Below are 207,360 nucleotides of genomic sequence, written 5' to 3' on the forward strand. Positions count from 1 at the left end.
CTCACCAGTCTGGTCGATCAGGAAGCTTATAAGCTCCTCACGGAATCGACGGCACAAGTCAAAAACGGCTCTTCGCTCGAATCAGGCGTGGTCAACGTCGGGGCCGTATCGGTTCCCGGCAGTGGCGCTGGCGGCAAGGTCGATGTCGGTTACGACCCCAACGCAAACGGTTTCACATTCGACGTAAGTTCGTCGTGGAATTCGGTGAAGAACGCTCTCGCCCAGTCCGATACCTCTGAAAACCTTACGTTCAAGGATTTCGTTCAGGTGGACGTTCTCCTCGGCGGCACAGGTTCGTCCAACGTTGAAGTTCACAATGCCAAGCGTGGTAACATCGCGACCGGCGCGGGCAACGACACGGTCAACCTATCTGTCGTTTCGAACGATAAGAGCTGGGTAAACGCTTTCAAGATCGATACCGGCGCAGGCAACGATACTGTCACCGTCAAGGCCGGCACCGTGAGTGGTATCGCGGGCGTCACCGATGGCAGCTACACGTCCGTCAAGATCGACGCCGGCGCAGGTAATGATGAAATCAACCTGAGCGGCGTAAAGCTCGCTTCGTCGCTGGTGACCGGCGGCACGGGCATCGATCGGATCACTGCAAGCGGTGGAGCCGATACCTTCGTCTTCAATCTGGGCGACATGGCGAAGAGCCTTGCCACAGATACCATCTCCGGCTTCAATGCCGCCATGGACAAGCTGAAGCTGGTCGGCACGACAGTCGATCAGTGGGCGGTGTCAACATTCGATGACGATACCATCCTGAACTACAACGTAACCGGTGAGCACAAGGGTGAGAAAATCGTCCTCTCGGGTGTTCACCTCACCGGTAACGATTGGTTCACCGCATAATTCTCTCATAGAGAAGTGCACTAGCGACACTCCGTAGAATCATGGCCCGGATTATGTCCGGGCCACGTTTTTTAGCGCAATGCTTTACGAGGGAATTGCGGTTCACGAAGATGGCCGTGCCGAGCGTATCGGACCAAAAATGTCGCGACAGCCGGCAGACCCGGCTGTCTGTCTTTCCGAAAATCAGGCGGCTTCTGCCTGATTGCCCATTTTGCGCGCCGCGATGATGACGAGCACACCTGCAAGCGCAAGGCAGAAGGCAAGGAAGAACATCGGCGCAATCGTACTGCCGGTCTGGTCCTTGATCCACGGCACCACATTCTGCGCCACGAAGCCACCCAGATTGCCGACGGAATTGATTGCGGCGATGCCGGCGGCAGCACCGGCCCCCTTAAGGAAACGTCCGGGAAGGCTCCAGAACACCGGCTGGCCGGCAAAAATGCCCGCAGCGGCAATGCAGAGGAAGGCGAACTGCAAGACCGGATTGGTGAGCAACGCCGACATCAGCAGGCAAAATGCACCGATGAAGGCGGGACCGACGATATAGGGCGTCTTGTTTTTGGCCTTGTCGGCCGCCAGGGGCACAACGAACAGCGCAACAGCCACGATCACCCAGGGGATGATGTTGATGAAGCCATTGGCGGTATCGGAAACGCCGAAGCCCTTCACGATCGTCGGAAGCCAGTAGCTGAGACCATAGGCCGCCAGCGGAAAACCGACATAGCATAGCGCCATGAACAGCACGCGCGGATTGATCAACGCCTTGAAGCCGTCCTCCGCGTGCTCTTCCATGCCCTTGTTTTCTTCGGCCAGCCGGTTCTTCAGCCAGTCCTTTTCAGCCTGCGTCAGGAACTTCGCCTTTTCCGGCGTATCATCAAGATAAAAGAAAGTGACGATGCCGGCGATCACAGCGGGAATACCCGTTGCCAGAAACACCCATTCCCACCCGGCATATCCGAGCAGGCCATCAAGGTCGAGCAGCATGCCGCCAAGCGGTGCGCCGATTGCATTGGCAAGCGCGCTGAAGATCATGAACAGGCCAATCATCCGTCCACGATAATCACGCGGGAACCAGAGCGTCATCAGGAACAGCACGCCCGGGAAGAAACCAGCCTCGCAAAGCCCGAGCAGGAAACGCAGGATGTAGAACATGGTGGCGTTCTGCGTATAGGCGAGCGCAATGGTGACGGCGCCCCAAGAGACCAGAATGCGGGCGAACCATTTGCTGGCGCCGAAACGGTTGAGGAACAGGTTGCTCGGAACCTCAAAGAGGAAATAGCCGATGAAAAACAGCGACGCGCCAAGACCATAGGCATATTCGCTGAGGCTGAGCGCATCGACCATCTGCAGCTTGGCAAAGCTGACATTCTGCCGGTCGATATAGGCGATGAGATAGAGAAGGCCAAGAAACGGCATCAGCCGCCAGGTGATCTTCGAGATAAGGGATTTTTCCGATACCATGTGCTTTTCCTCCCTTCGATTGCTCGTCGAAATGCAAATGATAAGGGGACCCATCTATATGTGCGATGCAAAATACGCAAGTTGCATCGCGTCATGACCAAAGACGGAACAGCTGCATAGGCGGCCTTTTACTATCAGAAACCGATGCTGCAACGCACATAAACACGACGTTACCGACGGCACGCATTCATATTGCCGCGAAACCGGCAATCTGCTATGAAGTCCCTCATGGGATCTAAATTCGGATGTCTCGCGCAGAATGTTTATGTGCTGCAGGACCACAAGCGTCTGCCGGCACGGTTTTTCGCGCGCATTTCCGGGGCGCTCAATAGCCGACTTAGGCTCGCCTGACAGCACCCGCTGTCCACCGCCTGCTGAACCCTGATTTTACCTTTTCCATGACAAGGCACAGAGCCATGAGCGCACCCCGCACCCTGTATGACAAGATCTGGGACGACCACGTCGTCAATCGTGACCCGGACGGAACCTGTCTTCTCTATATCGACCGTCACCTGGTTCACGAGGTGACGAGCCCGCAGGCCTTCGAAGGCCTGCGCATTGCTGGCCGTCCGGTGCACTCGCCCACCCGCACGCTTGCCGTGGTCGATCATAACGTGCCCACCACCGCCGATCGGCTGGAAGGCATCAAGAACGAGGAAAGCCGTATTCAGGTGGAAGCGCTTGCGCAAAACGCCAGGGATTTCGGTGTCGAATATTATTCCGAGCGCGACAAGCGCCAGGGCATCGTCCATATCGTCGGCCCCGAACAGGGCTTCACCCTGCCAGGCATGACCATCGTTTGCGGCGACAGCCACACCTCCACCCATGGCGCTTTCGGCGCGCTCGCGCACGGCATCGGCACGTCGGAAGTGGAGCACGTGCTGGCGACCCAGACGCTGATCCAGAAGAAAGCCAAGAACATGCTGGTGCGTGTCGATGGCAAGGTTCCGGACGGCGTCACCGCCAAGGACATCATCCTCGCCATTATTGGTGAGATCGGTACGGCGGGCGGCACCGGCCATGTGATCGAATTTGCAGGCGAGGCGATCCGTTCGCTCTCCATGGAAGGCCGTATGACGGTTTGCAACATGACCATCGAGGGCGGCGCCCGCGCCGGTCTGATCGCACCTGATGAGACCACTTTCGATTACATCAAGGACAAGCCGCGCGCGCCGAAGGGCGAGACGCTGGAAGAGGCCATTGCCTACTGGAAGACGCTGAAATCCGACGAAGGTGCGCATTATGACAAGGTCGTGGTGCTGAACGCAGCCAATCTGCCGCCGATCGTCTCGTGGGGCTCATCGCCAGAGGACGTGACCTCCGTTGAGGGCATCGTCCCCAATCCTGACGATATCGCGGAAGAGAACAAGCGTACCTCGAAATGGCGTGCGCTGGACTATATGGGCCTGAAACCCGGCACTCGCATCACCGATATCGCTATCGACCGCGTCTTCATCGGCTCCTGCACCAACGGCCGCATTGAAGATCTTCGCGCCGCAGCGAAGATCGTCGATGGCCGCAAGGTTGCGTCCACCGTCTCGGCCATGATCGTGCCCGGCTCCGGTCTCGTGAAGGAACAGGCGGAAAAGGAAGGTCTGGACAAGATTTTCCTCGAAGCCGGTTTCGAATGGCGCGAGCCGGGATGCTCCATGTGTCTCGCCATGAATGACGACCGCCTGAAGCCCGGCGAACGCTGTGCCTCCACCTCGAACCGCAATTTCGAGGGCCGGCAGGGCTACAAAAGCCGCACCCACCTCGTCTCCCCCGCCATGGCGGCGGCAGCCGCGATCGCTGGTCATTTCGTTGATGTTCGCGAGTGGCGGTAATTATCGATAGCGCCTGAAACAAAAACCCCCGGAGCGATCCGGGGTTTTTTGTTGGGATCTCATTCCGAAATGATCTTCACCCGCTGGCCGGGCTGAAGTGTCGCGGTGGCGCTCATCGCATTCATCATGCGGAACATGTCGAGCTTGCGGTCGGTTCCCATCATCCTTGCGGCAACCGTCGCCACCGTTTCACCGGGCTTCACCGTCACCACCCGCACCCGTAGCGGTTTCAGAGAAGCAATCTCCGGCGGAGTCATTTTGCGGAAACTCGTGCGCAGCACATTGGCGATGGAATCGAGCTGCGTGTTGCCCTTCGGCACCGCCGTCAGGAAACGGAATATCTGCTGCCCGACACGGATGACGGTCACGTCGAAATCCCATTTGTCCGCCGTCGCCCGGGCTGTCGCGGCCTGCAGACCGTTGATCTGGATTTCCTTCACGGTTTCCGGCATCAGGCCGGCAACCCAGCCACTGGTCAGGTAGTTGGCAAGTGTGGTCTGTTTCGGATCGGCCACGCCGTCAAAACGGATGGCCACATCGCCCGGTCCGGTCGCAAGAACAGCCTCCACCTTGTTGTCGATGACGAAACCTTCCGGCACGTCGAAGCGGATACCGAGCGTTCCGTGCAGGAACGTCTGGCCCCGGACGTAACCTTCCTGCGGGCTGTCGCCGTAAAGCAGGCCGTCTATGCCATCCAGAAACCAGTCGCGGCCACGATCCCCGACTTGGCCCTCCTGGCCGAAGGCGCGGGCATGCCGGCGCGCGAGCTCGATGCGCTGCGGCGTGTTGGGGTGGCTGGAAAGAAAGTCGAGGCTCTGGTCGTTTTCGGGATCGGCCGAGGAAAACCGTGCATAGGCCGCCATGGAATCCAGAAAACGTGGCGATGCAAAGGGGTCGTAACCGGCCTCGCCCAGCATGCGCACACCAATCACGTCCGCCTGCAATTCCTGCTGGCGCGAAAAGGCCGCGAGCCGCAGCTTGCCGCGCGCAAGCGCCTGCTTGCCGGCAAGATCGCTGGACAGCACCTCGGCGACCACGCGGCTTGCAATCACCTCCGCCTCTTCCCGGCGCTGGCGCTCGATACCGTGGTTCGCGGTGACATGGCCCATCTCATGCGAAAGCACGGCGGCCACTTCCGAGGCATCGTTGGCGAGAGCAAGAAGCCCGCGCGTCACGTAAAGATAGCCGCCCGGCAACGCAAAGGCGTTGATGGCCGGCGAGTTCAGAATGGTAATGCGATAGGATTGCTGCGGATTTTCCGACACGGCCGTCAGCGCACCGGCGATGCGGGCGACAAGCCGTTCCGTTTTGGCGTCCCGATATTCACCGCCATAACTCGCCACGATGCGGGGGTGCTCGCGCGCGCCCATCTGGGCACGGGGATCGTTCTTCTGCACCTCTTCCACGGTCTGTGGATTGTCCGATGGGCGCAACGTGGACTGGTAGGCAGGGCTGAAAAGAGACTGGCACGATGACAGAAGCACAGCGGATGCAGCCAGCACGGAACAGGCTGCAATCGCCCTGCCCGAACGGCGAAGACCTGAACGGGAGAAGAGCCTCCACTGTGCAGTCATGCTATTTCTCATTCTGTATGCCTGCCCCTAACGTTCCTGATCATCCGTTAATTGCAGACCAGAATAACAGATTCGCCCCAACGAGCCATGAATGTCGAAACGGTAAAAACGATCCATCAAGTCCGGAATATTCCTGAAGAACGCAATAATTCTCGTCTTTTCTCGGGCAACAACTTGAAACTAGCAAGTGCAAATTAGCGCCATTGAAGTCATCTAAAGCGATTGCCAGCGGCGCGCGTCGAAAATAAGGCGATCAGCCGTTCAGAAAACTGTCCACCGCCTTCACATTTTGTGTGGCGAAGAAATCTGCGGTCGCGCCACTGTAGACGACCCGACCGCGATCAAGAAAAACCACCCGTTGCGCCAGCTTTCTTATGTCGTCGGGATGGTGCGTGACAATAACCACCGTGTTTTTTGTTTCGGCATGCAAGTCGAGAAGCAGGGACGTCATGCCCGCCCGCAGCCCCGGATCGAGCGCGGCGAAAGGCTCATCAAGCAGCATGACCGGTTTTTTTCGGACCAACGCGCGTGCCAGCGCCGCCCTTTGTCTTTCCCCGCCGGAAAGCGTGCCGGGCAAACGTTTATCGAAACCCGACAGACCCACGCGTGTTAGCGCCATCTCGATCCTTTGACGGTCTTCCGCCCGCAATTTCAACCCGGCGCTGACGCCAAGCGCGATATTGGTAAAGATATCAAGATGGGCGAAAAGGTTATTATCCTGAAAGATCGATGATACCGGTCTTTCGGAAGGGTCGAGCGCCTTCATGTCTTGCCCACCGATCAGCACGCGACCGGAATCGGGTATTTCGAAACCCGCGATGAGATTGAGGAGCGTCGATTTTCCCGAACCGGATGCGCCGACGACGGCAGTTATTTTGCCCTGCGGGAATGCACAATCAAGATCGAAATCCTGCGTTCCGAGCCTCAGCCTGACCTTGTCCAGCTCCACTGCAAAATCGCCGCCTGTCATATGCTCGCCCTTGCTGATTGCGCCCCTGCCGGTTGCGACTGCCGTGAGACACCGCCTGCGGCAAGCAGCAGACAGACGACACCAAGGATGAACGCATATCCGGCGGCATCATTGGTGCGGTAGCTGCCCATATTGCTATAAACCAGCCATGGCAAGGTGACGAAACTTTCCGATCCGAACAGGGCAACCGCCCCTAGGTCACCGAGCGACAGCGCCATGGCGAAGGAAAACGCCATGAGCAAAGGCCGCCGCAGAACCGGCAGATCGGCAAACCGCAGCCGCGTCCAGCCCTGAAGCCCGAAACTGGCGGATAGCCGGCCAGTGCGCAAAAAATGGCTGGCGAGGGCCGGCTCCAGCACCCGCATCGCAAGCGGCAGCGCCATCAGCATATTGATCAGCGCCACGAGGACGGGGGCATAAAAACTGACATCACCGAATGGCCGCAACAACAGGAACCACCCGCTTCCCAGCACGACGGGTGGCACCAGCAGCACCAGCGACGACCCCGCCCCGAGCGTGGCGGAGAGAAAACGCAAGGGCTGAGCCGCGTGCCGCCTTGAACCCACGGCCTGTCGCGCAGCGATGATGGCCATGCAAGTGAGCACGACGAGGATTGCGGAGAGCGCGGCGATTGCAAGACTGGTGGCCGCTGCGCGCAAGAAGATCGGCGCGGACAAAAGGCGCGGCAGATCGGCACTCAAGCCCGAGACGGTTATGGCGACAAGCGGCAGGCCGATCAGCAGAACCGCCAGAACGATTGCCGTCCCATCCCAGAGACGGGCGCCAACACCTTTGCCGTCGAAACGGCGAAGAGGACGACCAAGCGTGGCGATTTCTGCTTCGGGCGACGGCAAAAAGGCGAGAAGGCCGAGCAGGATTGCGGTGAGGGCAATTTGCAAAACAGAAAGCGCGATAGCCCGCTGCGGATCGAAATCGAACCGCAAAGCCTGATAGATCGCCACCTCCAGCGTCGTCGCCGCCGGACCGCCGCCAAGCAGAAGTACGAGCGTGAAGCTGGTGGCGCACAGCATGAAGACAAGCCCGGCAATGCCCGGAACGAGCCGCGAGACGGCCGGCCATTCGATGAAACGGAAAACCGAAACCGGCCCCATGCCGAGACTTGCCGCCATCCGCCAATATTCACCCGGAATGCGCTCAAGGCCTGCCAGCATCAGCCGAACCGCAAGCGGCAGATTGAAAAACACATGCGCGATGAGAATGCCGGAAAGGCCATAAATATTGAAAGGCTCATCTGCACCGGCAGAAACGAGGGCCGTATTCAAAACACCCTGCCTGCCCCAGATGGCGATGATGCCGAAGGCGCCGACGATGACCGGCAGCCCCATCGGCACCGCCATCAACCTGATGATCCATATCCGTCCCGGAAAATCCTGTCGACGGGAAAGCGCCAGCGCCACCGGCAGGCCAAGAGCGACGGAAAGAACGGTGGAGAGCGTTGCCTGATAAAGCGTGAAGCGCAGGATGCGCAGCGTATAGGCATCCATGATTCCAGCAGTGGATGCACCGGCATCGAAAGACAGGAGGGCCGCGACGGCGAGCGCCATGAACAGGAAAACGGCGGCAAACGCCGCCGTTCCAGCAATGATCGACCACCTGTAATCGCGACGCAGCATCATGCGCGAGTGTGCCTCTTGCTCAATTCATGCTCATGGCCGCAAGCCATTCATCGATCCATGCCTTGCGGTTCATCGCCACCTCCTCCGGGTCCATCAGAAAGGTCTTCTGCGGCACGACGAGTTTGGAAAACGCCTCCGGCAAGGGCTTCGACGTCGCCGCAACCGGCATCATCCAGTTGTTTTCCGGAATGGCATCCTGAAAACCTGATGACAGGGTGAAAGCGAGGAACTGTTTCGCAAGCTCCTTATGCGGCGCGTTTTTGAGAAGGCCGGACACCTCGATCTGGATGTAGTGCCCTTCGGAAAAAGCTGCGGCCTGATAGCGATCCGTCTTTTCCGCGACCATGTGATAGGCGGGCGACGTGGTGTAGGAGAGCACCATCGGTACCTCACCCTTGGTAAAGAGACCATAGGATTCAGACCAGCCCGGCGTGACGGTGAGAATGCGCTTCCTGAGCTTCGCCCAGGCTTCCGGGGCCTTGTCGCCGTAAACGGATTTCACCCACAGCAGCAGGCCAAGGCCCGGCGTGGAAGTGCGCGGGTCCTGAATGGCGATTTTCTGCGAGGGGTCGCCTTCCACGAGGTCCTTCAGGCTGGTCGGCGGGTTCTTCACCGTCTGCGTATCATAGATGACGGCGAAATGACCGTAATCATAGGGTACGAAAACATCGTCCTTATAATTGCCGGGCACCTTGGCCGCCGATGCATCGATACCGCTGATATCGAAAAGACCGGTCTGCTTCGCTTCTGCTACCAGATTGGTATCGAGACCCACCACGACATCCGCCTTGGACCCCGTCCCTTCAAGCTTCAGACGGTTGAGCAGCGCCACACCGTCCGCCACACCAACGAAGTTGACCGTACAATCGCACACCTTCTCAAAGTCCTGCTTCACCTTGGGGCCGGGACCCCACTCGGAAACGAAGCTTTCATAGGTGTAGACGGTCAGTTCCTGTCTGTCCTGCGCAACGGCAAGACCGGGCAGAAACAGCGAAGCGGCAATGAGGGAATTCAGGAAAAGACGACGGCGCACGGGTATCTCCTCAAAAAACAAAAAGGGAAATAGCCGCTTGCCTTGAAGCCGTCTAATCCCTCCGCCGGTATGAACCGGATCAGGTTCTTCGGGTTGGCAAGCCTCTCAGCCTTTCGCATGAATATACAAAAGACACCCCGTTAGATCAAAACGAGATGTAATCGCGCCGCCTCAGATTGGCAAGATGGCTGTCGTCAGCTCTGCGCTGCCATATGCACCAGTTCCCAGACGTGACCGTCGGGATCCTGAAAACTGCCAGCATACATGAAGCCATGATCCTGCACGGGTTTCCAGCCGCTGCCACCGGAGGCCAGCGCCGTTTCGATCATCCGGTCGATTTCCTCGCGGCTTGCCGCAGTGAGACAGGTCAGGACCTCGGTGCTGTGCGTCGCGTCGGCGATATCGCCATTGATGAAATCGCGAAAACGCTCTTCCTGAAGAAGCATCACGAAGATGTTCTCCTCAACGATCATGCAGAGCGTGCGGTCGTCCGAATATTCCGGATTGAAGCTGAAACCGAGAGCCGTGAAGAAGCTTCTGGATGTCTCGATATTCTTGACGGGCAGATTGACGAAGATCATGCGCATTTTCTGAACTCCTCCGAACCGGCACAGAAAACGGCAATTCCATCTCCCTGTCAAAGGCGGATGAGGCCCCAGTCAAGAAATCGCAACCGCCGTCAGCCTTCAATTTCCTCGCGCAGCATCTCCAGCTCCAGCCATTCTTCTTCCATGGTCTCGAGCTTTTCGCGCAGCTTCGTCATTTCCTTCGCCAGCATGTTGAAGGTAGCCGGATCTCTGGTGAACAGATTGGGATCGGCCATGCGCTCCTCACGCTTGGCGATCTCGCCTTGCGTCTTTTCCATCTCCTTCGGAAGATTTTCGAGCGCGAATTTCTGCTTGAAGGAAAGCTTGCCCTTGGCCTTTGAAGGGTCCTGCGACGCGGAAGCCGAAGGTGCGGCCTTTGCCTTTTCCTGCTTCTCGGCTTTGCGTTTCTCTTCCGCAGCACCCTTGCGCTGCGCCATCATATCCGAATAACCGCCGGCATATTCGATCCAGCGTCCGTCTGGTTGGTCCGGATTGGTAGGCGCGATGGTGGAGGTGACGGTACGGTCGAGAAAATCGCGGTCGTGGCTGACGAGGATGACCGTGCCGGAAAAACCCGCGACGATTTCCTGCAAAAGATCGAGCGTTTCGATGTCGAGATCGTTGGTCGGCTCGTCGAGGATCAAAAGGTTGGTCGGCCTTGCCAGAATACGCGCCAGAATAAGACGGGCACGCTCTCCACCGGAGAGGTTGCGGATTGGCGTGCGGGCCTGTTCCGGCTGGAACAGGAAGTCCTTCATGTAACCCGTCACATGTTTCAGCTCGCCATTGACCAGCAGATTGTCGCCCCGCCCGTCGGTCAGATAATGAGCGAGCGTATCGTTTGGATTGAGATCCTCACGCTTCTGGTCAAGCGTCGCGATCTCCAGATTGGTGCCGAGCTTCACCGTGCCGCTATCGGGCTGAAGCTGGCCGGTCAGCATCTTCAAAAGCGTGGTCTTGCCGGCACCATTCGGCCCGACAAGACCGATGCAATCGCCGCGATGCACCCGCAGCGAAAACGGTGCGATGATCACGCGCTCGCCGTAAGACTTGGTGATGGCGTCTGCCTCGATGACCAGCTTGCCGGATTCCCGCACCTCCGCAGCCGTCGCCTGCACGCTGCCCTGCGGTCCTTTGTGGCCGCGATAATCCGCGCGCATCGCCTGAAGCTCGCCCACGCGGCGCATGTTGCGCTTGCGTCTCGCGGTCACGCCGTAACGCATCCAGTGTTCTTCGCGCTCGATGGCCTTGCCGAGCTTATGCTGCTCCAGCTCTTCCTCTTCCAGCACCTTGTCGCGCCATTCCTCGAAATGCGCAAAACCGCGGTTGAGACGGCGGGACTGGCCGCGATCCAGCCACACGGTCGAGGTCGAGACCTTCTCCAGAAAACGCCGGTCATGCGAAATCAGCACCAGCGCGCTGCGCGTCTGCTGCAACTCGCCTTCAAGCCATTCGATGGTGGGCAGGTCCAGATGGTTGGTCGGCTCGTCCAGCATCAGAATATCGGGTTCGGGCGCCATGACGCGGGCAAGGGCCGCACGCCGCGCTTCACCGCCGGAAAGACTGTCCGGATGCTCCTGCCCCGTCAAACCGAGATGCTCGAGAAGATAGGTAACACGATAGGCATCGTCGCCAGGCCCGAGCCCCGCTTCTGCATAGGCCTGCACCGTGTCGTAATCGGCGAAATCCGGCGCCTGTTCCAGGTAACGGATGGTGGCGGAAGGGTGACGGAAAACCTCACCCGACTGCGCCTCTACCAGACCGGCGGCGATCTTCATCAGGGTCGACTTGCCCGAGCCGTTGCGCCCGACGAGGCAGATACGGTCGCCCGGTTCCACCTGAAGATTGGCGCCGTCGAGCAGCGGGGTCACGCCGAAGGTCAGCTTGATGTCATCGAGTTTCAAAATTGGGGGTGCCAAGGCGTCAGGCTCCGGTCAGATCATAAGGGCGGGCGAGCACGATGGCTTTGCCGCTTTTCAGCGAGAAATGCACAAGGCCGCCATTCGCGACATTGGAAATAGTGCGGGACGAACCGAAAGCAAGCGCGAAATCACTGAGGGGATAGCGCACATTGCCGATATCGAGCCCCGCAAGGTCGGTAAACCCGGCAACCGAAAACAGCGAACCGGCCGGCAGATCGAGATCAAGCGAACCGGTGAGCAGCGGACGGGCCTCCTCTTCGCCGGAGGTCAGCGTAACCTCCAGACCGCGTTCGGCAAGCGCCACCGCATAAAGAAGGTGTTGCAGCGCATGGTCGCTTCTCGCTCCACCGAGCGCACCGGCAAGCACCAGCGAACGTGCGCCACGGGCAAGAGCCTCCGACACTGCGATCTCGCCATCGGTCACGGCCTTTGCGGCCGGGTAAGGCTGCCGCTCCACATCGGGCCAGGCATCCAGCAGGTCTTTACTGGTGGAATCGAAATCCCCCACCCAAAGCTCCGGCGTAAGGCCAAGCGGTGCCGCATGGCGCATGCCGCCATCGGCCGCGATCACGCGGCTACCCGCAACCGCCGCTTTCAGGCGATCGGTAACGGTGACATCGCCGCCAAGCAGAATGGTGAAGCGTTCTTTATCCATGCCCTGCCTTATCGCACCTCAGCCAAAAATGGAAAGGCAGAAACCCGATGAAATCAGCCGATATTGATTTTCCTCGGCTTCGGGATTATGAAACGCCTCAGTGGTGATTTGCCGACCGGCTTGCAGCCACTTTAAAGAAGTCGCTAAAGGGTCGAGGAAAAAAGGCAATTTCCTGGGACCGGCTGCGATTTCGCTGCCGGTTTTTTTGTTTTCGCAACGTTCTTTACGTCATCCGAAAAGAGAGTTCGACATGCCGATCAAGATTCCCGATACGCTTCCCGCTTACGAAACCCTCATTCATGAGGGCGTGCGGGTCATGACCGAAACGGCGGCCATCCGGCAGGATATCCGCCCGCTCCAGATCGGGCTTCTCAATCTCATGCCGAACAAGATCAAGACGGAAGTACAGATGGCGCGCCTCGTCGGTGCATCGCCGCTGCAGGTGGAATTTTCGCTGATCCGCATCGGCGGACACCGCGCCAAGAATACGCCGGAAGAACACCTTCTATCCTTTTACGAGACCTGGGAAGAAGTACGCCACCGCAAGTTCGACGGTTTCATCATCACCGGCGCGCCCATCGAAATGCTGGACTATGAAGACGTCACCTATTGGCCCGAGATGCAAAAGATTTTCGACTGGACGCAAACCAATGTCCATTCGACGCTGAACGTCTGCTGGGGCGCGATGGCCGCCATCTACCATTTTCACGGCGTGCCGAAATACGAGTTGAAGGAAAAGGCTTTCGGGGTCTATCGCCACCGCAATCTCTGCCCCTCCTCGATCTATCTCAGCGGTTTTTCGGACGATTTTCAGGTTCCGGTCTCGCGCTGGACGGAAGTGCGCCGCGCCGACATCGAAAAACACCCCGAGCTGGAAATCCTGATGGAATCCGAGGAAATGGGCGTGTGTCTGGCGCATGAGAAAAAGGGCAACCGGCTCTATATGTTCAACCATGTCGAATATGATTCGACCTCACTTTCGGATGAATATTTCCGCGACGTGAACGCCGGCGTTCCAATCAAGCTGCCGCATGATTATTTTCCACATAATGACCCGGAACTGGCGCCACTCAACCGCTGGCGCAGCCATGCCCATTTGTTTTTCGGTAACTGGATCAACGAGATATACCAGACGACACCCTATGATCCCCAAGCCATCGGCGAACTGGCCGCTTAAATTGCGGGATTGCGAATTGCCGGAAAATGACGCAACGTCCGCCCGGCAATTCACGAAAATCGGGAGAATGATGGAATGAGCGATGCGGCGGCACGGGAGAATTTCGGTTTCACGGCGACCGGAGAAAAGGTCGAGCGCGTCACCATCTCGAAAGGCGGGCTGACGGCCAAGGTCATCACCTGGGGCGCGGTCATTCAGGATCTGCGCCTTGAGGGCCACCAGCCGCCGCTCGTTCTCGGTTTCGATAAATTCGAGGACTACAAATACTCCTCCTATTTCGGCGCCACCCCCGGCCGCAATGCCAACCGCATCGGTGACGGCAGGTTCTCGATCGACGGACACGAATATCAGCTGGAACTGAACGAAAAAGGCGTCACCCACCTACACGGCGGCAGCGACGGCATGGGCAAACGCAACTGGATGCTGATGGAACATGGCGAAAGCCATGCGGTCCTGCAGATCATCGATCCCGACGGCCGCGCCGGTTACCCCGGCAATTGCACGGTTACCGCCACCTATACGATCCTCGACGGCGGCGTGCTTTCGGTGGTCTATGAAACGGTGACCGACCAACCGACCATCGCCAATGTCTGCCAGCACTCCTATTTCAATCTCGACGGCGCAGATACCGCCCTTGGACATGAGATCAGCATCGCCGCTGACTTTTACCTTCCGACCAACGACAGACAGATACCGACAGGCGAAATTCGTTCCGTCGAAGGCACCGTCTTCGATTTGCGCCAGCCGACGCCGATGCGGCGGGAAGAGGATGGCGAGCAGGTTCTATACGACCATAATTTCTGCCTTTCGCCCGAGCGCCGGGCAAAACGCAAGGTCGCCCGCGCCTATTCACCAGCCTCCGGTATCGCCCTTGAGGTTCACACGACAGAGCCCGGCGTGCAGCTCTACTCGGCCTTCAAGCTGGACGTTCCCGTTCCGGGCCTCGATGGCCGCCACTATGGCCCGTTCGCCGGTTTTTGTCTGGAAACGCAGATATGGCCGGACGCCGTCAATCACCCCGATTTCCCATATGCGATCCTGCGTCCCGGCGAGACCCTGCGTCAGGAAACCGACTATATTTTCAAAAAAGGCTGAGGCCGTAGGCAGATATCAGTCAAGCACGCAGCCGACATAGCCGCCGGAGGCGCGTGCACGCCGTTCGATAAGACCAGCGAGACGTTGGAGACCGCGTCCCGGCTTGCTGGCGACACGGTCAATGGGATTGGGCAGGGAAACGGCAAGCAGCGCCGCCTGACGGGAACTGAGTTTTGCAGCCGGCACCTTGAAGTGGTGCTGCGCGGCGGCTTCGATGCCGTAAATGCCCGGTCCCCATTCGGCAACGTTGAGATAAATCTCCATCATCCGCTTCTTGGACCAGATGAAATCCGCCGCGACCGCCAGCGGCAACTCCAGCCCCTTGCGCAAGAACGAGCGGCCATTCCATAAAAACAGATTCTTGGCCGTCTGCATCGGTATGGTGCTAGCGCCACGGGTGGAGGCCCCCTCCAGCGCATTGCTGACGACGGACTGCATCTGGTTCCAGTCGACGCCGCCATGGAAACAGAATTGCCCGTCTTCGGACATCATCACGGATTGCACAAGGCGCGGAGAAATATCCTCGAGCGGCACCCAGCGGCGGTCATAGCCCTGCAAGGTCACCAGATCGGCAAGCATCAGCGTCGAGACAGGCCGAAAAAATGGCAACGCATAAACCGGGATCAGCAGATAGGGCAGGATCAGCAATGCCAGCAAGGTCATGATGATACGCTTTGCCAACGTGCGAAAATCCACCTTCGGACTGCTCCGGTCTTCCGCCAGCACGGCGTAATCTGCGTCGCTTTCAGGCGTACTGCTCAATATTCGTCAAAGCCCCGCACCAATCGAAGCCTTTCATATTCCATTGCCGCCTTCAAGGCGAGTCCGGTCAAGCAGTTGCACCTGGGAATCACGAAAAGGTTGCCTGCATTCGTGCGGCATGCCAAAGAGCGCGGCATGGACGCTCAGATGACGAATTTCGAAACGAGGCTGCGCGACAACGCGGCAAAGACCGAATCCCTGCTTGCCCGCCTGCTGTCCGCAGAAGCGCGTGTGGACGAGATCACGCGTCCGCAAAACCTGCTCGACGCCATGCGCCATGGTGTGCTGAACGGCGGCAAACGCCTGCGTCCGTTCCTTGTCATCGAAAGTGCCGCCCTTCTGGGCGGAGACGCCGAAGCCGCCCATTATGTCGGCGCTGCGCTGGAATGCCTTCATTGTTATTCGCTGGTGCACGACGATCTGCCGGCGATGGACGACGACGACCTGCGCCGTGGCCAGCCGACGGTACACCGCAAATTTGATGAAGCAACCGCCATTCTCGCCGGTGATAGCCTGCTGACGCTCGCGTTCGATATCATCGCATCGGATGAAAATCCGCTCCCGGTAGATCGCAAGGCCGCACTCGTGCTGGCGCTTGCCCGCGCGGCGGGCATTGGCGGCATGGCGGGCGGGCAGGCGCTCGATCTCGCTGCGGAAAAGAAGACGCCGGATGAGACCGGCATTGTTACATTGCAGGCTATGAAAACCGGCGCTCTGCTGCGTTTCGCCTGCGAGGCGGGTGCGATCATCGCCGGCAGCGACGTTTCCGAACGGCAAAGACTTCGTCTCTTCGGTGAAAAGATCGGCCTCGCCTTCCAGCTTGCCGACGATCTTCTGGACCTGACGGCCGACGCCGCCACCATGGGCAAGGCGACCGGCAAGGATGCCGCACGCGGCAAGGGAACGCTGGTGGCGTTGCGCGGCGAAGGCTGGGCACGCGGCAAGCTTCAGGAGCAGGTGACGGAAGCCACCGAACTTCTGACCCCCTATGGCGAAAAGGCCGCGATACTGATCGCGGCCGCAAGATTTATCGCCGAACGGAAAAGCTGAGCCGGTTTCCCGGCTCATCGTTTTTCAGCCTGATCAGCCCTTGAGCGGCGAAATCAACACTTCAACACGGCGGTTCTGCGCACGGCCATCAGATGAGCCATTCGAGGCGATCGGCTGCGAGGCACCGAAGCCGAGCGTCGAAATACGGCGCTGATCGACGCCGCGTGCGCCGAGATAGTTTGCAACAGACGCCGCACGACGCTCGGAAAGCGCCTGGTTATGCTGCTGGCTGCCGGTGGAATCGGTATGGCCATTGATGTCGATCAGCGTGCGGTTGAACTTGTTCAGCACGATGCCGACGGAATCAAGCGTCTGATAGAACGGCGGAATAACCTGATCCTGATCCGTCGCGAAGGTGATGTTCGATGGCATGTTGAGAACGATGCTATCGCCACGGCGGCTGACGGAAACGCCGGTTCCCTGAAGCTGGGCGCGAAGCTCGGACTCCTGGCCATCCATATAGTTGCCGATGGCGCCACCGGCGAGCGCACCAACGCCGGCACCGATGAGCGCGGCGTTGCGGCGACCGACCGGCGAGCCGCCGACAGCCAGACCACCGAGGGCGCCGACGACAGCGCCGATACCAGCGCCACCGGCCGTGTTCGACATCTTCTGCTCACCCGTATAGGGATCGGTCGTGGTGCAGGCGGAAAGATAGGTCCCGCAAAGGGCAACGATCGCGATTTTTTTGATCATGTGTTTTGGTGCTCCGAAAGGTTCAGGCGGTATGACAGTGGAATTCCGGCATTTTCACGGTAGTTTTTACTCCGCCGCGTCTTTCCGGCCAAAACGCTTTTCGATGTAATCGATCACAAGCGCTTCAAAATCGGCGGCGATGTTGGGACCACGCAGGGTAAGCGCCTTCTCTCCATCGATGAAGATCGGTGCGGCTGGGCTTTCGCCGGTGCCAGGCAGCGAAATGCCGATATCGGCATGTTTGCTTTCGCCGGGGCCATTCACGATGCAGCCCATGACGGCAACATTGAGCGCCTCGACGCCGGGATATTTTTCACGCCAGAGCGGCATGTTCTTGCGAATGTCGTTCTGGATGTTCTGGGCAAGTTCCTGAAAAACGGTGGACGTGGTGCGTCCGCAGCCGGGACATGCCGCAACGACCGGAATGAACTGGCGAAAACCCATGACCTGCAGCAATTCCTGCGCCACCTGCACCTCGCGGGTGCGGTCTCCGTTCGGCTCCGGTGTCAGCGACACGCGGATCGTGTCGCCGATGCCGTGCTGCAACACGTAGCCCATGGCGGCAGATGATGCGACGATGCCCTTGGAACCCATGCCGGCCTCGGTAAGACCAAGATGCAATGCGTGGTTGGAGCGTTCCGACAGCATCGAATAAACCGCGATCAGGTCCTGCACCTGGCTGACCTTGGCAGACAGGATGATGCGGTTGCGCGGCAGGCCGATCTCTTCGGCAAGCTCGGCGGAAATCAGTGCCGACTGGACGATGGCCTCGCGGGTGACTTGGCGGGCGGAGAGCGGAAAACCCTGCTCCTTATTCTTGTCCATCAGCGTCGTCAGCAATTCCTGATCGAGCGACCCCCAGTTGACGCCGATGCGAACCGGCTTGTCATAACGGATCGCCATTTCAACGATCTCGCCGAACTGCTTGTCCTTCTTGTCCTTGAAGCCGACATTGCCCGGATTGATGCGGTATTTCGCCAGCGCCTCGGCACAGGCCGGATGATCGGCCAGAAGCTTGTGGCCGATATAGTGGAAATCGCCGATCAGCGGCACATCCATGCCAAGGCGCAGCAGCCGCTCGCGGATTTTCGGCACGGCGGCAGCGCTCTCGTCGCGGTCGACGGTAATGCGCACGATTTCCGAACCGGCCTGGAAGAGGGCCGCCACCTGCTGAACGGTGGCGTCAATATCCGCCGTGTCGGTATTGGTCATCGATTGCACGACGACAGGCGCGCCGCCACCCACGATGACGCCGCCCACGTCGACGGCGACGGATGCGCGGCGGGGCTTTGGATCATAATCGGCGTGTGACGTCATGGCGGTCTCTGGAGCTTGCGGCAAGGTCTGGTAATTGAGGTGAAACAAGGGGGCCTGCTTGTCAACACCCAACGCATAAGAGCTTCTACTTTACCGCAATCATGGCAAAATTCGAGACGCCTATTCCTTGCCCGCACCATCCGCATGCCGGGCGAGCCGCGAAAGCAGCAAAACCACCACATGCAGCAACGGCAAAGCGACAAAGACGCTGGCAAGGCCGGTATGTTCGGCAATGAAGCCGATGGCCGAGGGCGCCACCAAAATGCCGGAATAGCCCATGGTAGTGACGACCGACAGGCCGATGCCGGGCGCCAGTCCGGGCATATTGCCTGCCGCCGAAAAGGCAATCGGCACCATGTTGGAAATACCGATGCCGGCAATCGCGAAACCGATAATCACGACGGTGGAATTTCCCGCAAGCCCGGCAATCAGAAGACCCACAATCGACATGACCGAGCAGAATCGCAGCGTATTGACCGCGCCGAACCGATCACGCACCAGATCGCCGGCAAAACGCATGGCCGCCATGGTCATGGAAAAGGCCGCGAAGGCGAAACCGGACTGCGAGACCGAAGCGCCGAGTTCATTGCGTAGATAAAGAGCACCCCAATCGAGGATCGCACCTTCCGGAATCATCGAAAACAGCGCCATCAGGCCGATAATCCACGGCAGGGGCGTCAGCGGCAGGCCGCCCTTCGGGCGTTGCTCCTCGGCATGCGGCCGATCCGCAAGAACGCGCGGCCAGGCAATGACCAGCAACACCAGCGCTATGACCGTCAGCGCGATAGCATGCCCCTGCACGCCGATTGCCGTGATGAGATAACCGCCAAGACCGGCGCCGATCAGGCCGCCGAGGCTCCAGAAGGCATGGCACGACGACATGATGGCGCGGCGCATGTCACGCTCCACCGCCACCGCATTGGCGTTCATGGCGACATCCATTGCCCCCGTCAGTCCGCCGAACAGGAAAACCGCGATCACTCCCGCCCAGATCGTTCCGGCCCAGGAGATGAAAAGCAGTGTCGGCAAAAAGATCGCCGCAGTCACCAGGCTAACCGTGCGCGATCCGAAACGGGCGATCTGGGAACCGGCGATGGGCATGAAAACCAGAGAACCGATGCCGAAAACCAGAATGATCAGGCCGAGCGCACTTTCACTGAGGGATAAGCGCGCCGCAAATTCCGGGATTTTGGGAGCCCACGATCCCATCATGAAACCGTTCATCAAAAACAGCAGGGACACGCCAAGCCTGTGCCGCGTCAGATAGGACGAGCGCTTGACCGTCGGCGAAAATGTCGTGGGGCCGTTCATCGGTAATATCCTTCAGACTTGACCGTGGAAAATTGAGCAGCGTCATCTTCGCCGCACTGAACATGCACGCCTTTTGCCGACAGCGCTTCGACCAATGCGCGGTCGGCATCCTGTTCCAGCACCAGGAAAAGGGGTGGCGAAAAATCATGCACGTGAAAAGCCGCCTTATGACCCAGCTTTTCCGTGGTGATGGCGGCAACGATCCGCTGGCTGGCGCTGCAGGCAAGCCGCTTGAACACCGCATCCTCGAAAACGTCCGCCGACAGGCCTGTATCGGCGGCGACGCCGCAAACACCGAGAATACAGAGATCAGGCCGCATCAATTCGAGTTGCCGCAACGCCATGGCGTCGATTGCCGCGCCGACAGCCGGATCGACCTTGCCGCCGATCAGCACCAGATCGATATCGGCCCGCCCCGTCAGTTCTGCGGCGATGGCAGGCGTATTCGTCACCACCGTCAATCTGAGACCGGCAGGGATCGCCCTTGCAATGGCAAGATTGGTGGAGCCGGCATCGATGAAAACGACCATGCCCGGCTCCAGCAGCGGAACGGCCGCGCGCGCCAGCGAGGCCTTGCGGTCGGCATCCTCGGCAATCCGCGTCTTCAGTGGCACCGTTTTGCTGCCGGAAAGCAACGCCCCGCCATAAACCCGCAGGCATTCCCCACGCGCCGCCATTTCCCGCAGATCCCGGCGGACAGTGTCTTCAGAAACTCCGAAGTTCTGCGCGAGATCCTGCGCGAGCACCCGGCCGCTCTGCCGCAATTGCGCAAGGATGAGCGCTTGCCGCTCGCTGACAAAATGGTCGTTCATCGGGGTCCATGCATAAACAGGAATAAACGTGCACGAACATGCATACGTGAGTTTTAGGAGAGGCACAACAAAAAAAGCCCGCCAAGGGCGGGCATTGTCAAGGGTTATAGTCGTCCGCCATCAATGGCAACGCCCGCCAAAAAGGCGGGCGTCTGAACTCGTATCAAAAGATCCAGTACACCTTTTTATTCGGCGTAGGCGATCAGCAGATCCTTCGCGTCGATCTGGTCACCGGGCTTGACCAGCACTTCGGCAACCTTGCCATCGCGCTCCGCATGAAGCGCGGTTTCCATCTTCATGGCCTCGATGGACAAGAGCACGTCGCCGGCCTTGACCTCCTGGCCCTGATTGATGAAGACGCGGCTGATGACACCCGGCATCGGCGCACCAATATGTGTGCCGTTGCCGAGTTCCGCCTTGCGACGCACCGCAGAGCCGGAGGCACCATGGGCGCGATCCGGCACCTTGATGCGGCGCGGCTGGCCGTTGATCTCGAAGAACACCGTCACCATGCCCTTATCGTCAGTACCGGATGAGGCCTGATTGACGATGACCAGCGTCTTGCCGCGTTCGATATCGGCAAACAGCTCCTCGCCATCCTCCATGCCGTAGAAATAGGCATGGGTGGGCAGGACTGAGACCGGACCATAGGTCTCGGCGGTGAGCGCGAAATCGGTGAACACCTTCGGATACATCAGATAGGATGCGAATTCGAAGTCGTTCACGGAGCGCTCGAGCTTGGTTTCGATCGCCTTTCTTTCCGCACCGAGATCGGCATCCGGCAGCAGCGAACCGGGACGCACGGTGTAGGGCGCCTCCCCCTTCAGCGCTTTTTTCTGCAGGGCTTCGGGCCAGCCGCCGGGCGACTGTCCAAGATCGCCCTTCAACATCGAAACCACCGAGTCCGGGAAAGACACTTCACGATCAGGGTTTTCGACATCGGCAACAGTCAGATCCTGGCTGACCATCATCAGCGCCATGTCGCCGACGACCTTGGAGGACGGCGTAACCTTGACGATATCGCCGAACATCCGGTTGGCATCGGCATAAGCCTGCGCCACCTCGTGCCAGCGGCTCTCAAGACCGAGCGAACGGGCCTGTTCCTTGAGGTTGGTGAACTGACCGCCGGGCATTTCATGCAGATAGACTTCCGAAGCCGGTCCCTTGAGATCGCTTTCGAAGGCCGCATACTGGTTGCGTGCCGCCTCCCAGTAGAAGGAGATGCGACGGATCCATTCGGTATTGAGACCGGTATCGCGTTCCGATCCGGCCAGCGCCTCGACGATGGAGCCGAGGCAGGGCTGGGACGTATTGCCCGAAAGCGCGTCCATCGCAGCATCCACCGCATCCACGCCCGCATCGACGGCGGCAAGCACGGTCGCAGCCGCAATGCCGGATGTGTCATGGTTGTGGAAATGGATCGGCAGGCTGGTCGCCTCCCGCAGCGCCTTGAACAGCACCTTGGCGGCGGCAGGCTTCAGAAGCCCCGCCATGTCCTTGACGGCGATGATATTGGCGCCCGCACGTTCCAGCTCGGCGGCGAGGTTGGTGTAGTATTTCAGATCGTATTTCGGACGGGCCGAATTGAGGATATCGCCCGTGTAGCAGATGGCCGCTTCGCAGAGCTTGTTCTCCTCGGCGATCGCATCCATCGAGACCCGCATATTCTCCACCCAGTTGAGGCAGTCGAACACACGGAACAGATCGATGCCGCCCCTTGCGGCCTGACGGACGAAATATTTCACGACATTGTCGGGATAGTTCTTGTAACCGACGCCGTTCGCACCGCGCAGAAGCATTTGCAGAAGCAGGTTCGGCGCGCCTTCGCGGATCTGCGCTAAGCGCTCCCACGGGTCTTCCGTCAGGAAGCGCATGGACACGTCGAAGGTAGCGCCGCCCCAGCATTCCAACGAAAGAAGCTGCGGCAATGCCTTGGCGTAAACGCTCGCCACCCCGGCAATGTCGTGGGTGCGCATGCGCGTGGCCAGCAGCGACTGATGGCCATCGCGCATCGTCGTATCGGTCACCAGCACCCGCTTTTCGTTGCGCATCCAGTCGGAAAAGCCCTTCGGCCCCAGCCTGTCGAGCAATTGCTTGGTACCATCAGGTGTCGGCGCGTCGATATAAGGAACCACCGGCTTTGCGGCATTTGCCGGCGGCTTCACGCGGCCTTTGGTCTCCGGGTGGCCGTTCACCGTCACATCGGCGAGATAGGTGAGCAGCTTTGTGGCCCGGTCCTGCCGTTTGACCTGCGCGAACAATTCCGGCGTCGAATCGATGAAGCGGGTCGTGTAGGTGTTGTTGCGGAAACTCGAATGCCCGATGATGGCTTCGAGGAAGGTCAGGTTGGTGGCGACACCGCGAATACGGAATTCGCGCAGCGCACGGTCCATGCGGGCAATCGCTTCATCCGGCAGCGGCGCCCAGGCCGTTACCTTGACGAGCAGCGGATCGTAATACCGGGTGATGATCGCTCCCGAGTAGGACGTGCCGCCATCGAGACGAATACCGAAACCTGAAGCCGAGCGGTAAGCCGTTATCCGGCCGTAGTCGGGAATGAAGTTGTGTTCCGGGTCTTCCGTGGTGATGCGGCACTGCAGCGCATGGCCGTTGAGGCGGATATCCTCTTGGCGCGGCACACCGGATTCCGCCGTGCCGATAGCAGCCCCTTCCAGAATATGGATTTGCGCCTTGACGATATCGATGCCGGTCACGACCTCGGTGACGGTATGCTCCACCTGAATGCGCGGATTGACCTCGATGAAGTAGAATTTGCCGGTATCAGCATCCATCAGATATTCGACGGTACCAGCGCCGATGTAATTGGTCGCGGCAGCGATCCGTAGCGAATAGGCCGCCAGTTCCTGCCGCTGCGCTTCCGACAGATAAGGTGCCGGTGCACGCTCGACCACCTTTTGATTGCGGCGCTGGATCGAACAATCGCGCTCGAACAGATGCACGACATTGCCGTGTGTATCACCAAGAACCTGGCTCTCGACGTGGCGGGCGCGCTCGAGCAGCTTTTCGAGATAGACCTCGTCCTTGCCGAAAGCGGCCTTCGCCTCGCGCTTGGCCTCTGTCACCTCACGCGCCAGATCTTCCTTTTTGCGGATGGCGCGCATGCCGCGACCGCCGCCGCCCCAGGAGGCCTTCAGCATCACCGGATAACCGATCTCTTCCGCCATGCGCTCGACCTGCGCGATATCGTCCGGCAGCGGATCGGTCGCCGGCACCACCGGAACATTGACCGAGATCGCCAGATTGCGGGCGGCGACCTTGTTGCCGAGCTGGCGCATCGTATCGGCCGTCGGTCCGATGAAAGTGATGCCCGCCTTGTTGCAGGCCTCTACGAATTCAGGGCTTTCGGACAAGAGGCCATAGCCGGGATGGATCGCGTCCGCTCCCGAAAGCCTGGCCACCCGGATAACCTCCTCGATCGAAAGATAACTCTCGATCGGTCCCATATCCTTGGCGAGATGCGGACCCCTGCCGACCTGATAACTTTCGTCCGCCTTGAAGCGGTGCAAAGACAGCTTGTCCTCTTCCGCCCAAATCGCGACGGTTTTTATTCCCAGCTCATTGGCTGCCCGGAACACTCGGATCGCTATTTCGGAGCGGTTGGCAACAAGTATTTTCGATATTTTCAAGACGGTCTCCCCACACGCCAAACACAATTTCTGCTGCACTGCGGAATTAAGCAGTAAAACCCGGCCTTGGGAAGGGCAATTCCGGCGGGAACTGTCCTGTTTGCGCTAGCTCAGCAAGCCGTTGCGAAAGGCGAGCGCGACAGTATGCTGGCGGTTCTTGGCGCTGAACCGTCGCTGGATTCCATTGATGTACCAATCGACCGTGTGGTTGGAGATCGATAGTTGACGTCCAATTTCCGTCGAGGTCATGCCATCAGCCATCAACGTCAAAACCTCCATTTCCCGCCTTGTAAGCTCCAGGGCGGAAACATTCGGCACATTGCTGAGGTTGTGGGGTTGACCCGAGAGGTCGAGCAGGCGCCAGAACACCGCGCGCGTCGCCGCATCGAGCAGCTCAACCTGCAACGAGGGCAATTGCCGATCCTGACCGCCGATGAAAACCGCGCCGATAAATCCCGCACGTCCATGCACGGGAAAGGCATAACCGCCCTGAAGGCCGTAACGGCCGGCATCGTGAAAAAAGACGTTCGCCCTTTTCCGGTGCATCGCGCGAGGCAGGCCCTCGAGCGCCTCTTTCCACCGAAACGGCTTGTGCACCATGCCGATCACCTTGCGGACGGGATCGACAAGATTGTATTTTTTAGCCCTATAGACCTCTATCCAGCCTTCCGGGAGATGTTGTGCGAGAATCTGGCCGGTGGAGGCAAGCTCCCCGGTCATCCGCCGGCTGACGAGGAAATATTCAAAACCGTATTCGCGAATGAGCGCTGCAAATTCGGAGCGAACACGGTCGGCATTTCCCGCCTGGTAGCACGCAGAGATGAAGTGAAGAATATCATGCATAAAGACATATGCCCGGAGCTTGGCTTGAAAGGGATGACATGAAGGACGTGGTCCCGCGAGGACGTCATGTTACCCGGGCGCCGGTCGGTTCAGACTGAACATATCGTCGTTAGCAATCCCTGAAACGAACATGCAAAATCTTGTGACGGCAGGCCCGGAAAACATCGGGTTCGGTTTTTTCTCGGTTCGCACGCGCGCTCGATTTGTTAAGCCGCCATTCAGACAGAAAGAGCGATAATTACACAAATTTCGCCGTCTCATGCAACCTTGCTAAAAAACCATTGCATTGAGACCGAACAATCAACCGTTCGAAAAGACGCTGGACTGGATTGAAAATTTGACCTTGTTTCAGGTTTACACACGCGCTCTGCGCTATCTGACCGTACATAAGTGGCGGGTGGTGGTCGTTGTCATTGCCAACGTCATTCTTGCGGCGATCACCATTGCCGAACCCGTGCTGTTCGGACGGATCATCGACGCCATCTCTTCCGGCTCCGATGTCACCTCCATCCTCATCCTGTGGGCGGGCTTCGGCGTCTTCAACACCGTCGCTTATGTCGCGGTCGCCCGCGAGGCCGACCGGCTTGCGCATGGCCGCCGCGCTTCGCTGTTGACGGAAGCCTTCGGGCGGATCATCTCGATGCCGCTGTCCTGGCACCATCTGCGCGGCACCTCGAACGCGCTGCACACGCTGCTGCGCGCCAGCGAGACGCTGTTCGGCCTGTGGCTGGAATTCATGCGCACCCATCTGGCAACCTTCGTGGCACTCACGCTGCTTGTCCCGACGGCCATGTCCATGGACCTGCGCCTCAGCTTCGTTCTGATCGGCCTCGGCATCATCTACTGGTTTATCGGCAAGTGGGTCATGAGCCGCACCAAGGACGGCCAGGCCTCTGTCGAGGAGCACTATCACAGCGTTTTTGCGCATGTCAGCGATTCCATCAGCAACGTGTCGGTCCTGCACAGCTACAACCGCATCGAAGCTGAAACGAAAGCGTTGAAATCATTCACCGAAAAGCTGCTGAGCGCCCAATACCCGGTGCTCGACTGGTGGGCTTTCGCGAGCGCCTTGAACCGCACGGCCTCCACCGTTTCGATGATGATCATCCTCGTCATCGGCACCGTGCTGGTGAAGAGCGGCGAATTGCGCGTCGGCGACGTCATCGCCTTCATCGGTTTCGCCAATCTTCTCATCGGCAGGCTCGACCAGATGCGTCAGTTCGTGACCCAGATTTTCGAAGCCCGCGCCAAGCTCGAAGACTTCTTCGTGCTGGAGGATTCCGTCAAGGAACGGGAAGAGCCTGGCGACGCCCGTGAATTGTCCAATGTTTCCGGCACCGTGGAGTTCCGCAACATCAATTTCGGTTTCGCCAACACCAAGCAGGGCGTTCACGACGTCTCGTTCACGGCCAAAGCCGGCGAGACCATTGCGATCGTCGGGCCGACGGGTGCCGGCAAGACCACGCTCATCAACCTCCTGCAACGCGTCTACGACCCGGATTCCGGCCAGATTCTGATAGACGGCACCGATATTTCGACCGTGACGAAGAACTCGCTCCGCAACTCCATCGCCACGGTGTTCCAGGATGCCGGCCTGCTGAACCGCTCCATCCGCGAAAACATCCGCCTCGGTCGCGAATCTGCGACAGACGCTGAGGTCGTGGAAGCAGCGGCAGCGGCAGCGGCAACGGATTTCATCGACAGCCGTATCACCGGCTACCTGACACAGGTGGGCGAACGCGGCAATCGGCTCTCCGGCGGTGAACGCCAGCGCATCGCCATTGCGCGCGCTATCCTGAAGAACGCCCCTATTCTGGTCCTCGACGAGGCAACCAGCGCGCTGGACGTGGAAACAGAAGCACGCGTGAAGGCCGCCGTGGATGCGCTCAGAATGAACCGCACGACCTTCATCATCGCCCACCGTCTTTCCACGGTTCGCGATGCCGATCTCGTGCTGTTCCTCGATCAGGGCCGTATCATCGAAAAGGGGACGTTCGATGAGCTTAGCCAGCGCGGCGGACGCTTCACCTCACTGCTGCGCACCAGCGGTCTGCTGACGGATGATGAAGGCCAGCCCCGGCCAAAGGCCATTGCCTCCTGAGGCTCTTATCTTTCGGAATGCGAAAGGGGCGAACAGCATGCTGTTCGCCCTTTTTCTTTGTCCGCTTCCTGAGATTTTACGACGCGTCATGCGCAGGTCCCGTCAATAGAGCAGGCATCGCCTGTAACTCCGTGCTGGCCCACGATATTCGGCCATCCAGCGACCGAATATCGCCCTGTGAAATCCCTCTGCCAAAACATCGCTTCGAAAGAAGCCTGCTTGTCGTCATAGAGGCCGCACCTAGTGCGAGATCCTTGCTTGGGAAGCTAGGGCATTCCAGTAACAGGACGCGCTCTAAAGGCCAGCGAAGACAACAGGCGCCAAAAGCACCCACGCCAAAACAGCGCCGCATGCAAACACACCCACCATAAAAAATCAGGCCCCTGCGTCACCGCAGAGACCTGATGCAAAGCAGAATGGAAGCTTGCCCACTCAGTCGAAAGGGATCACCCGATTTTTGGGCGACAGGGGTTTGCCGTCGACGGACACGGAGACCTCCGCCGTGCCGGCCTTGCGGCTGACGACGATGTCCTTGGCTTTTCCGTCGAGCGTGATCTTGACCGAGAAACCGCTCCAGTCCTCCGGCAGCGAAGGCGCGATATGAAGCTTGCCATCGGTTCGGGTGATACCGAGAATGCCCTCGATTGCGGCGCGGTAGAGCCAGCCGGCGGAACCCGTATACCAGCTCCAGCCGCCACGGCCCGCATAGGCGCCCTCACCGTAAACATCCGCGGTTACCACATAGGGTTCGACCCTATAGGTTTCCGACGATGCCTCATCGAGCGCATGATTGACCGGGTTGAGCAGCTTGAAGCAGTTCCAGGCCTCTTGGGCGCGGCCCTGCCGTGCGAGGGCAAGAACCACCCAGGTCGCCGCATGGGTATATTGTCCGCCGTTTTCGCGCACACCCGGCGGATATCCCTTGATATAGCCCGGATCGTGCGGCGCGCTCGAGAAGGGCGGAGTGAACAGACGGATGATACCGGTCTTTTCATCGACCAGATGCTCCATCACGGCGTCCATCGCCTGCCGCGATCGGCCTTCTTCACCCTCGCCGGAAAGGACGCTCCAGCTCTGGCCAAGTGAATCGATCCGGCATTCCTCGCTGGTGGCAGAACCAAGCGGCGTGCCGTCATCAAAGTAACCACGACGATAATAACTACCGTCCCAGCCCGCCGTTTCGAGGGCATTGCGCAGCTTTTCGCGATGCGCCGCCCATTTGCCGACACGGTCGGTATCGCCACGCTTCTCGGCGATCTCAATGAAATCACGCAAGGCTCCGGCCAGGAACCAGCCGAGCCAGACGCTGGTACCCTTGCCGCCGACGCCGACGCGGTTCATTCCGTCGTTCCAGTCACCGCCGAGGATCAGCGGCAGACCGTTTTCGCCGGTACGATGGATGGCGAGATCGAGCGCCAGCGCCGCATGTTCGTAGAGACTTGCGGACCTCTCGCTTGTCTCCGGCTGGAAGAAGGCATCGTGCTGGCCCGGCATCAAAGCCGGACCCTTTATGAAGGGGATGCTTTCATCGAGGACGGCGGTATCGCCCGTGGCCGAGACATATTGGTTGATCGCATAGGCGAGCCAGACCACGTCGTCCGAGATCGTCGTGCGGACGCCAGCACCTGTCAACGGCAGCCACCAGTGTTGCACGTCGCCTTCCGCAAACTGGCGGCCTGCCGCACGCAGGATCTGGCTGCGGGCGAGATCCGGCTGGTAGAGCAGGAAGGCCAGCGTATCCTGAAGCTGGTCGCGGAAGCCGAAGGCGCCACTCGACTGATAAAAGGCCGTGCGGGCCAGGATGCGGCACGCCAGCGCCTGATAGGGCAGCCAGTTGTTGACCATGTGGTTGAAGCCGGCATCGGGCGTGGAAACCTGCAACTGGCCGGTAAAGCCGCTCCAGAATGCCTTGCTGCCCTCCAGCACCGACTGGAAGTCCGTCTTGCGAACCTCTCCAACCAGCGTAGCCGCCGCCTCCGCATTATCGGCATCGCCAAGAATGAAGGTCATATGCCGCTCTTCGCCGGGCTTCAGATGGATTTCCTGCATCAGCGCAGCACAGGGATCGCCGTCGACCTCGGTACTGCCGCTGAGCGCGGCGCCGGACACAATGCCCTGCGGGGCCTGCGCCGAGCCGAAACGGCCGATGAATTCCCGCCGGCTGGTCGTGAAGCCGCTTACCTCGCTGTCGAGCGTCAGGAAGGCGGTGCGGGGGCTATAGTCGATGCTATAGGGGTTCGAAGCGAAAATCGCATTGCTGTCGGCATCGTGCCTGCTCAGAATGAACGGCGCGGATTTCTGGCCGTTATTGCCAAGCACCCATTCAACATAGGCATAGACCTTCAGGCGGCGGCTTTTCGAACCCTTGTTGCGAACGATGAGCTGCGAGAACTTGACCGGCTTTTCACGATCGACCGTCTGCGTCACCTCGATTTCCAGCGTGTCCGCCACCCCGGTCAGAACGGAGTAACCGAGACCATGACGGGCTTCGAAGAGGGCTTCCGGATCGCGCGACAATGCGGCGAGTGGCGTATAGAGCTTTCCTGTTTCCACGTCAGCGACGTAGAAAGCCTCGCCCGGCCGGTTGATGACCGGATCGTTGCTCCACGGTGTCAGCTGATAATCGCGCGAATTGCGGCTCCAGGAGAAACCGGCGCCTTCCGCCGACACATGGAAACCGAAACTCTCGTTCGAGATGACGTTGATCCACGGATGTGGCGTGGATTGCCCGCCATGCAGGCGAACGACATATTCCTGTCCGCTTTTGGCGAAACCGCCAAAACCGTTCCAGAAATCGAGATCGCCCGCATCCTCGACAGGCTCCGCAACAGGGAAGGCCGGCACAGGCAGACGGGCCAGCGCAGCCTCGATCGTACCGTCGGGACCGCGATGCGCCGCAAAAAGCGATACTGCGCGGTTGATCTGGTCGACGATCTTGCCGTTGCGCACGTGCAGTACGACGCGGGACGCCGCCAGAAGCGCGCTCCAGGTCTCTTCGTCCATCAGGTCACGGCGCACCGAGAATACATGTGGTCGGCCGCCATCGGCTGGATTGATGCGGCGCTGCGCCTCCGAAATGTGATCCAGCGCATGCTGCATGTCCTGCGCGTAGGATGCTGCCCGTTCGTTGACGATGACGAGATCGAATATGACCCCGCGCGAGCGCAGATATTCATGCGCGCTGAGCGCTTCGCGGGCGATATCCATATCCATATCGTCGTTGATGCGCAGGCTGAAGATCGGGAAATCGCCCGAAATGGCAAGCGGCCACAGCGCCCGCTGCGAAGCGAGACCCGTTTTCAGGGTTTCCGAATCCGCACGCAGATGCATGTCCGGATAGGTCAGATAACGGCCGAGATGCTGGAAGGCCGCAGCCTGTTGCGACGTGACGCCGACATGGCGCATCTGCACCTGCGTGCGCGTCCAGGCATGCACGAGTTCATGGGCGAATGCATCCGGATGGCGATAACGGTCGATCGCCTTGTCGACCTCCTCGCGGCTCGGCGCGGCAATCGTCCAGAAGATCACGCTCACCTTCTTGCCCGCCGGCACGCGCACGGTGCGGCGCAACGACAGGATCGGGTCAAGCGTGAAGCCGTCGGTGCTCGAAAGCGTAGCACCGGCATCGAATGCCGCCGCTTCACCGATCGACCGGCCGCGACCGATAAACTTGGCGCGATCGGTCTCGAATTCCGTCGGACGCGACGGGCCGGCATTATCGGCGGCAAGATGCGCGATGATGGTGCCGGGCTCATTCGGGCTGCGGCGATTGCGCCAGGCGCGGATGACATCACCGCGGCGGCCGATCTCGGTTTGCACGAACATGCGCGAGAACAGCGGATGGGCGTTGTCGTCGTCTTCCGACGCAATGACCGGCTCCATATAGGAGGTCACTTCGATGTAGCGATCCTCGGAACCGACATTGAGCAGCGTGACGCGACGGCCTTCGGCATCGTGTTCGGTGGCGACGATGCATTCGACCACGCTCTGCAGATCGCCTGTGGTTTTATGGAATTCGGCCTTGTCGTCAGTGAAGATCGTCTTGGTCTTTTCGCCTTCGATGACACGTGGCTCGGCCGTGGCGCTCCACCATTGTCCGTTGGTGGTGTCGCGCAGGAAGATGAAGGTTCCCCAGCGATCCTCGGTCGGATCCGCCTTCCAGCGGGAAATCGCCTGGCCGTTCCACTTCGAGTAACCCGCACCCGTCGAGGTCAGCATCGTCGAATAATGGCCGTTCGAGAGGAACACCACTTCGCGGTCGCGCGCGGCCGGGTCGGCGATGGAGCGCACTTCCGCACGCAACAGGTCGGCCTGTTCCTTGCCGGGAGTTTCCGGCTCGTATTTGGCGCTCATGACAGGCACTTCGCGCGGCGCCTTTTCCTGAAGCAGCAGCTCGGCAGCCTCGATCACCGGATCGGAATGGAAAAGTTCGCGCAGCACGCCGTCGAAGGCGACATTGGCGACGGCCGCAATCGACATGCCGTGGTGGTGGGCATAATAATTGTAGACCACCGCACAGACCTTGCCGTCAGGCACACGCGTCGGCGTGAAATCCACCGCATCGTGGAAACCGTACTGACCGAGCGCGCCAAGCTTGCGCAGCTTGTCGAGGTTCTCCAGCGCGCCATCCGGATCGTACTGGCTGGCGAGGATCGACGCATAAGGCGCGATTACCGCATTCTGGCCAAGGCCGCGCTTGAGACCGAGCGTCGGCACGCCGAAGTTGGTGTACTGATAGTTCATATTGTGATCGCGGGCGTTGAACGCCGCTTCGGAAATGCCCCATGGCGTGCCGAGACGGCGGCCGTGGTTCATCTGTTCCTTGACGATCAGATTGTTGGTCTGGTTGAGAATGCCGCCCTGACGCTCCTGCATGACAAGCGGCGGCATCAGATATTCGAACATCGAACCCGACCAGGAGACCAGCGCGCCCTGTGCGCCGATCGGCACGACCTGACGGCCGAGACGGTACCAATGTTCGGTCGGCAGATCGCCCTTGGCGATGGCGAACAGGCTGGTCAGACGGCACTCGGAAGCCAGAAGGTCGTAGCAGGCCTCGTCCAGCTCCTTGCTTTCAACGCGGTAACCGATCGACAGAAGACGGCGGTCCTTGCGGTAAAGGAACGTGAAGTCCATCGAGAAGGCAAGGTTGCGGCTGCGGTCGCGCAGCGACGCCAGACGCTGGCGCAGCGGCTCCATATTGGTGAGGTCGATGGCGCTGTCGGAAATATGCGCCTCGCAGCATTCCACCAGCAATTGCGCCCAGCGGGTCACTTCCGCGCTCTGCTCGGACTGCACCTCGTGATCGACGTTGGTGGCGAGTTTCTGGATGTCGCGGGCAAGCACCGCGAGATTGATGACGCGAATCGACGCGAATTCATGCTCGCGCTTGACGGACGCCAGGGCATTCGAAAAACCGATGATACGCTCTTCGAGCCGGCGATGCAGCGGCCGCAGGTTCTTGCGGTCGTCGGGCAATTCTTTCAGCGTTTCCTGCAAAATGCCGGCGAGATCGCCGATACCGTCCAGATTGCCCTGAAGATGCGCCGACGGCGCCTCCGCCCACTGGCGGCAGGCAGACGAGACCGCAATCAGATGACCGGCGAGATTGCCGCTGTCCACCGCCGAAACGTAGCGGGGACCGAGCGTCTGCAAGGTGTCGGTATGATACCAGTTGTAGAGATGGCCGCGATGCTTCTCCATCTTCTCGACGGTCTCGATCGTGTTCTCGATCCGCTCCAGCGTATCGGCAAAGCTGATCCAGCCGAACTGGCGCGCCGAAATGACGGAGAGCAGGTAGACGCCGATATTGGTCGGCGACGTGCGCGAGGCGACGATCGGCTCCGGCGTTTCCTGGAAGTTGTCCGGCGGCAGGTGGTTTTCCTGCGGTGTCACGAAGGCTTCGTAATAACGCCACGTGCGGCGCGCGATCTTGCGAAGCTCGAAGGAGACGTGTTCCGAAACGAACAGACGGTCTTCGGTTTCCGCAGACTGGCTGACATACCAGGCGACGGCAGGAGACAGGACCCAGAGCAGTGTGAAGGGAATGCCGATCAGGAAGGCATTGTCGCCGGGCAACGCCGCAAACAGAAGGCCGAGCATCGCCACGACGGGCGCATGCCACATCTGACGGTAATAGTCGATGATGCTGCCCTGCGCGCTCGACTGGATGCTGGCGGCGGTGCGCCATTCCAGCATCAGCTTGCGGCTGACGAGCAGACGGTAAAGCGAACGGACAATCGCATCCGTCATCATGCAGGCGGCATCGGCAATGAAGACGATGCGCAGCGCCACCTGCGCATTGGTGGCGCGGATTTCCGACCAGATGGTATGGAAATGCGCCTGCGGCACGATGTCGGTGGAGCGCGGCACGAGGCCGGAGAGCAGGGAAAGCGTGGGCGCGACGAACAGCGAGAAGATCAGCAGGATCTGCCAGATCAGCGCGCCGAGCGGATCCATGAAATACCAGCCGAGGATCGAGGCGAAGAACCAGGCGATCGGCGTCAGCGAACGGCGCAGATTGTCGACCATCTTCCAGCGGCCGATGGCGGTAACGCCCCGGACACGATCGAGAATATAGGGCAGCAGCTGCCAGTCGCCACGCGCCCAGCGATGCTGGCGCGAGACTTCCACCTCGTAACGGGTCGGAAAATCCTCCACCAACTCCACGTCGGTCACCAGCGCGCAGCGCGCGAAGGAACCTTCGAGAAGGTCGTGGCTAAGAACGGAATTCTCCTCGATCCGGCCCTTTAGAGCCGCCTCGAAGGCATCCACGTCATAAAGGCCCTTGCCGGTGAATGTGCCTTCGGACGTCAGGTCCTGATAAACGTCGGAAACCGTGAAGACGTAAGGATCGATACCGCGATTGATCGAGAAGACACGCTGGAAGACGGATGCGTCCTTGCCTGTCGTGAGCGACGGCGTCACACGCGGCTGCAGCAGCCCGTAGCCTTCCACGACCCGGCCGGATTGCGGATCGATTACCGGACGGTTGATCGGGTGATGCATCTTGCCGACGAGCTTGGTCACCGCATCGCGCATCAGGCGCGTATCGGCATCCAGCGTCATGACGTATTTAACATCAGCCGGCACGATGTTTGCGCCGCCGAGGAATGTCGTGTCCTTGTCGCCGCGCAGCAGCATGTTCAGTTCATGCAGCTTGCCGCGCTTGCGCTCCCAGCCCATCCAGCAGGTTTCGGCGGAATTATATATGCGGCGGCGATGCAGCAGGTAAAAACGCGTCTTGCCGTCAAAGGCATAACGGCTGTTCAGTGCCGCAAGCTCACGCTTTGCGTATTCGAGAATCTCCAGGTCGTCGCCGGACTGCTCATGCTGCGCATCGCGCCAGTCGCTGACCAGCGCAAAGTAAATCTCGCCATGCGGATTGGCGAGATAATGCACCTCGATATTGCGCATCATCTCGTCGACGCTGTCGCGGCTCGTCAGCATGCACGGCACGGCGACCAGCGTGCGGGCATCCTGCGGAATGCCGTTCTTGAACTCGTACCCGACCAGCCGGAACGGCTTCACAAAGAAGGTGACGAGCGTGTTGAAGAGGCCCGTTGCGCCTTCCGAGGCGGGCAATGCGAACATCAGCAGGAATGCGGCCACCACGTACCAGGGCATGCCCGCTTCCGCCAGGAACCAGCCGACCGCAAGCATGACGAGCGCAGTGATGAGAAACACCGGCGCGGCAATTGCGAGCCAGTTGAACTTGCGCATCGACCGAACGATATGTTGCGATGCAAGCGGCCGATAACCCAGCGCCTTTTCAAGCTCGAACCGGCGCTGACCGACGAGCACGGAGCCGACATTGACCCGGTGGTTTTCAACCGCCTCGGCAGGCTCGACAGCGCGCGCCATTTCAACGGCGGCACGCGCGACCTCTACCTCGGTCTTGGGAGAACGGCGCGCCAGAAGCTCGATCGTGTTGCGGTAGGTGTTGCGGGAACCGAAATCGAGGATCTCGTAGTCGGTTTCAGCGCGCAGGACCTTGTCGATATGGCTGACTTCCTCGAACCAGACCGACCATTCGGTATCGTCGATCTCTCGCAGGCTCTTGACGATGTTGCCCATCGTCACATTGCCGGATGCCAGGCGATTGTGTTCCGACATCATGACATTTTCGGCGTCGGTTCCCGCAGCGTGCAGGCGCTCTTCGAGCCAGGCTACCGCAAAACCCGATGTCTGGGAGCCGTTTCTGAGGCGATAGAGGAACTGCGTCGCGAAGGTCGGATCGTCGACCAGCGTATCAACCTGCTTGAGAAGCGCTGCCGAGGCTTCCGCATCGTTGAGCCGGATGATCTCGTCGACGACTTCGTTCGCCTTCTGGCGCATGCGGCGCGAACGCTCCACACGAATGGAAATACGGCGAAGATTTTCGATGAGGACGAAACGGATGATGGAGGGCAGCGCCCACAATTCGCCGATCTGCAGCGTCTTCGACGTCTGGTAGCCATCCACCAGCGCCGTCATGTTCTCGCGCGAAACCGTGCTGTGCGTGTGTGCGACATAAAGCCAGCCAAGCGCCATCACCCGCGGGATCGTCACGCCGCCCACCGTCATCGTCGGAAGCTGGCGATAGAACTTGCGCGGAAAATCGCGGCGGACTTCCTGGATCGCCTCTTCGATGACGTAGTGGTTGTCGAGCAGCCATTCCGCAGCCGGCGTTATCGTCGCGCCATTTTCCGCGTCGACGGCCGTCGTGCGGTAGACCCGCAGGATTTCCTTCTCGTTCTCGCGATGGCGCTCGAAGAAATCGAACTCCATGAAGCCGGGAAGATTGTCGGCACCGTCGCGGGAAAGCGCGGCGCCGGCATCATGCAGTTCCTCGACCGTCATATAGGACGCGCGGATCGAATCGTTGTGATCGATCTGCTTCGTCTCGGAATCACGGGCGGCGGCGGTCGGGGTGATATGAAATGACATCGGGCTCGTATTCTGAACTTTAGGGAAACTTGTTCGACTTGACCGGCATCTCGTCCGTGGCGGGAACACGCACGAAATCAGGCCACGCTATATTTACGACTTATCCTGAACCTTGGGTGAACCGGACAGGACGCCTAGCAAAGCGGATCGTCAAACGATGAATATCCGCAAGCACGGCATTTTGTTGCGCAATCCGCCCGATATCCTTGCAAAGTCGGGGATCGGTGCAAACAAGGGGTTTTCGACGACAGGAAAATTGCAGCCTATGGCCCGGCAATGCCGTTCCAACCGGATTTCGCACCTTCCCCCACGGCGAAAATTGTTCGCGCAACGTCCGATAGTCCCCCTTTGACACCTGAAGGGCAACGCGAGACCGAGAAGGCCTGCGCCACATCCGAAAAAAGCTAATGCCCCAAGACGTCAATAGTTCCATGCCACCTGTCGCGATACGATGCAAGCGCTGAATTTCAGGGCCTTCCGGCCCCGGGAACACCCTTACATGCATCCGCATATGCTGCTATGCCCTTTGCAAAAAGCGCCGGAAAAAAGCGGCGTAACCAGGGACTTCGAAAATGACCAGACAGACCGCGAACATCGCATCCTTTGCCAATCATATGCCGGATGTGGTGGCGATCCGCCGCCATCTGCACCGCCATCCCGAGATTGGCCTTTCCGAGTTCCAGACGTCCGATTTCATTGCCGGACAGCTGGTGGAAATGGGCTATGAAGTGACGCGCGGGCTTGCCGGAACCGGCATCGTCGCGACCCTGCGCAATGGCGACAGCACACGTACGCTCGGCATTCGCGCCGACATCGATGCCCTGCCGATCCATGAGGAAACCGGGGCGGACTATGCGAGCGCCAATGAAGGCGTGATGCATGCCTGCGGCCATGACGGACACACGGCCATGCTTCTCGGGGCGGCGAAGATCATCGCCGAACGCAGGAATTTCGATGGAACCCTGCATCTGATCTTCCAGCCGGCGGAGGAGAATTTCGGCGGCGCCCGCATCATGATCGAGGATGGACTGTTCGAGCGCTTCCCCTGCGATGCGGTTTTTGCCCTCCATAACGATCCCGGCTTGCCCTTCGGACAATTCGTCCTGCGCGACGGGCCGATTCTTGCCGCTGTCGACGAATGCAAGATCACCGTCAACGGATATGGCGGCCATGGCGCCGAACCGCAAGATGCCGCCGACCCCATCGTTGCCGGCGCGAGCATCATCATGGCCTTGCAGACGGTGGTGTCCCGCAATATCCATCCGCAACTGTCGGCCGTCGTCACCGTGGGCGCATTTCATGCCGGTGTGGCCAGCAATGTCATTCCCGAAACGGCGGAAATGCTGCTCACCATCCGCTCTTTCGATGCGGGCGTGCGCGACGAGTTGGAAAAACGCATCCGGGCGGTAGCCGAAGGCCAGGCAGCCAGCTACGGCATGAGCGTCACGCTCGAATACGAGCGCGGCTACAATGCAACCGTCAACCACAGGGCGGAAACGGACTATGTCACCGATCTCGCCCGCCGTTTTGCCGGGCCTGAAAAGGTAGCCGAAATGCAACGCCCATCGATGGGCGCGGAAGACTTCGCCTATATGCTGGAGAAACGACCCGGTTGCTATTTCTTCCTGGGCACAGCGCGCACCGACAACGACCCGCCGCTGCATCATCCGAAATTCGACTTCAACGACGATATCCTGCCAATTGGAACCGCCTTCTGGGTCGATCTGGCAGAGGACTATCTCAAGGCGCGATAAACGTAAAAAAGGCCGGTCGGAGGAGCGACCGGCCTTTTATTCTCAAGTTACCTGAGGAAAAACTGGGAGGATCAGGGAACGAGACCGAGTATGACGGCGGCGACAAAAGCCACGCACACGCCGACAAGAGCCGCATGAACCGAATCTCTCCAGTTACGCGGTGACTGGGGCTGCGCGACAAAGTCTTTTACTTTTCCTGCCTTGGAATAAGACATTGTACAACTCCCTTCCTGCTCGGCCCGTCAAAGCGGGCATTGCTCATTTCCCCTAGAGAATAGCTTTATTCCCCACTGTTTCAGTAGAGATAAAATTCCATAAGATCGTCGCATCGGGAAAAATACGGATCGCGACTTGCCCCATGGAAAGCATCAATCTACCCATTGCGCAGGATCAACGCGGCGGACGGCATTTCCGTTCAAAACCATCGGCGGGCTTGGATAGGGACAATGACGGATATCGACGCCATCATCATCGGAGCCGGGGTGATCGGACTGGCGACGGCCCGCGAGCTGGCGATGCATGGCCTCTCCGTCATCATCCTCGAAAGCGAAAAGGAATTCGGCTCCGCAACCTCCTCCCGCAACAGCGAGGTCATTCACGCCGGGCTTTATTATCCTTCCGGAAGCCTCAAGGCCCGCCTTTGCGTCGAGGGCAAAAAGCAGCTCTATGCCTTCTGCCAAAGCCACGGCGTTGCGCACCGCCGCTGCGGCAAACTCATCGTGGCGGCAGATGAAGCTGAAACGGCTCTGCTGGCCGCACTTAAGGACAAGGGTCATGCCAATGGCTGCGACGACCTTGAGCTGATCGACAGGCGGCAGGCGCTCTTGCTCGAACCTGCGCTCACCTGCGTGGCGGCCCTGCTCTCGCCCTCGACCGGCATCATCGACAGCCACGGCTACATGCTGGCACTGCTCGGCGACGCGGAAGATCACGGCGCAGCCCTTGCCCTCAACGCACCCTTTGAAAGGGCGGAAGCGACCCGCGAGGGTTTCAGGGTTCATGTGGGCGGGAAAGAGCCTCTCAGCCTGACGTGCCGGTTGCTCGTCAATTCTGCCGGCCTTCTGGCGCCGATAGCGGCAACAAAGATCGAAGGATTGCCGAAACATGCGATACCGGAGGCGCGTTTCGCCAAGGGCAGCTATTTCTCGCTCACCGGCAAGTCGCCTTTTTCACGGCTCATCTACCCCGCGCCGCATACCCACGGCCTTGGTGTGCACCTGACGCTCGATCTTGCCGGTCAGGCCCGTTTCGGACCTGACGTGGAGTGGGTGGACACCATGGATTACGCTGTCGATCCCCGACGCATGGAAGGTTTCGGCGACGCGATCCGCCGCTATTGGCCGGGCCTGCCTGAGCACGCACTTATCCCGGCCTATTCCGGCATCCGCCCGAAGATTTCAGGACCCGACGAACCGGCCATGGACTTCCGCATCGATGGGCCTGAAACCCACGGTCTTGCCGGCCTCGTCAATCTTTTCGGCATAGAAAGCCCCGGCCTGACCGCATCGCTCGCGATCGCCAATGAGGTCGCGGCGCGGCTGGAGGCCTGATCTCAGCCGAAGCGGGAAAGCGCGCTCGCCATGATCCCCGGATCGACATTGCCGCCGGAGGCGACTGCAATTACCGTTTCGCTCTCCAGTTCGTCGCCGTGAAACAGGGCCGCCGCCAGAGCCACGGCACCACCCGGTTCGACGACGATCTTCAGCCGGTTAAAGGCGAGAACCATCGCCCGCAGCGCTTCCTCCTCGGTCACGGCAAGGCCTTTTCCACAAAGCTGCGACATGATCGGGAAGGTGATGTTACCGGGCTGCGGTGTGACGATTGCATCGCAGAGCGAACCGGAGGTCGTCGCATTGCGCTCTATCCTGCCCGCCGCAAGCGAGCGCGCGACGTCGTCGAAATGTTCTGGCTCTGCGGTCCTGACCCTGTAATCCGGAGCTTTCGCGGCAAGCGCAAGCGAGATGCCGGAGGTGAGGCCACCGCCACCGCAAGGCACCAGAACCTCGGCTGCATCGATACCCAGCTCCGCGCCCTGTTCGACAATCTCCAACCCCACCGTCCCCTGCCCGGCAACGACCAGCGGTTCGTCGTAGGGCTTGATCAGCGTCAGCCCACGCTCGCGCGAAATGCGATCTCCGATGGCGTCGCGATCTTCGTTCTCGCGGTCATAGAGAACCACTTCCGCACCATAGGCGCGGGTATTGTCGATTTTGATCTTCGGCGCATCCGACGGCATGATGATGACGGCAGGCACCCCATGCATACGAGCGGCAAGCGCCACGCCCTGCGCATGGTTGCCGGAGGAAAAGGCGATCACGCCCTTGGCACGCACGTCGTCCGGCAGGCCTGATACCGCCGACCAGCCGCCGCGAAACTTGAAGGAACCCGTCCTTTGCAGGCACTCGGCCTTCACGAAAAGCTTTCGCCCGGCAATCTCGTCCAGAAAATGCGACGATAGAAGCGGTGTCCGCACCGCATGGTTGCCGATACGCTCACGCGCCGCCTCGATCATCGAAATATCTGTCATGCCCTGCCCCTGTGATGCGAATTCGCGGGTACATTAGGAGGTCGCAATCAATTGCGAAACCATCCGGACAAGAAAAATCCCCGGTCGTGGCCGGGGATTTGTCGTCGTGGTCAGTCAGCACCTTGTCAGTGGTTGTGCCGTGGCATCTTCTCGGCAATCCGGCGGAAATCCGCAGCCCCTTCCAGCACCGCGCCGTCCGAAAGCTGGGTCACCGATTGACGGTAGATGCGCTGCCATGGTGTGGCATCGGCGGGCACCGCAGGAATGCCGTCAGCCTTGCGGATCTCTATTTCCGCATCCGGCACCAGCACATTGCACTGACCCTGATTGAAATCGATGCGGATCACATCGCCCGTACGAAGCCATGCGAGACCACCACCGGCAGCACTTTCCGGCGAGGCATTGAGGATCGACGGACTATCCGCCGTTCCCGATTGCCGGCCGTCGCCGATTGTCGGCAGGCTGGTAATACCTTTTTTCAACAGCGCGTCCGGCGGCTGCATGTTGACGACTTCCGCCGAGCCCGGCCAGCCAAGCGGACCCGCACCGCGAATGACGAGAATGGTGCGCTCGTCGATATCGAGGGACGGATCGTTGATGCGGGCGTGATAGTCTTCCGAACCATCGAACACCACACATTTGCCCTCGAAAACTCCCTCGCGGCCCGGCTCGCTCAGATAACGCTGCCGGAATTCCGCCGAGATCACGCTCGTCTTCATGATGGCGAAATCGAACAGATTGCCCTTGAGAACGAGGAAACCGGCCCGTTCCTTCAGCGGCTTGTCGTAGGGCAGGATCACGTCGCGGTCGGTCGATTCCCGGCCATCAAGATTTTCCGCCACGGTTTTTCCAGTCACGGTCGGACAGCTCCCGTCGAGTTTGCCCGCTTGCAGAAGTTCCCACATGATGGCCGGTGTGCCGCCGGCGCGGTGATATTTCTCGCCCAGCCATTTGCCGGCGGGCTGGACATTGGCGAGCAGCGGAATGTCGTAACCGTGAACCTGCCAGTCCTCCTCGCGAAGCTCCACGCCCGCATGTTTCGCCATAGCCGCCAGATGCGGCTGTGCATTGGTAGAGCCGCCGATTGCAGAATTGACGCGGATCGCGTTCAAAAACGCCTCGCGCGTCAAAATATCGGAGGGCTTGATGTTCTCGATGACCAGTTCTACGGCGCGGCGGCCGGTGCGATAGGCCATCTGGCCGCGCTCGCGGTAAGCGGCGGGGATAGCGCCGCAACCGGTCAGCGACATGCCGAGCGCTTCGGCAATGGCGTTCATGGTCGAGGCCGTGCCCATGGTGTTGCAATGACCGACCGACGGAGCGGATTCGAGCGCCGCCTGCAAAAACTCCTCGCGGGTGATTTCGCCGGCGCCATATTTACGGCGCATGCGCCAGATGACAGTGCCGGAACCGACCAGATCGCCGTCGTGGTATCCGTCGAGCATCGGCCCGCCGGACAAAACGATGGCCGGGATATCGACCGTGCTTGCCGCCATCAGCGCCGAAGGCGTGGTCTTGTCGCAGCCGGTGGTCAGAACGACGCCGTCGAGCGGATACCCGTAAAGCACTTCGACAAGGCTGAGATAGGCAAGATTACGGTCAAGCGCCGCCGTTGGGCGTTTGCAGTTTTCGAACATCGGATGGGTCGGAAACTCGATCGGGATACCGCCCGCATCGCGGATACCGTCGCGCACCCGCTTGACCAGCTCCACATGAACCCGGTTGCAGGGCGTCAGGTCGCTGCCGCTCTGGGCGATACCGATCACCGGCTTGCCGGACCGCAACTCTTCCGGTGTCACGCCGTAATTCATGAAGCGCTCCAGATAGAGCGCCGTCATGTCGAGATGGTCAGGATTATCGAACCAGTCCTGCGATCGCAGGCGTCTTGCCAATGTCTTGTCGTCGCTCATGAGACCGCCTCAGCCCTGTTCCCGGTTGTTGAGTTTTTCGAGGTAAAGCAGGATGCCGCTATGGTCGACATCGGCTCCGCCATCACCGACGAAGTCATCGAATTCCCGCGTCACCTGCTGGGTCAACGGCAATGTCAAAGACAGATCCTTCGCCGTCGCCAACACGCCGTTCAGATCCTTCAGCTGGAACTTGGAAGGGCCGCCCGGCACGAAATTGCGCTTCACCATGCGTTCGCCATGCAGTTCCAGGATCCGGCTTTCGGCAAAACCGCCGCGTATGGCGTTGCGGAACCCCTCACGGGATGCCCCGCCCGCTTCCACCAGCATCATCGCCTCGGCAACCGCACCGATGGTGATGGCGACGATCTGCTGGTTGGCGAGCTTGCAGAGCTGGCCAGCACCCGAGGGGCCGACATAGGTGAGCCTGCCCATCGGCGCGAAGACATCCGAGAGACCGGACACCAGCGCCTCGTCCCCACCGGCCATGATGGCGAGCGTACCCGCAGTTGCGCCCGGCACGCCGCCGGAAACCGGCGCATCGATGTGATGAATGCCCAATGCCTCCAGTCGGGAAGAGTGTTCGCGCGCAACCGGCGGCGCAATCGAGCTGCTGTCGATCACAACAGCGCCTTTTTCCAGCACTTCGGCCACACCCGCCTCGAACAGCACTTCGCCAACGGCCTTGCCGTCGCTCAGCATGGTGATGACGATATCGGCGCCCCTGGCAGCTTCTGCCGGCGATGCCGCCAGAACCGCACCATCGGCAACCAGCGCCTCAGCCTTTTCGACGCTGCGGTTCCAGACCGTGACCGCAAAGCCAGCACCCAGCAGGCGTCGGGCCATCGGTCCGCCCATCAGGCCGGTGCCGATAAAGGCAACGGACCGCTTCTTCTCCTCCCGATTGACGCTCATTTCAATGAACCTCCCAGTTCGTCTTCGATATGAACCTGAATGATCTCTTCGAAGGAGCTTTCAGCCGTAAAGCCCAGTTCGCGGGCACGCTTCGCTTCGAAACCGGGCGCCCAGCCTTCGCACATGCGCATGATCATCTCGTTCGGCTCGCGGCGGATGAGGGCAACAGCCTTTTCGCCAGCAACCTTGCGCAACGCTTCGATCTGCTCGCCAACGGTGGCGCTGAGACCCGGCATCGACAGGTTGCGGCGCGGGCCGACCTTTTCCACATCGATCGTCGCGCCGTGGAGAAGGAAACCGACGGCAGAGCGCGGCGAGGCGTGCCAGTGGCGAATGCTTTCCGGCACCGGCAGAACCGCTTCCTGGCCGACCAGCGGCTCGCGCAGGATATTGGAGAAGAAACCGGAGGCAGCTGCATTGGGCTTGCCGGGACGAATGCAGATGGTCGGCAGGCGAATGCCGATACCGTCGAAGAAGCCGCGACGGCTGTAGTCGGACAGTAGCAGCTCGCAGATCGCTTTTTGCGTTCCGTAGCTGGTCAGTGGCGTGGAGTGGAAGTCATCCGGGATCGGATAGGGAAGCGGCGCACCAAACACGGCGATCGATGAGGTGAAGACCACGCGCGGCTTGTAACCGTCCTTGCCGTTGGCAATGCGGATCGCATCGAAGAGATAACGCGTGCCGTCGAGATTGATACGGTAACCCTTGTCGAAATCGAGTTCGGCTTCGCCGGACACGATGGCGGCGAGGTGAAAGATGACATCTGGGCGGGCTTCGACCAGCTTTTCGGCTTCGCCGGGCGCGGACAGATCGGCCGCGCGCGCATCGACCGCACCGGAAAACCCGGCGGGCGCTTCGGGCTGGAACACGTCGATAAGCGTGAACCTGTCGATCGGCTTGCCGCCAAGCGATCCGTCCTTGACCAGACGCTGCGTCAGCTTGCGGCCAACCATGCCGGCGGCGCCGATGATTGCGATATGCATGTCTTCCTCCTCTTTGGCCCGGTCATTCTCCCGAGACCGAAAAAACACCATCGGCTTAGGGGCCGATAAATTAGCTTGTAAGGTTGTCTGATAACCTTATATGATTTGATTGAAAATAGTATTTTTTCACAAACCGGTAAAAGCAAGGCGAAAGACCCTTGTCCGGGTATCTAGGGCGGATTGGACGGAGAGGGTGGAATGACGATCGTGAGCGAACACGATATCGAGGAATTGCGGTTCTCGCTGAAAAACAGGCTGGGCGAAGCTCTGCTGCTGACATCGCAGGAAGACATGCTGCGCTATTGCCGTGATTGGCACGGCGACGTCACGAGTTCGGCCGTGGCCGTCATTCGTCCCCGTTCGACCAAGGAAGTCTCCGACACGGTTCACGCCTGCGCAGAACTCGGCCTCTCCATCATCCCCCAGGGCGGCAATACCGGACTGGTGCTCGGCGGCATTCCCGATGCGCCAAAGCGTCAGATCGTGCTGAGCCTGGAACGCATGAACGCCATCCGCACCATAGACAGCGACGATTTTTCGGCCGTCGTCGAAGCCGGCTGCATTCTCTCGGAATTCAAGGATGCGGTTCAGGACAAGGGAATGTTCTTCCCGCTGTCCCTTGGCGCACAGGGCAGCTGCCGTATCGGCGGCAACGTCTCCACCAATGCCGGCGGCATCAACGTCCTGCGCTACGGAATGACCCGCGAACTGGTGCTGGGTCTTGAAGTGGTATTGCCTGATGGCACCATCTGGAATGGCCTGTCGACGCTGCGCAAGGACAATCGCGGCATTGACCTGAAGCAGCTTTTCATCGGCGCGGAAGGAACGCTCGGCATCATCACGGCGGTGGCCGTCAAGCTTTATCCCAATCCCGAACATGTCGAGACGGCGCTGCTCGGCCTCAATTCGCTGGATGATGCCATCAAGCTTTACCGCCGCGCCCGCCGCGAATGTTGCGACCTGATGTCCGCCTTCGAATTCATGCCGCCCGTCGCCTTCACGCTTGCGATCGAAGCCATACCCGACCTCAAAATGCCGATCGCCGGCGATTATCCGGCCTATGTGCTGATGGAAATTTCCGGCTCGGGGCTGGTGGACACGGCCGACCTGATGGGCCGCTTCCTTGAGGGCGTCATGGAAGACGGTCTGGTGCTGGATGGCGTCATCGCCTCCTCGCGCGCACAGGCGCAGTCGCTTTGGCTGTTTCGTGAGGGCATGAATGAAGGCCAGGCGCTGCGCGGCAGTCATATGCGCACCGATATTTCGGTGCCGCTGTCGAAACTCGCGGCTTTCGTGGCGGAAGCGGAAGCAGAACTGGCGGAAAAGCTGCCGGAATGCCTCGCGGTTTCCTACGGCCATGTCGGAGACGGCAACGTCCACCTCAACGTGCTGCCGCCAAACGGTGCGACGCCGGAAGAGCGCGAGACGTTCATCTACAAGTCTAAAACGCTCGTCAACGACGTCCTCGACCGTTATGTCGGCAGCATCAGCGCCGAGCACGGCATCGGCCGCCTGAAGCGCTCCGATTTCGAAAGCCGGCTATCTGATGTGCAGCGCCGGATGATCACGGGTTTGAAAAACGCCTTCGACCCGGATTTGCGGATGAATCCCGGTTGCCAGATAAGCTTGCAACCGGATAGCTAATCAAAAAATAGCAAAGGCGACCGAACGCGCCGCCTTTGAAAACCCCGCTGGCGGCGAAGGAGGAAGTCGCCTGCCGCGGGAAAAACGAACCAATCGTTTCTGTGGAACGGGAGCAATCATGACGCTGGAGTTCAATCAGATACATCGCAACGACCATCTGCCCGGCCGGATCGCCGCGGAGATCGCCCGCGAGATCAATGATTCGAAACTCGGGCCGGGCGACAGGCTGCCGACGGAACATGTCTTGGCGAAAACCTTCGGTGTCAGCCGCTCGGTCATTCGCGAGGCAATCGCGCAATTACGCAACGAGGGTTTTGTCGAAACGCGCCAAGGCGTGGGTGCATTCGTCACGGATCCCCGACAGAGACTGTCCATCCGCATCGAGCGGTCCCGCCTGAACGATCCGGAAAATTTCCGCGATCTCTTCCAGCTTCGCATGCCGATGGAAATCGAGGCCGCAGGTCTCGCAGCACTTCACCGCAGTCCCCAGCAATTGGCGCGTCTGGCGGCGGCGCTGGAAAAGATGAAAACCGCTGACGACTGGTCGACGGAAGGCGTTGCGGCCGATCTCGACTTCCACCGCATTCTGGCGGAAGCGACGCAGAACGAATATTTCCTGATGTTCCTCGGTTTCATTGCGGAACGCATCAGTTCGGCCATCAACATCGCCTTCTCCCGTGCTGTTTTCGGCGAGATTCTCAAGGTGACGATCGCCGAACATGTGGCGATCTACGAAGCTGTCGAGAACGCCGATGCAACTGCGGCCAAGGACGCCATGCGCAAGCATCTGCTGGGTGCCGCAAGCCGGGTAAATCTGGAACTGGATATCTTCTGAGCAGCGAACAGAGGTACGAACGGCAAAGCTATAGGACAGGTTTCAAAGCTTTCCAGCGATCCAGTCACAGAAGACGATAATTTTGTCCGCGAGACCGCTAGACTCGTCGCAAAAGTCATACTAAGAAGAATGAGATTAGGTTGTCAGACATCCAGACAATAAGACCGCAGGAGGCGGCTGTCGGAGATCTGAAGGGGAGGATATACATGACCGGTTCAAGGTCCATCGACGTTACCGCAATTTTGCCTGAAGATTTTGAAAACGCCTTGCTCGTTGGCCGCGTCTGGTCGAAAAGCGAAGGCGGCCCCTGCCCCGTCCTCCTTAAAGGCGGCGTGCTCTACGACCTGACCTCTGTCTCCCCGACCATGTCCGAACTTCTGGAAAAGACCGATCTCATGGAGCGGCTTGCAGAGACCGGCACATTCGTAGCGCTTGGCGCGCTTGAGGCCTTTCTGGATGGCTCCGCCGGCGAACTTCTCGCCCCCAACGACATTCAGGCTGTCAAGGCCGCGGGCGTCACCTTTGCCGACAGCATGCTGGAACGCGTGATCGAGGAGCAGGCCAAGGGCGACCCGCTGCGCGCGCAGGAAATCCGCGGACGACTGGCGCCGGTTCTGGGCGACAGCCTCAAGGGACTTGAGGCCGGTTCCGAAAAAGCAGCCGAAGTGAAGAAACTGCTCCAGGAAATGGGCCTCTGGTCGCAATATCTGGAAGTGGGCATCGGCCCGGATGCGGAGATATTCTCCAAGGCGCAGGCCATGGCCTCTGTCGGCTGCGGCGCGCTGATCGGCGTTCACCCGAAATCGCAATGGAATAACCCGGAACCGGAAGTGGTGCTCGCCATCGCCTCCGATGGACGCATCGTCGGCGCGACGCTCGGCAACGATGTCAACCTGCGCGATTTCGAAGGCCGCTCCGCCCTGCTGCTCAGCAAGGCGAAAGACAATAACGCCTCCTGCGCGATCGGTCCTTTCATCCGCCTGTTTGATGGAAACTTCACCATCGAAGACGTGAAGAAGGCGCAGATATCGCTGCTGGTCGAGGGCGAAGACGGTTTCACCATGACGGGTGCCAGCGCGATGCAGGCGATCAGCCGCACGCCGGAAAACCTTGCGTCCCAGCTCTTGAACCGCAACCATCAATATCCTGACGGCGCCGTCTTTTTCCTTGGCACGATGTTCGCGCCGGTGAAGGATCGCCATGGCCCGGGTCTCGGTTTCACCCACTCCAAGGGCGACCGTGTCGAAATCTCGACGCCCAAGCTCGGCAAGCTGATCAACTGGGTCACGACAACAGACGAATGCCCGGAATGGACGTTCGGCACCGCGGCCCTGATGCGCAATCTGGCGAAACGGGGGCTGCTCTGAGCAATCCGGCAAAAGTGCATCGCGGTTTTGCGTCCGGAATTGTGAAAAACCAATAAATGGGGCATTGAAGGTGATCCTTCGCCGGAAATGTTCCGGATATTTCTTCGGGAGGGGAAAATGCAAAAGACCATCAATCTCTTTTACCGGATTCTCGAAATCATTCTCGTCGTGCTGCTCGCCGGCATGTCGATCATGGTCTTCGTCAACGTTGTCATGCGTTATTCGATGAATTCCGGCATCAACATCTCGGAAGAACTGTCGCGCTACTTCTTCGTCTGGCTGACCTTCATCGGTGCCGTGCTGACCTTCCGTGAAAACAGCCACATGGGCATCGAAACCCTGGTAATGTTCCTGTCGCGCCGCGCCCGCGTCGTCTGCATGATCGCATCGAACATCATCATTCTGGGCTGTTCCGCCATCTTCTTCTGGGGAACGTGGAAGCAGTCCGCCATCAATGCGAGCATGCATGCGCCTGTCACCAAGCTGTCGATGATCTGGGTCTACGGCATCGGCATGTTCACCGGCGGCCTGATGTTCATCATCGCTCTGGAGCGCCTTTACCGTTATGTGACGGGCCGCGTGACAGAGGACGAAATCGCCCAGTTCGCCGGCGAGAACCTCACGATCGAACAGCTTTCGGAGCGCTGATACCATGACACTTTTCGTTTTTGTCGGCTCTCTTCTCGGAGCCATGGCGATTGGCGTTCCCGTCGCTTTCTCGCTGATGTTCTGCGGCGTCGTGCTCATGTGGTACATGGGCATGTTCAACACCGCGATCATTGCCCAGAACATGATCTCGGGCGCCGACACCTTTACGCTGCTCGCCATCCCCTTCTTCATCCTGGCCGGCGAGTTGATGAATTCCGGCGGTCTTTCCCGCCGCATCATCGACTTTGCGATTGCGCTTGTCGGCCATATCAGGGGCGGCCTCGGCATCGTGGCGATCGTAGCTGCCATCATCATGGCCAGCATCTCCGGTTCGGCGGCAGCCGATACCGCAGCCCTTGCCGCAATCCTTATCCCGATGATGGCGAAGGCTGGTTACGATATTCCGCGCTCCGGCGGCCTCATCGCCGCGGGCGGCATCATCGCCCCGGTTATTCCGCCTTCCATGGCCTTCATCGTCTTCGGTGTCGCCGCCAATGTCTCGATCACCCAGCTCTTCCTTGCAGGTATCGTTCCCGGTATTATGATGGGCATTTCGCTGATCATCGCGTGGCTGATCGTGGTCCGCAAAGATAACATCAAGCCCCTGCCCAAAACTTCCGCCAAGGAACGTCTGGTTGCCACGGTCCGCGCCGGCTGGGCGCTTGGCATGCCCGTCATCATTCTCGGCGGCATCAAGGCAGGCATCATGACCCCGACGGAAGCCGCGGTCGTCGCTGCCGTCTACGCTCTCTTCGTCGGCATGGTGATCTATCGCGAATTGAAGCCTGCGGATCTGTTCCACGTGCTTCTGCGCGCGGCCAAGAGCACATCAATCATCATGTTCCTCGTCTGCGCAGCACTCGTCTCCGCCTGGCTCATCACGGCAGCGAACATTCCAAACGAGGTCGCGGGCTACATCGAGCCGCTGATCGATCGTCCGATGCTTCTGATGGTCGCCATGATGGTGCTGGTGTTCATCGTCGGAACCGCGCTCGACCTGACGCCGACCATCCTAATCCTGACGCCCGTTCTGATGCCCATCGTCAAGCAGGCGGGTATTGATCCGGTTTATTTCGGCGTATTGTTCATCATCAACAACGCCATCGGCCTGATCACCCCTCCGGTTGGGGTGGTGCTCAACGTGGTCAGCGGCGTCGGACGCATTCCGCTCGGCAAGGTCACGATGGGCGTGTGGCCTTTCCTCGTCGCGGAAACCATCGTTCTGGCGTTGCTGGTGATTTTCCCCGACATCGTCATGGTTCCATTGCAGTATCTTCGTTAATCGCCACTTCTCGCAAACAATCCAAGGGAGGATATTATGAGAAAGCTTCTTCTGACCACCACAGCCATCGCTTTCGCCGTCGGCGCGGCAGCACCGGCAATGGCCGAATTCAACAGCCGCAACATCCGCGTCTCGAACGGCATCAATCAGGACCATCCCGTCGGCAACGGCATCAAGGCCATGCAGGCCTGCCTGGACGAAAAGTCGGGCGGCAAGCTGAAGCTGACGGCATTCTGGGGCGGCGCGCTCGGCGGTGACCTCCAGGCAACGCAGGCCCTGCGCTCCGGCGTTCAGGAAGCGGTCGTGACATCCTCGTCGCCGCTCGTCGGTCTCATCCCGTCGCTCGGCGTCTTCGACCTGCCGTTCCTGTTTTCAAACGCCAAGGAAGCCGATGCCGTCATGGACGGCGCCTTCGGCGACATGATGAACAAGAAGCTGGAAGAACAGGGCCTCGTAAACCTGGCCTACTGGGAAAACGGCTTCCGCAACCTGTCGAACTCCAAGCGCGCCGTGAACAAGTGGGAAGACTTCTCCGGCCTCAAGGTTCGCGTGATGCAGAACAACATCTTCCTCGACACCTTCCAGAACCTCGGCGCCAATGCGACGCCGATGGCTTTCGGCGAAGTCTTCTCGGCGCTGGAAACCAATGCGATCGACGCCCAGGAAAACCCCTATGTGACGATCGACACCTCGAAGTTCTACGAGGTGCAGAAGTACATCACCGAGACGAACCACGCCTACACGCCGTTCCTCTTCCTCTTCTCCAAGCCGATCTTCGACAGCTACACGCCTGAAGAGCAGACGGCCCTGCGTGAATGCGCAGTCGTCGGCCGCGACGAGGAGCGTAAGGTCATCCGCGAACTGAACCAGAAGTCGCTGGAAAAGATCAAGGCGGCCGGTCTCGAAGTGAATACGCTGTCCGCCGACGAGCAGGCCCGTATCCGCGAGAAGTCGATGATCGTCTACGAAAAGCACAAGGCTGAAATCGGTGCTGACGTGGTTGACGCCGTTCTGGCTGACCTGAAGAAGATCCGCGGCCAGTAATCCTGACTGCATGCAATTGAAAACACCCGGAGGTTCCGCCTCCGGGTGTTTTTGTTTGCGGAAATTACAGATCAAAAAAGGCTGCCGAAGCAGCCTTTCTCACTATTATCGTCCGTCAGGATGCGGCCAGCCGGTTCTGCCGGTTGGCGATGAGATCTTCCACCACTGCGGGATCGGCAAGTGTCGATGTATCCCCAAGCGCGCCGAAATCGTCCTCGGCGATCTTGCGCAGGATACGCCGCATGATCTTGCCGGAGCGGGTCTTGGGCAATCCCGGCGCGAACTGGATCTTGTCGGGCGTCGCAACCGGCCCGATCTCGTTGCGGACGTGCTTTACCAGCTCTTCGCGCAGCGCATAATCGCCGCTCTGGCCCGCCATCAACGTGACATAACAATAGATGCCCTGCCCCTTGATGGGATGCGGATAACCGACCACGGCCGCTTCCGAAACAAGGTGATGCGACACCAGGGCCGATTCCACCTCGGCCGTGCCGAGACGGTGGCCGGAAACGTTGAGGACGTCATCGACACGGCCGGTGATCCAGTAATAACCGTCCTCGTCGCGTCGGCAGCCGTCACCGGTGAAGTACTTGCCCTTGTAGGTCGAGAAATAGGTATCGATGAAGCGCTGGTGATCGCCGTAGACGGATCGGGACTGGCCCGGCCAGCTGTCAATGATGCAGAGATTGCCGTCGGCCGGGCCCTCCAGCACATTGCCTTCGGCATCGACCAATTGCGGCTGCACGCCGAAGAACGGCCGTGTCGCCGAACCGGGTTTCAGATCGGTCGCTCCCGGCAGCGGCGAGATGAGAATGCCGCCGGTTTCCGTCTGCCACCATGTATCGACGATAGGGCTCTTGTCCTCGCCGACCACATGGTAATACCACTCCCATGCTTCCGGATTGATCGGCTCACCCACCGTGCCGAGAAGACGGATGCTTGAGCGCGAAGAGCGCGTAACAAACTGGTCGCCGGCCCCCATCAGCGATCTGAGCGCCGTCGGCGCGGTGTAGAAGATATTGACCTTGTGCTTGTCGATGACCTCCCAGAACCGGCCCTGGTCCGGAAAATTGGGAACCCCTTCGAACATCAGCGTCGTCGCGCAATTCGCCAGCGGTCCGTAGACGATATAGGAATGGCCGGTGACCCAGCCGACATCGGCGGTACACCAGAACACTTCCCCGTCCTTGTAGTCGAAGACGTATTCATGGGTCATCGACGTATAGACGAGATAGCCGCCGGTCGTGTGCAGCACGCCCTTGGGCTTGCCGGTGGAACCCGATGTGTAGAGGATGAACAGCGGATCTTCCGCCCTCATCTTCACCGGCGGGCAATCCGGTTTTACCGTGGCGATTTCCTGATGGTACCAGATGTCGCGGCCCGGCGCCCAGCTGGTCTTGCCGCCGGTGCGGCGCACGACCAGAACCTTGTTGACGATGACATATTGCTTGGCGGCGATATCGATCGCCTTGTCGGTGTTTTCCTTGAGCGGGATCGGCTTGCCGCCGCGCACGCCTTCGTCGCAGGTGATGACGAAGGTGGACTGGCAATCGACGATGCGGCCCGCCAGCGCCTCCGGCGAGAACCCGCCGAACACGACGGAATGGATAGCCCCGATACGGGCGCAGGCCAGCATGGCATAAGCCGCCTCCGGTATCATCGGCATATAGATGGTGACGCGGTCACCCTTCTTCACACCGTGCTTCTTCAGCACATTCGCAAGACGGCAGACATAATCGTAGAGCTGGTTGTAGGTGATCTTCTTGTCGATATAGGGATTATCGCCTTCCCAGATGATCGCCGTGCGCTCGCCATGCGTCTTCAGATGCCGGTCGATACAGTTATAGGAGACGTTGGTCAGGCCGTCCTCGAACCACTTGATCGGCACTCGTCCCTTGAAGGACGTGTTCTTGACCTTGGTATAAGGCTTGAACCAGTCGATCCGCCGGCCGTGCTTGTCCCAGAACTTTTCGGGATCCTCGACGCTCTCCTGATACCATTTCTGGTAACGCTCGTTATCGATGAGCGTGCGGGCTTTCGCCGATTTGAGCACCGGATAGATTTTGGCAGACATGAACTCCTCCTGAAACCAAGTATGTCTTGTTTTAGCGCGCGCCGAGAGACTCCCATCCTCAGGCATGTGGTGAATTCATAGCAGGTCAATGACTGACGGCAATTAGACAAAGGCATTTGTTTCGCAAAGAATTGCAATTATGATGCAATCCGGTTATAGAGCGCCAATATCCCGGAAATCAGTGGTTGATACCACGCCCGCGACACGGCGCGGACGGACAGAAGGACTGTATCTATGGCTCAACAATTGCTCATGCCAAAAGCTACGGCTGTATGGCTCGTTGACAACACCGCGCTGTCGTTCGATCAGATCGCTACGTTCTGCAAACTGCATCCGCTCGAAGTCAAGGCGATTGCCGACGGTGAAGCCGCGCAGGGCATCAAAGGCCTCGACCCGATTGCGACCGGACAGCTTTCCCGCGACGAGATCGCCCGTGCCGAAGGCAATCCCAACCACAAGCTCAAGCTTTCCGAGCCGAAGGTTCGCGTGCCGGAATCCAAGCGTCGTGGCCCGCGCTATACGCCGGTTTCCAAGCGTCAGGATCGTCCGAACGCCATTCTCTGGCTGGTGCGCAACCATCCGGAACTGAAGGATGCGCAGATTTCGCGCCTCGTCGGCACCACCAAATCCACCATCGAGCAGATTCGCGACCGCACCCACTGGAACTCGGCCAACCTGACACCGATGGATCCGGTAACGCTTGGTCTCTGCAGCCAGATCGATCTCGATCTCGAAGTCGAACGCGCCTCGCGCGGCCGCCCACTGCCGACCGCCGAAGAGCTCGGCAACACGCTGCAGCCGGCAACGGCGACGGAAGGTCTGGACTACAACTACCAGCGCGAGGAAGAACCGCAGATCGACGCCGACGCCGTCTTCAAAAAGCTCTCGTCGCTGAAATCCGCACCAAAGGATGAAGACGAGGACGATCAGTACTGATCGAGAGTCTTTCAGTTTATGAAAACCCGGCCGCAGCGCCGGGTTTTTTGTTTTGAGAAGTTTACCGGGCGCCGAAGATCGCCGAGCCGACACGCACGCTGGTAGCGCCGAACTCCACGGCGGTTTCGAAATCGCCGGACATGCCCATGGAAAGCTTCTCAAGGCCACATTGTTCTGCAAGCTTCGCCAGAAGCGCAAAATGCGGGCCGGGATTTTCCTCCGCCGGCGGAATGCACATCAGCCCCTCGACCGGCAATTTCAGCTCGTTCCGGCAAAATGCGACGAAGGCGACCGTCTCGCGCGGATCGATGCCGGCCTTCTGCGGCTCCAGCCCGGTATTGACCTGCACATAAAAGCGAAGGCTGCGACCCTGCTTGCCGCATTCCTCGGAAAGCACACGGGCAATCTTCTCGCGGTCGATGCTCTGAACGACGTCGAACAGGGCAACGGCATCCGCAGCCTTGTTGGACTGCAGCGGGCCGATCAGATGCAGCTCGATGTCAGGCGCCTTCTCTTTCAGCGCCGGCCACTTGCCCTGCGCTTCCTGCACACGGTTCTCGCCGAACACACGCTGGCCGCTGTCGATGACCGGCTGGATCTCGTCCGCATCGAATGTCTTCGAGACGGCGACGAGAGCAACATCCGTTGCCTTGCGACCGGACTTTTCTGCGGCGTCCGCTATGCGTAGCCTGACATCCTCAAGACGTGCTTCGATTTCCATCACAGGACCTTTATTTGAACCATTCGCAACGTTAACTAGACGCCGATTGCCTTGATGCCAAGCGGGTTTAGCACCATTTGAGGGACGCTGCCCAAGATTGAACGCCCGGATGCCCCGCCAAACTTGACGCCCCGGTCGTTTCATGGTGAAGGTCAGCGCAAATTTTTCCCCTCGATACCCGGAATTCAGAACAATGGCCATCGAACGTTACAATCCTCGCGACGCCGAGCCGCGCTGGCAGCAGAAATGGAACGAAGACAAGGTTTTCGTGACCGACAACAGCGATCCGCGCGAGAAGTATTACGTTCTAGAGATGTTTCCCTATCCGTCGGGACGCATTCACATGGGCCACGTCCGTAACTACGCCATGGGCGATGTCGTCGCCCGCTACAAGCGCGCGCGCGGCTTCAACGTCCTGCACCCGATGGGCTGGGACGCCTTCGGCATGCCCGCGGAAAACGCGGCGATGCAGAACAAGGTCCACCCGAAGGACTGGACCTACCAGAATATCGCCACCATGCGCGGCCAGCTGAAATCCATGGGCCTGTCGCTGGACTGGACCCGCGAATTCGCGACCTGCGATGTGGAATATTACCATCGCCAGCAGGCCCTGTTCGTTGATTTCATGGAAAAGGGTCTGGTCTACCGCAAGCAGTCCAAGGTCAACTGGGATCCGGTCGACCATACGGTTCTGGCCAACGAGCAGGTGATTGACGGCCGTGGCTGGCGCTCTGGCGCGCTGGTCGAGCAGCGTGACTTGACGCAATGGTTCTTCCGCATCACCGATTTCAGCCAGGATCTGCTGGACGAGCTGGACACGCTGGACCAGTGGCCGGAAAAAGTCCGCCTGATGCAGAAGAACTGGATTGGCCGCTCCGAAGGCCTGTCGCTGCGCTGGCAGACCGTTGCCGGCACAGTGCCGGAAGGTTTTTCCGACATCACCGTCTATACGACGCGTCCCGACACCCTGTTCGGCGCATCCTTCCTGGCGATTGCCGCCGACCACCCGTTGGCGAGAGAGCTGTCTGAGCACAATCCTGCGATTGCCGAATTCTGCGACGAATGCCGCCGGCACGGCACCTCGCTCGCCGCTCTGGAAACGGCTGAGAAAAAGGGCGTGGCTACCGGCGTGAAGGTCGTGCATCCGCTGGACCCCACATGGGAACTGCCGGTCTACATCGCCAACTTCGTGCTGATGGACTATGGCACGGGCGCGATTTTCGGCTGCCCCTCGGGCGACCAGCGCGATCTGGATTTCGCCCGCAAATACGATCTGCCAGTGGTGGCGGTCGTGGCCCCTGAAGGTCCCGACGCTGCCGACTTCACCATTGGCGACACCGCCTTCACCGATGACGGCGTGATGATCAACTCCGGCTTCCTGAACGGCTTGAATACGACTGACGCCTTTGAGGCAGTCGTGCAGAAACTTTCCGAACAGACGCTGGGCAATGCGCCGCAGGCCGAGCGCAAGGTCAATTTCCGCCTGCGCGACTGGGGCATTTCCCGTCAGCGCTACTGGGGTTGCCCCATCCCCGTCATCCATTGCGAAGTCTGCGGCGTGGTCCCGGTTCCGAAGAAGGACCTGCCGGTCAAGCTGCCCGACGATGTGACGTTCGATGTGCCCGGAAACCCGCTGGATCGGCACCCCACATGGCGTCATGTCGCCTGCCCGCAATGCGGCCATGACGCGCGTCGCGAAACCGACACGATGGATACCTTCGTCGATTCCAGCTGGTATTACGCCCGCTTCACCGCGCCCTGGGAAGATGAGCCGACGGATCCGAAGGTCGCCAATCACTGGCTGCCGGTGGATCAGTATATCGGCGGCATAGAGCATGCGATCCTTCACCTGCTCTATTCGCGCTTCTTCACCCGCGCCATGCGCGAGACCGGCCATGTCGGCGTCAAGGAACCCTTCAAGGGCCTGTTCACGCAGGGCATGGTGGTGCACGAGACCTACAGCCATGGTGAAGGCACCGGCCGCGAATGGGTAGCGCCCGCCGACCTCCGGATCGAAGAGACGGACGGTGCCCGCCGCGCATTCCTGCTGTCCTCCGGCACGGAAGTGAAGATCGGCTCGATCGAGAAGATGTCGAAGTCGAAAAAGAACGTGGTCGACCCGGATGACATCATCGCATCTTACGGGGCGGACACCGCACGCTTCTTCGTCCTGTCGGACTCCCCGCCTGATCGTGACGTCATCTGGTCCGAAGCCGGTGTTGAGGGCGCAAACCGTTTCGTCCAGCGCGTCTGGCGCATCATCGGCGAAGTCGCGAATGAGCTGAAGAGTGTCACGCCGAAGCCTGCGAGCGAGGGCGAAGGACTGGCGGTCTCCAAGGCGGCCCACAAGACGCTGAAGGCCGTTCAGGACGATCTGGACAAGCTCGCCTTCAACAAGGCGATCGCCCGTGCCTATGAACTGGTGAACGCGCTGGCGGGGCCGCTCGCCGATGTCGCGGCTGGCGGCAAACCGGAGGACGTGAAGGCGGCCGCCCGCGATGCCGTTGAAATCCTCATCCGCATCATTGCCCCGATGACGCCGCATCTGGCTGAAGAATGCTGGTCGGCGCTGGGTAATGAGGGTCTTGTTGCCCAGACGCCGTGGCCAACCTTCGTGGCCTCGCTTGTCGAGGAAAACGACGTCGTCATGCCGGTACAGGTCAACGGCAAGAAGCGCGGTGAATTGACAATCGCGCGCGATGCGGATCAAGATGCGGTCCGCACGGCCGCCCTTGCGCTGGATGCCGTCAAATCCATTCTTGCCGGTGGCGAGCCCAAGAAAGTCATCGTGGTTCCGCAGAGGATTGTGAACATTGTTGTCTGACGTTTTTTCGAGATGGAGCCGCGTCGCGGCAGCAATTTCCGTCGTGATGATGGCTGGTCTTCTGGCGGGCTGCCAGGTGCGCCCGCTTTATGGCGAGGCTTCAGGAACCAAGGAAAGGCTGGCGGCTGTCAGCGTTTCCAATGCCGGCGACCGCGTAACACAGGAAGTGCGCAACCAGCTGATTTTCTTGATGTCCGGCGGTGCCGGTGAGCCGGCTACGGCTCAATACAACGTCAAGATTTCGGTTGGATCGAGCGCCACTTCCACGGAAGTTGAGAATTACGACCTGACGACCCGCACCAACAACAACTATGACGGCCCTTATCCCGGCCGCGTGGTGATGAATGGCAATTACGTTCTGACACGCATCTCCGACGGCCAGATCCTGCGCTCGGCACGCCGCAGCGTAACGGCACAGGTGGATTTGCCGCAGCAGGAATTCGCCAAGATCAGGGCGACCCGCGATGCTGAAAACCGGGCGGCGCGTGAACTGGCTGAAATCATCCGTACTGATATCGCCGCCACTCTCGGCCGCTGAGAGCGGCGGCCGTGGCGGAGATAAAATCGCATGAGTTCGAGCGCTTCGCCGAAAATCCGGCGGAGCGTTTTCGCGTTTTCGTGCTCTACGGGCCGGATCGAGGCCTTGTATCGGAGCGAGCCAACCTCATCGCCAAAAAGACCGGCATCGACCCCGATGACGCCTTCGCATCGCTGAAACTGAACGCATCCGACCTGCAGGGCGATCCAGGCCGCCTTCTCGATGAAGTCAACGCCATCGGCCTTTTTGGCGGTGAAAAACTCGTCTGGGTCAAAAGCGCTTCGGCCGAAAAGGCGCTGGTGGATGCACTTCAGATTCTGGCGGAAACGCCGCCGGAAGCGAGCTTCCTGATCATCGAGGCGGGCGATATTAAAAAAGGCACCGGGCTGCGCAAGATCGCAGAACCCGCGCGCTCGATTGCTGCAATCCCTTGCTATGCGGACGACGCCCGCTCCTTGAATGCACTGATCGATCAGGAACTGTCCGCCGACAATCTGCGCATTGCGCCGGCCGCACGGCAGAGACTGATCGACCAGCTGGGCGGCGATCGCATTGCCTCGCGCAACGAAATCCGCAAGCTGGCGCTCTATTGCCGTGGCGCGGAGGTAATCGAGGAAGACGACGTACTGGCGATCATCGGCGATGCCAGCACGGTTTCTGCGGACGATGCCGTCGACGCCATCCTCAAAGGTGACAGAAACGCCTTTTTCCACGCGACCCAGAAGATCGTCTCGTCAAAAACGCCGATTTTCCTTGTGCTTCAAGGATGCCTCAAGCAATTCCAGCTGCTCGACCAGATGCGGGCCGAAATGGACGAGAAAAAGCAGCAGGCCGGTCAGGTCATGCAAACGCTCGGACGCCATATCCATTTCCGCAGAAAACCGATCATCGAAAGAGCGCTGCGAACCTGGCAGCCGGCGGCGATCGCCCGCGAGATGAACCGCCTGCAAGCCGCTATATTGCAAAGCCGTCAACGGCAAAGTCTGGAGGAAAGCGTGGCGCTTTTGACGTTGCTGTCGACCACCTTACAATCCGGCCGAAGCGGATGACCGGTTGAAGGTCAGCAAAAAGCCCTCGCGCTTGCGCTGCGAGGGCTTTTAAAATCATGACACATGACAGTCGTTGAAAACTCAGTCGCCCTGGCCGGGCTCAGCAGAGAAATAAAGCTCCAGCTTGCCTGAAACGCCGTCCATTTCCTTGGCTTCCGGCATGGGGTCACGCTTTATCGTGATGTTTGGCCAGATCGCCGCATATTCCGTATTGAGCTTCAGCCACTTGTCGAGACCCGGCTCCGTATCGGGCTTGATCGCTTCGGCTGGACATTCCGGTTCGCACACACCGCAATCGATGCATTCGTCAGGATTGATGGCGAGGAAATTCTCACCCTCATAAAAGCAGTCGACGGGGCAAACTTCAACGCAATCGGTATATTTGCAGCGGATGCAATTGTCGGTCACGACATATGTCATGATGAACTCCAGAATATGCAAGCCGGGTCTGTGGGCTTCGGAACACAAGCCGTCGCCCGGAATTCAGACAGGGCAATTTTGCATGTGAGGTAATGCCTTTGCCTTCAGATAGCAAGGATAAACAATTCTGAAAAACCGGCATGACTTGGAGGTTTATTCTAATCTGTATTTCCGTCGCTGTCCGACAGAAACTTGTCGAGCGCCCTGCGCTCCTTTTTGGTCGGGCGACCGCTGCCGGGCTGGCGCATCGCCTGTTCAAGCGGGCTTAACCTGTCGGAAGGCTCCCGTGGCGGCGTCTGGTCATCGTAGAGAAGTCTGGCTTCTTCGTAGGGTCCGCGCCGCTCGCCCCCGGATTTGACGACGAGCACCTTGTCCATGCGCTCGAAACCGATATCGAGCCTGTCACCGACCTTCACCATATGGCTGGGCTGGCGGATGGGGGCGCCGTTGACCTTGACCTTACCCGACTGAATGTAGCTCTGGGCAAGTGAACGGGATTTGGCCATGCGGGCAAAGAACAGCCACTTGTCCAGTCGCTGACGCGTACTTTCGAGTGGCTGTTCGTTGCTCCCCATAGCTTACTTCTTCAGCTGCTCCTTGAGAGCAGCGAGCTTGGCGAAGGGCGAATCCGGATCGATCGGCTTTTCCTTGCGGGGCGGCTTGGCTTCGAAACGCTGCTGACCCTGCGGTTTTCCACCGCGGTCGTTGCGATCCGGCCTGTCCTTGCGATCCTGACGATCATTGTTGCGGTTGTTGCCGCGGTCGGGACGTCCGCCATCGCGCTTGCGCTCGCCTTCACCGCCACGATTGGCAGCTTCGCGATTTGCTCCGTCACGATTATCGCGTCGGCCTTCACCGCGACGTTCACCCTGCTCGCGCGGCGCCTGATCGCGACCCTCACCACGGCCTTGACCGCGATTGCCGGGACGACGGTTTTCGCCACGCTGGTTTTCGTTGCGACCACCCGGACGCCACAAAAGAACAGGCTTCGGCTCGGTAGCCTCAGTGCTCTCTGCGGACACGGCCTCGCTTGCGACAACCTCTTCGCTGACGGCTTCCGCAACCGGAGCCTCCTCAGCAGCGGTTTCGCTTTCCTCAACGGCCGCCGTCTCGGACGCCTGCTCTTCCGAAGCCGGTTCATCCTGCTCGGTCTCGGCGCTCTCGTCTTCCGTCACCGCTTCCGTGGTAGCAGGAGCCGCAGCACCGGTCTGACTGGCGAGGAAGGCCTGAGCCTCTTCCGCCGTCACCTGATCGGCGCGGTAGCCGAGGCCCTTGAGGATCTCTTCCATGTCGTCGAGCGTTGCGCCGAGAATGGAAAGCATCGCAGTCGTCGTCGTGAAGCGGCGACCGTCATAGGCACCTTCCGGACGTGGCTGCTGGCCGGGCTTCCACTGCAGCAGCGGACGGATGAGATCGGCCAGACGCTCGAGAATGTCGATACGCACGGCGCGCTTTCCGAGGAAACGGAAACCGGCGAGCTTGTAGAACATGCGCTCGAAGGTGGGGTCCGTGACCACGGAGGTGCGCCCTGCGGCCAGCACCGGAATGAGATCGCCGTAACCCGGCTTGCCGAGACCGTCGTTCTTCAACGCCCAGAGCAGCGTGACAAGCTCCGCCGGAGCGGGCTTGAGAAGCGCGGGCAGGAAGACGTGATAGGCGCCGAAGCGCACGCCGTAGCGGCGCATGGAGGCACGCGCATCCTGATCCAGCGACTTCACGTCTTCGGTGACATCGCGGCGGAACAGAACGCCAAGATTTTCGACCAGCTGGAACGCCAGTCCCTTCGCCAGACCCTGAAGGTCTTCGGCGCGCGAAATATCGTCCAGCGGCTTCAGCACGGTCGCAATCTGATGATTGACGAAACGTTCGACGCGCGCCAGCGCGTGATCACGGGCATTGCCGCTCAACTGCTCGTCGGCGACGAGGATCACGCGCGGCTTCATGATGTTATCGCCTGCCGAAAGGCGGGCCACCGGCTCGCCCAACCAGCGAACCAGACCATCGGAGCTCAAAGCGAGATCGCCGTTTCCACTGGCGTGCAGACGCGCGGCACGCGCCTCGTATTCGAGCGCGAGCGCCTTTTGCGCCGCAGCCTGCACGGCCTTCTGATCCGGCCCTTCCATTCCCGGCACCGGTGTGAACCGGAACCCGGCCAACTGGCCGACGTGATGTCCTTCTACAAAGACATCACCATTTACACTGATTTCAGCTTCAAGCATCGCATTCTCTCTCAGGCGCCTCATGAGCACAGATGTCCTGCGATCAACAAAGCGTTTCGTCAACCTTTCATGTAGAGCATCGGACAATCGATCTTCGATTTCCCGCGTCTTTTCTTGCCAGTGTGTCGGATCGGCAAGCCATCCTGGGCGGTTCGATACATAAGTCCATGTTCTGATCTGCGCAATCCTTGCAGACAAGGTATCGATCTCTCCATCGGTACGATCGGCGCGGCGCACCTGTTCGCCCATGAAATCTTCGTTCACCGTGCCACGTTTTACCAGATCGAAATAGAGCGTTGAGATAAGGTCCGCATGTTGAGCGGGCGCAATACGGCGATAATCCGGAAGCGCGCACGCCTCCCAGAGTTTTTCCACCCGCGCATCCGTCGTCGTCACGTCGATGATCTCAGGGTAACGCGACAGATATTCGAGCGCCTGCTGGTCTATCGCCGGCAGGGCCCGCGAAAGTCCCTGGATCGCCGGGGCGGCATCGAGGCTCAGGCGCAGATTGGCGATGGAGGAAAAATCGAAATTTTTCGTCCGCCATTGCAGCACCTTCACCGAATCGAACTGATGGGTTTCGACGCGCTCCACCATTTCATCATCGAATGGATCGACGCGCCCCGTCACACCAAAGGTGCCGTCGCGAAGATGGCGACCGGCGCGGCCGGCGATCTGGCCGATCTCGCCCGGATTGAGATTGCGGAACTGGTAACCGTCGAACTTTCGGTCCTGCGCAAAGGCGACATGATCGACATCGAGGTTGAGGCCCATACCAATGGCGTCCGTCGCCACGAGATATTCGACGTCACCCGATTGATAGAGCTCGACCTGGGCATTGCGCGTGCGCGGCGAAAGCGCGCCCATCACCACGGCCGCACCGCCGCGCTGGCGACGCACCAGCTCGGCAATGGCATAGACCTCTTCCGCTGAAAAGGCGACAATCGCCGTGCGTTGCGGCAGACGGGTTATCTTCTTCTGACCCGCATAAAAAAGCTGTGACAGGCGCGGCCGCTCGACCACGGTAATTCCCGGCAGCAGCTTTTCGAGGATCGGGCGCATCGTACCGGCGCCCAGAAGCAACGTTTCCTCCCGCCCGCGCAGGTGCAGTACTCGGTCGGTGAAGATATGTCCGCGTTCCAGATCGCCAGCCAGCTGCACCTCATCGATCGCGACGAATGCGGCCGTCGTCTCGCGTGGCATGGCCTCCACCGTGCAGACGGAATATTTGGCTTTGGGAGGTGAGATTTTTTCTTCGCCGGTAATCAGCGCCACATTCGGCGCACCCACCTTTTCGACAAGACGGGTATAGACCTCCCGCGCCAGAAGACGCAATGGAAGGCCGATGACACCGTTGCCATGCGCCACCATCCGCTCGATCGCGTAATGGGTCTTACCGGTATTGGTGGGGCCGAGAACGGCCGTAACACCGCGGCCGCTCAGGATCATGGGGCGAAAATTCAACGTACTATCCGCGAATCGACTTCATCTGCTTGCCGTGCCGCCCACCATTGCTGATAGGGCCGCACGCACCACACATGGCAATGCCCGCCGACAAAGGCAATAGGCCACGCCGGCAAACTGGTGCAGGGCGTCTCCCTGGGCAAATTTTTCCTTAAAATTCAGCTGGTTGATAGAATAAAAAGAATCCGGCGAAACCTAGAATCGATTCGGTTGCGGAACAGTCTGCGAACGAATCGAATACGAATCGCTGACTCCGAGGGATTCAGCTTTTGTTCTCCGCAACATCTGGTTGGCGAATACACGCCCCATACCAGATTGTGAATCCGGGTAAGTCCTTGGCCGGATTCATCCCTGCGGCACCGCCTTCCGGCAAAAATGCCGGAATCGGCTGTCAAGCGGCAATCGCGGAAAAGCCGGGCCGGCGCATGAATGGCGGGATCAGAGCGCCTCGCCGGCAAGCAAGCGCGGCGCGCCCGCGTCTGTCGTACCGGCAGCCTGACCGATGAAATAGGATTTCAGCGCCGGCAAACGATCGACCACACCCAGACCGAAATCCCGCATGATGCGAATGGGACCCACATCGTTGGAGAAAAGCCGGTTCAGCACGTCAGTCGTCACGCCCATCCGCAACGTGTCGAAACGCCGCCAGGACTGGTAACGCTCCAGAACGTTGAGGGAGCCGATATCGAGGCCGAGGCGGTCGGCCTCGACCACGGTTTCAGCCAGAGCCGCAACGTCCTTGAAGCCGAGATTGAGGCCCTGCCCGGAGATCGGGTGAATTCCATGCGCGGCATCACCGGCAAGCGCAAAACGCGGCGCGACGAAGGAACGCGCCAACGTCAATCCCAGCGGAAAGGCGCGGCGGGGGCCGACAGGACGGACAGGGCCGAGCTTGTGGCCAAACCTGCGCTCAAGCTCCTCCTCGAACACCAGATCGTCGGCGGCAACCAGCCTGTCGGCATCGGCCGTGCGCTCGGTCCAGACGAGCGAGGACCGGTTTCCCTTCAGAGGCAGAACGGCGAAAGGCCCCGACGGCAGGAAATGCTCCTCCGCGCAGCCCTCATGCGGACGCTCATGTTCGACGGTGGTGACGATACCGGATTGATCGTAGTCCCAACGCACGGTCTTTATGCCCGCCATGTCCCTGAGCGCCGAGCGAACCCCGTCGCAGGCGATGAGCAATCGCGCTTCGAACGACGAGCCGTCAGAAAGGCTAATGGCGGTCGATTGCGGCCCTGCGGTAAAGCCGGAAACACTGAGACCGTGGCGGATTTCGACACCGAGACGCTCGCAGAGGCCCCGTAAGGCGCCCACCATGGCGACATTCGGAACCATGTGAGCGAAGGGTCTGCCCTCTTCCACCGCACCATCGAACGTCAGAAACACGGGGCGAACCGGATCGGCGGTCTTCGAATCGGTAACGACCATCCTGTTGATCGGCTGGGCCTCCGGCTCGATCTCGTTCCATATTCCGAAGACCTCAAGCATGCGCGTGGCCGCCGCGATAATGGCTGAAGCGCGGACGTCCTTCCTCCAGACATCCTCGGGAGCGGCCTCGATCACCTGCACATTAAGATGTCCGGCTGCCTGCTTAATTGCGACAGCAACGGAAAGACCGACATATCCGCCGCCTGCCACCACCACGTCCAGCATCACGCTTCTCCTCAAATCTTGTGCACGCATCATTGGCGCACTATAGACCATGTGACGTCTTCCTACAGCCGGAGCAGGCCGAAAAAATGTCGCATCCCTCGCAAACGTCAGATCCCATGGCCAATCTGATCTCCACGCTCGATCTCGAGAAGCTGGAGGAGAACCTGTTCCGGGGCGAAAGCCCGCAGATCGGCTGGCAGCGCGTTTTCGGCGGCCAGGTCATTGCGCAAGCGCTGATCGCGGCGCAAAGAACCGTGGATGACGACCGCTTCGTGCATTCACTGCATTCCTATTTCATGCGCCCTGGCGATCCGCTGGTACCCATTCTCTACCAGGTGGAGCGTATTCGTGACGGCGCCAGCTTCTGCACCCGACGCGTGGTCGCCGTCCAGCATGGCAAGGCGATTTTTTCCATGTCGGCATCGTTTCAGATCGCCGAGGACGGCTTCGACCATCAGATCAGAATGCCGGATGTGACGCCGCCCGAAAAACTGATGAGCGAAGAGCAGATGCAGGCGGCATTCCTTGCCAAAGCACCGGCTTCGATCCGCAAATACTGGAGCAACAAGCGCCCGATCGAGATAAGGCCGGTTTCGCTGACCCATTATATTTCGAAAGAAAAGCTGGAACCGCAACAGGATATCTGGGTTCGCGCCGTTGGCGATGTGCCGGACGATCCACATTTCCAGTCGGCCATTCTCGCCTATCTCTCGGACATGACCTTGCTCGATACCTCGCTCTACGCCCACGGAACGACGATCTTCGATCCGTCCATTCAGGTGGCGAGCCTTGATCACGCCATGTGGTTCCACCGCCCCTGCCGACTGGACGACTGGCTGCTCTACACGCAGGACAGCCCCAGCGCCTCGGGAGCACGCGGTCTGACCCGTGGCAATATTTTCACCAGACAGGGTGAACTGGTCGCCTCCGTCGCGCAGGAAGGTTTGATCCGCAAAAGGGCAAATGATTAAATAATGTGCTTTTTTCAAAAATCGCACATTTAATAGACGAAAATTTCGCCGCCCAATGCCCCTTTTTCAGACGCCTGTCATATAAATTTTATATTTCAATAACTTAGAAGCCGCATCAAAACTGGCACGCCCTTTGAATGTATGTCCGCAGTCGCTGTTACTGATCTGCCAGCGCGAGGAGAGTCGGCTCCGTGCCGAGGACAAACAAAGGATGGGAAACCAGATGAAAATTGTGATGGCCATTATCAAGCCGTTCAAGCTGGATGAAGTGCGCGAAGCGCTCACTGGCGTCGGCATCCAAGGCCTGACCGTGACCGAGGTAAAGGGTTACGGACGCCAGAAGGGACATACCGAGATTTATCGCGGCACGGAATATGCGGTGAGCTTTCTTCCCAAACTGAAGATCGAGATCGCAGTTGCGTCCGACGTCGTCGACAAGGCTGTCGAGGCGATCGCGTCTGCGGCAAAGACCGGGCAGATCGGTGACGGAAAGATCTTCGTCTACTCTATCGAACAGGCCGTGCGCATCCGTACCGGCGAAACCAACACAGAAGCGCTTTGAAGCACGGCTGACAGGGAGTTTTCTAGCTATGCAACTCAACAAGTTTTCAACGCTCGGCAAACTGGGCGCCGCTGCTGCGGCTCTGATGGCCCCGGCAATCGCCTTCGCGCAGGATGCCGCGCCGGCAGTAGCTGCCGCCGCCCCCGTTCCGGAAAAAGCCGACACCGCATTCATGTATGTCGCGACGATCCTCGTGCTTTTCATGATCATTCCGGGTCTGGCCCTGTTTTACGGCGGCCTCGTCCGTACCAAGAACATGCTCTCCGTTCTCATGCAGTGCACGGTCATCGGCGCAGTCATGATGCTCGTCTGGGTGATCTACGGTTACTCCTTCGCCTTTGGTGGCGGCACCGGCCCCTATTTCGGCGGCTTCGGCAAGCTGTTCCTGTCCGGTGTTTCGCTTGACAGCACCTCGGCAACCTTCTCCCAGGGCGTCGTGATCTACGAATACACCTTCATCGCCTTCCAGATGACCTTCGCGGCCATCACACCGGCGCTGATCATCGGTGCATTTGCGGAACGCGTGAAGTTCTCGGCCGTCATCCTGTTCACCATCCTGTGGGCCACTTTCGTTTATTTCCCGATCGCTCACATGGTCTGGGATGCAAACGGCCTGATCTTCGGCATGGGCGCACTCGACTTCGCCGGCGGCACGGTCGTTCACATCAATGCCGGCGTCGCAGGCTTGATTGGCGCGATCATGGTCGGCAAGCGTACCGGCTTCGGCAAGGACATGATGGCACCTCACTCGATGACGCTGACGCTGGTTGGCGCAGCCATGCTGTGGTTCGGCTGGTTCGGCTTCAACGCCGGCTCCAACCTCGAAGCATCCGGTGGTGCGGTTCTCGCAACCATGAACACCTTCCTCGCCACCGCAGCAGCCATCGTTTCCTGGTCGCTGGTTGAAAGCTTCACCCGCGGCAAGGCTTCCATGCTGGGCGCCGCTTCGGGCATGATCGCCGGCCTCGTTGCCGTAACACCTGCGGCCGGTTCTGTCGGACCCATGGGCGCGATCGTTCTCGGCCTCATCGTCTCGCCGATCTGCTACTTCTTCGTCTCCGTGGTGAAGAACAAGTTCGGTTACGATGACACGGCTGACGTCTTCGGTGTCCACGGCATCGGCGGCATCATCGGCGCCCTCGGCACCGGCATCTTCACCTCGCCGCTGCTTGGCGGCACGGGCAAGGCAGACTTCTCCATCTCTTCGCAGCTCTGGACGCAGTTCGTCGCCGTCGCCATCACCATCGTATGGTGCGCGGTCGTCTCGGCAATCCTCTATAAGATCGTCGACGTGATCGTTGGTCTCCGGGTTCCGGTCGAAGCGGAGCGCGAAGGTCTCGACCTTGCGACCCACGGCGAAGCCGCATACCACTCCTAAGACCTGGGAAAAGGGGTTCTCCATCCCCTCTCCAAAAGAAGGCCCGCCTCGGCGGGCCTTTTCTTTGCCGTAAATCCGGAAGCGGCATCAAAAAAACGCATGGTTAACGCGACATTAACCGACAAGCAGTTAGTTTTCCCTGTCAATCCGGGATTCGGTAGCCTGCCGTATCTTGCCGAAACCAAAGAAACTACGGGTTCAGGGACATGGGCAGAATGAATTCTCCGACATTCGACGGCCGTCACACGCGTTTCGTGCTGACGGCGTTTTTCGTGCGGCAGGTCATGGCTCTGGCCGGTTTCGCGTTGCTTGCCACGATTGCGCTGGGGGTTGCGGCTCTCGCCACCTGGAACGTGGCGGACCCGAGCCTTTCTTATGCCACGGGCAACCAGCCTACCAATCTTCTGGGTTACGGCGGCGCAATCTTCGCCGACATCGTGATGCAGTTTCTCGGACTTTCCGCAATCATCTCGCTTTTGCCGATGATCGCCTGGGCGATCGCCCTGATCGCCGGACGCAAATTCAACCGAATACCCGCCCGCCTCGTCGCCTGGGTCGCCGGTGCAATCGTCTGCGCCGCCTCGCTCGGCTGTTTTCCCGCACCCGTGACATGGCCGCTGCCAAACGGCATCGGCGGCGTCATCGGGGATATGATCCTGCGTTTTCCCGCCCTTTTCATCGGCGCTTACCCCACTGGGACGATCGCAACGGTGCTGGGTACGATATTCGCCGCGCCCGCCGCCTGGATGATGCTGTTTGCCGCCGGCCTCGTGGGAAGCCCGGATGATGCCCTGGAGCAGGAAGAACGCGCGCCGGTCGCAGCCAAGGCCCGTGCCGCACGTGAGGCCGAGGAAGAAGACGATGACGACGGCGAGGGTTTCTTCGCCAATATCCTCGCCTTCGGCGCGATCGCACATTACTGGTACATCTCCCAGGCACGCCTTCGCCGCCTGTTCGGCCTGAAGTCGAAATCGCTGCACGACGAGTTCGAACACCCCTACGATTTCAACGAATATGAGTTCGGCACACTGAACGAACCCTCCCGCCTCAAAACGGCGATAAACCGCCTCGACCAGCGCGCAGAACCGTCCTTCGAGGAACGCGCCGCGTCGGCTCGCCGGCAGATGTCGCCTCCGTCCATCGCGCTTGATCATGGCGCGGACGGGGACGACGAGCCGCCTTATGACGCCGACGGGCAGCGTTTGCCCAGTGGCATTCTTTCGGACGACGACAGCCTGGACCAGGCCGACCCGACATTCACGGCAAGACAGGCGTCAGGACGCGGGCAACCGAGAATAACCGCCCCTTCCGCACGCCCGAAGCCGAGCGAGCGCGTGGCGAGGGAGGCGCAGGCTTCCTTCATCGCCGCGGACGGTTTCCAGCTCCCCACCGTGCATCTTCTGGCGGAACCCAAGAACATCGTGCGCGACCATACGCTGAACGAGGAAGTGCTGGAGCAGAATGCCCGCCTTCTGGAAGGGGTTCTCGAGGATTTCGGCGTCAAGGGCGAAATCATTCATGTCCGCCCCGGCCCCGTCGTCACGCTCTATGAACTCGAACCGGCCCCCGGCATCAAATCCTCGCGCGTCATCGGCCTTGCGGATGACATCGCCCGCTCCATGAGTGCGATCGCCGCCCGCGTAGCCGTCGTTCCCGGCCGCAACGCCATCGGCATCGAGCTTCCAAACCAGACACGCGAAACCGTGTTCCTGCGCGAACTGGTCGGCAGCCGTGATTTTGAAAACAGCAAGGCCAAGCTCGCCATGGCGCTTGGCAAGACCATCGGCGGAGAACCGGTTATCGCCGATCTCGCCAAGATGCCGCATCTTCTCGTCGCCGGCACCACCGGTTCGGGCAAGTCCGTCGCCATCAATACCATGATCCTGTCGCTGCTTTACCGTATGTCGCCGGAACAGTGCCGCCTGATCATGATCGACCCGAAGATGCTCGAACTGTCGATCTATGACGGTATTCCGCATCTGCTCTCCCCGGTCGTCACCGATCCGAAAAAGGCCGTCGTGGCTCTGAAATGGACCGTGCGCGAGATGGAGGAGCGCTACAAGAAGATGTCGAAGATCGGCGTGCGCAACATCGACGGCTTCAACAGCCGTGTGCAGCAGGCCCTCGACAAGGGCGAAATCCTCACCCGTACGGTGCAGACCGGCTTCGACCGCCAGACCGGCGAGGCAATGTACGAGACGGAAGAATTCGACCTGAAGCCCCTGCCCTATATCGTCGTCATCATCGATGAAATGGCCGACCTGATGATGGTCGCCGGCAAGGATATCGAAGGCGCGGTTCAGCGTCTGGCGCAGATGGCGCGTGCCGCCGGCATCCATGTCATCATGGCCACCCAGCGCCCCTCCGTCGACGTCATCACCGGCACGATCAAGGCGAACTTCCCCACCCGCATCTCCTTCCAGGTGACCTCGAAGATCGACAGCCGCACCATTCTGGGCGAGCAGGGCGCCGAGCAGCTGCTCGGCATGGGCGACATGCTTTATATGGCAGGTGGCGGCCGCATCCAGCGTGTGCACGGCCCCTTCGTGTCCGACAACGAAGTGGAAGAGATCGTCGCTTATCTGAAGACACAGGGCACGCCGGAATATCTGGAAGCAATCACCGAGGAAGACGACGAGGACGGCAATGGCGGCGGCCCGGCCGGCGCCGGCAATTTCTCCGATTCCGAAGACCCCTACGATCAGGCCGTGGCTGTCGTGCTTCGGGACGGCAAGGCCTCCACCTCTTACGTCCAGCGCCGCCTCGGCATCGGCTACAACCGCGCCGCCTCGCTGATCGAGCGCATGGAGCAGGAGGGCATTATCGGCCCCGCCAATCATGCCGGAAAACGCGAAATACTCGTACCGACGGAAGCAGACATCATCGAGCGATAATGCATAAAGCAAAGACCCTGCGCATCGGCAACCAAGAGGGGCTGAGAAGCGTTAATACACGCTTTCAACGTCATGAAGCCGCCGCCTTTTATGCGGACAATCGCTGCGATGAAGGAGAATAGAATGAACGACCTCACCACCGGCGAGACTGCCACCGCAACGACCCTACGCAATGGCGTGACGCGTCGTAGCGTGCTGACGGCATTTTCCATGGCCGCAGCCATGGCCGGCCTGTCGCCGCTCAACGCATTTGCCCAGGCCGCCGGCAACAGCGCGACCGCGCAGAAAATCGCCAACCACTTCTCGTCGGTCAAAACCATGATGGGGGAATTCGTCCAGTTCGGCCCGCGCGGTGAACAGACCGGCGGCAAATTTTATATCGAACGGCCCGGCAAGCTCCGCTTCAACTACGAAGACCCCTCGCCCATGCGGGTCATCTCCGACGGCAAGAATGTCGTCATCGGCAACACGAAGCTGAAGACATGGGATTTGTATCCGCTGTCGAAGACCCCGCTCAGCCTGCTTTTGTCCGACAAGATCGATCTGGGCAACCAGAAGGTCCGGAACGTGAAGGAAGAGTCGGATCTCACCACCATCGTCCTGGGTGACAAGAGCATCTTCGGCGATTCGACCATCACCCTGATGTTCGACCCGAAAACCTTCGATCTCAGGCAATGGACGACGACCGACGCCCAGAACAAGGATACGACCGTCATGATCTTCAACGTCCAGACGGGCGTGAACCTCGACGAACGCGTCTTCAACATCAATTACGAGGAAGTCCGCAAACGCGGCTGAGGCTCTCTCGCCCGTGGACACCATTCGAAAGGCGGCCTTACGGTCGCCTTTTTTATTTTGCCGCTAAAATACATTCCCGTTTTCATTGCGATGTTATAAGCCTTCGCCCCGGAAACATGTCTCGAAACAAAGCGGTTCGGGGCGATAAAAGCGGAGCAAGTGCATGTCGTTTTCGATAACCACCTGGAACATCAACTCGGTCAGGCTCAGAATGCCGATCGTTGAACAGTTTCTGGTGCGTTACAAACCCGACATTCTCTGCCTGCAGGAAACAAAATGCCCGAATGGCGAGTTTCCGATGAAGCCGCTGAAGGCGCTCGGTTACGAGCACATCATCATCCATGGCCAGAAGGGCTATCACGGTGTGGCGATCGCCTCGAAAATTCCGCTGACCGAAGACCACCGGCAGGACTATTGCGGCATCGGCGATGCCCGGCATATTTCGGCGATTTTTGAGGTTGGATCGCGCCGCGTGCGGCTGCATAATTTTTATGTGCCGGCCGGCGGCGACGAACCTGACCGGACAATCAATCCTAAATTCGGCCACAAGCTCGATTTCATCGAGGAAATGAAGGCGCTTCGTGCAGATGGCGTGCCCGGCACCTCATCCATTCTCGTCGGCGATCTCAACATCGCGCCGTTTGAAAATGACGTCTGGTCGCACAAGCAGCTGTTGAAAATCGTCAGCCATACGCCGGTGGAAACCGACGGAATGCTTGATATCATCAAGAAGGGCAACTGGCTCGATCTGATGCGATTGAACGTACCCGAAAGCGAAAAGATTTATACCTGGTGGAGCTACCGCGCCAAGGATTGGGAAGCGGCTGATCGTGGCCGCCGTCTCGACCATATCTGGTCGTCTCAGGATCTCGGTCCCTCGCTTGAAAAAATCGACATATTGCGCGAAGCGCGAGGCTGGAACAGGCCATCGGACCATGTTCCTGTCACGGCTCATTTCCGCTTCTGAACCACTGGCTCGTTGAAATCAGGCGAAGCGGTTCTGCAAACGGGCCGCTCCCGCTGCCAGTGCAGCGATATTGTCGCGAATGCGTGCGGACACGATATCGGCAACCTCCGGAAACTCCTCCACCAGCCGGTGAAAGAGGATACGCGTTATCCGGATGACCTCCGAATCCTCGGCGGCGACAGCGGTGAATTTCCGTTCGCAGAGCGTGAAAAGCGCCAGCTCGGAAAGCAGCGCACCCTTGCCGGGCATCGCCTGCAACACGGGCTTGCCATCCCGCCCCGCCGTGAAAAGCTCGAAATGGCCTGATGTCACCGCAAAGGCGCATTCGGCCGGCGAATGTTCCCGGAACAATGTCTGGCCCGCCGAGATGCGCCGGCGTTCCGCGCCGAAGGCGATCAACCGCAGCTGATCGTCGCTGAAGCCAGCAAACAACGGCACTTGCCCCAGAAGCATGATGTCGTCCGTCAAGGCCATGTTGATCGCTACTCCAGAAAACCGCCTGCACCACTATAGCCGTTTTCGGATATCGGCCTTCAAAATACAAGACGTCAGAGCGCCTTGCGTCCTTCCAGACGCAAAAAGGACGCTCAAACGGCTATTCAATCCGCAAAATGCAATTTGCGAAAACGGCGTCGGCTCAAGGAACGATCTTGTAGCCGCCGTTCTCGGTCACCAGAATTTCGGCATTGGAGGGGTCTCGCTCGATCTTCTGGCGCAGACGATAGACATGCGTTTCGAGCGTGTGTGTCGTCACCCCGGAATTGTAACCCCAGACCTCTTCCAGCAAGACGTCACGGGTAACGACAGCGCTTCCGGCACGGTAGAGATAACGAATGATCGCCGCTTCTTTCTCCGTCAGCCGGATTTTTTTGCCGTCTTCGGTCGTCAGCAGCTTCTGGCTGGGTTTGAACTGATAGGGCCCAACGGTGAAAACCGCATCCTCACTCTGTTCGTATTGGCGCAACTGTGCCCGGATGCGCGCCAGAAGCACGGCAAAACGGAAAGGCTTCGTCACATAATCATTGGCGCCGGCTTCCAGCCCGAGGATCGTATCGGAATCGGTGTCGTGCCCCGTCAGCATGATGATCGGCGCCTTGAAGCCGCCCTTGCGCAACAGCTTCACCGCTTCGCGGCCATCCATGTCCGGAAGCCCCACATCCATGATGAGAAGATCCACCTGGGCGGTTTTGGCAGTCTGCATCGCCTGTGCGGCGTTTGCACCGCTCAGCAGCGAGAATTCCTCATAAGGAGACAGTTGCTCGGTCAGCGTCTCCCGAAGATCGTCGTCGTCGTCCACGAGAAGGATAGTGCGAGCCGTCATTCGGATTCTCAGCCTTTCTTATTCAATCGTCAGCCAATTCAGCGGTTTGCCGATAAAAGGTCAACCCATTGCCATGATATTACGAAGTGCTATGACTTCACGTTAGATAACCTGCAAAGCAAAATCTCGTGAAAAACATGAGCAAACAGCCTGCTAGACAACGTAAACGCGCATTGACGCTCATGGTTCGGCCGGCCCCCTCGAAAATGAGCCGAGCCATCGTGCAGCTCGGGCATCTCACCTTTTCCGCCGCTATCGGTCGCAACGGCCGCACCGCACTGAAACGCGAAGGAGACGGAAAATCACCCATTTCCGTCACCCGCCTGCTGCACGGATTTTATCGCGGTGACCGTCTTGTCGCCGGCATTGCCACGGTACTGCCGATGCAGCGGACGCAGAAATCGATGCTGTGGTGCGACGAACCCCGCAATGCCAATTATAACAGACTGGTCAAGACGCCTTTTGCGCCTAGCCATGAGGAGATGATGCGAAAGGATGGCCTCTACGACGTCTGTCTGGTGCTTGACTGGAACATCACTTCGCGCAGCCGCAACCGCGGTTCGGCAATCTTCATGCACATGATCCGCCCGGGATATGAGCCGACCGCCGGCTGCGTCGCTCTCCATCCCCGCGACATCAGGCGCATCCTGCCCCATATGCACAAGGGCACGAAAATTCGCATCCTGTGACGGGCATTCCCCAATCGCCCAACAAAAAACCCGCCATTCTTGGCGGGTTTTTTTAAAAAAGGAAAAGGCCGGTGATTACGCGGCTTCTTCCTGAGAATCGTCCTCTTCGACGGCCTTGCCGCGCTTCGGACCCTTGGCAAGGTTGACTTCCACCAGGCGAACAGCCTCGGTTTCGGACATCTTGTTGACAGCGGCAATTTCGCGCGCCATGCGATCGAGAGCAGCTTCGTAAAGCTGACGCTCGGAATAGGACTGCTCCGGCTGGTTTTCCGCGCGGTAAAGATCGCGCACGACTTCCGCAATCGCGATAAGATCGCCGGAATTGATTTTCGCATCATATTCCTGGGCGCGACGCGACCACATGGTACGCTTCACACGTGCCTTGCCCTGCACTACCTTCAGTGCACGCTCGACAAAATCGCCTTCGGAAAGCTTGCGCATGCCAATACTGACGGCTTTAGCGACGGGAACCTTAAGACGCATCTTGTCTTTTTCGAAATCGATGACAAAAAGCTCAAGCTTCATGCCGGCGACTTCTTGTTCCTCGATGGCAGAAATGGTACCGACACCATGAGCGGGATACACAATCGCTTCACCGGTCTTGAAACCGTGATGTGCTGGAGATTTCTTCTGCTGGGTCGTCATTCGTTCTAAAAACTCCCTGTTACATACCCGGCGACACCGGGGTTGGGTCGGTCAGGCCCTGATGAGACGGGGGAACCGTCAGGTGACTCCGCACTGGTCCAGCCGTGCACGCAAAAACACACCTTCCCGCATTGCGGGGTTCGATAACATAAACGCTCGATATTTCACGGAAACCGCGTGCAAAAGAGGTGTTGCTTTCGTGGTGTTTTTGGGCACACAAATGCCACGCTGTGGATCAGTGTCGTTGGTGTACCACAAAAATTGGCGCAAATCAATAATTTGCTTCGACCGTGGCCGCAACATCACATGGCGGTCAAAGAACCGTCTATAAATTGGCTACCGAAATACTGTCAAATGCTTCGCGACAGGCCCTCATGGCAAAATCAGCAAAAAAATTTCATGTCCCGACTGAAGAAACACGAAAGCCTCTTAAACTCTTCGTAATTACACGCCAATATCCGATTCGAATGAAAAGGCAAAATCCGTAAATTGGCGGCGCTTTTTATACTTAAAGTGTGATTTTTGGAGGAATCCACGTCAAATGGGCTACAGAAACAATCCAAAACGCGAAAAACAGATCGAAAAAGCACGCCAGCAGGCAATTGCCGAAAATGCGCCATTTCTTGATCCGGGTATTCTCTATGGCAGGGCAAGCGCCGATGACATAGAATATTATTCCGCAGAAATGCTGGCCGCAAGCGCGGCGCACAGTTTCAAGGCGCTTTCGCGCTGGACTGGCGATGCGCCGCATATCAGCATTGCCCAGGTGGAGGGCGTCGCCCCCCGGGACATTCCGGTGACGGTCCTTACCATTATCGGCCGCAATATGCCCTTCCTCTATGATTCCGTCATGGGAGAGGTTACCAGCAGCTATCGCGGCCTTTATCTGGCGGTCCACCCCATTCTGGTGCCCGACGCAACGGCGCAGGCGGGTTACCGCCTTGCGGAACCCGATGACGATCCCGCTGAGAATATCAGCCTCATCCAGCTGCATATCGCGCCATTGACGCAGCCAGCCGCAACGGCGCTGGAGGAAAGGCTGCGTTTCGTCCTGGCGCAGGTCCAGTCCGCTTACAGTGACTGGCGGCCGATGTTGACGAAACTCGACGAGGCGCTCGACGAATTGTCGAAGCGCGGTTCGTCGCGGCGCAAGGCCGAACGTACGGAAGCCGTGGAGTTTCTCAACTGGCTTCGCAACGACAATTTCACCTTCCTCGGCATGCGCGACTACACCTATTCCGGAACGGGAAAGAACGCGAAGATCGAACGTGGCGACGGCGTCGGCCTCGGCAGCCTGAGCGATCCGGATGTGCGCGTGCTGCGCCTCGGCAAGGATGCCGTGACGACGACGCCTGAAATCCTCGCCTTCCTCGACGGCCCGGATTTCCTCATCGTCACCAAGGCGAATGTGAAGTCCATCGTGCACCGCCGCGCCTATATGGATTACATCGGCATCAAGCGCTTCGACGAAGACGGCAATGTCATCGGCGAATTGCGCATCGTCGGCCTTTTCACCGCCACCGCCTATACGCGTTCGGTAAAGCACATACCGCTGCTGCGCGCCAAGATCGCCGATGTCGAGCGGCATTTCGGTTTTGATCCGAACAGCCACTCCGGCCGCATCCTGCAGAACACGCTGGAAGCCTATCCGCGCGACGATCTCTTCCAGATCGAGACGGATCTTCTGATCCGCTTCATCGAGCAGATCATGGAACTGAGCGACCGTCCGCGCGTGCGCGTGCTCGCACGCATCGACCGTTTCGACCGTTTCGTCTCGGCCATCATCTTCGTGCCGCGCGAGGAGTATAATTCCTATGTGCGTGAGAAGATCGGCGACTATCTGAGCAAGGTCTATGACGGGCATATTTCCGCCTATTATCCCGCCTTCCCCGAAGGCGCCGTTGCCCGCGTCCACTTCATTGTCGGCCGCACGGAAGGCAAGACACCGCGCATCGCCCAGGACAAGTTGGAGGATGCCGTCAGCGATATCGCAGCACGCTGGATAGACCACTTCGTTGCCCTTTCCGAACCGGGTGCGCCGGTGCTGGAGGTGGATCAGGCCTATCAGGAAGCATTCACGCCGGAAGAGGCGATCGGCGACATGGCGGATATTCTGGCCACTGTGAAAGGCGAGCCGGTCCGCATCGAATTTTACCAGCAGGAAGGACAGTCGGCCGATACGCTTTCGCTGAAGATCTTCCATCGCGACGGACATCTGCCGCTTTCGCGGCGCGTGCCGCTGCTCGAAAATCTTGGTTTCAACGTCATCAGCGAACGCACCTTCGACATCGGTGTCATCTCGGATGGCGGAAAGCGCGACATCGTGCTGCATGATATGGAACTCGCCGTTGCCGACGGTGCAGAGCTCGATCTACCGCATTATGGACCGAAGCTCGAAGAGGCGTTTCTCGCCGCCTTCTCTGGCAAGGTCGACAATGACAACTTCAACCGGCTGATCCTCGCCTGCGGCCTCACCGTGCGCGAAGTATCCGTCCTGCGCGCCTATGCCCGCTATCTGCGCCAGACCGGCATCGTTTATTCGCAGGAGCATATTTCCGAAACGCTCTTCAAATATCCGGCCATTTCCCGCAGCATTTTTGCCCTGTTCAAGGCCGGGTTCGACCCGTCTATCGACGAAAAGAAGCGACTGAAAAAGCTTGGCGATATTCACAAGACGATCGAAGCGGCATTGAGCGGCGTCCCTAATCTCGATGAAGACCGCACCTTGCGGCGTTACGTCAACGCAATCGACGCCACGCTTCGCACCAACTACTTCCAGAAAAACGCCGACGGCACGCCGCGTGACCTGTTGGCATTCAAGTTCGATCCGAAACATCTTGATGGTCTGCCCGATCCGCGTCCCTTCCGCGAAATCTTCGTATACGGAACCGAGGTCGAAGGCGTTCATCTGCGCTTCGGCAAGGTCGCTCGCGGCGGTCTGCGCTGGTCGGATCGCGGACAGGATTATCGCACCGAAGTGCTCGGCCTCGTCAAGGCGCAGCAGGTCAAGAACGCCGTGATCGTTCCGGTCGGCGCCAAAGGCGGCTTTTTCCCGAAGAACCTGCCTGCCGGCGGCTCCCGTGACGAAGTCTTCAACGCCGGCCGCGAAGCCTACAAGACCTATATCCGCACCCTGCTGTCCATTACCGACAACATCGTCGACGACGCGATCATCCCGCCCGCAGATACATTGCGGCTGGATGGCGACGACCCCTATTTCGTGGTCGCCGCCGACAAGGGAACGGCGACATTCTCCGATACGGCGAACGGTCTTGCCCGCGAAGCCGGCTTCTGGCTGGACGATGCCTTCGCATCGGGTGGATCGGCCGGTTACGATCACAAGAAGATGGGCATCACCGCGCGCGGCGCATGGGAAACGGTAAAACGCCATTTCCGTGAAATGGATATCGACATCCAGACGACCCCCTTCACGGTGTCGGGTGTGGGCGACATGTCCGGCGACGTTTTCGGCAACGGCATGTTGCTGTCGGAAAAGATCAGACTTATCGCCGCCTTCGATCACCGCGACATCTTCATCGACCCGGACCCCGATACCGAAAGATCCTTCACTGAGCGAAAACGGCTTTTCGAACTGCCGCGTTCCAGCTGGCAGGATTACGACCGTTCGACGCTCTCCGGCGGCGCGATGATCATCTCGCGTTCCGAAAAATCGGTGACGCTGACGCCGGAAGCCGTGGCCGCCATCGGCCTCGACAAATCCGTCGCCACGCCCTTCGAGATTATGACGGCCATCCTGAAGGCGCCGACCGATCTCCTGTGGTTCGGCGGCATCGGCACCTACATCAAGGCGGCAGTGGAAACCAATGCCGAGGTGGGTGACAGGGCGAATGACCCCATCCGCGTCAACGCAACGGAGCTGCGCGCCAGGGTCATCGGCGAAGGCGCCAATCTCGGCATCACCCAGAAGGGTCGCATCGCCTATGCGCTGGCGGGCGGACGTTGCAATTCCGACGCCATCGACAACTCGGCCGGCGTGAACTCCTCAGACGTCGAGGTCAACATCAAGATCGCGCTCGCCTCCGCCGTCAATAGCGGCCGTCTGACGATGCCGAAGCGCAACCAGCTTCTCGCCTCCATGACACCGGAAGTGGCGCAGCTGGTGCTGCGCAACAACTACCTGCAATCGCTGGCGATCTCGCTGACGGAACGGCTTGGGCTCGCAAACCGCGAAGAACTTAGCCGCCTGATGGGTGCGTTGGAGGCAACCGGGCAGCTGAACCGCAAGGTCGAAACACTGCCGAACAATGCCGAGCTCAGCGAACGTTACGCCGCCGGCAAACCGTTGACCCGGCCGGAAATCGGCGTGCTTCTGTCCTATGCCAAGCTGACGCTGTTCGACGGATTGGTGGCAAGCACCCTGCCCGACGAACCCTATCTCCAGCATCTGCTGGCCGACTATTTCCCGGCCAAGATGCAGAAGAACTATGCGGACGACATCAAGGCGCATCGCCTGCATCGTGAAATCGTCGCAACCGCACTTGCCAACGCCGTGGTGAACCGTGGCGGTCCGGGCTTCGTGCAGAAGCTCGCGGATGCGAGCGGCCTTCTCGCGGCGGATGTCGTCAAGGCGGCGGTTATCGTCGAGGATGGTTTCGGCCTCAAACGCCTGTGGAGCGAGATCGACGCGCTTGACGGGAAAATCGCAGGCGAGGTCCAGAACGGGCTTTATGCCACGATTGCCCGCATCTTCTCCGATGCGAGCAGGCTTTACCTGCAAACCCGCAGCGCAGGTGCGGGAGCAAGCGATATGGCGACCGAGATCGAACGCTTGAAAACCGCCATCAAGACGCTGTCGCCTGCGGCCGCGAAATATCGCCGCGAACTTGGCATCACGGAAATCGCCGGTGTTCCTGCCGGTCTTCTGGAGGAACTGGATACGCTTTCCCTGCTGGTCTACGTGCCGGAAATCATGCGTATCGCCGAAAGTGCGGGCACCACGCTTGCCCGCGCCGCCGAAAGCTACGCCACCGTCTCCTCGACCTTCCGCGTCGCGCGTCTGCTGGACGCCAGCCAGCGCATCGCACCGGCCGATCACTACGAGAGCCTTGCCCTGCTACGCAGCCAGGACCAGATCGCCTCATCGAGACGCCGGATCGTCATCTCGGCTCTTACGGAACATGCCAAGGAGAAGGACCCGGTTCAGGCCTGGTATGCGGCCGACCGCGTGCGCGTCAATCGCATCGTCTCCGAACTGGGTGCGCTCAGCGAAAGCGGCGACACCAACCTTGCGCGCCTCACCGTGGCGGCGGGGTTGCTTGGCGATATCGTTCAGGCGCGCTAGTCGACCAACTGAAAACGCCATCCGGGTTACTCGCCCGGATGGCGGCAGACAAAACGTTTGCGCCGGCATCACGTATTAATCCTTCCCATTTTTCGATAGGACGATGAATGACTGTCCCCTCCCCAAACGCGGAAACGGTGGTTGCCAAACGCGGCGTCTGGGGCTGGGTCATGTTCGACTGGGCAGCACAGCCCTTCTTCACCGTCGTTACGACCTTTGTTTTCGGCCCTTATTTTGTCGCCCGCCTCACCGATGATCCGATTTCGGCGCAGGCGACGTGGAGCAACATGGCGACGGTCTCATCGATCATCATCGCGCTGTTTTCGCCCATCCTCGGCTCCATCGCTGACCAGTCCGGCGCGCGCAAACCGTGGATCGCCTTCTTCGCCACCATCAAGGTCGTCAGCCTCTTCTTCCTCTGGTTTGCGGCACCGGGGTCTCCGATCATCCTGCCGATCGTCTGCATGATCCTCGCCTCCATCGCGGCGGAATTTTCGATCGTCTTCAACGATTCCATGATGCCGCGGCTGACCAATCCGCAAAATGTCGGGCGCATTTCCAATCTCGCCTGGGGGCTGGGTTATCTTGGCGGCATGGTGGTGCTGATTGCGGTGGTGACGCTGCTGGCCGCCAACCCGCAGACCGGGCTGACCATCGCCGGCATCACGCCGCTTTTCGGTCTCGATCCGGCAACCGGCGAGGACGCCAGAATAACCGGCCCGATAGCCGCACTCTGGTATCTGCTCTTCATTTTGCCAATGTTTCTTTTGACGCCGGATGCCGACAAGGGCCTGCCCTTCGGAGCGGCGATCCGTTCGGGACTTGCCGAGCTTGGAACAACCCTGCGCGAACTTCGCAACCGACCCGTCCTGTTGCGGTTCCTGATCGCACGGATGCTTTATCAGGACGGCGTCAACGGCGTGCTCATTCTGGGCGGCGTATTTGCGGCCGGAATGTTCGGCTGGGCGACGATGGAAATCGGCCTTTTCGGCATCCTCCTCAATGTCGTCGCCATTGCCGGTTGCTTTGCAGCCGGGCGCGTTGACCAGAAACTCGGTTCGCGCATCACCATCCTCATAAGTCTGGTGCTTCTGCTGCTGGCCACACTCGGCATCGTCTCCACGGAAAAGGGCTCCACCCTGTTCGGCTGGATACAATTGTCGACGGCGGATGGCGGCGGCATCTTTGCGACCGGCGCGGAAAAAGCCTACCTGCTTTATGGCATATTGATCGGCCTTGCCTTCGGTCCCGTTCAGGCCTCGTCCCGCTCCTATCTGGCGCGCAACATCACTGTCGCCGAGGCCGGACGCTATTTCGGCATCTACGCGCTCTCCGGACGCGCCACCAGTTTCATGGCGACGCTGTCGTTTTCGATGGCAACCTATATAAGTGGCTCCGCCCATATCGGCATGGCCACTCTCATCGTGTTTCTGGGGTTGGGATTTCTGCTGTTGCTGCGCGTTCCGGAACGGGCGGCAAACTGAAGAACCGGAGAGAGCATCGAGGGTCCCACCCGAAATGCTCCAGCCTCCGTCAGAGCTGATCGAGTTTTTGCTGCAATGCGCGCAACTGCGCCTTCAGCTCATCGATTTCAGACGCATTCGGCTTACGGTTTTCCTTGGGCGCCTGCGGCATTGCGAAAGGCGTGAAACCCTGCATCGCCTGCCGGAAAAGCTCCGTGTTGCGGCGGATCTGCTCTTCCATCATCTGCAAGGGCGCCTGAAAATTGCGGGCAAGCGAGCTATCGCCGAAGGCCTTGGCCATATGCTCCTGCATCTGGCTTTGCTGATCGGAGAAGGTTTTCATCGAATGTTCGAGAAATGTCGGCACGACCATCTGCATCTGGTCGCCGTAGTAAGAGATCAGTTGCCGCAGAAACGCCGTTGGCAGAAGTGTATTGCCGGTTTTGGCTTCCTGTTCGACGATGATCTGCGTCAGGACAGCGTGGGTGATGTCTTCGGATGACTTGGCGTCCTGAACCTTGAAGTCCTCACCGCGTTTGACCATCTGCGCCAGATCGTCCAGCGTCACATAGGTGCTTGTACCGGTATTATAGAGCCGCCTGTTGGCATATTTTTTAATGATTGTTTCGCCGTCGTGTTTTGCCATGCCCGCCTCCTCGCGATGATGGTATTTTCTTGTTTTTTGGTGTTATTGCTCTTCCCGCCGCAAAGTGTATGCGCAAAATGAGCCCTCTGACAAATGTTTTGTGCATCGCAACAGTTTGTTTTTTGCGCAGCAATTTTTTGCAAGATTCCGGCATGATTTAGCAACATCTTTTAAAGCAACTTTCGGGATTTGACTTGTACTGAAAGCTTTGCCAGTCTCCGCCCGCATGTGAGGAGAAAACAGATGACGCCTTCAATCGTGATTGCCAGCGCTGCGCGCACAGCCGTCGGTTCCTTCAATGGTGGCTTTGCCAATACGCCCGCCCACGAGCTTGGGGCAACCGTCATCAATGCCGTGCTGGAGCGCGCCGGTATCGCTGCTCATGAAATCGATGAAGTCATTCTCGGTCAGGTGCTGACGGCTGGCGAAGGACAGAACCCGGCGCGGCAGGCGGCGATGAAAGCCGGCATTCCGCCGGAGGCAACCGCCTTCGGTATCAATCAGCTGTGTGGTTCTGGTCTGCGCGCCGTAGCACTCGGCATGCAGCAGATCGTGACCGGTGACGCGGCCATCGTCATTGCCGGTGGACAGGAATCCATGTCCATGGCGCCCCATTGCGCCCATTTGCGCGGCGGCGTGAAAATGGGCGATTTCAAGATGATCGACACCATGCTGAAGGACGGCCTGACCGACGCCTTCTACGGCTACCACATGGGGATAACCGCTGAAAATATCGCCCGCCAATGGCAGCTTTCCCGTGACGAACAGGACGAGTTCGCCGTCGCATCGCAAAACAAGGCCGAAGCCGCGCAAAGCGCCGGGCGTTTTGCAGATGAGATCGTGCCTTTCACGGTGAAGGGCCGCAAGGCCGACATCGTCATCGATGCGGACGAGCACATCCGCGCCGGCGTCTCGCTGGAAACCATGGCGAAGCTGCGCCCCGCCTTCGACAAGGATGGTACTGTAACGGCAGGCAACGCCTCCGGCCTTAATGACGGCGCGGCAGCCACGCTTTTGATGTCGGAGCAGGAGGCCGTAAAGCGCAGCATCAAGCCGCTGGCGCGCATTGCTTCCTGGGCGACAGCCGGCGTCGATCCGCAGATCATGGGAACCGGTCCCATCCCCGCCTCACGCAAGGCACTGGCCAAGGCAGGCTGGTCGATCGGCGATATCGGCCTTGTCGAAGCCAACGAAGCTTTCGCCGCCCAGTCCTGTGCGGTGGTGCGCGAGCTTGGCCTTGATCCTGGTATCGTCAACGTCAATGGCGGCGCGATCGCCATCGGCCATCCGATCGGCGCTTCCGGAGCGCGCGTGCTGAATACGCTGATTTTCGAAATGCGCCGCCGCAACGTCTCGAAAGGCCTTGCAACACTCTGTATCGGCGGCGGCATGGGTGTCGCCATGTGCATCGAGGTGCTCTGAGATCGCTGCGTGGCTTTCCAAACAGCAGTTCCGGCTCAGCAGGCAATAGGATAGAAGCGGCCTCCCATTGGCCGCATTTCTGTGGCCGTTGAGCACCGCTAAAGCAGTTCAGGACATGGAGGCCGATATGAGCCGGGTTGCGTTGATTTCCGGCGGGACGAGCGGCATAGGCGCCGCAATTGCCCGCGCCTTGCAGGCTGTCGGCTACCGGGTGGCCGTCAACTACGCCTTTACGACGGACAGGGCAGAGGCCTTCCAGAAGGAAACCGGCATCCCCGCGTTTCAATGGGACGTTCGCGACTACGATGCCTGCGTAAAAGGCATCGCGAAAGTGGAAGAGACCTTCGGACCGGTCGAGGTCCTCGTCAACAATGCCGGCATCACCCGCGATGCGATGTTTCACAAGATGACGCCGCAGCAGTGGCGCGAGGTCATCGACACCAACCTCACGGGCGTCTTCAACATGACGCACCCCGTCTGGCCGGGCATGCGTGACCGCGGCTTCGGCCGCATCGTCAATATTTCCTCCATCAACGGCCAGAAGGGCCAGGCGGGCCAGGTCAACTATTCCGCCTCGAAGGCTGGCGATATCGGCTTCACCAAGGCCCTCGCCCAGGAAGGGGCCAGCCGCAACATCACCGTCAACGCCATCTGCCCCGGCTATATCGGCACGGAGATGGTGAGAGCGATCCCCGAAAAAGTGCTGGCCGAACGGATCGTGCCGCAAATTCCCGTCGGGCGGCTGGGCGAACCGGAAGAAATCGCGCGCTGCGTCCTGTTTCTCGTGTCCGACGAGGCTGGCTTCATCACCGGCTCGACGATGACCGCCAATGGCGGGCAGTATTTCGCCTGAGATTTCGGCTTGATGGCGAAACTCAGTAAACTTTCCGTGATCGCCATCGGCCAAATAGGGGCCACGCACAAAAACTTGAACGTCAAATACATATAAGTAGCAATTGCTAAACCAATGAAAACACGATAGTTTTTGTATAGTTTAGAATTGATCTAAAATACTTGCGTATCTCTGGTGGGATGTTTTTCTTGACAGTCGGTGTCCTGTTTTGGTTTAAGAATGAAAACAATGTGTTGTGTCATATAGGCAGTCCATCATGCTGGTTTGCAGCTGCAATTACATCACCGACCACGATATCCGGGACGTCATTAACGAGTTCCTGGACGAGGACTGTTGGCAGCTTATCGTTCCCGCAAAAGTGTATCACGCCATGGAGAAACGCGGTCGCTGCTGCGGCTGTTTCCCGACCGTCGTCGACCTGATCATCAAGACTACGGAAGAATATCACGCCCGTCGCCACTCGACGGAGGCCGATGTTTTTGATTTTATGTCCCGCTTGAAACGATTCCATGAAGAAAACAGGAGAGCGGACATTGAAAGGCGACAAAAAAGTCATCGAGCGGCTTAACGAAGCCCTATTTCTAGAACTCGGTGCGGTAAACCAGTATTGGCTTCACTACCGTCTTCTGAACGATTGGGGCTACACCAAGCTCGCAAAGAAGGAACGTGCGGAATCCATCGAAGAGATGCAGCACGCCGACAAGATCATCGATCGTATTATTTTCCTGGAAGGTCATCCCAACCTCCAGACCCTGGCTCCGTTGCGCATTGGCCAGAACGTCAAGGAAGTGCTTGAAGCCGATCTGGCTGGCGAATACGACGCACGGACGTCCTACAAGAAATCGCGCGACATCTGTTCCGAGGCCGGAGACTACGTCTCCATGAAGCTGTTCGAAGCCCTGCTGATCGACGAGGAAGGCCATATCGACTTCCTCGAAACCCAGCTCGATCTTCTTGGCAAGATCGGCGCAGAAAAATACGGTCAGCTCAACGCTGATTCCGCCAACGAAGCGGAATAAGCTTTCGCAATCGGTCAAGGAAAAGGCGGCCAGTGGCCGCCTTTTTTATTTCCCCGAGAGGTGGCGGAATTCCGCAACGACCTTCTCGTAAACCGCGCGCTTGAAGGGAACGATCAGTTCCGGAAGGCTTTCCATCGGCTTCCAGCCCCAGGCATCGAATTCAGCCGTATGCCCCGTCGGCGGAGGATCGATCTGGATCTCGCTCTCGTCGCCATCGAAACGGAACGCAAACCAGCGCTGCGCCTGCCCGCGATATTTGCCCTTCAGGCCCACGCCGATCAGTTCGGGCGGCAAATCATAGTTGATCCAGTCGCTCGCTTCCGCCAGCAACGTCACCGTTTTCATCCCCGTTTCTTCGTATAGTTCGCGAATGGCAGCCGTCAAAGGCCGCTCGCCATCATCGATGCCGCCCTGCGGCATCTGCCACAGTTGCGGTGAGCCGTCATACTCCGAATTGCCTTCCCTGATACGCCGGCCGGCCCAGACAAGGCCTTCGGCGTTCAGAACCATAATCCCCGCACAGGGACGGTAAGGCAAATCTTCTGCTTTGATTGTCATTGGAAACCCGCATGTCTGGGCGCCGAAAAGGCGCAAAGGAATGGCCACACGGAAGGTTTACTGCCCCGCCTGCTGCGAAACAAGCGCAGAAACGCCGACGATCTCGATGCCGCGGCCACCGGCTTCCCGCGACCACTTCGAGATTGCAGCAATGCTTTCGTCAAAAGCCGAGGCCACGCCGATCGCCTGGCCGTTGCGGCGCGCAATCCGCTCCAGTTCGTCCAGCTTGCGCAGAACGGCGGCTTCGGTCACCTCCCCGTCGAGCAGAACATCCGCAAAGCCCTGCGGTGCGGAGATGGCTTTTGCAATCCCGCCGCTCAGCGACTGTGCAGATGAGGCGTCGTCCAGAAAAAGCAGCCCGCGCTTGCCGACATCGCGCATCACCGGCTCCAGCGCCGCCTGCTCGGAAAGGAAACGCCCGCCGAGATAATTCATGATGCCGGTATAATTGGTGATTTTCGCCATGGAGCGATGCAGCCGGTCGATGTTGACCTTCGCCGGGTCACCCGCCAGCAGCGTGTCCGGGCCGGGATTGGTGCCGGGATACCCGAAAGGCTCCAGCGGTATCTGGAGAAGAATTTCATGCCCCTCGCGCCGCGCTTCCTGCATCCAGCGCTGCAGGCTGTTGCCGCTCGCGGCAAAACCAAGCGTCACCTCCGGCGGCAGTTCCCGGATCGCCTTTTGCGAACCTGTCTGACTGAGCCCGAGACCACCGACCACGATCGCCACGCGGGTGCCGCGCGCTCCGGACCATGGCCGGGCATATTGCTCCATCGGCCGCAAACCATCGGCACCGACCACCGGCAACCTGCCGAATGCGGTCTCTTCCAGCAATGCATCATTGGGCCGCGTTGCCATACGCGGATCCTGACCATAGGTCTGGCCGCTCATCAGCACCGGTCCATCGCTGTCGCGGGGGCGGGGAGAATAGACCGACACGACATTGCCGTCCGGCATCGTCGCCCGATTGATATTGGCGCCGGAGCGACCGCTTTCCGGCTTGAGACCAGACGCTTCGCCGGGATCCTCCACATCCGCCGCCGCCGTTTTCGGCATGTTTTCGGGAAGCTGGGGCTGGATGTCCGGCCCGGTCGCCGTCTTTTGCAGATTGCCCGGCGACAAGGCCGTGTAGACCGAAAGTCCGCCGATCGCGAGAACGGCAAGCACGGACACAGCCATAATGACGGAAAAGCGCCGGTTGATACCGGCGCTTTTTTTCTGACGACCCAGAAGCGGTTTTCGCAGGTCAGAAGGCAATGAACGATCCGTCCAAACGGTTAGGCAATCGAGAAAATGCGCCGGCTGGCCGGCGCATCTATCTTACTGCTTGTTGACCACAGCCTTGTCCGGGTTCGGCGGGAACGACGGATCGGTCTTGGCGCCGCGCAACAGGTCCAGCGCATAATTGAGCTGGATATCGTCCTTGGCTTCCGGCGGAACATAGGCGGAGGAACCCGACCCTTCGTCCGTTTCGCTCTGACCCTTGATATGGCCGGTCAGGCTGGATTCGCCTTCGGCCGTGACGCGGCCCTGCAATTCCGGCGGCAACGGCTGTTCCACCTTGATGTCAGGCGTAATGCCCGTGCCCTGGATCGATTTGCCCGACGGCGTGTAATACAGCGCCGTGGTCAGACGCAGCGCACCGGCCTCGCCGAGCGGAATGATCGTCTGGACCGAGCCCTTGCCGAAGGAGCGCGTGCCGACAACAGTCGCGCGACGCAGATCCTGCAACGCACCGGCGACGATTTCAGACGCCGAAGCCGAGCCGCCGTTGACGAGCACGATCACCGGCTTGCCATCGGTCAGATCACCTGCCGTCGCGTTGAAGCGTCGGGTCTCGTCGGGGTTGCGGCCACGGGTCGAGACGACTTCACCACGCTCAAGGAAGGCGTCGGAGACATTGATCGCCTGATCGAGCAGACCGCCCGGGTTGAGGCGCAGGTCGAGCACGTAGCCCTTCAGCTTGTCGGCCGGCACATCCGTCTTGATCTTCTTGATCGCTTTTTCGAGATCGTCGTAGGTCTTCTCGGTAAAGGAGATGACGCGCAGATAACCGACATCACCCTCGACGCGGGACTTGACCGCGCGCACGGCGATGACATCGCGCATGACGGTGAATTCAAGCGGCTTGTCGGCGCCCTGGCGGATGATCGTCAGCTTGATCGGCGTCTTGACGGCACCGCGCATCTTTTCGACCGCCTGCTCCAGTTTCAGACCGCGAACCGGCGTACCGTCGATTGCCGAAATGAAGTCACCGGAGAGAATGCCCGCACGCGAAGCCGGCGTATCGTCCATCGGCGAGATGACCTTGACCAGCTCGTTCTCCATGGTCACTTCGATGCCGAGACCGCCGAACTCACCCTTGGTCTGGGTACGCATGTCGTTGGCGTCTTTGGCATTCATGAAGCTCGAATGCGGATCGAGCGAGCTAAGCATGCCGTTGATGGCATTTTCAACCAGCTTCTCGTCATCCGGCGGCGTCACATATTGCGCACGCACACGCTCAAACACGTCGCCAAAGATCGATAGTTCCTTATAGGTCGAAGGCCCGGCCGCCTGTGCCGGCATGCTCGCCGAATAAATCACACTCATCGCCGTGGCGCCCATAAGCCCACCGATAAGGAGAAGCGAAACCTTACGAATCATTGTGCGCCCTTCCGGTATTTTTTGCGGTCCACCAAGGTTGGGAATCAACCGGCACACCATCTTTCCTGAACTCAATGTAGAGCGTTGGCCTGTCGGTTTCCAGCGCCAATGCTGCTGCACTCGCTACTCTTTTTGCACCCATGGAGGCGATAGGCTCTCCGGAGAACACAAACATTCCCTGCCGCGTCCTCACATTGTCCATGCCCGTCATCACCACATGATATCCATCGCCCGTATTGAGGATGATCATCCGGCCATAACTGCGAAAATCTCCGGCAAATACAACAAAGCCGTCCGCAGGCGCCGTCACGATGGCTTCAGGTCCGGTCGCGACGACAATTCCCTTGGAAAAGTGGCCCGTACCATCCGCATCGCCGAAACGGCGCAACACATCTCCAGCCACCGGCATGTCCAGCTTTGCCTTCAAACTCGCGAAGGGATATGCGGGCGCAATGCGGTTTTTATCGGGCATTCCCGCCTCGGCCGCGGCACGCTCCTTTTCACGTTCCGCTTCGGAAAGTCGGGCCACACGCTGTTCTTCCGCGCGCGCCTTTTCCATCGCCTCCCGCACCGAGGTAATCTCGCCTTCGAGCGAACCGACCAGGCCCTCGAGACTGGTTGCCTTGCTCGCAAGCTCTTCGGATCGCTTGCGTTCCGCCTCCAAAGCCGCCGCCGTCTGGGAATTTCTGCGGTCGTTTTCGGCAAGCAGCAGGTCGAGGCGTTTTTCCTCTTCCAGACTTGCCGTCATCATACCCGTAAGATCCTCCTTTTCGCGAGCGATTGCCTGTCTGATATCAGTCAATTCTTTGAGAGCGGCGACCAGTTTGTCGGTTTCGCCACGAATACCGGGAACCACGGCACCGAGCAGAATGGCGCTGCGCACCGAAGCGAGCGCATCCTCCGGCGAGACGAGAAGGGCAGGCGGCGGGTTTCTTCCCATACGCTGCAGCGCGGCCAGAACCTCCGCCAGGACGCCGCGCCTCTCGCGCAAGGATGCCTTGACACCGTCCTCGCGAACCGAAAGCTTGGCCAGACGGTCTTCTCCGTCGCTGATCTTGGTTTCCAGCGCCTTGCGGCGTGCGGCCGACGCGATCAGTTCTTCCCGGATACGGGCACTGTCCTGTTTAAGGGACGCAATGCTTTCCTCGAGATTGCGGGTCTTGTCTTCCGAAAGCCCGATGCTGTCGACCAGCTCTTCCAGATCCTGCCGGTTCAGGTCGCGGCGCTTTTCGAGCGTCTGAAGCGCTTCCGGAGAGGAGCCGTCGTCGGCGACTGGCGCCGCTCCCGCGTCGTCGCGCGAAAAGGCGCTGTCAGTGGGGAGGATCCCCGTGACGAGGACAGCGAAAACCGCGCCCGCAAGGGCAGCGTGGCGTTTTCGTTGAGACCTCTTGTCCATATGAGCTTTCTTTGATGCCGAAGCAGGATCACCGATATTAGGGATTTTGCAGCGATCTTCCAAGAGGCCTTAAAGAACCCATCGGCAAAGCCGTCCGCACATGGCCGTGTCGCGGAGCTTCATGTTGAAATTGAGACGATTATCCGCATGCCAGCCCGGCTCAAACGCGATGGTAGGGGTGGCCGGAGAGGATGGTGACGGCGCGGTAGAGTTGTTCGGCAATAAGAATACGAACGATCTGATGCGGCCATGTCAGCTTGCCGAGATTGAGGACAGCCGCCGCCCTGTCGTAAAGAGCAGGATCAAGGCCATCAGCACCGCCGATCGCGATAATCAGGTCGCGTTTGCCGCTATCGCGCAGATCGCCAAAAAAATTGGCAAAGGCCGGGCTGTCCAGCGCCTTGCCGCGCTCGTCCAGCAATACGAGCACCGCCCCATCCGCCAGATGCTTCTCCAGCATGGCGGCTTCTTCGCGCTTGCGTGTCTCCGCATTCGACGCCCGGCTTTCCGCGACCTCGATCACCCGCGAAAACTCCAGCCCGATCGCCGGGCCGGTCTTGGCAAGACGCTCGATATAACGGGTCGCAAGATCCTTTTCCGGGCCGGATTTCAGCCGTCCCACCGCAAAAATCGAAATCCGCATAGCAAACCTGCACTCGTCGTGACCCAACAGGGTCACGCTCTTAACAGCATAGCCTGCGGATTCCTATGCGGCCGGCTCGCTTTCCGACCAGACACATCGACCCGAAATCAAACAGGATATTCGGGAGGCCCGACGTGCAACGGCAAAGGCTCACCGCATCAATGCAGCGTGTCTTCCGGCATTTCCGGCGTCGCCCACATTTTTTCAATGTTGTAGAAGACACGGATTTCCGGACGGAACACATGAACGATGATATCGCCGGCGTCGATCAGCACCCAATCTCCGGTCTCGAGACCTTCGACTCGGGCGCTTCCAAACCCTTCATCCTTCATATCCTTGAGAAGATGTTCGCAGATCGCCGAGACATGCCTGCTCGATCGCCCGGAGACCACCACCATGTAGTCTGCAAGCGCCGATTTTCCGGCAATGTCGAGAGATACGATATCTTCAGCCTTGGAGTCCTCGAGGCTCGCGAGAACGGTTTCGAGGGCATGATCGGCGGCATCGTCGCCACTGTCCTGGCCCTTCGGGATAGCAACAAAAGCTTTTCCCTTGCTGTGTACTGTTGTCAGAGGTTTTCCCTTTCCAAGAATGACAAAACAGGTACTGGCGACACGATTCTCTGCGTCGCTTGACAAAGGTGGCACCAAAGCATGAACTTTTCAAGATATGGACGCTTTAACGGTCGGCACATACATCATTTGTGATCGCGCGTGTCATTTGTGACCATTGCGCAGCGCCGTGGAGCTGAGCGTCGAACGCGGGCCGTGGATGAAAACCCAGGCCGGCGCCTGTTTTTTCCACAAAACACCCGCATCGTCTTCATCGATTCGCGCCTGGCTGAACGCCTGCGCCATTGTGGAGGAGAGATAGGAGAGGGTGGAGCCCGGCCGGTCGATCACCGCAATCGGAAAAGTTTCGGCGATCTCTCGCCATTTCTGCCAGCGATGGAAGCTTTTCAGATTGTCCGCTCCCATGATCCAGATGAAGCGGACATGCGGATTTTTTGCTTTCACCCTGGCCAGCGTATTCGCCGTATAGCTGATCCCCAGCGACTTTTCGAAAGCCGTCACCTTGATGCGCGGATCGCTGACAAGCCCCTCACAGGCGGCGATGCGGTCTTCCAGAGACGCCAGTTCCGAGCGGCTTTTTAACGGATTGCCCGGCGTGACCATCCACCAAAGCTGGTCGAGACCCAGCCGGCGCAGCGCGATTTCGGCGACAAGGGCGTGGCCGGCATGCGGCGGATTGAAAGAGCCGCCAAACAGCCCGACGACCATGCCGCGCTCCGTATGCGGCATGGTAAGATAACGTCTGTCGAGGCGTGCTTCGGCCGACAAATATCAGGTCCGTGTCTGGCCGGTGCCATGCACACGGTATTTGAACGAAGTGAGCTGCTCGACGCCAACCGGGCCGCGCGCATGCATTTTACCCGTGGCGATGCCGATTTCCGCACCCATGCCGAATTCGCCGCCATCGGCAAATTGCGTGGAGGCATTATGCAGCAGAATGGCCGAATCGAGTTCGTTGAAGAAACGTTCGACCACGGCCGGATCTTCGGCAATCACCGCCTCGGTATGATTGGACGAATAGGTGCCGATGTGATCGATCGCGCCGGAAATGCCGTCAACCACGGTAACCGAAATGATCGCATCGAGATATTCAGTGCGCCAGTCCTCTTCCGTTGCAACCTTTACACCCTCAACCACATCGCGAACGACCTGCGAGCCGCGCACTTCGCAGCCGGCCTCGATCAGGGCCCTGACGATCGGCGTGAGGTGTGTGGAAACCACGGTGGCATCCACCAGCAGGGTTTCGGCCGCCCCGCAAATGCCGGTGCGGCGCATCTTGGCGTTGACGACGATGCGTTTCGCCATGTCGAGATCAGCCGATCCGTCGACATAGATATGGCAGATGCCCTCCAGATGCGCAAAGACCGGAACCCGTGCTTCCGACTGCACCCGCGCGACGAGGCTTTTGCCGCCACGCGGCACAATCACGTCGACCGTGCCGTTCAATCCGCCCAGAAGAGCGCCCACGGCGGCGCGGTCGGTTACCGGCACCAGCTGAATGGCGTGTTCGGGAAGACCCGCGATCTTCAGCCCCTCCACGAGGCAGGCATGGATAGCACGTGATGAATGTTGCGAATCCGACCCGCCGCGCAGGATGACTGCATTGCCCGCCTTGAGGCAGAGCGCACCGGCATCCGCCGTCACATTCGGGCGGCTTTCGTAGATCACGCCGATGACACCGAGCGGTGTGCGCACACGCTCGATTTTCAGCCCATTCGGGCGATCCCAGGCAGCAATGATCTCGCCCACCGGATCGGGCAGCGCCGCGACCGAGCGGATGCCTTCGGCAATGCCGGCGATCCGCACATCGTTAAGGGTGAGCCTGTCGACGAAGGAGGCGGCAAGGCCGGTATTATCCGCCGCCGCCAGGTCTTTTTTATTGGCGGCAAGGATCACGTCTTTGGATGCCTCGATGGCCGACGCCATGGCAAGAAGCGCGCGGTTCTTCTGATCCGTGCTTGCGATGGACAACGGTCGCGAAGCAGCCTTTGCCTGAGCGCCGATGGTCATCATCAGCGCATCGATATCATGGCTCTGCTTCACGGCCAGTTCAGGCATGGACCTCATCCTTCTTCGCATTTTTTACTTTAACGGCAGCGCCGGTCATCACCAGATCGTCGCGATGGATCATCGCCGCACGCCCGACATAACCGAGGATAGCCTCGATCTCGTTGGACTTGTGACCGATGATGAGACGCGCTTCCTCCGCATCGTAGCCTGCAAGACCGCGTGCGATCTCGCGGCCTTCCATGCCGATGATGGCGACCGCATCGCCACGTCCGAAATTGCCCTTCACCAACCGCACGCCCGCGGGAAGCAGGCTCTTGCCGGCATAGAGCGCTTTTTCCGCACCCGCATCCACATGAATCTCGCCCGCCGGCTGCAATTGTCCGGCAATCCAGGTCTTGCGCGCCGTCACCGGCGTGCCTGATGGCGCAAACCACGAGGAGCGAGCGCCGCTTTCGATCGCCTTCAGCGGATTGAGCGTCTTGCCGGAAGCGATGATCATGCCGCAGCCGGCAGCGGTGGCGATCTTGCCCGCATCGATCTTGGTGCGCATGCCGCCGCGCGAAAGCTCGGACGCCGCACCGCCGGCCATGGCCTCAATCTCGGGGGTGATGTCCGCAATCGTCTCGAGGAATTTCGCGTCCGGATCGAGATGTGGCGGAGCGGTGTAAAGCCCGTCAATATCTGACAGCAGCACCAGAAGATCCGCACCCGTCATGGTGGCCACGCGGGCGGCCAGACGGTCATTATCACCATAGCGGATTTCGGTGGTCGCCACCGTGTCGTTTTCATTGATGATCGGAATGGCCCCGATCTTCAGCAGCTGATTGATGGTGGCGCGCGCATTGAGGTAACGGCGGCGCTCCTCGGTATCGGACAGCGTCAGCAGAATCTGGCCCGCAACGATCTCTTGCCGCGACAGGCTTTCCGACCATGCCCGCGCCAGAGCGATCTGGCCGACAGCCGCCGCCGCCTGGCTTTCCTCCAGCTTCAATGCGCCGGAGGGCAGCCCGAGCACCGTGCGGCCGAGCGCGATCGCGCCCGAAGACACGACCTGAACATCGGCGCCGTTTTTCTTGAGCGCGGCGATATCCTCGCAGATGGCATTCAGCCAATCTTTTTTAAGCCCGCTTTTCCGGTCCACCAGAAGTGCCGAACCGATCTTGATGACGATCCGGTGGTGGCTTCCCAGCGGTTTGCGGGTGAGGCTCATAGGCGATCGTCCTCTTCCTCGGCCTCGCTATCCACAGGCATCGAACGATCGGGAAGGGCGGTCTCGCCGCCATTGCTCGCCGAGACAATGATATCGCGAAGGGAGCGCAGCGCCTCCGTCATGCCGATATGGGCGGCAGCGGACAGAAGCAGCGGAGGGCGGCCACAGGCCTTCTCCAGTTCCTTCGCCTTCTTTTTCAATTCTTTTTCGTCCAGCACGTCGATCTGCGACAGCGCAACGATCTCCGGCTTGTCGGTCAAGCCGCCGCCATAGGCATCCAGCTCGGCCTTGACCGTCTTATAGGCCTGTCCGACCTTTTCTTCCTGCGCGGAGACGAGGTGCAGAAGCACGCGGGTACGCTCCACATGGCCGAGGAACCGGTCGCCAATGCCCACGCCCTCATGCGCGCCTTCGATCAGGCCGGGAATATCGGCCAGCACGAATTCGCGGCCGTCGATGGTCGCGACGCCGAGATTCGGATGCAGCGTAGTGAAGGGATAATTGGCGATCTTAGGCCGCGCGCGGGTCACCGTCGCAAGGAATGTCGATTTACCGGCATTCGGCAGACCAACGAGACCGGCATCGGCAATCAGCTTCAGGCGAAGCCAGAGCGTCTTTTCTTCGCCCGCAAGGCCCGGATTGGCATGGGTGGGCGCCTGATTGGTCGAAGACTTGAAGTAGGCATTGCCGAAACCGCCGTTGCCGCCGGCGGCAAGACGAAAGCGCTGGCCTTCCTTGGTCAGGTCGATGATCAGCGTCTCATTATCTTCTTCGAATATCTGGGTACCAACAGGCACTTTTAGAACCACGTCCGAACCTTTGGCGCCGGTGCGGGTCTTGCCCATGCCGTGCTGTCCGATCGAGGCCTTGAAATGCTGCTGGAAGCGGAAGTCGATCAGGGTATTGAGACCGTTGACCACCTCGATCCAGACGTCGCCGCCGCGTCCGCCGTCACCGCCGTCCGGGCCGCCGAACTCGATGAATTTTTCACGCCGGAAGGAAACGGCGCCGGAGCCGCCGTCGCCGGACTTGATATAGACTTTTGCTTCATCGAGAAATTTCATCGGACTGCCGTTCTGTCAGCTTGCGGCGCAACTTGAAGCGATACCGGCCGAAGTGCCTTGCCATGTCGCGTTACGCATTGCGGTAAAAAAGTTCTGTCGTTTCGAATACAAGCGCTTCCCCACAAGGTCAAAGATTATCGTGATGAAAGCGCCAAAGCGGTACAAGGCCGGTTTGATTAAAAACCGGCCTTGCTCAAAGCAAGTGTCAGCGACGCGGCGGAATGAAGTCCTCCGCCGTTATCGCCGTATCGATATGCGCCACCATGGCGGCGCGCGCCGTGGCATAGATCTGGTGGCAACCGGTGACCCGGAACCCCAGTTTTTCCTGTACGCGCAGCGACGCTGGATTATCCGCGAACACGCCGGAATGGAGAACCACCCCCGGCATGCGGCGGAAAAACCGCTCGACCACGGCGGCAACCGCCTCGGTCATGTAGCCCTTGCCCCAGTAGAAGCGGTTCAACCAGTAGCCAAGATGCCACTCGCCATGCCGCAATTCGACCGAGACGACGCCGATGAGGGTATCGTCACCACAGGTGATGGCGAAATCCCAATCGGGCAGGGTGCCGGAAGTGCGCAACACCAGCCATTCCAGCGCATCCTGTCGGTGATAGGGCGCGGGAACGCGGGCCAGCATCCTGGTCACGGCAAAATCGCCAAGCGATTCCGCAATGCTGCCGGCATCGGAAAGCCGCTGCGGACGCAGCACCAGACGCGACGTCTCGATGACCGGGCAGGGACCGGGCGGCGCGACCGTCGCAGCTGCACGGTGACGGCTAAGCTCGAGCGTGCTCATCCCATGTCCCCCCAACTCTTCAGCGAAACCCAGGTCTTGCGATCCAGCCTGTACCATTCGACCGGCACCATGCCGCCCAGCGCCAACGAACCAACCATGCCGGAGCCCTGGAACTGGAAACCGCACTTCTGGATAACGCGGCGCGAAGGGATGTTGGTGACCCGGCAGCGCGCATCGATCTGGTCGATTTCACGCGTGCGGAAGGCCATGTCGATCAACGCATGCGTGGCTTCGGTCATATAGCCCCGGTTCCAGTAGGGTTCCCCCAGCCAGTAACCGATTTCCAGCGTCTTTTCGTTTTCCTGCGGTTCAAGCGCGCAGCAACCCAGAAACTCGCCATTGTCCATGCGGGTAATCGCATAGACGCACTTGCCGATCTCGCCAGCATTGGTGCGTCGCACGAAGTCCGCGGCGTCTTTGGCCGTGTACGGGTGCGGCATACGCGACACCATGGTCGCGATATTGGCATTGTTGGCAAGATGGGCAAGGGCGTCGATGTCTTCTTCGTGAGGCTTGCGTAAAACCAGCCTCTGCGACAGTAAAACGGGGCAATCGCTCCTCGACCGATCAGGCCTCGGCCGCTCTTCGGGTGACCGTGATTGGTCGACCCTCAACAATTCAGCTTGCATGGTTCAGTCCCTCCTAGGGGTTAAAGAAAAAGGGGAGTTGGGTGGTGCCCCATCTCCCCTGTTTTCTTGACTGAACCTGATACGTCTCAGCCGGGTCGATGGGACACCGGCTGCATATGACGCTTACCGGCTTATTCTGCGGCTTCCGCTTTCGGTGCCACGGATACGAACACGCGGCCATTGGCCTTCGTGCGGAAGTTCACGTTACCAGCCGTCAGTGCGAAAATCGTGTGGTCCTTGCCGATGCCAACGTTGGCGCCCGGATGCCACTGCGTTCCGCGCTGACGCAGAATAATGTTGCCTGGAATGACAGCTTCGCCGCCGAACTTCTTTACGCCAAGGCGCTTGGATTCGGAATCGCGACCGTTACGCGAGGAACCGCCAGCTTTTTTGTGTGCCATTGGAGTTCTCCTTTAAACCTTGTTTCCCGTGTCGCGCCGATTAGGCAGCAACGATGTCCGTGATGCGGACGACAGTGTGATGCTGACGATGGCCGCGCGAACGCTTGGAGTTCTGACGACGACGCTTCTTGAAGGCGATGACCTTCTTGCCGCGATTGTGCTCGACAACTTCAGCCTTGACGATGGCACCCTTGACAAAGGGAGCACCGAACTGTGCATCAGCGCCTTCGCCGATCACGAGAACTTCGGTGAATTCTACAGTTGCGCCTGCCTCTGCTTCCAGCTTTTCGATGGTCAGCACGGCGTCGGCTGCTACGCGGTACTGCTTACCGCCGGTCTTGATGACTGCGAACATTTGTTATCCTTTCATGTTCGTTCCGGCTCTGCCCACAAATGCAAGCTGGCCGTCTTTTTATCAGTCGGAATAGCGGAAATCCGTCGGAACCAAATGTCCCTTTGAATGTCTGCCGGTGAAACCGCCTTTTAAAGGGCGGAATAAACGGAAGGCGCAATACGCCATCAATTTGGGTGCGAATTACGCGACACGCCCATTTATGTCAAGATGACGAACGTTTGAAAAGTAACTGTAACGCCGAGAATTTCATGCTTTTTCGGCGAGTGCGGCAGTCAGGTCTCGAAATTTGCCCAGCAAGTGTTTATATGGGCCTTCAACAAGGAGCAGAAATGGCCCGCATAGACCAGACCGACGATTGGCGGGACCGCCATGCGCCGACACTTTCCGCCTTCGAGTCGCTTGCGATCGAGGCATATGGCCACCTGCCAGAAGAATTCCGCGCATTGACAAAAGATCTCATCATCGAGATCGCGGATTTCCCGACCGACGAAGTGTTCGAGGACATGGCGCTCGAAACCCCCTTCGATCTTCTCGGATTATTCGAGGGACGCGGCATTTCCGAACGTTTCACCATGGAAACGGGCGAGATGATCAACCGCATCACGCTTTATCGCCGCCCCATTCTCGACTACTGGGCTGAGAACGAGGAAACGCTGGGCGATATCATCACCCATGTCCTCATCCACGAGATCGGCCACCATTTCGGCCTGTCGGACGACGACATGGAGCGGATCGAGGAAAGCGCCGACGAGGCTGCCGCAGAGCGCTGACCCCGTGGCGTCCGCAGGGGGCGACAACGCCTCTATTGCTCGCCGAGCTTCATATCGGAATGGTATTCCTTGCCTTCGACCACCTTGGTCACGGCCTGGCCGCAATGCATGACGCCGCTTGCGGCGTTGAAGGCATAGCTGGGGGAGCCGGCAAGTTCCCATCCCTTGTTCAGCGCTTCGGTGACCCGGTGACAGAATTTCGCGTCATCGGGACCGGTTATGAAACGATAGACCTTCACGTCTTTTGCGCCTTTCGTTGTGCGATAATATCAGCCATGGCGACCAGTCTTTCGGCCTGCTCCACATGCAGCCGTTCGATCATCCGCCCGTTCATGTTGATGACGTTCAATTCCACAGATTCGGGTTTTGCGAAAGCCGTAATGATCTCCTTGGCTTCCGCGACCATCGCCTCATCCGGGGCGAAACGCCGGTTGGCCGGCTCGATCTGGGCCGGGTGGATCAGCATCTTGCCGTCGAAGCCCATGGCACGGCCCTGCTCGCATTCGCCGTCAAAAGCGGCGATATCGCGAAAGTCGTTGGACACACTGTCGATGGCATCGAGCCCGTAGGCGCGGGCGGCAAGCAGCACCTGCATCATCCATGGCACGAGGTAGGTTCGGCCGGGCAGGGCTGGAACGCGTGTTTCCTTGCGCAGATCGTTCAACCCCAGGACAAAAGCAGCAAGCCGCGCATCCGGCGTATGAGCCGCGTCGGCGATGGACGCGGCGTTCAAAACACCGAGCGGCGTCTCTATCATTGCCCAGATTTTCAAGCCCTGCGGCGCATCAGCCTCCGCCAGAAGGTCGGCCACATCATTGACATCGGCCGGCTGCTCCACCTTGGGCAGCAAAACCGCATCCGGCTGGCAGGAGAGCACAAACCTCAAATCCGCCTTGCCATCCGGCGTGGAGAGCGGATTGATACGGATGATGGTTTCGCGCCCGGAAAACGGCGCATCCGAAAACAGCCTGTTGAGATTTTCCCGCGCCTTGTCTTTCATGTCGGGCGCGACAGAATCCTCCAGATCGAGGATCACGCCGTCACAATCGAGATCGCGGATTTTTTCGAGCGCCCTGACATTAATGGCCGGAACGGACAGCAGCGAACGGCGCGGTCTCGCAAGAATATTTTCGGAAAAATTGACCATGCCGCACTTGTGTCAAGCTTTTGTGACATCTGCAAGCTGACAATCCACTGAATCCTCTTGCAAGCCGGAAGAAGAAGGCCCACATTCGTCTGGAAAGAAAGGTTGAATCATGCAAGGCATCCGTTCATTTTTCATCGCCGCATCCGGCATCGCACTTCTGGCTTTGGCGGCTCTTTTTACCGCGTCGCTCACGGTCGCTTTTATCGGCGTGCTTGCCGTTCTCAGCGCTGCCCGTCTGCTTTCGGCGCGTCTGAAGCCGGCTCCCATCCCGGTCAAGCGCCGCAACCAGCGTGACATGCGCGTCTGGAACGATGGCAAAGGCACGATTATCGATCTCTGAGATCGTTTAATCCGGTCAAAATGCGAAAACGCCCGATGAGGCGTACCGGAGAGTGCGGGTTTGCGCTTCTAAAGCGATCCGTTTTGCAGTATTTCCCGGCAGAGAACATCCGGTGGGCTTCGGCTCTGCCGGATTTTGTTCAAGGGAAACTCGGGAAGCGACAGATGGAAAAATTCACCAAGCTGACGGGCGTCGCAGCGCCCATGCCGGTTGTCAATATCGACACCGATATGATCATTCCGAAAGACTATCTGAAGACCATCAAGCGCACCGGTCTCGGCACGGGCCTTTTTGCCGAGTCGCGTTATCTTGAGGATGGCTCGCCCAATCCGGATTTCGTGCTGAACAAGCCCGCTTACCAGAATGCCCAGATTCTCGTCGCAGGTGACAATTTTGGCTGCGGCTCCTCGCGCGAACACGCGCCGTGGGCGCTTCTCGATTTCGGCATCCGCTGCGTGATCTCCACCAGCTTCGCCGATATCTTCTACAATAACTGTTTCAAGAACGGCATCCTGCCGGTCGTCGTCAGCCCCGAGAACCTCGAAAAGCTGCTGGACGACGCCTCGCGCGGATCGAACGCCGTTTTGTCCATCGATCTGGAACGTCAGGAAATCAGCGGCCCCGATGGCGGTACGATCACCTTCGAGATCGATGAATTCAAGCGCCATTGCATGCTGAACGGCCTCGACGACATCGGCCTGACGATGGAACATTCCGGCGCCATCGACACGTTCGAAAAGACAAACGCCTCGGTTCGCCCCTGGGCCTGATCACATTTCCATGCCGTTAAAAAAGCCGATCCCGTACAAAACCGTACCGGATCGGCTTTTGCTTTGCTTGAAATGCCCTTGAGGCGGAGATAAGAAGCCCCCGATCCCGTCCGGCTGACGATACGACTTGACCTGCGGCAGGACGGAAACGAGTTTGACGCCGCGCTCGCCGCAATCGAAAACCCTTCATGATGGTTTCCGGCGCGCCGCCCAAGGAGGGTTCTCATGACAGTCCGCACGCTTTTCCTTCTGCCCGGTGACGGTATCGGCCCGGAGGCCATGGCCGAAGTCCGCAAGCTGATCGACTATATGAACAGCGCAAAAAATGCCGGTTTCACTACTCAGGAAGGTTTGGTCGGCGGCTCGGCTTATGATGCCCATGGCGTGGCGATTTCCGACGCGGATATGGAAAAGGCGCTTGCCGCCGATGCGATCCTGTTCGGCGCGGTCGGCGGTCCGAAATGGGATGGCGTTCCCTACGAGCATCGCCCGGAAGCCGGCCTGCTTCGCCTGCGCAAGGATCTCGAACTTTTCGCCAACCTGCGCCCCGCCATCTGCTATCCGGCGCTCGCCGCCGCCTCCTCGCTGAAGCCGGAACTGGTCGAGGGTCTCGATATCCTCATCGTCCGCGAACTGACGGGCGGCGTCTATTTCGGCGAACCGAAGCAGATCATCGATCTCGGCAACGGCCAGAAGCGCGGCATCGACACGCAGATCTACGACACTTTCGAGATCGAGCGCATTGCCAGCGTCGCATTCGAACTGGCGCGCACCCGCGACAACCGCGTCTGCTCGATGGAAAAGCGCAACGTCATGAAATCAGGCGTTTTGTGGAACCAGGTCGTCACCGAAACCCACGCCGCCAAATACAAGGACGTTCAGTTGGAACATATGCTGGCGGATGCCGGCGGCATGCAGCTGGTGCGCAAGCCCAAGCAGTTCGACGTGATCGTGACCGACAACCTCTTCGGTGACATGCTTTCCGACGTCGCCGCCATGCTGACCGGCTCGCTCGGCATGCTGCCATCGGCCTCGCTCGGTGCACCGGATGCCAAGACCGGCAAGCGCAAGGCCATGTATGAGCCGGTGCACGGTTCGGCACCGGATATTGCCGGCAAGGGCATCGCCAATCCGATCGCCATGATCGCATCCTTCGCCATGTGCCTGCGTTATTCGTTCAACATGGTGGATGAGGCGACGAAGCTCGAAGCGGCAATCGCCAACGTGCTCGACAAGGGCATCCGCACCGCCGACATCATGTCCGAAGGCTCCCGTCAGGTCAGCACCTCCGAAATGGGTGACGCGGTTCTCTCCGAATTCAAGGCGCTTTCGGTGTAACGCTTACAGGAACAGGCTGGGCAGGCGGTATGGTCGTCTGCCCATCTTCCTTCGGCAAAAGATGCTCATACCTTTTGTCGGTCAACGTCTTCAAAAATGCGACGATAGCGTCCACGCGCTTGTCATCCAGCGCCGGCGCGGATGTCAGCTCTGTCATCGCGATGTTATCAGGCACTTCCGGCGCATCCCATGTCTTGCCGGTTTCCGGATTGATCTGGCGGCTGGGCTTTTTGCTTTTGTATTTCACGTAAAACAGCACCACCGTGCGCAGATCCCTGAACACGCCGTTATGCATGTAGGGACCGGTGACGGCGACGTTGCGCAGCGTCGGCACCTTGAACTTGCCGCGCTGCGCCGGATCGCCAGCCACAGCCGGATTTTGCGCCAGCCCGAGATCGACCGCATCCGGCTTCGAACCGTTAGCCGCCCTGACCGCCGTGTTGGCAGGAACGCCGATGTTGAAATATTTGTGGTTGGTGAAGAGGCCATCTTCCAGACCCTTGGCCCCACGGATTTCATGGCAGGTATTGCAATTGGTGAACTGCGTCGAGGAAATCAGAACCCGGCCGAGCTCTTCCTGATCGGTCAGCTTTTCCTCTCCGCGCAGGAAACGGTCATATTTGGAATCGAAGGTGGAGAATTCATCCGAGCGTTCAAAGCTCGCCAGCGCTTTCGTCATCGCCGCATAGGCGATTTCATCGCTCTGAAAAACATCTTTGCCGAATTGCGTGCCGAAGGCCGCGACATAATCCGGATTTTCCTTCAGCCGTTTGACGATCGACGCCTTGTCCGGCATGCCCATTTCAATAGGGTTAAGCGGCGGCCCGCCAGCCTGATCTTCCAGCAGCGAGGCGCGGCCGTCCCAGAATTGCCCGCCGACATATTCCCCCGCCGCGTTCTTGCCGAAAGGAGGCGTGAACCGGGCATAGGCTGCGGTTGGCGCATTGCGGTCGCCCAGGGAAATGCCGTCATCGCCGAGCGATACGTCCCGCCCGACCTTGTCGCTCTCGCGCGCATCGGAAAAACCCGCCGCCTGCATGTGGCAGGTGGAACAGGCCATCGTGCGGTTCATCGAAAGATTGGCATCGTCGAACAGGGCCGCGCCGAGCTTTGCCATGGTCGCATAGTTTTCACCGCCGTGAGCCTGCATTTGGCCGAGACCGGTGCCAAGCGGAACCGGTATTACAGCCACGGCGAGGGCGGCGGAAATGAAGAGGCGCAGTCTTTTCATTGAAGTAGCGTTTCGGAAACTCTGGACGATAGCGGTTATATAGCACTTACCTACTACACCAGACTACAAACTTTCGCCGTCCGCTCCACTTTGCCGCAGCCCTGCATCTGGTCGTCGGATTGCCTATCCGCCCCTGGCGATGGCATGGAAGAAGGTGCCTGACACGCGGCCTCGTCTACCACCCGAAGGGCCGAGCGGGCGACCCTGCCCGTCAGCGATCTGAGCGAATGGCTCATCGTCGCCCGGATCGATAACACGCGCATAATGAAACTCATGGCCGCGCAGAACCTCGCCCGTCCTGCCGAGCGGCCCATTCGCCACGATTGAGGCCTGCCGGTAACCGAGATTCATCTTGCGTGTCGCAAAACTGGTGGCATGCGAGAGAAGCCCGGTCATGGCATGGGTCACGCCATCGGCATCTTCCAGAGCTGCTCCCAACACCATGTACCCGCCGCACTCGCCATGCACCGGCCTTGTCGCGGCAAAACGGGTAATACCCGCTTTGAAGCGGGCCGCATCGGCGAGCTTTCCGGCATGAAGTTCGGGATAACCGCCGGGCAGCCAGCAAATATCGCAGGTCTCGTCGGGCGCCTCGTCGGCAAGTGGCGAGAACGGTACGATCTCTGCTCCGGCCGCGCGCCAATGGTTCTTGAGATGCGGATAGAGGAAGGTGAAAGCCGCGTCGTCCGCAAGCGCGATGCGCTGACCGGGCGGTGCAATCGCCGCCTGCGCCGAGCCGGAAGGCACGTCCACGGGCGCTGCGAGGGAAAGCAATGCATCGAGATCGATGGACTTTTCCATCGCATCCGCCAGCCGCTCTATATGCGCGTTGATTTCCGGATGTTCGCTGGCCTGCACCAAGCCCAGATGCCGTTCCGGCAGGACGAGCGACGGATCGCGCAGGACACAACCCGCAACGGGAAGGCCGATTTTTTCGATGGCCTCCGTACACAGCGTCCTGTGTCTTTCGCTGCCGGCCCGGTTCAGCACCACCGCCGCCACGGTGACGGCCGGATCATAATGGGCAAAACCATAGGCGACAGCCGCCGCCGTCTGCGATTGACCGGACACATCCAGCACCAGCAGCACGGGAATGCCAAACAGCCGCGCCAGATCCGCCGCCGAACCGGTGCGGTTTTCCGCCACGGGAATGCCGTCGAACAGACCCATGGCGCTTTCGATCAGAATAAGGTCAGCGCCATCGGTCTGTTGGGAAAACAGATGCCGCAGCAATTCCGGCTGCATGGCCCAGCTGTCCAGATTGAGGCCGGGCGTGCCGGTGGCAAAGGCATGGAAACCGGGATCGATATAATCCGGCCCCGTCTTGATGCCGCGCACCTTGATGCCGCGCCGCGCAAAAGCCCTGAGCAGGCCGATGGTCACGCTGGTCTTGCCGGAACCCGAGCGCGGTGCACCGATGATGATTGCCCGCGCCGTCATGAACTGTCACCCCCGAGGCGGTTTCGCATCGAAACGATTTCGCCGATGACGATCAGGGCCGGTGCCTCGAAATTTTCGCGTCTTGCATCGTCAGCTATGCTTTCCAGTGTGCCGATAAAAATGCGCTCCTGCGCCGTCGTTGCGGACATGATGACGGCGACCGGCGTTTTGCCCGAACGGCCACCCTGCATCAGAAGACCGGCAATGGAGCCTATATTCTTCAGCCCCATATAAACGACGATGGGTTCCTGTATTTTCGCCAGCGCCAGCCAGTCCAGATCCTCTTCGGTTCCGGCCGCATGGCCCGTGGCAAGCGTGACAGCGCGGCTTATACCGCGCATGGTGGCGGGAATACGCGCAGAAGCAAGGGCCGCGAGCGACGAGGTCATGCCCGGCAGGATACGGAACGGAATGCCGGCGCGGACAAGCGCCTCCGCCTCTTCGCCGCCACGACCGAAAATAAAGGGATCGCCACCCTTAAGCCGCAACACCTTTTTGCCCTGCCGGGCAAAATCGATCAGCGATGCGGTAATATCATCCTGTGTGGCCGAAGGTTTGCCGCCACGCTTGCCGGCAAAAACAACTTCCGCCTGGGGGCCGAGGGCAACGACGTCGTCACTCACCAGCGCATCCCGAACAATAATCTCAGCCTGCGAAAGCGCGAGCGCCACTTCAAGCGTCAGATAACGCACATCGCCCGGCCCCGCACCCGCAAGCCAGACGTGGCCGGCCTTAAAGACCGGACCTTTTGCGGCGATGTTGTTTAAGACCTCTGCTATCGACATTCTCTCGGCTGCTTTTTTAACGATGACGGAAAATGCCGTCCCGGCTATAGGAATTAATATGGAAACAGATGGAAAGACCCTTCGCCGCGGCTGGACCACGGGCACCTGCGCGGCAGCCGCTACGAAGGCGGCTTGCGCTGCCCTTTTGACCGGCGAATTTCCTTACCCTGTCGAAGTCGAACTTCCAAGCGGCGCGCGGCCGGCATTTTCCCTCGCCACCGAGGAAAAAGGCGAAAACTTCGCTCGCGCCGGCATCGTCAAGGATGCGGGCGACGATCCCGACGTTACACACGGCGCGCTGATCGAGAGCACGGTGCGACGAGGCCAGCCTGGAAGCGGCATCACCTTCAAGGCTGGAAAAGGCGTCGGCACCATCACCCGGCCAGGATTGCCCCTGCCACCGGGCGAACCCGCGATCAACCCCGTACCGCGCAAAATGATCGAAACCGCTATTCGTGAGGTGGCCGGAGAGAATGCCGACTTCGAGGTGGAGATTTCGGTTCGCGACGGTGAGAAACTCGCGGAAAAAACCCTCAATGGCAGGCTCGGCATCCTCGGCGGTATTTCCATTCTCGGCACCACCGGCATCGTCATCCCATTTTCCTGCTCCGCCTGGATCCACTCCATCTGGCGCGGCATCGATGTCGCACGCGCCACCGGCTGCGCCCATCTGCTCGGCGCGACCGGCAATACCTCCGAAAAAGCGGGGCAGGCGCTTTACGGCCTGCCGGAGACCGCGCTGATCGACATGGGTGATTTTATCGGCGGCATGCTGAAATATCTGCGCAGCCACCCTGTGGAGCGGGTAACGATTGCCGGCGGCGTCGCCAAGATGACCAAGCTCGCCCAGGGCATGCTCGACGTGCACTCCAAAAAAGGTCTTGCCGATCTCGATGCGCTGGCGGCGTTGGCAACCGAGGCGGGAGGGAATGAAGACCTCACCGTCGCCATCCGTCAGGCCAACATGGTCGCGCACGCCTTTGAGCTGGCCGAAGGCGCGGGAATAGATCTCGGTGCGATCGTTGCGGAAAAAGCCTGGGTAACGGCGGCGGCGGCGCTGAAGACGCCCGCCATCGCGCTCGATATTCTGGTGTTCGATCGTCAGGGTACGCTCAAGGGTCGCACCGCTTCCACACCGTCGCATCAACCCTTCGTATCTTCCTTCGGAGACCGGAACCGACGGACATAGTCGGTACTATAGAGCGCGCTCTCGCGAAAATCCGTCGAGGCAAGCCCGTGCCCGACGAAAATCAGGGCCGTCCGCTCCACCGGTTCGGCCGCCAGCTTTCCCTCAATGTCGAACAATGTGCCGCGAATGACCCGCTCATCCGGCCAGGAAGCGCGGACAACGATGGCAACCGGGCAATCGGAACCGTAAAGCGGCATCAACTCTTCGACCACCTTGCCGATGGCGTGGATGGCGAGGTGGATGGCCAGCGTTGCACCTGTCGCACCAAAGGCTTTCAGCGTCTCGCCTTCCGGCATCTTCGAGGCGCGGCCTGAAATACGGGTCAGCACGAGGCTTTGCGCCACTTCCGGCACCGTCAGTTCCCGCTGCAAAGTGGCAGCGGCAGCGGCGAAGGAGGGGACGCCGGGCGTGACGGTATAATCGAGACCCAGCCGTTCCAGCCGGCGGATCTGTTCGCCCATGGCGCTCCAGACGGACAGATCGCCGGAATGCAGCCGCGCCACATCCTTGCCCGCCTTGGCCGCCGCAACGAATTCCGCCTCGATCTCGTCCAGCGAAAGCGCTGCCGTGTCAACGATGCGCGCGCCCAGTGGGCAATAATCGATCAGCGCCTTCGGAACCAGCGACCCGGCATAAAGGCAGACCGGGCATGCGGCGATAAGATCGCGTCCGCGCACCGTGATGAGATCGGCAGCACCCGGACCGGCGCCGATGAAATGAACCGTCATTGTTTTTCTCCATGTTCAATGGCGCGGTCGCGATCATGTAGCGCGTCGCCCGTCGTTGCGATCGCCACCGTCACATCGCCAACCACAAGCCGTGGCGCGACCAGCCTTGCATTCTCTCCAGCGGCGGCAAGTGCTGCAGCTTCACTGACGCTTGGCGTCCCGGCGTGATCGAGACTTAGCTGTGAAAACGTCATTGTTTTCGAAGCAACCGCCTCAAGCCGTTCCTGCGATACAATTTCAAGCGGCAGCGACAGGCGTTTCGCCGCTTCCGCAAGACCGGCTTCCTCAGCTTTGAGCGGCGCAGTCGCCAGACATTCGACAGTCATGCCAAAAGCGTGCTCGGCAGCTCGCACAGCTGCAATAATAGCATCCGAACCCGTGCCTCTGCGGCAGCCGATGCCGGCCACGGTCAGCATGGCTTGATCCAGCTCCATTGTGTCACCGGCATGGCCGGACGCCAGCCGGACATGGAACCGATGGTCGTCACACGCGACACGTCGAGACGGATCATCGAACCGCCGAACCTGGCATGGGCAGCAAGCAACACCGCCTCCATTTCCAGCGTCACCGCATTGGCGACCAGCCGCCCACCCGGTTTCAACACCTCTATGGCAGCCTCAAGCACACCCGTTTTGCTGCCACCCCCCCCAATGAAAATCGCATCCGGTGAAGGCAGACCTTCGAAAGCCGCAGGTGCCGTGCCGATCATGACCTCAAGCCCGGGAACGCCGAAGGCTTCGGCATTACGCGCGATACGCTCTGCCCGTTCCGGATGCTGCTCTATGGCAATGGTACGAAGCGAGGGGTGCGACAGCATCCATTCGATGCCGATAGAACCCGAACCGGCACCGATATCCCACAGCAATTCGCCCCGGCGTGGGGCCAGCGACGACAGCGTCACGGCGCGGATTTCACGCTTGGTGATCTGCCCGTCATGCTCGAACAGGTTGTCATCCAGCCCCTGCGCAAAGGGCAGGACGCGTGCATCCTTAGCCGCCACGACGTGGATCGCCACCACATTCAGCGGATCAATGTCTTCAAAGGCAAAATCGGCCGCCCTGATTTGCCGCCGTCGCTCCCGCTCTCCTCCCAAGGCTTCGAGCAGAATAAATTCCGACTGGCCGAAACCCGAACCCGCCAGCAATTCCGCGATCAAAGCAGGCGCTCGGGCATCCGAAGTGAGCGCGATTATCCTCGCGCCGGGATGTAGATGCGGTCGCAAAAGATCGATGGATCGCCCGTGCAGCGACACGCATTCGACCGATTGCAATGCCCAGCCAAGCCGCGCGGCGGCAAGAGAAAAGGCGGAAGGCGAGGGATAGCAAACCGTCTCCTCCGCCTCGATCTGCCGCAGAAGCGTGACGCCGACGCCATAAAAAAAAGGATCGCCGGAGGCCAGCACACAGACCTGGCTGCCCCGCAACGCCATAACATCGCGCATCTCCGCATCGAACGGCACCGGCCAGGCGCGCGCTTCGCCGCGTATTGCCGCAGCTGCGAGCTCCAGATGGCGTTTGCCGCCGAAAACGATCTCGGCAGTCTCAATCACCGTAATGGCATTCTGGCCCAACCCCTCAAGCCCATCTTCGCCAATGCCGACGATGGAAAGCCACCGCTTTTCTTTCTTTTCGGTGGAAGCATTGCCCGTTCCGGAATATTCAGACGTCATGACACGCTCCATACTCATTCTCGGCGGCACGGCGGATGCCCGTATTCTGGCCGGCAAACTGGCGGATGAATCCGGCTACCGAATTTTGCTCTCCATGGCCGGTCGCACGCTCTCGCCAGTCGAGCAGCCTGTGCCTATGCGTAGCGGCGGCTTTGGCGGTGCGACGGGTTTGGCGAACTTCATTCGGGCCGAGGGTTTCGATATTCTCGTGGACGCCACCCATCCCTATGCGGCCAGAATTTCCGCCAACGCCATTGAGGCGGCACGGCTTGCTGAAGTTCCGCTCGTGGCGCTTTCGCGCCCCGCCTGGCAGCGCCAGCCGGGTGACACATGGCACAGTGCCGACACCGTAGAACAGGCCGTTACCGCGCTTGGCGATGAAAGCAGGCGCGTGTTTCTGGCGCTCGGCCGGCAGGAGCTTCTCCCCTTCGAAGCCGCCCCCCAGCACAGCTATCTCATCCGTAGCGTCGATCCGGTGGAGCCGCCGCTGAAGGTGCCGGATGCGCGTTACATCACAGCGCGTGGGCCGTTTGCGCTGGATGAAGAAATCCGCATGCTGGAAGAAAACCGTATCGGCACGGTGGTTTCCAAGAATTCCGGCGGCAGCGCCAGTTACGGCAAGATCGAAGCGGCGCGACGGCTGGGCCTGCCCGTCATCATGATCGAGCGGCCTCCGCAGTTGGACGAGGCGAGCGTGAATGACGCGCCCGTGCCGGATATTGCAGCTGCCCTCACCGCCATCCGCCATCAGCTCTCTCTTCTCGAAAAACGCGGCGAATAGACCAGCGGGTCTTTGTCTGAACGCTCGATCAGACGCGTTTCCACAGAACCGACGATGATGCAGGTGGCCATATCCGCCATGTCGCTCGATGCTTCCGACAGGGGCACGACACGGATACGCTCATCCGTCCGGCCGGCAGCCCGACCGAAGATCACCGGCACCGAGCCGGGCAAATGCGCCCGCAACAGATCGAAGGCGGTGCCAAGCTGGTGCGGCCGCGCCTTGCTGACGGGATTATAGAAGGCCATCACGAATCCGGCTTCCGCCGCCGCGATCAGCCGTTTTTCGATGGTGCCCCAGGGCTTGAGATTATCCGAAAGCGAAATGGCGCAGAAATCATGCCCGAGCGGCGCGCCGGCTCTTGCGGCGACCGCAAGCATGGCTGTTACGCCCGGCACGACCGAGAAGTCGATGTCACGCCATTCGGACGGGCCGTTTTCAATCGCCTCACAAACCGCCGCTGCCATCGCGAAAACACCGGGATCGCCGCCGGAAACCACACAGACCTTGCCGCCAACGGCTGCAAGCCGCAGCGCCTGTTCGGCGCGGGAGATTTCCTCGCGATTATCGGAAGCGTGGCGGCGCTGGTCGGGTCTGAGCGACAGGCGGTCGAGATAGGGGATGTAGCCGAAGAAATCCTCCGACGCCTCGACGGCGGCGAGCGCCTCCGGTGTTACCTGCCCCGCACTGCCGGGGCCGAGGCCGACAACGACCAGCCTTCCGGTCATGACGCATCTCCCGCGGAGGGTCTGGTTTTCCAGCCCGGCACCAGAATCAGCGAAAAATAGGGGGCTGGCGATGCGACACGCTCGATCAACGGCACCGCCTGACTGTTCGCCATTGTGCCGCGCTCCACATAAAGCGCCTGTTCAAGCTTGCCGGCCTTTTCCAATGCCCGGCGGATCTTCGGCAGGTTGCGCCCCACCTTCATGATGACGGCGCCATCCGTGCCGGACAGACGCTCTGTCAGAACATCTTCTGCCAGCGTGCCGGGAAGCACGCTCAAGATATCGTCGCCCTGCACCAGCGGCAGACCGGCCATGGACCAGCAGCCGGACATGGCCGTGATACCCGCGACGACCTCCGCCGCATAAGACGGCGCAAGCCGCAGATGAAGATGCATATAGGAGCCGTAAAACAGCGGATCGCCTTCCGAGAGCACGGCGACGTTGTGCCCTGCATCGAGGTGGACGGCGATGTCCTTCGCCGACTGATCGAAAAACGCGGCGATCGCGCCGCGATACTCCTCGCCGTTTTTATCGCTCTCGACAGTCACCGGATAAACCAGCGGCATTTCCAGCGTGCCCGGACGAATGAAAGCCTCGACGATGCCGCGACCGTTGCCGCTGCTGCCCTTCTTGCAGAAGAAGGCGAGGACATCGGCATTTTCGATGGCACGGACGGCTTTCAGTGTCAGAAGCTCGGGATCGCCGGGGCCGGTGCCGACACCCACGAGTTTGCCTTTCGGAATTTCGAAAAGAGCCGCGCTCACAGACCTGCCCTCGCAACCGCATTGACGGCGGCAGCCGTCATCGCCGAACCGCCCATGCGCCCCTTGACGATCGCATAGGGAATGCCGAGCGAGCTTACCTCCAGCGCATCCTTTGATTCCGCCGCGCCGACAAAACCAACCGGCATGCCGATGATGGCGGCCGGACGTGCGGCGCCTTTCTCCAGCATCTCCAGAAGATAGAACAGCGCGGTAGGTGCATTGCCGATGGCAACGAGAGCGCCGTCCAGCTTCTCCGCCCAGAGATCGAGCGCGGCAGCGGAGCGGGTATTGCCGATCTTTTTCGCAAGCTCCGGCGTGCGCGGATCGCGAAGGGTGCAGATCACATCGTTATCAGCCGGAAGCCGGGCGCGGGTAACACCATGCGCAACCATTTCCGCATCGCATAGAACGGGCTTGCCGGCGAGAAGCGCACCACGCGCAGCGGAAACGAAATCCGGCGAGAACCGGAAATGGCTGGCCGCCTCCACCTGCCCGCAGGCGTGGATCATGCGAACGGCAATATCCGCCTGTTCTTCGGTAAAGGCGGATAAATCCGCTTCTTCGCGGACAATGGCGAAGGAGCGCTCATAGATCGCATTGCCGTCGCGAATATAGTCATGGTCGGTCATAGGTCATCCTGTCGAAGCGCCGCAGCGATTGCCCCTTTACCCAGGCGGGCAAACAGGTTGGCAGCGTTTTCCCCGGGCTTATGTTCTTTTTCGTAAAGACGGGCAAGCCGCGAAAGTCCCGTCCTCTGCTGCTCGAAAGGTAAAATACCGTCATGCGGGCCGCAGGCGCGTCCCCAGATCGAAAAGGCCAGACCATCGGCGTTGCCGGAAAGGGCCAGAAGCGACGCAGCGGGGTGCGCACAGCCCTTTCCGCAGCCGGAAATATGCAGCGTGAAGGAGCCATCGAGCAACGAGGCAAGTTCCTTCGATGCGAAGGCGGCCAGTTCATGCGTGGGCAGAAAAGCCGAGGCGCAGCCCGGCGCGCCGGAACAGACGGCGATGGAAGAGCGCGTATCACCCACGGCCGTGACGAAACCGGGAGTTCTTGCAGTCTCCAGCAACGTCCCACATGCATCCGGCGATCCGAAAAAGAGCAGGCTATGATTGAGCGACGGACGCAATGCCTCGATACCGGGTGCTCGCTCCTGCTCGCAGAGGAGTGCCAAATCGCATGCCCGGACTTGCCCGAATGCGGGTGCAATACCGGCCGCGATAATACCCTTGCCCACCGCCATCAGCCCCAGAGGTGAAGAAGACGCCTGAGCCTCGCTTTCGATTGCACGGTCAACCAGGCGGTTACCGCAAATCGCTTTTATCGTCCGCAAATCCAGATCGCGGCCACGGGAAAGCGGCCCCTTGCCGGCCAGATAGACGAGCAGCGACAGGACAATACTCGCCGCCACATCCGTCTCAACCAATCCCGCATTCAGCGCTGTGCGCTCTGGCCCGCCGACAAGCAATCGCCAGAAGATCCGACCGTCCAGCAGCACCGCCTTCAGGCGAATATCCGCAACCAAATCTCCCATAGAGATGCGTCCACCACCGTCGATGATGACGGACATCTTGGCCGCGAGCTTTTCATGCAGCGCCAGTGCATCAGTCCCTCTGCGAATCTCTTCGGCAAGCAGACTGCCATCGGCGATTTCCTGATCGTCCCGTCCGGCCAGAGGTGAGGTCTCGACGGCCAGTCCGTCGCGAAGCGGCAAACCCAGTGCTAGAACATCATTTTCCAGGGTGCAGGCGCTTTCGGGCGTCAGGCCGCGAAATTGCAGACTGCCGCGTGCGGTGATGTCGATCAACCCGTTGCCGTGCCGCTCGGCAAGTTCGCAAAGCGCGATCATATCGCGGGGCGCAATATCCGCCTCGAATGCGATCCGCGACAGGTACCCGTCACCGGTCAGCATCGGGGTCGATAAGGCCGGACATGTGCCACGACGGCCAAACGACTGGACCGGATCGGAAGCCGCCGCCCTCATGCGCCGACCCTCTCGGAGCAGGGCAAGATCAGCATTTCAAGCTCGGCATCGACCGCGTTGCGGCGACTGTGCCACAGGCCGCGACGGCGGGCGGATAAAAAGCGCGTCGCCATCACCTCCGCCGCCTTCGGATTTTCCCGCAGAATGAAATCGCGCACTTCGTCATTGCCGAAATAGGCGTCGTAAAGCGCCTCGATCAACGAGGAGGAAACCGCATGGGTGGTTTCGGCAAAACCGATCAGCCGGTCCACCGTCTCGGCAAACTCCGCCGCCCCGCGCGGGCCATGCCGCATCTGGCCGGCGATGAAGCGTGGATTGACGGCGCGGGCACGCACCACCCGTGTCAGCGCCTGCGAAATGGACCGGGCACGCGGACGCCCCGGATCGGTCGTATCCAGCGCCACAATATCAGCGACGCCGCCAAGAGCGGCCTTCGCGGCGGAAAAACCGCCGATGAAGGCGACATCGGACGAACCGTCCAGAAGGTCGCGGCCCGGATCATCGCCGGTATGCACCAGAAGATCGGCGCGCCGCACCAGTTCCGTGAAACCGGCATTCGCGAAAATCTCCAGCCCATCCGCACCACCGAAGGCGTGGCTTGCAGCATCGAGATAGGCCTGCCCCAGTTCTTCACGCTCGTCCCATTTTCCGCTGGCGAGTTTCTCCTCTGTGCCCGCACCATAGGTGCCGGGTGCGGAGCCGAAGATACGGGCCGGAATAAACCCGAGCGCGCCCGCCTCTTCCGCCAGCGGATTGTCGCCCGGCGCTTCCTCCCGCCGCGCAACGGCCTTGGCGGCAGCGTCGAGAAGAGCGATCAGCGCCGGAAACATATCGCGGAACAGGCCGGAAATCCGAAATGTGACGTCAACACGCGGCCGCCCGATACTGGCCGGCGGCAGAACCTCGATGCCGGTAACGCGCCCGGTGGCCGGATCATGGATCGGTCTCGCCCCCATCAGATGCAGCGCCTGCGCCACATCCTCACCGCCATTGCGCAGGCTGGCGCTGCCCCAGAGATCGAAAACCAGATGTTTCGGCCAGTCACCATGGGATTGCAGATGGTGCCGAAGCACTTCTTCGCCCGCCATGCGGCCAAGCTCGAAGGCCGTCGGTGTCGGCATGGTGCGCGGATCGGCGGCATAAAGATTGCGGCCTGTCGGCAGCACGTCCAGACGTCCGCGCGCGGGCGCGCCGGAAGGGCCGGGGACAACATGCCCACCATCAAGCGCAGCAAGCAGAGCTGCTTTCTCCGCTGCGGCACTTTCAAGCCTCAGGGGATCGGTCTCGCCCTCGGGGATGCGGCCGAAAACATGCTGGCCATCCTTGATGGCAAAATCCTTGAGGTCGCAGAGAAAGGCATCGATGCGTGACAGCGCCGCATCCGCGTCGTCCTTCGCGCCCACGCCCGCATCGGCCGCAAGCCCGGTTTCCAGCGCCTTTTCAACAATCAGCTTCGCCAGCCGGTCGCGGCGGCGGCGATCCAGCCCATCCGCCTGCGCATATTCATCGACCAGCTGTTCCAGCGCCACTTGTTCCGGCGAAAGCCCGGCATCTATCAGCACTGGCGGAATATGGCCGATGGTAACGGCAGCAATCCGCCGTTTGGCGACCGCCGCTTCGCCCGGATTGGAAACGATAAACGGATAGACCACTGGCAGCGAACCGGTGACGATTTCGGGAAAACAATCGCGGGAAAGCGCCACCGTTTTGCCCGGCAACCACTCCAGCGTGCCGTGTGCGCCCACATGCACGACGGCATGCGCATCCGCGACCCGCTGCATCCACGCACCGAATGCGACGAGCGCATGGCGAGGCGGCAGGGCGGGGTCATGATAGTCCACCCGCCGATCCTCATTGCGCCCCCGATCCGGCGCGAGCGCTACAAACACCTGGCCGAAACGGGCAACGCGAAACCGGAATGCGCCGTCGATAAGCGCATCGTCCTCCTCGGCTGCCCCCCACGTCGCATCCACGGACGTGGCAGCTCCCTGAGGCAAGGCCGCAAGAAAATCCTGATAGGCTGAAAGTTCGACAGCCGCTTCCTGCCGCTCGACGCAATCCAGCAAAGCCCGCGCCGTTTCGGGAATATCCTCAACAGCGTATCCCGCCCCGGAAAGGTCGTGCAGCATTTCAAGCACGCTTTGCGGCACATCGAGACCGACGGCATAACCGGTGCGCCCCGGCGCCGCACCCGGATAATCCGGCATCAGAATGACGATGCGGCGATCCTTTGATGCTGAATGTTTCAGCCGGACAAAGGCGGCAATTCGATTTGCAACCTGCTCGATACGATCCGCTTCGGGCGCATTCACCAGGCTGGCACCGCCATCCGTTCGCGCCTGCTTGAATGAGATCGCACCGGCAAGAATCCGGCCATCCAGTTCCGGCAACACCACATGCATGGCAAGATCTGACGGGTTGAGGCCGCGCGCGTTCTCTGCCCAGCCATCCCGCCGCGTCGTCGCCATAACCACCTGAAACACCGGCACGCCGAGACGGTCAAACAGCGTCTTGCCACCGTCATCCATCTGGCTTGCGAAGGCAGTAGCAGCGATTATGACAGCAGGCTCAAGACTTGGCAGCACTGTTTCGAGGAAACGGATCGCCTCCCCATCCTTCAGGCCGCTGACAAAAATCGGCAAGGGCGCAAACCCGCGCTGCAAGAGAGCATTGAAGAGCGCATCCACCGGCGCCACATCGTCTGCCAGAAGCATGGAGCGGTAAAAGAGAATGGGCAGGACAGCCGCGCCGGCAGGAAAACCTGCGCAAGCTTGCGCCTGATCCACGACGCCTTCGCCCGGCCGGTAGAAACCGGCCTTCGGCAGCGATTCAGCCTCGATATCCGGCCATGCGTCACCACTTGAAAGTGCCGCAAGACCAACGGCAAGTCGGTCCATATTCTTCCGTCCGCCCTCGCGGAAGAAAGAGAGGGCCGAGGCCAAAATTTGCCGATCGACGGTCGAGGCCGCTTCGAGCTTTTCGTCCCTCTCACTGCACTCACCCGGCAAAAGCAGAAGCCTGATACCGCGCCTGCGCGCCAGAATCGAAAGCTGGTCGACGCCGTAACGCCAGCGCTCCGCTCCACCAAGAATCCGGATAAGGATGACGCGGGCATGTTCCGCCGTTTTTTCGATCCACAGATCGACCGACATGGGGTGCCGAAGCTCGGACAGATTAGCGGCGGACAGGGTGGGAAGCGCACCTCCCGCCTGCCGCCAAACCAGTTCCAGCCCTGCAATATCGCTCGCCGAAAAAGACAGCATCACCACATCCGATCGGGGCTGGTTGAGATCAACCGGCTCGATCAGATCGTCCAGAGACGAGGATGTGGTGGCGAGGATGTGCATCTTGTCAGGCGGCCAGCATCTGTTCGATCTTTTCGCGATTGAGGCCCTTTTCGCCGATAACGACGAGACGGCTGCGGCGCTCTTCGCCAACCGCCCACGGACGGTCGTAATAATGGTTGACCCGGCTGCCAACAGCCTGCACCTGCAAACGCATCGGTTTAGTGGAGACCTCAACGAAACCCTTGATGCGAAGCACGTTTTCCGCAGCCGCCGTCTCGGCAATGCGGGCCGCCAACGCTTCCGGATCGGCCACAGCCGGCAGATCGATAACGAAGCTGTCGAAATCGTCGTGTTCGTGGTCAAGCTCGCCATCATGGTGGGTGCGGCGGTTTTCGATATCCTCTTCCACCGCAAGGCCGAGGCCGATCAGTACGGCGGGGTCGATTGCGCCGTTCGAGGCGACGACGATCTTTGCCGCCCTTGGCAGATGCTCGAGAATATGAGCCTTCGCCTTTTCCAGACCGGCGCTGTCCAGAAGATCGGCCTTGGTCAGGACGATGAGGTCGGCGCAGGCGATCTGGTCTTCGAAAACCTCCTCGACCGGATCGTCGTGATCGAGCGCTTCATCGTTTGCGCGCTGGGCGGCGAGTGCTTCCATGTCATGCGCCACCTGACCCTCGGCAAGGGCAGCGCCATCCACAACGGCCACAACGGCGTCTACCGTCACGCGGCTCTTGATTGCGGGCCACTGGAAGGCCTGCACCAGCGGCTTCGGCAGCGCGAGGCCGGAGGTCTCGATGAGGATATGCTCCACCCTCGGCTGGCGGCTGAGGATCTGTTCGATCGCGGGCTGGAAATCATCGGCCACCGTGCAGCAGATGCAGCCATTGGCCAGTTCGACGATATTTTCCTCCGGGCAGCTTTCGATGCCGCAGCCCTTGAGGATGTCGCCATCGATGCCGATATCGCCGAATTCGTTGACGATGATGGCCAGCCGCTTACCATCAAGCTTTTCGAGAAGGCCGCGCAGCAGCGTGGTTTTTCCAGCCCCCAGAAAGCCGGTGACGATGGTGCAGGGAACGCGGTCCAGAACGGTGCTCATGATCTCTCCTCGGTAAAATCGAATGGGGGAATGCGCGCCACCATGCCGCGCTTCAATGTGTCGGGGCGGCCGCGCCAGGGCATCAGTCCATCGGGGGAAGCGGCCAGCATTCGCGCGCCGGTCAGCAGGTCTTCCGCATCGCCGGGCGTCAGCCCGCCAAAGATGTAGGACCAGCCGTCGGCACCGCGCAACACGGCGCTGAGGCCGCGTTTGCAATTGGCAAGGCAATTGACGGAGCGAACATCGATGCCGGATTGTTGCGCCTTCACAATGGCGGCTTCGGCAAGGATGGAGCCAGGGCGCGGGTCCGCATCGGGATCGGTGTCGTCGCGACAGCTTCGGCAGATAAAAACCACCACGCCGAGAGCCGTTTCGCCCTCCGCCTTGCCGTTCGGAAAAGAAGATGCCGCTGTAATATCCAAACCGTTTCGCTTTCCGCGCCTTTAAAAACTCATCGGGGTGCGGATGTCGAAAACGGCACGCTGAAAGGCGTAGCCATCAGTCAATTCGACCGACTGACCGGAGCACCCCGCCCGGCAGACGTTTTTTCCTGAAACGGCAGGTCTCCTGGCTTGCGGCTTTAAAACACCCTGCACCACCTTCCCGGATCTTTCTGTTGATCCAGTGGCTCACAGTGCGGGCATACCGCTTACAGTTGCGGGGGCAGCCACGGAATGACCCGGTATCGGGCGGAACCGTGTTCCCTCTTAGCTTTTCCCGTTGCCGGGAAAAGACCGTCAGTCCTTCTACCCTTAGGCTGAACGGGCGTGGGGGTCAATGCTGCGGCCCTCCGGCTTGCGCATTGCCGGGTTCGGCAAATTGGGTATAGTCGCCGCTCCGAATGGCGGGGCATCCGGTCCCCATGCCGCTGGACGAGAAGGAAAACGCGATGACACGCGATATCAGCGAGAGCGAAGCCGAACGCCACCGGCAGAAAATGGTCAATCGCAAGACGGCCCAGGATGCCGAAGTTGCGGAAAAGACCATCGAAAAAGGTCTGCTGATGATCAATACCGGCCCCGGCAAAGGCAAATCCACGGCCGCTTTCGGCCTCGCTTTGCGCATGCTCGGCACCGGGCGGCGGGTCGGCGTGGTGCAATTCATCAAGGGCGCATGGTCGACCGGCGAACAACAGGCTCTGACCCTGTTTGGCGACAAGGTGGAATGGCGTACCATGGGTGAGGGTTTCACCTGGGACACGCAGGATCTGACACGCGATGTCGCGGCAGCCGCAAAGGCCTGGGAAGAAGCCAAAACCCTGATGGCCGACGAGACGATCGGCCTGTTGATCCTCGATGAATTGAACATCGCGCTGCGCTACGATTACCTGCCACTGGAAGAGGTCGTCGAAACGCTCTCCAGCCGTCGGCCCGATCTGCATGTCATCGTCACCGGCCGCAACGCCAAGCAACCGATGATCGACGCTGCCGACATGGTGACCGAAATGACCCTCGTCAAACATCACTTCAAGGCGGGCGTGAAAGCGCAGGCGGGGATAGAATTCTGACATGACTGCACGCGTGCTGATGTTTCAGGGGACCGGCTCGGATGTCGGCAAATCGCTGATGGTGGCCGGCCTCGCCCGCGCTTTCGTCAGGCGTGGCCTGTCCGTCATGCCGTTCAAGCCGCAGAACATGTCGAACAATGCAGCCGTCACCGCCGATGGCGGCGAGATTGGCCGGGCGCAGGCGCTACAGGCGCGGGCAGCGGGCGTGCCGCTCTCGGTTCATATGAACCCTGTGCTCCTGAAGCCGCAGAGCGAAACCGGCGCTCAGGTGGTGGTTCAGGGGAAAATTCTCTGCAACGCGAAAGCTGCCGATTACCAGCACATGAAGGCCGGACTGATGCCGCGCGTGCTGGAAAGCTTCGAATACCTGAAAAAACAGGCCGATCTGGTGTTGGTGGAAGGGGCGGGCAGTGCTTCCGAAATCAACCTGCGCGCCAACGACATCGCCAATATGGGTTTCGCCCGCGCAGCCGGCGCGCCCGTAATCCTGATCGGCGACATCGACCGTGGCGGCGTCATCGCCAGCCTCGTCGGCACCAAGACCGTGCTCGATCCCGACGATGCCGCGATGATAGAAGGTTTCATCGTCAACCGCTTTCGCGGCGATCCTGCGCTGTTTTCGGAGGGCATGCGGATGATTGCGGAAAAGACGGGCTGGGCCTCCATCGGGCTTCTGCCGCATTTTTCCGATGCCGCGAAACTGCCGGCAGAGGATGCTCTCGGGCTTTCCGGCCCGGCACAACAAAAGTCTGGCGCGAAGATCCGCATTGCCGTGCCGATCCTGCCGCATATTTCCAATTTCGACGATCTCGATCCCCTCGACATGGAGCCGGATGTGGAGCTGATCCGCGTGCGGCCGGGCGAGACCATTCCCGCCGATTGCAGACTGGTTCTACTTTGCGGTTCGAAATCCACCATCGCCGATCTCGCCGTGCTGAAAAATGCCGGTCTCGACATCGATATCAAGGCGCATGTGAGACGCGGCGGCTACGTTCTCGGCCTCTGCGGTGGATACCAGATGCTGGGGAAAACCGTTGCCGATCCTGACGGCATCGAAGGGCCGCCAGCGACGGTCGATGGGCTTGGCCTGCTGGATGTGACGACGGTTTTGACCGGCGATAAGAGGCTTGTTTCCGTGCAGGGTAGAAGTTTCGACGGAATTCCTTTATCCGGCTATGAAATGCATGTCGGAGAAACCAAAAGCACGGTGGACGGCATTCCTTTTTCGACCATCGACGGACACGCAGACGGAACTATCTCGCCTGATGGCCGCATCTTCGGCACCTATATCCACGGTCTTTTCGCGGATGACCGCCAGCGCAGTGCATGGTTGGAGCGGCTTGGCGGGCAAGGCACGGAACTGAACTACGATGCCCAGGTGGACGCCGTTCTTGACCGCCTCGCAGCGCATATGGAGAACCATCTCGACCTCGACAGGCTGCTTTCTATAGCGCGATAAGCATCGCCAGCAACCCGAACAGGCCGATCAACAACAGGTCCGCAATCCGCGCCAGCCGGAGCGCCGTGCGAATATCTCCGGCAATCAACGCCGATCTTCCCCCTTCGCCCATGAAGCGCGCCTCGATCATCTGCCCGCCATAGGAGCGCGGCCCGGCAAGCGCGAAACCGAGGGCACCGGCTAGAGCCGCCTCTGGCCAGCCGGCATTGGGGGAGCGATGATGATACGCATCCCGACGTATCGCGGCAATGGCTCCGCGCGGCGATGCGCCCTTCACGAAAAACGCGGCGACCACGAAAAGACCGCCGCTCAGTCTCGATGCCGGCAGGTTGACCAGATCATCCAGCCGCGCCGAGGCCCAGCCGAAGGCCTCATGGCGCGGCGAGCGATGGCCGATCATGCTGTCGGCCGTATTGATCGCCTTGTAACCCGCACCGCCCGACAGCCCCAAAAGACTAAGCCACAGGGAAGGGGCGACGATGCCGTCGGAAAAATTCTCGGCCAGACTTTCGATCGCCGCCCGGCAGATCGCCGCCTCGTCCAACGCCTGCGGATCACGCCCGACGATCATCGAAACCGCCTTGCGTCCGCCTTCCACCCCCTCGCGCTCCAGCGCGATGGCGACGGCCTCCACATGCTGTTCCAGACTTTTTTGCGCCGGAAGTGACGCGCCGAGCACCGCAACAAGCAACAGACCGAAGGGGAAGAGAAGCAGAACGGATTGCGCAAACCATGCGAGAAGCACCGTCAGTCCCAAAAAAACCGCCAGCGCTGTCACGCCTGCCGCCTTTCGCTGCGAAAATGACGCACTCTCCCGGTTCCATTTTTTATCCAGCAGCGCGATAAGCGATCCGATCCAGGTGACGGGATGGCCAATGCGCTTATACAGCCAGTCCGGATAACCGGTCAGGCGTTCGATGACGAGCGACAGGAAAGCGAGAGCAAAGAACATGGGCGAAACAGTACCAGAAAAGGCGCAGGCTGCGATCCGTCACGGCGGCAATCTCGGCAAGGCGCGCCTGATGTTTCCTGAAGCGCCGGAACCTTGGATCGACCTTTCGACCGGGATCAATCCGCACTCCTACCCGCATTCGCCCGTTCCCGCCAGTGCATTTGCCCGCCTGCCGGAGCCTGATGACGCCGAAGAGTTGAAACGGCTCGCCGCCACAAGTTTCGGCGCACCATCCCTCCGACATGTAACGCTCTCCCCCGGCACGCAGATGCTGATGCCATTGCTGGCTCGCATCGCGCTCGAATGTGGCGCAAAAAGCGGTGCGGTGCTCTCCCCCGCCTATGCCGAACATGCCCGAACCGCTCGCATGGCCGGACTGACAGTGACCGAGGTAGAAAACATCAGTGATCTGTCGGCTCACGACTATGCAGTGGTGGTCAATCCCAATAACCCCGATGGCCGCATCACGGATCGCAAAGCTTTAGTGTCGCTGGCCGAGGCCATGCGCCGTAAAGGCGGCCTGCTGGTCGTGGACGAAGCCTTCATCGAAACGGGAGGCGCAGAAAGCCTTGCGAATGCTGCCGGTCAGGATGCGCTGGTCGTCCTGCGATCCTTCGGCAAATTTTACGGTATGGCGGGCGTTCGATTGGGTTTCGCAATTGCACATCCCGATATCGCTGCGGAACTGGAGGCGAGGCTTGGCCCATGGGCGGTTTCCGGCCCGGCGCTGCATATCGCGACGCAAGCCTTGGCGGACAGGGAATGGCAATCATCCATGCGTCTCCGGCTCGCGGAAGAAGCGCGGCGCATGAATTGCCTGCTGGAAAAAGCAGGACTGGCGATTACCGGCGGCACGAGCCTGTTTACCCTTGTTCGGGACCACCGCGCCGCCGAACTGTTCGATCATCTCGGCCGGCACGGCATTCTGGTGCGCATTTTTGATGAAAGGCCGGACGACATGCGTTTCGGCCTTCCCGCTGGCGAAGAGAACTGGCAGCGCCTCGAAGAAGCGCTGTCATCCTTTGTTCATTCCTCGAAGGTGTAGGTCTCGATCGACTCCGGCTTCATTTCGATGGAGAAACCCGGCAACTTCGGCGGCATGTAAGCGGCATTGCGGATATCGCAAGGCTCGATGAAGTGTTCGTGCAGGTGGTCGACATATTCGATCACGCGGCCTTCCTTTGTCCCGGAAACCACAAGATAGTCGATCATCGACAGATGTTGCACATATTCGCAAAGGCCGACGCCACCGGCATGCGGCCAGACTGGCAAATTGTATTTGGCGGCAATCAGCAGAACCGCCAGCACTTCGTTCAGGCCGCCCATGCGGCAGCTGTCGATCTGCACCACATCGATCGCGCCTTCGGCGATGAACTGCTTGAACATGATGCGGTTCTGGCACATTTCGCCGGTCGCCACCTTCACGGAGCCGATAGCCGCGCGGATCTTGCGATGGCCGGCAATATCGTCGGGGCTGGTCGGCTCTTCGATGAAGAAGGGGTTGGCGAAGGCCAGCTTCTTGACCCAGTCGATTGCCTGATCCACTTCCCACACCTGATTGGCGTCGATCATCAGATAACGGTCGGGACCGATTACCTCGCGGGCGATGGTGAGACGGCGGATATCGTCTTCCAGATCGCGACCAACCTTCATCTTCACGTGATTGAAACCGGCATCGATCGCTTCCTGGCAAAGACGGCGCAGCTTGGCGTCGTCATAACCTAGCCAGCCGGCCGAGGTCGTATAGCAGGCGTAGCCTTCGTTCTTCAGCGTCTCGATGCGTTCCTTTTTGCCGCTTTCGGCCTTTTTGAGGATTGCGAGCGCATCTTCCTTGGTCAAAACATCGGTCAGATAACGGTAATCGACGATGTCGGCGATTTCTTCCGGGGTCATATCGGCAATGAGCTGCCAGACGGGTTTGCCCGCCTTCTTGGCAAGCAGGTCCCACACCGCGTTGACGACAGCACCGGTGGCAAGATGCATCGCGCCCTTGTCCGGGCCGATCCAGCGCAGCTGGCTGTCGCTTGTCAGATGCCGCCAATATTTGCCCGGGTTCTCGGTCACGGTGGCGAGATCGGTGCCGACCACCAGATGGCGCATCGCCTCGATTGCCATGCAGCAAATTTCGTTGCCGCGGCCAATGGTGAAGGTCAGCCCGTGGCCTTTTAGTCCTGGCTCGTCGGTGTCGAGAATGACGTAAGCCGCCGAATAATCCGGGTCGGGGTTCATCGCATCCGAACCATCAAGGCTCTGGGAGGTCGGGAAGCGCAGGTCGAAAACACGCAGATCTGTAATTTTTGTCATGGCCGTTCACTCGCGGTCAGTGTGTATGGATATCGTTCAGTCGAGGTGGAATGTTTCTTCCATCATGGCCCACCACTCGCCTTCCTTGCGGCTTTCGAGCGGTTGCTGGCAGGGTATTGTGAAAGACCACCATTCCAAGTTCTTCGGGCTTGCGGCCATCTTCGCCATATCGGCGCTGAAATCGCTGCCGTGATATTCCCAATATCCGAACAGCAGATTTTCCGGCTCGCGCAGGAAGATCGTGTAGTTGCGGATGTTGCAGTCGCTGATAAGCGCCAGAACCTCAGGCCAGACGGCGGCGTGCAGCCTTTTATATTCTGCGATCATTTCCGGCTTGACACCGATGACCATGCCCATGCGCTGCATGAAAAACTCCGTTATTGCTTGATGGTGGCGAGCGCCGCACGCAGCTTCTGCTGCGGCAAATTCAATCCCAGACGTTCCGCCGCCGCGATGACCGGGACGAAACGACGGCGTTTCTTTTCGTCATGATTGCCGGCAATGTCTGCGAGCCGATGCGCGAGAAAGGGGTTCATGAAACGCTCCCGCACCGCATTAATATAGGCTTGTGCCTCGCTCCCCATGCCTTCCGCAGCAAAAACTGGCAGAACCTCATCACGCCAGAGCGTTTCCAGATCCGCGACGAGAGCACCATCGGCCATTGCCTGCCGCACCGTCTCGTCTTTCGCACGGGCATCCTGCACCCAGCGTTCGGCCAGATAGGAATGGCCGAGATTGAGCAGGAACAGCTTCAGCTTTTCGTAATGGTCGAGATCATCAGTCAGCACCACCGCCGGGTGGGTGCAGGGAAGAACGAGACCTTCCTGCCGCTCGATTGCCCAGAGCGCATAGGGTTCGGCAACCGCACCGACCGGATCGATCGGCTCGGAGACGATGCGATCCACCAGACTATTGGCGAAACGGCATTTTTCATTCAGATAGAAGCCGAAACCCGCAGGCAGTTGCCACCCGTCGGCAAGCTGGCGAATGACTTCCTTCAATCGGTCGCCATTGCGCGGAACAAGCTCGCAGGGGAAGATCGAGAGGGGCGCTTCCGGATTGGTCTGAAAACGCTCCAACAGCAACATGCAAAGCTTGGCCGGGAAACTATTCGGCACGAGGCTGAAATCCGCCGCCAGGTCGGGACCGTCGGACGAATCCAGCTCATAACCGCGATCGCCCGTATTGGACAGAATGACCTCGGCCAGGCAGGCGATGCGCCGCACCTCCGCCCAGTCCGCAGCCGCCGTCAGCGCCAGCGCGACAGCCTTGCCCGGAATTTCCTCGTCCACCTCTTGCCCGTCGCGAATGCCGCGAATACACACCGGATAGGACGCGCCGCCGTTCAGCGCTGCTACGCGCTTCAGGCTTTCCGCATTGCCGGTCGTCTGGACAATTGCGATGCGCCCAAGGGCTTCGCCCTTATCCAGCGCTTGCGAAATGAACAAATCCGCATGCGCCAGAAGAAAGCGGCTGGTGCCGAATTGCAGGATGGGCGTCTCAGTCGTCATGCGACCTCCACCATGCCCTTGATGACTCCGGCTTTCGGATCGGTCAGCCCGGCGAATTTGGAAGGCACATCGGCAAGCGTCATGCGGTGGGTGATGAGCGCTTCCGGCACCTTGCCTTCCCGCAAGGCCTGCAACACCCGCTCGAAATCCTCCGGCGTGGCATTGCGGCTGCCGAGCAGCGTGGTTTCACGCTTGTGAAACTCCGGATCATTGAAGGCGATATCGCTGGCGACGATGGAAACCAGCACATACGAGCCGCCGTGGCCGACGAAAGAAAAACCACGCTCCATGGCTTTCGGATTGCCGGTCGCGTCGAAGACAGCATCGAAGAAATCGCCACCGGTAATCTCCGACAAACGGTCCTTGTCGCCTTCGCCAAGCGTTACCGTATGGGTGACGCCGAGATGCTGCTTGCAGAAATCAAGCCGGTCGGTGCGCCCGTCAATCATCGTCACCTCGCCGCCATCGAGAACGGCGAAAACCGCAACCGCCATGCCGATCGGACCAGCACCGACGATCAGCACCTTCTGACCCTTTTCGACCGCACCACGACGCACGGCATGTGCACCGATAGCCAGAAATTCAGTCATTGCTGCCTGATCGAGGCTCAGGCCCTCCGCCTTCAGCACGAATTGCTGCGGAACGCTCAGATATTCAACCATGCCGCCATCGCGATGAACGCCGAGCACACCGATATTGCGGCAGCAATTGCTCTTGCCCTTAAGGCAGGCACTGCATTCGCCGCAGGAAATATAGGGTATGACGGTAACGACATCGCCCGTCGACAGATGGCTGCCTTCCGGCGCCTCTTCCACCGTGCCGGAAAGCTCGTGGCCCATGATGCGCGGATAGGAAAGATAGGGCTGATTGCCGGTAAAAATATGCAGGTCCGTACCGCAGACGCCAATGCGACGGATACGCACCAGCACTTCACCTTCACCACGCGCGGGCTTCGGTAGTTCCTTGGAAACAAGTTGACCGGGGGTCTCGCAGAAAATCGCCAGCATGCATCACCTGTGGGAAAGGGAATAAAAACGAGCGGCGTTGCCGCCAAAGACTGCCGCATGGTCGTGCTCGGGCACGATATCGCGGCAGAAGTCCAGCCATTGCTGGTAGTCGCCAGCCAGCCGCAACACCGGCCAGTCGCTGCCGAAGATCACGCGTTCGCCGCCGAATAGTTCCAGAATGGTTTCGGCATAGGGCCGAACCGCTTCCGGTCTCTGCTCGCCACGCTCGGTCAACAGGCCGGACAGCTTGCAGTGGAGGTTGGGAAGGGCCGCCAGAGCCGCCATATCCCTGCGCCAGTCGCTATAGTGACCGGTAGCGATAAGCGGCTTGGCACCGTGGTCGATGACAACAGGCAATTGCGGGTGCCGGCGCGCGAAGGCCAGAAGATGTGGCAGATGCGGCGGCAGGACCAGCGCGTCGAACACCAGCCCGTGTTCCACCAGTGCATCTACGGCGGCATCGAGCGCCGGATCGTCGATCCAGCTGACATCCTCCAGACCTTGCAGCATCGGGCGCACGCCCTTGAAGGCCGGATGTTTTGCCCGGCTGGCGATTTCCGCCGCCGCGTCGGTGGACTTCATGTCCACCCAACCAACCACACCCTTGATGAAACCGGTGCTATCCGCCAGATCCAGCATGAAATCCGTGTCGGCCGCATTTTCCATCGTCTGCACCAGCACCGTGCCGGACACCCCGGCTTTTGCCAGCAGAGGCGACAGATCCTGCGGAAGAAAATCCCGGTAGATATCTGCGAGAGACGGCGGCGGCCACTGGCCGGCACGATCTTTCATCAGCCAGAAATGCTGGTGGGCATCGATGATCATCGCATCAGGCCTTTGTGCCAGGCACAGGCGCGCCTTCGGGAATCAGGCCGCGCTTTTGCAGCTCCGACCAGAATTCGTCCGGAATAGCCTGTTCGAACCATTCTATGTTGGAGGTGAGCTGCTGAGCATTGCGCGCGCCCGACACGACAGTAACCGAAGCCGGATGCGCGAGCGGAAATTGCAGCGCAGCCGCCGGCAGCGATACGCCCAGTTCGTCGCACACACCCTGCAGCGCATCCACGCGCGCGATGATGTCGGCAGGCGCATCGGCATAGTTGAATTTGCGGTTGCCCGCCAGAATGCCCGAATTGAAAACGCCGGCGGCAACGATGGCGACGCCGGTTTCAGCGCACCGGTTCATGAAGGCAAGGCTCTGCTGCTCCAGAAGCGTATAACGGCCGGCAAGCATGGCAACGTCGATGTCGAAAACATCCATGGCGTCGCCGACGATTTCCCATTCGTTGACGCCGAGGCCGATAGCGCCCGTCGACCCTTCCTCACGCAGCTTGCCGAGTGCCCGGAAGCCGCCGCCGGTGGTCAATTGCTCCCAATAATGCTGGTGCTTTTCGCCATGCGTGTAGGAGCCGATATCGTGCACATAAAGGATATCCGGCTTCAGAATGCCGAGCCGCTGCTGGCTGGCCTCGAAGGAACGCAGAATACCGTCATAGGAATAATCATACACCGGACGGAAGGGTAGCGGCGCAATATAGGCGTCCTCTTCCGGGCCAACCGTTTCGTCGGGAACCATGACGCGGCCGACCTTGGTGCTGAGCGAGTATTCGCTGCGGTCGTGCTCCGTCACCATGGTTCCAAGGCGACGCTCCGAACGCGTATAGCCGTAAAAAGGTGCGGTATCGAAATAGCGAATGCCGCTTTCCCACGCCTTGTCGAACGCGCCTTTGGATTCCTCGTAAGGCGTGACGCGATAGAGATTACCCATCTGGGCGCAACCGAGGCCCATGACCGTGACGTCCACGGTGCGGCGCGGCAATTTACGTGTATCGGAGACTTTCATCGCAGGGGGCTTCCTGAATTTTTAGGTAGAGCGGACGGTCAAAACCATGTCTAGTTTGCCTGAAATGCCGCGTCTCAGATTTGTGAGGCGCGCCGCCGCAAAGCGGCGCGCCATCATGCTTTAATAAAGAACGTTCTTGGCTTCCGGCTTTTCGATATTGTCCTTGGTGACGACAACGACGCCCGTGTCGACGAACTTCTCGACCTTTTCCTTTTTGATGAGCTTGGAAACGGTTTCGATGCCCTTTTCACCCATCTGATAGGAACCCTGAACGACGATGCCGGTCAGCGTGCCGTCCTTGACGAAGCCCTGAAGGTCCTGGTTACCGTCAAAACCGATACCGATAACCTTGCCCGCCTTGCCGGTCTGGGCGAGCGCGCGGCCCACGCCAATGGCGGTGGGTTCGTTGGCTCCGAAGATGCCCTTCAGGTCGGAATTGGCGGCCAGAACGTCAGTGGTCTGGTTCAGCGCGGTTGCCATCTGCGACTGCGAATAGAACGGACCGACGATCTTCAGATTCGAATGCAGCTGGATATAATCGGTGAAACCGCCAACGCGGCCGATTTCCGAACCGGCGCCTGCGACATAGGACATGACAGCGATCTTGCCTTCCTTGCCCACCTTGTCGATCAGCGCCTGCGCAGCCAGTTCGCCGGCTTTCTTGTTATCGGTCGCCAGGAAGGACTGATAATATTGCTCGGAACCCTTGGCGAGCTGCGAGTCGATCAGCACCACGGGAATGCGGGCTTCCCAGGCTTTCTTGACAGCCGGAACCAGCGCGTCAGGATCGGAAGGAGCCAGCACTATACCCGAAACCTTACGGTTTACGGCGTTTTCGACCATGTTGACCTGATCGGCGATGGCCGATTCGGAAGCCGGACCCTGGAAGGTCATGGTGTTGCCGGCAGAGTCCTTCATCGCCGCATCGGCGCCCTTCTGAACGTTCTGCCAGAAGGTGGAGTTGACGGTCTTGACGATGACGGCGATTTCACCGGCCTGCACGGTGGAGACGCTCCACAGCGCGATTGCGGATGTCAGAAGGGCGGTCGTAAGTTTGTTCATTTCTTCCTCCGTGATGTCGGCATACCGGGCCTCCCGTGCCGATCTTTTTTGCGGATAGGGTCCGCAGCCCTTGATCAGCGGCGGTTGCGCAACTGGTCGATCCAGACGGTGACCAGAATGACGAGGCCGATGATGATCTGTTGCGTGAAGGCGGATACGCCGTTCATGTTGAGACCGTTGCGCAGGATGCCGATGACGAAAGCACCGATCGCCGTGCCCGAAATCGTGCCGACGCCGCCGATGAGCGATGTGCCGCCGATAACGGCGCTGGCAATGGCGTCCAGCTCATACATCACGCCCTCGTTCGGCTGGGCGGTGACGAGGCGCGACATCAGCACGCAGCCCGTCAACCCGGCGAGCGTACCGGACAGGATGTAGGTGAAATTGGTGACGCGTGCGACGTTCACGCCGGAAAGGCGCGCAGCATCCGCGTTCGAACCGACAGCATAGATATGCCGGCCAAGGATCGAGCGGTTGAGCATGAAGGAAACGGCGAGCGCAATCACCACCATCAGGATGACGGGATAGGGGATGCCCGGAAACACCACGTTCGGAAATCCGTCGTCGCCGATATTGACGATGCGGAAGAGAGCGCCGTTGCCGAGTTCGCCGAAGGATTCGCCGAGGCCGGAAACGGCCCGCGCACCGGTAATCTGAAGCGCGACACCGCGGGCGATCAGCATCATGCCAAGCGTTGCGATGAAAGGCGGAAGCTTGAAACGCGTGACCATGAGGCCGTTGATGAGGCCGCAAAGCGAGCCCGTCAGAATGCCGAGCAACATACCGATCGGCACCGGCATGCCCAGTTCTTTCACCGCAAGTGCAGCAACGACACCGGCAAGCGCAAGCACGGAACCGACGGAAAGATCGATGCCGCCGGTGATGATGACGCAGGTCGCACCAATGCCGAGAAGGGCGATGGAGGTCACCTGCAGCGCAATGGTCATGGCATTGTTGACGGAGAAAAAGGCGCTGCTAGTGGCGGAAAACACCATGACCAGCGCAACGAGACTGCCAAGAGCCGCGAACTTCTGGATGATGTCTTTCTGGCGTTCGCTAAAAGAGAAGCTTTTCTTGGGTTCTGCAATATTAGCCATGTCGTTCCTCACTGCGCAGTCCGACCGTAACCGGACGCGTACCGCATGATTTCTTCTTGATTGGTCTTGGCGGTCTCAAGCACGCCCGTGATCCGGCCCTGGTGGAAAACGGCGATACGATCCGTCAGCCCCAGAATTTCCGGCAGTTCCGAGCTGATGAGAATGACACCGATGCCCTGCGCGGCCAGCTCGTCCATGATCTTGTAGATCGCGAATTTTGCGCCGACATCGATGCCGCGTGTCGGCTCGTCGAAGAACAGCACGCGCGACTGCCGGAACAGCCATTTGCCGATGATGATTTTCTGCTGATTGCCGCCCGAAAGCAGCCGTACCGTCTGTTCGATCGAGGGGGTACGGATATTCAGGAGATCGACATACCGTCTGGCGACATCGTCGTGTTTCTTGAAGTCGATCAGCCCGAAGCGGTTGGAAACCTCGCCGATATTTGCGAGCGTCGTATTGGCCGCGACGGACATCTTGATAGCAAGACCGTCGCTTTTGCGGTCTTCCGAGAGGTAGGCGATGCCTTCCCTGATGGCGTCCTGCGGTGAACTGATTGAAAGTTCGCGCCCATTGAAAACGACCTTGCCCGCATCCAGAGGATCGGCACCGAAGATTGCTCGTGCGACTTCCGTTCGGCCCGCGCCCATAAGGCCGGCAAAACCAAGAATTTCGCCGCGCCGCAGCGAAAAGCCGACATCATGGAAAACGCCGGTGCGCGTCAGCCCTTCGACGGAGAAAATAATGTCTTCCGTAGGACGCGACGTACGCTCGGGGAACTTGTCCTCCAGCGAACGCCCGACCATGCGCGTGACGATATCGTCAACGGTGATCGACGCAAAATCGTCGGTCGAAATATAGCGTCCATCGCGCAGAACCGTCACCCGGTCGACGATCTCGGCCATTTCATCGAGACGGTGGGAAATATAGACGATACCGACGCCCGACGCCTTGAGATCGCGGATCACCTTGAACAGCAGCCGCGTTTCCTGCTCGGTCAGCGAGGAGGTCGGCTCGTCCATGATGAGCACTTCGGCATCAAGAGAGAGCGCCTTGGCGATTTCCACCATCTGACATTGGGCGACAGAGAGACCGCGAACGATCTGGTCGGGGTCGATATCGACCCCCAGCCGATCGAGACAGCGCTTGGCGTCGAGGCGCAGCTTCTTGCGGTCGACGAGGAAGCCACGGCGCGGCTCACGCGCAAGATAGATGTTTTCGGCGACCGAAAGATGCGGAACGAGGTTGAGTTCCTGATGGATGATGGCGATGCCGGCGGCTTCGGATTCCAGCGGCGATGCATATTGCACCTTGACGCCCTTATGCAGGATGGTTCCTTCGCTCGGCTGATACACACCGCTGATGATCTTCATCAGCGTCGATTTTCCGGCCCCGTTCTCGCCGCAGACGGCATGAACCTCGCCGCTGCGCAGATCGAAATGCACATTCGACAACGCTTTGACGCCCGGAAATTCCTTGCTGATGTTTTCAAGACGCAGGAGGCCCGAAACTTGGCCGCGCGCCATCTCCTCAGGCGAAAAATCGCCTCGAATTGTCGATGCGCCCTGCGACATCAAGAAACCTCCACCCGCGCTCCCCGCTCCACCGGGGGCAATATTGAGCCAAATGGTTAGGCCGGTTTTTTAAAATGGTCAAGCCAATTAGGCCAAAATTTGAATCAGGGTTCTGAAAGCTAAAGAAGCACTTTGAAACGAAATTCACAAAAATGTTGTAAATTCTTATATTTAAGTAATTTCTTGCGTATTGATACGCTTGGCGGTACGGTAAGGCCAAATACAAACAGCAGACAAGGTTCGCCAGAAAACACATGAATGGTCAGGCCAAAATAGCGGAACCACGCAGGCTCTATCAGCAGATAGCGGACCAGATACGCGAGTTGATCGATCTGGGCGAGTTCCTGCCGGGAGCGCGGCTTCCTGCCGAACGGGAACTGGCGCAGAAGCTTGGAGTTTCAAGGCCGTCATTGCGCGAGGCGCTGATTGCGCTTGAAATCGATAATACTGTCGAAATTCGCATGGGTTCTGGCGTCTATGTATCCACCGAGGCTCTTCAAACAACCCATAACACCAAATCTCTGGGCGACAGCCCGTCCGAACTGATGCAGGCGCGTGCAGCGCTGGAGGGCGCGACAATCGTGCTGGCGGCAAGCCGCATGACCGATGAGACGATCGCAAGCCTTCGCCAGATCCTGAATACGATGCAAGGGGAAATCGAGGCTGGACGCAAGCCTCTCGATCAGGACCGGCTTTTTCACGTCACCATCGCCGAGCAATCCGGTAACAGCGTTCTGGCGCGGCTGGTGATGAACCTTTTCGATGAACGGCACAGCCCCATTTCGGCGCAATTGCGCGTGAAATTCGAGGATCGCGATACCTGGACCCAGGCCCTCCAGGAGCATGAAGCCATTCTGGCGGCACTGGACCTGAAAGATCCGCTGCTGGCGCAGGCGGCCATGCATACCCATCTGGAAGGCTCCAAGAGACGCTGGGTAGACGGTTAAATTCAAAACATAGCAGGCAATGTACCGGGAGGAGGAAAACCCGTGAGTGAGAATTCCGAGGCGACCATTTTGCTGAACGCCAACGACAATGTCGCGGTGGCGCGCCGGTCCATTCCGGCCGGTGGTGCGACGGGCAGAGGCGATCTGACGGCCCGGGAACTGATCGGGCGCGGCCACAAGGTGGCCCTGACGTTCATCAGATCCGGAGACGAAGTCCTGAAATACGGGCAGGTGATCGGCATCGCCACACAGGATATAGAACCCGGACGGCATGTGCATTTGCACAATCTTGCCATGGTGCCCTCTGAACACGCGCATCAGTTCAGCGTGGATATCGAGGAAAAAGGCATGCTGCCCGAAGGCGAGCGCCGGACCTTCAAGGGTTTTGACCGGGGTCTCGGCGGCGTGGGTACGCGCAACTACATCGGCGTCATCGCTTCCGTGAACTGTTCCGCCACCGTATCGCGTTACATCGCCGATTATTTCAACAAACAGGGTGGTTTGGACGGTTTCGACAATGTCGATGGCGTCGTGGCGCTGACCCACGGCGGCGGCTGCGCGCTCAATACCAAATCGGAAGGTTACCGTCTTCTGATCCGCACCATTCAGGGTTATGCCCGCCATCCGAATTTCGGCGGAATCCTGCTGATCGGCCTCGGCTGCGAAACCAACCAGATCGCCCCCATCCTCGAACATTACAAGATGGAGGAAGGCGAGCGCCTGCGCACCATGACGATCCAACAGCATGGCGGCACGCGCAAGACGATCGATGCCGCCATTACCGAGATCAAGGCGATGCTGCCGATAGTCAACGCCGCCCAGCGCACCGAACAGCCGCTTTCGAAATTGAAGGTAGCATTGGAGTGCGGCGGTTCGGATGGTTATTCCGGCATATCCGCAAACCCGGCACTGGGTTATGCATCCGACCTCATTGTCCGCAATGGCGGCACGACGGTTCTTGCCGAAACGCCCGAGATTTACGGCGCCGAACACCTGCTAACGAAGCGGGCCATCACGCCTGCGGTCGCCGAGAAGCTGTTGCAGCGCATCGACTGGTGGCGGGATTACACCGCCCGTAACGGCGATGAACTGAACAACAACCCCTCCCACGGCAACAAGCTCGGCGGCCTGACCACCATTCTGGAAAAATCGCTGGGTGCAGTGGCGAAGGGCGGCTCGATGCCGCTGAAAGCCGTCTACGAATTCGCCGAAACTGTTACCGAACAGGGCTTCGTCTTCATGGATACGCCCGGTTACGATCCCGTCGCCGTCACTGGCCAGGTCGCCGGCGGCTGCAATGTCATCTGTTTCACCACAGGCCGTGGCTCTGTTTCAGGGTTCAAGCCCGCGCCCTGCATCAAGATCGCCACCAATTCCGAAATGTACGAACACATGAAGGAAGACATGGACCTGAACTGCGGTGAGATCGTCACCGGAGCGGAAACCATTGAGGAATCCGGTAAAAAAATCTTCGAACACATTCTGGCGGTGGCCTCTGGCGACAAGACCGTGAGCGAGATTTACGACTACGGCGACAACGAATTCGTGCCGTGGCAGGTGGGTGCCGTGACCTGAATCTGGAAAATTTCCAGTAAAAGTACACAACGATTTTAAGCCCGGAAAATGTGAAGAGCAAAATCCACGTTGTCCCACGTGAAACAAAAGGCCCGGAAATCGCTTCCGGGCCTTTTCAATTGTCAGCGACGTTCCTGCTCAGTGGCGGAAGTGACGCATGCCGGTAAAGACCATCGTCACATTATGTTCGTTGGCCGCATCGATCACGTCCTGATCGCGCATGGAACCGCCAGGTTGGATAACCGCAGTAGCACCTGCGGCGATCGCGGCAAGCAAACCATCCGCAAACGGATAAAACGCTTCCGAAGCCACAGCGGAGCCGCGCGTCAGCGGCTCGCTCAGGCCGAGCGCCTTTGCTGCATCTTCCGCCTTCTGAGCGGCGATGCGGGCGGAATCCACCCGGCTCATCTGGCCCGCACCAATCCCCACCGTCTGGCCGTCCTTGGCATAGATGACCGCATTGGACTTCACATGCTTGGCGATCTTGAAGGCGAATTTCATGTCTTCAAGTTCCTGCGGCGTCGGCGCACGCTTGGTGACAACCTTCAGTTCCAGATCCTCGACCATGCCGTTGTCGCGGCTTTGAACGAGCAAACCGCCGGAGACCGTCTTGGCCGTAATGCCGGCCGCGCGCGGATCGGGCAGGCCACCGGCCGCCAGCAGGCGCAGGTTAGGTTTGCGAGCGATAATGGCCTTGGCTTCTTCCGTAACATCCGGTGCGATGATGACTTCCGTGAAGAGCTTGACGATCTCTTCCGCCGTTTCCGCGTCGAGCGTGCGGTTCAGGGCGATGACGCCGCCAAAGGCCGAAACGGAATCGCAAGCCAGCGCCCGCCGATAAGCTTCGGCAAGCGTGGGGCCCGTCGCGACACCGCAGGGATTGGCATGTTTGATGATCGCAACGGCCGGCGCATTTTCCGGCAGGAACTCCGCCACCAGCTCGTAGGCCGCATCCGTATCGTTGATGTTATTGTAGGAGAGCTGCTTGCCCTGGAGAAGCGTCGCCGTTGCGACGCCGGGGCGCTTCTCGCCTGTCAGATAGAAACCTGCGCTCTGGTGCGGGTTCTCGCCATAACGCATCTTTTCCTTCAGTGCACCGCCGATAGCGCGATAATGTGGCGTCTCGATCGCAAGCGCCTGCGCGAACCAGTTGGAAATCACCGCATCATAGGCAGCCGTCCGGGCATAGGCCTTGGCGGCAAATGTCTGGCGAAGCGCGTAGGAAGTCTGACCATCATCGGCCTGCAGGGCCTCGACGAGGGCAGGATAGTCCGAAGGGTCTGTGACAACAGTGACATAGGCATGGTTCTTGGCAGAAGCGCGGATCATTGCCGGGCCGCCAATGTCGATATTCTCGACAGTCGTCGGATAGTCGCCACCCTTGGCGCGGACTTCCTCGAAGGGATACAGATTGATGACCGAGAGATCGATCGCCTCAATACCGTGTGCCTTCATCGCCTCGACGTGATCCGCATCGTCCCGGATAGCCAGAAGCCCACCATGCACGTTGGGATGCAGGGTCTTGACGCGGCCGTCCATGATTTCCGGAAAGTTGGTCACATCGGAAACATCCGTCACCGGCAATCCCGCATCAGCGATGGCCTTTGCCGTTCCGCCCGTCGACAGGAGCTTGACACCAAGCTTGGAAAGAACCGTCGCCAGCTCGATGATATCCGTTTTATCGGACACCGAAAGAAGGGCCGTGCGGATTTTGACCTTATCGGGAGCGGGGATTTTTTTGGAAACGACAGCCATCAGGCATACTCCGTTCTACGGGGAGGACAGGCTGGACTGGGATTGATCCAGCAATTGCCGCCGCGTTAACACAGCTTACCTGATTAATAAACAGCGTGGATGCGGGACAGCGAAACTATGGACGGTTTTTGCAGGAAACCCGCCCAAAATCATCTATGCCTTGCGTTCGATGATCCAGCGGATCTCGCGTGTATTCGCCAAATTGAAAGGCAGCTCGATCTGCTGGGAAGGCCGCATGCCGGACGCATCGGCCATAAAAACATCCTCAGTCACAAAAAGCTCCAGCCCCGGCGCCGAAAACAGCCAGGCGGTCCCATCCGCAGCCACCAGATAAACCGACTCCTCATCCCGCTGCTCCAGCTGGATATGAGGGTGAATATGGAAACGTGACACTGCCGAAACCGATTGCAGCGGCCTCTTCGCCGCATTCTCGTCGGCCCGAAGCACGTCGCGACCCTTTATCTTCGTGCCGGCGGCATTCAGCTCTATTTCCCGCTCGTGATAACAGCCGAAATTCTGCAAATAGCCGTCATGTGATGCCCACAGGACATCATTGCCGTTCGCATCCGTTCCGCGATGACTATCGACCTGGCTGACACCGGAAATCATGATCGGCCCGAGCAGCCTTGACCGGGAAAGCCTGCAGGACGACGTATCGGCGAGCGTGACGGTGGAATGGGCCGCCGTCGATCGGCTCGCTCGCTGATATTCAGGTGCTGCATTTTTCGGAAAGCCGGAATTGACGATGAACCGGTTTTTGCCGCAGGACATTTCAAAAGACAGGCAGCCCGAATGGGCGTTGCGCGAAAGCTCCGCCGAACCGGGATGACCCGTATCCACGATGATGACCGTCTCATCGGTTGCAAGCCGGTGGTAATTCACATCTGGCAGCATTTTGGAGGGTCGGCCCGCCGTTTCATCATAACGAAGTACCGACACAAGCTCGTTGGCGAGCGTGGCGGTTGCACCGTTGAACAGCGCCAGATCGCCGCCCTGATGCCGGAAAAACCGGATTGCCGGAAACATGCGGTCTATCGCCGGCACAAGCCCCGAGGGCAGATCGTGACCGAGATTGATGTAACTTTGCCGAAGCGGCAAAAGATCGAGCAGCAAATCCAGCATGACCCGCGGATTGCGGGAAACATGCCCGCCATCGGGAAGAATCTGGCGTTCCATTTCCTGAGCCAGCTTCATTCCATGCCGGGTGATCCGCGACAGGCGGGTAGGCATGGCGATGGACGCGACGGCGAGCGCAATCCTGATCCGCAGTCGCACTTCGCCGTCCGGTGCGTGTTTGACGATCCTGTCGAGATAACGCACATGAAAGGCAAGACTTTTTAAAAAGCGGCGATAAAAGCCCGCATCGGCCTCATATAAAACGACGGGAGAATGCGAAAGCCACGCGATCAGCCTCTGCGCCGCAATTTCGGGTGACCACGCGATCCCTGCAATGCGCTTGCCATGAATAGCGATCCACTCGGCGACGATACGGCGCGCCCGCTTGCTGGCCTCGCTCGATCTGTCGGAACGGATATGCCGCAACCAGCCGAATGCATGAAGCCGCTCTTCAAAGACCAGCGAAGGGTAATCCACCTGAAATGGCGAGAGACCGTCGGTTTCAACGACGCGACCGGCAAGCGCGATCCGGCCCCGCAATAATTCCTCGGCAAAATATGGATCGATCGCCCTGAGATCAGTCGGCGCAGCTACCAGACCATCAGGAACTCGATTGGCAAACCGGGATACATGCAGGCGCAAAGGGGCAAGGCCCATACACAGATGACGATACGCCATTCGCGAAAGAAGACCGGCGGCATTGATGCTGCCTGCAAAGGACCCTGACAAGCTGTGTTTCCCGTTTCACATGTTTTGTTTTTATGAGTGAACCGTGATGATCGGAACGTTATCGGCAATTATCCAATGATTCGCGGAAGCTTGGCTTTTTTCTACTTCTTACGCAAGACACTGCTAAAAAACCCATCGACACCGCCGAACATATCCGGCGTCGTGCGAAGATCGCCCTCGGCGGTAACGGCGGCCTCCATTCCAGGCCAGTCCTCCTTACGAACGGCAACCCGCTCGAAGGTGGGGTTTTCCGTCAGGACCTGCGCAATCATCTCTTCCCCTTCCGAAGGATCGAGCGAGCAATTGGAAAACACCACAATGCCACCCACCCCCACCAGAGTGAGCGCATGTCGCAACATCTGGCCCTGGAGGGCGGCAAGTTTGGCGATGTCGTTTTCATCCTTGGTCCAGCAGACATCGGGATGTTTGCGCAAGGTCCCTGTTGACGAACAGGGCGCGTCGAGCAGGACGGCGTCGAAAAGCTGTTCCGGCTGGTATTTCAGCATATTGGCCTCCACCGTTTCGGCCCGAAGGCCAAGCCGGTCGAGATTTTCCCTGAGGCGACGGAGGCGATTACCGGACTGGTCGAGCGCTGTCACTTTCGCACCCGCATGGGCAAGCTGGGCGGTCTTGCCGCCCGGAGCCGCACAGAGATCGGCAACACGCTTGCCGGAGATGTTACCCATCAGCTTCACCGGTATGCTGGCCGCAAGATCCTGCACCCACCAGGCGCCTTCGGCAAAGCCTTCGAGCGACGGAATCTGGCCTTCGAATTCACCGAGACGGACGCTGCCATTCGGCAAAACCGTACCACCCAGTTTTTCAGCCCAAAGAGCCGGATCGGCTTTCACCGTGAGATCGATGGAAGCGGGTGTCAGTTGCGCCTCGGAAATCCGTTGGGCAACCTCATCGCCATAAGCCGAAACAAGCCGATCGTGGAACCAGCCCGGCAGTACCGGCACATCAGCGATGGCTTTTTCGATTTCCGCTTTTTCCCGGCCCAATCGCCTGAGAACGGCATTCACCAACTTCACGAAACGCTTGTTGCGCGGATCGCGATGTGCCTGTTCCACGGCAAGATCGACTGCCGAATGATCGGGAACGTCGAGATAAAGCATCTGCGCCGCACCGATGACAAGGACATGGTGCAGCGATCGCGCGCCTTGCGGCAGAGGCCCGTCTAACAGCATCGACAGCGCCGCTTCGATGCGCGGGAGATGGCGGAGCGCGCTGTTGACGATGGCTCTTACCAACGCCCGGTCCGCAAGAGACAGCGCGCGATAGACAGCATTACCGTTTTCGCTGTCCAGCATACCGTCCAGCGAGGTTTTCTTTTCCAGAACGGCTGCAAGAATGCGGGTCGCGGCAACACGTGCGGCAAGGCCGGGTTTATCCTGGAAAGACGAAGGGCCGTCTTCACGGCCCCCTCCATGTTCCGCCCTCGGCTTTTTGAACCGGGATGGCTTATTCTGAGTATCGGATGTCAAGACCACGGCCCCTTGCGCTCGTTTTCATTGCCTCGTCCCCAGCCCGTATTGGGAACGGAGGTTGATTTGCGCTGAGGCTTATCACCCGATGGCGCTGGCGTCGATCCTTGCGGGGGAAACTCCTGCGCCATGGCATGCAGTGCCGCCACCCGGTTTTCCGTATTCGGATGTGTGGAGAAGAGATTATCCATGCGTTCACCGGACAGGGGATTGATGATGAACATATGCGCCGTTGCTGGGTTACGCTCGGCATCGTCATTGTGAATGCGCTGCGCCATGCTCGAAATTTTCTGCAATGCCGAAGCGAGCCAGAGCGGATTTCCGCAGATTTCCGCGCCCCGCCGGTCGGCGGAATATTCCCGGGTGCGGCTGATCGCCATCTGCACCAGCATCGCGGCCAGCGGCGCGACGATCATCGCAACCAGCACGCCGATAAACCCCAGCGGATTACTGTTGTTTCCGCGATTGCCGCCGAAGAAAAAGGCGAAATTGCCGAGCATGGAGATGGCGCCGGCGAGCGTCGCGGTAACAGTCATCGTCAGCGTATCGCGGTTCTGCACATGCGCCAGCTCATGAGCCATAACGCCGGCCACCTCTTCAGGGGTCAGGCGTTCCAGCAGGCCCGTCGACGCGGCGACAGCAGCATTCTGCGGGTTTCGTCCAGTCGCGAAGGCATTTGGCTGCGGGCTGTCGTAAATATAGACCTTCGGCATCGGCAGACCGGCATTGTGCGAAAGATCGCGAATCATCGAAAAAAATTCAGGCGCATTTGCCTCGTCGATCTCCCGCGCATGATAGGCCGAGAGAACCATCTTGTCCGAGTTCCAGTAAGAGAACAGATTCATACCGGCAGCAATGAGCAAGGCAATCATCATGCCGCCCGTACCGCCGATCAGAAAACCGACGCCCATGAACAATGCCGTCATGAAGGCCAGAAGCATTGCCGTGCGCATCATGTTCATCAGTCAAACTCTCCTTGTCGCCCATCAGGGAATATCCGGGGTTTATAAAGCCCGTCTGTTTATATAATCTGGTGCACGGCAAACATATTTCAATATCCCGTCATAGGGAGGATTACTCATGCAAGATGCGGACAATGACAACGGCACGGAAATGCGTACGCGGCTGTCGCCGGCGGCGGAACGTGCGCTGAAGGAAGCGGAAGAACGGCGCAAACAGCAGGCGGATCTTCAATTGCCCCTGGAGACCGGCGGTCGCGGCGGTGCAGAACCGGTTCGGTTCGGTGACTACGAAATAAACGGCCGTGCCATCGACTTTTGAGCGCCAATACAAAAATACCCGCTAAAAGCGGGTATTTTTCAATAAAAACAGATACTTACTTATTTTTGCTCCAACAATCGGCACACTGCTTCCAGTTGCTCGAGCGTGCGATATCCAATGCGGATCTGCCCCGAGCCGCCCTTGTGGTGGATCTTCACATCCAGACCGAGAGCATCCGACAAGCTGCGTTCAAGCGCGACCGTATCGGAATCCTTCTCAGCCGGCGCGCGCTTCTCTGCAACATCACCATGCGATTTAATATCGTTTTGCGCTAAACGCTCGGCATCGCGCACCGAGAGACCCTTGGAAACGATGGTTCGCGCCAGGCTTGACGGATCGGACGTTGAAACAAGCGCCCGCGCATGACCGGCGGAAAGGGAACCATCCGCCAGCATATCCCGTACAGGATCGGGAAGCTTCAGAAGCCGAAGGCTGTTTGCAACATGGCTTCGGCTTTTGCCGATGATTTCACCGAGGTCGTTCTGGGTGTAGCCGTGTTCGGCAATCAGCTGCTCGTAACCCATGGCTTCTTCAAGCGGATTGAGATCGGAACGCTGCACGTTCTCGACAATGGCCAACTCCAGCGCCGTGCGGTCGTCCACATCACGAACAATGACAGGCACATCCGTAAAACCGGCCAGTTGCGCTGCCCGCCAGCGCCGTTCGCCGGCAATAATCTCGTAACGGTTGACGCCAATCGTTCGCACGACCACAGGCTGAACAATTCCGTGCTGGCGAATGGATGCAGCAAGATCCTGCAACTCGTTCTCATCAAAATGACGTCGCGGATTTCTCTGGCTGCGAGCGATGAACTCGATCGGAATAGTGCGGTCGGCATTGACGGCACGCTGCGGTTCGCCCACGGGGACGGGTTGATCCATTTCTCCGATCAACGCCGCAAGACCGCGTCCGAGTCGACGCTTGGAAAGATCATCACTCATAAGATATTACTCCATACATTCCGGCAAACGTCATGCGGCCTTGCGCAGACGCTCTCTCTGGATCACTTCAGACGCCAGTTGCAGATAGGCTTGGCTACCAGCGCATTTCAGGTCGTAAAGAATTGCCGGCTTGCCATAAGACGGCGCTTCGGAAACACGCACATTACGCGGAATGAGAGTGTGATAAACTTTTTCACCCAGATGTGCGCGTACATCGGTGACGACCTGTTGCGCGAGATTGTTTCGCGCGTCGAACATCGTCAGAACGATACCCTGAATATCGAGCTGCGGATTGACCGAACCCCTTATCTGACTGACCGTATCCAGCAACTGGCTTAGGCCTTCCAGCGCGAAGAACTCGCATTGCAGCGGCACCAACACAGAATGTGCGGCCGTCATGGCGTTCATGGTCAAAAGATTGAAAGAAGGGGGGCAATCGACGAGAATGTAGGAATAATCCCTGGCTTCCTGCGTTTCCATGGCGGCACGCAAAAGAAAGACGCGGTTGGCAACATTCGCAACCTGCATCTCAAAACCGAGCAAATCCATCGTCGAAGGCACGATGTCAAGGTTGGGAACCGCCGTCGGTACGGCAACTTGAGCAACGGTATTGTCACCTACCAGAAGGTCGTAGGACGAAAGTTTGCGCTCTTTGCGGTCGATACCGAGCCCGGTGCTGGCATTACCCTGCGGATCGAGATCGATGATCAACACACGCTCGCCGATAGCCGCGAGTGCAGTGGCCAGATTGATGGCTGTCGTCGTCTTACCAACGCCACCCTTCTGGTTTGCAACTGCGATAATCCGGTTTTTTTCAGAAGTCATACCGCACCTGACTAGCTCGTCAGCGCCTCAGAGTGAGGTTACTGATTTCAAGAACAACAGAATCTGCCTCAAGGGCACTTTGGTGTTTTATCAGATCGAACCGCCAGCGGCCATGCGCTTTCTGCACTTCGGAATCATAATCCCGGCCTTTGTTGAAATAAGCCTTGAGATTTGGATTATTCCGCGCCCATGGATGGATATAATCGAGAAGTAAGTCCAGCTCCGCAAGCGCTCTTGCGGAAACCGCATCGCAATTCTCAACGGTTTCAGGCGCTTTTTCAATCCGGACGGGATGAACGGCACCTCTTGCGCTGGTTTCCTTCAAGGCGATTCGCAAAAATGCAGCTTTTTTATTGTTGCTTTCAACGAGATCGACCCAACCGTCGCCAAGTTCCGCCAGAAAAATCGCAGTAATGACACCCGGAAAGCCGCCGCCGCTACCCAGATCGATCCATTTTTGCGGCGAAGGGGAGAGCTGAAATATCTGCGCGCTGTCGGCAACATGCCGGCTCCAAAGCTCGGTAAGGGTCGAAGGCGCCACCAGATTTGTGGTTCTATTCCACTTCTTGAAAAGCTCGACAAAATGTTCGAGCCTCTCTTGTGTTTCACGTGAAACACTCTGGCCGTTTATCTTCATTATCCGACTCGCTATTGGTGCATATGCAATTTTTCGCTTCGTATTGCGGAGCTTTTCCGCAGAAGTGCGAGAAGCAGCGATATCGCAGCTGGTGTCATACCGTCAACACGGGCAGCCTGTGCAATGTTTTCCGGACGGGCCTTTTCCAACTTTTGTTTCAGTTCGTTGGAGAGACCGGACAAAGTCTGAAAATCAAAGTCGTCCGGAATCTTTCTGTCTTCATCCCGCTTGATATCGACAATATCCGCGCTTTGACGCTGCATATAGACAGCGTAACTCGCTTCGATTTCCAAAACCTCAGCAACCTTACCACTAAGCCTCAATAGTTCCGGCCAATGTTCAGTAAGAGTTTCCATCGTGATATCAGGGTAGGCGAGCATTTCATAAACCGAACGACGCTGACCGTCCTGGTTAAGTTTCAATCCCTGTTTGGCAGCCTGGGAAGGGCTGATGGAAATGCTCTTCATCAGCTCGCGACCTCGATCCAGATCGGAGATGAACTCCACGAAGCGTTTTTGGCGGTCATGACCGACGATACCAACCATCTGACCAATAGGTGTAAGCCGTAGGTCGGCATTATCGACGCGTAGCGAAAGCCGATATTCTGCTCTGGACGTAAACATGCGATAAGGCTCGCTGACACCCTTCGAGGTGAGATCATCTATCATCACGCCGATATAGGATTCCGTTCGGCTGAAATAGATTGGATCGGCATCGCCCGCGTAAAGTGACGCATTAAGTCCGGCAACCAGGCCTTGGGCGCCAGCCTCTTCGTAACCCGTCGTGCCATTGATCTGCCCAGCGAGGAACAGACCCGCAATTTTGCGGCATTCCAGTGAAGGTCTAAGCTCTCGCGGATCAACATAGTCGTATTCAATCGCGTAACCCGGTTGAAGGATAGTCACTTGCTCGAGACCGGGTATGGTGCGGATAAATTGCTCCTGAACCGAAGCGGGAAGCGACGTTGAAATCCCGTTTGGATAGATGGTGTGATCGTCCAGACCTTCCGGTTCCAGAAAAATCTGGTGACCGTCCCGTTCGCCGAAACGGGTAATCTTGTCCTCAATCGACGGACAATAGCGCGGACCTACCCCTTCGATCTGCCCGGAATACATCGCCGACAGGTGGATATTATCCTGAATGACCTTGTGTCCTGCAGGCGTCGTTCGCGTTACGCCACATTCGATTTGCGGATTGAGAATGCGATCCGTCATAAAGGAAAACGGAACGGGATTCTCGTCAGCCGCCTGCCGATCGACGGCGTTCCAATCAATCGTGCGACCGTCTAGTCGGGCAGGGGTACCGGTTTTCAGTCGTCCCATGGCGAGGCCCAGGCGGGCAAGCGTGTCGGAGAGACCAATAGACGGCTTTTCGCCAACTCGGCCGGCAGGAATCTTTTCGGAGCCGATATGAATAAGGCCGCGCAGAAATGTACCGCTGGTGACTACAACTGCGCCACAGGGAATCCGGCTACCATTCGCCATGATAACGGCGGAGACCCGCTCTTCAGCCATTTCAATGTCGAATGCGTCGCCTTCGATAATAGTCAGGTTTTCAATTGCACTGATTTCCCGCTGCATCGCCTCGCGGTAAAGCTTCCGATCGGCCTGGGTGCGCGGACCGCGGACAGCGGGGCCTTTTTTGCGATTGAGCATACGGAACTGGATCCCGGCGGCATCAGCAACACGACCCATCAGACCATCCAGCGCATCGATTTCGCGGACGAGATGCCCTTTGCCCAGGCCGCCGATCGCCGGATTGCAGGACATAACGCCGATCGTATCGCGCTTATGAGTGACAAGAGCGGTTTTCGCCCCATGCCGCGCAGCCGCAGCAGCAGCTTCGCTGCCGGCATGTCCGCCTCCGATAACAATGACATCAAATGACTGGTGCATATCGCTGCGCCTTATCCTAAATAACCGGCTTGCTGCATCGCCGCCAATGTTTCACGTGAATCATTTTCCTATGCAGAATTCCGAGAAGATCACGCCCAACAAGTCTTCGACATCTACCCGACCGGTAATACGTCCGAGCGATGTCGCGGCGAGCCTTAAATATTCCGACCTTATCGCAAGGTCCATGGTCTCGGAATTGAGCGCATCACTAACATAGTTCAGCGTCTCTTCAAGTCGTTTTTTGTGGCGGGCGCGGGCAGGAGCCAATGTCTGTACAGATCCGACTCGGCCTTCAATCTCTTGCTTGATCAATAGCCGCAATTCATCCAGACCAACACCTTCCTTGGCCGAGATGGATAGATCATAATCGTCGCTAGTCGTAGAAGACGAAAGCGCCGTTTTAGTCCGCACACGCAAACGACGTGCATTCTCGAATGATACGATGGATTGTTTCGGAGTCGAATCGTTATCCTGTAGCAACAAAATCAGATCGGCGGTTTCCGCCGTTAGGACCGCGCGTCGCACGCCTTCCTTTTCAACGACATCCTCGGTTTCCCGAATTCCAGCCGTATCAAATATCCGAACCAGGTAGCCGTCGAGATTGATATCGACGCTGAGGACGTCTCTGGTGGTGCCGGCAATGTCAGTAACGATGGCAACGTCACGACCACTCAAAGCGTTGAGAAGCGTGGATTTCCCCGCATTGGGTTCTCCCACCAGAGCCACCTTGAACCCGTCGCGGATGATTTCGCTGCTTCCGCCGTTCTCCAGGTGACGGGTGATTTCACCCTTCAGCTCATTTATCGCGTCCCAAACCTGCGCTGCTACTGAATCCGGCACGTCCTCCTCATCGGCAAAATCCAGTTCCGCCTCGATCAGGGCGCGAGCGCGCGTCAATCGGCTAGCCCAACCATCGTAGAGTGCCGACAATTTTCCGGTGCTCTGTTCAACCGCCAATCGGCGCTGCATCTCCGTCTCTGCCTGCAATAGATCCGCAAGACCCTCGACTTCCAGAAGATCCATCTTGCCGTTTTCAAAGGCACGGCGAGAAAACTCGCCAGCATCCGCCGGCCGAAATCCATCGAGCTGTTCGAGTTCAGCAAAAATAGAGGCGACAACCGCCCGGCTGCCGTGGCTGTGGATCTCGATACAGTTCTCACCCGTGAAGGAATTGGGACCGGGGAAAACGATCATCAGCGCCTGGTCGATTGTCTCTTTGTTTCGGTTTCGAATCGAACATAATATCGCCTGCCGCGGCGCAGGAAGTTCCCTGTCAGTCAGCCTCACAAAGGCTTCGAATGCCTTAAGCCCACTGATCCTGATGATGGCGACACCGGCCGGCAGTGCCCCGCTTGAGAGCGCGTAAATGGTATCGGCGGAAGCTGGCATCATTCACCTCGGTTAAAACAGTCAAGCCGCATCCGAGCAAACGGATGCGGCTTTAAAGCTTTGTCGATGGGCCCGGTAGAACTCCGGATCAGGTATTCATGGATTCGAAGAAATCCGAGTTGGTCTTCGTCTGCTTCAGCTTGTCGATCAGGAACTCGATGGCGTCCATCGTTCCCATCGGTGCAAGAATTCGGCGAAGCACGAAGATCTTCTGCAGATCTTGACGCGGCACGAGCAGGTCTTCCTTACGTGTACCGGACTTCAGAATATCAAGCGCCGGGAAGATACGCTTGTCAGCGACCTTGCGATCAAGCACGATTTCCGAGTTGCCCGTACCCTTGAATTCTTCGAAGATCACTTCGTCCATACGGCTGCCCGTATCGATCAGTGCGGTCGCGATAATCGTCAGCGAACCGCCTTCTTCGATGTTACGCGCGGCGCCGAAGAAACGCTTCGGCCGCTGCAGCGCATTGGCATCCACACCACCGGTCAGAACCTTGCCGGAAGACGGAACGACCGTGTTATAGGCGCGGCCGAGGCGGGTGATGGAATCGAGCAGGATGACGACGTCGCGGCCGTGTTCGACAAGGCGCTTCGCCTTCTCGATGACCATTTCAGCGACCTGAACGTGGCGTACAGCGGGTTCGTCGAAGGTGGAGGACACAACCTCACCCTTGACCGAACGCTGCATGTCGGTGACTTCTTCCGGGCGTTCGTCGATCAGAAGAACGATCAGATAACATTCCGGATGGTTTGCCGTGATGGAATGGGCGATGTTCTGCAACAGGACCGTTTTACCGGTACGCGGCGGCGCTACAATCAGTCCACGCTGGCCCTTGCCAAGCGGCGCGACAAGATCGATGACCCGCGCCGACAAATCCTTGGTCGTCGGAATATCCAGTTCCATCTTGAACCGATCATTCGGGTAAAGCGGCGTCAGGTTGTCAAAGTGAACCTTGTGACGAATCTTCTCAGGATCGTCGAAATTGATCGTGTTGACCTTGAGAAGCGCGAAATAACGTTCGCCTTCCTTGGGTCCACGGATCGGGCCTTCGACAGTATCGCCCGTCTTCAACGAGAAGCGGCGAATCTGTGACGGCGAAATATAGATATCGTCCGGACCGGGCAGATAATTCGCATTTGCGGACCGCAGGAAACCGAAACCGTCCTGAAGGACTTCAACGACGCCTTCGCCGATAATTTCGATGTCCTGGCTCGCGAGAACCTTGAGGATTGCGAACATAAGCTCCTGCTTGCGCATGGTGCTCGCATTTTCAACTTCCAGGGATTCAGCAAAAGTCAGCAAGTCGGTAGGCGATTTGCTCTTAAGTTCCTGAAGCTTCATTTCAGCCATGAAGGAAAGACCGTTTGATAATGTAATGTCGGGGGAGGGCGTGTTCGCGAATCAGATGCTGTGGGAGATGCCGCAGATGACTGAATAATTCACATGCCACGAGATGAGTGATGCGAAAATAGCGATTGAATAGAGCTACTGCAAGAGGAAAGCACGAATTCCGCGAAATTTATCCTCGAAACCTCCTAAGCGAAGGGTTTCACAACCACAAGTATGACTATGAGGATCATCAATACCGTCGGAACCTCGTTCATCAACCGCCAGTGACGGGCAGGCCTGGTATTTTCATCCCGCGCGAAACGTTTGGCACTGCGGGTGAAGTATACATGGGTGACGGTCAGAAGCACCACCAGCGTGATCTTCGCATGCAGCCAGCCGCCGGAAAAACCATAAACCGACCAGGCGAGATAAAGCCCTAATGTCCAGGAAATCATCATGGCCGGGTTCATGATGACCTTGATCAGCCGCTGTTCCATCACCTTGAAGGTTTCGGATTGCTGCGAACCGGCGGGCGCATCGGTGTGGTAGATGAACAACCGCGGCAGGTAAAAAATCGCCGCCATCCAGGAAATCACCGCGATGATATGAAGCGCCTTGATCCAGAGATAGAGATCGGCCGGATCGCTGTAAAACAACAGGGCGACAAAAGCAGCAAAGGCGCTAAGCGCGATGCCTGCACGAAGAGCGGCCTTGTTTCCGGATCGGGCGGAGGTCTGTTTCTCACCGCTCATGCCCCAGCTCCGCCGGCGCGTACCCGCTGCACCAGTCTCGCGACATTTTCCGGATCGGTTTGCGGGGTTATGCCATGGCCGAGATTGAAAATCAGCGGGCCCTGTCCAAGAGCCTGCAACACGGCGTCAATACCGTCCTGCAACGCCTTACCCCCCGCCACCATCAGCATGGGGTCAAGGTTGCCCTGCACGGGACCTTCCTTCTGCAAATCCTTCGCGAAACCGAGCGGCACCGACCAGTCCAACCCGATGGCGTCCGCACCGGTCTTACGACGATAATCCTTCAGAAGATAACCCGCGCCCTTGGCAAACGCGATGATCTTCGCGGACGGACGGCGGGCACGCACCGAGGCGATGATGCGCGCGACAGGCTTTATCGCAAATTCCTCGAATTCCCTTTCGCCAAGCACACCGGCCCATGAATCGAAGATCTGGACCGCATCGGCCCCGGCATCGATCTGCGCCACCAGATAATCGGCGGAAACCTCTGCCAGGACAGTAAGAAGCTTCTCCATCGCAGCCGGCTCCTGATAACCGAATAGCCGCGCCGGCGCCTGATCCGGCGTTCCGTGGCCGGCAATCATGTAGGTGGCCACTGTCCAGGGCGCGCCGCAAAATCCGAGAAGCGTCGTCTCATCCGGCAGCTCAGTGCGTAAGCGGGAGACCGTTTTGAAAACGGGCGAAAGATGCGTCATGACATCCGCCGTATCCAGTCGGTCTATGCCGGCCACATCGATCGGGTCCATGGCCGGGCCTTTTCCCTCGCTGAAGGAAACGTTGCGGTGAAGGGCGTCCGGTATCACCAGAATATCGGAAAAGAGAATTGCCGCATCCAGGCCGAACCGGCGAATTGGCTGAAGAGTGACCTCCGTTGCCAATTCGGGATTATAACAGAGATCGAGGAAACTCCCGGCGTTCTTTCGTATTTCCCTGTATTCGGGAAGATAGCGACCTGCCTGTCGCATCAGCCAGATGGGTGGAGGTGTGACCGTCTGCCCATTCAACACCGTGATAATCTTACGCTCGCTCATTGCATCCGTCTTCTAAAAAATAAAATCTAAGAGATTTAAAAGATTTTCTATTTCTTAGAGTCGGTGACTAGCAAGGATTAAAATCTTTCCAGTCGAAATGCCGCAGCCGGACCTTGATCTGGTGGCTTGGGCATCTCAAAAGCCTGCCTGTTTCGGATAAATTGGAAAACAGGATTTTATGTAATATTTTCAGCAAGTTAAAATAACGATCAAAGGGAATCTATCTGTGGACTGACTGTGGATAGATTTGAACAAGTCCACCTTCTTCAAACAATTCACAGGCATGCCCAATAGCAATGCAGCCACTTGCGAATTGTGGAAAAACACCACCTTATTCACGTCGCGGATCGGCCCGCAGGACAATTCGGCAGTTTGTCCCGGTTTATCAACAGCGGAAGAAAAACAGCGTGGAGAACAAAAAAAGTTTCTTCCATTTGCATCTGATTTCGGACTCAACGGGAGAGACTCTCATGTCGGCCGGCCGTGCCGTCTCGGCGCAGTTCCATGCCTCCATGCCGGTGGAACACGTTTATCCGATGATCAGGAACCAGAAGCAGCTCGCCCAGGTGGTGGATCTGATCGACAAGGAACCCGGGATCGTCCTTTATACCATTGTCGACCAGCAGCTGGCCGAATTCCTGGATTTGCGCTGCCACGCGATCGGGGTGCCTTGTGTTAACGTCCTTGAGCCGATCATCGGCATTTTCCAGACCTATCTCGGTGCGCCTTCGAGACGACGGGTCGGAGCACAGCACGCGTTGAACGCCGAATATTTCGCGCGGATCGAAGCGCTCAATTTCGCCATGGATCACGACGATGGGCAAATGCCGGAAACCTATGACGAGGCCGATATCGTCATCATCGGGATCAGCCGGACATCGAAAACCCCGACCAGCATCTATCTCGCCAACAGGGGAATAAAGACCGCCAACATTCCGGTCGTTCCCAATGTGCCTTTGCCGGAAAGCCTGTACGCAGCCACAAGGCCGCTGATCGTCGGTCTCGTCGCGACGTCGGATCGTATATCGCAGGTGCGCGAAAACCGGGAACTCGGCACCACCGGTGGATTTGACAACGGTCGTTACACGGATCGCGCCACCATCATGGAGGAGCTGAAATATGCGCGCTCGCTCTGCGCCCGTAATAATTGGCCGCTGATCGATGTCACACGCCGTTCCATTGAGGAAACGGCCGCGGCCATCCTTGCCCTTCGTTCGAGGACGCGATAATCGGGATCGCACCATCAGGAGCAGACAGTCGATGAAACAAGAGTTGATCCTCGCCTCGTCCAGCGCATCCCGCCAGATGTTGATGCGCAATGCGGGACTGATATTTTCGGCGACCCCGGCGGATATTGACGAGCGGGCGCTCGATGAACGGCTGGAAAAAAAAGGTTCTGGGCCGGAAGAGGTCGCACTGGAACTCGCCAAGGCCAAGGCCCTCGCTGTCGGTAGGCTGCATCCAGAAGCGCTTGTTCTTGGATGTGACCAGACCATGGCGCTCGGCGCGCGTGTCTACCACAAACCGAAAAACATGGCGGAAGCTGAAGCGCACTTGCTGTCATTGTCCGGCAAGGTTCATCGCCTGAACAGTGCGGCCGTTCTTGTCCGCGGCGGTGAGGTGGTGTGGCAGACGGTTTCCAGCGCTGAGCTTTCCGTGCGCAATTTAAGCGCCGAATTTGTCTCCCGTCATTTGCAACGCGTGGGAGACAGGGCCTTGAGTAGTGTCGGCGCCTATCAGCTTGAGGGGGAAGGAATCCAGCTATTTACCTCGATAGAGGGGGATTACTTCACCATTCTTGGTCTACCGCTTCTGCCGCTTTTATCGAAACTACGCGACATGGATGTCATCGATGGCTGATTCACGTGAAACATTAACCATAAACGCCTTCGTTGTCGGTTACCCGATCAAGCACTCCAGATCGCCGATCATCCATTCCTACTGGCTGAAGAAATTCGGCATTGCTGGTTCCTATAAGGCTGTTGAAGTTTCCCCGGACGCCTTCCCGAATTTCATTGCGGCGCTGAAGGAGCAAGGTCCGGGATCCGCAGTCGGTGGAAATGTCACTATTCCACATAAGGAAGCCGCCTACAGGCTGGCGGATAGTCCTGACGAACTGGCGGAGGAATTGGGTGCCGCCAACACCATCTGGATGGAAGAGGGCAGGCTTCGCGCCACCAACACGGATGGTTACGGTTTCGTCTCCAATCTCGATGAGCGTCATCCCGGCTGGGATAAAACCGACCGCGCAGTGGTGTTAGGAGCTGGTGGGGCTAGCCGGGCTGTGGTTCAGTCGCTACGGGACCGCGGTATCGCTGAAATCCACGTTTTGAACCGCACGATCGAACGCGCCCGGGAATTGGCCGACCGTTTTGGCCCCCGGGTCTTTTCCCATCCACAGGGCGCGCTTCATGAGGTCATGCAGGGTGCCGGGCTTTTCGTGAACACCACATCGCTCGGTATGGACGGGACCGAAGCGCCCGAACTCGATTTTTCGCCGCTCGCAGCAAATGCCGTCGTGACCGATATCGTCTACGTGCCCCTGAGAACGCCTATTTTGCAGATGGCCGAGGCGCAGGACATCGTGACTGTCGACGGGCTTGGCATGCTCCTCCATCAGGCAAAACCCGGCTTCAAAAAATGGTTTGGTGAAACGCCTGAGGTCGACGAAAGCCTCCGCTCCCTCATCATCGAGGATATGGAGAAACATTGATGATCGTCATCGGTCTTACCGGCTCGATCGGAATGGGAAAAACGACGACGGCGAAGCTGTTTGCGGGGGAAGGTGTTCCGGTCCTCGACTCGGATGCGGTCGTGCACGATCTTTATCGGGCAGAAGCTGTGCCGCTGATCGAATCCGCCTTTCCGGGCACGACCATTTCCGGCGTGGTGGATCGTGAAAAACTCGGCAGTGTCCTGCGGAAGAATCCGGCTAATTTCAGCAAGCTGGAAGCGATCGTCCATCCGCTGGTTCGCGAGAGACAGGAATCCTTCCTTGAGAAGGCAAGGAAGGAAGATCAGCGATTCGCTCTTCTTGATATTCCCTTGCTGTTTGAAACCGGGGCGGACGCGCGTGTCGATAAAATCGTCGTCGTTAGCTGCGCGCCGGAAATACAGCGTCAGCGGGTTTTATCCCGACCGGGCATGACCGAAGAGAAATTTGAAATGATCCTTGCCCGGCAGCTGCCCGACGCCGACAAGCGCCGTCGCGCCGATTTTGTCATCGATACCGGAAATGGTGTCGAAGCGGCGCAGGATCAGGTAAGAGGGATTTTGCAGAGATTGGCTACCGATTCAGGCCAAGGAGAAAACAATGCGTGAGATCATTTTCGATACGGAAACCACAGGTCTGGAATCGAAAGTGGACCGTGTGATCGAAATCGGCGGTATTGAGCTGATCAACCATTTTCCAACCGGAAAAACGCTGCATCTTTTCATCAGCCCGGAAGACCGGAAGGTCCACCCCGATGCGCTTGCGGTTCATGGCATTGCCGACGACTTTCTGAAAGACAAACCGAAGTTTGCCGATGTCGTCGACCAGATTCGCGACTTTTTCGAAGGCGCCCGTTGGGTGGCGCATAATGCGACATTCGACATGGGCTTCATCAATGCGGAATTTGCCCGTCTCGGTATTGCGCCGGTCTCAGCCGATTTGGTGACGGACACGCTTTCACTCGCCCGCCGCAAGCATCCCATGGGTCCAAACTCCCTGGATGCCCTGTGCCGGCGTTACGGGATAGATAATTCCCACCGCACCAAGCACGGTGCGTTGCTCGACTCCGAGTTGCTTGCAGAAGTCTATATCGAAATGATCGGCGGACGTCAGACGGCGCTCGGTTTCGGTTCCGCTGCCAAACAGCAAACGGTCATTATTGAAGATGACGTATCGCATGAGCCGCTGCAAAGGCCGCATCCTCTACCATCAAGACTGGATGCAGAGACCGTCGCGGCGCATGGCAAGCTCGTTCTCGGCATGGGCGACAAGGCGATCTGGAACCGTTACCAGAATTGAGCGCGCCAGGCGCTGAGATGCAACGCTGAAAAATGACGAATGCCATCAAATAAAAAACCCGGGCGACGAACCCGGGTTTTGTTTTGTCGAAATTCCAAAAGAGCGGCGTCGTGCGCCATTCAGTTCGGTACGGCCTGAACCTTTGCTCTGGCCTGTTCCTCGGCAACGCGCTGCGAAAACATCTGCGCGAAATCGATCGGATCGATCATCAGCGGCGGGAAGCCGCCATTGCGGGTCACGTCGGCGATGATCTGGCGTGCGAAGGGGAACAGCAGGCGAGGGCATTCGATGAACAGCACAGGCAGCATATGTTCCTGCGGGAAGCCGGCAATGCGGAACACGCCGCCATAAACCAGCTCGGCCGCGAACAGGACCTTTTCGCCATCCTTGGCTTCGGCGTTCAGTGTCAGCACAACGTCGAAATCCGAACCGGAGATCGGGTTTGCGTTGACATTGACATTGATGTTGATCGACGGCGCATTGTCACGAGCCTGAAGCGAACGAGGAGCACCCGGATTTTCGAAGGAAAGATCCTTGATGTACTGGGTAAGAATGTTGAGGGAAGGACTTACTGCGCCCTGTGCGCCATTTTCAGCGGTCATTACGTTTCCTCGCGGCGTGAATTCGTGGAAGGCGGTCTATCATTTCGACCCGAGCCTTACAACCCTTCGCGATCCCTTCCACCGGGCTGTCAGGGTTTGGGCAGGTCGCGATCATCCGGCTTGTTGGACCAGGGAGAATCCTTCGGTCCTTCGCGGTGAAACTCTTCCTCATCGAGGTCCACCACCTTCGAATTGCCGGCATTTCCCTGATCATTGCGAGACCCGGAATAATCGCCGGGCTGAGGACCGGCCTGGCTACCTGGCTGGCGAAAAGAGCCTGCCACGACAACACGCGGCCCAAATGCTTTCCAGAAAAAACGGCGAACCACCGGCGACAAAAGCAGAAGGCCGAGAATGTCGGTGATGAAACCGGGAATGAAAAGCAGGATTCCGGCGACGACCCGCATCGCACCATTGACCAGCTCATCTGCCGGTTGGGCGCCGGTGCGCCCGGCAGCCTGAAGATTTCTCACCAGACCAATGCCGCCGAGCCGCAGGATCAGCAACCCCAGAAACGAGGTGAACAGAACGAGCGCCAATGTCAGCCACAGGCCGATCGTTTTGCCGACGATGATGAAACCGGCGATTTCCAGAATTGGCATCATGAGGATGACGATAGGGAGAAAGGAAAAACGCATCTTCTAGCCTTGCGTGTGCTTCTCTGGCAGATTGCCGGTTCCCGAGAACACCGATGATTGAATCTGCACATTTGAATGATGATAAGATGCAGACTATATGATGTTCAGGTTTTTGAATTTAAATGGCGGTTTTGGTAAAAGATGGGCTTTAGCGACTTTATCACATTGTTCTTTCTCGTTGCGGCGGTGCTGATCTTTCTTCAGCTGCGCAGCGTTCTCGGGCGCCGAACCGGCAATGAGAAGCCGCCATTCGATCCCTATAGCCCGCGCGATGTCGCGAAAGGCCCGGTCACGGACGATAACAAGGTCGTGACCCTGCCGAAACGCGCCGAGGGGGAGGATGAAAACCGCTTTGCCGAGGCGGATGCCCTGGCGCCTGTCGATACCGCCTTGAATACATCCCTGCGCGAGCTGATGACCAAGGACCCGACATTCCGCCCCAAGGAATTCCTGAACGGCGCCCGCATGGCCTATGAGATGATCGTTATGGGTTTTGCCGATGGCGATCGCAAGACGCTCAGGAACCTGCTGTCGAAAGAGGTTTTCGACGGGTTCGATGCGGCTATTTCCGAGCGGGAAGGTCGCGGCGAGGTCGTGAAGTCCACTTTCATTGGAATAGAAAAAGCCGACATCACCCAGGCGGGTATCCGCGATTCCGAAGAGCAGATCACGATCAGAATTGTCAGCCAGCTGATTTCGGCCACCTATGACAAGGACGGCAAGCTGGTGGATGGCGATCCGGATAACGTTGCGGAAGTGGACGACATCTGGACCTTCTCGCGTGACGTTCGCTCGCGTGACCCGAACTGGAAGCTGATTGCCACCGAATCCGAGCAATGAATACGCCCTTTTCGTTCGAAGAAGTTTCTTTCGGTGATCTGCCGGGATGGCAGGAAGACGATCCGCGCACGCTTTTCCCGACGATGCGGACCATCCTGTCGCATCTCCGGACCGCAAAACCTTACAGGACCGGCGCTCTCGGGCTCACCGCCGCCGATCTGGTTTCTCTTCTGGATATGGCCGATCAGGGACAGGCCGATAGTCCGGAACAGGCGCGCCGGTTTTTCGAAACGAATTGTGTGCCTTTTAAAATTTCACCGCCCGGAGGAAAAAGCGGTTTCGTAACTGCTTTTTATGAGCCGGAGATCGAGGTATCGTCCGCCCGTGACGATACCTGGCGGTATCCAATCTACCGTCGTCCGCCGGAGTTGGTGGATATAGACGATAATAATCGTCCCGCCGGTTTTGATCCGGCCTACGTTTTCGGCAAAGAGGACGAGGACGGCATTTCCTTTTTTCCCGATCGCCGCGCGATCGACGAAGGATATCTGGAGGGCAGGGGACTTGAGATCGCCTGGGCGAAATCCAAGGTCGATCTGTTTTTCGTCCATGTTCAGGGCGCTGCCCGTCTTCTGTGTCCTGATGGAGAGGTGAAGCGCGTCACCTATGCCGCGAAGGCCGGGCATCCGTTTTCGCCGATCGGCCGGTTGCTTCTGGATCGTGGGGAACTCGATCCTAAAACAGTCTCGATGCAGACGATCCGCAAATGGCTTGCCGACCATCCGGATGAGGTGGACGGGGTGTTGTGGCATAACCGCTCCTATATTTTTTTCCGGGTGGCCGATGTCGCCGAGCTGGGCATGGGACCGATCGCCGCCGCCAAGGTGCCGCTGGTCGCTGGACGGGCGCTTGCGGTGGACAGGCTTATCCATACTTTCGGTTTTCCCTTTTTCATCCATGCGCCGTCATTGACCCATCTGGATGAAGGAAAACCCTTTGCGCGACTGATGCTGGCGCTTGATACGGGGTCGGCCATTGTCGGACCTGCCCGGGGAGATATTTTCACCGGTTCCGGTTTCGAAGCGGGGGAACTTGCGGGCACGGTGCGCAATGATGCCGATTTTTATATACTGTTGCCGCATGTTGCTGCGGAAAGGTATCGGCGATGAAGGGTAGTCGGAAGCTCGGCAAGGAAGAACGCATTCTGTGGGGTAAAGTCGCAAGAACTGCGCGGCCGATCTCCGGCAGGCTGGAGGATTTGCTGGCTTTCGACGATATTGAGGAAACCCCGGCGGAACCCGTCGTTCCGCAAACCGGCATCGGTGTCTTCCCGCGCATGCTTGCTGAGCCGGTGGAGGTGCCGCCCGCCACGCCGGACAAGAAGCTCAAAATTCATCAGCCGATGGAAAAGCCGGTCAAGCGTAAGCTGACGCGCGGCCGGCTGCCGCTGGAAGGACGTATCGATCTGCATGGCATGTTCCAGAGCGAAGCCCATGCGGTTCTGCTCGATTTTCTGTTGCGGGCGCACGAACGGGGCCTTCGGCATGTGCTCGTCATCACCGGCAAGGGGCGCTCCATCGGCAGTGACGGTGCGCTGAAAAGAGCTGTGCCCATGTGGTTCTCCAAACCGGAATATCGTCACCTGATTTCGTCCTATGAGGATGCATCGGCCAATCACGGCGGCGATGGTGCGCTCTATGTCCGGCTGGCGCGCCGCAAGGGTGAAAAATCATGACGCCCTTTGCCGAGGCCGTGCGGCTACTTCGCGAGCGCAAGGGTGTAACGCAGAGGGAAATGGCGGCGGCAATCGGCGTCTCTCCCGCTTACCTCTCGGCGCTGGAACACGGGAAACGTGGCAAGCCGAGCTTCGATCTTCTCCAGCGCATCGCCGGATATTTCAACATTATCTGGGACGAGGCGGAGGAATTGTTCTTTCTCGCCGGTTCCTCCGACCCGAAGGTGGCGATCGACACGGTGGGTCTGCCGCCGCAATATACGGCTTTCGCCAATAGGCTGGCGCGGGATATTCGCAAGCTGCCGCCGAGTGTGATAGAGGAACTGTCAGCGGTGCTGCAAAAAAGCCGTTCTTGCGATTGAAACCCCTCTATCCCCTGCTTTATGCAGCGTCCTGAGGCATGCAGCCTTTGGGTTTGGGTGTAGAATTTCTATAGTCGTATGTCGGATTTGAGTGATTCGCAGGCTTCGGGCCTTCTCACTGAAAACTTGGCCAGGAAATTTTGGAAAGAGTACTTATGACCGAAACATCGTCAAGCGAAGTCGGCGCGAACACTGAATACGGAGCCGATTCGATCAAGGTCCTCAAGGGTCTTGATGCTGTGCGCAAACGGCCCGGCATGTATATCGGCGATACCGATGACGGTTCCGGCCTGCATCACATGGTCTACGAAGTGGTCGACAACGCCATCGACGAGGCGCTCGCGGGTCATGCCGATCTGGTGACGGTGACGCTGAACGCCGATGGATCTGTGACGGTAACGGATAACGGACGCGGCATCCCTACCGACATCCATTCGTCCGAAGGCGTTTCCGCCGCCGAAGTCATCATGACCCAGCTTCATGCGGGCGGAAAATTCGACCAGAACTCCTATAAGGTTTCCGGCGGTCTGCACGGCGTGGGCGTTTCTGTGGTGAATGCGCTCTCTGTCTGGTTGAAGCTCAGAATCCGCCGCAGCGGCAGGCTGCACGAGATTTCCTTCACCCATGGCGTTGCCGATGCGCCGCTCTCCGTCATTGGCGAATATGAAGGCCGCTCCGGCACGGAAGTCACCTTCCTGGCCAGCCCCGAAACCTTCACCATGACGGATTACGATTTTGGTACGCTGGAGCATCGCCTGCGCGAACTCGCGTTTTTGAATTCCGGCGTGCGTATCGTACTCACCGACAAGCGTCATTCTGATATCAAGCAGGAAGAGTTGCTTTACGATGGCGGACTTGAAGCTTTCGTGCGTTATCTCGACCGGGCCAAGAAACCCCTGGTGGACAAGCCTATCGCCATTTATAGCGAAAAGGACGGCATCACGGTTGAGGTCGCCCTTTGGTGGAACGACAGCTACCATGAAAATGTACTCTGCTTCACCAACAACATTCCCCAGCGCGACGGCGGCACCCATATGGCCGGCTTCCGCGCAGCGCTGACACGCCAGATGACATCCTATGCCGAGACATCCGGCATCATGAAAAGGGAAAAGGTGAGCTTGCAGGGTGAGGACTGCCGCGAAGGTCTGACAGCCATTCTTTCCGTCAAGGTCCCAGACCCCAAGTTTTCCTCGCAGACGAAGGACAAGCTCGTTTCGTCCGAAGTACGCCCGGTCGTGGAAAGTCTCGTCAATGAGGCTCTGTCCACCTGGCTCGAAGAACATCCGTCCGACGCGAAGATCCTTGTCGGCAAGGTGGTGGAAGCGGCTATTGCCCGCGAAGCCGCCCGCAAGGCGCGCGAACTGACGCGCCGCAAGGGTGCGCTCGATATAGCCTCTCTGCCCGGCAAGCTTGCCGACTGCTCCGAGCGTGATCCAGCGAAATCCGAACTCTTCCTCGTCGAGGGCGACTCCGCTGGCGGTTCGGCCAAGCAGGGCCGCTCGCGCGAAACGCAGGCCATCCTGCCGCTGCGCGGTAAAATCCTGAACGTTGAGCGCGCCCGTTTCGACAAGATGTTGTCCAGCCAGGAAATCGGCACACTGATCACCGCGCTCGGCACGTCGATCGGTAAGGATGAATTCAACGCGGACAAGCTGCGTTACCACAAGATCATCATCATGACGGATGCTGACGTCGACGGCGCCCACATCCGTACCCTGCTGTTGACCTTCTTCTTCCGCCAGATGCCAGAACTGATCGAGCGCGGTCATCTCTATATCGCTCAGCCGCCGCTTTATAAGGTGACGCGCGGCAAATCCGTGCAGTATCTCAAGGATGAGAAGGCGCTGGAAGAATACCTCATCTCCATGGGCCTTGAGGAGGCGTCGCTCACACTCGGCTCCGGAGAAGTGCGCGTCGGCGCCGATCTCCGCGAGGTCATTATCGACGCTGTGCGCATGCGCATGCTGATCGATGGCCTGCACTCCCGCTACAGCCGCTCGATTGTGGAACAGGCCGCCATTGCCGGTGCGCTCAACCCCGAGCTTTCGGCCAATGCCGCGCGTGCCGAGGAAACCGTTGCCGAAGTGGCGCGGCGTCTCGACATGATTGCGGAAGAAACCGAACGCGGCTGGTCCGGCACGGTGCTGGAAGACGGCGGTTTGCGCTTCGAGCGCATGGTGCGCGGCGTAAAAGAAGTCTCGACGCTGGATATGGGCCTCATTGGTTCGGCCGATGCCCGTCACATCGATCAGCTCACAGCCCGCACGCGCGACATCTACGCCACCCCGCCGGTCCTGCAACGCAAGGACGGTACGATGGAGCTGCCCGGTCCGCGGGCGCTTCTGGAGGCGATTTTCGCCGCAGGCCGCAAGGGTCTTTCCATGCAGCGTTATAAGGGTCTCGGCGAAATGAATGCCGAGCAGCTGTGGGAAACGACACTCGACGCCAATGCCCGATCGCTGCTGCAGGTCAAGGTCCCCGATGCGACGGATGCCGACGGTCTGTTTTCCCGCCTGATGGGCGACGAGGTGGAACCACGCCGCGACTTCATTCAGGAAAATGCCCTGAGCGTTGCGAACCTCGACATCTAATCCTGTGGGGCGTCTCGCATAACGATTCACGTGAAACGAAACTTTAACAAAAGGCCCGGTGGGTTAATTTCCTCCGGGCCTTTTGTCATCGGACTTGCCGCATATCAATCGGCCTTGACGATGAACCGCCCTTCGAAAGCTACGTCTGAAAGAGGCAGCCGCTTGCTCGGCACTTCCCGTTCCGCCAGATCGTCTGGAAGAACGCCCTTGTCGGTCATGGTGCCGATGGCAACCGCCGCCTCCACCTTGTATCCATCAGGAACATCAAGCTTTTCAACGATCTGGTCTTTCAATATGCCAGCCATGCCATGGGCGTGGTAACCAAGCAGATGCGCCTGCATGGCAAGTGAAAACCACGCCGCGCCGGCATCGAAGGAATGGGTCGCGGATGGTTTTTTCTCGCCCTCGCGCGAGATATTGTAGCTGCGGGAGATGACGAAGAGCAGCACGGAGGCATTTTTCGCCCAGCGCTGGTTTGCTTCCACCAGAAGTTCCACGAAAAGCGGCCAGTTTTCGCTATCCTTATGTGCATAGACAAACCGCCACGGCTGCTGATTGGAAGCCGAGGGCGCCCAATGCGCTGCGTCGAGAATGGTCAGCAGATGTTCATGCGGCATGGCGCGCCCATCAAAGGCACGGGGCGACCAGCGATCGAGGAAGAGGGGATCGACGGGATATTCGGATTGCCGGGAATTGCTGTTCGTCACAGACGTGTCCTTTTGGTTGCCAGGAAGGAAAAGGTATTTTTCGAAAGTTGGAGCAGTCAAGGGGTGACAAGTATAAATGCATCGTTCATATATGCATTACCTTGTCTGACAACCGGGAGAGAGTTCCATGAAATTGATGCGCGTTGGCCAGCCCGGCCAGGAAAAACCTGCAATCCTCGATGCGGAAGGAAAAGTCCGCGATCTGTCCGCCCTTGTCAAAGACATCGGTGGGGAAGCCATTTCTCCGGAAGGCCTGAAGAAGATTGCCGCCATCGATCTTGGCACTCTTCCCGTGCTCAGCGACGAGCGCATTGGTGCCTGCGTTGCCGGAACCGGAAAATTCATCTGCATCGGCCTCAACTTCTCCGACCATGCCGCTGAAACCGGTGCCTCCGTACCGCCGGAGCCTGTCATTTTCATGAAGGCAACGTCTGCGATCGTCGGCCCGAATGATGATGTCGTCATCCCGCGCGGTTCCGAAAAGACCGACTGGGAAGTCGAGCTTGGCGTGGTCATCGGCAAGACGGCGAAATATGTTTCGGAAGCCGATGCTCTTGATTACGTTGCCGGTTATTGCGTTTCGCACGATGTTTCCGAACGCGCTTTCCAGACGGAGCGCGCCGGACAGTGGACCAAGGGCAAGTCCTGCGACACATTCGGTCCGATCGGCCCCTGGCTGGTGACGAAGGAAGAAATCACTGAACCGCAGAACCTCGGCATGTGGCTGAAGGTCAACGGCCAGACGATGCAGGACGGCTCCAGCAAGACCATGGTTTACGGCGTCGCGCATGTCGTTTCCTATCTCAGCCAGTTCATGTCCCTGCATCCCGGCGACGTCATTTCCACCGGCACGCCTCCCGGCGTCGGCATGGGCCAGAAGCCGCCGCGTTACCTGAAAACCGGCGATGTCGTTGAACTCGGCATCGAGGGCCTCGGTTCCCAGAAGCAGACTTTTGTCGCCGACATCTGATTGTCGACCAGAGCATTTCCAGTAAAAGTGCGCAGCGGTTTTACGTCCGGAAAATGCGTAACGCCAAACAGATAGAGCACGTCTAACGATTCCGTTTAAACTGGACGTGCTCTAGCGTTCAACTGAAATTGAGGCGCCGGCGGGAAACCGCTGGCGTCTTCGATTTTGTGCAGTTGCGAAAAGCTGCTATGGTCAAAAAAAGAGCTTGATCCGCGAGGGAGGCGTAATCAGTGTTCTACCACCTTTATGAAATGAACCATGCGGCGATGGCGCCACTGCGCGCCGGTGCCGATATGATGCGCCAGGCCTGCAGCAATCCTCTGAACCCGCTTTCCAGCACCGCTTTCGGGCGCAGCCTCGATGCCGGCTTTGAGGTGTTCGAACGCCTGACACGCCGTTACGTCAAGCCGGAATTCGGCCTTGGCACCACTGTTGTCGATGGTGAGACTGTTGCTGTCACCGAAGAAATCGTCTGGTCGCATCCGTTCTGCAATCTCGTTCATTTCAAAAAAGAACTCGACGCGGCTCGTAAATCCCATCCGAAGGTGTTGCTGGTAGCGCCGATGTCCGGCCACTATGCCACATTGCTGCGGGGGACGGTCGAAGCACTGCTGCCATCGGCGGATATCTACATCACCGACTGGATCGATGCCCGCATGGTGCCGGTAAGCGACGGGACCTTCGATCTCGACGACTACATCAGCTATGTCATCGATATGCTGCGCGAGATCGGGCCGGGCGCGCATGTGGTCGCCGTCTGCCAGCCGTCGGTGCCGGTGCTGGCCGCCGTCTCTCTCATGGAAGCCGATGGGAATAGTTTCGCGCCGGCATCCATGACATTGATGGGCGGCCCGATCGATACGCGCATCAATCCCACTGCGGTCAACGGTCTTGCCACGGCCAAGCCAATCGAATGGTTCCGCGACAATGTCGTCATGCAAGTGCCGTGGCCGCAGCCCGCTTTCGGCAGGATCGTTTATCCCGGCTTCCTGCAATTATCCGGCTTCATGTCCATGAACCTCGACAAGCACATGACGGCGCACAAGGATTTTTATCTCAACCTCGTCAAGAACGATGGCGATTCCGCCGAAAAGCACCGCGATTTTTACGACGAATATCTGGCCGTCATGGATCTGACGGCGGAGTTCTATCTGCAGACGGTGGAAACCGTCTTTATCGAACACGCATTGCCGAAGGGAAACATGCTGCATAGGGGCAGGGCGGTCGATCCCGCCGCCATTCGCAATGTCGCATTGTTCACCGTGGAAGGCGAGAATGACGATATTTCCGGCGTTGGCCAGACCAGGGCGGCCCACGATCTTTGCCGGAATATCCCTGATGAAAAACGCGCCCACTATATGCAGCCGGATGTCGGCCATTACGGTGTCTTCAACGGGTCGCGTTTCCGCAAGGAGATCGTGCCGCGTATGCTGGAATTCATCCGCAAGCATGAGATCGCATAGAGTGGAATGGCAGGCGATGCCGCGCATTTGCGTGGCCAAGCCGGTGTCGAATCGGCTATGAACCACTCATGTTTTCGTTCCTCAGAAAATCCGTGAAGTCGCCGGCGCAAAAAAAGACCGCACCGAGCCAGCGCACCGTCGAGGTGGCCGGTCGGCATGTGCCGATTACGGTGAAGGAAAATCCGCGCGCGACCCGCATCACCCTGCGTATCGAACCCGGTGGAAGGGCATTGGCGCTGACGATCCCGATCGGGCTCCATCACGGCCAGGTGGATGATTTTCTCGAAAGGCATCAAGGCTGGCTGGAAGGCAAGCTTTTAAAGTTCGGCGCCGATGAGGGATTGCGTCACGGTGCGACCATCGATATTCGTGGCGTATCCCATCATATTCATCACACTGGCAGCCTGCGGGGCCTGACCTATATCGCCAAAGACGAGAACGGCACGGCGGTTTTAAAGGTCAGCGGCGCGCCCGAACATCTGCGCAGACGGGTGGCGACCTTTCTGAAAAAGGAAGCGAAGGCCGATCTGGAAAGACTGGTTGCCGTTCATGCAAGCGCCGCCGGAAAGCCGGTGCGATCCATCAGCATGAAGGACACCCGCAGCCGCTGGGGCTCGTGCTCCCATGATGGAAATCTGAGTTTCTCATGGCGCATCGTCATGGCGCCGGAGAAGGTCATCGATTATCTCGCCGCCCATGAGGTTGCGCATCTGCGCGAAATGAACCACGGCCCGAAATTCTGGGCGCTGTGCGAAAAGCTTTGCCCACACACGCAGGAAGCCAAAGAATGGCTGAAACGCCATGGCTCCAAACTCCACGCCATCGATTTTGATTGAAAGTGGAGACGTGGATCGCCATCTGGATTCACGTGAAACATTCCATGGAAAACGGGTGCGATTTGGCTCGACTCTTGTCGCATTTCGTGTCAGGTCGCGGATATGAAACCGGATATCAAGATTTGCGGATTGAAGACACCGGAAGCGCTGGAACGTGCCGTCAGGCGCGGTGCCTCCCATGTCGGCTTTATTTTCTTTGAAAAAAGCCCTCGCAACATCGAGCCCGATATCGCCGGCAGGCTGGCGGAAGCCGCCCGTGGCGCCGCCAAGGTGGTCGCTGTCACCGTCAATGCCGACAATGACGACCTGGACGAGATTGTCGATCTGCTGAGACCGGATATTCTGCAGTTGCACGGCGGCGAAAGCCCGGAAAGGGTGTTGAACATCAAGGCGCTCTACGGCCTTCCGGTGATGAAAGCGCTTTCCGTTCGCGACGCCGCCGATCTTGCCAAAATCGATCCCTATATCGGCATAGCCGACCGTTTCCTGCTGGATGCCAAAGCGCCTGCCGGTTCCGATCTGCCGGGCGGCAACGGCGTCTCCTTCGACTGGACCATCCTGCGCTCTCTTGACGGAAGTATAGATTACATGCTTTCCGGGGGCTTGAATAAGGATAATGTCGCCGAGGCTCTGGCCGAGACGGGGGCAAGCGGAATAGATTTATCGTCCGGTGTCGAAAGCGCGCCGGGCGTCAAGGATCTGGCCATGATCGACGCATTCTTCGATGTGGTGAATGATTGGTCGAAAGGCCCAAAGGGAGCTTGAAGTGAACGACGCGCCAACACCCAATTCTTTCCGCGCTGGTCCCGATGAGGACGGCCGCTTCGGCATTTACGGAGGCCGCTTCGTTGCCGAAACGCTGATGCCGCTCATTCTGGATTTGCAGGCAGAATGGGACAAGGCCAAGACCGATCCTCAGTTCCAGGCCGAACTCAAGTACCTCGGCACCCACTATACCGGCCGTCCGAGCCCGCTTTATTTCGCGGAACGCCTGACTGCGGAACTCGGCGGCGCGAAGATCTATTTCAAGCGCGAAGAGCTGAACCACACCGGCTCGCACAAGATCAACAATTGTCTGGGCCAGATCCTGCTTGCCAAGCGCATGGGCAAGACCCGCATCATCGCCGAAACCGGTGCCGGCCAGCACGGCGTTGCCTCCGCCACCGTCGCGGCGCGTTTTGGTCTGCCTTGCGTCGTTTATATGGGTGCGACGGATGTTGCACGTCAGGCGCCGAATGTTTTCCGCATGAAGCTTCTGGGCGCTGAGGTAAAGCCGGTGACGGCCGGTCACGGCACCCTGAAGGATGCCATGAACGAGGCCCTGCGCGACTGGGTCACCAATGTCGACGATACCTATTACCTGATCGGCACGGCGGCCGGTCCGCATCCCTATCCGGAAATGGTCCGCGATTTCCAGGCGGTGATAGGCGAGGAAGCCAAGGTACAGATGCTGGAGGCCGAAGGCCGCCTGCCGGATATGATCATTGCGGCTGTCGGCGGCGGCTCGAACGCCATCGGCATCTTCCATCCTTTCCTCGATGACAAGAATGTCCGCATCGTTGGCGTAGAAGCTGGCGGCAAGGGTCTTTCGGGTGATGAGCATTGCGCATCGATCACGGCCGGTTCGCCGGGCGTTCTGCACGGAAACCGCACCTATCTGCTTCAGGACAGCGATGGCCAGATCAAGGAAGGCCATTCCATCTCCGCAGGTCTCGATTATCCCGGCATCGGCCCTGAGCATTCCTGGCTGAACGATATCGGTCGCGTGGAATATGTGCCGATCATGGATCATGAGGCGCTGGACGCCTTCCAGATGCTGACTCGCCTTGAAGGCATCATTCCGGCGCTGGAGCCAAGCCACGCATTGGCGGAAGTCATCAAGCGCGCGCCGAAGATGGGCAAGGACGAAATCATCCTGATGAACCTCTCCGGTCGCGGCGACAAGGATGTCCACACCGTCAGCAAGTTCCTTGGAATGGATGTATAAGATCATGACTGCACGTATGGACAAGCGCTTCGCCGATCTGCGGGCGGAAAATCGCCCGGCCCTGATCACCTATTTCATGGGCGGCGACCCGGACTTCGAAACCTCACTCGGCATCATGAAGGCCTTGCCGGAAGCGGGTGCCGATGTCATCGAGCTCGGTATGCCGTTTTCCGACCCGATGGCGGACGGCCCGGCGATCCAGCTGGCAGGACAGCGCGCGCTGAAAGGCGGCCAGACGCTGAAAACCACGCTTGATCTCGCCCGCGAGTTCCGCAAGGATGATGATGCGACCCCGATCGTGATGATGGGATATTACAATCCGATCTATATCTACGGCGTCGACAGGTTTCTGGACGACGCGCTGGCGGCCGGTGTCGATGGCCTGATCGTGGTCGATCTGCCGCCGGAAATGGACGACGAACTCTGCGTTCCCGCCTTGGCGCGCGGCGTCAATTTCATCCGTCTCGCCACGCCGACGACGGATGGCAAGCGCCTGCCTGCCGTTCTTAAAAATACCTCAGGCTTCGTCTATTATGTCTCCATGAACGGCATTACCGGTTCCGCACTTCCCGATCCCTCGTTGATCTCGGGCGCGGTCGGTCGTATCAAGGCGCATACGGATCTGCCGGTTTGTGTCGGTTTTGGTGTCAAGACGGCCGATCATGCTCAGGCAATCGGCGCTGTGGCGGATGGTGTGGTGGTCGGTTCGGCCATCGTCAACCAGATCGCCGGCAGCCTGACGAAGGACGGACAGGCGACAGCCGATACCGTGCCGGCCGTCACGACGCTGGTAAAGGGACTTTCAACGGGCGTGCGTGCGTCGCGCCTTGCCGCTGCGGTATAAGCGCGCGGCCCAGTCAGGAGTAGTCAGTTGAACTGGATCACCAATTACGTACGGCCCCGGATCAATTCCATGCTTGGCCGCCGCCCGGAGGTTCCGGAGAACCTGTGGATCAAGTGCCCGGAAACGGGCGAGATGGTCTTCCACAAGGATCTGGAAGACAACAAGTGGGTCATTCCGGCTTCCGGTTATCACATGAAGATGCCGGCAAAGGCGCGCCTTATCGATCTCTTCGATGGCGGCGTCTATGAAGCCTTGCCCCAGCCGAAGGTGGCGCAGGATCCGCTGAAGTTCCGCGATTCCAAGAAATACACCGATCGTCTGCGCGACAGCCGGACGAAGACCGAACAGGAAGACACGATCCTTGCCGGCGTTGGTCATCTAAAGGGGCTGAAGATCGTTGCCGTCGTGCATGAATTCCAGTTCATGGGCGGCTCGCTCGGCATTGCGGCAGGCGAAGCCATCGTCAAGGCGTTCGAGCGCGCCATTTCCGAGCGTTGCCCGCTGGTCATGTTCCCGGCCTCCGGCGGTGCCCGCATGCAGGAAGGCATTCTCTCGCTGATGCAGCTGCCGCGCACCACGGTTGCGGTGAACATGCTGAAAGAAGCGGGCATGCCCTACATCGTGGTTCTGACGAACCCGACGACGGGTGGGGTGACCGCTTCCTACGCGATGCTGGGCGACGTCCATATCGCCGAGCCGGGTGCCGAGATTTGTTTTGCCGGCAAGCGCGTGATCGAGCAGACCATTCGCGAAAAGCTCCCCGAAGGCTTCCAGACGTCGGAATACTTGTTCGAGCACGGCATGGTGGATATGGTGATCGACCGCCGCGAAATTCCCGATACGCTGGCAAGCCTTCTCAAGATCATGACAAAGGCTCCGGCAGAAGCGAACGCGGTCGTTCCACTTGCGGCTTCGGCCTGACGGAAAAATATGTCGCCCGGAGGCGGCGAAATCGCCTTCGGGATGATGTAATACGTTGCATGATTTCATCTCGGGTGCGGCGGACAAATGGCCAAGACGACGCCTGAAAGGCGAACAGAAGATATGACGAAGCCCGCAATCGGCGAGGCCGAACAGATCATCGAAGAGCTGATGCAGCTCCACCCCAAGGGTTTTGATCTTTCGCTGGATAGAATCTCCCGTCTTCTGGAAAAACTCGGCGATCCTCAAAAGAGGATGCCGCCGGTTATCCATGTCGCAGGCACGAACGGTAAGGGCTCGGTCAGCGCCTTTTGCCGGGCTTTGCTGGAGGCGGCAGGTCTTTCCGTCCACGTCCATACCTCTCCGCATCTCGTGAATTGGCATGAACGTTATCGCATCGGCGTTTCCGGCGGCAAAGGTCGGCATGTCGAGGACGCCGTCTTTGCGGACGCGCTGCGCCGTATCGAAGTTGCCAATGGTGGCCAGATGATAACGGTTTTCGAAATCCTGACTGCTGCGATGTTTCTGCTGTTCGCGGAACAGCCGGCCGATGCCGCGATTGTTGAGGTGGGACTAGGTGGGCGCTTCGATGCGACCAATGTGATCAACAATCCAGCAGTTTCCGTCATCATGCCAATCTCGCTGGACCACCAGGCCTATCTCGGCGATCGGGTTGAATTGATCGCTGCCGAAAAGGCGGGCATCATGAAGAAGGGTTCACCCGTCGTCATTGGCCATCAGGAGCATGATGCGGCGCTGGATACCCTCGTTGCCACGGCGGAGCGGCTGGGTTGCCCGGCGTCTGTCTATGGGCAGGATTTTTCCGCGCATGAAGAGTTTGGCCGCATGGTCTATCAGGACGAGTTCGGCCTGACCGATGCGCCGCTGCCGCGCCTTCCCGGTCGCCACCAGCTCGCCAATGCTGCTGCCGCTATTCGCGCTGTCAAGGCCGCCGGTTTCGAAGTGACGGAACGGATGATCGAAAAGGCCATGACAACAGTGGAATGGCCCGGCCGTCTACAGCGCATCGTAACCGGCAAGATCGCCGAAATGGCCCCGAAGGACGCGGAAATCTGGATCGATGGCGGTCACAATCCCGGCGCGGGCGAAGTCATTGCCGAGGCCATGGCAGGGTTTGAAGAAAAGACACCGCGCCCGCTTTTCATCATAGCGGGCTTGATCAACACCAAGGACCCGGTGGGATATTTCAAGGCTTTCGCCGATATTGCCGAATATGTCTTCACTGTGCCGATCGGCGGCACCGATGCGGCGATCGATCCCGTCGTGCTCGCCCATGCGGCCTTCGATGCCGGTCTGGTGGCGGCACCCACATCTTCCCTGACCGAAGCGCTGGACGAGTTGTCGCGCCGGGTTGATCCTGAAGGGCCGCCGCCGCGCATCCTGATCGGCGGCTCGCTTTATCTCGCCGGAAACGCACTTGCGCTGAACGGTACGGTTCCCCAGTAAAAAAAGCCCGGCATCGCTGCCGGGCTTTTCTTTATTCCATCAAAAACGATTTAAGCGGCACCGGAAATCCAGGCCGAAAGCGCTGTCTTGGGTGCAGCGCCAACCTTGATGTCGGCCACTTCGCCGCCCTTGAAAATTGCAAGGGTCGGGATAGAGCGAACGCCGAACTGGGCGGCCAGTTCCGGGTTTTCGTCGATATTGAGCTTTGCGACCTTGACCTTGCCGGCAAGCTCGGACGAAATTTCTTCAAGGCTCGGCGCGATCATCTTGCACGGGCCGCACCATTCGGCCCAGAAATCCACCACGACAGGTTCGGAGGATTCGAGGACTTCGGACTGGAAGTTGGCGGCGTCGACTTTTACGGTAGCCATATCTGGCTCTCCTTTCAGTGAATCTTTTCCGCTATCGATGTGATGCGGGCGCGTCGAAATTTCAATGCCCCGGTATCTCACTTTGTCTTTATTGCGGCAAGGGCTTGCTTCATCGCATCATCGCCAACCGTCACAAATGCGGCATTTTCGGTATAGATCAGCGCGCAGACAAATTCCTTGCCGGGATAAAGCGGTGCCAGAATTTCGCGATAAATGGCAAGCTGCGCCGTATGGGAGAAGGGGATCTCGCGCGCGTCGCGTGGCGGAACGCGGTTCGTCTTGTAATCGACCAGAATGACGCGGTTGCCATCTACCGCCAACCGGTCGATACGGCCGGAAACGGCATAATGCTGCCTGCCGATCGTCATTGTCCCCATGATGGAAACTTCCGCGCGGCTGTTGGGTGAAAAAGCCGGTTGCACGGTTGGTTCGGACATGACCCGCAAAACAGCCTGTATCAGCTGCTCGCGCTCACTGGACGGCCAGAAACGGGCAGCACGGTCGGCATAACGGCGGGCTGCTTCTTCGCGTTCGGCCTCGGCAAAATCCGGCAGGGCCTGCAGCATGCGATGCACCAGCCGGCCGCGTTGCAGCGCCAGGGAGGAAGCACCGGCCTTTTCACCGAACAGCGGCGAACGCACGGCCAGATCGTCCGCGCCGTCATCGATGATGGTACCCGCGCCGGAAGGGCTAAGCGGCCTAGGCAATGAGGGCAGGGCGGGCAAAGGGGCGAGAAGTCCCGCCGGAAGCGTATATTCTTCCTGCCCTTGCGGTTCTGGCAGCCTTTGCGGGGCAGGTGTCGAGCGAGCCTCCGACTTGCGCCAGACAAGCCCCTGCCATTCCTCGCCATCGGCCGCAAAGAGCTGCGGCTGGCTGTGCTTTTCATTGTCGGCAAGCGCTGCCTTGACGATGGCATGCCAGCATTCGGGATTTTCTTTGTGGCCGCGATAACCGCAGACGACCAGATGATCGGCGGCACGCGTCATCGCCACATAAAGCAGCCGGCGATATTCGTCTTCGGCGGCCGTCTTCAGGCGGTCCTCGTCGGCGCGAATGAGATGATTGGAAAAGCCGCTGCCGGGCAGCCAGACGGGGACGGCATCCCCATCCGCTTCGATGAAGCGCAGTTTCGGCACGTGGCTGTGATTGAAGGCTTTCGAACCGCCATCGACGACAAAAACAACAGGCGCTTCCAGGCCCTTGGAGGCGTGCACGGTCATGATGCGCACTTCGCCGCGATCCTTGTCCTGTTCACGCTTCACCTCCGGCGAATCGGTTTCCAGAACGGAAAGGAAGGCTTGCAGGCCGGGCAGGCCCGTTCTTTCATGGTCCAGCGCAAAGGACAGGAACTCGTCCAGAACATCGCTCGCCTCGTTGCCGAGACGACCCAAGAACTTTTTGCGCCCGTCATGCAGGGTCAGAACCGCCGCGAAGAAATCGTGCACCGTTGCCGTTTTTGAAAGCGCGATGAAGTTTTCGAGCTTGCTGACGACTGCGGAAAAGTGGCTGTTCTCTTCCTGCGAAAGTGTTCGTAACCTCTGCCACACGCTCTCCGTCTCCGATCGCGTTGCGGCAACGTCGAAAACGTCGTCTTCGGCAAGATTGAAAAGCGGGCTTTTTAAAAGTGCGGCCAGTGAAAGATCATCCTCGGGCAGTACGACAAACCGGCCGAGCGCCAGAAGATCCTGCACGGCGATGTGGTCGGTCAGGCGAAGACGGTCGGCACCGGCGACGGGAATGTTCTTGCGTCGCTTCAGCTCACGGGTCAGCGCATTGACGAAAGCGTGGCGTTTTCTGACCAGCACCAGAATGTCGCCCGGCTCGATGGCCCGTTCCACACCCTTTTCAATGATGGTCTGGTTCCCGATCATTCCGGCAATGCGCGCAGCGATCCGGCGGGCAACGATGGTGGCCGGCGCGCTTTCCCGCAATGCGTCGAAAGGTGCTGTCCAGTCTTCCTCGTCCTCGGCGGTTTCCGGCGCCACCATATCCCAGACTTCCACGGTGCCGGGGTGGCCGGCGCGGTTGGAGCGGTGTTCGACAGGCTCGTTATCGGCGCTGAGTCCACTGGCATTTTTGGGGTCGGAGAAGACCTGATCGACGGCGGCCAGCACATCTTCCGTAGAACGGAAGGACAGCGGCAAGCGGATGCGGTGAAACGCCTGCTCCACCGAATCGACACGCCTTTTGGTCTCGTCACGCTCCTGCGAAAACCGTTCCGGCCGCGCGCCCTGAAACGAATAGATAGACTGCTTTTCGTCACCCACGGCAAAAAGCGTGCGCCGGCCCAAGCGGGCACTCTCGCCGGTGAAGAAATCCGCCGCCAGCGACTGGATGATCGACCATTGCACCGGACTGGTATCCTGCGCCTCGTCGACGAGAATATGGTCGATACCCTGGTCCAGCTTGTAATGCACCCAGGCGCCCGCCGTATCGCGGTTGAGGAGGTTGGCGGCGCGTTCGATCAGATCCTCGAAATCGAGCTGGCTTCGCTGCTTTTTCAGGTCCTCGAAATCGCCGATCAACCTTTCGGCCAGAACAAGGGCGCATTTCGTCGCCTCCAGCATCCGCACCAGACGATAGCGGTTGCGGCAGGCAACGACATGATCTCGCGCAAGCGTCAGCGCGTCGACAAGATCGGGTGCCGATTTCTGCATGCCCTTGTTGATGACAAAGGCATCGGATTTTTTCTCGCCCTTGGCCGTCAGTAAGGCTGCTTCGATGAATTCCATGCGCCGCACGGGATCCGCCTGCCGTTTTGCTTCCCGCAAGGCATAGGCGACATCGATGACGCGCGATCCGCCTACTTCATCGGCAAGCGTCAGATAGGTGTCGAGGGGAAGCCCCGAGAGACCGGGCAGGGGCCAGAACGCCGCCGCCGCCGTTTCTTCGGTTTCACCCGCTTCTATCTGCATCGCCTGCCGCAAGCGGGCGTCGATACCACCAGCCTGTTTTGCCTCGAGCAAAAAGGCGCGAAGGGCGCTGCGATTGGCGATGATGGCGGTGAGTAGCGATTCCAGCCCGCTTTCATCCGCGAGATCAAGCACATAGGCGAGCGATTGCGCGAGATCAGTGTCTCCCTCCGTCGAAACTGCCGTTAAAAGCGAACGCCGCGCCTCGGCCAGCAGGGTGGTTGCGGCGCGGTCGTCGAGAACGGAGAAGTGGCCGGCGACATTGGCCTCCAGCGGGAACTGATGCAGCAGTGCTTCGCAGAAAGCGTGGATTGTCTGGATTTTCAGCCCGCCCGGCGTTTCCAGCGCCTTGGCGAACAGCCGCCGCGCTTCGGCGAGCTTGATGCGATCCGGCGTTTTTCCTTCGATGGCGGCGACGCGATCCCTAAGATCGGCATCCGGCAAAGTCGCCCATTCCGCCAGACGATCGAAAACGCGGCTCGACATTTCGGACGCCGCCGCCTTGGTATAGGTCAGGCACAGAATAGCGGAGGGGCGGCACCCGGCCAGAAGCAGGCGGATGACGCGCTGGGTCAGCACATGGGTTTTGCCGGAGCCGGCATTGGCCGAAACCCAGGCGGAACTCGCGGGATCAGAGGCCAGCCGCTGCCGATCGCTCGTCCAGTCGATCCAGCTTTGAGGGGTGTCCGTGGCGGGTCCGTGATCGATAGGATCAATCATCATCGCCATCTCCCGGTTCTGCCGTCGACCATTCCGAAACGCGGGCGAGGTGGTCATATTCCCCGCCATAGGATTGCTGCTCCTCCGGCACCAGCCGCGAGGCAAAACCGTTTTCGCCATCACGCAGCGAACGCACGAATTTGGCGAGCTGATCAATGGATTCGGTTGCCAGTTCGATTGCTGATTTGGGTGCTTTCTTGCCGCTCCGGTTGGAATGCTCGTTGTTCACCTGATCGGCAAAAAACCTCTCTCCCGGTCGCAGGCGTACATAAATGAGGTTTTCCGGCGTGTGCGAATCCGCCTCGCGGAACGCGCCGCGCATCAGCGCCGCTGCTTCCAGCGCAAGCTGCGGATCGAGCAGCGCGCGTGCCTGATTGACCGAAGGCGCAAGCCCCGTCTTGTAGTCGATAATATCCGCCTGACCGCCGGTCTTGATGTCGATACGGTCGGCGATGCCAGTCAGTCTTACGCCCGCTTCGGGTATTTCCTGTCCGGCGCGGGCTTCGAAAAAGCTGCGACGGATGGATGGGTACCGTTCCTTCTCCCAGTCGATGAAGGCGCGCGCCACTGCCTCGAAACGGGGACGCCAGATGACATCGACATGCAAGGGAAGGTCTTGCGCATCGAAACTTTCATCCAGAATACGCTGCATGGCTTCGAGCGATGCCGGCGTGCCGGGAATATGCCCCTCGCGGGAATAACGCTCGATGATCGCATGATAGAGCGTGCCACGGTCGGCGGCATTTGGGTCGCGGTTGAACGGGTGGAGAGGATCGAGCTTCAGGATGCGCCGCGCATAGATCGAATAGGGGTCGCGGCGCAACCTGCCAACTTCGCTGAAGGAATAACTCTTCGGCTGTAGCTCGGCCGGCGGCTTCGGGGCAGGGCGCTTTGCCGTCTCCTGGTCGATGCTTGCATCCATAAGGGCCGCCCAGTGGCGATAGGTCTCGCCGCGCTTTTTCAGCTGGCCGGCAAAATCCTCGCCGCCGAGTGCCAGCAGCCGTTGCAGCCAGCGTGATGCGACGGCGGGCGTCGAGCCTTGCCTGAGCGCCCGGGTGTAAAAGATCTGCCGGGTGCCGTTGGCCATCTCGAAATCATGCGCCAGCTGGCCGATGCGCCGTTCCGGCGGTTCCAGACCGATGGCTGTCTTCATGTTGCGGGACAAAAACGGATTGTTTGCCGTCTGCCCCGGCCAAAGCCCTTCGTTAAGGCCGCCGATCACGACGGTATCGACGCTCTGCAATCGTGCTTCGAGCGCGCCGAAAATGAAGATGCGCGGATGGCGCATGGATCGCGGCTTGATCGATTCGCCGGCCACCAGTGCCGCGAAGATATCAGCCCATTGCGGACCGTCCGCATCGAGGATTTCGCCGCTTTCCATCAATTCGCCAAACAGGCCGGAAAGCTTGTCGCCTGCCTCGCCGGACCAGAGCGCGGCAAGTTCGTTGTTTTCATCCGCGCAGATGGCTTCGATCACCCGGCCTGTGCGCTCCGCCCAATCGGAAAGCGGCAATTTTTCCGTGAAAGACCGGCCCGACCGGTCGCGGCGGATGAATGCGCTGCCAAGCGCGTCCGTCGAAACGGCGATCCGGCGCGCAAGATCGCGCGCGGCGTCGACGCTTCCTTCCGGCAGTGCCAGCCGCCAGGCGGGCGGGTGCCTGTCATCGCGCTGCGCCGCCAGTTGCGCATCGAGGACCGCTTCCAGATTGCCGATTTCGGTTTCGACGCGGCCTCCCCTGAGCGCAATCAGCTCCAGCGCTTTCGACGCTTTCGTGAATGCTTCCTCAGAAAGCCCGAAACGGCTGAGCGGATGTTTCAGAAGGGAAATGACCGGCACCGGGTCTCCGGGCCTCAAAATCGCTTCCAGCGCCAGTTGCGTCAGTCCCGCCTGTGGTGTGGCGGATAATGGTGTGCCGGCAGAATCGTCGGCTTCGATGCCGAAGCGTTGCAACTCCGTCGCCACGCGCCGCGCCAGCCCGCGATCCGGGGTTATCAGTGCTGCCTGAGACGGGCGGCCAGCGCCTGGCGCTTCAAGCGCCAGCCGCAGCGCCACCGCGATTGCGGTTGCCTCTTCGCGCTCGTTGGCAGCCTCTATCAGGGATGCCGCTGCAAAAGCGTCGTCGAAAAAACCGGGTTGCCTGTCCTCACGCCAACGGTTCCAGTCGCTGGTGGATTTGGCCGGCGCGAGTGCTGCCGAAAACACCGCCGCACGCTTTTCGAGATCGTCATCGATGGCGCCGATCTGAACGACATCGTCGCGCATGATGCCAAGCTTCTGCAACAGCATGTAGAGCCCATATTGCGAATGGGTACGGCTCGAAGGATCGGTGGGATCCTCGGCAATCGCCTCCCATTGCTCCTCCGGCATCAAAAGATCGAGGCCCGGAAGCACGACGACGCCCTGGGGCAGGGAAGCGACGGAGGCGATGAGGTCTGCTGCCGCCGGAATGGAGCCCGTGGAGCCGGCAACGATGATCGGTCCCGTATCCGGCAGGTTGGCAAGCCTGTTCGCCTCCGCCCGCAGGATGCCGTTGCGATGCCGGCCTGCGGAGGTGCGGTTGAGTTCGGCAAGACGGGCAGGCCAGAACACGCTGGCGATCTTGAGGAAATCCGCCGTCAGCTGCCACCATTGGGCGTGATCGCCGGTATCGAGATGCGCGAGCGCCTCCCATTCCTTTTCTTCCGTATCCATGGCATCGATCACTTCGCCAAGCGCGCGCGCCAGCCATATGGCATCGGCGGGGCTGGCGGGCGCAACGAGCGGCGAATCCAAATGGATCGCCCGGATGGCGTCCGGCAGGCTGTTGCGCCATGCGAGAATGAGGCGCGCCAGTTCGACCAGCCGGCCGGTGCTGGAAATCGGCGGCGCCAGATCCATGATCTCAGGATTTTCGATTTCGAAGAAACCGCTGTCGTCATCCGTTTCGCCGAGCGGCCGGATCAGCGGCAGAATGGCGGAACGGCCACCCAGAAGATCGACGAATTCCGAGCGCAACACGCGGGCGGAGCGACGGGTCGGCACATAGATCGTCACTTTGGCCAGTGAAAGCGGATCGGCGGGGTCATATTGATAGCCTGCTGTCAGTGTCCCGTCACACAGCGTTTCCGCGAGCGTTTTGAGGAACGGTGTTCCCGCAGCGATCGTCAGAACGCGCTTTGCGTGGTGGGTCAAAGTCATGCAGAGCGCTTTTCCCTGAATTGCCGGATGATGCTCTCGGCGTCTTCTATCGCGTCGGGCGTGCCGACGGTGATCCAGTGGCCATCAAGCGAAAGCCCGAAAAGCCGGTCGTTTTCGATGGCGCGGTCGAAATAGATATTGAGGTTGAAGGCATCCGCCGGGGCGTCGTCCAGCAGGCGCGAATCCACGGCGATGGCGCCGGCATAAACTACCGGGTTCAGGTCACCATCACTATATCGCACCAATTTCCCATCGGCAGAAAGGTTGAAATCCCTTTTGCCGTTATGGCCGGTGGTGCGGTCCATGTCGACGCAGAGCAGCGCCATATCCATGCGCGTGGCGTCGAAGAATTGAGCGAGCTTGCGCAGGTTGCTGACGGCATTCAGCTGTTCGCCAATCCAGAAAAGATCGGCATTCATGACGAAGACAGGACCGGGCTCCAGAAGTTTCAGGCCCTTGGCAAGCCCGCCTCCGGAATTCATCAGTTGCGACCGCTCGTCGGAAATCAGGATTTCGGCGTCGGAGCGGTTTTCGAGATGGGCGATCATCTGTTCGGCATGGTGATGCACATTGACGACGATCTTCTCCGCCCCGGCCTCGACAAGGGCGTCGAGCGCATAGTCGATCATCGGCTTGCCGGCGATCTTGACGAGCGGCTTCGGGATCGTATCCGTGATCGGGCGCATCCGTGTGCCAAGCCCTGCGGCCAGCACCATCGCGTTCTTGATCGTCATCGTGGCAATCTTCTTTCAGTCTTTAAAATTCCATGCCCATGCGGACGCACCAGTCTTTGAGCGGTGCAAGTTCGGGATGCGAAAGCGTGGCAGTGAGATAGCGGAACGTCCTCGGCATATGTTTCATATAACCGGGTTTTCCATCGCGTTCCATCAGCCGCACCCAGATACCGGCCAGCTTGCAGTTTCGCTGCGCCGACATGATGGCGAAAGCCTTGAGAAAAGACGCCTCGTCGAAAGACGGCGTTTTTCGTCTGCGCTCCAGATAGTGCGAAAGCAGGCGAGCCTGCAGCTCGGGTGAGATGGTGACGCGGGCGTCCTGCACGATGGAGGCGAGATCGTAGGCGGTCGGCCCGATCATTGCGTCCTGAAAATCGATCATGCCGACTTGCCGGATACCGGCATTCTGCTCCTGCCAGAGGATGTTCGGCGAATGGAAGTCGCGCAGCAAAAGTCCCGTTTCGCAGCTGGCTAGCGTATCTATCAGGCCGTCCCAAAGGGCGTAATAGTCCCGCTTCTCGGCATCGGACAGCGGTTTGCCGCGTTTATGCGGCAGATACCATTCCGCCAGCAGCGAAACTTCGATCTTCATTGCCTGCCGGTCGAAGGCGGGAACCTCATAGACGCTGCCGTCACCCACCGGCAGCAGGTTGGGCCGCGGGGCCTGATGAAGGGCGGCAAGACAGGCGACGCTTTGCAGATAACGTTCCTCTATCGGCGTTCCGTCAGGCGCAAGCACGCCGTCCCGTCCGAGGTCTTCCAGCAGAAGAATACCCTGATCCATATCCGCTGCCAGAATCTCAGGCGCGCAAAAGCCGCTATTCCCTAGATAATTGCCGATCGCCACGAAGGACCGTGCGTCCTGGGCAAGATGGGCGATTTCCGCATAGGTTTTGCCGTCCGCGACGATCGCACCTCTCAAGGGGCGTCGCCAGTCCATCAGAATAAGGTCCGGGCCATCTGTGGAAATGGTCTCATAGGCGCGTGTGGAAGCATCGCCGCTCAGAAAATGGCGGGCCGCATCGTCCCTGCCCTTTTTCGCGAGGAACGCGCGAATAGCTAAAACACGCTCGAGCCGCGCTTTCTGTTTTGGCGGGGCATCGATGACGGCCAGGCGTCCTTCGCCGGAATGGGTCAGCCGCAGGCTGATGGTCTGATCCGGTGGCAGAACCTCGGCGGCCATATCCGGCCACTCGATCAGGCAGATACCATCTTCCAGCAACTCGTCGATGCCGAGCTCGTCCAGTTCGGAGACATCCGAAAGTCGGTAAAGATCGAGATGCGCAACCGGAATGCGCAAGGGATAGGTCTGGATGATCGTGAAGGTAGGGCTTGGAACTTCCAGATCCGGTGCATCCGCCATCGCGCGAATGAAGGCGCGGGCGAGGGTGGATTTACCGGCACCGAGATCGCCGATGAGCGCCAGACAATCGCCGGCCTTCAAAGCCAGCGCGAGGTCCTCGCCCAATCTGATGGTGTCTTTTTCTTCCTCGAGGGAAATGGTGATCGGCAAGATGTCGGCGCTCATTCTGCGGCGATGGAATGCGGGCGCGTGCCGGAAGGAATGCGGCAGGTGACGATAGTGCCGTTGCCGGGCCGGCTGTCTATGCTGACGGTGCCATGATGGAGGCTGACGAAGCTTTCCACGATGGAAAGGCCAAGCCCGGCGCCAGTGCGTCGCCCGCCATTGCCACGCGTCGCGAAGCGGTCGAACACGGCCTTGATCATGTCTTCGGGAATGCCTGGTCCCTTGTCCGCCACGGAGAACAGGAAGTCGCCCTCGCTGCGCTGACAGGAAAGCTGAACGGAAGATCCTTCAGGTGCAAAATTGATGGCGTTGGTCAGCAGTTTGATGAGGATCTGCTTCAGGCGCTGATGATCCGCGACCAGACTGCCGAGATGCGCGGGTGCGACGATCTCCAGCGAAATACCGCTTTCCTGCAGCCGATCGGCGATCTGCACCGAAACGTCGTCGAGCAATTCGTTGAGGTCGTTTTCCGCGTAATTCAACTGCATGATGCCCGCATCGACGGTCGCGAGATCGAGAATGTCGTTGACGATGGTCAGAAGAACCGAGGAGGAGGTGGAAATATGGTCGAGATATTCAGCCTGCCGTTCCGAGAGGTTTCCAATACCGGGAGTCTTCAGGAGATCGGTGAAGCCGATGATATTGGTCAGCGGCGAGCGCAATTCGTAGGAGACATGCTGTACGAAATCGTTCTTCAGCTCGTCGGCCTTGAGAAGCGCGTCGTTCTTTTCCTTGAGCGCCCGCTCGGCCCGCACGCTGTCGGTCATGTTGACGAATGTCAGCATGGTCTGTGCGTCCGGTAGCGGAATGACGGCGTAGTCGAGCACGAGGCCGGAAAGCAGTTCGAGCGTTCCCTGTCTCGACGGGCGTTCATCATCGAAGCTGGTGATGAACTGGCTGAAGGAGCGCCAGCCGTCCGGCCTGTCATAGGATTGCGTGCAGGTGGTCTCGATGGCGCGGATGTGGGTGCCTGTCTCGGCCTGTTCCGCGGTAACGCCCCAGAGCGCCCGGAATGCGGGGTTGGATAGGCGAATGCGGCCATCCGCCCCGAACACGGCCACACCTTCGGCCAGATGGTCGATAGTTTCGCCCTGCACCTTTACCAGCGTGTTGTAGCGCATTTGCAGATCGACCTGCTCGGTCAGGTTTTCGAAGACCCATGTCGCGCCGCCTTGCGGGTGAGCGGTCGCGATTACCCGCAACGTCTGGCCGTTGGGCAGATGCCAGAGATCAGTCTTGGTATCGAGCGAGCGGTAGACGGAAAGCGCCGTCTCTTTCCAGTTTTTCCAGTTCAGCTGTTCGGGCAGTTTGCCGGCGGTGCGCAGCCTGTCCAGAAGTTCGGAATTATCAGGGCCTGATTCGAGGAAAACGAGATCGAAACCCCAGAGAGCCGCGAATGCCTGATTGTAGAATTGCAGCCGCTGCCGGCCGTCGAAAATGGCGACGGGCGTTGCCAGGTGATCCAGCGTTTCGGCGTGGCTTTTCAGAACCCGCTTGAGTTCCTCACGAATGGTTTCCGCTTCGGTGGCATCGATGGCGATACCCGCCGAACCGCCTGCCGTCTTGATATCGACAACGTCGAAGAAGGTGCGGTTTCCGGAAACAACCGTCGAAATGCGGTCGTGATAGGGCGAACTCGGCGTCGCGGCCGCGCGTATCTTCTGCCGGGTAACGGTGTTCAGAAGCTCGCGTTTTTCGTGGATGGTCTGTTCGCCATCGCGCGCATCCACAGCATGCGCATAGGCGTGGTTGACCCAGATGAGGTCGCCTTCGCCATTGCGCCGCCAGACGGGCTGCTCGATCGAATCGAGAAGCTCCTGAAATGTCGACACCGAGGCGACCAGACGCTCACGCTCCACCTGCAATTCGGCCAGTTCGGCGCGCAGGTTGTTGAGAGCGACGAAACGCGCAAAGGCATTGCCGCCGGAAACTCTCCCCTGAACTTCAATGACTTCGCCGCGCTGCGTCTCGATGGTCAGATCGAAACTCTGCGCATGGCTGCGAAGTTTTTCGAGGGATTTTTCAAGCTGGCTAGCCGATGACGGTTTCAGCCAGCGCCCAAAGGCCAGAAAATCGTGATCGGCCTGCGGCGCACCCGTCTCCACGGGCAATTGCCCCAGAAATTCGGGGCGTTTGTCCGCGCCGTCCCAGATGACGATGCGCCGGCTCTTGTCCGAAATCAGTGCTTCGTATTTCGCGATCTTGTGGTGGGACTGCGCAAGCGCCTGGCGGTATTCGCTGCTTTCCGCCTCGATATTGCCGCGCTGGCGCACCAGCCAGACAACGGAGAACAGCGTTGCCGAAAGCATGCCGACAAAAAGCGAATAGGTGATGGTTTCACCGGATGAAAACAGTCGCGCGCCAGTCTTTGCGACGAGACCGTCCTGCGCCAATGCCACGCTTGCAGAGCCAGCGAGAACAGTGCCAGACATCAGAACGGGAATCCGCGCAAGGCCTGTCCGGACAGCACTGATCGCCAGCCGGCAACGCGCCATAGCCGCGCTCAATGCCACGCCAGCATGCGTGTTTTCAACGCGTTGAACTGTCTGCTCGCGCAGATCCGAATTGTGAACCGTCATCCCCGGTCTGTCTCCGTCCTATGTGCCGCATCTTCGACAAGACATCCCATTTCGTCCACGCCGCCCTTTGGCGTGTCCGAATCAAGTTCGATGACAATACCGCCTTCATAAATTTGCGGAAAGGGAGCGCGCAAAAAAGATGCCGTGCGCTTTGTCAAGCGCACGGCATCTACATATTGTGTAATTTCAGTGGATATTAACTATGAAATTAATATCTGTAGTGTTCTGCCTTGAACGGACCCTGCTTCGAGATGCCGATATAATCGGCCTGAAGGTCGGAAAGTTCGGTCAGGCGCACGCCAAGCTTCTCGAGATGAAGTCGCGCAACCTTTTCGTCGAGGTGCTTCGGCAGCACGTAAACCTCGTTCTTGTATTCGCCAGGCTTCGTGAAGAGTTCGATCTGGCCGAGCACCTGGTTGGTGAAGGACGCCGACATGACGAAGGACGGGTGACCGGTGGCGTTGCCGAGGTTCAGCAGGCGGCCTTCGGACAAAAGGATGATGCGGTTGCCCTTCGGGAACTCGATCATGTCGACCTGCGGCTTGATGTTCGTCCACTTGAGGTTACGCAGCGATGCGACCTGAATTTCATTGTCGAAATGGCCGATATTACCGACGATGGCCATGTCCTTCATCTCGCGCATATGCTCGATGCGGATCACGTCCTTGTTGCCGGTGGTGGTGATGAAGATATCCGCGGAGGAAACCACGTCTTCCAGACGAACCACTTCGAAACCGTCCATGGCGGCCTGAAGCGCGCAGATCGGGTCGATTTCCGTGACCTTCACGCGGGCGCCGGCGCCCTGCAACGAGGCGGCGGAACCCTTGCCCACATCGCCGTAACCGCAGACCACGGCAACCTTGCCGGCCATCATCACGTCGGTTGCGCGGCGAATGCCGTCTACCAGTGATTCCTTGCAGCCGTATTTGTTGTCGAACTTGGACTTGGTGACGCTGTCGTTGACGTTGATGGCCGGGAAGGGCAGGAGGCCCTTCTTGGCGAGATCGTAAAGACGATGAACACCGGTCGTCGTTTCTTCCGTCACGCCCTTCAGCGCGTCGCGCTGCTTGGTGAACCAGCCGGGGGAAGCCTTGAGGCGCTTGTTGATCTGCGCGAAAAGAATTTCCTCTTCTTCCGAACCGGGGTTGGAAAGAACGTCCTCGCCGGCTTCGGCACGCGCGCCGAGCAGGATGTACATGGTGGCGTCGCCGCCATCGTCAAGGATCATGTTGGAGAGGCCGCCATCGGTCCACTGGAAGATCCTGTCGGTATATTCCCAATATTCCGTCAGGCTTTCACCCTTGACGGCGAAGACCGGAATGCCGGCCGCTGCAATAGCCGCTGCCGCATGGTCCTGCGTCGAGAAAATGTTGCAGGACGCCCAGCGGATATCCGCGCCCAGTTCCTTCAGCGTCTCGATCAGAACGCCGGTCTGGATCGTCATGTGAAGAGAGCCGGTGATACGTGCGCCCTTCAGCGGCTTGCTCGCGCTGAACTCACTGCGGCAGGACATCAGGCCGGGCATTTCGGTTTCGGCGATGTCCAGTTCCTTGCGGCCGAATGCGGCAAGGTTGATATCGGCGATGATGTAGTCCTTCTCAAGGCTCATGAGGTTCTCCAGATCAGAAATGCCACGCCTATTGGCCCGGCTTTTAAACGTAGCAGGGGTTTAGCAGGCCAAAAACGATCTGGCAATAACGATATAAAGAAGTCTTTATGTCTTTATATGGGGCGGGATCAGGCTTCTTCGCCAAAGCGGTCGGCCACGAGCGCCTCGAGTGCGGCAAGCGCCTCTTCAGCCTGATTTCCGCTCGCCTCGACATAGACGCTGCATCCGGGGCTGGCCGCCAGCATCATGAGACCCATGATGGAGGTGCCGCCAACCGTCATGCCATCCTTGGAAACCGTGATCGTCGCGTCGAACCCCTCGACCATCTGCACGAATTTCGCGGACGCCCGGGCGTGGAGACCGCGCTTGTTGATGATCGACAATTCCCGGGAGTGAGGCGACATGGGCTGACTTCTTATTTGCCGCTTAAAACGCGGCTGGCGACGTTGATGTATTTGCGGCCGGCGTCGGATGCGTCCTGGAGCGCCTTGTCCATGTTGTCTTCGCTGCGAACGCCGGCGAGTTTTATCAGCATGGGAAGATTGACGCCTGCGATGACTTCGACATTGCCGTTGTTCATGACGGAGATGGCGAGATTGGACGGTGTACCGCCGAACATATCAGTCAGAATAATGACGCCGTTCCCATCATTGACGCGCGTGACGGCGTCGATGATATCCTGCCGGCGCTGATCCATGTCGTCTTCGGGACCGATACAAACCGTCTCGATCAATTTCTGGGGACCGACGACATGCTCCAACGCATGGCGAAACTCCTCAGCCAGCTTGCCATGGGTGACAAGCACTAGTCCGATCATGAAATGCTCCCTTGCACACGCACTCTCATTGCCGACTATCGCAACGCGGCAATCCTGTCCATCGGTGGGATTTCATCTTGATGAGGAAAATGCGAATCGCAAGCCTAAAATCGCCTGAATCATGGTCACTTCACATTCGTTTTAAAAAGATTGTGAGCAAGTGCAGCAAATTTTCCATAAGGCACAAGACTGGAAAGCGGAATACGCAGAAGCGGAAGATTCCCGCCGCAGGGCAGGGAAAACACTTCGTCATCTTCCGGAAGTCTTGGATTTTCCGGTGAAAGAACTGTCGTCACGGCGAAATGTAGTGCGGCGCTCGGGATGCTGTTGACGGAAACAATGCCGCTGCCGCGCAGTTCCAGTAATCCGGCGATTGCTTCCGGCCGCTCGGCGATGATGTTTTCGCCATCCCGATACACGAAAATCTGATCGTCCGCGATCAGCGCGGCCGGCAATCCGCACCGTTCCGCCTCCGTCAGAAAGCTGAAAGCAAGCTCGCTCTTGCCGCTTCCCGACGGTCCCGTGAAGAGAATGCCGGTGTTGTCGACGACGATAGCGGTGGCATGCAGGTTGAAGCGTTCAGCGTTCATGGGTTTCGGCCGCCGGTAGCGACAGGGTAAACCGCGCGCCGGAAATCACGCCGTATTTGTCGACGACATTTTCCGCCCTGAGGCTGCCGCCATGGGCTTCGGCAATCTGGCGGCTGATGGAAAGACCAAGGCCGGAGTTCTGTCCGAACCCTTCGCTCGCCGGCCGGTCCGTGTAAAAGCGCTCGAAAATCCGGTCGATATCCTCGGCCTGAATGCCGGGGCCATTGTCTTCCACCTGCACGATGCAGCGGTCCTTGTGACGGGACAGACGCACGGTGATGCGGCCACTTTCCTCGGCAACGAAAGATCGCGCATTCTCGATCAGGTTGGTGACGATCTGCCCGATGCGAAGATCGTGACCGTTCACCACGAAGGAGGTTTTGGCTCCCGCCTTCCGATCGGCGACATAGTCGATGGCTACGCTCTTTTTCTTGGTGCTGATCTGGCGGGATAAATCCACTAGACCCTTCATCAGCACGTCGAGATCGAGCGGCGAGGCATCGGCGCGCGCCAGTTCGGCATCGAGCCGCGACGCATCCGAAATATCGCTGATCAAACGGTCGAGGCGACGGACATCGTGGAAGATGATCTCGGTCAGGCGCTGTTTGGACTCTTCGGTCTTGGCGCGCGGCAGGGTTTCCACGGCGCTGCGCAGCGAGGTGAGCGGGTTTTTAAGCTCGTGGCTGACATCGGCGGCGAAACTTTCGATCGCGTCGATACGGTCGTAAAGCGCCGTCGTCATTTCACGCAGTGCTATGGATAGGTTGCCGATTTCATCCTGGCGCGCCGAAAAATCCGGTATTTCCTCACGGGTTCTCGCCCCGCGGCGCACGCGGATCGCGGCGGCCGAAAGCCGCCGCAGCGGCGTGGCGATGGTGGAGGACAACAATAGCGAAAGCACGATGTTGACCAGCGTGGCGATGCCGAACACGCGCATGATGGCAAGGCGCTCCGCATGCACGATCTTGTCGATATCGCCCGCCTGCGTGGACAGGAGCAGAACGCCGAGCACGGCCCGGAAGCGCTGCACCGGCACGGCGACCGAGACGATCAACTCGCCCTTTTCGGTCACGCGCACGACCGCGCCGCGCACGCCGGTCAGCGCATTCATCACTTCGGGATAGATCGAGCCATCACCGCCCGGCGCTTCCTTGTATTGCGGCAGGCTGCTCGGTTGCAGCATGCGGTTGAACATGCTGGTAAACCATTCGCTCCAGGTCTGGGTTTCCGGCGTTACAGGCGGCAGATCGAAGCGCAGAACCTGACCGCGCGAATAAAGATGGCGGGAGTCGAGAAGCAGGTTGGCATCGGCATCGAAAAGCCGTGCACGGGTCCGCGTCGGCGAAATCAGCCGGCGCAGCACCGGGGCTACCCGTTCCGGATTGATCGGGAAATTCAGGTCCTCGTCATTCGGAGCAGGCGTGATGCTTTGCCCCGCCTGCAATTCGAGGAGCTTTTCCGGGTTGATGGTGATGGAGTTGGTGTCGACCGAAGCGGAGGCGGAAATGGCGCCGGCGATGATTTCGCCCTGCGTCAGAAGGCTTTCCACCCGCGCGTCGATCAGCCCTTCGCGGAACTGGTTGAGGTAGAGAATGCCACCGACCAGAACCACGGTCGCGGCCACGTTGAAGAACAGGATACGGCGCGTCAGGCTGGAAAACACTGCATTGCCGAAAATGCGTCGGACGATCGTCAGCGGATGGATACGGTGACGGCGTTCGCTGCCGCGATCTTCGGCATCGTCACTGTCCGAGACGGTTTGCGGCGTTTTCTTCAACACGTATTAAGTCCTCGCCACCACAAGTTCGGGTGGTCTCTCCCGCTTGGCGCGCTCGTTCAAGCCGCTTCGCGGAAGCGATATCCTACGCCATAAAGCGTTTCAATCATATCGAAGTCGCCATCGACCAGTTTGAACTTCTTGCGAAGGCGCTTGATGTGGCTGTCGATCGTGCGATCGTCCACATAGACCTGTTCGTCATAGGCGGCATCCATCAGCGCGTCGCGGCTTTTCACCACGCCCGGCCTCTGTGCAAGCGAATGCAGGATGAGGAATTCGGTAACGGTGAGCGTTACCGGCTCACCCTTCCAGGTGCAGGTGTGGCGTTCCTGATCCATGGCGAGCTGGCCGCGTTCCAGCGTCCGTGCCTGTTGATCAGCAGTCGGTTTCTGCGTGCTGCCGGTTGCGGCGGAAGCCTCGCGGCTGCTGGCGCGGCGCAGGATGGCCTTGACGCGCTCCACCAGAAGGCGCTGCGAGAAGGGTTTTGTGATGAAATCGTCGGCGCCCATCTTCAGGCCGAACAATTCATCGATCTCTTCATCCTTGGAAGTCAGGAAGATAACGGGAATGTCCGATTTCTGGCGAAGACGCCGCAAAAGCTCCATGCCGTCCATGCGGGGCATCTTGATGTCGAAAATGGCGAGCTGCGGCGGACGGGCGATCAACCCGTCAAGCGCGGAGGCGCCGTCCGTATACGTTTCGACCCGGTAGCCTTCGGCTTCGAGCGCGATCGATACCGAAGTGAGAATATTCCGGTCGTCGTCGACAAGCGCGATAGTCTGCATGTAGTTGGTCTCCATCGTCATTTTCTCATAACTCCCGACATTCACCCAGCCTAGGTTGTGCGCCGCGAGCCACTCTCATGAGTATAAAGGTGGAACAAATTGTGGCAAAGGAAAACTCGCGGTAAAATCGCAGGGCGCGGAGAGGCCATTTCCGGGAAAACGCCACAGCCGGATTTTAATGCGCCTTCAACCGATTTAAAAAGAAATAAAATCTTTTAAATCGATTAATATATTGAAATCACTCAATTATTTAAAGTTTCACTCTTGCGTTTCTAAAAGCTGCCACGTATTTTCCGTTCAAATTTCAACGGCCTTATCGTCATTAACAAGGAACGCGTCATGAACGAGCTTGGGGTTCATAATCCTGCCAATGGAGTTGAGAAACTCGGACTCGGCGAGGCTTCCCGCGTCTTTTATAACCTCAACGAAGGCGAATTATACGAAGAGGCGATCCGCAACGGCGAAGCCGAACTGACCATCGATGGCGCGCTGCGCGCCGTCACCGGCCAGCATACGGGCCGTTCACCGAAGGACAAATTCGTGGTCCGCGATGCTTCCACCGAAGACACCATCTGGTGGGACAACAACAAGCCGCTGTCGCCGGAAAACTTCGAGCTTCTGCGCCAGGACATGCTGGCCCATGCTGCCGGCAAGACGCTTTATGTGCAGGACCTGATCGGCGGCGCCGATGAGGAAAATGCTTTGCCGACACGCGTCGTCACCGAGCTTGCCTGGCATTCGCTGTTCATCCGCAACCTTTTGATCCGGCCGAAGCGGGAGAAGCTGGCTGGCTTCAAACAGAAGCTGACCATCATCAACCTGCCGAGCTTCAAGGCCGATCCGGCCCGTCACGGCGTCCGTTCGGAAACCGTCATCGCCTGCGATCTCACCAATGGTCTCGTCCTCATCGGCGGCACCTCCTATGCCGGCGAAAACAAGAAGTCGGTCTTCACGGTTCTGAACTATCTCCTGCCGGCAAAGGGCGTCATGCCGATGCACTGCTCGGCCAATGTCGGTCCTGAGGGTGATTCCGCCGTGTTCTTCGGCCTTTCCGGCACCGGCAAGACCACGCTTTCGGCTGATCCGTCGCGCACGCTGATCGGCGATGACGAACACGGCTGGGGCGAGCACGGCATCTTCAATTTCGAAGGTGGCTGCTACGCCAAGGCGATCAAGCTTTCTGCCGAAGCCGAACCGGAAATCTACGCTGCGACCCGCCGTTTCGGCACGGTTCTCGAAAACGTCGTGCTGGACGAAAACCGCGTTCCTGATTTCAACGACAACTCGCTGACGGAAAACACCCGCAGCGCCTATCCGTTGCACTTCATTCCGAATGCATCGGAAACGGGCCTTGCCGGTCATCCGAAGACGATCATCATGCTGACGGCGGATGCCTTCGGCGTGCTGCCGCCGATTGCCCGTCTGACGCCGGAACAGGCCATGTACCACTTCCTGTCCGGTTACACCGCAAAGGTCGCGGGCACGGAAAAAGGCGTGACGGAACCGGAAGCGACCTTCTCCACCTGCTTCGGTGCGCCCTTCATGCCGCGCCACCCGGCGGAATACGGCAACCTGCTGCGCGAGCTGATCGGCAAGCATGGCGTGGATTGCTGGCTGGTCAACACCGGCTGGACCGGTGGTGCCTACGGTATCGGCAAGCGCATGCCCATCAAGGCGACGCGCGCGCTTCTGACGGCTGCTCTCACCGGCGAACTGAAGGGTGCCGAATTCCGCACCGATGCGAATTTCGGTTTCGCTGTGCCCCTGTCGCTGGAAGGCGTGGACAGCGCAATCCTCGATCCGCGTTCGACCTGGGCCGATGGCGCAGCCTATGATGCGCAGGCGAAGAAGCTGGTATCGATGTTTGTCACCAACTTCACCAAGTTCGAGGATCATGTCGACAGCAAGGTTCGCGATGCGGCACCGGGCCTGCTGCTTGCGGCTGAATGAATGAAGCCTCATACGTGAGGGGGAGGGAACCCGGCCTTGTGCCGGGTTTCTTTTTGCCTGCTTGTTTCATTTTGTCGGCTGTTTTCATTTTTTGCGATCTGTGGCATCACCGGCGCGGAGAAAGATCATGGCCAGCGACCCGCTTTACATCAATAACCGTATCACCATCGCCGGCTGGGAGCTGACGGAGCAATTCGTGCTGGCCGGTGGGCCGGGCGGCCAGAACGTCAACAAGGTCTCGACGGCGGTTCAGCTGTTTTTTGATATCGCCAATTCGCCCTCCCTGTCGGACCGGGTGAAGGCGAATGCCCTGCGTCTGGGGGGCCGGCGTGTTTCGAAAGAAGGCGTTCTGATGCTCGAGGCGAGCCGGTTTCGCAGCCAGGAGCGCAATCGCGAAGATGCCCGCGAAAGGCTGAAGGAACTGATCCTTGAAGCAGCCGCCCCGCCGCCACCGGTGCGCAAGGCCACCAAGCCCACCAAAGGCTCGGTCGAGCGCCGCCTCAAGGCGAAATCCGGACGCTCGGACGTCAAGAAAATGCGTGGCAAACCATCAGGCGACTAGGTTGCAGCTGGATGGCAAAATGTTTCGCACTTGTCATAGAGCTTCATATATCGTCTGGTAAGCCTCTCTACAACCAAGGAGGGTGCTATGGGTCTATTCAGTTTCATCAAGGACGCGGGAAAAAATCTTGGTATCGGCGGCGGCGATGATGCCCCCGATGTTGAAGCTGTCAAAAAAGAACTCGCTTCCCATGATCTCGGCACGGACAAGGTTCAGGTTGAGGTGGTGGATGACAAGGTCGTTCTGAAGGGCGAAGTGGCCGATCAGTCCGCTTTCGAAAAGGCGGTCATCGCGGTCGGCAATACGCTCGGCATTTCCAAGGTCGAGGCCGGCGAGCTGACGGTGGCTGCGGCACCGGCGAAGGAGCCCGTCTTATACACGGTCAAGAAGGGCGACAATCTCTGGAAGATTGCGGAAGCCCAGTATGGCAAGGCAAATGGCGGCAAGAACAACATCATCTTCGAAGCCAACAAGCCGATGCTGACCCATCCCGATAAAATCTATCCCGGACAGGTCCTGCGTATCCCTGACCTTGCGTAATAACGGATTTAACCGCTGCAATGGAGATGCCGCTTTCGCGGCATCTTTCACAACTTGCGAAGCGCCACCGTATCGATCAGGTGGTTCTTTCCCTTGCGCAAGATGAGGTCGGCACGCGGACGCGTCGGCACTATGTTCTGGCGCAGGTTCTTCAGGTTGATGTTCTGCCAGAGACCCTCGGCAATACTGAGCGCCGCTTCTTCGCTGATCGACGCATAACGGTTGAAGAACGAATTCGGGTCGCGGAACGCGGTTTGCCGCAGGTTCATGAACCGGTTCACATACCAGTTGTGAATGAAGTCCTCATCGGCGTCGATATAGATCGCGAAATCGAAGAAGTCGGAAACGATCGGCACGATCCGCCCGCCCGCTGGCAGATCGCGCGATTGCAGCACGTTGATGCCTTCGAAGATCAATATATCCGGCCGGTCGATGACTGTGAATTCGTTCGGCAGCACGTCATAGGTCAGGTGCGAATAGCGCGGCGCCTTCACATTCGGCTGGCCCGCCTTGATCGCCGAGAGAAAACGCAGCAGTGCGCCGATATCGTAGCTTTCCGGAAAACCCTTGCGCTCCATCAGGTTCTCGCGTCGCAGGACCTCGTTCGGGTAAAGAAACCCGTCGGTGGTGATGAGATCGACCTTCGGGCTGGAGGGCCAGCGGGCCAGAAGCTCCTTCAGGATACGCGCCGTCGTCGATTTTCCAACGGCCACCGAACCGGCAATACCGATGACAAATGGCGTCTTGTTGATATCCGCCATGTTCAGAAAGCGGTTGCGCTGTTCGAAAAGCAGCTGCGATGCCTCCACATGCGATGACAGGAGGCGCGACAACGACAGGTAGATCCGCCGCACTTCGTCCAGATCGATAGGGTCGTCCAGCGAACGCAGCCTTTTCACCTCGTCGCCGGAGAGGGTAAGCGGCGTGTCGGCTCGAAATTTCGCCCATTCTTCCGAACTGAAGAAATGATAGGGCGAATATTCATCCGGCCGGAAATGATCGAGTGTACTCGGCATGCCTCTCTCCCCGCTGCCTGCCTTTACATTCATGATGTCGGCCTCGCCGCCTTTTCCGCAAGCCCGGTCTGTCCGGTTCGGCGCTCAAGTTCGGCAAAAACGTCGTCCAGGGGGATATCGGCAATCTTCAGCACCACCAGCAGATGATAAAGCAGATCGGCGGCCTCGTTCGTCAGCCCGTCGCGGTCTTTCGCGATGGCGGCGATAACGGCCTCAACCGCCTCTTCGCCGAGTTTTTTCGCCGCACGTTCCTGGCCTGCCGCAACGAGTTTGGCTGTCCAGGATTCGTCAGGAGATGCGGCGGCGCGTGTCGCGACGATGCGTTCCAGATCGGAAAGGGAAAATGCGCTCATGAGAGGTTCCTGCAATCAGTCGAGACGCATGGCGATGCCATGCTCTGCCATATAGGTCTTGGCTTCACCGATCGAATAGGTGCCGAAGTGGAAGATGGAAGCGGCAAGCACCGCAGTTGCGTGGCCATCACGAACCCCGGCCACCAGATCGTCCAGCGTTCCGACGCCGCCCGAGGCGATGACGGGCACACGAACCTGATCGGCAATGCTGCGTGTCAGGCCGATATCGTATCCGCTTTTGGTGCCATCGCGGTCCATCGAGGTGACGAGCAGTTCGCCGGCACCGCGTTCGACCATTTTGACGGCGAATTCCACGGCGTCGATACCGGTCGGCTGACGGCCCCCATGGGTGAAGATTTCCCAGCGCCCCGCTTCGCCGTCCTTCGAAACCTTTTTGGCGTCGATGGAGACGACGATGCACTGGTTGCCGAACTTGTCGGCCGCCTGCGCCACGAAGTCGGGGTCCTTCACCGCTGCGGAATTGATCGAGACCTTGTCGGCACCGCAGAGAAGCAGCTTGCGGATATCCGCGACGGCGCGGACGCCGCCGCCGACAGTCAACGGCATGAAGCAATGGTCGGCGGTGCGCGATACGACGTCGAAAATCGTGTCGCGATTGTCGGACGAGGCGGTGATGTCGAGAAAGCAGAGTTCGTCCGCTCCCGCCGCATCGTAGGCTTTCGCCGCCTCGACGGGATCGCCGGCATCAATCAGGTCGACGAAGTTCACGCCCTTGACGACACGGCCGTCTTTCACGTCGAGGCATGGAATAACGCGGGCTTTGAGGGTCATGCTCTTGCCTCCTTGGCTGAGGCGGCCTTGATCAGAGCCAGCGCCTCCTGCGGATCGATGCGCCCGTCATAAAGCGCGCGGCCCGAAATTGCGCCCTCGAGCTTTGCAGCATCCGGCTGCAACATGCGCTTGATGTCGTCGATGGAGGCAAGGCCGCCGGAGGCGATGACCGGGATCGACACGGCATCCGCCAGTTCAAGCGTCGAGGCCCAGTTGATGCCGGCCAGAATGCCGTCCCGATCGATATCGGTGTAGATGATGGCGGCGACGCCGGCACCTTCGAAACGTTTGGCAAGTTCGATGATGCCGAGTTCGGAGGCTTCCGCCCAGCCCTCAACGGCAACCTTGCCGCCCTTGGCATCGATGCCGACGGCAACCTGGCCTGGGAAACGCTTGCAGGCTTCCAGAACCAGAACCGGATCACGCACCGCCACGGTGCCGAGAATGACGCGGGCTAGCCCACGGCTCAGCCACGCCTCGATATGGTCGAGATTGCGGATGCCGCCGCCGAGCTGCACCGGATTTTTCGTGGCTTTGAGGATTGCGTCGACGGCCTCGCCATTCACGGTCTCGCCCGCGAAGGCACCGTTGAGATCAACGACATGCAGCCACTCGAAACCTTGGTCCTCGAAGGCTTTCGCCTGCGCGCCTGGGTCGGTGTTGTAGACGGTAGCCTGGTCCATATCGCCGAGTTTCAGGCGAACGCACTCACCGTCTTTAAGATCGATTGCGGGAAAAAGGATCATGTCAGGGCTTCCAGCGCAGGAAATTGGAAATCAGGGCAAGGCCGAGCGTCTGGCTTTTTTCCGGATGGAACTGCGCGCCCGCCATATTGTCGCGTCCGACGAAAGCCGTCATCGCGCCACCGTAACTGGTAGTGGCGATGACATCCGCCGGATGTTTCGCCGCCAGATGATAGGAATGTACGAAATAGGCGTGCAAGCCGTCCGCGCCGGTCCTGATACCGTCAAACAGAGGATGGGCATGCCGTATTTCCAGCGTGTTCCAGCCGATCTGCGGAATTTTCAGCGTCGGATCGGAGGGTGTCATTTCAACGACATCGCCTTCGATCCAGCCGAGCCCCGTGCTCACCTTCTTTTCCAAGCCGCGTGAGGACATCAGCTGCATGCCGACACAGATACCGAGGAAGGGATGGGCCTTTTTCTCGATGGCTTCGATGAGCGCCTCATGCATGCCGGGAACCGCATCGAGACCGGCGCGGCAATCCGCATAGGCGCCGACACCAGGCAGAACGATGCGGTCCGCCGACGCGACGTGATCCGGCTTGTCGGTCAGGTCGATGGTTGCATTGATACCGGCTTCGCGGGCGGCGCGCTCGAAAGCTTTGGTGGCCGAACGCAGGTTGCCAGAACCGTAGTCGATGATCGCGACACGCATGTCAGCGCCTTCCATTCAAGTCGAAAAGAAACGATCCGGCGGGATCGTTAGCGAAGTTTTTGCCGCCGCTCTTTTGCGGTGAGGGGGTCCACACCGGCTGAGACAGCTGTTCCGTCGTTTCGGTGTCGGAGAGACCGGAGAAATATATCTCTTCGGCACTCGAAAGATCAGGGGCGGAAATGATCGAGGTCATCGTCCAGCCCTTGCCGATCAGGTGCCGAATAAGAAAATCGCGCCCTTCCAGTGCGGTGAGGAGGGCAATGGCGATGCAGCTCAGAATGCCCACCGGTTCGAATCCGGGTAACATTGACGCCCAGCCGGCCAGAACGAGAATCGTAAAGACGACGATTGCGGCCAGCCAGAGCCGGTTTGCGGCCAGCCATAGCCAGGGCGCAATCAGAGCCAGCCAGACGAACCGGTCTGCGATGAAACGGGTCGTCTTGTGGTCCCTGTCCGGCCCGTTGGGGGCTTCCAGAACGAGATAGCTTGTCATGGGCTTCCTGACAGCTTTGGCGGTCAGGCCAGCATGCCCTTTGTCGAGGGAACGCGGCCTGCCTGCCGGGGGTCGATCTCGGTTGCCGCGCGAAGAGCGCGGGCAACGGCCTTGAAGCAAGTTTCGGCGATATGATGGTTGTTGGCGCCGTAATGGTTCAGGATATGCAGCGTGATGCCGGCATTCTGAGCCAGCGCCTGAAAGAATTCACGCACCAGTTCGGTATCGAAGGTGCCGATCTTCGGTGCGGAGAAGTTCACATTCCACACGAGGAAGGGGCGGCCGGAAATATCGACGGCAGCCTTGGTCATCGTCTCATCCATGGCGAGATCGAGCGAGGCATAACGTGTAATACCGCGCCGGTCGCCCAGCGCCTTGGCGATGGCCTGGCCGATGGCGATGCCGGTATCTTCCACGGTGTGATGGTCGTCGATATGCAGGTCGCCCTTCACCTCGATGTCCATGTCGATCAGCGAATGGCGGCTGAGCTGGTCCAGCATATGATCGAAAAATCCCACCCCTGTGGAAATTGTCGATTTGCCGGTGCCGTCGATATCCACACGTACCGAAACCGAAGTTTCGTTGGTCTTGCGGATGATCTCGCCTTTACGTTCTGCCATCTGTGGCCGCTCCGTGAAAATGTCGCCGTTCCTTATCAGCACGGGACACAAATATCCAGTTGTTCCATCGTCTTGCCTGATCTGCGCAAAACGGTGTGTTGCGGGCATGATTTGCAATCGTGAAAAGCAAACTTACATAGAACTCGAGAAGAGCCGGATGCCGGCCCGTTAACAGCAGGCCCGGCAGGGCAGACAGGTGTTTGATGACAACGATTATTACAGTCAGGAAGGGCGGCAAGGTCGTCATGGCTGGCGATGGTCAGGTAAGCCTTGGCCAGACCGTCATGAAAGGCAACGCCCGCAAGGTTCGCCGTATCGGCAAGGGTGAAGTGATTGCCGGTTTTGCCGGTGCTACGGCCGATGCCTTCACGCTGCTCGACCGTCTCGAAAAGAAACTCGAGCAATATCCCGGCCAGTTGATGCGCGCGGCGGTGGAGCTTGCGAAGGACTGGCGCACGGACAAATATCTGCGCAATCTCGAAGCGATGATGCTGGTGGCCGACAAATCCACGACACTCGCCATCACGGGTAATGGTGACGTGCTGGAACCGGAACATGGCGCGATCGCTATCGGTTCCGGCGGCAACTACGCCTTTGCGGCTGCCCGCGCCATGATGGACACGGACAAATCGGCAGAGGAGGTGGCGCGTAAGTCGCTCGATATAGCCGCCGATATCTGCGTTTATACCAACCATAACCTCGTCATCGAAACCCTCGACGCCGAGTAAGCATGTTTCTCACCCCCATTTCTCACCCAAGGGTCCTGTGGGCCGGGCCGGAATGGCCGGTCGGAACAGGAAAGCCGAGAGGACAGAATGACAACTTTTTCTCCCCGGGAGATTGTCTCGGAACTCGACCGCCACATCATCGGCCAGCATGATGCGAAACGTGCGGTCGCGATTGCGCTGCGCAACCGCTGGCGTCGCCAGCAGCTCGACGAGAGCCTGCGCGACGAAGTCATGCCAAAAAACATTCTGATGATCGGACCGACCGGTGTCGGCAAGACGGAGATTTCCCGCCGCCTTGCCAAGCTTGCCGGCGCGCCCTTCATCAAGGTCGAGGCGACCAAATTTACCGAAGTCGGTTATGTCGGCCGCGATGTCGAGCAGATCATCCGCGATCTGGTCGAGATCGGTATCGGTCTCGTACGTGAAAAGAAACGCGCCGAAGTTCAGGCAAAGGCGCATGCCAGCGCCGAAGAACGGGTGCTCGACGCCCTTGTCGGATCGACCTCCTCTCCTGCGACACGCGAAAACTTCCGCAAGAAGCTGCGCGATGGCGAGCTGGACGACAAAGAAATCGACATCGAGGTTGCAGACAGCGGCTCGGGCATGCCCGGCTTTGAGATTCCCGGCATGCCGGGCGCCAATATCGGCGTTCTCAACCTGTCGGAAATGTTCGGCAAGGCCATGGGCGGACGTACCAAGAAGGTGCGCACCACGGTCTCCAAATCCTACATCGATCTCGTCCGCGACGAATCCGACAAGCTGCTCGATAATGAAATGATCCAGCGCGAAGCGGTGAAGTCGGTGGAAAATGACGGCATCGTCTTTCTTGACGAGATCGACAAGATCGCCGCCCGCGATGGCGGCATGGGTGCCGGCGTCTCGCGCGAAGGTGTGCAGCGCGATCTCCTGCCGCTGGTCGAAGGCACGACGGTTTCGACGAAATATGGCCCGGTGAAAACGGACCACATCCTGTTCATCGCATCCGGCGCGTTCCATGTGGCAAAGCCGTCCGACCTTCTGCCGGAGCTTCAGGGTCGCCTGCCTATCCGCGTCGAACTGAAGCCGCTGACGAAGGAGGATTTCCGCCGCATCCTGACAGAGACGGAAGCGAGCCTCATCCGCCAGTACAAGGCGCTGATGGCGACGGAAGAACTCGACCTCGATTTCACCGACGATGCGATCGATGCTCTGGCCGATGTGGCCGTTCATCTTAACTCGTCGGTCGAAAATATCGGTGCGCGCCGCCTGCAGACGGTGATGGAGCGTGTTCTCGACGAGATTTCCTTCAACGCACCGGATCGCGGCGGCTCCGCCGTCAAGATCGATCAGGAATATGTCAAAAAACATGTCGGCGATCTTGCCGCCGATACGGATCTGTCCCGTTACATTCTCTGAATATTTCGGAGGGCAACGCCAGGAGAGTGCGGCCACATTTGCCGCACTCTTTTATTTTATCGCCTTGTCTCGCATTCAGCCCCCATTTTGTTTATGGGAAAGGCTGCATTCCGGTTGGAACCGCTTTGTTGGAATGGTCCGGTTTTCCCTTGTTCCGGGAGAGGCCGGCTTGAGAAAAGGCATTCGCTCGTGCGCAAAACTCTTCTGGCATTTGCCGCCGCTTTGACGTTTACCGTCGTCTCGTCTTCTTATGCCGAGGCCGCGACGGTCGTTCCGCCGGGCAATCGCAATGCCGAACAGCCGGGCGTTCCTGGCGCTTCCGCACGCAGAACCAAGGCCTCCAACACTTCTTTCGAGCGCAAATATCAGAAGGTGATAGACCTTCTCTCCTCCGACAAGGCGCTGGTCGCCAAGATCAAGGCCACCGCCGGGCGCTATGGTATCGATCCGATCCATATGATCGGGGCGATCGTCGGCGAGCATACCTATAATGTCGACGCCTATGATCGCCTGCAATCCTATTACGTCAAGGCCGCCTCCTATGCCGGCAGCAGCTTCCGTTTCGGCTACAAGGACGAAACCATCGCGCAGTTTCTGGCGCATTCGCAATTTGCCAAGTGCCAGTCGAAGAAGGATTCCTACAGCCTGTGGAACTGTCGGGAAGATGTCTGGGAAGACAGCTTCCGCGGCAAGACGGTGGACGGCGTCGCCTATCCGAACAATCGTCTCAGTGCCGTGTTTTTCCAGCCCTTTTACGCCGGACAGACCTTCGGTCTCGGCCAGATCAATCCGCTGACGGCGCTGATGTTGTCCGACATGGTGTCAAAAACCTCGGGTTACGAGAAGCTGGACGAAAACGACGCTACCGCCGTTTATACGGCGATCATGGATCCAGACCGCTCGCTGGCCTTCATGGCGGCGTCTATCCGCAAATCGATCGACGACTACAGATCGATTGCCGACATGGATGTCTCCAAAAATCCGGGCGTTACCTCCACGCTTTATAATGTCGGTGGCTCGACGCAGCGCGCGGCCGCGCTCGCCCAGAAGAACCGTCAGCGTGCAGCAGGCGGAGAGCAGCCGCTGCTGCCGGAAGAAAACTATTACGGCTGGCTGGTAAACGACCGCATCAAGGACCTGCAGGCGCTTTTGTAGAAAAAGGCGATTATCGTCCGCATTCTTTCCAAAATGGAAATAATATTTGGTTGCGCCTCGCAATTGACGAACGCCTGCCTCCGCGTCCAATCTGCGCCCTTAAGATAAAGAGGAGGCGCATGTGAGCCGCACGAATAAATTCGGTCTTTCCATCGATGACAGGCTTTATGCTTTTTTGACGGATGAGGTTTTGCCGGGCACGGGTCTCGATGCAGAAACTTTCTTCGAAGGCTTTTCGGCCATCGTCCATGAGCTTTCCCCTGTTAATCGTGAATTGCTCGCAAAGCGCGACGCCTTGCAGGAAAAACTGGATGGCTGGTACCGGCAGAACGGCGCGCCGACGGATTTCGATGCCTATGAAGGGTTTTTGAAGGAAATCGGCTATCTGCTGCCGGAAGGTCCCGGCTTCACGGTGGAAACAAGCAACGTCGATCCGGAAATTGCTGCCGTCGCAGGCCCGCAGCTCGTCGTGCCGGTCATGAATGCGCGTTATGCCCTGAATGCTGCGAATGCACGCTGGGGTTCGCTTTACGATGCGCTCTATGGCACGGATGCGATTTCCGATGCGGACGGTGCGGAAAAGGGCAGGGGCTACAATCCGAAACGTGGCGAAAAGGTTATTGCCTGGGCGCGAAACTTTCTGGACGAATCGGCCCCGCTTGCAACAGCAAGCTGGTCGGATGTGACTGGCTTCAGGATCGTTGACGGCGTATTGCAGCTTGCAATCGGTGACGGCGCGACGGGGCTGAAGGACGCCGCGCAATTCAAGGGCTTCACCGGTGAGGCAGATAACCCGGCCACGATTCTGCTTGGCAAGAACGGTTTGCACACCGAGATCGTCATCGATCCGACGACTGAAATCGGCAAGGGTGACAGGGCGGGCATATCGGACGTCGTTCTCGAATCGGCTCTGACGACCATCATGGATTGCGAGGATTCGGTTGCCGCTGTTGATGCCGAGGACAAGGTGCTGGTTTACGGCAACTGGCTTGGCCTGATGCGCGGAGATCTGACGGAAGAGGTTTTGAAGGGCGGCAAGACCTTTACCCGCAGCCTTAACCCCGATCGTTATTATACAGCCCCCAATGGTTCGGCACTCACTTTGCCGGGGCGCTCCCTGATGCTGGTGCGCAATGTCGGTCATCTCATGACCAATCCGGCGATCCTGGACAGGGATGGCCGTGAGGTGCCGGAAGGCATCATGGATGCCGTCGTGACGGGACTGATCGCGCTTTACGATGTCGGCCCGTCCGGGCGGCGTCAGAATTCCCGCGCCGGTTCCATGTATGTCGTCAAACCGAAAATGCACGGACCGGAGGAAGTCGCTTTCGCCAACGAGATTTTCACGCAGGTCGAAAACCTTGTCGGCATGGCGCCTAACACCATGAAAATGGGCATCATGGATGAGGAGCGCCGTACCACGGTCAATCTCAAGGAGAGCATTCGCGCTGCAAAAGATCGTGTCGTCTTCATCAATACGGGCTTCCTCGACCGCACGGGCGACGAGATCCATACCTCGATGGAGGCAGGCCCGATGATCCGCAAGGGCGATATGAAACAAGCGCCCTGGATTGCGGCCTACGAGAACTGGAACGTCGATATCGGACTGGAATGCGGCCTTTCCGGCCATGCGCAGATCGGCAAGGGCATGTGGGCCATGCCTGACCTGATGGCCGCCATGCTGGAGCAGAAGATCGCGCATCCCAAGGCTGGCGCGAACACCGCCTGGGTGCCTTCGCCGACGGCGGCGACGCTGCATGCCACGCATTATCACAAGGTCGATGTCGCGGAGGTTCAGGAGGGTTTGAAAAGCCGCGGTCGCGCAAGGCTCTCCGATATTCTTTCAGTGCCGGTCGTGCCGCGCCCTAACTGGACGCCGGAAGAAATTCAGCGCGAACTCGACAACAATGCACAAGGTATTCTGGGCTATGTGGTGCGCTGGGTCGATCAGGGTGTGGGTTGCTCCAAGGTGCCTGATATCAACAATGTCGGGCTGATGGAAGACCGCGCCACGTTGCGTATTTCCGCGCAGCACATGGCCAACTGGCTGCGCCACGGCGTGGTAACGCAAGAGCAGATCGTTGAGACCATGAAGCGCATGGCCGGTGTGGTCGATAGCCAAAATGCCGGCGATCCGGCCTATCTGCCGATGGCGTCCGACTTTAAAGGATCGGTCGCTTTTCAGGCCGCCGTCGAGCTCGTGCTGAAGGGCCGGGAGCAGCCGAATGGCTATACCGAACCGGTTTTGCATCGCCGTCGCCTGGAACTGAAGGCGAAACAGGCGGCCTGAAGCCACGCCAGGCTTTAATAAACAAAAAAGCCGCCGTGGAATTCCCCGGCGGCTTTTTCTTTGTCCGGTATCTGATCTTACTGGATCACGACGACCTTGGTGCTGCGGCCGGGACGAACGCGGCTGTAAAGGTCGATGACGTCCTGGTTGATCATGCGGATGCAGCCGGAAGAGGCGGCGGTGCCGATCGAGGCCCATTCGGGCGAACCATGGATGCGGAACAGCGTGTCCTGTCCCTTTTCGTTGAAGAGATACATGGCGCGAGCACCGAGCGGGTTGGAAAGGCCCGGACCCATGCCCGCCTCGACATACTTGGCGACTTCCGGCTTGCGGTCCGCCATTTCCTTCGGCGGATGCCACATCGGCCATTCCTGCTTCCAGGCGACATAGGCTTCACCGGCCCAGGCGAAACCCGCCTTGCCGACGCCGATACCGTAACGAACTGCGCGGTTGCCGGACATGATATAGTAAAGGAAACGCTCACGCGTGTTGACGATGATCGTGCCCGGACGTTCGTTCGTCTGGAACTCTACGATCTGACGACGGTACTTCTCGTTCACACGATTGATCGGGATGGCTGGCAGCGCATAGCCCGCGTCGGTCACAGAGCCGTAAACATCGTTGAAGATCTGGACGGTTTCGACCTTTGCCGGAACCGGGTCGGCGACCGGCACTGACGCCGCTACCTTGCCGGATGTCTGGCCAGATGTTTGGGATGTGGTTTCGGCGCAGCCGGCCAGAGCCAGTGCTGCCGTCAGACCAAGTACGGTCAATGAGGTACGGATGCGCATATCGTTCTCGCGGAAAATTCGCCAAATTGTGCGAAGGAGTAGGCTTAATTGGATAAATCGGTTATTTTCTATTAAACCCGACTTGGCAAGCGGTTACGCTGCCACAGAACGGGTGTGCATTTAAAATTGCCGGTTGATTGTCTTTTTGCAACAATAGGCCAAACGCTTCAGCAGCCTTTATCCATGACTATTCTTTCCGTTACCAACAATAATCCGTTAATCGACGGCCGCCAGTCGGACAAGGCGATGCTGGTGCGTCGCGGTGTTCAGGTGCTTTTGCACGAGATGCGCCATTCGGTGTTGCCGGAACTGCCGCTTGCGAGCGGGAGAAGGGCAGATCTCATCAGCCTGTCGGCAAAGGGTGAAATCTGGATCATCGAAATCAAATCCTCCATTGAGGATTTCCGTGTCGATCGCAAATGGCCGGAATACCGTCTGCATTGCGACCGGCTGTTTTTCGCCACCCATCCGGAAGTACCGGTCGAAATATTCCCGGAAGAATGCGGGCTTATCCTGTCGGACGGCTATGGCGCCCATATGCTTCGTGATGCGCCGGAACATAAATTGCCGCCGGCAACCCGCAAATCGGTGACGCTGGATTTCTCCAGAACGGCGGCGACCCGCCTGATGCTGGCGGAATGGACGACCGGGCGCAGCTTCGGAGAGTGATGTCGGTTCCAGCGCATTTTCCAGACGTAAAACCGCTTCGCACTTTTACTGGAAATGCTCTATTTCGGCGCGCGTTTGGCCAGAATGCGCTGCAACGTTCTCCGGTGCATGTTGAGCCTGCGGGCGGTTTCCGAGACGTTGCGTTCGCACATTTCATAAACGCGCTGAATATGTTCCCACCGCACCCGGTCTGCCGACATCGGGTTTTCGGGAACTTCGGTCTTTTCCCCCTTGCGCTGCGTCAGCGCATTGAAGACATCGTCCGCATCGGCAGGTTTGGCCAGATAATCCAGCGCCCCGAGTTTCACGGCGGTTACGGCGGTTGCGATATTGCCGTAACCGGTCAGAACGACGATCTGCGTATCGTCCCTGTTCTGCCTGATGGCTTCGATGACCTCCAGACCGTTGCCATCGGCAAGCCTCAGATCGACGACCGCATATTTGGGCGGCGCAGCCTTGGAGCGCGCAATGCCGTCGCTGACCGTCTCGGCGGTATCGACCACAAATCCGCGTGTTTCCATCGCCCGGGCAAGCCGGCGCAGGAAGGGGCCGTCGTCATCAACGATCAGCAACGATCTGTCAGGTCCGATCGGGTCGCCGTCGTCGGTCGGCACGCTGGTGGATGGGGTCTGGTCTTCTGTCGTCATGTTTTCGGCCTTTCGGCAACTTAATCGGCTTCTTCTTCTTATCGCCGCTTCAACGTGGATCGTAAAGTCAACGGCTTCTTTTATCGTCCATAAGCGCCCGAGGCCAGACGATTGTGACCCGCGCTCCGGTTCCGCTTACACCGCGATTTTCGAAGGTAACGGTGGCGCCAGACCGTTCCAGCAGTGTCTTGGCGATGAAAAGCCCAAGGCCCAGCCCGCCCGCCCGTGTGTCGTTGTGACGTTCGGTCACATAGGGTTCGCCGATGCGGGCAAGCACGTCATGGGCATATCCCGGCCCATCGTCCTCGATGGTGACTGCGACATTCTGCGAATCATAGTCCACGGTCACGGTTACTTTTTCCCGCGCATAGTCCACGCCGTTTTCGATGAGGTTGCCCAGCCCGTAAATGACGCCGGCATTCCGGATACCGACCGGCTCGTCGACCCGGTTGTTCTTTTCGACGAGATCGAGACGGATGCCGAATTCACGATGCGGCGCCATCACCTCCTCGATCAGCGAAGAGAGCGGCAGGCGCCGCATATGTTCCTCATTGTCGGTGGAAAGCGATGTGAGGCGGCGTAGAATATCGCGGCACCTTTCGCTCTGGCTGCGCAGCAGCGCTATGTCTTCGCCAAACCTTTCATCATTGCCGAGTTCCCTCTCCATTTCCTTGGCAACGACGCTGATTGTCGCCAGCGGTGTGCCCAGCTCGTGCGCGGCGGCGGCGGCCAGCCCGTCCAGCTGGGAAAGGTGTTTTTCCCGTTCCAGCACCAGCTCGGTCGCGGCCAGCGCGTCGGCCAGCTGATTGGCTTCGTGCGAAACGCGATAGGCGTAGAACGCCGCGAAAGAGGTCGTGGCGATGATCGCGACCCAGGTGCCGACATGCAGCAGAAGCTGGATCGGCAACACCTCGCCGGGATACCAGGGGACCGGAAACGGCGAAAAGGCGATCGCCGTCGAGCAGATGACGGCAAAGGCGAGGAGGATAAGCGAGTGCCGAAGCGGCTGCGAGGCGAAGGCGATGATGACCTGAACGCAGATCAGCGGCGCGAAAGGATTGGAAAGACCGCCGGTGATGTAGATGAGTGCCGTCAGTTGCAGCAGGTCGAAAGCAAGCAGCAACGTCGCTTCCCACGGCTCCAGACGATAGGTGGAGGGGAAACGGGCGGTGAGAAACAGATTGGCGAGCGCCAGTGCCGCAATCAAAAGGCTGCAAGCCAGAAGCGGCAGGGGAAAATGCAGCGCGGATGCAACGAACAGGATCGTCGCGCTTTGTCCCGCTACAGCCAGCCAGCGCAGCCATACGATGGTTTGCAGCCTTATCCTGCGGCTGGCGCGGCCAAGCCTTGTCGTTTCGATCGGATGGCCAGCCACCTTCGTCTCCTCTACGCTTTTCATCGTCGTCACGTTCCGCGCGGTTTTACGCGGCTGGTCGGCAATGCCGATGCCGGGTCCTCCGGCCATGGATGGCGCGGATAACGCCCGCGCATATCCGCCCGCACGTCTTTCCATGATCCCGCCCAGAAACCGGGAAGATCGCGTGTCGTCTGTATCGGCCTGTACGCCGGCGAGGTCAATTCCAGCAGCAGCGGCAACCGTCCCTGTGCGATGGCCGGGTGGGCGGTCAGTCCGAAAAGCTCCTGCACGCGAATGGAGAGGGTCGGTTCGCTGGCGTCGTAACGAATGGGATGCCGCTGGCCCGTCGGTGCTTCGAAATGCGTTGGCGCCAGCCTGCCGAGATCGCGCGCGACCTCATGGGGTACCAAAGACAAAAGCCCTTCGGAAAGACTGCCGGGCCGGATATCCTGCAGGCTGCGTGCGCCGTGCTGGAAAGGAACGAACCAGTCATCCAGTCGCAAAAGTAATGCCTCGTCGCTGACATCCGGCCAGGGTTCACCGATGCTGGTGTGCAGAAAGCCAATCCTGTCGCGCAGCTGCAGGGTTTCTTTCGAGAGGGGAAGGATGCCGATGCCGAATTCCCGAACACCGTTGGCCAGAGCCTGTGCTGCCCGTTCGCCTTCGGGGCGGGGCAGGGGCGTCTCGTCGAGGATGATCGCGCCGAGGCGCGTGACGCGGCGTGCACGCGCCTGGCCGCTCGCTTTGTCGAAAAGCAGCTGATCCTGCTGTGCGATAAGGTGTGGCATCCGCTCTTCTATATCGGCCCGCTCTATGCTTGCCGCAGAAAGGATGCGCGGTTGTGCCGCCCGCCCGGTAACATCGGCCACCACCAGCATCCTGCTCGCCGCCAGCCGTTCGGTCTCGGCAAGTTCGGCGCCGCGGCCATTCGCCATCACATAGCGGCCGCGTGCTCCGCGCTGAAGGGCAATCCGGTCCGGATAGGCGTGCAGTAGCAGGGGACCAGCCTCGCTTGCCTGTTCGGTTATCGCTTTTGCACCGCCGACCGCATCGAGAAGTCTCGACGCCAGCTTGCGCGCCGCCTGCGCCCTTTCGCTTCTCTCGGAAAGAAAGCGCCGCAGTCTTTCATCGAGATCGATGTCGTTTCCGCCCAGGCCCTGTTCCGTCAGCATGACGGCGAGCATCGCCGCCTTTTTCCCGCTGCCTTCGCTCGCAGCCGCAATCACCATTGCCGCGAGCCGTGGCGGCAGTGAAAGGCCGCGCATCAGGTGGCCGCGTCGTGTCAGTGCGCCGCCTTCATCAAGCGCACCCAGATTTTTGAGAAGCGCAATCGATTCCTTCAGCGCCGCTTCGGGAGGCGCATCCAGAAAAGCAAGCGCGGCAGGATCATGAACGCCCCAATGGGCAAGATCGAGCGCGAGACCGGAAAGATCGCTCGCCAGAATTTGTGGTGGCGTAAAGGCGTTGAGCGCCGCCGTCTGTCCCGGATGCCACAGGCGGACCGCAATGCCGGGTTCCGTTCGCCCGGCGCGGCCGGCTCGCTGGTCGGCGGAAGCCCTGGACACCCGCACGGTCTCCAGCCTCGTTATTCCTGTGGCTGGTTCGAAGACCGGTAGTCGCTGCAATCCGCTGTCGATCACCACACGCACGCCGTCGATGGTAATCGACGTTTCGGCGATCGAGGTGGCAAGCACGATCTTGCGCCGTCCGGCCGGTGCCGGCTTGATCGCCGCATCCTGCTCCTTCTGCGAAAGGTTGCCATAAAGCGGGATAATATCCGTATCGTCGGAAAAACGACCCTCCAGCCGGTTGGCCGTGCGGGTGATTTCCGCCTGACCCGGCAGAAAAGCAAGGATGGAACCTGTTTCCGATGCATGGGCTTCAGTGATGGCCTTGCTAACCTTCTCCTCGACCGGAACGCCCTGCCAGCGATCCTCGTAGCGAATGTCGATCGGGAATGTCCGGCCAAGGCTCTGAATGACCGCAGCCTCCCCCATCAGCGCACTGATGCGCTCGACATCAAGGGTAGCGGACATGACGAGGATGCGCAGATCCTCGCGCAATCCCTCCTGCACATCGAGCGCAAGCGCCAGCCCGAAATCGCCGTCGAGCGAACGTTCATGGAACTCGTCGAAAATCACGGTCGAAACGCCGGCAAGTTCGGGATCGTCCAGAACCATCCGGGCGAATACCCCTTCGGTCACCACTTCTATCCGGGTTTTCGAGGAGATACGGTTGTCGAGTCGCATGCGGTAGCCGACGGTTTCTCCAACATTCTCGTGAAGCAGATCGGCCATGCGCCCTGCCGCGGCCCGGGCGGCAAGCCTGCGTGGTTCGAGAAGAATGATCTTGCCGTCGCCGCGCCATTCCTGCTGTAAAAGATGGAGAGGCACTAGCGTCGTCTTGCCCGCACCCGGTGGGGCCGAGAGAACCGCACGCTTTGCTTTGCCCAACACTTCGGCGATATCGGTCAGAACGTCGCTGACGGGAAGTTCGGGTAAGTCGGTCTTTATAGGGGCTGGCGTTGTGGTCATGCAAACAGGCCTGCGGCAATCGGGTTGTTGTTTGAGCGTCTCATATGCCGTTTCTAAAGCACGGCCCGGTGCTTTGACAGCCGGCTTTGAGGGTTTCGCGAAGGCTCTTCCGGCAAAATCGCGGTTCTTGATAGGCTATTTGCGGAAACCCGTGGCAATGGGACTCCGCATGCACAGCGAAAACAGAGGAGGATTCCGTTTCCGCGGCCCTCCTGTATCG

176 protein-coding genes, 1 pseudogene and 3 riboswitches (1 of these 180 only partly in view) are annotated in these 207,360 nt (G+C 59.2%); of the genes and pseudogenes, 69 read left to right on the forward strand and 108 right to left on the reverse strand.

Going from position 1 to position 207,360, the window contains the following annotated elements; all coding sequences use genetic code 11:
• Positions 1-855, forward strand: partial view of a rhizobiocin gene (locus tag QSK43_RS12450; RefSeq protein ID WP_332303687.1) — the 3' portion only. 51 nt of this gene lie to the left of the window's left edge; 855 of the gene's 906 nt are visible here — the last part of the coding sequence; its start codon lies beyond the left edge, outside the window; the stop codon is at positions 853-855.
• Positions 856-1,038: 183 nt separating this feature from the next.
• Here the strand turns inward: QSK43_RS12450 and QSK43_RS12455 are convergent, their stop codons facing one another.
• A complete protein-coding gene (locus QSK43_RS12455) occupies positions 1,039-2,316 on the reverse strand; it encodes an MFS transporter (RefSeq protein ID WP_332303688.1) in 1,278 nt (425 codons plus the stop codon).
• A gap of 416 nt (positions 2,317-2,732) precedes the next feature.
• Between QSK43_RS12455 and leuC the strand changes: the two genes are divergently transcribed.
• Positions 2,733-4,142 carry a 3-isopropylmalate dehydratase large subunit gene (gene leuC / locus QSK43_RS12460; RefSeq protein ID WP_332303689.1) on the forward strand — a complete coding sequence of 470 codons (1,410 nt, stop codon included), beginning with the start codon at positions 2,733-2,735 and terminating at the stop codon, positions 4,140-4,142.
• A gap of 59 nt (positions 4,143-4,201) precedes the next feature.
• On the opposite strand, the gene QSK43_RS12465 is transcribed toward leuC, so the two are convergent.
• From QSK43_RS12465 to QSK43_RS12495, 7 genes are all read right to left on the reverse strand, one after another.
• A complete protein-coding gene (locus tag QSK43_RS12465; RefSeq protein ID WP_332303690.1) occupies positions 4,202-5,716 on the reverse strand; it encodes a M48 family metalloprotease in 1,515 nt (504 codons plus the stop codon).
• A 253-nt stretch (positions 5,717-5,969) separates the two neighbouring features.
• Complete coding sequence (locus QSK43_RS12470) at positions 5,970-6,686, reverse strand: thiamine ABC transporter ATP-binding protein (protein ID WP_045019493.1); 717 nt, start codon at positions 6,684-6,686, stop codon at positions 5,970-5,972.
• Entirely contained in the window at positions 6,683-8,323 is a 1,641-nt protein-coding gene (thiP, locus tag QSK43_RS12475) for a thiamine/thiamine pyrophosphate ABC transporter permease ThiP (protein WP_332303691.1), read from the reverse strand. The genes QSK43_RS12470 and thiP overlap by 4 nt, the downstream gene beginning before the upstream one ends.
• 19 nt (positions 8,324-8,342) lie before the next feature.
• Positions 8,343-9,356: a thiamine ABC transporter substrate binding subunit gene (gene thiB / locus QSK43_RS12480; RefSeq protein ID WP_332303692.1), complete on the reverse strand. Its 1,014-nt coding sequence runs from the start codon at positions 9,354-9,356 to the stop codon at positions 8,343-8,345.
• Between the two features lie 39 nt (positions 9,357-9,395).
• A riboswitch (TPP riboswitch) is annotated at positions 9,396-9,506 on the reverse strand.
• A 44-nt stretch (positions 9,507-9,550) separates the two neighbouring features.
• Positions 9,551-9,943, reverse strand: a complete 393-nt coding sequence (locus tag QSK43_RS12485; RefSeq protein ID WP_332303693.1) for a VOC family protein — start codon at positions 9,941-9,943, stop codon at positions 9,551-9,553.
• Positions 9,944-10,035: 92 nt separating this feature from the next.
• Positions 10,036-11,862 carry an ABC-F family ATP-binding cassette domain-containing protein gene (locus tag QSK43_RS12490; protein WP_332303694.1) on the reverse strand — a complete coding sequence of 609 codons (1,827 nt, stop codon included), beginning with the start codon at positions 11,860-11,862 and terminating at the stop codon, positions 10,036-10,038.
• A 4-nt stretch (positions 11,863-11,866) separates the two neighbouring features.
• Entirely contained in the window at positions 11,867-12,520 is a 654-nt protein-coding gene (locus QSK43_RS12495; protein ID WP_332303695.1) for a thiamine diphosphokinase, read from the reverse strand.
• Between the two features lie 90 nt (positions 12,521-12,610).
• A riboswitch (SAM riboswitch) is annotated at positions 12,611-12,687 on the forward strand.
• 83 nt (positions 12,688-12,770) lie between these two features.
• On the opposite strand from QSK43_RS12495, the gene metA reads away from it, so the two are divergent.
• Positions 12,771-13,697 carry a homoserine O-acetyltransferase MetA gene (gene metA, locus QSK43_RS12500; RefSeq protein ID WP_332303696.1) on the forward strand — a complete coding sequence of 309 codons (927 nt, stop codon included), beginning with the start codon at positions 12,771-12,773 and terminating at the stop codon, positions 13,695-13,697.
• Between the two features lie 75 nt (positions 13,698-13,772).
• Positions 13,773-14,792, forward strand: coding sequence for an aldose epimerase family protein (locus QSK43_RS12505; RefSeq protein ID WP_332303697.1), 1,020 nt, complete (start codon positions 13,773-13,775; stop codon positions 14,790-14,792).
• A gap of 15 nt (positions 14,793-14,807) precedes the next feature.
• Here QSK43_RS12505 and mtgA read toward each other — a convergent pair whose 3' ends face one another.
• Positions 14,808-15,554, reverse strand: a complete 747-nt coding sequence (gene mtgA, locus QSK43_RS12510; RefSeq protein ID WP_332303698.1) for a monofunctional biosynthetic peptidoglycan transglycosylase — start codon at positions 15,552-15,554, stop codon at positions 14,808-14,810.
• A 135-nt stretch (positions 15,555-15,689) separates the two neighbouring features.
• Between mtgA and QSK43_RS12515 the strand changes: the two genes are divergently transcribed.
• Positions 15,690-16,604: a polyprenyl synthetase family protein gene (locus QSK43_RS12515; protein ID WP_332303699.1), complete on the forward strand. Its 915-nt coding sequence runs from the start codon at positions 15,690-15,692 to the stop codon at positions 16,602-16,604.
• Between the two features lie 33 nt (positions 16,605-16,637).
• On the opposite strand, the gene QSK43_RS12520 is transcribed toward QSK43_RS12515, so the two are convergent.
• From QSK43_RS12520 to QSK43_RS12545, 6 genes and pseudogenes are all read right to left on the reverse strand, one after another.
• Positions 16,638-17,300, reverse strand: coding sequence for an OmpA family protein (locus QSK43_RS12520; RefSeq protein WP_332303700.1), 663 nt, complete (start codon positions 17,298-17,300; stop codon positions 16,638-16,640).
• 66 nt (positions 17,301-17,366) lie between these two features.
• Positions 17,367-18,617 carry a flavodoxin-dependent (E)-4-hydroxy-3-methylbut-2-enyl-diphosphate synthase gene (gene ispG, locus QSK43_RS12525; RefSeq protein ID WP_332303701.1) on the reverse strand — a complete coding sequence of 417 codons (1,251 nt, stop codon included), beginning with the start codon at positions 18,615-18,617 and terminating at the stop codon, positions 17,367-17,369.
• A 120-nt stretch (positions 18,618-18,737) separates the two neighbouring features.
• Positions 18,738-19,928 (reverse strand): MFS transporter, encoded by a 1,191-nt coding sequence (locus QSK43_RS12530; protein WP_332303702.1) that lies wholly within the window; start codon positions 19,926-19,928, stop codon positions 18,738-18,740.
• A gap of 12 nt (positions 19,929-19,940) precedes the next feature.
• A pseudogene (locus QSK43_RS12535) lies at positions 19,941-20,740 on the reverse strand (DeoR/GlpR family DNA-binding transcription regulator).
• 185 nt (positions 20,741-20,925) lie between these two features.
• Positions 20,926-24,387 (reverse strand): pyruvate carboxylase, encoded by a 3,462-nt coding sequence (pyc, locus tag QSK43_RS12540; protein WP_332303704.1) that lies wholly within the window; start codon positions 24,385-24,387, stop codon positions 20,926-20,928.
• A 105-nt stretch (positions 24,388-24,492) separates the two neighbouring features.
• Entirely contained in the window at positions 24,493-25,230 is a 738-nt protein-coding gene (locus tag QSK43_RS12545) for a LuxR family transcriptional regulator (protein WP_332303705.1), read from the reverse strand.
• 337 nt (positions 25,231-25,567) lie between these two features.
• Between QSK43_RS12545 and QSK43_RS12550 the strand changes: the two genes are divergently transcribed.
• A complete protein-coding gene (locus tag QSK43_RS12550) occupies positions 25,568-27,331 on the forward strand; it encodes a glucan ABC transporter ATP-binding protein/ permease (RefSeq protein ID WP_332303706.1) in 1,764 nt (587 codons plus the stop codon).
• Between the two features lie 432 nt (positions 27,332-27,763).
• On the opposite strand, the gene QSK43_RS12555 is transcribed toward QSK43_RS12550, so the two are convergent.
• A complete protein-coding gene (locus QSK43_RS12555) occupies positions 27,764-36,259 on the reverse strand; it encodes a GH36-type glycosyl hydrolase domain-containing protein (RefSeq protein WP_332303707.1) in 8,496 nt (2,831 codons plus the stop codon).
• A gap of 572 nt (positions 36,260-36,831) precedes the next feature.
• Between QSK43_RS12555 and QSK43_RS12560 the strand changes: the two genes are divergently transcribed.
• A complete protein-coding gene (locus tag QSK43_RS12560) occupies positions 36,832-38,013 on the forward strand; it encodes a M20 aminoacylase family protein (RefSeq protein ID WP_332303708.1) in 1,182 nt (393 codons plus the stop codon).
• Between the two features lie 71 nt (positions 38,014-38,084).
• Here QSK43_RS12560 and QSK43_RS12565 read toward each other — a convergent pair whose 3' ends face one another.
• Positions 38,085-38,228 carry a hypothetical protein gene (locus tag QSK43_RS12565; protein WP_084686663.1) on the reverse strand — a complete coding sequence of 48 codons (144 nt, stop codon included), beginning with the start codon at positions 38,226-38,228 and terminating at the stop codon, positions 38,085-38,087.
• 231 nt (positions 38,229-38,459) lie between these two features.
• On the opposite strand from QSK43_RS12565, the gene QSK43_RS12570 reads away from it, so the two are divergent.
• On the forward strand, positions 38,460-39,563 hold the full coding sequence (locus QSK43_RS12570) for an NAD(P)/FAD-dependent oxidoreductase (RefSeq protein ID WP_332303709.1): 1,104 nt from the start codon (positions 38,460-38,462) through the stop codon (positions 39,561-39,563).
• A 2-nt stretch (positions 39,564-39,565) separates the two neighbouring features.
• Here QSK43_RS12570 and QSK43_RS12575 read toward each other — a convergent pair whose 3' ends face one another.
• The 4 genes from QSK43_RS12575 to denD form a co-directional block, all read right to left on the reverse strand.
• Positions 39,566-40,540 carry a threonine ammonia-lyase gene (locus tag QSK43_RS12575; protein WP_332303710.1) on the reverse strand — a complete coding sequence of 325 codons (975 nt, stop codon included), beginning with the start codon at positions 40,538-40,540 and terminating at the stop codon, positions 39,566-39,568.
• A 125-nt stretch (positions 40,541-40,665) separates the two neighbouring features.
• Positions 40,666-42,450 carry an IlvD/Edd family dehydratase gene (locus QSK43_RS12580; protein WP_332303711.1) on the reverse strand — a complete coding sequence of 595 codons (1,785 nt, stop codon included), beginning with the start codon at positions 42,448-42,450 and terminating at the stop codon, positions 40,666-40,668.
• A gap of 9 nt (positions 42,451-42,459) precedes the next feature.
• Positions 42,460-43,362 carry an NAD(P)-dependent oxidoreductase gene (locus QSK43_RS12585; RefSeq protein WP_332303712.1) on the reverse strand — a complete coding sequence of 301 codons (903 nt, stop codon included), beginning with the start codon at positions 43,360-43,362 and terminating at the stop codon, positions 42,460-42,462.
• The gene (denD, locus tag QSK43_RS12590; RefSeq protein WP_332303713.1) at positions 43,359-44,345 is read right to left on the reverse strand and encodes a D-erythronate dehydrogenase; all 987 of its coding nucleotides are present in this window, start codon (positions 44,343-44,345) and stop codon (positions 43,359-43,361) included. Before denD ends, QSK43_RS12585 begins: the two co-directional genes overlap by 4 nt.
• Positions 44,346-44,543: 198 nt before the next feature.
• On the opposite strand from denD, the gene QSK43_RS12595 reads away from it, so the two are divergent.
• The 6 genes from QSK43_RS12595 (at position 44,544) to QSK43_RS12620 (ending at position 51,165) form a co-directional block, all read left to right on the forward strand.
• On the forward strand, positions 44,544-45,989 hold the full coding sequence (locus QSK43_RS12595; RefSeq protein ID WP_332303714.1) for an FAD-binding oxidoreductase: 1,446 nt from the start codon (positions 44,544-44,546) through the stop codon (positions 45,987-45,989).
• 118 nt (positions 45,990-46,107) lie between these two features.
• Entirely contained in the window at positions 46,108-46,824 is a 717-nt protein-coding gene (locus tag QSK43_RS12600; RefSeq protein WP_332303715.1) for a FadR/GntR family transcriptional regulator, read from the forward strand.
• A 206-nt stretch (positions 46,825-47,030) separates the two neighbouring features.
• Positions 47,031-48,191, forward strand: coding sequence for a fumarylacetoacetate hydrolase family protein (locus QSK43_RS12605; RefSeq protein ID WP_332303716.1), 1,161 nt, complete (start codon positions 47,031-47,033; stop codon positions 48,189-48,191).
• Positions 48,192-48,308: 117 nt separating this feature from the next.
• Positions 48,309-48,839 (forward strand): TRAP transporter small permease, encoded by a 531-nt coding sequence (locus QSK43_RS12610; RefSeq protein ID WP_045019443.1) that lies wholly within the window; start codon positions 48,309-48,311, stop codon positions 48,837-48,839.
• Positions 48,840-48,843: 4 nt separating this feature from the next.
• Positions 48,844-50,121, forward strand: coding sequence for a TRAP transporter large permease (locus QSK43_RS12615; RefSeq protein ID WP_332303717.1), 1,278 nt, complete (start codon positions 48,844-48,846; stop codon positions 50,119-50,121).
• A gap of 36 nt (positions 50,122-50,157) precedes the next feature.
• Complete coding sequence (locus QSK43_RS12620; RefSeq protein ID WP_045019439.1) at positions 50,158-51,165, forward strand: TRAP transporter substrate-binding protein; 1,008 nt, start codon at positions 50,158-50,160, stop codon at positions 51,163-51,165.
• Between the two features lie 115 nt (positions 51,166-51,280).
• Here QSK43_RS12620 and acs read toward each other — a convergent pair whose 3' ends face one another.
• Entirely contained in the window at positions 51,281-53,239 is a 1,959-nt protein-coding gene (acs, locus tag QSK43_RS12625; protein ID WP_332303718.1) for an acetate--CoA ligase, read from the reverse strand.
• 234 nt (positions 53,240-53,473) lie between these two features.
• Here acs and QSK43_RS12630 point away from each other — a divergent pair, with 234 nt between their 5' ends.
• A complete protein-coding gene (locus tag QSK43_RS12630; protein WP_045019435.1) occupies positions 53,474-54,175 on the forward strand; it encodes a DUF1013 domain-containing protein in 702 nt (233 codons plus the stop codon).
• A gap of 61 nt (positions 54,176-54,236) precedes the next feature.
• Here the strand turns inward: QSK43_RS12630 and QSK43_RS12635 are convergent, their stop codons facing one another.
• Entirely contained in the window at positions 54,237-54,896 is a 660-nt protein-coding gene (locus QSK43_RS12635) for a YggS family pyridoxal phosphate-dependent enzyme (protein WP_332303719.1), read from the reverse strand.
• A 193-nt stretch (positions 54,897-55,089) separates the two neighbouring features.
• Here QSK43_RS12635 and leuS point away from each other — a divergent pair, with 193 nt between their 5' ends.
• Genes leuS through holA form a run of 3 tightly spaced genes read left to right on the forward strand, consistent with a single transcriptional unit; the run spans position 55,090 to position 59,307 of the window.
• Positions 55,090-57,720, forward strand: a complete 2,631-nt coding sequence (gene leuS / locus QSK43_RS12640) for a leucine--tRNA ligase (protein WP_332303720.1) — start codon at positions 55,090-55,092, stop codon at positions 57,718-57,720.
• On the forward strand, positions 57,713-58,258 hold the full coding sequence (gene lptE / locus QSK43_RS12645) for an LPS assembly lipoprotein LptE (protein ID WP_052679668.1): 546 nt from the start codon (positions 57,713-57,715) through the stop codon (positions 58,256-58,258). Before leuS ends, lptE begins: the two co-directional genes overlap by 8 nt.
• Before the next feature lie 11 nt (positions 58,259-58,269).
• Positions 58,270-59,307 carry a DNA polymerase III subunit delta gene (gene holA / locus QSK43_RS12650; RefSeq protein ID WP_332303721.1) on the forward strand — a complete coding sequence of 346 codons (1,038 nt, stop codon included), beginning with the start codon at positions 58,270-58,272 and terminating at the stop codon, positions 59,305-59,307.
• A gap of 81 nt (positions 59,308-59,388) precedes the next feature.
• Here the strand turns inward: holA and fdxA are convergent, their stop codons facing one another.
• The 4 genes from fdxA to QSK43_RS12670 form a co-directional block, all read right to left on the reverse strand.
• Positions 59,389-59,727 (reverse strand): ferredoxin FdxA, encoded by a 339-nt coding sequence (gene fdxA / locus QSK43_RS12655; RefSeq protein ID WP_045019846.1) that lies wholly within the window; start codon positions 59,725-59,727, stop codon positions 59,389-59,391.
• Positions 59,728-59,885: 158 nt separating this feature from the next.
• Entirely contained in the window at positions 59,886-60,302 is a 417-nt protein-coding gene (locus QSK43_RS12660) for an RNA-binding S4 domain-containing protein (protein WP_332303722.1), read from the reverse strand.
• Between the two features lie 3 nt (positions 60,303-60,305).
• Positions 60,306-63,395: a helicase-related protein gene (locus QSK43_RS12665; protein ID WP_332303723.1), complete on the reverse strand. Its 3,090-nt coding sequence runs from the start codon at positions 63,393-63,395 to the stop codon at positions 60,306-60,308.
• Positions 63,396-63,848: 453 nt separating this feature from the next.
• Entirely contained in the window at positions 63,849-65,174 is a 1,326-nt protein-coding gene (locus QSK43_RS12670; protein ID WP_442967829.1) for a ubiquinone biosynthesis hydroxylase, read from the reverse strand.
• Between QSK43_RS12670 and tesB the strand changes: the two genes are divergently transcribed.
• The 6 genes from tesB to QSK43_RS12700 all read left to right on the forward strand — a co-directional run bounded on the left by tesB (position 65,150) and on the right by QSK43_RS12700 (position 72,633).
• Entirely contained in the window at positions 65,150-66,034 is an 885-nt protein-coding gene (gene tesB, locus QSK43_RS12675) for an acyl-CoA thioesterase II (protein ID WP_332303724.1), read from the forward strand. The two genes, QSK43_RS12670 and tesB, sit on opposite strands and share 25 nt — an antisense overlap.
• A gap of 211 nt (positions 66,035-66,245) precedes the next feature.
• Entirely contained in the window at positions 66,246-66,596 is a 351-nt protein-coding gene (locus QSK43_RS12680) for a P-II family nitrogen regulator (RefSeq protein ID WP_019565993.1), read from the forward strand.
• 28 nt (positions 66,597-66,624) lie between these two features.
• Positions 66,625-67,974, forward strand: a complete 1,350-nt coding sequence (locus QSK43_RS12685; RefSeq protein ID WP_045019415.1) for an ammonium transporter — start codon at positions 66,625-66,627, stop codon at positions 67,972-67,974.
• Between the two features lie 215 nt (positions 67,975-68,189).
• Positions 68,190-70,868: a DNA translocase FtsK gene (locus tag QSK43_RS12690; RefSeq protein WP_332303725.1), complete on the forward strand. Its 2,679-nt coding sequence runs from the start codon at positions 68,190-68,192 to the stop codon at positions 70,866-70,868.
• A gap of 72 nt (positions 70,869-70,940) precedes the next feature.
• Complete coding sequence (locus QSK43_RS12695; protein WP_332303726.1) at positions 70,941-71,666, forward strand: outer membrane lipoprotein carrier protein LolA; 726 nt, start codon at positions 70,941-70,943, stop codon at positions 71,664-71,666.
• Positions 71,667-71,829: 163 nt separating this feature from the next.
• The gene (locus QSK43_RS12700; protein WP_332303727.1) at positions 71,830-72,633 is read left to right on the forward strand and encodes an exodeoxyribonuclease III; all 804 of its coding nucleotides are present in this window, start codon (positions 71,830-71,832) and stop codon (positions 72,631-72,633) included.
• An 18-nt stretch (positions 72,634-72,651) separates the two neighbouring features.
• Here QSK43_RS12700 and QSK43_RS12705 read toward each other — a convergent pair whose 3' ends face one another.
• Together QSK43_RS12705 and QSK43_RS12710 are read right to left on the reverse strand one after the other, a co-directional pair.
• Positions 72,652-73,107: a cyclic nucleotide-binding domain-containing protein gene (locus QSK43_RS12705; RefSeq protein WP_332303728.1), complete on the reverse strand. Its 456-nt coding sequence runs from the start codon at positions 73,105-73,107 to the stop codon at positions 72,652-72,654.
• A gap of 163 nt (positions 73,108-73,270) precedes the next feature.
• Positions 73,271-73,954, reverse strand: coding sequence for a response regulator transcription factor (locus QSK43_RS12710; protein ID WP_003492637.1), 684 nt, complete (start codon positions 73,952-73,954; stop codon positions 73,271-73,273).
• A gap of 182 nt (positions 73,955-74,136) precedes the next feature.
• Here QSK43_RS12710 and QSK43_RS12715 point away from each other — a divergent pair, with 182 nt between their 5' ends.
• Positions 74,137-74,643 carry a L,D-transpeptidase family protein gene (locus QSK43_RS12715; RefSeq protein WP_332303819.1) on the forward strand — a complete coding sequence of 169 codons (507 nt, stop codon included), beginning with the start codon at positions 74,137-74,139 and terminating at the stop codon, positions 74,641-74,643.
• Between the two features lie 75 nt (positions 74,644-74,718).
• Here QSK43_RS12715 and QSK43_RS12720 read toward each other — a convergent pair whose 3' ends face one another.
• Positions 74,719-75,288, reverse strand: coding sequence for a CarD family transcriptional regulator (locus QSK43_RS12720; RefSeq protein WP_003492641.1), 570 nt, complete (start codon positions 75,286-75,288; stop codon positions 74,719-74,721).
• A gap of 541 nt (positions 75,289-75,829) precedes the next feature.
• On the opposite strand from QSK43_RS12720, the gene QSK43_RS12725 reads away from it, so the two are divergent.
• Both QSK43_RS12725 and QSK43_RS12730 read left to right on the forward strand, forming a co-directional pair.
• Complete coding sequence (locus tag QSK43_RS12725; protein WP_332303729.1) at positions 75,830-80,590, forward strand: NAD-glutamate dehydrogenase; 4,761 nt, start codon at positions 75,830-75,832, stop codon at positions 80,588-80,590.
• A gap of 107 nt (positions 80,591-80,697) precedes the next feature.
• Complete coding sequence (locus QSK43_RS12730) at positions 80,698-82,074, forward strand: MFS transporter (protein ID WP_332303730.1); 1,377 nt, start codon at positions 80,698-80,700, stop codon at positions 82,072-82,074.
• Between the two features lie 49 nt (positions 82,075-82,123).
• Here the strand turns inward: QSK43_RS12730 and phaR are convergent, their stop codons facing one another.
• Positions 82,124-82,699: a polyhydroxyalkanoate synthesis repressor PhaR gene (gene phaR / locus QSK43_RS12735; protein ID WP_332303731.1), complete on the reverse strand. Its 576-nt coding sequence runs from the start codon at positions 82,697-82,699 to the stop codon at positions 82,124-82,126.
• A 243-nt stretch (positions 82,700-82,942) separates the two neighbouring features.
• On the opposite strand from phaR, the gene QSK43_RS12740 reads away from it, so the two are divergent.
• From QSK43_RS12740 to bfr, 4 genes are all read left to right on the forward strand, one after another.
• Entirely contained in the window at positions 82,943-84,121 is a 1,179-nt protein-coding gene (locus QSK43_RS12740) for an acetyl-CoA C-acetyltransferase (protein WP_332303732.1), read from the forward strand.
• Between the two features lie 127 nt (positions 84,122-84,248).
• Positions 84,249-84,974 (forward strand): acetoacetyl-CoA reductase, encoded by a 726-nt coding sequence (phbB, locus tag QSK43_RS12745; protein WP_332303733.1) that lies wholly within the window; start codon positions 84,249-84,251, stop codon positions 84,972-84,974.
• A 256-nt stretch (positions 84,975-85,230) separates the two neighbouring features.
• Complete coding sequence (locus tag QSK43_RS12750; RefSeq protein WP_045019387.1) at positions 85,231-85,542, forward strand: (2Fe-2S)-binding protein; 312 nt, start codon at positions 85,231-85,233, stop codon at positions 85,540-85,542.
• Positions 85,508-85,993, forward strand: coding sequence for a bacterioferritin (gene bfr / locus QSK43_RS12755; protein WP_045019385.1), 486 nt, complete (start codon positions 85,508-85,510; stop codon positions 85,991-85,993). Before QSK43_RS12750 ends, bfr begins: the two co-directional genes overlap by 35 nt.
• A gap of 45 nt (positions 85,994-86,038) precedes the next feature.
• On the opposite strand, the gene QSK43_RS12760 is transcribed toward bfr, so the two are convergent.
• The 14 genes from QSK43_RS12760 to rplU all read right to left on the reverse strand — a co-directional run bounded on the left by QSK43_RS12760 (position 86,039) and on the right by rplU (position 98,273).
• Positions 86,039-86,551 carry an RNA pyrophosphohydrolase gene (locus QSK43_RS12760; protein ID WP_332303734.1) on the reverse strand — a complete coding sequence of 171 codons (513 nt, stop codon included), beginning with the start codon at positions 86,549-86,551 and terminating at the stop codon, positions 86,039-86,041.
• A gap of 57 nt (positions 86,552-86,608) precedes the next feature.
• Positions 86,609-87,808 (reverse strand): divergent polysaccharide deacetylase family protein, encoded by a 1,200-nt coding sequence (locus QSK43_RS12765; protein WP_332303735.1) that lies wholly within the window; start codon positions 87,806-87,808, stop codon positions 86,609-86,611.
• Positions 87,809-87,871: 63 nt separating this feature from the next.
• Complete coding sequence (locus QSK43_RS12770) at positions 87,872-89,197, reverse strand: S41 family peptidase (RefSeq protein WP_332303736.1); 1,326 nt, start codon at positions 89,195-89,197, stop codon at positions 87,872-87,874.
• Positions 89,187-90,593, reverse strand: a complete 1,407-nt coding sequence (locus QSK43_RS12775; RefSeq protein WP_332303737.1) for a murein hydrolase activator EnvC family protein — start codon at positions 90,591-90,593, stop codon at positions 89,187-89,189. The genes QSK43_RS12770 and QSK43_RS12775 overlap by 11 nt, the downstream gene beginning before the upstream one ends.
• A gap of 160 nt (positions 90,594-90,753) precedes the next feature.
• The gene (rlmH, locus tag QSK43_RS12780; protein ID WP_332303738.1) at positions 90,754-91,236 is read right to left on the reverse strand and encodes a 23S rRNA (pseudouridine(1915)-N(3))-methyltransferase RlmH; all 483 of its coding nucleotides are present in this window, start codon (positions 91,234-91,236) and stop codon (positions 90,754-90,756) included.
• A gap of 158 nt (positions 91,237-91,394) precedes the next feature.
• Positions 91,395-91,874, reverse strand: coding sequence for a ribosome silencing factor (rsfS, locus tag QSK43_RS12785; RefSeq protein WP_332303739.1), 480 nt, complete (start codon positions 91,872-91,874; stop codon positions 91,395-91,397).
• Between the two features lie 78 nt (positions 91,875-91,952).
• The gene (locus tag QSK43_RS12790) at positions 91,953-92,576 is read right to left on the reverse strand and encodes a nicotinate-nucleotide adenylyltransferase (protein ID WP_442967827.1); all 624 of its coding nucleotides are present in this window, start codon (positions 92,574-92,576) and stop codon (positions 91,953-91,955) included.
• Between the two features lie 3 nt (positions 92,577-92,579).
• Complete coding sequence (locus tag QSK43_RS12795) at positions 92,580-93,866, reverse strand: glutamate-5-semialdehyde dehydrogenase (RefSeq protein ID WP_332303740.1); 1,287 nt, start codon at positions 93,864-93,866, stop codon at positions 92,580-92,582.
• Positions 93,859-95,028, reverse strand: coding sequence for a glutamate 5-kinase (gene proB / locus QSK43_RS12800; RefSeq protein ID WP_332303741.1), 1,170 nt, complete (start codon positions 95,026-95,028; stop codon positions 93,859-93,861). The genes QSK43_RS12795 and proB overlap by 8 nt, the downstream gene beginning before the upstream one ends.
• Complete coding sequence (gene obgE / locus QSK43_RS12805; RefSeq protein ID WP_332303742.1) at positions 95,025-96,092, reverse strand: GTPase ObgE; 1,068 nt, start codon at positions 96,090-96,092, stop codon at positions 95,025-95,027. Before obgE ends, proB begins: the two co-directional genes overlap by 4 nt.
• A gap of 205 nt (positions 96,093-96,297) precedes the next feature.
• Entirely contained in the window at positions 96,298-96,888 is a 591-nt protein-coding gene (locus QSK43_RS12810; RefSeq protein WP_332303743.1) for a GNAT family N-acetyltransferase, read from the reverse strand.
• A complete protein-coding gene (locus QSK43_RS12815) occupies positions 96,885-97,517 on the reverse strand; it encodes a GNAT family N-acetyltransferase (RefSeq protein ID WP_045019363.1) in 633 nt (210 codons plus the stop codon). Before QSK43_RS12815 ends, QSK43_RS12810 begins: the two co-directional genes overlap by 4 nt.
• Before the next feature lie 131 nt (positions 97,518-97,648).
• On the reverse strand, positions 97,649-97,918 hold the full coding sequence (rpmA, locus tag QSK43_RS12820) for a 50S ribosomal protein L27 (protein ID WP_003492686.1): 270 nt from the start codon (positions 97,916-97,918) through the stop codon (positions 97,649-97,651).
• 40 nt (positions 97,919-97,958) lie between these two features.
• Positions 97,959-98,273, reverse strand: a complete 315-nt coding sequence (gene rplU, locus QSK43_RS12825; protein ID WP_003516451.1) for a 50S ribosomal protein L21 — start codon at positions 98,271-98,273, stop codon at positions 97,959-97,961.
• A 329-nt stretch (positions 98,274-98,602) separates the two neighbouring features.
• Here rplU and QSK43_RS12830 point away from each other — a divergent pair, with 329 nt between their 5' ends.
• Positions 98,603-99,043, forward strand: coding sequence for a metallopeptidase family protein (locus tag QSK43_RS12830; protein ID WP_045019361.1), 441 nt, complete (start codon positions 98,603-98,605; stop codon positions 99,041-99,043).
• Positions 99,044-99,075: 32 nt separating this feature from the next.
• Here the strand turns inward: QSK43_RS12830 and QSK43_RS12835 are convergent, their stop codons facing one another.
• Together QSK43_RS12835 and QSK43_RS12840 are read right to left on the reverse strand one after the other, a co-directional pair.
• Positions 99,076-99,282 carry a DUF1737 domain-containing protein gene (locus QSK43_RS12835; protein ID WP_045019360.1) on the reverse strand — a complete coding sequence of 69 codons (207 nt, stop codon included), beginning with the start codon at positions 99,280-99,282 and terminating at the stop codon, positions 99,076-99,078.
• On the reverse strand, positions 99,279-100,190 hold the full coding sequence (locus tag QSK43_RS12840; protein WP_332303744.1) for an HpcH/HpaI aldolase/citrate lyase family protein: 912 nt from the start codon (positions 100,188-100,190) through the stop codon (positions 99,279-99,281). Before QSK43_RS12840 ends, QSK43_RS12835 begins: the two co-directional genes overlap by 4 nt.
• A gap of 109 nt (positions 100,191-100,299) precedes the next feature.
• Here QSK43_RS12840 and QSK43_RS12845 point away from each other — a divergent pair, with 109 nt between their 5' ends.
• The 3 genes from QSK43_RS12845 (at position 100,300) to leuB (ending at position 102,638) form a co-directional block, all read left to right on the forward strand.
• Positions 100,300-100,530 (forward strand): hypothetical protein, encoded by a 231-nt coding sequence (locus tag QSK43_RS12845; protein WP_045019356.1) that lies wholly within the window; start codon positions 100,300-100,302, stop codon positions 100,528-100,530.
• Positions 100,531-100,694: 164 nt separating this feature from the next.
• Complete coding sequence (leuD, locus tag QSK43_RS12850) at positions 100,695-101,300, forward strand: 3-isopropylmalate dehydratase small subunit (RefSeq protein WP_332303745.1); 606 nt, start codon at positions 100,695-100,697, stop codon at positions 101,298-101,300.
• A 225-nt stretch (positions 101,301-101,525) separates the two neighbouring features.
• Complete coding sequence (gene leuB / locus QSK43_RS12855) at positions 101,526-102,638, forward strand: 3-isopropylmalate dehydrogenase (RefSeq protein WP_332303746.1); 1,113 nt, start codon at positions 101,526-101,528, stop codon at positions 102,636-102,638.
• On the opposite strand, the gene QSK43_RS12860 is transcribed toward leuB, so the two are convergent.
• The 3 genes from QSK43_RS12860 to cobA all read right to left on the reverse strand — a co-directional run bounded on the left by QSK43_RS12860 (position 102,619) and on the right by cobA (position 106,094).
• On the reverse strand, positions 102,619-103,869 hold the full coding sequence (locus tag QSK43_RS12860; RefSeq protein WP_332303747.1) for a cytochrome-c peroxidase: 1,251 nt from the start codon (positions 103,867-103,869) through the stop codon (positions 102,619-102,621). The genes leuB and QSK43_RS12860 overlap by 20 nt on opposite strands.
• Positions 103,870-103,992: 123 nt before the next feature.
• A complete protein-coding gene (locus tag QSK43_RS12865) occupies positions 103,993-105,309 on the reverse strand; it encodes a cobyrinate a,c-diamide synthase (protein ID WP_332303748.1) in 1,317 nt (438 codons plus the stop codon).
• Positions 105,306-106,094 (reverse strand): uroporphyrinogen-III C-methyltransferase, encoded by a 789-nt coding sequence (gene cobA, locus QSK43_RS12870; protein WP_332303749.1) that lies wholly within the window; start codon positions 106,092-106,094, stop codon positions 105,306-105,308. The genes QSK43_RS12865 and cobA overlap by 4 nt, the downstream gene beginning before the upstream one ends.
• A 58-nt stretch (positions 106,095-106,152) precedes the next feature.
• Here cobA and QSK43_RS12875 point away from each other — a divergent pair, with 58 nt between their 5' ends.
• Positions 106,153-107,283 carry a cobalt-precorrin-5B (C(1))-methyltransferase gene (locus QSK43_RS12875; RefSeq protein WP_332303750.1) on the forward strand — a complete coding sequence of 377 codons (1,131 nt, stop codon included), beginning with the start codon at positions 106,153-106,155 and terminating at the stop codon, positions 107,281-107,283.
• On the opposite strand, the gene cobM is transcribed toward QSK43_RS12875, so the two are convergent.
• Genes cobM through cbiE form a run of 3 tightly spaced genes read right to left on the reverse strand, consistent with a single transcriptional unit; the run spans position 107,238 to position 109,680 of the window.
• Entirely contained in the window at positions 107,238-108,011 is a 774-nt protein-coding gene (gene cobM, locus QSK43_RS12880; RefSeq protein ID WP_332303751.1) for a precorrin-4 C(11)-methyltransferase, read from the reverse strand. The genes QSK43_RS12875 and cobM overlap by 46 nt on opposite strands.
• Positions 108,008-108,427 (reverse strand): cobalamin biosynthesis protein, encoded by a 420-nt coding sequence (locus tag QSK43_RS12885; RefSeq protein WP_332303821.1) that lies wholly within the window; start codon positions 108,425-108,427, stop codon positions 108,008-108,010. Before QSK43_RS12885 ends, cobM begins: the two co-directional genes overlap by 4 nt.
• Positions 108,421-109,680, reverse strand: coding sequence for a precorrin-6y C5,15-methyltransferase (decarboxylating) subunit CbiE (cbiE, locus tag QSK43_RS12890; protein WP_332303752.1), 1,260 nt, complete (start codon positions 109,678-109,680; stop codon positions 108,421-108,423). Before cbiE ends, QSK43_RS12885 begins: the two co-directional genes overlap by 7 nt.
• Here cbiE and QSK43_RS12895 point away from each other — a divergent pair.
• The gene (locus QSK43_RS12895) at positions 109,679-110,461 is read left to right on the forward strand and encodes a cobalt-precorrin-6A reductase (RefSeq protein ID WP_332303753.1); all 783 of its coding nucleotides are present in this window, start codon (positions 109,679-109,681) and stop codon (positions 110,459-110,461) included. The genes cbiE and QSK43_RS12895 overlap by 2 nt on opposite strands.
• Here QSK43_RS12895 and QSK43_RS12900 read toward each other — a convergent pair.
• From QSK43_RS12900 to QSK43_RS12930, 7 genes are read right to left on the reverse strand one after another with little or no spacing between them, the layout of a single operon-like run.
• A complete protein-coding gene (locus QSK43_RS12900; protein ID WP_332303754.1) occupies positions 110,428-111,189 on the reverse strand; it encodes a precorrin-3B C(17)-methyltransferase in 762 nt (253 codons plus the stop codon). The two genes, QSK43_RS12895 and QSK43_RS12900, sit on opposite strands and share 34 nt — an antisense overlap.
• Positions 111,186-111,953 carry a precorrin-2 C(20)-methyltransferase gene (locus QSK43_RS12905; protein ID WP_332303755.1) on the reverse strand — a complete coding sequence of 256 codons (768 nt, stop codon included), beginning with the start codon at positions 111,951-111,953 and terminating at the stop codon, positions 111,186-111,188. The genes QSK43_RS12900 and QSK43_RS12905 overlap by 4 nt, the downstream gene beginning before the upstream one ends.
• On the reverse strand, positions 111,950-112,582 hold the full coding sequence (locus QSK43_RS12910; RefSeq protein ID WP_332303756.1) for a precorrin-8X methylmutase: 633 nt from the start codon (positions 112,580-112,582) through the stop codon (positions 111,950-111,952). Before QSK43_RS12910 ends, QSK43_RS12905 begins: the two co-directional genes overlap by 4 nt.
• Complete coding sequence (cobG, locus tag QSK43_RS12915; RefSeq protein ID WP_332303757.1) at positions 112,579-113,937, reverse strand: precorrin-3B synthase; 1,359 nt, start codon at positions 113,935-113,937, stop codon at positions 112,579-112,581. Before cobG ends, QSK43_RS12910 begins: the two co-directional genes overlap by 4 nt.
• Positions 113,934-117,284: a cobaltochelatase subunit CobN gene (cobN, locus tag QSK43_RS12920; RefSeq protein WP_332303758.1), complete on the reverse strand. Its 3,351-nt coding sequence runs from the start codon at positions 117,282-117,284 to the stop codon at positions 113,934-113,936. Before cobN ends, cobG begins: the two co-directional genes overlap by 4 nt.
• A gap of 4 nt (positions 117,285-117,288) precedes the next feature.
• Positions 117,289-118,326, reverse strand: a complete 1,038-nt coding sequence (cobW, locus tag QSK43_RS12925) for a cobalamin biosynthesis protein CobW (protein ID WP_045019322.1) — start codon at positions 118,324-118,326, stop codon at positions 117,289-117,291.
• Entirely contained in the window at positions 118,323-118,748 is a 426-nt protein-coding gene (locus tag QSK43_RS12930) for a DUF1636 family protein (RefSeq protein WP_045019320.1), read from the reverse strand. The genes cobW and QSK43_RS12930 overlap by 4 nt, the downstream gene beginning before the upstream one ends.
• 118 nt (positions 118,749-118,866) lie before the next feature.
• Positions 118,867-119,077, reverse strand: a riboswitch (cobalamin riboswitch).
• 138 nt (positions 119,078-119,215) lie between these two features.
• Here QSK43_RS12930 and cobO point away from each other — a divergent pair.
• Positions 119,216-119,833: a cob(I)yrinic acid a,c-diamide adenosyltransferase gene (gene cobO / locus QSK43_RS12935; RefSeq protein WP_045019840.1), complete on the forward strand. Its 618-nt coding sequence runs from the start codon at positions 119,216-119,218 to the stop codon at positions 119,831-119,833.
• A gap of 1 nt (position 119,834) precedes the next feature.
• Positions 119,835-121,292, forward strand: coding sequence for a cobyric acid synthase (locus tag QSK43_RS12940; protein WP_332303759.1), 1,458 nt, complete (start codon positions 119,835-119,837; stop codon positions 121,290-121,292).
• On the opposite strand, the gene cbiB is transcribed toward QSK43_RS12940, so the two are convergent.
• Complete coding sequence (gene cbiB / locus QSK43_RS12945; RefSeq protein ID WP_332303760.1) at positions 121,279-122,244, reverse strand: adenosylcobinamide-phosphate synthase CbiB; 966 nt, start codon at positions 122,242-122,244, stop codon at positions 121,279-121,281. The genes QSK43_RS12940 and cbiB overlap by 14 nt on opposite strands.
• Here cbiB and cobD point away from each other — a divergent pair.
• Entirely contained in the window at positions 122,243-123,289 is a 1,047-nt protein-coding gene (cobD, locus tag QSK43_RS12950; protein WP_332303761.1) for a threonine-phosphate decarboxylase CobD, read from the forward strand. The genes cbiB and cobD overlap by 2 nt on opposite strands.
• Here cobD and QSK43_RS12955 read toward each other — a convergent pair.
• From QSK43_RS12955 to QSK43_RS12995, 9 genes are all read right to left on the reverse strand, one after another.
• On the reverse strand, positions 123,271-124,548 hold the full coding sequence (locus QSK43_RS12955) for an L-fuconate dehydratase (RefSeq protein ID WP_332303762.1): 1,278 nt from the start codon (positions 124,546-124,548) through the stop codon (positions 123,271-123,273). The genes cobD and QSK43_RS12955 overlap by 19 nt on opposite strands.
• 36 nt (positions 124,549-124,584) lie before the next feature.
• A complete protein-coding gene (locus QSK43_RS12960; protein WP_332303763.1) occupies positions 124,585-124,914 on the reverse strand; it encodes an L-rhamnose mutarotase in 330 nt (109 codons plus the stop codon).
• 11 nt (positions 124,915-124,925) lie between these two features.
• Positions 124,926-126,059, reverse strand: a complete 1,134-nt coding sequence (locus tag QSK43_RS12965; protein WP_332303764.1) for a mannitol dehydrogenase family protein — start codon at positions 126,057-126,059, stop codon at positions 124,926-124,928.
• On the reverse strand, positions 126,056-127,066 hold the full coding sequence (locus QSK43_RS12970; protein ID WP_332303765.1) for a zinc-binding alcohol dehydrogenase family protein: 1,011 nt from the start codon (positions 127,064-127,066) through the stop codon (positions 126,056-126,058). Before QSK43_RS12970 ends, QSK43_RS12965 begins: the two co-directional genes overlap by 4 nt.
• A gap of 3 nt (positions 127,067-127,069) precedes the next feature.
• Positions 127,070-127,891: an amidohydrolase family protein gene (locus QSK43_RS12975; RefSeq protein ID WP_332303766.1), complete on the reverse strand. Its 822-nt coding sequence runs from the start codon at positions 127,889-127,891 to the stop codon at positions 127,070-127,072.
• Between the two features lie 4 nt (positions 127,892-127,895).
• Positions 127,896-128,909, reverse strand: coding sequence for an aldo/keto reductase (locus tag QSK43_RS12980; protein WP_332303767.1), 1,014 nt, complete (start codon positions 128,907-128,909; stop codon positions 127,896-127,898).
• A 120-nt stretch (positions 128,910-129,029) separates the two neighbouring features.
• A complete protein-coding gene (locus QSK43_RS12985) occupies positions 129,030-129,971 on the reverse strand; it encodes an ABC transporter substrate-binding protein (protein WP_045019300.1) in 942 nt (313 codons plus the stop codon).
• A 74-nt stretch (positions 129,972-130,045) separates the two neighbouring features.
• Positions 130,046-131,068, reverse strand: coding sequence for an ABC transporter permease (locus QSK43_RS12990; protein ID WP_045019299.1), 1,023 nt, complete (start codon positions 131,066-131,068; stop codon positions 130,046-130,048).
• An 8-nt stretch (positions 131,069-131,076) separates the two neighbouring features.
• Positions 131,077-132,642: a sugar ABC transporter ATP-binding protein gene (locus tag QSK43_RS12995; protein WP_162484798.1), complete on the reverse strand. Its 1,566-nt coding sequence runs from the start codon at positions 132,640-132,642 to the stop codon at positions 131,077-131,079.
• 254 nt (positions 132,643-132,896) lie between these two features.
• On the opposite strand from QSK43_RS12995, the gene QSK43_RS13000 reads away from it, so the two are divergent.
• A complete protein-coding gene (locus QSK43_RS13000; RefSeq protein ID WP_332303768.1) occupies positions 132,897-133,589 on the forward strand; it encodes a FadR/GntR family transcriptional regulator in 693 nt (230 codons plus the stop codon).
• Between the two features lie 42 nt (positions 133,590-133,631).
• Positions 133,632-135,164 (forward strand): UxaA family hydrolase, encoded by a 1,533-nt coding sequence (locus QSK43_RS13005; RefSeq protein ID WP_332303769.1) that lies wholly within the window; start codon positions 133,632-133,634, stop codon positions 135,162-135,164.
• Positions 135,165-135,302: 138 nt separating this feature from the next.
• On the opposite strand, the gene purH is transcribed toward QSK43_RS13005, so the two are convergent.
• From purH to htpX, 4 genes are all read right to left on the reverse strand, one after another.
• Complete coding sequence (gene purH / locus QSK43_RS13010; protein ID WP_332303770.1) at positions 135,303-136,919, reverse strand: bifunctional phosphoribosylaminoimidazolecarboxamide formyltransferase/IMP cyclohydrolase; 1,617 nt, start codon at positions 136,917-136,919, stop codon at positions 135,303-135,305.
• A 153-nt stretch (positions 136,920-137,072) separates the two neighbouring features.
• Positions 137,073-138,713 carry a heparinase II/III family protein gene (locus QSK43_RS13015; protein WP_442967830.1) on the reverse strand — a complete coding sequence of 547 codons (1,641 nt, stop codon included), beginning with the start codon at positions 138,711-138,713 and terminating at the stop codon, positions 137,073-137,075.
• Between the two features lie 152 nt (positions 138,714-138,865).
• Positions 138,866-140,251 carry an RsmB/NOP family class I SAM-dependent RNA methyltransferase gene (locus tag QSK43_RS13020; RefSeq protein ID WP_332303771.1) on the reverse strand — a complete coding sequence of 462 codons (1,386 nt, stop codon included), beginning with the start codon at positions 140,249-140,251 and terminating at the stop codon, positions 138,866-138,868.
• Positions 140,248-141,213, reverse strand: coding sequence for a zinc metalloprotease HtpX (gene htpX, locus QSK43_RS13025; RefSeq protein ID WP_045019293.1), 966 nt, complete (start codon positions 141,211-141,213; stop codon positions 140,248-140,250). Before htpX ends, QSK43_RS13020 begins: the two co-directional genes overlap by 4 nt.
• Before the next feature lie 118 nt (positions 141,214-141,331).
• Here htpX and QSK43_RS13030 point away from each other — a divergent pair, with 118 nt between their 5' ends.
• Entirely contained in the window at positions 141,332-141,532 is a 201-nt protein-coding gene (locus QSK43_RS13030) for a DUF1674 domain-containing protein (RefSeq protein ID WP_332303772.1), read from the forward strand.
• Positions 141,533-141,591: 59 nt separating this feature from the next.
• On the opposite strand, the gene QSK43_RS13035 is transcribed toward QSK43_RS13030, so the two are convergent.
• The 8 genes from QSK43_RS13035 to hemE form a co-directional block, all read right to left on the reverse strand.
• On the reverse strand, positions 141,592-142,473 hold the full coding sequence (locus QSK43_RS13035; protein ID WP_045019288.1) for a ParB/RepB/Spo0J family partition protein: 882 nt from the start codon (positions 142,471-142,473) through the stop codon (positions 141,592-141,594).
• A gap of 30 nt (positions 142,474-142,503) precedes the next feature.
• Entirely contained in the window at positions 142,504-143,298 is a 795-nt protein-coding gene (locus QSK43_RS13040; protein ID WP_045019287.1) for a ParA family protein, read from the reverse strand.
• 19 nt (positions 143,299-143,317) lie between these two features.
• A complete protein-coding gene (gene rsmG / locus QSK43_RS13045) occupies positions 143,318-143,935 on the reverse strand; it encodes a 16S rRNA (guanine(527)-N(7))-methyltransferase RsmG (protein WP_332303773.1) in 618 nt (205 codons plus the stop codon).
• 11 nt (positions 143,936-143,946) lie between these two features.
• The gene (gene mnmG / locus QSK43_RS13050; RefSeq protein ID WP_332303774.1) at positions 143,947-145,830 is read right to left on the reverse strand and encodes a tRNA uridine-5-carboxymethylaminomethyl(34) synthesis enzyme MnmG; all 1,884 of its coding nucleotides are present in this window, start codon (positions 145,828-145,830) and stop codon (positions 143,947-143,949) included.
• 60 nt (positions 145,831-145,890) lie between these two features.
• Positions 145,891-147,222: a tRNA uridine-5-carboxymethylaminomethyl(34) synthesis GTPase MnmE gene (gene mnmE / locus QSK43_RS13055; RefSeq protein ID WP_332303775.1), complete on the reverse strand. Its 1,332-nt coding sequence runs from the start codon at positions 147,220-147,222 to the stop codon at positions 145,891-145,893.
• An 85-nt stretch (positions 147,223-147,307) separates the two neighbouring features.
• The gene (gene rho / locus QSK43_RS13060; RefSeq protein ID WP_084686639.1) at positions 147,308-148,573 is read right to left on the reverse strand and encodes a transcription termination factor Rho; all 1,266 of its coding nucleotides are present in this window, start codon (positions 148,571-148,573) and stop codon (positions 147,308-147,310) included.
• Between the two features lie 185 nt (positions 148,574-148,758).
• On the reverse strand, positions 148,759-149,304 hold the full coding sequence (gene hemJ / locus QSK43_RS13065; RefSeq protein ID WP_332303776.1) for a protoporphyrinogen oxidase HemJ: 546 nt from the start codon (positions 149,302-149,304) through the stop codon (positions 148,759-148,761).
• Positions 149,301-150,335: a uroporphyrinogen decarboxylase gene (hemE, locus tag QSK43_RS13070; protein WP_332303777.1), complete on the reverse strand. Its 1,035-nt coding sequence runs from the start codon at positions 150,333-150,335 to the stop codon at positions 149,301-149,303. The genes hemJ and hemE overlap by 4 nt, the downstream gene beginning before the upstream one ends.
• A gap of 407 nt (positions 150,336-150,742) precedes the next feature.
• On the opposite strand from hemE, the gene QSK43_RS13075 reads away from it, so the two are divergent.
• The 5 genes from QSK43_RS13075 to dnaQ are packed head-to-tail and all read left to right on the forward strand — an operon-like array spanning position 150,743 to position 154,347.
• Complete coding sequence (locus QSK43_RS13075) at positions 150,743-151,564, forward strand: pyruvate, water dikinase regulatory protein (RefSeq protein ID WP_332303778.1); 822 nt, start codon at positions 150,743-150,745, stop codon at positions 151,562-151,564.
• Positions 151,565-151,595: 31 nt separating this feature from the next.
• Positions 151,596-152,195: a Maf-like protein gene (locus QSK43_RS13080; RefSeq protein ID WP_332303779.1), complete on the forward strand. Its 600-nt coding sequence runs from the start codon at positions 151,596-151,598 to the stop codon at positions 152,193-152,195.
• The gene (locus tag QSK43_RS13085; protein ID WP_332303780.1) at positions 152,188-153,048 is read left to right on the forward strand and encodes a shikimate dehydrogenase; all 861 of its coding nucleotides are present in this window, start codon (positions 152,188-152,190) and stop codon (positions 153,046-153,048) included. Before QSK43_RS13080 ends, QSK43_RS13085 begins: the two co-directional genes overlap by 8 nt.
• Positions 153,048-153,656: a dephospho-CoA kinase gene (gene coaE, locus QSK43_RS13090; RefSeq protein ID WP_332303781.1), complete on the forward strand. Its 609-nt coding sequence runs from the start codon at positions 153,048-153,050 to the stop codon at positions 153,654-153,656. Before QSK43_RS13085 ends, coaE begins: the two co-directional genes overlap by 1 nt.
• Positions 153,649-154,347, forward strand: coding sequence for a DNA polymerase III subunit epsilon (dnaQ, locus tag QSK43_RS13095; RefSeq protein WP_332303782.1), 699 nt, complete (start codon positions 153,649-153,651; stop codon positions 154,345-154,347). The genes coaE and dnaQ overlap by 8 nt, the downstream gene beginning before the upstream one ends.
• 119 nt (positions 154,348-154,466) lie before the next feature.
• Here the strand turns inward: dnaQ and secB are convergent, their stop codons facing one another.
• Together secB and QSK43_RS13105 are read right to left on the reverse strand one after the other, a co-directional pair.
• Positions 154,467-154,949 carry a protein-export chaperone SecB gene (secB, locus tag QSK43_RS13100; protein ID WP_332303783.1) on the reverse strand — a complete coding sequence of 161 codons (483 nt, stop codon included), beginning with the start codon at positions 154,947-154,949 and terminating at the stop codon, positions 154,467-154,469.
• Positions 154,950-155,038: 89 nt separating this feature from the next.
• Complete coding sequence (locus tag QSK43_RS13105; protein WP_045019267.1) at positions 155,039-155,587, reverse strand: FxsA family protein; 549 nt, start codon at positions 155,585-155,587, stop codon at positions 155,039-155,041.
• A 141-nt stretch (positions 155,588-155,728) separates the two neighbouring features.
• Between QSK43_RS13105 and QSK43_RS13110 the strand changes: the two genes are divergently transcribed.
• The 5 genes from QSK43_RS13110 to gyrB all read left to right on the forward strand — a co-directional run bounded on the left by QSK43_RS13110 (position 155,729) and on the right by gyrB (position 161,055).
• Complete coding sequence (locus QSK43_RS13110; RefSeq protein WP_045019266.1) at positions 155,729-156,427, forward strand: Tim44/TimA family putative adaptor protein; 699 nt, start codon at positions 155,729-155,731, stop codon at positions 156,425-156,427.
• Positions 156,424-157,536, forward strand: a complete 1,113-nt coding sequence (gene mltA / locus QSK43_RS13115) for a murein transglycosylase A (protein WP_332303784.1) — start codon at positions 156,424-156,426, stop codon at positions 157,534-157,536. The genes QSK43_RS13110 and mltA overlap by 4 nt, the downstream gene beginning before the upstream one ends.
• The gene (locus tag QSK43_RS13120) at positions 157,533-158,102 is read left to right on the forward strand and encodes a Smr/MutS family protein (RefSeq protein WP_332303785.1); all 570 of its coding nucleotides are present in this window, start codon (positions 157,533-157,535) and stop codon (positions 158,100-158,102) included. Before mltA ends, QSK43_RS13120 begins: the two co-directional genes overlap by 4 nt.
• Positions 158,099-158,464 carry a helix-turn-helix domain-containing protein gene (locus QSK43_RS13125; RefSeq protein ID WP_045019263.1) on the forward strand — a complete coding sequence of 122 codons (366 nt, stop codon included), beginning with the start codon at positions 158,099-158,101 and terminating at the stop codon, positions 158,462-158,464. Before QSK43_RS13120 ends, QSK43_RS13125 begins: the two co-directional genes overlap by 4 nt.
• Positions 158,465-158,619: 155 nt before the next feature.
• The gene (gene gyrB / locus QSK43_RS13130; RefSeq protein WP_332303786.1) at positions 158,620-161,055 is read left to right on the forward strand and encodes a DNA topoisomerase (ATP-hydrolyzing) subunit B; all 2,436 of its coding nucleotides are present in this window, start codon (positions 158,620-158,622) and stop codon (positions 161,053-161,055) included.
• Positions 161,056-161,159: 104 nt separating this feature from the next.
• Here the strand turns inward: gyrB and QSK43_RS13135 are convergent, their stop codons facing one another.
• The gene (locus QSK43_RS13135) at positions 161,160-161,762 is read right to left on the reverse strand and encodes a nitroreductase family protein (RefSeq protein WP_332303787.1); all 603 of its coding nucleotides are present in this window, start codon (positions 161,760-161,762) and stop codon (positions 161,160-161,162) included.
• Positions 161,763-161,889: 127 nt separating this feature from the next.
• On the opposite strand from QSK43_RS13135, the gene QSK43_RS13140 reads away from it, so the two are divergent.
• The 8 genes from QSK43_RS13140 to QSK43_RS13175 all read left to right on the forward strand — a co-directional run bounded on the left by QSK43_RS13140 (position 161,890) and on the right by QSK43_RS13175 (position 170,250).
• Entirely contained in the window at positions 161,890-162,732 is an 843-nt protein-coding gene (locus tag QSK43_RS13140; RefSeq protein WP_332303788.1) for a fumarylacetoacetate hydrolase family protein, read from the forward strand.
• A 230-nt stretch (positions 162,733-162,962) separates the two neighbouring features.
• Positions 162,963-164,195 (forward strand): polyhydroxyalkanoate depolymerase, encoded by a 1,233-nt coding sequence (locus QSK43_RS13145; protein WP_332303789.1) that lies wholly within the window; start codon positions 162,963-162,965, stop codon positions 164,193-164,195.
• A 68-nt stretch (positions 164,196-164,263) separates the two neighbouring features.
• On the forward strand, positions 164,264-165,031 hold the full coding sequence (locus tag QSK43_RS13150) for a M48 family metallopeptidase (RefSeq protein ID WP_332303790.1): 768 nt from the start codon (positions 164,264-164,266) through the stop codon (positions 165,029-165,031).
• Positions 165,032-165,133: 102 nt separating this feature from the next.
• Positions 165,134-165,796 carry a phosphoribosylanthranilate isomerase gene (locus QSK43_RS13155; protein WP_332303791.1) on the forward strand — a complete coding sequence of 221 codons (663 nt, stop codon included), beginning with the start codon at positions 165,134-165,136 and terminating at the stop codon, positions 165,794-165,796.
• A gap of 1 nt (position 165,797) precedes the next feature.
• The gene (trpB, locus tag QSK43_RS13160; RefSeq protein ID WP_332303792.1) at positions 165,798-167,018 is read left to right on the forward strand and encodes a tryptophan synthase subunit beta; all 1,221 of its coding nucleotides are present in this window, start codon (positions 165,798-165,800) and stop codon (positions 167,016-167,018) included.
• A 4-nt stretch (positions 167,019-167,022) separates the two neighbouring features.
• The gene (gene trpA / locus QSK43_RS13165) at positions 167,023-167,862 is read left to right on the forward strand and encodes a tryptophan synthase subunit alpha (RefSeq protein WP_332303793.1); all 840 of its coding nucleotides are present in this window, start codon (positions 167,023-167,025) and stop codon (positions 167,860-167,862) included.
• A gap of 27 nt (positions 167,863-167,889) precedes the next feature.
• Positions 167,890-168,783 (forward strand): acetyl-CoA carboxylase, carboxyltransferase subunit beta, encoded by an 894-nt coding sequence (accD, locus tag QSK43_RS13170; protein WP_045019256.1) that lies wholly within the window; start codon positions 167,890-167,892, stop codon positions 168,781-168,783.
• Positions 168,784-168,870: 87 nt separating this feature from the next.
• Positions 168,871-170,250 (forward strand): bifunctional folylpolyglutamate synthase/dihydrofolate synthase, encoded by a 1,380-nt coding sequence (locus QSK43_RS13175; RefSeq protein ID WP_332303794.1) that lies wholly within the window; start codon positions 168,871-168,873, stop codon positions 170,248-170,250.
• Between the two features lie 50 nt (positions 170,251-170,300).
• On the opposite strand, the gene trxA is transcribed toward QSK43_RS13175, so the two are convergent.
• The 12 genes from trxA to chvI all read right to left on the reverse strand — a co-directional run bounded on the left by trxA (position 170,301) and on the right by chvI (position 187,850).
• On the reverse strand, positions 170,301-170,621 hold the full coding sequence (trxA, locus tag QSK43_RS13180) for a thioredoxin (RefSeq protein ID WP_045019255.1): 321 nt from the start codon (positions 170,619-170,621) through the stop codon (positions 170,301-170,303).
• 77 nt (positions 170,622-170,698) lie between these two features.
• Positions 170,699-174,256, reverse strand: a complete 3,558-nt coding sequence (addA, locus tag QSK43_RS13185) for a double-strand break repair helicase AddA (RefSeq protein ID WP_332303795.1) — start codon at positions 174,254-174,256, stop codon at positions 170,699-170,701.
• On the reverse strand, positions 174,246-177,431 hold the full coding sequence (gene addB / locus QSK43_RS13190; protein WP_332303796.1) for a double-strand break repair protein AddB: 3,186 nt from the start codon (positions 177,429-177,431) through the stop codon (positions 174,246-174,248). The genes addA and addB overlap by 11 nt, the downstream gene beginning before the upstream one ends.
• The gene (locus tag QSK43_RS13195; RefSeq protein WP_332303797.1) at positions 177,428-178,165 is read right to left on the reverse strand and encodes a nucleotidyltransferase family protein; all 738 of its coding nucleotides are present in this window, start codon (positions 178,163-178,165) and stop codon (positions 177,428-177,430) included. Before QSK43_RS13195 ends, addB begins: the two co-directional genes overlap by 4 nt.
• A gap of 22 nt (positions 178,166-178,187) precedes the next feature.
• Positions 178,188-179,693 (reverse strand): tRNA (adenosine(37)-N6)-threonylcarbamoyltransferase complex ATPase subunit type 1 TsaE, encoded by a 1,506-nt coding sequence (gene tsaE, locus QSK43_RS13200; protein WP_332303798.1) that lies wholly within the window; start codon positions 179,691-179,693, stop codon positions 178,188-178,190.
• The gene (locus QSK43_RS13205; RefSeq protein WP_332303799.1) at positions 179,690-182,272 is read right to left on the reverse strand and encodes a sensor histidine kinase; all 2,583 of its coding nucleotides are present in this window, start codon (positions 182,270-182,272) and stop codon (positions 179,690-179,692) included. The genes tsaE and QSK43_RS13205 overlap by 4 nt, the downstream gene beginning before the upstream one ends.
• A gap of 208 nt (positions 182,273-182,480) precedes the next feature.
• Positions 182,481-183,881: an adenosylhomocysteinase gene (gene ahcY, locus QSK43_RS13210; RefSeq protein ID WP_332303800.1), complete on the reverse strand. Its 1,401-nt coding sequence runs from the start codon at positions 183,879-183,881 to the stop codon at positions 182,481-182,483.
• Between the two features lie 128 nt (positions 183,882-184,009).
• The gene (locus QSK43_RS13215) at positions 184,010-184,285 is read right to left on the reverse strand and encodes an HPr family phosphocarrier protein (RefSeq protein ID WP_045019248.1); all 276 of its coding nucleotides are present in this window, start codon (positions 184,283-184,285) and stop codon (positions 184,010-184,012) included.
• Positions 184,286-184,296: 11 nt separating this feature from the next.
• A complete protein-coding gene (locus QSK43_RS13220; protein ID WP_003516318.1) occupies positions 184,297-184,698 on the reverse strand; it encodes a PTS sugar transporter subunit IIA in 402 nt (133 codons plus the stop codon).
• Between the two features lie 125 nt (positions 184,699-184,823).
• Entirely contained in the window at positions 184,824-185,288 is a 465-nt protein-coding gene (locus QSK43_RS13225; protein ID WP_332303801.1) for an HPr kinase/phosphorylase, read from the reverse strand.
• Positions 185,278-187,068: a two-component system sensor histidine kinase ChvG gene (chvG, locus tag QSK43_RS13230; RefSeq protein ID WP_045019246.1), complete on the reverse strand. Its 1,791-nt coding sequence runs from the start codon at positions 187,066-187,068 to the stop codon at positions 185,278-185,280. The genes QSK43_RS13225 and chvG overlap by 11 nt, the downstream gene beginning before the upstream one ends.
• A gap of 56 nt (positions 187,069-187,124) precedes the next feature.
• Positions 187,125-187,850 (reverse strand): two-component system response regulator ChvI, encoded by a 726-nt coding sequence (gene chvI / locus QSK43_RS13235; protein WP_084686707.1) that lies wholly within the window; start codon positions 187,848-187,850, stop codon positions 187,125-187,127.
• 339 nt (positions 187,851-188,189) lie between these two features.
• On the opposite strand from chvI, the gene QSK43_RS13240 reads away from it, so the two are divergent.
• From QSK43_RS13240 to lysM, 3 genes are all read left to right on the forward strand, one after another.
• Entirely contained in the window at positions 188,190-189,800 is a 1,611-nt protein-coding gene (locus QSK43_RS13240; protein WP_332303802.1) for a phosphoenolpyruvate carboxykinase, read from the forward strand.
• Positions 189,801-189,927: 127 nt separating this feature from the next.
• The gene (arfB, locus tag QSK43_RS13245; protein ID WP_045019243.1) at positions 189,928-190,362 is read left to right on the forward strand and encodes an alternative ribosome rescue aminoacyl-tRNA hydrolase ArfB; all 435 of its coding nucleotides are present in this window, start codon (positions 189,928-189,930) and stop codon (positions 190,360-190,362) included.
• An 87-nt stretch (positions 190,363-190,449) separates the two neighbouring features.
• Entirely contained in the window at positions 190,450-190,902 is a 453-nt protein-coding gene (lysM, locus tag QSK43_RS13250; RefSeq protein ID WP_332303803.1) for a peptidoglycan-binding protein LysM, read from the forward strand.
• A 47-nt stretch (positions 190,903-190,949) separates the two neighbouring features.
• On the opposite strand, the gene coaA is transcribed toward lysM, so the two are convergent.
• The 7 genes from coaA to hisB are packed head-to-tail and all read right to left on the reverse strand — an operon-like array spanning position 190,950 to position 195,574.
• Entirely contained in the window at positions 190,950-191,951 is a 1,002-nt protein-coding gene (coaA, locus tag QSK43_RS13255) for a type I pantothenate kinase (protein WP_332303804.1), read from the reverse strand.
• Positions 191,948-192,271, reverse strand: coding sequence for a phosphoribosyl-ATP diphosphatase (locus tag QSK43_RS13260; protein WP_045019241.1), 324 nt, complete (start codon positions 192,269-192,271; stop codon positions 191,948-191,950). The genes coaA and QSK43_RS13260 overlap by 4 nt, the downstream gene beginning before the upstream one ends.
• Before the next feature lie 15 nt (positions 192,272-192,286).
• Complete coding sequence (gene hisF, locus QSK43_RS13265; protein WP_332303805.1) at positions 192,287-193,063, reverse strand: imidazole glycerol phosphate synthase subunit HisF; 777 nt, start codon at positions 193,061-193,063, stop codon at positions 192,287-192,289.
• Complete coding sequence (gene hisA / locus QSK43_RS13270) at positions 193,060-193,809, reverse strand: 1-(5-phosphoribosyl)-5-[(5-phosphoribosylamino)methylideneamino]imidazole-4-carboxamide isomerase (RefSeq protein WP_332303806.1); 750 nt, start codon at positions 193,807-193,809, stop codon at positions 193,060-193,062. Before hisA ends, hisF begins: the two co-directional genes overlap by 4 nt.
• 1 nt (position 193,810) lies before the next feature.
• The gene (gene hisH / locus QSK43_RS13275) at positions 193,811-194,461 is read right to left on the reverse strand and encodes an imidazole glycerol phosphate synthase subunit HisH (RefSeq protein WP_332303807.1); all 651 of its coding nucleotides are present in this window, start codon (positions 194,459-194,461) and stop codon (positions 193,811-193,813) included.
• A gap of 1 nt (position 194,462) precedes the next feature.
• Positions 194,463-194,954 carry a DUF2628 domain-containing protein gene (locus QSK43_RS13280; protein WP_332303808.1) on the reverse strand — a complete coding sequence of 164 codons (492 nt, stop codon included), beginning with the start codon at positions 194,952-194,954 and terminating at the stop codon, positions 194,463-194,465.
• Positions 194,955-194,977: 23 nt separating this feature from the next.
• Complete coding sequence (gene hisB, locus QSK43_RS13285; RefSeq protein ID WP_332303809.1) at positions 194,978-195,574, reverse strand: imidazoleglycerol-phosphate dehydratase HisB; 597 nt, start codon at positions 195,572-195,574, stop codon at positions 194,978-194,980.
• A 203-nt stretch (positions 195,575-195,777) separates the two neighbouring features.
• Here hisB and hslV point away from each other — a divergent pair, with 203 nt between their 5' ends.
• From hslV to QSK43_RS13305, 4 genes are all read left to right on the forward strand, one after another.
• On the forward strand, positions 195,778-196,302 hold the full coding sequence (hslV, locus tag QSK43_RS13290) for an ATP-dependent protease subunit HslV (protein ID WP_003516283.1): 525 nt from the start codon (positions 195,778-195,780) through the stop codon (positions 196,300-196,302).
• Between the two features lie 87 nt (positions 196,303-196,389).
• The gene (gene hslU, locus QSK43_RS13295) at positions 196,390-197,697 is read left to right on the forward strand and encodes an ATP-dependent protease ATPase subunit HslU (protein WP_045019233.1); all 1,308 of its coding nucleotides are present in this window, start codon (positions 196,390-196,392) and stop codon (positions 197,695-197,697) included.
• Positions 197,698-197,886: 189 nt separating this feature from the next.
• Complete coding sequence (locus QSK43_RS13300; protein WP_332303810.1) at positions 197,887-198,852, forward strand: DUF1402 family protein; 966 nt, start codon at positions 197,887-197,889, stop codon at positions 198,850-198,852.
• Between the two features lie 121 nt (positions 198,853-198,973).
• Positions 198,974-201,142 carry a malate synthase G gene (locus QSK43_RS13305; RefSeq protein ID WP_332303811.1) on the forward strand — a complete coding sequence of 723 codons (2,169 nt, stop codon included), beginning with the start codon at positions 198,974-198,976 and terminating at the stop codon, positions 201,140-201,142.
• A gap of 77 nt (positions 201,143-201,219) precedes the next feature.
• Here the strand turns inward: QSK43_RS13305 and QSK43_RS13310 are convergent, their stop codons facing one another.
• Positions 201,220-201,933 carry a L,D-transpeptidase gene (locus tag QSK43_RS13310; protein WP_045019227.1) on the reverse strand — a complete coding sequence of 238 codons (714 nt, stop codon included), beginning with the start codon at positions 201,931-201,933 and terminating at the stop codon, positions 201,220-201,222.
• A gap of 183 nt (positions 201,934-202,116) precedes the next feature.
• Here QSK43_RS13310 and QSK43_RS13315 point away from each other — a divergent pair, with 183 nt between their 5' ends.
• The gene (locus tag QSK43_RS13315) at positions 202,117-202,602 is read left to right on the forward strand and encodes an MmcB family DNA repair protein (RefSeq protein ID WP_332303812.1); all 486 of its coding nucleotides are present in this window, start codon (positions 202,117-202,119) and stop codon (positions 202,600-202,602) included.
• A 59-nt stretch (positions 202,603-202,661) separates the two neighbouring features.
• On the opposite strand, the gene QSK43_RS13320 is transcribed toward QSK43_RS13315, so the two are convergent.
• From QSK43_RS13320 to hrpB, 3 genes are all read right to left on the reverse strand, one after another.
• On the reverse strand, positions 202,662-203,249 hold the full coding sequence (locus QSK43_RS13320) for an ActR/PrrA/RegA family redox response regulator transcription factor (RefSeq protein ID WP_332303813.1): 588 nt from the start codon (positions 203,247-203,249) through the stop codon (positions 202,662-202,664).
• A gap of 67 nt (positions 203,250-203,316) precedes the next feature.
• A complete protein-coding gene (locus QSK43_RS13325) occupies positions 203,317-204,624 on the reverse strand; it encodes an ActS/PrrB/RegB family redox-sensitive histidine kinase (RefSeq protein ID WP_332303823.1) in 1,308 nt (435 codons plus the stop codon).
• A gap of 29 nt (positions 204,625-204,653) precedes the next feature.
• On the reverse strand, positions 204,654-207,140 hold the full coding sequence (gene hrpB / locus QSK43_RS13330) for an ATP-dependent helicase HrpB (protein WP_332303814.1): 2,487 nt from the start codon (positions 207,138-207,140) through the stop codon (positions 204,654-204,656).
• Positions 207,141-207,360: the final 220 nt, after the last annotated feature.

Source organism: Rhizobium sp. GR12, assembly GCF_036596185.1.
Taxonomy (GTDB): domain Bacteria; phylum Pseudomonadota; class Alphaproteobacteria; order Rhizobiales; family Rhizobiaceae; genus Agrobacterium; species Agrobacterium nepotum.

Coding starts and splice junctions, on each gene's coding strand:
- QSK43_RS12690 (WP_332303725.1), top strand. CDS start 68,190: ATGAATTCTCCGACATTCGACGGCCGTCACACGCGTTTCGTGCTGACG.
- QSK43_RS12580 (WP_332303711.1), bottom strand. CDS start 42,450: ATGAGCGACGACAAGACATTGGCAAGACGCCTGCGATCGCAGGACTGG.
- hrpB (WP_332303814.1), bottom strand. CDS start 207,140: ATGACCACAACGCCAGCCCCTATAAAGACCGACTTACCCGAACTTCCC.
- QSK43_RS12620 (WP_045019439.1), top strand. CDS start 50,158: ATGAGAAAGCTTCTTCTGACCACCACAGCCATCGCTTTCGCCGTCGGC.
- QSK43_RS12895 (WP_332303753.1), top strand. CDS start 109,679: ATGACACGCTCCATACTCATTCTCGGCGGCACGGCGGATGCCCGTATT.
- QSK43_RS13205 (WP_332303799.1), bottom strand. CDS start 182,272: ATGACGGTTCACAATTCGGATCTGCGCGAGCAGACAGTTCAACGCGTT.
- QSK43_RS12610 (WP_045019443.1), top strand. CDS start 48,309: ATGCAAAAGACCATCAATCTCTTTTACCGGATTCTCGAAATCATTCTC.
- hisA (WP_332303806.1), bottom strand. CDS start 193,809: ATGATCCTTTTTCCCGCAATCGATCTTAAAGACGGTGAGTGCGTTCGC.
- cobM (WP_332303751.1), bottom strand. CDS start 108,011: ATGACGGTTCATTTCATCGGCGCCGGTCCGGGTGCTGCCGATCTCATC.
- mnmG (WP_332303774.1), bottom strand. CDS start 145,830: ATGCACCAGTCATTTGATGTCATTGTTATCGGAGGCGGACATGCCGGC.
- QSK43_RS12520 (WP_332303700.1), bottom strand. CDS start 17,300: ATGATCAAAAAAATCGCGATCGTTGCCCTTTGCGGGACCTATCTTTCC.
- thiP (WP_332303691.1), bottom strand. CDS start 8,323: ATGATGCTGCGTCGCGATTACAGGTGGTCGATCATTGCTGGAACGGCG.
- QSK43_RS12455 (WP_332303688.1), bottom strand. CDS start 2,316: ATGGTATCGGAAAAATCCCTTATCTCGAAGATCACCTGGCGGCTGATG.
- QSK43_RS12715 (WP_332303819.1), top strand. CDS start 74,137: ATGGTTCGGCCGGCCCCCTCGAAAATGAGCCGAGCCATCGTGCAGCTC.
- QSK43_RS13080 (WP_332303779.1), top strand. CDS start 151,596: ATGAAACAAGAGTTGATCCTCGCCTCGTCCAGCGCATCCCGCCAGATG.
- coaA (WP_332303804.1), bottom strand. CDS start 191,951: ATGAATGTAAAGGCAGGCAGCGGGGAGAGAGGCATGCCGAGTACACTC.
- QSK43_RS12555 (WP_332303707.1), bottom strand. CDS start 36,259: ATGTCATTTCATATCACCCCGACCGCCGCCGCCCGTGATTCCGAGACG.
- cbiB (WP_332303760.1), bottom strand. CDS start 122,244: ATGTTCTTTGCTCTCGCTTTCCTGTCGCTCGTCATCGAACGCCTGACC.
- purH (WP_332303770.1), bottom strand. CDS start 136,919: ATGGCTGTCGTTTCCAAAAAAATCCCCGCTCCCGATAAGGTCAAAATC.
- QSK43_RS12740 (WP_332303732.1), top strand. CDS start 82,943: ATGACGCCTTCAATCGTGATTGCCAGCGCTGCGCGCACAGCCGTCGGT.
- mltA (WP_332303784.1), top strand. CDS start 156,424: ATGAATACGCCCTTTTCGTTCGAAGAAGTTTCTTTCGGTGATCTGCCG.
- QSK43_RS13175 (WP_332303794.1), top strand. CDS start 168,871: ATGGCCAAGACGACGCCTGAAAGGCGAACAGAAGATATGACGAAGCCC.
- QSK43_RS12810 (WP_332303743.1), bottom strand. CDS start 96,888: ATGAGCACGCTCGAGCTTAGCCGTCACCGTGCAGCTGCGACGGTCGCG.
- QSK43_RS12565 (WP_084686663.1), bottom strand. CDS start 38,228: ATGTCTTATTCCAAGGCAGGAAAAGTAAAAGACTTTGTCGCGCAGCCC.
- QSK43_RS13215 (WP_045019248.1), bottom strand. CDS start 184,285: ATGTCGCCTCACTCCCGGGAATTGTCGATCATCAACAAGCGCGGTCTC.
- mnmE (WP_332303775.1), bottom strand. CDS start 147,222: ATGATGCCAGCTTCCGCCGATACCATTTACGCGCTCTCAAGCGGGGCA.
- QSK43_RS12685 (WP_045019415.1), top strand. CDS start 66,625: ATGCAACTCAACAAGTTTTCAACGCTCGGCAAACTGGGCGCCGCTGCT.
- QSK43_RS12985 (WP_045019300.1), bottom strand. CDS start 129,971: ATGAACAAACTTACGACCGCCCTTCTGACATCCGCAATCGCGCTGTGG.
- QSK43_RS12865 (WP_332303748.1), bottom strand. CDS start 105,309: ATGACGGCGCGGGCAATCATCATCGGTGCACCGCGCTCGGGTTCCGGC.
- ispG (WP_332303701.1), bottom strand. CDS start 18,617: ATGACGTCACACGCCGATTATGATCCAAAGCCCCGCCGCGCATCCGTC.
- trxA (WP_045019255.1), bottom strand. CDS start 170,621: ATGGCTACCGTAAAAGTCGACGCCGCCAACTTCCAGTCCGAAGTCCTC.
- QSK43_RS12665 (WP_332303723.1), bottom strand. CDS start 63,395: ATGATCCTGAGCGGCCGCGGTGTTACGGCCGTTCTCGGCCCCACCAAT.
- obgE (WP_332303742.1), bottom strand. CDS start 96,092: ATGAAATTTCTCGATGAAGCAAAAGTCTATATCAAGTCCGGCGACGGC.
- metA (WP_332303696.1), top strand. CDS start 12,771: ATGCCGATCAAGATTCCCGATACGCTTCCCGCTTACGAAACCCTCATT.
- phbB (WP_332303733.1), top strand. CDS start 84,249: ATGAGCCGGGTTGCGTTGATTTCCGGCGGGACGAGCGGCATAGGCGCC.
- QSK43_RS13110 (WP_045019266.1), top strand. CDS start 155,729: ATGGGCTTTAGCGACTTTATCACATTGTTCTTTCTCGTTGCGGCGGTG.
- QSK43_RS12990 (WP_045019299.1), bottom strand. CDS start 131,068: ATGGCTAATATTGCAGAACCCAAGAAAAGCTTCTCTTTTAGCGAACGC.
- rsmG (WP_332303773.1), bottom strand. CDS start 143,935: ATGAAGATAAACGGCCAGAGTGTTTCACGTGAAACACAAGAGAGGCTC.
- QSK43_RS12795 (WP_332303740.1), bottom strand. CDS start 93,866: ATGCCTGAACTGGCCGTGAAGCAGAGCCATGATATCGATGCGCTGATG.
- hisH (WP_332303807.1), bottom strand. CDS start 194,461: ATGCGTGTCGCGATCATCGACTACGGTTCTGGCAACCTGCGTTCGGCC.
- QSK43_RS13240 (WP_332303802.1), top strand. CDS start 188,190: ATGAACGAGCTTGGGGTTCATAATCCTGCCAATGGAGTTGAGAAACTC.
- QSK43_RS13320 (WP_332303813.1), bottom strand. CDS start 203,249: ATGACGACAGAAGACCAGACCCCATCCACCAGCGTGCCGACCGACGAC.
- QSK43_RS12750 (WP_045019387.1), top strand. CDS start 85,231: ATGCTGGTTTGCAGCTGCAATTACATCACCGACCACGATATCCGGGAC.
- QSK43_RS13040 (WP_045019287.1), bottom strand. CDS start 143,298: ATGACTTCTGAAAAAAACCGGATTATCGCAGTTGCAAACCAGAAGGGT.
- QSK43_RS13105 (WP_045019267.1), bottom strand. CDS start 155,587: ATGCGTTTTTCCTTTCTCCCTATCGTCATCCTCATGATGCCAATTCTG.
- QSK43_RS12465 (WP_332303690.1), bottom strand. CDS start 5,716: ATGACTGCACAGTGGAGGCTCTTCTCCCGTTCAGGTCTTCGCCGTTCG.
- tesB (WP_332303724.1), top strand. CDS start 65,150: ATGTCGCATCCCTCGCAAACGTCAGATCCCATGGCCAATCTGATCTCC.
- QSK43_RS13310 (WP_045019227.1), bottom strand. CDS start 201,933: ATGCGCATCCGTACCTCATTGACCGTACTTGGTCTGACGGCAGCACTG.
- QSK43_RS13280 (WP_332303808.1), bottom strand. CDS start 194,954: ATGACAAGCTATCTCGTTCTGGAAGCCCCCAACGGGCCGGACAGGGAC.
- QSK43_RS13195 (WP_332303797.1), bottom strand. CDS start 178,165: ATGACGATCAAGAACGCGATGGTGCTGGCCGCAGGGCTTGGCACACGG.
- QSK43_RS13000 (WP_332303768.1), top strand. CDS start 132,897: ATGAATGGTCAGGCCAAAATAGCGGAACCACGCAGGCTCTATCAGCAG.
- QSK43_RS13015 (WP_442967830.1), bottom strand. CDS start 138,713: ATGGCGTATCGTCATCTGTGTATGGGCCTTGCCCCTTTGCGCCTGCAT.
- hisB (WP_332303809.1), bottom strand. CDS start 195,574: ATGGCAGAACGTAAAGGCGAGATCATCCGCAAGACCAACGAAACTTCG.
- QSK43_RS13260 (WP_045019241.1), bottom strand. CDS start 192,271: ATGAGCGCATTTTCCCTTTCCGATCTGGAACGCATCGTCGCGACACGC.
- QSK43_RS12615 (WP_332303717.1), top strand. CDS start 48,844: ATGACACTTTTCGTTTTTGTCGGCTCTCTTCTCGGAGCCATGGCGATT.
- QSK43_RS12995 (WP_162484798.1), bottom strand. CDS start 132,642: ATGTCGCAGGGCGCATCGACAATTCGAGGCGATTTTTCGCCTGAGGAG.
- QSK43_RS13140 (WP_332303788.1), top strand. CDS start 161,890: ATGAAATTGATGCGCGTTGGCCAGCCCGGCCAGGAAAAACCTGCAATC.
- rpmA (WP_003492686.1), bottom strand. CDS start 97,918: ATGGCACACAAAAAAGCTGGCGGTTCCTCGCGTAACGGTCGCGATTCC.
- leuB (WP_332303746.1), top strand. CDS start 101,526: ATGACAGTCCGCACGCTTTTCCTTCTGCCCGGTGACGGTATCGGCCCG.
- QSK43_RS13120 (WP_332303785.1), top strand. CDS start 157,533: ATGAAGGGTAGTCGGAAGCTCGGCAAGGAAGAACGCATTCTGTGGGGT.
- QSK43_RS12940 (WP_332303759.1), top strand. CDS start 119,835: ATGACTGCACGCGTGCTGATGTTTCAGGGGACCGGCTCGGATGTCGGC.
- QSK43_RS12725 (WP_332303729.1), top strand. CDS start 75,830: ATGGGCTACAGAAACAATCCAAAACGCGAAAAACAGATCGAAAAAGCA.
- lysM (WP_332303803.1), top strand. CDS start 190,450: ATGGGTCTATTCAGTTTCATCAAGGACGCGGGAAAAAATCTTGGTATC.
- QSK43_RS12830 (WP_045019361.1), top strand. CDS start 98,603: ATGGCCCGCATAGACCAGACCGACGATTGGCGGGACCGCCATGCGCCG.
- leuC (WP_332303689.1), top strand. CDS start 2,733: ATGAGCGCACCCCGCACCCTGTATGACAAGATCTGGGACGACCACGTC.
- QSK43_RS12775 (WP_332303737.1), bottom strand. CDS start 90,593: ATGGACAAGAGGTCTCAACGAAAACGCCACGCTGCCCTTGCGGGCGCG.
- cobG (WP_332303757.1), bottom strand. CDS start 113,937: ATGAGGGCGGCGGCTTCCGATCCGGTCCAGTCGTTTGGCCGTCGTGGC.
- cobN (WP_332303758.1), bottom strand. CDS start 117,284: ATGCACATCCTCGCCACCACATCCTCGTCTCTGGACGATCTGATCGAG.
- QSK43_RS12470 (WP_045019493.1), bottom strand. CDS start 6,686: ATGACAGGCGGCGATTTTGCAGTGGAGCTGGACAAGGTCAGGCTGAGG.
- trpA (WP_332303793.1), top strand. CDS start 167,023: ATGACTGCACGTATGGACAAGCGCTTCGCCGATCTGCGGGCGGAAAAT.
- cbiE (WP_332303752.1), bottom strand. CDS start 109,680: ATGACGTCTGAATATTCCGGAACGGGCAATGCTTCCACCGAAAAGAAA.
- QSK43_RS13085 (WP_332303780.1), top strand. CDS start 152,188: ATGGCTGATTCACGTGAAACATTAACCATAAACGCCTTCGTTGTCGGT.
- QSK43_RS12970 (WP_332303765.1), bottom strand. CDS start 127,066: ATGCTGGCGATTTTCTGCGAGACCCCCGGTCAACTTGTTTCCAAGGAA.
- cobW (WP_045019322.1), bottom strand. CDS start 118,326: ATGAGCACCGTTCTGGACCGCGTTCCCTGCACCATCGTCACCGGCTTT.
- QSK43_RS12840 (WP_332303744.1), bottom strand. CDS start 100,190: ATGGTCAATTTTTCCGAAAATATTCTTGCGAGACCGCGCCGTTCGCTG.
- QSK43_RS12760 (WP_332303734.1), bottom strand. CDS start 86,551: ATGACAATCAAAGCAGAAGATTTGCCTTACCGTCCCTGTGCGGGGATT.
- QSK43_RS12485 (WP_332303693.1), bottom strand. CDS start 9,943: ATGCGCATGATCTTCGTCAATCTGCCCGTCAAGAATATCGAGACATCC.
- hemJ (WP_332303776.1), bottom strand. CDS start 149,304: ATGAGCGGTGAGAAACAGACCTCCGCCCGATCCGGAAACAAGGCCGCT.
- QSK43_RS12700 (WP_332303727.1), top strand. CDS start 71,830: ATGTCGTTTTCGATAACCACCTGGAACATCAACTCGGTCAGGCTCAGA.
- addA (WP_332303795.1), bottom strand. CDS start 174,256: ATGATGATTGATCCTATCGATCACGGACCCGCCACGGACACCCCTCAA.
- QSK43_RS12560 (WP_332303708.1), top strand. CDS start 36,832: ATGACCAGACAGACCGCGAACATCGCATCCTTTGCCAATCATATGCCG.
- QSK43_RS12730 (WP_332303730.1), top strand. CDS start 80,698: ATGACTGTCCCCTCCCCAAACGCGGAAACGGTGGTTGCCAAACGCGGC.
- QSK43_RS13220 (WP_003516318.1), bottom strand. CDS start 184,698: ATGATCGGACTAGTGCTTGTCACCCATGGCAAGCTGGCTGAGGAGTTT.
- arfB (WP_045019243.1), top strand. CDS start 189,928: ATGGCCAGCGACCCGCTTTACATCAATAACCGTATCACCATCGCCGGC.
- QSK43_RS12575 (WP_332303710.1), bottom strand. CDS start 40,540: ATGACAGATATTTCGATGATCGAGGCGGCGCGTGAGCGTATCGGCAAC.
- QSK43_RS12695 (WP_332303726.1), top strand. CDS start 70,941: ATGAAGCCGCCGCCTTTTATGCGGACAATCGCTGCGATGAAGGAGAAT.
- QSK43_RS12960 (WP_332303763.1), bottom strand. CDS start 124,914: ATGCAGCGCATGGGCATGGTCATCGGTGTCAAGCCGGAAATGATCGCA.
- coaE (WP_332303781.1), top strand. CDS start 153,048: ATGATCGTCATCGGTCTTACCGGCTCGATCGGAATGGGAAAAACGACG.
- QSK43_RS12595 (WP_332303714.1), top strand. CDS start 44,544: ATGACGATCGTGAGCGAACACGATATCGAGGAATTGCGGTTCTCGCTG.
- QSK43_RS12605 (WP_332303716.1), top strand. CDS start 47,031: ATGACCGGTTCAAGGTCCATCGACGTTACCGCAATTTTGCCTGAAGAT.
- QSK43_RS12495 (WP_332303695.1), bottom strand. CDS start 12,520: ATGGATAAAGAACGCTTCACCATTCTGCTTGGCGGCGATGTCACCGTT.
- fdxA (WP_045019846.1), bottom strand. CDS start 59,727: ATGACATATGTCGTGACCGACAATTGCATCCGCTGCAAATATACCGAT.
- QSK43_RS13155 (WP_332303791.1), top strand. CDS start 165,134: ATGAAACCGGATATCAAGATTTGCGGATTGAAGACACCGGAAGCGCTG.
- QSK43_RS12900 (WP_332303754.1), bottom strand. CDS start 111,189: ATGACCGGAAGGCTGGTCGTTGTCGGCCTCGGCCCCGGCAGTGCGGGG.
- QSK43_RS13030 (WP_332303772.1), top strand. CDS start 141,332: ATGCAAGATGCGGACAATGACAACGGCACGGAAATGCGTACGCGGCTG.
- QSK43_RS12910 (WP_332303756.1), bottom strand. CDS start 112,582: ATGACCGACCATGACTATATTCGCGACGGCAATGCGATCTATGAGCGC.
- cobO (WP_045019840.1), top strand. CDS start 119,216: ATGACACGCGATATCAGCGAGAGCGAAGCCGAACGCCACCGGCAGAAA.
- QSK43_RS12720 (WP_003492641.1), bottom strand. CDS start 75,288: ATGACGACCCAGCAGAAGAAATCTCCAGCACATCACGGTTTCAAGACC.
- denD (WP_332303713.1), bottom strand. CDS start 44,345: ATGCATATCGCAATCATCGGCGCCGCCGGCATGGTTGGCCGCAAGCTG.
- QSK43_RS13315 (WP_332303812.1), top strand. CDS start 202,117: ATGACTATTCTTTCCGTTACCAACAATAATCCGTTAATCGACGGCCGC.
- addB (WP_332303796.1), bottom strand. CDS start 177,431: ATGACTTTGACCCACCACGCAAAGCGCGTTCTGACGATCGCTGCGGGA.
- QSK43_RS12965 (WP_332303764.1), bottom strand. CDS start 126,059: ATGACGACTGAGACGCCCATCCTGCAATTCGGCACCAGCCGCTTTCTT.
- QSK43_RS12875 (WP_332303750.1), top strand. CDS start 106,153: ATGGAAACAGATGGAAAGACCCTTCGCCGCGGCTGGACCACGGGCACC.
- QSK43_RS12660 (WP_332303722.1), bottom strand. CDS start 60,302: ATGGGGAGCAACGAACAGCCACTCGAAAGTACGCGTCAGCGACTGGAC.
- QSK43_RS12885 (WP_332303821.1), bottom strand. CDS start 108,427: ATGCTGACCGTGGCCGGCATCGGCTGCCGCAGAGGCACGGGTTCGGAT.
- QSK43_RS13225 (WP_332303801.1), bottom strand. CDS start 185,288: ATGAACGCTGAACGCTTCAACCTGCATGCCACCGCTATCGTCGTCGAC.
- leuD (WP_332303745.1), top strand. CDS start 100,695: ATGGAAAAATTCACCAAGCTGACGGGCGTCGCAGCGCCCATGCCGGTT.
- QSK43_RS12515 (WP_332303699.1), top strand. CDS start 15,690: ATGGACGCTCAGATGACGAATTTCGAAACGAGGCTGCGCGACAACGCG.
- cobA (WP_332303749.1), bottom strand. CDS start 106,094: ATGTCGATAGCAGAGGTCTTAAACAACATCGCCGCAAAAGGTCCGGTC.
- phaR (WP_332303731.1), bottom strand. CDS start 82,699: ATGGCAAAACACGACGGCGAAACAATCATTAAAAAATATGCCAACAGG.
- QSK43_RS12505 (WP_332303697.1), top strand. CDS start 13,773: ATGAGCGATGCGGCGGCACGGGAGAATTTCGGTTTCACGGCGACCGGA.
- chvI (WP_084686707.1), bottom strand. CDS start 187,850: ATGCAGACTATCGCGCTTGTCGACGACGACCGGAATATTCTCACTTCG.
- tsaE (WP_332303798.1), bottom strand. CDS start 179,693: ATGAGCGCCGACATCTTGCCGATCACCATTTCCCTCGAGGAAGAAAAA.
- QSK43_RS12530 (WP_332303702.1), bottom strand. CDS start 19,928: ATGAACGGCCCCACGACATTTTCGCCGACGGTCAAGCGCTCGTCCTAT.
- QSK43_RS12770 (WP_332303736.1), bottom strand. CDS start 89,197: ATGATTCGTAAGGTTTCGCTTCTCCTTATCGGTGGGCTTATGGGCGCC.
- hslV (WP_003516283.1), top strand. CDS start 195,778: ATGACAACGATTATTACAGTCAGGAAGGGCGGCAAGGTCGTCATGGCT.
- QSK43_RS12680 (WP_019565993.1), top strand. CDS start 66,246: ATGGGAAACCAGATGAAAATTGTGATGGCCATTATCAAGCCGTTCAAG.
- rlmH (WP_332303738.1), bottom strand. CDS start 91,236: ATGCGGATTTCGATTTTTGCGGTGGGACGGCTGAAATCCGGCCCGGAA.
- cobD (WP_332303761.1), top strand. CDS start 122,243: ATGGGCGAAACAGTACCAGAAAAGGCGCAGGCTGCGATCCGTCACGGC.
- QSK43_RS13035 (WP_045019288.1), bottom strand. CDS start 142,473: ATGAGTGATGATCTTTCCAAGCGTCGACTCGGACGCGGTCTTGCGGCG.
- leuS (WP_332303720.1), top strand. CDS start 55,090: ATGGCCATCGAACGTTACAATCCTCGCGACGCCGAGCCGCGCTGGCAG.
- ahcY (WP_332303800.1), bottom strand. CDS start 183,881: ATGAGCCTTGAGAAGGACTACATCATCGCCGATATCAACCTTGCCGCA.
- rho (WP_084686639.1), bottom strand. CDS start 148,573: ATGGCTGAAATGAAGCTTCAGGAACTTAAGAGCAAATCGCCTACCGAC.
- QSK43_RS12570 (WP_332303709.1), top strand. CDS start 38,460: ATGACGGATATCGACGCCATCATCATCGGAGCCGGGGTGATCGGACTG.
- hisF (WP_332303805.1), bottom strand. CDS start 193,063: ATGACCCTCAAAGCCCGCGTTATTCCATGCCTCGACGTGAAAGACGGC.
- secB (WP_332303783.1), bottom strand. CDS start 154,949: ATGACCGCTGAAAATGGCGCACAGGGCGCAGTAAGTCCTTCCCTCAAC.
- QSK43_RS12710 (WP_003492637.1), bottom strand. CDS start 73,954: ATGACGGCTCGCACTATCCTTCTCGTGGACGACGACGACGATCTTCGG.
- QSK43_RS12980 (WP_332303767.1), bottom strand. CDS start 128,909: ATGAAAGTCTCCGATACACGTAAATTGCCGCGCCGCACCGTGGACGTC.
- QSK43_RS12635 (WP_332303719.1), bottom strand. CDS start 54,896: ATGGAAATCGAAGCACGTCTTGAGGATGTCAGGCTACGCATAGCGGAC.
- QSK43_RS12600 (WP_332303715.1), top strand. CDS start 46,108: ATGACGCTGGAGTTCAATCAGATACATCGCAACGACCATCTGCCCGGC.
- hslU (WP_045019233.1), top strand. CDS start 196,390: ATGACAACTTTTTCTCCCCGGGAGATTGTCTCGGAACTCGACCGCCAC.
- QSK43_RS12845 (WP_045019356.1), top strand. CDS start 100,300: ATGCAAGGCATCCGTTCATTTTTCATCGCCGCATCCGGCATCGCACTT.
- gyrB (WP_332303786.1), top strand. CDS start 158,620: ATGACCGAAACATCGTCAAGCGAAGTCGGCGCGAACACTGAATACGGA.
- QSK43_RS12860 (WP_332303747.1), bottom strand. CDS start 103,869: ATGAAAAGACTGCGCCTCTTCATTTCCGCCGCCCTCGCCGTGGCTGTA.
- QSK43_RS13125 (WP_045019263.1), top strand. CDS start 158,099: ATGACGCCCTTTGCCGAGGCCGTGCGGCTACTTCGCGAGCGCAAGGGT.
- proB (WP_332303741.1), bottom strand. CDS start 95,028: ATGAGCCTCACCCGCAAACCGCTGGGAAGCCACCACCGGATCGTCATC.
- acs (WP_332303718.1), bottom strand. CDS start 53,239: ATGTCTGCCAAAATCTATCCGGTGCTCAAATCGGCGAAAGCCCGCACG.
- QSK43_RS12545 (WP_332303705.1), bottom strand. CDS start 25,230: ATGCATGATATTCTTCACTTCATCTCTGCGTGCTACCAGGCGGGAAAT.
- rplU (WP_003516451.1), bottom strand. CDS start 98,273: ATGTTCGCAGTCATCAAGACCGGCGGTAAGCAGTACCGCGTAGCAGCC.
- QSK43_RS13150 (WP_332303790.1), top strand. CDS start 164,264: ATGTTTTCGTTCCTCAGAAAATCCGTGAAGTCGCCGGCGCAAAAAAAG.
- QSK43_RS12705 (WP_332303728.1), bottom strand. CDS start 73,107: ATGGCCTTGACGGACGACATCATGCTTCTGGGGCAAGTGCCGTTGTTT.
- QSK43_RS12975 (WP_332303766.1), bottom strand. CDS start 127,891: ATGATCATCGATGCCCACCAGCATTTCTGGCTGATGAAAGATCGTGCC.
- hemE (WP_332303777.1), bottom strand. CDS start 150,335: ATGAGCGAGCGTAAGATTATCACGGTGTTGAATGGGCAGACGGTCACA.
- QSK43_RS12955 (WP_332303762.1), bottom strand. CDS start 124,548: ATGACAAAAATTACAGATCTGCGTGTTTTCGACCTGCGCTTCCCGACC.
- dnaQ (WP_332303782.1), top strand. CDS start 153,649: ATGCGTGAGATCATTTTCGATACGGAAACCACAGGTCTGGAATCGAAA.
- QSK43_RS12585 (WP_332303712.1), bottom strand. CDS start 43,362: ATGAGCGTCAATCGGGAGGAGAAGAAGCGGTCCGTTGCCTTTATCGGC.
- QSK43_RS12630 (WP_045019435.1), top strand. CDS start 53,474: ATGGCTCAACAATTGCTCATGCCAAAAGCTACGGCTGTATGGCTCGTT.
- htpX (WP_045019293.1), bottom strand. CDS start 141,213: ATGAACATGATGCGCACGGCAATGCTTCTGGCCTTCATGACGGCATTG.
- QSK43_RS12815 (WP_045019363.1), bottom strand. CDS start 97,517: ATGCAAGCTGAATTGTTGAGGGTCGACCAATCACGGTCACCCGAAGAG.